The following is a 223,232-nucleotide window of genomic DNA, read 5'->3' on the forward strand; positions in this document are numbered from 1 at the left end:
AAGACCAGGCGCGAAGCGATCCGCTGCCTGAAACGCTATGTCGCGCGAGAGCTCTTCAACCTCATCGCCCAGGCCACGCAGCACACTGGTCTGCCAGCGATCGCTTGACATCGATAGGGGCATCAAGCTCGCCATCGTCCACCGATCAGCGGTCGTTCTCCACGCCGTGGTCACCTGGACCAAGGCATGGTCAGACACGACCTAGAGCCAGTCGTGCTCGCGCGCGTAGCGGGCCGCTTCGTGACGGGTGCGGGTCTGGGTCTTCTGCATCGCGTTCGACAGGTAGTTGCGGACGGTGCCCTCGGCGAGGTGCAGCCGGGCCGCGATGTCGGCCACCGAGTAGCCGTCGCGGGTCGCGCGCAGGACGTCGAGCTCGCGGTCGGTCAACGGGCAGTCGTCGACGACGGCGAGGGCCGAGACGTCCGGGTCGATCCAGCGCTTGCCCGCGTGCAGGGTCTTGATCACCGACGTGATGTGCGCCGGTTCCGCCGCCTTGCTGACGAAGCCCTGGACGCCGAGCTTCAGCGCCTTGCGGAGCACACCGGGGCGGGCGTGCCGGGTCAGCATCAGGATCACCTGGCCGGGATGGGCGCGGCGGATCCGCTCGACCGCGCCGAGGCCGTCGACGCCGGGCATTTCGAGGTCGATGACCAGCACGTCCGGCCGGTGCTCCAGGGTGGCGGTGACCGCCGATTCGCCGTCTTCGGCCTCGGCCAGCACCGTGATCCCGCCTTCCAGGGGCAGCAGCGCGGCCAGTGCCTTGCGGAGCAGGGCTTCGTCGTCGGCGAGCACCACCGTCGTCATCGTCGGGCCTCCTTCGGCGCGGGGAAGGCCGCCGCGGTGCGGAACCGGCCGTCGGAGTGCGAGACGTCCAGCTCGGCGCCGTGCCCGGCCAGGCGGTGCCGGAGGACCGCGAGCCCGCTCAGCTCGAGCGGGCCGGTGTCCGGGGCGCCGTCGTTGACGATCGCGATCCCGCGGCGGGTCAGCGTGATCCGCACCTGGCGGGCCTCGGCGTGGCGCAGGATGTTGGTCGTCGTCTCGCGCAGGACCTGGCCGAGCAGCTCGCTCGCGGTGTCGTCCACTTCGGACTCCCGCTCGACGCGGACGTGGATCCCCGCCGCCTCGAAGAGGTTCTTGGCGTTCTCCAGCTCGGCGGACAGGTTGAGCCGCCGCTGGGCGTAGGCGAGTTCCTTGGTCTGGACGATGGTGTCGCCGACCAGGCTGTGCACTTCCCGCAGCTCCTCGCGCGCCCGGTCGGGTTCGCGGTCCAGCAGCTTCTCGGCCAGCGCCACCTTCAGCTTGACGACGTGCAGGGTGTGGCCCTGGATGTCGTGCAGGTCGCCGGCGAAGCGCACGCGCTCCCGGGTGACGGCCAGCTCCGCTTCCCGCTCGCGGGACTGTTCCAGCTCGGCGATCAGGTCGAAGAAGCGCTGGCTGGCGAACATGAACGCGGTCGAGAACAGCATGGCGAACGCCGGGACGGCGGCGAACTGGAACAGCCGCCAGCCGATCCGGTCGTCGTGCACGAGCGCGTTCGTCGCGCCCAGCGCCGCGATCAGGGCCGCCAGCCCGCCCAGCGCGGCGAGCCGGTGGCGCGGCAGCGGCGGGATGAGGTACGAACCCACGACGGACAGGCCGAAGAACGCGGCGGTGTCGTCGGTCAGCGCCCCGGCCAGCCAGACCACCGCGGTGACGACCAGGCTCGGGCGCGCGACGCGCAGGTAGTCCCCCGCGGTCCAGCGCTCGGCCGTCGCCAGCGCCGCGACCAGCCCGACGACCTGGATCACGACGTGCCACCAGGACCGGGCGGTCAGGAACAGCAGGAGCACGCCGACGATCACCAGCGGCGGGACGGTCGTGATCAGGTTCAGCCGGCGCAGGCGCTCCTGGACGCCCCCACCCGTCCAGGAGCTCCGGCGCGCGATCATCGGTACCTCCACGAACCCGAGCGTAACGGGATCCGCGGGCGCCACCAGTGACACTGCGTCATGTATCCGGGTGACGTCGCCTCACTGCCGGGCGGCGCCGATCCCCGCTGGAATTCGGGGCATGTCCACGACACCCGTCATCGACGTCGATCGCCTCACCCTCACCTACGGCGGTTTCTCCGCCGTGAAGGATCTTTCGTTCCAAGTGGACCGCGGGGAGCTGTACGCCCTGCTCGGCACCAACGGCGCCGGGAAGACCTCGACCCTGGAGACGGTCGAAGGCCACCGCGCGCCGACCTCCGGTGCCGTGCGGGTGTTCGGGAAGGACCCCCGCGACCGCGCCGCCGTCCGCCCGCGGATGGGGATCATGTTGCAGGAGAGCGGGTTCTCCGCCGACCTGACCGTGCGCGAGACCGTCTCGCTGGTCGGGCGGCTCACCGAACGGCACGACGACGTCGGGCGCGTGCTCGGCGTGGTCGGCCTCACCCGCAAGGCGGGCACCAAGGTCGGGCAGCTCTCGGGCGGTGAGAAGCGGCGGCTCGACTTCGCCACCGCCGTCTACGGCACGCCGGAGCTGGTCTTCCTCGACGAGCCCACCACCGGCCTCGACATCCAGTCGCGCGACGCGCTCTGGGACGCCGTCGACCGGCTGCGCGAGGACGGCTCCACCGTCGTGCTCACCACGCACTACCTCGAGGAAGCCCAGCAGCGCGCCGACCGCATCGGGCTCATGCACCAGGGCGCGTTCCACCGCGAGGGCACGGTCGCCGAGCTGACCAGGACGCTGCCCTCGACCATCCACTTCGGACTCCCGGCCCACGCGCCGTCACCGCCGCTGCTCGCCACGCGCGGCGCCGACGGCAAGTTCCTCGTCGAGACGTTCGGCCTGCAGAAGGACCTCCACACGCTGCTCGCGTGGGCGCAGGACCAGGCCGTGGAGCTGCTCGACCTGCAGGCCGGGCCGACGCGCCTGGACGACGTCTTCCGCGCCATCGAAAACTCCTGAAAGGACGAACATGCTGACGATCGCCCGCGGCGAGCTGATCCAGCTCTTCCGGAACCGGCTCGTCCTGGTCACCGCCCTGGTGCTGCCGGCCGCGCTCAGCGCGTTCTTCATCGCCCGGCACGACGTGTTCGCCGAGGTGGGGAGCCTCGGCTACATCGCCACGCTGACGTTGTTCTTCGTGCTGGGCATCGGCCTTTACACCACGACGGTGACGACGCTGGCCGCCCGCCGCCAGAACCTGTTCCTCAAGCGCCTGCGCTCGACCGCGGCGGGCGACGCCGGGATCCTCGGCGGGCTGCTGCTGCCGGTCACCGCGATCGCGGTGGTGCAGATCGCCGTGCTGCTCGCGGTGCTGGCCGTGGTCACCGGGAAGCCGGCGAACCCGCTGCTGCTGGCCGCGGCCGTCGTGGCCACCGTGGTCATGATGCTCGCGCTCGGCCTGGCCACGGCCGGGCTGACGAACTCGCCCGAACACGCGCAGGTGACGACGCTGCCGATCAGCCTCGGCGTGATCGCGGTGGCCGGCTGGGTCGGCCTCACCAGCACCGGCGAGCTGACGCTGCTCAAGCGCCTGCTGCCCGGTGGTTCGGCGGCCGAGCTGGTGCTCGACGCCTGGAACGGCGGCCGCCCGGTCGCCGATTCGCTGGTCCTGTTCGCCCCGACCCTGGCCTGGGTCGTCGTCGCGGTCGTGCTGGCGACGCGGCTCTTCCGCTGGGAACCGCGCCGCTGACCGCGGTGCGAACGAAAGGAAACCCGATGCGCAAAACCTTGCTGGCGGCCGCGATCGCGGTGGTGGGCGCGACGATCGTCGTCCCCGCCGCGTCCGCGGCGCCGAACACCTTGAGCTGGGGACCGTGCCCGGCCGGGGCCTTCCCGACGCCCGACCTGCAGTGCACGACGATGAAGGTCCCGCTGGACTACGGGGACCCGGGCGGAAAGGCGATCGACGTCGCCGTGTCGCGCCTGCCGAGCAAGAACCCGGCGAAGCGGCGAGGTGTGCTGCTGACCAACCCGGGCGGGCCGGGCGGCGGTGGCCTGGACTACCCGCAGCTGCTGAAGTACGTGAAGCTGCCGCAGGACGTGCTCGACGCCTACGACATCGTCGGCTTCGACCCGCGCGGGGTCGCGCACAGCACGCCGGTGACGTGCGACCTGACGCCGGAGCAGATCGCCGTCGGCAACCTGCCGTACGCGAAGGGCCCGGCCGACGTCGTCAAGCAGGCTCAGCTGGCGAAGGCCGAGGCGAAGCAGTGCGCGGACGCGAAGACCGGGTCGATGCTGCCGTACGTCACCACGGCGAACACCGCGCGGGACATGGACCGCATCCGCGCGGCGCTGGGTGAGTCCACGGTGTCCTACCTCGGCGCGTCGTACGGCACGTACCTGGGCGCGGTGTACACGTCGCTGTTCCCCGAGCGCAGCGACCGGTTCGTGCTGGACAGCAGCCTCGGGCCGGGCGGCTACGACATCGAGGCGATGCGCGGCTTCGCGCGGGGCATGGAGGACCGGTTCCCGGACTTCGCGAAGTTCGCCGCGGCGCACCCGGAGTACGGGCTCGGCCGCACGAGCGCGCAGGTGACGGCCAAGTTCTACGAGCTCGCGACGCGGCTGGACCGCAACCCGGTCGAGGGCATCACCGGCTCGGTCTTCCGCGGCCTGACGTTCGAGGGCCTGTACTCGACGGACCTGGCGCCCTTGGCCGCGGACTGGCAGGGGCTCGAGCAGGGCCGGGCCCCGAAGCCGCCGGCGGAACCGGTGACGGGCGTGGAAAACCTGCTGGCGTCCCGCTTCGCGGTGATCTGCGGCGACTCGGCGTGGCCGCGGTCGATCGCGAGCTACCAGCTGGACGTGGCGATCGACCGCGTCCGGTACCCGATGCTCGGCGCGGCGGGCGCGAACATCGCGGCGTGCGCGTACTGGGCCCCGCCGGCCGAGCCGCGGGTGCGGATCACCGGCCGCGGCCCGGCGAACGTGCTGATGGTGCAGAACGAGCGTGACCCCGGGACGCCGTTGTCCGGGGCCCGCAAGCTGCGCGCGGCGTTCGGCGACCGCGCCCGCCTGATCACGATCGACCAAGGCGGGCACGGCGCTTACCTGTTCGGGCCCAACACGTGCGGGAACACCCTGGTGACGGGGTTCCTGGTGAACGGGCAGCGACCGGGCGACACGCACTGCGCCGCGGAAAGCTGAGGCACGCCAGGAGGTCGTGAGTGTTCAGGCGGTTCTGACCCGCCTGAACACTCACGACCGGGTCAGCCGAACACGAACCAGAAGAACGACGCCGTCGCCTTCTTGCCGGACGCGTCGGTGACCGCCGGACAGCCCGCTCATGCTGTACGCCGTCCGGAGCTGGGCCGGGGTGTAGCCGCCCGCCGGTCCGGCGGGTCCGCTTGCCCGGCGTTCGTCGACGACCAGCCGGTCGTGCACCGACCAGAGGCGGAGCTGGTCCTCCGGCGGCGGCTTGAGCTCCAGGGACACCGGCCGGACCGACGGCCACAGCCGGCGCCGTTCCCGCAGCGGCGTGCGCGGCAGCGGGGGCAGCCGCCGCTCGGCCGGGCCCAGCAACGCCGTGAGCGCGCCCGGCGCCAGGCCCAGCACCTGCTCGAGCTCGACGACCGCCCGCACCGACGTCTCGCGCCCCGGCCGGAAGCGCCCGTGCCGCCAGTACGCGAGCGCGCTGCGCGAAACCGGCACCCCGCGCGCGGCGAGGTGCTCGCGCAGGCGGTCCAGGGTCAGCCCGGCGTCGCTGATGGCGGCGTCCAGCGCGCCGGCGAACGATTCGTCCACGGCTCCCACTGTCACGCCCGCGACGGCGGCCGGACCAGCGCCTTTCGTCGGTTCCGAAACCCCGCGCGGGTGATCATCCTGGAGGGGTGACTCGGTCGCTTCCGGGATCGTTCGCGGTCACGCTGGACACCGCGATCGACGAATCCGGGCTGTCGCTCGATCGGCTCCAGCACCACCTGGCCGCGCGGGGCGTGCGCCTGTCGCGCTCGGCGCTGTCCTACTGGCGGCGGGGCCGCTCGCAGCCGGAACGCGAGACGTCGATGGTCGCCGTCACGCACCTGGAAGCGGTGCTGGGCCTGGCGGCGGGCACGCTGACCTCGCGGCTCGGGCCCAAGGCCCCGCGCGGGCGCTGGCTCGGCGAGCCCGCGTGCCGGATCGAGCGCCGCCGGCTGTGGCCGGAGCTGCGGACGCTGGCCGGTGAGCTGAAACCGCCGCCGGACGGCCAGCTGTCGTTCTGGTCGATCCACGACCGGATGCTGCTCGACGAGCACGGCTGCGAGCGCGCGCTGCAGGTCCGGATGGTCGCCGAAGCGGCCGCCGACGGCGTGGACCGGCTGATGACCTACTACCAGGCGGACGGGCCGCTGACCGCCGACCCGGCGTACCACCACGTCCGGTTCGCCCGGCTCGGGCGGGTCGGCGTGGACCGGGGCACCGGCATGGTCGCCGGCGAGCTGCGCCTGGACCACCCGCTGGCGCTGGGCGAGGTGGCGGTCGTGGAGTACGAGATCCGGTTCCCGCCCGGCCCGCCGATCGACCACTACCACCGGCGGTTCACCCGCCCGGTGCCCGAGTACGTCTGCCAGGTGCACTTCGGGCCACGCGTACCCGGCAGCGTCCGGTCGTTCGAGCAACGCGGGCTCGGCGGCCCCGAACACCCGGGCACGCCGCTGCCGGTCGGCGCCACGCACGTGGCCACGCTGGCGCTGCGCGACGTCCGCCCGGGCATCCGCGGCGCCGGCTGGCGGTGGTGAGCGCAATTCTGTGAACGCCCCGGCCCGACCAGGGGTTTCGGGTCGCCTGGCACGGGTCGTCCACAAAGGTCTGGGCCATTCGCGATCTCGCTCCTACCGTCACGGCGCGTATTCCTCCTCCCCCGCACCGGAAAGGGGCACCACCATGCGCCGACCCCTGCTCGTCTTCGCCGCCGTCCTCGCCTTCGGGATCTCCGGCACCGCCACCGCCACCGCGGCACCCGCGCAGCCGACGTCGATGGCGGCCGAGTTCGGCACCGTGCCGGCCGCCGCCACGGCGAGCACGATCGGGGACATCTACCCCGCGAAGTGGCGCAACGTCCCGCAGGACTCCGTCGTCGACGACTGGAACATGTACAACCGCGAGTGCGTCTCGTGGGCGGCCTTCAACATCGACCGCCACGGCGAGAGCGCGAACAACTACGGCGACGCGAAGTACTGGGACGACAACGCCCGCTACGACGGCTACCGCGTCGACAACTCGCCGACGGTGGGGGCCATCGCCCAGACCGACAACGGCACCTACGGGCACGTGGCCATCGTCGACAGCGTCCACGGCGGCACGGTGACGGTCGAGGACTACAACTGGGCCGGCGACGGCCACTACCTGGTCCACGACGTCAGCACGTCCTCGTTCCGCTACATCCACTTCTACGGCTGAGGCACGCCAGCCGGTCGCGAGTGTTCAGGCGGGTCAGAACCCGCCTGAACACTCACGACCCCTGGGTCACGCGATGCCGGTCGCGAACACGTGCAGGGCCGGGTTCGACGGCAGGGTCACCGCCACCACTTCCTTGCCCGCGGTCAGCGGGACGGAGTTCGCGAACACCCGGTACGGCGTCGTCGGGTAGGCCGGGCCGGTGCGGGTGTTCTTGCCCAGGACCGTCGCCACCGTCGTCGCGCCGTACTGGGCCGGGTCGGTGCAGCACCAGTTCGGGACGCCGACGTCGGCCTGGCTCGTGGTGCCGTCCGCGTACTGGACGAACACCGTGCCCTTCGCCGTTCCCGTGCCGGTGCCCGCGAGCACCAGCTTGGCCCCGGTGCCGCGCACGGCGATGGTCTGGCCGGCCGCCACGGCGTTGTCCGGCTGGCCGGTGCCGGTGGCCGGCCAGGTCAGCGTGGCGCCGTTCGCCGTGAACGCCGCTCCCGGTTTCAGGCCCGCTTCCGCCAGGCCCTCCGCGCGGAAGCTGCTGCCGCCGCCGTCGAGGTCACCCGCCGTCGCGTGCGCCGCGTCCGTGACGCCGACGTTCCCGTAGGCCGCGGCCAACGACGCGAACGGGACGGTGACGGTCGCCGAGTCGACGGCCTCGTGCGCACCCAGCCTGGCCTGGTACGACGCGGTCGCCGTGACCTGGTAGTCCGCCGGCTTCAGCCCCGCGTCCGGAGTCAGCTTGACCGGGACCCGCACTGTCTGCCCGGGCAGGACGAGCTTCGGCGCGGCGGGGACGTCGGCGCGGAAGCCGTTGCCCTGCACGGCCAGCCGCACGTCGCGGACCGGCAGCGGGGTGCCGTTGGTGAACCCGAGCGTCCCGGTCACGGCCTGGCCCGGCGCGGCCACCGGCGGCACCGCCAGCGTCACCGAGCCGTTGTCGTCCGCGGGGAAGAAGCCGCCGACCGCGCTGGTGCCGGACAGGCGGACGTCCTGGCGCTCGCCCGCGCCGAGCTGCCCGGTCTTGACGCGCACGACACCCTTGCCCGCCGGGTCGTACCACCAGCCGGACGACGCCTGGTCGAGGTCGGCCTTGCTCCCGTACTGCCGCAGCACCGAAGCACCCGCCTGGACGACGGCGGGCTTCGATCCCGTGTGGACGGTCAGCAGGTAGTTCCGCGCGGCCGGCTTGCCGGGGTAGGTGCCGGTGCTCGCGCCGATCCCGACGCTCACCGGGCCCGGGCCGGACTTCGGCGCGTCGACGGTGAACGTCTGCTTCGCCTGCTCACCGCGCTGGTAGCCGCGGGTCACGCCGTCGTCCTCGGTGAGTGTGAAGCTCCCCTGGCCCTGCGGGTAGACGTCGAGGTCGAGCTCGCCCTTGTCGCGGGTCTGCCACGACTTCGTGCCCTCCGCCCACATCGGGACGACGGCCCCGGCGCGGACGAACAGCGGCAGCGTGTCGAGCGGGGCGTCGTAACCGTCCACTGTGGTGGGTCCGGTGTAGGTCTTGCCGCTCCAGTAGTCCACCCACGTGCCCTTCGGCAGGTAGATGCCGTTGCGCACGTCGGCCTTCTCGTACACCGGCGCGACGAGGAAGTCCGTGCCGGACAGGAACTCGTACTTCGCCTTGTCCGTCCAGACGTTCGGGTCGTCGGGGTATTCGAGGGCCAGCGGCCGGACCTGGCCGACGCCGGTCCGGTGCGCCTGCGCGGAATAGCTGTAGGTGTAGGGCAGCAGCCTTTCCTTCAGCAGCAGGTACTTGCGGTTGATCGAGGTGTAGGGCTCGCCCTGGCGCCACGGCTGCTTGTCCGACGACGCCCAGCCGTCCATCGTCATCGCCGCCGGCAGGAAGGTCTTCCACTGCAGGTCGCGGACGTAGGTCTGCGGGCTGCCGCCGAAGATGCCGTCGATGTCGCCGGTGTTGTAGGCGATGCCGGACGTCGTCGCGCCCGCGTACGTCGGGATCTGCCACTTGATGTAGTCGTAGGAGCCGGCCTGGTCGCCGCTCCACAGCACGCCGCAGCGCTGCGCGCCGGCCCAGCTCACCGGCTGCCAGACGAATCCGCGCGCGTCGCTGTTGTCCTCGATGCCCTTGTGCGCGGTGTCGCAGGCGTCGAGCGCGAACTGGTAGCCCGGGCCGACCCAGGCGACGTCCAGCTTGCGCACCCGCACGCCGGCCTTGACCTCTTCGGCCTGGTTGGGCACGCCGTTTTCGGTCCAGAGGCCCAGCTGCATGGTGTTCTTGCGCAGGCCCTCGCCGGTCTGCTGCAGGTTTTCGTAGCCGCAGCCGTAACCGTCGTTGACCAGCATCCAGCCGTTCGGCATGCCGTTCTGCGTGTAACCGTCGGCGATCTTCACCGCGTCGAGCGTGTGCCGCTCGCCGCGGTTCGCGTTGTGCAGGTAGCAGTCGGAGTCGCCGGTTTCGAGCCCGTAGATCGGCGGCAGGAACGGCTTCCCGACGAGGTCGGTGTACCCGGAGACGACGTCCTTGAGCCCGGCGCCGACGACGTAGGTGGCGTCGAAGCGCCGCTCGTCGTGCGTGGTCTTGACCGGGGACGTGAAGGAGTAGCTGCCGGGGGCGAAGGTGTTGCGCAGCACGCCGTAGCCCGCGGTCGAGGCGTAGAACGGCTGCGAGTTGGGCGCGCCGCCGTCGTTCCAGTTGTCGTCGGCGAAGATCTTGATGGTCTGGTCGCGGTGGCTGAACCGGCCGTTCTGCTCACCACCGCCGACGAACTGCTCGGCCGCGGTCCGCGCGAGGGTCTGCGTGGTCGTGGTGCCGGTCCAGGACAGCGGTGCGGACTCGGCCCACCGCTGCGTCCGGTCGGCGCCGTCGTAGAGGGCGAACTTCAGCGGGTGCTTGTAGGCCCGCAGGGTCGCCTTGGGCGTCGAAATGGCCCAGTAGGCGCCCTTGTCGACGCGCCGGGGTGTCGCGGGGGCCGTGGTCTTCGGCAGGACGATCTTGTCGCCCGCCGGGTCGGTGAACGTCCCGTCGGGGGCGAGCCAGACCCGGACGGCGCTCTCGGCCGGGAAGCTCACGCGCACCGCCGCGGCTCCCGACTTCAGCGTGACCACCGGGCCGTCGGCGGAGATGCCGGTCAGGTCGCCGAGGCTGCCCGACGGCGAGTCCGCGTACGCCGCGCTGGGCGCCAGCCCGAGGGCGACGATCGCGGCGAGACAGGGGAGCGATTGCGCAAGTCTGCTCATTAATGACACCTTTCGCGCACTAACACGCATGATGTGCTCTGTATAGCGCACGCTTCGCGCAGTGTCACCCGCCGAAAGGTGCATAAGCCGAAGGGCACCTTCTCGCCCGGTGACAGCGGCTCCGCCAAGGTCGCGAATGACTCATTGGGGACCTCTGAGGTCCCCAATGAGTCATTCGCGACACGGCAACGCCCGCCGGCAGACCACGCGGCGCCGACTTTGCCGGACTCTCGCGTGTGACGCGGGAAAGGTGCCCTTCGGCGGGGAACCGGGATCAGACGGCTTGGACCGCGACCCCGGCGGCTTCGAACGCGCGCAGGGCGTCCGGGTCGGCGTCGGTGTCCGTCACCAGCGCGTGCACCTGCGTCGTCTCGCAGATGCGCGCGAAGGCCCGGCGGCCCAGCTTCGAGCCGTCCGCCACCGCGACCACGCGCTCGGCGCGCTCGACCATCAGGCGGTTGATGCTGGCCTCGCCCTCGTGGTGGGCGAACGCGCCCGCGTCCGGGTCGAACGCGTCGACGCCGAGGAACAGCAGGTCGATCGTCAGTTCGCTCAAGACCCGGGTGGCCAGCGGGCCGCTCAGCTCGAACGACTGCGGCCGCGCGACGCCGCCGGTGACGACGATCTTGACGTTCGGGCGCACCGCGAGCTCGTGCGCGATGTTCAGCGCGTTCGTGACCACCGTCAGGCCCGGTGCGTCGCCGCGGCCGGAGAGGTCCGGGCGGATCGCCAGTGCCCGCGCCACCCCGGCGGTCGTGGTGCCGCCGTTCAGGCCGACCACCATGCCCTTCGCGGCGAACGCGGCCGCCGCGGTGCTGATCCGCTGCTTCTCCGGCACGTGCCGCGCGGTCTTGTAGCGCAGCGGCAGGTCGTAGGCGAGGTCGTTGGCGACCGCGCCGCCGCGCGTGCGCGTGAGCAGCTGCTGTTCGGCGAGGTGGTCGAGGTCGCGGCGGATCGTGGCGGCGGAGACGTCGAGCTCCGCGGCCACGTCCTCGACGTCGATCTTTTCCCGCTGCCCCAGCATGTCCAGCAGGGTGCTCAAGCGTTCGTGCCGGGCCATCGCGGTACTCCCTAGTTCACTCTCGGCGAGCAGTATGCTGCATCGCCGCTTTCCGCCGCGCCCCGGCACGCCGCCACCGCTACTTCATCCGGAAGTCGTAGGCCGACGGCAGCGGATCCGCGGAGAGCACTTTCCAGGTGTCCGAAAGGGACAACTCGCCTTCCCGGATGTTCGGGATTTCGAAGCCCGCGTCGAACACGGCCTTCGCGCCCGCGCGATCCCCGGCGGCGAGCCGGGTGTGCGCCGTCAGCAACGCGAGCCTGCCTTCGGGTCGCCCGGGCAGCAGGGAAACCGGGGCGTGCCCGGCCGCCAGCTGCGCCGACAACGCCTCGACCAGCAGCGGCCGCACGTCCGGTGCCAGCGCCAGGGCACGCCGGAACAACCGCGCCGATTCCTCGGAATCGGTGGCGGCGACGGCGAGGTTGCGCAACGCCCAGGCGTTCTCCGCGGCTGCCACCGACGCACGCCACGCCTCCTGGGCCGCTTCCCGGTCGCCGGCCGCCCAGCGGGCCACGCCGCGGTGGTACCACGTCAGCCAGGTGTCCGTCGTGTACTCCAGCAGCTCGGCCCAGTACCGGTTGACCAGCGTCGACGGCGGCGGGACGCGCGGATCGCCCGGCGGCGTCTCGCCGTCCAGGAGGTCCAGCCACGGCTGCTGCTCCGGCCCCAGCGTGTCCTTCGGGAACGGTGTACCGGGCAGGCAGGCCACCATGCGGAGGGTTTCCAGCGCGCCCCAGCCCGAGCCGGTGGCCAGCGGTTCGCCGGGCTCGGCGTCCGCGATCCCCCGCCACGCGCGGTGGCGCGCCTCGAGCACGGCCACCGGCGGCAGCCCCGCGGCGACGGCGTCCGTGGCGGCACGCCAGTTTTCGCCGTGCACCGCGGCCGGGTCCGCCGAGACGGGCCCGTACGCCTCCAGCCAGTCCCAGGCCTCGCCCGGTGGCAGGCGCAGGTGCTCCAGCTGCGTGCGGGCCAGTCCCGCCTGGATCTCCAGGTAGCCCGTCCCCGCGCCCGGCGCGAGCCACTCCTGCCAGTGCCGCCCGCCCGCGGATTCGCCCCACCGGAACAGTTTCCGGCCGCGCAGCCTCGCCGTGGACGCCTGGCCGAGGCCGGCGCCGGTCTCGTCGACCGCCGCGATCCACGGGCGATCCGAAGCCACCTCGAAGAAGTAGTCCGCGGCCGTGCCGCCCCGCGCCGGGTAGGTCAGCTCACCGGGGACGCCGACGAGGTCGAGCCGGCCCGAATAGCCGTAGTGCCAGGCCTGGTCCGCGGGCACGAGCACCCGCGTCGACGGCGTCTGCGGCACGGCGGTGTTGGACCACCAGTAGACCGGCACGTCGTGGGAGTGCGGGTTGCGGATCCGCACGCCGACGAGTAGCTGCTCCGAGTCGTCGGGCAGCCAGAAGTCCAGCTGGTACGGCAGGTCCCGGGTGCGCTCCCACTCCCACAACCGCAGCACGGGCGTACCGTCCGGGCCCTCGACCGCGGCCGCGAACATCGGCGCGCACGTCAGCGTCGTGTGCCCGGTGCTGCCGAGGTTCCACTCGACGCCGCCGGCGAACCACGCGTCCCGCAGCGCGAGGTTCGCGGGCTGGAACACCGGGTTGCGGTACAGCAGCTCGCGCCCGGACGGCTTGTGCACCAGCGACCAGAGCCGCCCACCCAGTGACGGCAGGACCGTCGCCCGCAGGTGGTCGTTCTCCAGCACCAGCGCGGGCAGTTCGCGGACGGAGCGTTCGCGCGAGTAGCCGTCCTGCAGCCGGCACGGCAGCACGGTGCCGAGCCGCCCGTACGCCAGCCCGGCGGCCAGGTCGGCGGGCAGCTCGTCCACATTGGACACCGAGGCCACGGCTTCCGGCTGCACCAGCGGCGGCAGGGGGTTCTCCGGCCCCAGCTCGGCCGCGGGCAGCGTGAGCGACGTCCGGCGCAGCTCGGTCATGCGTCCGGCAGCCTTTCCCCGGTGGCCGCGTCGAACAGGTGGACCGCGTCCGGCTTCGGCGACAGGGTGATCGGTTCGCCGCGCTGCCACGGCGCCATGCCCGGCGTCCGCACGGTGAACACCTTCTCCCCCGCCCGGCAGTACAGGTACTGGTCGCTGCCCAGTTCTTCGACCACCTCGACGACCGCCTCGTAGCCGCCCCCGCCGAACGTCCAGCCCTCCGGCCGGACCCCCACGACCAGGTCGGGGCCGGTGAGCGCCGAGCGCTGCGCCAGGGTGAGCGGCACCGTCGCCTCGTCCACCTTCGTCTCCAGCAGGTTCATCGACGGCGAGCCGATGAACCCGGCCACGAACACGTTGGCCGGCCGGGAAAACAGGCCGATCGGGGTGTCGCACTGCTGCAGCACGCCGTCGCGCAGGACCGCGACCCGGTCGCCCATGGTCATCGCTTCGACCTGGTCGTGCGTGACGTACAGCGTGGTGATGCCCAGCCGGCGCTGCAGCGACGCGATCTGCGTCCGGGTCTGCACCCGCAGCTTGGCGTCCAGGTTGGACAGTGGCTCGTCCATCAGGAACACGCTCGGCTCGCGCACGATCGCGCGGCCCATCGCGACGCGCTGGCGCTGCCCGCCGGACAGCTTGGCCGGCTTGCGGTCCAGGTACTCGGTCAGGTCGAGCAGCGCCGCGGCCTCGGTCACCCGCCGCTCGCGCTCGGCCTTCGGCAGCTTCGCCAGCTTGAGGTGGAAGCCGATGTTCTCGCCGACCGACATGTGCGGGTAGAGCGCGTAGTTCTGGAACACCATCGCGATGTCCCGGTCCTTCGGCGCCAGCTCGGTGACGTCGCGGTCGCCGATGTGGATGGAGCCTTCGTCGACGCCCTCCAGCCCGGCCAGCATCCGCAGCGTCGTCGACTTGCCGCAGCCCGAAGGGCCGACCAGCACGAGGAATTCGCCGTCGGCGACGTCGAGGTCGAAGCCGTCGACGGCCGGGCGGTCCACTCCGGCGTAGAACCGGGTCGTGTCCCGGAAACTCACGGTGGCCATCTGCTCCTACTTTCCGGCGCCGAGGGTCAGGCCGGTGATGATCCGGCGGGCGAGCACGAGGTACAGCACGAGCATCGGGAGCACGACGATCGCCACGCCGGCGATCAGGCCGCCGTACTCCGACTGGTAGCTCGCCGCGCCGTAGAAGGTGAACAGCGCGCGCGACAGCGTGAAGTGCGCCTGGTCCTTGAGGAACACGATGGCCAGCAGCGTCTCGTTCCACAGGCCGATCGCGTTGAGCGTCAACGCCGTGATCAGGCCGCCGCGCGCGAGCGGCAGCATGACCGAGAAGAACGTCCGGGCCGGTGAGGCGCCGTCCAGCGAGGCCGCTTCCTCGAGCTCGTCCGGCAGCGAGCGGAAGAAGCCGGTCAGCAGGAACACCGTGAACGGGATCGACAAAGCGACGTACAGCAGGAAGAGCCCGTACTCGTTGTCCAGGTGGATCCGGCTCAGCACCACGAACAGCGGGATGATCACGGTCTGGAACGGCACGCCCATGCCGATCGCGACGACGTTCGTCATCGGCCCGGAACCGCGTACACCGAGCCGGGTCAGCGCGTACGCGCAGGGCGCGGAGACGGCCACGGTCGCGACCGTCGCGAGGCCGACCAGGACCACCGTCGTCACCACGGCGTCGCCGAAGCCCGCGTTGGTCCAGGCGTAGCTGAAGTTCCGGAACGGCTTGCCGACGTGGAACCACTGGTACGGCAGCGCGAACGGCTTGGTGAAGATCTCCACCGGCGTCTTGAACGCGGCCGTGAGCAGCCAGTACAGCACCAGGACGTTGCCCGCGGTGAACGCCCAGACGAACACCGAACCCAGCAGCCGCAACGGGCTGAACCGGCGCGAGCCCGGGGCCGGCTTCGGTTTGCGCGGCGCCCGCCGCACGACGTCAGAACTGGATCGCGTCACGGCGCATCACCCGCCTCAGCAGCACGACCAGGATCGACACCAGCGCGATCATCGCCACCGCGCAGGCGCAGGCGGCGCCGAAGTCCGGCGTGCCGTTCGAGCCGAAGGTCCGGTCGAACACGTAGATGCCGAGCGTCCACGCCTGGTTCGGCGGGGCGTACGTCCCCGGCCCGGCCAGCACGAACACCAGCTCGAAGATCTTCAGCGCGTTGATCGTCCACAGCACCCCGGCGACGCCCACGACGTCCCACGTCATCGGCAGCGTGATGTTGCGGAACTTCTGCCACGGCGACGCGCCGCCGAGTTCCGCGTCCTCGTAGAGGTACGGCGGGATCCGGTCGACCGCGGCCATCAGGATGGTGATGTAGAAGCCGGAACTGGCCCAGATCAGCGACGCCGTCACCACGCCGGTCACGTTGGCCGGGGCCAGGAACTTGGCCGCGTCCGCGCCGACGTGCTCCAGGACGTAGTTCGCCAGCCCCTGCTTGCCGGGCTGGTACTTGAACACGAAGCCGAGGAACATGCCGAGCGCCACCGGCGCGACGATGTTCGGGAAGAACAGGACGGCACGCACGACCTTGCCGCCGCGCATGTCCCGCAGCACCATGGTGAACAGGAACGCGAGCGCGAACGTGCCGACGCCGCCGGCGAAGACGTACACCAGCGTGTTGCGGAACGCGTACTGGAACGAGTCGCTCGCCCACATCTGCGTGTAGTTGGTGACGCCGTTGGGCTTCGGCGTGTCCCCCGCGCCCGCCCAGCTCGTGAAGGACAGCACCACCGTCCCGAGCGTCGGCAGCACCAGGAAAGCCAGGTACAGCACCAGCGCGGGCGCGGCGAACGGCCAGAACAGCCGTTTCTTGCGGCGCAGGTGCGCGCCGCCGGCGGCACGGGCCCCCTGAGCCCGTGCCGCCGTCGTCGTCGTGAGCGTGGCCATCAGCCCTGGTTCTTCCAGAAGCCGGCACCCTTGGCGGCGAGCTGGTCCACGAACTGCTCCGGCGTCAGCTCACCCTTGAGCAGCGCGGTGTCGGCCGGGTCGAAGACGTCGGTCTGCCACTTGCCGCCGGCGATCCCGTCGATCCCGTCGTACTGCAGGACGTGCTCCTTCTTCGGGTCGTCCAGCGCGGCCTTGACCTGCTTGAGGTCGTCAGGCACGGCGAGGTCGGCGCGCGGCACGAGGTTGTCGGCCACCGCCGGGATGCCGGAGAGGATGTCCTTGTTGAGGAAGTAGGCGATGAACGCCTTGGCGGCCTCGGCGTGCTTGGCCTTCTTCGTCACGGCGAAGCCGATCGACATCTGCTCGACGGTGTCGTGCGTGGCGCCGGCCGGCATCGGGAACTGGAAGGAGCCGTAGTTGATCTTCGTCCCGGCTCCCTGCTTGTCCAGGTACTCGCGGGTCTCGCTCGGCGCCCAGGTACCGACGTAGAGGTAGCGCGAGTCGCCGTCGGCCCAGCGCTGCTGCACTTGCGGGAACTTCGCCGCGTCCCAGCCGTCGATGAAGTACTTGGGCAGCTTCGCGGTTTCGGTGGCGGCCTTGAGGAAGCCCGGGTCGGTCTTCCACGCCTGGCCGGTCTTGTCGGTGGCGGCCTTGTTCAGCCCGCCCGCGCCGACGTACCGCTCGGCGAGCTGGGTGAAGAAGTACATGTTGTAGAACGGGATGTCGCCGTCCTGGCTGATCGCCGCCTTGCCGTCGGCCTTCGCCTTGTCGAACAGCGCGAGCAGGTCGTCCATCGTCTTGGGCTGCTGGACGTCACCGGCGGAGTCTTTGTTGAACCACCAGGCGCTCGACTGGATGGTGTACGGAACCATGAAGTTCTGGCCCGTCTTGTCCTTGTTCTGCGGGAAGTCGTAGGAGCTCTTCGAGAGCACGTCCCGGACCGTCTTGTCGCCCTCGCCGACCTTCATCGCGAAGACGTCGTCGAGGCCCTGCGTGCCGCCCGGGGTCATGATGGCCGCGCCGACCTTGCTGACGTCCTGGTCGAACAGGTCCGGTACCGCGTCGGTGTTCAGCGCGGGCACCAGGTTCTGCGTGTAGGCCTTGCGCCCCAGCCACTGGACGTCGACCTTGACGCCGGTCTTCTCCTGGAAGCACTTGAACGCCTTCTGCAGCACCTTCCCCTGCGGCTCGTCGGCGGTCCACATGGCCCAGTAGGTGAACTCCTTGTCCGTGGCCGGCTTGACCGCGGCCTCCGGGCAGGGCGCGTTCAGGTACTGGTCGACCCCGGGCAGTGCGTTCTCGCCGGTCCCACTGCCGGTGTCCGCACCCCCGCCGCACCCGGCCAGCAGGAGGGACACCCCCGCCGTCAACGCCATGAGCTTGCTCCGCCGCATATCGCCACCGCCCACATCGATGAAGAACACGCCTCCTGCGCGTTGCTGCGCAGTTTTAACAGCTTTCGAGCACTTGTCAACACCGAGACCACCAAGCCGTGCACCGCCCAAAGTCCGAGGTGCTCGGGTGATCAGGCACGTAACCACACTTCGGGACGTGCTCGCACCTCGACGCATCCATTGCGTGCAAGTGATCGATTGCCGCGTTGACGTTGCACAAACTTGCATCTAACGTGTCAGGTGTTGCGCACAACCGGCACGGATGGGGAGTTCATGAGCGGGACCTTCATGGCTGCGGAGATCGCCAGCCAGCCCGGCTGCTGGCGGGAAGCGGGGGCGCTGGCCGCGGCGAACGACGGCCGGCTGCCCCCGGCGGGCGCCCGGGTGGCGATCGTCGGCTGCGGGACCTCGTGGTTCGTCGGCCAGGCCTACGCCGTCTTGCGCGAAGCCGCCGGGCTCGGCGAGACCGACGCGTTCGCCGCGTCCGAGTTCCCGGTCGGCCGCGCCTACGACCACGTGCTCGCGCTGACCCGCTCGGGCACCACGACCGAGGTGCACACGCTGCTCGCGAAGCTGCGCGGCCGGACGAAGACCACGGTGATCACCGGCGTGCCGGGCGAGGTCGCCGGCACCGCCGACGCCGTCGTCGACCTGTCCTCGGTGGACGAACGCTCGGTCGTGCAGACGCGGTTCGCCACGACGGCGCTGGCCGTGCTGCGGGCGCACCTCGGCGAGGACCTGACCGGCGTCGTCGCGCAGGCCGAGCGGGTGCTGGCCGAGCCGTTGCCGGACGAGCTGACCGGCGCGGAGCAGTTCAGCTTCCTCGGCACCGGCTGGTCGATCGGCATCGCGAACGAGGCCGCGCTCAAGTTCCGCGAGGCGTGCCTGCTGTGGACGGAGTCGTACCCGGCGTGGGACTACCGGCACGGCCCGATCAGCATCAGCGAGCCGGGCCGGGTGACCTGGATGTTCGGCTCCGCGCCGGACGGGCTCGCCGACGACGTCCGCCAAGCCGGCGGCACGTTCGTCGAGAGCGGGCTCGACCCGCTCGCCGACCTCGTCCGCGCCCAGCTCGTGGCCGGGGCGATCGCCCGCCGGAAGGGCCTCGACCCGGACAACCCGCGCAGCTTGACGCGGTCCGTCGTCCTCACATGATCGTCACCGTGACGCCGAACGCCGCACTCGACGTCACCTACACGGTGGACGGACTGGTGCCGGACGCCGTGCACCGGGCGCGCGACGTGCGGCACCGGGCGGGCGGCAAGGGCGTCAACGTCGCCCGCGTGCTGCACGCGCTCGGCGTCGACGTGCACGCGATCGCCACGGCGGGCGGGGCCACCGGCTCCGAGCTGGCGGCGGAGCTCGGCGCGGCCGGGCTGGCCGCGGAGCTGGTCCCGATCGGCGGCGAGACCCGCCGGACGACCACCGTGCTGTCCGCTGTGGACGGTTCGGTCACGCTCTTCAACGAGCCGGGACCGGCGGTGACGGCGCCGGAGTGGGCGCTGCTCGCCGAGCGCGTCCGCCGTCGTGAACCCGAGGTGCTGGTCTGCTCCGGCAGCCTGCCGCCCGGAGCACCACCCGACGGCCACGCGCGGCTGATCGCCGGCCGCCAGTCCGTTTTGGACACTTCCGGGCCCGCCCTGCTGGCGGGGCTGGCCGGGCGGCCCGCCGTCGTCAAGCCGAACGCCGGAGAACTGCGCGAGGTCACCGGGCTCGACGACCTCGGACAGGCGGCCCGCGAGCTGATGCGGGCCGGGGCAGGGTCCGTCGTCGTCTCCCTCGGCGCCGACGGGCTCCTTGCCGTCACGCCCGCGGGCACCTGGCGCGCGACGCCGTCCGGCGCGCTCACCGGAAACGCCACCGGCGCGGGGGACGCCGTCGTCGCGGCCCTCGCGCTCGGGCTCAGCCGGCGCGAGCCGTGGCCGGAGATCCTGCGCCGGGCCGTCGCGCTGTCCGGTGCGGCGGTGCTCGGGCCGCTCGCCGGCGACGTCGACCTCGCGCACTACCACCGTGAGCTGGCCGCCGTGCGCGTCCGGCCGGAACAGGAGTCCTGATGCCGCTGGTGCGCACCGGCGAGATTGTCGCGGCGGCCGCGGCCGCCCGGCGGGGCTGCGGCGCGTTCAACGCGATCCAGCTCGAACACCTCACCGCGATCACCGAAGGCGCGGCGCTGGCCGGCGCGCCGGTGATCGTGCAGCTCAGCCAGAACGCCGTGCGCTACCACGGCGCGCTGGCGCCGATCGGCGGCGCCGCGCTGGCCACGGCCCGGGTGGCCGAGGCGCGCGTGGCCGTGCACCTCGACCACGCCGAATCCCGAGACCTCGTGCGGGAAGCCGTCGGGCTCGGGTTCGGCTCGGTCATGTTCGACGCGTCCAAACTGGACTACGCCGACAACGTGCGCGAGACGCGGGAAGTCGTCGCCTTCTGCCACGACCACGGCGTCTGGGTGGAAGCGGAGCTCGGCGAAGTCGGCGGCAAGGACGGCGTGCACGCCCCGGGCGCGCGCACCGACCCGGACGAGGCGGCGGAGTTCGCCGCGGCGACCGGCGTCGACGCGCTGGCGGTCGCGGTCGGCAGCTCGCACGCGATGCTCACCCGCGATGCCGCGCTGGACTTCGGCCTCATCGCGCGGCTGCGGTCGCGGGTCCCGGTGCCGCTGGTCCTGCACGGCTCGTCCGGCGTGTCCGACGACGGCCTGGCCGAGGCGGTCCGGGCGGGGATGACGAAGGTCAACATCGCGACCCAGCTCAACAAGGTCTTCACCGCAGCCGCCGCGGGCGACTGGCGCACGCACCCCGAGCGGGTGGACCCGCGCCGCTACCTGGGCGCGGGCCGCGACGCGGTGACGGCCGAGGTCCGCCGCCTCCTCGGCGTCCTCGGCTCGTCATCGCTTCGCCGGACCTGACTCAGCCGAGGGTCCAGTGCTGGCGGTCCGCGGCGGCCTGCTGGGTGACCGCGGCACCGTCCGAAGTGGACGCCGTGGCCAGCAGCAGGCCACTGTGGACGGACGCGAACGCGTAGGTCCCGTCGGCCTGCCGGGTCGCCTTCCAGTGCTGGTTGGCCCCGCCCGTGCAGGTCCACTGGATGATCGCCGCGCCGGCCGTGGTGGCGCCGCCGTCGACGTCCGCGCACAGGCCGGACTCGGCGTTGCGCAGTTCGTAGGAGCCGTCCGGCTGCGCGGTGAACGTCCAGCTCTGGTTGGCGCCGCCGTTCGCGGTCCACGTGACCAGGTGCGTGCCCTTGGCCGTGCTGTGGCTCGGCACGTCGAGCGCCTTGCCGCCCACCGCGAGCGTGTGCGTGCCGGTCAGGACGGGCGCGGTGCCCACCGCCGTGATGGCCAGCGTCTGCTGGGCCGCGGTGCGCCCGCCGCCGACCGGGCTGCCCGTGGTGTCCGTCCAGTGGCGGACCGGCGTGGTCTCGGCCGGCCGGGCCGCGGACATGCCCAGCACCAGGCCGCTGTAGCGGTTGACCAGCCGGTACGTCCCCGACGCACCGGGGATGACGAACCACTGCTGTCCCACCCCGGAAGCGGACGTCACCGTCGGCGCGGTCCCCCACGCCCGCGTGGCCGACGACGTGGCGGCGACGCCGAGCAGGCCGCCGCTCCCGGCGTTGGTGATGCGGTAGGCACCGTCGCCGGTGCCGGTGAACGACCACGCCTGGGCGGCCGACCCGTCACCGGACGCGACCGACGTCGTCGCGGAACCGCTCTGGGCGAGCACCCGGCCGTCCGCGGTCGCGATGCGGTAGGTCTTGGCCGGGTCGAACGGGACCGCCGCCCGGGCCGGGTTGTCGATCGAAACGTTGACGTACTCGCCGGAAGCGCCGCCGGAGCAGCCGAAGGAGCAGTACGCGCGGAAGTTCTTGCCCACGACGGCCGAGCCGGTCTTGTTCACGCCGTCGACGAACCACCGGTACCACGACGCGGTGTGGTAGCCGCCGGTGCCGCCGATCGGGTACCACTTCTGCGTGGCCAGGTCGTCGGTGGCGTAGTACTGCTGCGGCGCGTTCCCGCTCTGGTCGACGGCCTGCGGCTCGCCGATGTACAGGCCGAGGTAGGCGTTGTAGGTGATGTCCATGACGAACAACGGTGAGGTCGCGGGCATCTTGCCGGCCGCGATCTGCTGGTCCGCGGTGCCGGTGTTCGCGGGGCTGTACTCCTTCGCCGCCGGGGTGTACCCGGTGGCGCTGTCCGGGCCGACCGGCACCTGGTTGCTCTCCTTGCCGCCGACACCGGGCTCGGTCCAGGCCCCGCCGTACCACTTGCGCCACGACCCCGGCGCCATCTTGGCCGAGATCGGCGCCCGTGCGGCGTGCGCGTAGAAGGCCTTCCAGCCGCCGTTCTTGTCCACGACGCGCGAGCCGTAGAAGACGTAGAAGTAGCCGGACGCGGTGTCGACGTAGAGCCGCTGGTCGCCGTCGCCGTAGTAGTAGGTCTGGTTCGGGAAGGCGGCGGTGTCCCCGCGCTTCGTGCTGTACGGCGAGGTCAGGACGTGCGCCTTGATCCGCCAGGTCTTGCCCTGGTCGGTGGAGACCGCGTAGTCGACGGCGTCGTAGTGCAGGCCGTCACCGAAGGGCTGGGGCGTGAACTCGTTGTGCACCAGGCCGTACCAGTCGCCGGTGTCCGGGTCGACCCAGGTGCCGACGAGGTCGCAGAAGTTCTTCTGCGAGTAGCTCGACCCGGACGGCGGGTTCGTCGCCTCCACCCCGGTCGGGCTGGTGTTGCAGCGTTTCGTGGTGTCGTTGTTGCGGTCTTCGGGGTCCGCGGGGTTCACGGCGTCGCTGATGGCGTTCTTGGTGAAGCTGTCGAAGTCGCGCCCGCTGTAGAACTCCCATTCGCGGGGCTGCGTCGCGCCGTACAGGGCCGCGGACTGCTGGAAGTAGAAGGTGCCGTCCTTGTCGAGGTACGGACTGGCGGGCGAGTCGGTCGGCGTCGACCACGAGCCCGTCGACTGGACCGAGACGGTGTACCCGCTGGTGGGCGGAGCGGCTTCGGCGGGCGCGGCCGTGCTGACCAGCACGGCGGCAGCGACCGCGACGGCGGCGCGTCTGCGGCGCGAGCCTGGTGACGAGGCAGGGTGCATGGGAACTCCTCGATCTCGACGTGGGTGGACTCGCCGGGCGCCGGGTGTTCGCAGTGTGCAGGATGTTGTTCGATGTTGCAAGATACTGTGGTAGTTCGTTCATGATCGCGCATTGCGCGGGTGACGGGTCTCCGCGGGTTTCGAGGACACTGGGAATCCAAACGGCCGCGGAGGAGAAAAGATGAGCGACCCGAGCACCCGGCGATTCCTGCACGGGGCGGCGGAACTGCTGCTGGCGGGCCCGCAGTGGCGGGCGGGCGGGCGGATCGACCTGCGCGTCGTCGAAGGCGGCTTCGCCACCGTCGTGGCGCCGGACCTGCGGGTGGTGGGTGGCGACCTCGTCACGCCGGAGACGCGCATCGCCCTGCACGGCCGGTCCTTCACCGAGGTGGCGGCGGAGGCGGGGATCGAGGCGGGCGCGCCGGCCGGGGTGTACGGCGACGGGCCGGGCGTCGGCGTCGAGGAGGTGCTCGCGCTGGACCCGGCCGCCGTGGCCGTGGTGCTGCGGGCCTTCGCCGACGGCGACCGCGCCTTGCGGGACTTCGCGCCGGAGGTGGTGCCGATCCTGTGGCCGGAGCACTTCGACGTCGCCGGCACGCTCGACGACGTCGACTACGGCGTCTCCCCGGGCGACGGTCACCTGGCCGAGCCGTACGCGTACGTCGGCCCGTTCGAGAAACGGGAAGGCGCGTTCTGGAACGCGCCCTTCGGTGCCGCGCGGCCGCTCGCCGAGCTGGGCGGGGCCCCGGCGATCAAGGCCTTCTTCGACGAGGGCCGCGCGGCGTCGGTCAGCCCTGCGCGGTGAGCTCCAGCAGGCGGCCGGTGAGGTCGAGGTGCTCCTCGACGCTGCTGGTCAGGTAGCTGATGTCGACGAAGACCTCGTCCGGCTCGAGCACCGAAACGATCTTGACGACGGACTCGGCGATGAGCTCCGGCTTGGTCTCCGGAGCGGCGTTCACGCGCAGCGCGACGCCGAGCGCCCCCGGATCCCGGCCGGCCTGCTCGGCACCGGCGCGGAGCTTGGCGAGGGTGTCGGTCAGGACGTTCGCCGGGAACGCCTCGGGCACCGACCAGACGGGCAGCCAGCCGTCGGCCCGCTCGGCGACGCGGCGCAGCGCCTTCTCCCCGAACCCGGCGAGGTGCACCGGCGGCTTCCGGACCGGCTTGAGGTCGACGTGGCTCTCGGCGATCGTGTAGCCGACGCCGGTGTGGGACACCAGGTCCTGGCTCCACCACTTGCCGAGCAGGTCGAGCAGGTCGTCCAGCCGCTTGCCGCGCTCGGACATCGGGATCCCGACGGCGTCGTACTCGTCCGGCGACCAGCCGATGCCGAGCCCGGGCAGCAGGCGCCCGTTGCTGGCGACGTCGAGGCTGGTCAGCAGCCGCGCGAAGTTGGCGGGCTGGTACTGCGTGGCGTTGATGGTGCTGGACCCGAGGATCGCCGTCTCGGTCACCGCGGCGGCGACCGCGAGCGCGGTGAACGGGTCCTGCGCGGTGTGGAATTCTTCGGGCATGGTGTCGGAACCCGGGTAGGGCACGACGGGGGCGACGGGCGAGAGCAGCCGGTCACCGACCCAGAGGCTCGCCGCCCCGGCCCGCTCGGCTTCGCGCGCGTACCGCGCGATCCCACCCGGTGTGGCCGCCGCCTTGCCGAAGACCGGAAGGCTGAAACCAAGACGCATGATTCTCCCCTGAAGAGCCAACGGACCGTACTGGTCCTGGTGCCACTAGTACTCGCATCTGGTTGCGTGTTCAAGCAGTTCCAGGGGATTCCCGATCTTGAAAGGCCGGCGTGGCGGCCGGGTCACGCCGCGCGCTGGTGGACCGCCTCCGGTTGCTCCGCCGGACGGGTCGCCGTTGCCAGCACCGCGATCGCGGCCAGCGGCACCACCAGCAACGCCAGTGCCGCGCTGATCCCCCACGTCTGCGCCAGCCAGCCGAACAACGCCGGCCCGGCCAGCACGCCCGCCTGGTGCAACGTCGAATACCGCGCGATCGCCAGGCTCGTGTTCCCACCCGCCCCATGCCCGACCGCGCCGGAGATCACCGGGATCACCACCGCCAGGCCGCAGCCCTGGACCGCGAAGCCCGCCAGGCCGATCCACGGGTCCGGCGAAAGCACCGCGACCAGCACGCCCGCCACCGTCGCCGCCATGCTCCAGCGCAGCAACGACACCGGGCCGAGGATGCGGTGCGCGCGGTCGCCGAACACCCGCGTGAACGTCTGGGCCAGCACGAACACGAAGTACCCCAGCGAAGCCACCTCGACGGCCGCACCGCGCTGCTCTCGCAAGAACACGCCGGACCAGCTCGAGACCGCGCCCTCGCACAACGCCGCCGCCGCGCCGAGACCGCCCAGGACCAGGACCGCGCGGGTCCAGCCGGACAACAGGCCCACCGGCTTGCGCGGTCCGCGTCGCACGGTCTCCGGCAACGCGTGCCGCCCGGCCACCAGCGCCAGCACGCACAACACGGCCGCGACCACGTCGAAGTGCGCGCCCAGCGGCACTCCCGCCCGGATCGCGCCCAGCGAACCGAGCGAGCCCACCAGCGCGCCGGCGCCCCACACCGCGTGGAGGCCGCTCAGGAACGGGCGGCCCCCGGCCCGTTCCAGCTCGACGCCCTGGGCGTTCATCGCCACGTCGAGCAGGCCCGCCAGCAGGCCCCACCCCAGCATCGCGGCCGACGCGGCGACCGGGCCCGACGTCACCGTGACCAGCACCGGGCACCACGGGACGAGCGCCGCCGTCCAGCGCAGGACCGTGCGCGTGTCCAGGTGCGCGGACAGGTGCCCCGCCACCTGCATCGCGATCAGCACGCCGACCGTCTGGAACAGCAGCACCGCACCGAGTTCGGCGAAGTCCAGGTCCAGCGCCGCGCGCAGTTCCGGCACGCGCGTGAACCACGTGCCCAGCATGACGCCGACGACGAAGAACACCGTGGCGACAGCGGTCCGCTCCCGGCGCAGGGGAAGAACGGCGCTAGTCATCGGTTCCGGTGCCGCGCTCGAGGTCGCCGTAGCCCTGCTCACCGGTCCACGTGCCGACGGGGACGTGCGCGTTGAACGGCGCCCCGTCCTCGCGCCGCATCGCCGGGCGGCGGTGGGCCAGGTGGACGAACACGTCGTCGAACTGGATCGCCGTGCCCGCGGTGGCGACGCGGTAGAGCATGTCCTCGTCCTCGCCGCCCCAGCCGCGGTAGCGCTCGTCGAGCCCGCCGACCGCGGTGAACAGCTCCGGGGTGAGCCACAGGCACGCGCCCGGCACGTCCCGCAGCAGCAGCCCGCGCGCGCCGGCGAGCGGGACGTCGGCGGAACGCCCGGCGCAGCGGTCCTCGATCAGGCGGTCGCTCGCCTGCGCGTCCAGCGACAGCATTTCCGTGTGCGGCAGGTGCGCGTCGTGGCCGTGCTCGGCGAAGCGCGCGTGGTTGCGCCGCAGGAAGTCGCGGTCGACCAGGATGTCGGCGTCGAGCAGGCACAACGTACGGGCGGCGCCGAGGGTGTGGCGGACGCCCGCGTTGACCGTCCACGACTTGTTGAACAGGCCGTGCCCGGTGACGTGCAGGTAGTGGTCGGCCAGCGGCTCGATCCGGTCCCGCCACCGGGGCTTCTCGTCGAACTCCACCACGGTCACCCGGTAGTCCGACGCGGGCATCGTCTGGTCGCGCAGGGCGAGCAGGCACGCCATCAGGTTGCGGATCCGGCCCGCGCCGTCGCGGTCGGAGATCGGGACGACGACGAGCACCTCGTCGCCGCGCCCGTCCGGGCGGCTCGGCGCGCCGGCGGCGAGGCCGGTCAGCCGCTCGACGTCGGCGGTCCGCGCGTCGAGCGTGTAGTCCGGGCCGCGGAAGTAGTTGATGTAGACGTTGTCGTCGGCGACGTCGGCCCGGGCGGCCAGTTCCCCGGCCAGGGCCGGGTCTTCCTCGAACAGTTCCGCCACCCGCGCGGCCAGGGCGCGCTCGGCATCGGCGTCCGTCGGGTGCGCGACCAGCCGCCGGTAGGCGAGGTCGCTCCCCAGCCGGGTGCCGATCGGGCCGGCCACCGCGCGGTAGAAGCGTTCGCTGTGCATCCAGTAGTCCGCGGCCACGTCGGGCACCGCCGGGTCGAGCGTCAGGACGACGTAGCTCGTCACGCGCGCGGCGAGGTCGCCGGTCGCCGGCTCGGCCCGCCGGTAGGGCGAGACCGCCGCGAACGTGCCGTCACGCCCCGGGCGCGTCGGCTCGATCCGCATCGGGTTCGCCGCCCGCAGCTCGCACATCGGGCTGCAGTCACAGGGGTGTGGTTGCACGGGGAAGCCGCCCTTCGGAGCCGGAGGTGTGGCGGACGAGGGCCGGGACCAGCTCCGGCCAGTCCACTTCGGACAGTTCGTGGCCGGCGCGGTCGAGGATCCGCAGTGCCGCGCCGGGGATCGCCGCCGCCAGCGCGTGCGCGTGGGCGACGGGGTGGATCGGGTCGTCGGCGCCGTGGACCACCAGCGTCGGCGCGGTGATCCGGCCGAGCCGGGGCCGCCACGGCGCGCCGTGGTCGAGGTAGGCGTGGTTGCCCGCGGACTCGAGCGTGCCGCCGGCGCGGGCGAACACCCGGGCCGCCACCCGCCGGTGCGCGTGCTCGTCGAAGTCCCGCCCGGCGAGGAGCCTCGCTCCGGCCACCAGGTGTTCGACGACCGAGTCGCGGTCGGTCCAGTCCGGCGGCTCGACGTCGGCCAGCGCGGTCAGCACGCGCAGCGCCGGCGGCGGCAGGTCGGGGCCGTCCGCACCCTCGCCGGGGCTGGTGGCCACCAGCGTCAGCGACGCGATCCGCGCCGGCTCGGCCAGCGCCGCGACCTGCGCGATCATCCCGCCGAGCGAAATCCCGACGACGTGCGCGCGCTCGACGCCGAGCGCGTCGAGCACGCCGAGCGCGTCCGCGGCCAGGTCACGCAGCTCGTAGGGCGGCTCGCCGGGCGGGTGGTGCACCGACCGGCCGGTGTCGCGGTGGTCGTAGCGGATGACGTACCGGGACCCGGCGGCGAGCAGTTCGCAGAACCCGGCGTCCCACGCCAGCATCGACGCGCCCGACCCGGCCACCAGCAGGATCGCCGGGTCCGCCGGGTCACCGAAGGTCTGCACGCAGAGGTCGACGCCGTTGGCGCGCACGACCCGGTCGCGCCCCGGCACGTCCACCACGAGCGGCAGGTCGTCGAGCAGGTCGCGGAACACCGCGGCGTACGCCGCCCGCTCGGCGGGCATGCCGTGGGTGCGCCGGACGTGCTCCCGGCCGTTGCGCCGCAGCCGCCGGGCCAGCACGTCGTCGTCGAGCAGCCGCCGCACCTGGGTGCGCAGGCCGTCGCGGTCGGCGAACACCAGGCCGGTGGCGTCGTGCTCGACCAGGCACGTGTTGCCGGGGATGTCCCGCACGACGACCGGGCAGCCGACGTCCATCGCTTCGAGCAGCGCGTTCGGGCTGCACTCCGACGTCGAGGTGTTGAGCACCGCGGTCGCCTCGCGCATGGCGGCGTGCAGGTCGTCGCGGTCCAGCGCGCCGACGTACCGCACCGCCGGGCTGTCCCCGCAGCGCCGCCGCACCATGGCCTCGTAGTCCTCGTCGTAGGAGACGCCGGCGATGACGAGCCGGACGCGCTCGTCCTCTTCGTGCAGCTGCTTGACGCAGTCGATCGCGAACAGCGGGTCCTTGACCGGCCGCAGCCCCGCGGGCAGGAGCAGCAGCTTCGCGTCGGCGCCGACGCCGAGCGCGCGGCGCAGCGAGTAGTCCGACGGCGTGGTCTCGACACCCTGCGGGATGCACCGCACCTTGTCGGCGACCTGCGGCCACAGCTCGCGGCTGCGCCGGACGAAGTCGTCGTTGAACGCGACCAGGCCGGCGGCGCGCTCGACCGCCTGGGTCATCACCTGGTGGAACACCGGTTCCAGCGCGTACTCGTTGAGGTCCGTGCCGCCCAGGACGAGCACGTACGGGAGGCCGATCTCGAGGAACGTGCTGCCGCTCAGGAGGGCGTGCGTGCCGACCATCGCGAGCACGTCGCCGTCCTCGGCCACCGCGGACACGGCGGCCTCGTGGGGCTCGAGCCGGACCGCGTGCCCGCCGGCGGACAGGTGCCCGGCGATCCGCCGCGTCGTCGTGTCACCACCACTGGCCGCGGGGCTGTGGAGCAGGGCTAGCAGTTTCATTTCACCACCCCAGTCGGGAATTTCACCACTCGGAGAGGAAGCTGCGGATCAGGGTGGCAGCTCTTCGTCAAGGGGAACGTCTCCTCGATTGCCCGTGCGAAACGCACGTCCCGCGGGGTGCGTCGGATAGGTTCCGGAGGTGCTGATCTACGATCTGACCGCCGCGCTGCCCGACGACCGGCTGGTCCGCGACCCCGACGTCGTGCGGAGCTTCGCCCACGACGAGGCCGAATGGGCGCCGTACGCGCACCCCGCCGTGGTCGTCCGGCCGCACACGGCCGAGGAGGTCCAGGCCGTGGTCCGGGCTTGCCTGCGCACCCGCACGCCGCTCGTCACCCGCGGCGCCGGGACCGGGCTGTCCGGCGGGGCGAACGCCGTCGACGGCTGCGTCGTGCTGGTCACCGACCGGCTCACCGCCGTCAAGGAGATCAACGAGCCGGAGCGGTACGCCGTGGTCGAGCCCGGGGTCGTCAACGACGACCTGCGGGCCGCGTGCGCGGAGCACGGCCTCTGGTACCCGCCCGACCCGGCCAGCTCGCCGTGGTCGACGATCGGCGGGAACGTCGCCACCAACGCCGGTGGCGTCTGCTGCGTCAAGTACGGCGTCACCCGCGACTACGTGCTGGGGCTGCAGGTCGTCACCGGCACCGGCGAGCTCGTCCGGCTCGGCCGCCGCACCGCCAAGGGCGTCGCGGGCTACGACCTGACCGGGCTGCTGGTCGGCTCCGAGGGCACGCTGGGCGTGGTCACCGAGGTCACCGTCCGGCTGCGGCCCGCCCGCGCCGCCGAGCGCACCGTCGCCGGCTACTTCGGGTCCACTGTGGACGCCGGGCGCGCGGCCGCCGCGATCGCCGCGGCCGGTGTGCTGCCTTCGGCGCTGGAGCTCGTCGACCGGCACTGCCTGGCCGCGGTGGACGCGTGGAAGAACATGGGCTTGAGCGCCGACGCCGAAGTCGTGCTCCTCGCCCGCACCGACGCACCGGGTGCCCTCGGCGAGCACGAAGCCGCGGAGATCCTGGCGTGCTTCGAGCAGGCCGGCGCGACGTGGGCCGCGCAGTCGACCGACCAGGCCGAGGCGGACGCGCTGTTCGCCGCGCGCCGGCTGGCCTACCCCGCGCTGGAACGGCTCGGGCCGCTGCTCACCGAGGACGTCTGCGTCCCCACCCAGGCCGTGCCCGAAATGCTCGCCCGGATCGACGCGGCGGGGCGGCGGCACGGCGTGCACATCGCGAACGTGGCGCACATCGGCGACGGCAACCTGCACCCGCTGCTCGTCACCCCGGCCGGCGACGACACCGCGCGCGCCAACGCGCAGGCGGCGTTCGAAGACATCATCGCCGACGCGCTCGACCTCGGCGGCACGGTCACCGGCGAGCACGGCGTCGGCCTGCTCAAGCGGCCCGGGCTGGCCCGCGAGCTCGGCCCGGAGGTGCTGGACCTGCACCGCGCGATCAAGAACGCCCTCGACCCGCACGGGATCCTCAACCCCGGCAAGGTCTTCCCCGAAGGGACACCCGCATGATCGTCCGCACGCACGCCGGTCAGGTCCGCGGCGAAGCCACCGCCACCGGGTTCCGCTTCCGCGGCATCCCGTACGCCGCCGCGCCCGAGGGCGCGCTGCGGTTCGCCCCGCCCGCCCCGGCCCCGGCCTGGGACGGCGTGCGGGACGCCCGCGCCGCCGGGCCCACCGCCCCGCAGCGGCACCGCGAGATCCCGGGCCTCGACCTGTCGGCCGTCGTCGGCGACGGCTGGCGGCCGGGCCCGGAGTACCTGACCGCCGACGTCTGGACGCCGGACCCGGGCGCCGGGAACCTGCCGGTGCTGGTGTTCCTGCACGGTGGCGCGTTCATCGGCGGCACCGGCTCGGCACCCGTGTACGACGGGACGGCGTTCACGGGCGCCGGCGCGGTGCTGGTCACCGTGCAGTACCGGCTCGGCATCGACGGCTTCCTCCCGCTCGACGGCGCGACCAACCTCGGCCTGCGCGACCAGCTGGCCGCGCTGCGGTGGGTCCGGGACACCATCGCCGCGTTCGGCGGCGATCCCGGCAACGTCACGCTCTTCGGCGAGTCCGCGGGCGCGATCAGCGTCGCCTGCCTGCTCGGTTCCCCGCTCTCCGAAGGACTTTTCCGCCGCGCGATCGTCCAAAGCGGACATATGAACCTGGTGCGCGGGCGCGCGGAGCTCGACCGGCTCACGAAGGCCGTGTCGGCCGGGCTGGGCGCCGAACCGACCGCCGCGGCGTTCCGGGAGCTGCCGACCGAGCGGCTGCTCGGAGCGCAGGACGCGCTCCTGAAGCCCGGCGGCACGCCCGACCTGCGCGACACCGGCGGCCGGGACCACGGGTTCGGCCTCAGCCCGTTCCTGCCCCTGGTCGGCGACGACGTCCTGCCCGCTCACCCCGGCGCGGCGATCCGGGACGGCGCGGGCGCCGGGGTCGACCTGGTCGCGGGTGCCTGCCGCGAGGAGATGCGCCTGTACTTCGGCCCGAGCGGCCTGCTCGACGTGCTCACCGAGGAGCAGGCGGTGGCCATGCTGTCGGCGTCGCACCCGGACGCGGCAGGCGTGCTCGGGCGCTACGGCCTCGGGGCGGGCCGGACGGCGGGCGAGGTGTTCGTCGAGGCCATGACCGACCTGGTCTTCCGCGACGGCGTCGCGGAGCTCGTGGCCGCTCACCAGGGCCGGTCGTTCCGGTACGACTTCGCGTGGCAGGCGCCGGAGCTCGGCGCGTGCCACGGCATGGAACTGCCGTTCGTGTTCGATTCCCTGGCCGCCTCGACGTCGTTCACCGGCCCCGGCGCCCCGGCGGAGCTGGCCCGCGAAGTCAACGGCGCGTGGGTGCGGTTCGCCGCCACCGGCGACCCCGGCTGGGGCGCGGACCCGGCCGTCCTGGGCTGAAGCAACCCCTATCCCCCGTTCGGAGAAAACCCTTACAAATTCCGGGTCAACCCCTGTTCTGGTCATTTCCCGGATAGGAGCCGGACATCTTGACACGGCGAACGACCGTCAGGCATCGTCGAAGAGACGCAGGCCACATTTCCTGCTTTCCTCCGCGTAGACGAGCCCACGGAGAATCAATCATGACGAACATCAAAGTGACGCTTTCCGGTGGTCCCGCCGAGCTGATCGAGCGGCACCGTGAATGGACGGTCGGCAGCATCGGCGAAGTCGCGAAGGTCAGCTTCGGCGCCGGCTACGAGCACTTCTCCCACGAAGGCGAGTTCACGACGGGCACCGCGGGCGACCCGGTACCGGTGTTCGCCTGGTGCGGGCGCACCAGAGTCGCCGAGTGACCTGCGTGCGGCGTCTCCACCCGGATCTCCACCCCGCGGAGGTCCTCTTCCACCCGTGACCGGCGTTATCTTCCTCCTCGCCGGGTGCCGCAGCGAGCGGCACCGGGGGAAGGGGAATCCGCGATGGGTGAAGTACTCGGTTTCATGCTGCTCCGTTTCGCCATCATCGGCGGCGGGATCCTGTTGTTGATCCTGCTGCTCGGCGTGGTCGTGTTCGCGCTCAAGAAAGCGGGCCGGTACGACCGGGCGAAGGAGGCCGGCGGCAAAGCGCTTCGTTACCGATCCGGCCAAAAGTAGGCCGCCGCCGCAACGTCACGCAACCGTTGTCGCGGGCCGATCCGGCCGTGGCTGTGGTCGGATCGGTAACCGACGGCGCAGTCCTGAACGAGCGCGGCAAATCGTGACCTTCAGTCGTGGTCGAGGCCGTGCCGCACGGCGTAGCGCATGGCCTCGATCCGGTTGCGGGCGCCGATCTTGGCGAACGCGTTGTTGATGTGCGTTTTCACGGTCGTCTCGGCGACGAACAGCGCGGCCGCGATCTCGCCGTTGCTCAGCCCGGCGGTGATCAGGCCGAGCACTTCGGCCTCGCGGGCGGTGAGCCCGTCCGGCGGGCTTTCCCGGCGCGGGGCGGCTTTCCGCGCGCCCGGGCCGAGCAGCGCGCCGGCGACCCGGTGCGAGACCTCGGCACCGAACGTCAGCTGCCCCGCGGCCACGGCCCGCAGCGCGGCCCCGATTTCGGCGCGGCCCGCGTCCTTGGTCAGGTACCCGCGCGCCCCGGCGGCCACCGCGCCGGCGATCGAGGCGTCGTCGGCGTACGTCGTCAGCACCACGACGGCGACGCCCGGGTGGTCCCGGGTGATCCGCCGGGTCGCTTCGACCCCGCTCAGCACGGGCATGTTGAGGTCCATCAGCACGACGTCGGGTTCGAGCCGCGAGACGAGTTCGAGCGCCTGCGCGCCGTCCGCCGCGGTCCCGGTCACCTCGACGTCGTCGAGCAGGTCCAGCAGCGCGGCCAGCCCTTCGCGCACGGCCTGCTGGTCATCGGCCACGATCACCCCGATCGGCCGCGGCTCGCCCATGGTCCCCTCCCGGTTGCCCCGGAAACGCTACCACCGGCCGGGTGGGGTCCACTGTGGATGACAATGCCGGGGTGCTGACTCGTGAACACGTGCGAACCCATGGGTGGCGCGTGGCGCTCGTGGCGGCGGCGATCGCCGTGGTCCCCTTCGCGCGGAACGACCCCTTCGCGGCGGTCTTCGGCCTGCTACCGATCCTCGTTTGGGCGTACTCGCCCCGCTCACCGTGGACCGGCGTGGTCTTGGTGGTCCTGCTGGCGTGGTTCGTGCTCCCCCGCGAACTGGACGCGACCGGCCGGTGGGTCCCGGCGGCGATCGAGGTGTACTGGCTGTACCCGCTCGTGGCCGCGGTCGCGTGGGCGGCCCTCGAACGGCGGAACTTCGGGCGGCTCACGGCCGTGGTGCTCACCGGGTTCGCCGTCACCTTCGGGGTCCTGGTCACCGGCTGGCAGGCCGCCCCCGGCGCCGAAGGCGTGTCGCCCGGTCCACCGGGGCTGCGGATCGCGCAGGACATCGGCTGCGGTTCGGGCGGCTGCTGGCGGGTCCTGACGGCCACCGGCGACCGGGCTCCGGAAGTGGTGGCCGGGTACCTGACGGCCGAGAACTTCACGCCGGCGCCGGAGAGCGACATCACGCGGGCGCCCCGCTTCTGCCGGACGGTCGGGCTCCTGGTGACCCACCAGACGTGCGCCGAGGTCCGCCCACTGGGGCCGGCCTCGGCGCGCGTCGAGTGGTACGTCGACTGAACCCGGTCAGCCCGGCGCCACCGCCCGGCCCGTCGACGGCGAGATCATCCCCGCGCACAGGCCCCGGCTCGCCAGGTTCTGCGCGATGCGCGGAATCGCCGTCAAGGTGTTGGCCGGCCACTCGTGCATCAGGATGATCTGGCCGTTCTGCAGCCGCCCGTTGGCCTGGACGATCGCGTCGACGCTCGCGTTGTTCCAGTCCTGGGAATCGACGTCCCAGATGATCTGGCGGAGGCCGTACTTCGCTTCCACCGCCTGGACCGTCCCGTTCGTTTCCCCGTACGGCGGGCGGAACAGCCGGGGCGTGCCGCCGCCCGCGGCCGCGATCGCCTGCTGCGTGCGGGAAATCTCCGAGTCGACCTGGGCCTGGCTCTGCTGGGTCAGGTGCGGGTGCGTGTAGCTGTGGTTGCCCACCCACATCCCCGCGCTCACCTGCGCGCGGACCTGGGCCGGGTACGCGGCCGCGTACTGGCCCTCGTTGAACATCGTGGCCCGCAACCCGTTCTGCCGCAACGCGTTCAGCAGCGCCGGGGTCTTGCCCGACGACGGCCCGTCGTCGAACGTCAGGCCGACGTACCCGCCGCACGCCGCCGCCTGGGCCGGCGCACCCGCGCACACGCTCGCCGCCGCCAGCACCGCGGCGGTCAGCACAATCCTCGTGGCACGCATCATCAGCCCACCGTCAGGTTCGAGTTGCCGCTGCTCTGGTAACCCTCGGTGGCGAGGATCATGTAGTAGTTGAAGCTGCCCATCCGCATGCCGTAACGGGCCCATGCGTCGAAGTGGTTGCCGGTGGTGATGGTGCCGCCGGTCTTCTTCTGCTGCCGGACGCTCCAGTACTGGTTGAACGTCTTGGTCCCTTCGACGGACGGCGCGTTGTAGCGGGTCGTCTGGTAGATGTCGTAGGTACCGCCGTCGCTGGTCACCGTGCCCTTGTACGTCCCGGTGGGCCGGTAGGTGCCCCAGTTGTCGACGATGTAGTACTCGACCAGCGGGTTGGACGTCCAGCCGTAGAGCGCCAGGTAGCCGTTGCCGGAGGGGTTGAAGCTGCCGGAGTAGTTCACCGTGCGGCGGCTGCCGTTGCTCCAGCCCTTGCCGCCGACGAAGTTCCCGACGTTGCTCCAGTTCATCCGGTAGTTGCCGCCCGAGCCGAGCGTCATGCTGACCGAGCCGCCACCGTCGGTCCAGAACGAGTAGTAGTACCCGTTGTTGTTCCCGGTCTGGCTGGTGGTGATGACGGTGTCGGCCCTGGCGGTGCCGGGCAGGAATGCGGCGATCAGCGCGAGAACGGCGCCACCGGCGAACACCCTGCCGCGGCCGCGTTTCTTGGTGAGCATGCTTCCTCCTCGTCGAGGACTGGGGATGGCGAAAGCATGCGAGCTGCACCGGCGGTGGGGCAATAACTTTCGGAAAGTTTCGATGCTCCCGCGGCCCGGTCTTTCCGTCAACCCCTATGAATTCAGGGGGAATTGCCGCGCCCGGAAAGCGCTAGCGTCGGCACCGCACTGTTTCCTACCCAACGGGGGGTTCCACGATGAAACGCATTGCGGCGACGGCGGCACTCGGACTGGCCTTCGCGGCCCTGCCCCTGGTGGCCGGCCCGGCGTCCGCGTCGGAGTCGGTCACCTGCGGCAACTACGCGACGCAGGGGGCGGCCGGGCCCAGCGCGCGCGACTACCACTGGGGCAACTGCGGTTCCGCCGCCACGAAGATCAAGGTCTATTCCCTGACCTACGGCGGTGCGTTCAAGACGCTGGTCGGCGAAAAGTGCGTCGCCGCCGGCACCGCGGCCCTGATCGGGCAGACGACGCAGTACCTCGTGTCGTCCTACACCGGCGAGGACACCGGCGCGGCCTGCTGAACCGGTGCGGGGCGGGCCACCCGGCCCGCCCCGCACTCCCCTTATTCGCGCAGCCCGATCGCGTCGATCGGCCTGGCGCGCAACGCGACCCTCGTCGCGACCCCGATCGCCACCATCCCCAGCAGCACCGCGCCGCCGGTGATTCCGAAGTAGACGGACAGCGGGCCGGCCGGCAGCGGGGTTCCCCGCAGCCCGGCGTTGAGCAGCGCGAGCGGCACCACCGCGACGAGCGTCCCGAGCACCACCGCGATCCCGACCGTGGCCACCGCTTCGAGCCGCATCATGCGGGTCACCTGGCGGCGCGTCGTGCCCACCAGCCGCAGCAGCGCGAATTCGCGGCCGCGTTGCGCCGTCGTCAGCACCAGCGTGTTGGCCACCGAAATCGCCAGGTACCCCACGATGACGCCGACCGCGACCAGGTTCAGGTAGAACTGCGCCTGCCGGTCGCCGCCCTCCGGCGCGGACGCCGACGCCGCCGGGGCCACCACCAGACCCGGGTACGGCAGCGCGCGCAGGGCCGAGGCCACCGCTTCCGCGTCCGCCCCCGGTTCGCGCCGGACCAGCACCGAGTCGTCGAGGCGGCCGCCGGTGTGCTGCCGCGCCAGCTCGACCGGCAGCACGAAGTCGCCGAACGCCAGGTCGTGCGTGTACGTCGCCACCACCCGCAGCTTCGCCGGCACGCCGTCGCCGAAGTAGAACTCGACCTCGTCGCCGGGCTTCTTGTCCAGCCAGTCCGCTTCCGAGCGGCTCAGCGCCACCGCGTCGCCGGTCAGGTCGGTGAGCCGCCCGGCGTCGACGCCGAGTTCGAGCGCGCCCCCGGCCTGGTCGGCCGCGAGACCCTGCGCCGGCTTCCGCTGCACCTCGACGCTGTCGCCCACGGTGGACGCGGTGAGCACGGACGTCCGGACCACCGGCGTCGCCACGGCCACGCCCGGCACCCGCCGCACCGCCGCCGCGACCTCGGGCGAGACCCCGCCCGGGCCGGCCAGCACGTAGTCCGCGGTCGTCGACCGCTCCGCCTCCTGCCGCGCGGCTTCGGTGCTCGACGTCTGGCTGTAGAACGTGGCCAGCGCGAACGCCACCGCCAGCATCAGCGGGGTCACGGCCGCGGCCACGCGCCGGGCGTTGGCGTGCGCGTTCGCGCCCGCCAGGTACCCGCTGATCCGCCAGACCCGCGCCAGCACCGGCGCGAGGAACCGCACCACCAGGCCGGTCACCTGCGGGCCGACCACGGCCAGCCCGATCACGACGACGAGCGTCGACATCGTCGAGGTGGCGGTCGCCACGTCACCGCGCAGGAACAGCGGGACCAGCGCGCCGCCGAAGCCGGCGAGCACCAGGCTCCAGCCGGTGATCAGCCGGGCGCGGCCGAGCTCCCGCCGTTCCACCGCGGCCTCGGTCAGCGCCTCCACCGGGTTGATGGTCGACGGCCGCCGCGACGCCGCCCAGGCGGCCAGCCGGGCCGCGCCCAGGCCGAGCAGGAGCGCGGCGACGAGCGGGATCGGGCTGATGGCCAGGCCGAAGTCGGCCGGGACCACGCCGATCGCGGCGAAGGCGTCCCGCAGCCCGGACGCGACCGCGAGCCCCAGCACGCTGCCGAGGACGCCGGCGGCGAGCGCGATCACCGTCGTTTCGGTGCCGATGAGCTTGCGGATCTGCCGCGGGGTCGCCGCGACCGCGCGCAGCAGCGCGAACTCCCGCCGCCGCTGGTTGATGGTCAGGGCCAGCGTGCTCGCGACGACGAACACCGCGACGAGCAGCGCGAAGCCGCCGAACGAGCCCGCGATCGCCAGCAGCAGCGTCCGCGTCTGGCTGACGTCGAGGAATTCGACGCTGCTGCGCTCGACGCCGGTGGTCACCTCGGTGCCGGGCGCGACCGCGCGCACCCGCTCGGCGAGGGCCTCCGGGGCGACGCCGGGGTCGGCCAGCACGCCGATCGCGTGCGCCTGCCCGGGCCGTCCGGCCAGCTCCACGGCCTTTTCCGGGGTGAAGAACACCGCCGGCTGCCGGGCCATCGCGTCGACGATCCCGCTCACCCGGAACACCGACGGCGTCGAGCGCGTCGCGATCCGGACCTGGCCGCCGACACCGACCCCGGCGTCCCGCGCCAGCGCGGCGTCGAGCACGACTTCGCCGGGCGCCGCGGGGGCCTGGCCGCCGCGCAGGGTGAAGGGCGCCAGCACGGCCGCGTCCCAGTTGTGGCCCAGCGACTCGGCGCCGCCGAGGACGCGGCCGTCGCCGGTCACGACCCGCGCCGGGAAGCTCTGCTCCGCCACCGCCGTGCGCACGCCGGGGAGCCCGGCGATCCGCCCGGCCAGTTCGGCCGGGACCGCGGGCTGCTCGCCGACCTGCTCGAACGAGAGGGCGTCGGCCCCGGGCGGCCGGACGGTCTGGGCGCCGCCGACGACGACGGCCGCGGCGGCGTAGCGCTGGGTGGGGACCCCGGCGCGCAGGCCGGATTCCATGAGGACGCCGCAGGCCGCCACGAGGGCGGTCCCGCACAGGATCGCGATGAAGGCGCCGGCGAACCCGCCGAGCCGGCTCCGGATCGTCTGCCAGGCGAGGGACAGCACGCTCACCACTCCCCGAGGTGCGTCATCCGCTCCGCGACCCGCTCGGGGGTCGGGTGCGGGAGGTGACCGGCCAGCTTGCCGTCGGCCAGGAACAGGACGCCGTGCGCGGCCGAAGCCGCGACCGGGTCGTGGGTGACCATCAGGACGGTCTGCCCCATGCCCTCGACGACGTCGCGGAGCAGGTCCAGCACCTGCCGCCCGGTGCGGGTGTCCAGCGCACCGGTCGGTTCGTCGGCCAGCACCACCTCGGGCCGGGTGACCAGCGCTCGCGCGATCGCCACGCGCTGCTGCTGCCCGCCGGACAGCTCGGCCGGCCGGTGCTCGAGCCGCTTCGCGATCCCCACGCCCTCGACGACCTCGCGCAGCCACCGCGGGTCCGGCTTCTCGCCGGCGAGCCGCAGCGGGAGCGTGATGTTCTGCAGCACGTTCAGCGCCGGCAGCAGGTTGTAGGCCTGGAAGACGAACCCGATCCGGGTGCGCCGCAGCCGCGTCAGCTCGGCTTCCTTCATCTTGCCGATCTCGGTGCCGCCCAGCAGCACCCGCCCGGACGTCGGCCGGTCCAGGCCGGCCGCGCAGTGCAGGAAGGTGCTCTTGCCGGAGCCGGACGGCCCCATCACCGCGGTGAACGTGCCGCGCGCCACCCCCGCCGACACGCCGTCGAGCGCGGTGACGGCGCCGTCACCGGAGCCGTACACCTTCCGCACGCCGGCCAGTTCCACGGCATACGCTGTCGTCATCGAAATCCCCTTTGCTTGCCTTGCACCGAAAACTAGGCGGGCGGGGCCGGGAGCTCGATCCCGTGGACGGGTGGATCCGGGGTAGCGCCAGCACCACCACGGCGGTGGGGTGGGACACTGGCGGCGTGACGACCCGCCTGCGCGAGTGCTGGTCGGCGGTCCGTTACCTGGTGGTCGGCGCCGGCACTTCGCTGCTGTCGATCTTCGCCCTCATGGGGCTCGTCGCCGTGCTCCTGCTGTGCCCCTTCGGCGTCGGGATCCCTTCGCTGGCCCCGGCGATCCGGCTGTCGCGGTGGCCGGTGGGCGTCGAGCGCCGCCGGGCCGCGCGGGCGCTCGGCACGCCGATCCCCGAGCCGTACCGGGACGGTTCCCCGCTGAAGGACCCGGCCACCCGCCGCGACGTCGCGTGGCTGGCCGTCCACGCCGCGACCGGGGTGTTCCTCGGCTCGCTGGCGATCGGGCTCCCGCTCGGCGTGGTCCAGCAGCTCGTGACGGCCTTCGTGTGGCCCGCGGTGCCCGGTGGGATCGAGGGGTCCGTCGGGCTGGTGGTGAACTCGTGGCCGCGCGCCGGGCTGACGCTGCTCGTCGGCGCCGCCTTCGCCGCGTTGACGCTGCTGCTCCCCCGCGCCGCGCGCCGGCAGGCCCGGACCGCGCGGTCGTTGCTCGCCCCCGGCCCCGGCGTGGTCCTCGCCGACCGGGTCGCCGAACTGACCGCGACGCGGGCGGCGGCGCTGGAGGCGCACGGCGCCGAGCTGCGCCGCATCGAGCGCGACCTGCACGACGGCACGCAGGCCCGGATCGCGGCGGTCGTGCTGCAGCTGGGCGTCGCCGGCCAGCTCTACGACCGCGACCCGGCCACCGCGCGCGAGCTGCTGGTGAAGGCCCAGGACACGGCGACCGACGCGCTGGCCGAGCTGCGCACGGTGGTCCGCAGCATCCACCCGCCGCTGCTGAGCGAGCGCGGCCTGGCCGGCGCGGTCCGCGCGCTGGGCGAGCGCAGCCCGGTCCCGGTCACGGTCACCGTTTCCGACGACACCGGCCGCCCGGCCGCGGTCGAGGCCGCCGCGTACTTCGTCGTCGCCGAGGCGCTGGCCAACGTGACCAAGCACGCCGACGCGTCCCGGGTGGACATCACGCTGAGCGGCCCGCCGGGGTTGCTGCGCCTGGAAATCCGCGACGACGGCCGCGGCGGCGCGGACGAGTCCGCCGGGAGCGGCCTCGCCGGGATCCGCCGCCGCGCCGAGGCCTTCGACGGAACGCTGAGCCTGACCAGCCCACCCGGTGGGCCGACCGTGCTGCGAGTGGAGCTGCCATGCGGGTCGTGATCGCCGAGGACGACGCGCTGCTGCGCGAAGGACTCGCGCTGCTGCTGAAGACGTCGGGCATCGAGGTGGTCGCCGCGGTGGACAACGCCGAGGACTTCCTCGCGTTCGTCGAAGGCGACCGGCCCGACGCCGTCGTGATGGACGTGCGGATGCCCCCGACCCACCGCGACGAAGGACTGCGCGCCGCCGTGCGCGCCCGGGAGATCCACCCGGGACTGCCGGTGCTGGTGCTGTCCGCGCACGTGGAGACGAGCTACGCGGTGGAGCTGCTCGCCGACGGCGTCGGCGGGGTCGGCTACCTGCTCAAGGAGCGCGTCGGCAAGGTCGAGCGGTTCATCGACGCGCTCCGGCGGGTCGCCAAGGGCGGCACGGCGATGGACCCCGAGGTGATCGGCCAGCTGATGGCCCGCCGCCGGGCCGCGGACCCCCTGGCCGCGTTGACCGCCCGGGAGCGCGAGGTGCTGGCGCTGATGGCCGAGGGCTACAACAACGGCACGATCGCGGAACTGCTGGTCGTCAGCGACGGCGCGGTCCTCAAGCACATCCGCAACATCTTCGCGAAGCTCGGCTTGCCTTCCGACGAAGGCGGGCACCGGCGGGTGCTGGCCGTGCTGGCCTACCTGCAGCGGGATGCGGGGTAGCGCAGGCACCACCCCGCATCCGGGTGCTGACGGCATCGATCCCGGCCCGCCGGATCCCTAACGTTTCCGGCATGACCGAAACCCGCCCCACCACCACCGCCGCCCCCATCCTCCTCTGGCTGGTCCTGCTCGTCAGCGGAGCCGCGAACGCCGCGGGCCCGCTGATCGGCCTCGACTTCACCATCCGGATGGTGGCGGGCGGCATCGCGATCGTCGCGATCGCGGGCTTGATCACCTACTACGTCCGGCGCCGGCGGGGGTGAACCACCAACGCCGCGGCGAGCACCGGACCCGGCGTCGCCCCCTCACCGACCACATGGTCGCCGCGGCATCGCCATCACCGGCTTTCACCCACTACATCCGACGCCGCAAGGCGTGAACCACCAGCGCCGCGGCGACCAAGGCGAGCACCGGACCCACCGTCGCCCCCTCACCGACCGCATGGTCGCCGCGGCATCGCCATCACCGGCTTTCACCCACTACATCCGACGCCGCAAGGCGTGAACCACCAACGCCGCAGCGACCAGCGCCGCGGCCGGCCAGAACGGGCTCGCAACGGCTCCGGCGAGCACGGGACCCGCCGTGGCCCCGGCGTTGAACGCCGCCGTCGCGTAGGACCCCTTCATCGTCGGGGCGCCCTCGGCCAGCCGCAGGATCCGGGCGATCACCGTGCCGCCCACCGCGAAGGACAGCGCGCCTTGCGTGAAGGCGAGCGTCACGAGTGCCGCCGGGACCTGCGCGGTCAAGGCCAGCGCGACCCACCCGGCCAGCAGGAGCGGGCCGCCGACGGTGACGACCCGCCCGGGCCACCGGTCGGCGAGCCGGCCGGCCGCGGTGATCCCGGCGAAGCACCCCACCCCGAAGGCGCCCAGCACCACCGGCACCGGGGCGACGCCCGCGGCCGCCGGTGCCAGGTAGGTGAAGACGCCGAACGTGGCCGCGTTGACGAGCGCGCCGGTCAGCAGCACCCCCGACAGCGGCCGCAGCTCGGCCAGCTCGGCGCGGAGGCCGGCCGGCTTGGGGCCCGCCGCCGTGTCGGGGATCCACCAGAGCGCCGCGAACGCGGGCAGGCACAGCAGCGTGACGGCCCAGAACGCCGGCCGCCACCCGAGCAGCGCCCCGCCGGGGATGCCGACGACGCACGCCACCGTCGTGCCGCCCAGCAGGACGGCGAGCGCCCGGCCGGGCCGTTCCAGGGCCGCGGCGACGGTCAACGCGACGGCGAGGAACCCCGCGTTGGCGACGGCCGCCACCACCCGCGTCGCGACGAGGACGCCGAACGACGTCGTGAGGCCGCCGACGACGTGCATCGCGACGAAGACGGCGAGGAAGCACACCAGCGCGGTGCGCCGCCGCCACGACCGCGAAAGCGCGGCCACCACCGGCGCTCCGGCGACCATCCCGGCGGCGAAGGCGGACGTCAGCAGCCCGGCTTGCGCGAGCGAGACGCCGAAGGCGGCGGCGATGCCGGGGACGAGCCCGGCGAGCATGAATTCGGACGTCGCCATGGCGAACACGGCCACGGCGAGGAGGTACAGAGGCACGGAAGCTCCAGGGAACACGAGATCGACAGGACGATTTCGTGGTCACCCGGTGACCCGGGAACGGGAAGTTATCGGGCCGCCGGGAAGACCGGCAGCCCGGCCTTGGACGCTTCGGGGCTCGACACGGCACCGAGGTTACCCGACCGGCGCCAGGCGGCCGGAATCGCGTCCGAAGCAGCGGAAAACAAGAGCATCCGCCAATTTGCCCGACGAATCTCCGCCGTTTCTGCCACGGGTAGCGAAATGGCGCGCGAATCCGATGTCACCCATGGAGTCGTAGACCCAGGGGGGAACCACGATGCCGTACTTGCGCATTCATTTCACCGAGGTCGATCTGGGCCGCACCCGGCTCGCGTCGCGGATCGACCACATGTGGGAGGTCGTGAACGCGGTGCAGCTGTTGCAGCACCGGGAAGGCGGCCTGTACTTCGACGGCTGGCGGCGGCGGGTCCGCCAGGAAGCGTTCGCCGAACCCCGGCTGCAGCGGCTCCTGCACACGCTGCTGCCCATCGCCCCGCACGCGGAGTACTTCCCGGATTTCCTGACCCCGGCGGGGGAATTCGACGATCTCGACGACGCGCTCGACGCGGTGGTGTCCGTGCCGAAGCCGCGGCTGCGGGCGGAAATGGCTTTGCTGGGCGGCGAATCGGCGCCGCTGCGCGCCATCGCCGGCGGCGGGGCGCCCGCCCTGCGCGGACTGCGCGCGGCGCTGGGCGGGTTCTACCGGGCGGCCGTGCAGCCGCGGCTGGCGGTGGTCGAAGCCGCCCGGCACGCCGACCTCGCCCGCCGGCTGCACACGCTCGGGCACGACGGCGTCGAGGCGGTGCTGACCGGGATCGCACCCGGTGCGGTCTGGGAGCCGCCGGTGCTGAGGCTGCCCTACGTGGTCGACAGCGACCTGCTGCTCGCCGGCCGCGGGCTGCGGCTCGTGCCGTGCTACTTCTCCCTGCAGCGCCCGGTCGCGCTCGCCGACCCCGCACTGCCCCCGACGCTGACCTTTCCCTTGGACCCCACCACCCGGCTGCTCGCCCCGGAACACCGCCCGGGCGACCACCTCGGTGCACTGGTCGGCACCACCCGCGCGGCGATCCTGCGGCTGGCGATGGACGGCTGCAGCTCCCGCGAGCTGATCCGCCGCACCGGCGTGGCCCCGGCGACGGTCACCCACCACACGACGATCCTGCGCGACGCGGGCATGATCGCCACCCACCGGGACGGCACCGTGGCGTCGCACCACATCACCCCGCTGGGCCTGCAACTGCTCCACCGGTCCGGGTGACGCGCACGCTTTCGGCGGACCCACGCCGAGTAGCCGGTGGGCGGGGCCGGTCGGGTGCCACCAGCATCAGCGACGCCGCACGCACCGGCCCGCGACACCACCGCCACCGGCGCGGCGAGCAGGTCAGCTCCTCCCGCGGGTCCCGGTCGTCCACCACGGCATCGGCCGGCGCGCCCGGCTTCAGAACGCGCACCCGCTTTCGCCGGACCCGCGCCGAGCAGCCGGTGGGCGAGGCCGGTCAGCTGCCACTGGCATCAGCGACGCCGCACGCACCGGCCCTCGACACCACCGCCACCGGCGCGGCGAGCAGGTCAGCTCCTCCCGCGGGTCCCGGTCGTCCACCACGGCATCGGCCGGCGCGCCCGGCTTCAAACGCGCACCCGCTTTCGACGGACCCACGCCGAGTAGCCGGTGGGCGGGGCCGGTCGGGTGCCACCAGCATCAGCGACGCCGCACGCTCCAGAACGCGCGCCCCCTTTCGACGAGGATCGAACGCCCCGTACCGGCCGCCTCCGCGAGGGGAGACTCCAGGCGTCCCGACCGACGACCCCTGCCGAACAGGGGGAGAAAGGACCGGAGAATGCGGATCACACGGGGAATCACCAGGGGCGTCGTCCACGGCGCCATGATCCTTTCCGCGCTCGTCGCGGCACCGGCGGCGCAGGCGGCCACGCCGGCGGCGCACCCGGGCACCGCCTCGGCGGCGAGCGTGCCCGACCGGCGGCTGCACCCGCCGGAGGTCAGCCCGGCGGTGTCGTGCGGCTACTACTCGGGCAAGGTGGAAACCGTCCGGGGCAACACCGGCAACCGCGTCCGGGAAGTGCAGTGCCTGCTGCTGCACTGGGGGTACAGCGTGGGTTCGTCGGGCGTCGACGGCGACTTCGGCCCGGCCACGGAGTCGGCCGTGAAGGCGTTCCAGGCGGACACCTACACCGTCTGCGGCCCGCCCGGCCTGGTCAGCGACGGCCGGGTCGGCACGCACACCTGGAGCGCGTTGCGCGCCCCGGACAGCTGCCCGACCGAGTAACCGGCACCGGCCCGGCTCCCGCCCCGAGGCGGAGCCGGGCCGGCCCGGCGGTCAGTCCCGCTGCTCGTCGAGCACGCCGACCTGGTCCGGGTCCTCCGGCGCGGGCATGTGCCGGATGCTTTCGCTGCCCTTGTGGTCGTGCGCGCGCTCGTACCGGGAATCCAGTACCCGCCCCAATTTGTGCGCCGCACCGGCGTAGGCATCGTCCACAGTGGCCGCGTGGTGCGTGACCGCGATCGGCTGCTTGCCACCGGGCCGCGCCTCGATCACGCACTTCTTGTCTTCCGGTTTGCCGCCGCCGTCTTCGCTCAGGTGCACCTCCACCCGGGTCAACCACCCGCCGAACCGGGAGAGGTTGTTCTCCAGGTCGGTGGTGACGAAGCCGGCCAGCCGCTCGCCGCCGTGGACGTTGTGGTCGGTGTTGACCTGGATCTGCACGAGCACCCTCCAAAGCGGGACAGCGATGATTACGGTCAGTACCACGGGAGCGAACGCCTCAAACCGTCTTCGCCGAACGCCCCACGCGAAGCGCCGTCACCGAATAGGATCGACGCGGCCCAGCCCGGACGTCCCGACCTCCGGCGGCGAACGGTGGAGGACAGGCATGTCGCAGTTTTCGTTGACGATCATCGAAATCATCCCCCGGGTGCTGCTGCTGGTCGTGGGCCTGCTCGGCTTGGTCTTCTCGGTCAAGGGCCGCGCCAAGGGGGTGTCCGGCCTGATGGTGGCCGCCTTCGCCGTCATGCTCGCCACGACGGTGGCGGGCATCGCGTGGCAGTTCGTGGCGTTGGACGCGGCGACCTGGAGCCGGTCCGAGCACCTCTCCATCGCCGACATCCAGCTGATCTTCCTGGTGGTGGGCATCGTGTTCGACGTGGCCGCGGCCCTCTCCTGGCTCCTGGTCGCGATCGCGGTCGTCAAGGGCGGCCGCCCGGCCGCCTTCGCGCAGCCGTACCCGGGTCCGGCCGGCTACCCGGTGGCGCAGCCGGGCTACCCGCACCCCCAGCAGCCGCCGAACTAGGCGTCCCGGTGCCCGGCCTCGTCGAACTGGCCTACACGACCGGCGGCGGCGTCGTCGGTGCGGCGCTGACCAACTACTTCGCCAAGGTCCAGGACCGGCGCGGGCTGCGCGCCGAGGTCCACCGGCAGCTGGCGGCGGTCCGCGAGCTCAGCGGCGGCATCCGCGGCGTGGCGATCGGCGCGGCTCCCCCGGTGCCGGGGGACGACCGTCAGGCATCCATCGCCGCCGAGCTGGGTGTCGCCGCGCTCCTCGAGGACGGCACGGACGCCCGGAACGCCCTGCGCGCGGCCCTCGCGGACCTGCTGACCGCCGCCCTCGTCGCGGGCGTACCCCGCCGGGTGGCGGACTTCGCCGGCGGCGCGCACGAGCGCCTCTTCGAAAGCGAGCTGGCGCGGACGATCGACCGCCGGGCCGGCAGCGTGCTCGGCGCCGAGGCGGACCGGCTGGTCAGGACGGCGCAGGAGTACCAGACGGCAGCCGCGGGCCTGCTGCTGGCGGTGCTCTGGCGCCCGTGGCGGACCCGGCCGCGGTTGCGCCGCCGCATCGCTGCGCTGCGCGCCGAGGTGGGATCGCTGCACCTGCTGCAACAGGAGGCGATCGCGGTGCTCACACGGCCGGAACACGCGGCCACGCTGTACGCGCGGCTGGACCCCGACGGGCGACGCTGGGAGACGTGGGGACTCGAGCCGCCTTCACCCGCTTGAGCCGCAGCCGGAACAGGGCGCCACCCGCTACGAGTGGCCCGGCTCCGACCGACGCTGGGCCTCGAGCGCCTTCACCCGCCTGCCGGAACACCTGCGGGCTCCGGCCCGCAACCCACCCGAACCGCACCCGGCACACGCCACCTGCGGCAGCCGCCGCCCGAAAGCTCGTCCCAGAAGGCCTACGGACTCCACCCGCCTGACCGCGGCCGGCACACCACCATCCGAGGTCGCCCGCCGCCGCCCGAAAACTCACCCCGAACACCTACGGACTCCACCCCACCGGCCGCAGCCGGCACACCACCACCCGAAGTCACCCACCGCCGCCCGAAAACTCACCCCGAACACCTACGGACTCCACCCCACCGGCCGCAGCCGGCACACCACCACCCGAAGTCACCCACCGCCGCCCGAAAACTCACCCCGAACACCTACGGACTCCACCCCACCGGCCGCAGCCGGCACACCACCACCCGAAGTCAGCCGCCGCCCGAACGCCCGTCCCCGAACGCCTGCGGACTCCACCCGCCTGACCGCAGCCGGAACCCGCCGCCACCCGAAATCACCCGCCTGCCCCCGCTGCCCGGAAACTCGCCCGGTACGCCTGCGGGCTCCTCCCCACCACCCGCTTGAACCGCTCCCGGAACGCCGTCGGCGACCCGAACCCCACTTGCCCCGCGATCCGGTCCACCGGCTCGCCCGTCGCCTCCAGCAGGTGCTGTGCCCGCCGCACCCGGGCGCGCAGCAGCCACTGCAGCGGGGTCGTGCCCGTCTGCTCGCGGAACCGGCGGTTGAGCGTGCGCGTGCTCATCCCCGCGTGCCCCGCGATGCCCGGCAGCGTCAGCTCCGCCGCGCAGTTCTCCTCCAGCCACGCCAGCAGCGGCTCCAGCTCGGACCCGCGCGGGGCCGGCGGGGTGTCGTGGACGATGAACTGGGCCTGCCCGCCCTCCCGTTCCAGCGGCATCACCGACATCCGGGCCGCGGCGGCCGCCACCGCCGAACCGTGGTCGCGGCGGACCAGGTGGAGGCACAGGTCGAGGCCCGCCGCGGCGCCCGCCGAGCTCAGGATCCGGCCGTTGTCCACGTACAGCACGTCCGGGTCGACCTCGACCGCCGGGTGCAGGCGGGCCAGCTCGGGGGCCGCCGCCCAGTGGGTCGTCGCGCGCAGGCCGTCCAGCAGGCCCGTCTCCGCCAGGATGAACGCGCCCGAGCAGATCGACGCGATCCGCGCGCCCCGCTCGGCCGCCGCGCGCAGCGCCGACACCACGGGGGCCGGGACCGGCGGGTTCGCCGAGCGGCCCGGGACGATGATCGTGTCCGCGGTCGCCAGCCCGGTCAGGTCCCACGGCGGCCGCAGCGTGAACGCGCCCGCGTCCACCTCCGGTGCCGGGGCGCAGATCCGGACCTCGTAGGCGGGCGAGCCGTCGAGGAGCCGGGTCCGCGAGAAGGTCTCGATGGGGGTCGCCAGGTCGAACGGGACGACCTGGTCCAGCGCGAGGACCGCCACGATGTGCATGGTCCCCACGATAGATCGTCCACTAAGGACGGAGGCTGCCCAGCATCAGGTTCGCGAAGTGCTCGCCCACCTGCTCCCCCGACAGCTCGCCGTCGGCGTGGTACCACATGCCGAGCCGGTGGATGGCGCCGAAGTGATAGTTGATCACCAGGTCGGCCGGGACGTCGGCGCGGAAGGTACCGGTCCGCTGCCCTTCGGCGACCAGGTCGCGCACGCGCTCGTGGTAGGTGCGCCGCTCGGCGCGCACCTGGACCTGCTTGGACTTCTCCAGCAGGGGGAACGACTGGAAGAACACGGTCGCCGCGTCCAGGTCGGCGATGCTCGTCACGACGACGTCGACGATGATCGCGTGCAGCCGCTCCGGCAGCGGCAGGTCCGACTCCGCGATCGTCACCATCCGCCGCGTCTGCATCCGCAGCATCGCCACGTAGATCTCGAAGAGCAGGTCGTCCTTGGACTCGAAGTAGTGGTAGAGACCACCCTTGGTGACGCCGGCGGCTTCGACGATCTCGCGGACCCTCGTCGCCTCGAAGCCCTTCTCGGCGAACAGCCGGACCGCCGCCCGCACGACCTTCTCCCTGACCGTCATGTCGCCACCCTATGTGAGCGGGGGCCGGCCCGCGGCACCGCCGCGAACCGGCCCGTTCCTCACTTGCTCAGCAGGTTCACCTGCTCCGGGGTGGCGCGTTCACCGGTGTACGCCGTGATGGCCCCGGTACCCCGGTCGGTGACGGAGGGTGGCTGGATGATCGCCGTCGTGGTGTCCGGGTTGATCTTGAAGACGTACGCGCCGGTGTACCCCGCGTGCGATTCCTTCGAGAACCCGAACGGCGTCAGGCCCGGGCCTTTGAGCGACCCGGAGCTCATCGCGTCGACGAGCTTCTGCCGCGTCGGGTCCGGCCCGGCGGCCTTGAGCGCCTGCCCGAACGTGTAAGCCTGCACCATGCCGAACAGCACGGTGTTCGTGAACGGCTCCTTCGGGATGTACTTGTCGTGGAGGCCCTTGAAGTAGGCAACCCACGGGTCCGACGTCTGGGCGACGTCCGGCAGGTAGCCGGTGCCGATCAGCCCGGCCAGCAGCTGCCCGCTGGAGACGCTGGCGCCGCCGCGCTTGGCGAAGTCCTGCAGCAGCCCGGAAAGCGTCGCCGGGTCCGCGCCGATGCTGCTGACCACGAACTGCGGCCGGTAGCCGATCTTCGCCGCGGCCAGGATCGACAGCGCGGTGAACGCCGGGATGCACGCGCAGACGACGACCTCGGCGCCCGCCGCCTTCAACGCGGAAAGCTGCGGCGTGACATCGGTGTTCGCGCTGTCGTAGCCCTGGCGGACGACGGTCTGGTCCTTGACGAACTGGTCCAGCCCGGCCTGCGTGTCGCGGCCGACGTCGTCGTTCTGCGTGAAGTAGCCGACCTTCTTGCCCGCAAAGGTGCTCTTGATGTACTGGCCCTGGATCTTGCCCTCGCGCGTGTAGTCCACCTGGTACCCGAAGGTCATCGGCGCCTTCTGCGGGTTGTCCCAGGCCAGCGCGCCCGACGACACGAGCAGGTCCGGCACGCCCTCGGCGTTGAGGTAGTCGACGACCTTGGAGTGCGTCGGCGTGCCCAGCCCGCCGACGATCGCGAACACCTTGTCCTGCAGGACGAGCTTCTTCACCACCTCGACGGTCTTCGTCGGGTTGTAGCCGTCGTCCTCGACCTTGTAGTCGATCTTCCGGCCGTTGATCCCGCCGCCGTCGTTGATCGCCTGGTAGACCGCGCGGGCGCCGACGGAGATCTTGCTGTACCCCGGCGCGGCCGGCCCGGTCAGCGGCTGGTGCGTGCCGATAACGACGCTGTCCTTGGTGACGCCGACGGCGGAGTCCGCGGCCTGCTGGCCGCCGCCGTCGCTCTCCCCCGCGCCGCCGCACGCGGTCAGCGCCAAGGCGAGGGCGAGGAAACCCGCGCCGTACCTAGTGGTTCTCATGGTTCTCCTTCTTTTCGGCGGGCTTGCGGAGGAGTGTGCGGAGCCGCTGGAAACCGCCCTGGATGCCGCGCGGGAAGGCGAGCACGACGACGATGAGGATCACGCCGTACACCGCGAGCGGGAGGTTGTTGGCGACGTCGGTGTTCAGGTGCAGCACGTCGGCGAGGTCCTCGGACCAGGCCTGGAAGTACACGAGCGCGACCGCGCCCCACAGCGCGCCCCACAGGGACCCGAGCCCGCCCAGCACCACGGCCGCCAGCAGGCTCAGCGACAACGCGGGCGTGAACGACCCCGGCGCGGCGGTGCCGAGCAGGAACGCCTGCAGGCCACCGGCGAGGCCGCCGCACACCGCGCTGACCAGGAACGCGAGGATCTTGGTGCGCCCGACGGCGATCCCGCTCAGCGACGCGGCGACCTCGTCGTCGCGGACCGCGCGGAAGTCGCGCCCGAGCCGGCCGCGGACGATGTTGACCACCAGCACCAGCGCGATGAGCACGCTGAGCCAGACGATCCAGGTCTGCCAGCGCAGTTCCGGCACCAGACCGACCACTCCGGACGGTCTGCTGTGGACGGTGAAGCTCAACCCGTTGCTGCCGCCCAGGAAGTCCGGGAACTTGCGGGTCAGCGCGGGCAGGCCGACGGCCAGCGCGAGCGTCGCGCCGGCGAGGTACGGCCCGCGCAGCCGGGCCGCGGCGGCCCCGGCCAGCAGCCCGGCGAGCCCGCCGGCCGCGCTGGCCAGCAGCAGGTCGGCCCACAGCGGGAACGACGGCACCTTGTTCACCAGCAGCGCCACCGTGTACGCGCCGATGAACATGAACGCGCCGTGCCCCAGCGAAACCTGGCCGGTGAGGCCGGTCAGCAGCGTCAGCCCGGCCACCGCGATCAGGTAGTAGCCGATCGTCGCGATGCGCAGGTTGGTGAACTCGTCGGTCACCAGCGTCAGCACGACGACGACGGCGAAGGCCGCCAGCGCGAAGAGGACGTGGCGGACCAGCGGCGGCAGCGTGCGCTTCTTCCGCACGGCGGGCGCGGTGGTCCGGGGAAGACTGGTGCGCACGCTCATACCCGCCTCGCCTTCGCCCGGCCGAACAACCCGCTCGGGCGAACGGAAAGCACGATCACCAGGATCGCCAGCGCGGCGATGGTCACCATCTCCGGTCCCAAGTAGCCGGACACATAGGACAGTCCGACGCCGAGGACGAACCCGCCCGCGATGGTGCCCAGCGGATTGTCGAGACCGCCGAGCACCGCCGCGGTGAGCGCGTAGACGAAGACGCCGTCCAGCACGTTCGGGAAGAGGAACGGTGGCGTGGCGAGCAATCCGGCCAGCGAGCCGACCGCCGCCGCCATGCCCCAGCCGACGGTGAGCATCAGCCCGACCCGCACGCCGAGGGTGCGGGCGACGTCCGGCGCGAACGCGGCCGCCCGCATCCGCAACCCCAGCGGCGTGTACTTGAACACGACGAGCACGAGCGCGGCGATGGCGAGCACGATCAGCACGACGAACAGGTCGTTGGCGGAGAACCGGCCGCGGAAGTCGAAGGCGTAGGGGAACGCCAGCGGCTCGTTGGACCAGATCATGCCCGCGATCGCTTGCAGCACCAGCAAAAGCCCGAGCGTGACGATGATCGAGCTCAGCTCGGAGCGGTGCCGCAGCGGCCGGATCAGCAGCCGTTCGGTGGCGACGCCGAGCACGGTCCCGGCGACGATCGCGACGGCGAAGCCGAGCCAGTAGCTGCCCGTCGCCTTGGTCACCGAGTACGCGAGGTACGTCGAAATCAGGGCGAGGGCGGGTTGCGCGAAGTTCACCACCCGGGTGGCCCGGTAGATGATGACCAGTGCGAGCCCGAGCGCCGCGTACACCGCGCCGGCCGAGATCCCGCCGAGGGTCAGATCGAAGAAGTCCTGCATACCGGACCGTTCACCTCCATTGTGGACGCTCAGAAGCCGAGGTAGGCGTGGCGGAGGCCGTCGTCGGCCAGGAGTTCCGCCGCGGTGTCGACGGCCACGACCCGGCCGAGCGCGAGGACGTACCCGCGGTCGGCGATGGACAGCGCGCTGTGGGCGTTCTGCTCGACGAGCACGACGGTCAGGCCGGTCGAGGCCCGCAGGTCCCGCAGGATCCCCATGATCCGCGCGGTGATCAGCGGGGCGAGCCCCAGCGACGGCTCGTCCAGCAGCAGGAGCCCGGGCCTGCTCATCAGCGCGCGGCCGATGGCGAGCATCTGCCGCTCGCCGCCGGACAGCGTCGACGCGGGTTTCGCCGAACGTTCCGCCAGCGGCGGGAAGAGCTCGTAGACCTCGTCGCGCGCGGCCGCGCGATCGGCGCGGTCCCGCCGCCACAGCGCACCCAGCCGGAGGTTCTCGTCGACGGTCAGCTCGGTGATCACGCCGCCGCCTTCGGGCACGTGCGCGACCCCGCCGCGGGCGATCCGGTCCGGCGCCCGGCCGGTGAGTTCCTCGCCGTTCCAGGAGATCCGGCCGGCGCGGGCGGGCTGCAGTCCGCTGATCGTGCGCAGCAACGTGGTCTTGCCGGCGCCGTTCGCCCCGAGCACGGCGGTGATCCCGCCCCGCTCGACGGTGAGGCCGACGCCGTCGAGCGCGTCGACGGCGCCGTAGGCCACGGAAAGGCCGTCGATCTCAAGCACCGGGCGCCTCCTCGGCGGGGTCGCCGAGGTAGGCCTCGGCCACGCGGGGGTCGGCCTGGATCTCGGCCGGGGTGCCCGCCGCGATCACCTCGCCGAAGTTCAGCACCACGACGCGGTCGCAGACCTGCATGACCAGGTCCATGTGGTGTTCGACGAGCACGACGGCCATGTGCCGCCGCAGCGAGAGGATCAGCGTGGAAAGCTCGACGAGTTCGGCGGCCGAGAGCCCGCTCGCGGGTTCGTCGAGCAGGAGCAGGTCGGGTTCGGCGACGAGCGCCCTGGCGAGTGCGACGCGTTTTCGCACCCCGTAGGGCAGAACGCCGGGAAGCCGGTCGGCGAGGTCGGCGATGCCCAGTTCCCCGAGGGTCGCCCGCGCCCGCCCGGCGAGGCCGGCTTCGTCGCGCGCGGACCGCCCGGCCCCGACGAGCGCGGGGAGCACCCCGGTGCGAGCGTGCCGGCCCGCGCCGGCCATCACGTTCTCCAGCACCGTCAGCCCCGGGAAGAGCCCGAGCCCCTGCAGGGTCCGCACGATCCCGAGGCCCGCCAGGTGTTCCGGGCGGTGCCGGACCAGCGGCTCCCCGCGCCACAGCACGCGCCCCGCCTGCGGCCGCACGAACCCGCAGACGACGTTGAAGAGCGTCGTCTTGCCCGCGCCGTTCGGCCCGATGACCCCGACGACGGTCCCGGCGTCGACGCTCAGCCGGACGTCGCGCAACGCGGTGAGCCCGCCGAAGCGCACGGTGAGGCCGTCGACCACGAGGAGATCCTCGCCGGGCAGCGCCTCGCCGGAACCCGCCTCGCCAAGAAGTGTCATCGATGACTCTCCTGTCTCACCATGTGGACCAGGCCGTACCGCGCGGTCGGTATGAAGAGGGTGGAGGGCAGCGGCGGTGAAGTCAAGGTGCGAACCACCGAAACCGGGCGCTCCGGAAATTTTCACAAAGCGCGCGCTTAGTGGTATTCGGTACCGGGGAGTAACGGGAGCACGGGTGAAGTCGGGGCGGCGCGCGGGTTCGGGTCTGAGGTGCCGGGTCGCCGGGGGTGGGCGGGGTCGCGAATGAGTCATTCGGGATCACTGAGGCCGCGAATGAGTCACTCGCAGCACCTGTGGCCGCTCCCGCTGGTTCTCCGCCACCGGCCGCCCGGCGCCGGAGACTCGCGGCCCCGCCCCGGCCGCCTGAGCGGCCGGGGCCGGTCAGGCGGCCGGCCGCCGGGGCGGTGGCTGGCAGGCGGCTGTCCGCAGGGCGCCAGCTGGCAGGCAGGCGGGCGGGCGGCGGCGAGCGCGAAAACTGGCAGGCAGGGCAGCTAGCGGCGGGCGGCAGCTCGCGGCGGGCGGCGGCACGACGAAGGGCGGGCACGCCTCAGCGCACCCGCCCTCCCAAGCTCCCCGGCCTCAGCCGGTACTGGCCTGCGGAGCGATCATCGAAGAAGCGTCGATCTTCGTCTGCACCACACCCAGCTGCTGCAACAGGTCCGGCACCCGCTGGATGCGCCGGGCGTCCAACGTGGACCCGAACGCCGGCATCACCATCAGGCTCGCGATGTCCTGGTCCACCCGCGCGTTCCGCACCACCAACGGCTCCACCCGCGCCCGGTCCACCGCCGCACGCGTGGCGTTGAGCATCGCCCGCTGGAACGCCGCCAAGGTCTTCGGGTGATCCCTGGCCCACTTGGCCGTGGCGCCGTAACCAGTGAGTGGGAACGCCTGCGTACTGCCGCTCGCCGCGTCGATCACCGGGTACGCGCCGGCCGTCTTGGCGGCCTGCGTCAGGAACGGTTCCGGCTGGTAGGCGGCGTCGACGCGGCCCTGGGCCAGTGCCGCGCCCATCTCCGGCAGGGGCATCGGGACCCACGTCACCTTGTCCGCGTCGATGCCGTGGTCGCGCATCACCGAGCGGGTCAGGACGTCGGAAGCCGCGTTCTTCGAGCTGATCGCGATCCGCTTGCCGCTCAGGTCGTTGACCGTCTTCACCGGGGAGTTCGGGACCGTGACGACTTCGTTGCTGCGCGGGCTCGCCGAGGTGGCGTCGGAGATCAGCTTCAGGTCCGCCGTGCCGCTGCTCTTGGCCAGGAAGAACAGGGTGTACGTCGAGAGTGCGAGGTCGTCCTTGCCGTCCACCATGCGGGTCAGCGTGTCCTGGCCGCTGGCGCCGATGTCGGTCTGCACCTCGAGGCCTTCGGCCTTGAAGTAGCCGCCTTCCTGCGCCAGCCACAGCGTGGCGAGGTCGACGGTGGTGAGGATCGCGACCCGGATGGACGGTTTTTCGACGCCGCCGCCGGTCTTCGTCCCGCCGAGCTGGCTGCACCCGCTCAGCAGCAGGGCGGCGGCGACGGCGAGCACGGCGAACCGGCGGGTCGAGGCGCGTCTGGGCATGGCACTCCTCGGGAATGAATCCTCGTGCGTGGGGAATCCGGCTCGTAAAGCCGTGGTCCGCGGACTGTAGATGACGATTTCCGCGCCCGCAATCACGTTGCCGAGAATTGCGACCGCCGTGATCACGTGCGGAAACAAACCAACGAGGAGCTCGCACACAGCGTGATCGTCGTCCGCCATCCGGCCGAGCGCACTGGGACGGATGATCGTCACCGGTACTGCTCCGAAGGCGTAAATCGCGGACGCCGTAACGAAGCGGATCACCGCGGAGACTCTGGGCGGCAAAAGAGGGTGGAAACGATGAACGAATGGAAGTACCGGCCGCCGCTGCTCTCACCCCGGTTCGGCCACGAGGTGGCGGCCGTCGGGGACGACCTCTTCGTCCTCGGCGGTACCGACGGCGAAGTCGGCTACAGCTCGGTCGAGACCCGCCACGCCCGCGGCGACGGGGAGTGGCACTACGTCAGCCCGATGCCCGTCGCACGGGGGAACTTCGCGGCCGGGGTCGTGGCCGGGATCGTCTACGCCGCGGGCGGAACCGGCCCCGGCGGCAGCGCGCTGGACGCCGTCGACCGCTACGACCCCGAACGCGACACGTGGGGTCCGGCGCCCGCGCTGCCCGTTCCGCTGGCCGCGGCTTCGGCCGCCGGGCTGGACGGCCGGCTGTACGTCGCGGGCGGCGTGGTCGGGAACGCCGACCCGGCGGAGCACGCCACCGACGCTGTCCACGTGCTGGACCCGGCCGGCCCCCGCCCGCACTGGGTGCCGGTGGCGCCGATGCCGACCCCGCGGGCGCGGTTCCGGCTCGTGGCCACCGCGACGCACCTGTACGCGATCGGCGGCCTGCCGAGCCGGAACCAGGACGCGCTCGCCTCGATCGAGCGCTATTGCCCGGAAGCCGACCGCTGGGAAGCCGTGGCCCCGATGCACAAGCGCCGCGGCGCGCCCGGCGCCGCCGTGGTGGGCAACCGGATCGTGGTCACCGGCGGCGGTCCCGCCCCCGTCGGGGACCCGACGGCCCGCGACCGCACGGCCGAGGTCTTCGACGCCGGCACGGGTTACTGGCTGCTGCTGGGCACGCTGCTCCCCCACGGCCGGGCGTCGCTGGTGTGCGCGGCGGCGTCGGCGCACCGGATCCTGGCGATCGGCGGGAGCGCGAACACCTACGGCAGCGTGGTCACGATCCCGGACGTGCTGTCGCTGAAGCTGCCTTGACCGCGAACCGGCGCAGCCCCGGCGTGCCGGCGCCGACGGCCACCACCGCCGCCACGCACAGCAGGCCGCCGCTGACCAGTGCGAACGTCCCCGACGTCGCGCCGGCCACCAGGCCGCCGCGCAGGTTGCCGACGTCCGGGCCCGCCTGCCCGACGATCTGCTCCGCCGCCGCCACCCGGCCGAGCAGCGCGTCGGGGGTGTTGAGCTGGACCAGCGCGCCGCGGGAGACCACCGAAACCGTGTCCGCCGCGCCCGCCAGCACCAGGCACGCCAGTCCGAGCCACGGACCCGGCGCCAGCCCGAACGCCGTCAGTGCGACGCCCCACGCGGCGGAGCCCGCGAGCATCACCCGGCCCGGCCGCGGGAGCCGGGTGAACGCCCCCGAGAACACCGACGCCACCACGCCGCCGACCGCGATGGCCGACAGGAACAAACCGAGCGTGCGCGGGTTGCCGCCGAAGTGCTCCTCGTTGACCAGCGGGAACAGGCTGATCGGCATGGACAGGACGGTCGCGGCGAGGTCGGTGAGCAGCGCCCCGCGCACGACCGGGGTCCGCACCAGGAACGCCAGCCCGTCGAGCACGCCGCGCAGGCCCGGGCGCGACAGCTCGCCGTCGGGCCGCATCGCCGGGAGGCCGAAGAGGCCGTAGAACGCCAGGCCGAACGTGAGGGCGTCGACGACGTAGCAGCCGCCGACGCCGAGCCAGCCGAGCAGGAGGCCGCCGAGCGCCGGGCCGAGCAGCATCGAGCCCTGGAAGGCGATCCGGTTCAGCGCGAGCCCCGCGGGTAGTTGCTCCGGCGGCAGCAGCCGGGGGATGAACGTGCGCCCGGCCGGGCCGCCGCCGGCGACGAAGCAGGACTGGACGGCCACCAGCCCCAGCACCCCGAGCACCGGCACCCCGCCCACGAACCCCTGCACGGCCAGCAGCACCGAGCAGCCGGCCTGCCCCGCCGTCATGACGATGGCGAACTTCCGGCGGTCGACGCGGTCCACGAGCGTCCCGGCGAACAGGCCGAACACGATGACGGGCAGGGCCTGCGCGAGCCCGACCGCGCCGGTCCAGACGGTGCTCCCGGTCTGCTCCCAGACCTGGAACATCACGGCGACCAGCGTCATCTGGGCGCCGAAGCCGGAGAACACCCGGCCCAGCCAGAGCCGGCGGAACGCGGGCGACGCGCGCAGCGGGGTGACGTCGACCAAGGAGCGAAGCACGGGCCGAATCGTAACAGTGCTTATACGTCTGTCGGGCGCGATCCGGGGAAGTGGTTTGAAAGTCGCGTCGGGCAGCATCGGCCGCACCCCGAACGCAAGAGGAGTCACCATGAAAGCCGGTGCAATCCACGCCGTCATCGGCACGGCCGTCCTGGGGGCGGTCGTCCTCGCACCCCCCGCCGAAGCGGCCGGAACCGGCGCCCAGGTGGTGGCGGCGAGCTGCACCGCGGGCCCGTTCCGCGGCACCGTCTCGGTCACGTACCAGCCGGTCGGCACGACCGAGTACCACCCGGGCGTCGCCACCATCGGCGGCGGCCCGTACATCGGCGACTCGGCGACGTTCACCCTCGACGTCTCCTACGCCGGCGCGGGCACCACCACGTCCGTCTACACCGGGACGTTCACCGGCACGGCGGGCACGAAGCTCAGCGTCCACCTGCCCGACGACGTCAAGGTCCCGCAGGACGTCCCGAGCTACGCCTCCGTCGCGTTCGACGGCGGCGCGAGCCCCTGCACGGCCAGGGCGGAGATCAGGTAGGCCGAGCGCAGGACGGCGTCACGCAGCAGCGCGGCGCTGTCCTGGGCCCGCGCCGGGGTCAGCACGAACCCGGCGCTCGTGTGCTCGCCCCAGCCGGTCATCACGTGCGGTTCGCCGAACCCGCGGATCGGGCACGGCAGCGGGGGCGCCGCAGGCACGTGCGCGTCGCTGACCAGCAGGCTCACGTCGGCGCGGGCCGCCTGCTCGGGCACCGCCCGCGCGGCCCGGTCCGGCGGCGCCTGGTGCGCGACGACGAGTGCCCGCGGGACCCCCAGTCCCGCGGCCACCCGCCGCTGCGCCAGCCGGTAGGCGACCAGCGCGCCGAGCCCGGCCCCGAACAGCACGTGCGCCCCGGCGAGCACCCCGGCCAGCTCCGCGGACAGCGACTCGACGAGCAGCCACATGTCCCGGTACGGGTGCTCGTCGTGGCGCTCGCCCCGCCCGGGCAGCTCGACGACCTGCACCGCGATCCGCGGGTCGCGCCAGGCCCGGTAGCGCCCGGCGGCTTCGCCGGCGTCCGGGAAACAGACGAACAGCAAGCGCTGCGGATCATCGGTGTCCACCCGTGGCCTCCCTTCCGGCGTGTCCGGTTTCCCAGCCGGCCAAAAGCAGGCCGGCCCCCAGTGCGGTACGCAACCGTCGTGACGAAAGCCATCCGGCCGTGACTGTGGTCGGAGGGGAAACGATCGGCACAGTTAGGGTCGGCGACGGCACTTCCGTTCCGCTTCGGTCCGCCTTCTGGGGGCAACACGTGCGCTATCGCCTGCTCGGGCCGGTCACGGTCCTCGGCGCCACGGGCGCGTTCCGGCCCGGTGGCCAGAAACAGACGTCCGTGCTGGCCGCGCTGCTGCTCAACCCGAACCGCGTGGTCACCGAAGACCGCCTGATCGACCTGACCTGGGGCGAGAACGCGCCGCCGAGCGTCCGCGGGCGGCTGCAGGTGCACATCTCGGAGCTGCGGAAGCTCCTCGGCCGCGACGTCATCGTGCGGCGCGCGCCCGGCTACGTCATCGAGGTCGGTCCCGGCGAGCGCGACCTCGACGTGTTCGACGACGAGGTCGCCCAGGCCAGGGCCACGGCCGGGCCCGAGGCCGTCACGCACCTGCGGGCGGCGCTCGCGCTGTGGGAGGGCACCCCGCTCGGCGGCGTCAGCGAAGCGCTGACCGAGCACGAAGGCCCGGCGCTGGCCGAGCGCCGGCTCGTCGTGCTGGAGGAGCTTTACGAGCAGGAACTGGCCTCCGGGCGGCACGCCGAAGTCGTCGGCGAGCTGCGGCAGCTCGTCGAAGAGCACCCCTTCCGCGAACGGCTGCGCGCCGCGCTGATGCTCGCGCTGCACCGCTGCGGCCGCACCCCCGAGGCGCTCGAGACGTACACGCGGGCGCACGACCTGCTCGTCGACGAACTGGGCATCGAGCCCGGCCAGGCCCTGCAGGAACTGCGGATGCGGATCCTGCGGGGCGAAGGCGAGCCCGCGCCGCCGCCCGCCGCGGCCCCGGTCGCGCCGCGGCCGGCCGAGCTGCCGCTGGACGTCCGCGGGTTCGCCGGCCGCGCGCCCGAACTGGCCACGCTCGACGAACCCGGCGACGTCTGGGTGCTCACCGGCACGGCGGGCGTCGGCAAGACCGCGCTGGCCGTGCACTGGGCCCACACCGCGCGGGCGCGCTACCCCGACGGCCAGCTGTACGTGAACCTGCGCGGCTTCGACGCCGACGACGAGCCGCTCACCCCCGCTGCCGCGCTCGCGCAGCTGCTGCGCACCCTCGGCGTCGACCTGCGGGACGTGCCCCCGGGCCTCGATGACCAGAGCAAGCTCTACCGCTCGCTGCTGGCCGACCGGCAGGCGCTCGTGGTGCTGGACAACGCCCGTGACGCCGCCCAGGTGCTGCCGCTGCTGCCGTCGTCGGGCCGGGTGCTGGTGACCAGCCGCCACCGGCTCGACGAGCTGGTCGCCCGCACCGGCGCGCGGTCGCTGGGCCTGGCGCAGCTGCGCGAGGACGACTCGCAGGCGCTGCTGACCGCTCTGCTCGGCGACCGGACCAGCGCCGAGCCGGAGGCCGCGGCCGAGCTGGCCCGGCTCTGCGGTCACCACCCGCTGGCCCTGCGGATTGCCGCGGCGAACACCGGGGTCGCCAGCATCGGCGAGCTGGTCGAGGAGCTGCGCGGCGACCCGCTGGCCCAGCTCGGCTTCGACGGCGCCGAGGAAAGCGCCGTCGCCAAGGCGTTTTCGGTGTCCTACCAGGCCCTGCCGACCGGGCTGCGGCAGGCGTTCCGGCTGCTCGCGCTGGTTCCGGGCGCCGACTTCACGCCGATCGCCGCGGCGGCGCTGCTGGCCGTGCCGCCCGACGAGGCCGCGCGCCGGCTGCGCGGGCTGGCCGCGGCGAACCTCCTGGAGGCGCACGCGCCCCGCCGCTTCCGCTTCCACGACCTCGCCCGCCGCTACGCCGAGCAGTGCGTCCGGGCCGAAGAGGACGAAGCCGCGCGCGAAGGGGCGTGGGAGCGGCTGTTCACCGGCTACTGCGCGGCCGCCGACGCCGCGGTCGCGCTGCTCGGCGCCCGGATCGTTTCGCTGCCCCGCGAAGACGCCCCGGCGGCGCCGAGCCCGATCGCGTTCGCCGACGCCGCGGCCGCCGTGGCCTGGCTCGACGTCGAAGTCCCGAACCTCTCGGCGGCGCTGCGGCAGGCCGCGACGCGCGGGCCGTACCCCGGCGCCTGGTACCTGGCCGACGCCCTGCGGCGGTTCTTCCACGACCACGGCCGCCGCGCGGAGTGGCTCGAACTGGCCCCGATCGTCCTGCGCGCGGCCCGCGACCACGGCGCCCGGCCGGCCGAGGCGCTGGTCCACCTGTCCATCGGCGGCGCGTACTTCCGCGAGGGCCAGCACGAAGCCGGCATCCGGCATTCGGAGAAGGCGGTGCTCGCCAGCCGGGAGTGCGGCTGGCGCGAGTGCGAGGCGACGGCCGTCGCGAACCTGGGCTCGATGCTGGAGTGGACCGGCCGGCTGTCGGAGGCCGTCGAGCACAGCCGCCGCGCGATCCAGCTGTTCCGCGAACTGGCCAACCGGTCCGGCGAAGCGCTCGCGCTGAACTCGCTGAGCTGCCACTACCGCCAGCTCGGCCGGCTGGAGCAGGCGGAGGACTGCCTGGTCGAGGCGATCGCGCTGGCCCGCAAGGAGGACCTGGCGTTCTGGGCGGCGGCGAACCTCGCCGACCTGGGCTGGGTGCTGCTGGCCACCGGACGGCTGGCCGAGGCGGGCGAGGTCCTCGACCAGGCCCTGGCGGCGTTCCGCGACCTCGGCACGAGCTTCGGCGAAGCGACGGCGTTGAACGCGGTGAGCGCCCTGCAGATCGCCCGCGGCGACCACGACGAAGCGGCCCGCACCGCCCGGGCCGCGCTCGACTGCGTCCGCCGCGACGGCGACCGGCAGGTCGAAGCGGCCGCGTTGATCGCGCTGGGCCGCGCGGAGGAAGGCCGCGGCGACCTGTCCGCGGCGGAGCGCGTCCTGCGGGAGGCCCGGGACCTGACGGCGGAGTCCGGGCTGCGCGGCCAGCTGGCGGAAGCGGCGGCGACGCTGTCCCGGGTGCTGGCCGCGGGCGGCCGCGCGAGCGAGGCGGGCGAACACGCGCGGGCGGCCCTCGACGCGGCGCGCGCGGGCGGGTTCCGCGTGGTGGAGGCGGAGGCGCTGCTGGGGCTGGCCGCGGTCGAGGTCGCGGCGGGCCGGTCGACGCTCGCCGACGGCACGGCGCGGGAGTCGCGGTCGCTCTACCGCGCGGTCGGGCACGTCACCGGCGAGGCCGTGGCCGCGGAATTCCTGGCCGGACTGCCCGGGCGCGCCACCGGCTGAGTCGCGGTCGATGCTGTGCCGGGTGCCGCGGCGCGACATACTGAAGGCATGCCCCGTCCGAAACACGTCCCCGCGAGCGATCTCCGCCTCCCGGACGCGCTGCAGCCGGGGCGGCCGAAGGGCGATCAGCTCCGCGAAATCCTCGAAGCCGTCGCGACGGAGGCGGGCCCCGGCCGGCTGATGCCGTCGGAGCGGTTCCTCGCCGAGCACTTCCAGGTCGCCCGCGGCACCGTGCGCCAGGAGATCAACCGCCTGGTCGCCGACGGCGTCCTGTACCGCCAGCACGGCACCGCGACCTTCACCGCGGATCGCCAGGCGGCGCACATCGACATGCTGACGTCGTTCACCGAGGACATGAAGGCCCGTGGCGTCGTCCCCAAGACGAAGGTGCTGCACGCCGAGGTGGAGAGCGCGAACCAGCGCATCGCCGGCCGCCTGAACGTGCCACCGGGCGCGCGGGTCTTCCGGCTGGAGCGGCTCCGGTTCGTCGAAGACGAGCCGTTCGCCGTCGAGCGCACCAACCTCTCGGTCGACCGCTTCCCCGGCATCGAGCTGTTCGACTGGGAAACCGAATCACTGCACCGCACGATCGAGGAGCGCTGGGACGTCCGCGCCGAGTGGAACGACACGGCGATCTCGGCGGTCCTCCCGAACGCCGGCGACGCGACCCTCCTCGGCATCGAAGCCACCCAGCCGTGCCTGATCATCGAGGGCACGCTGCACGACCAGAGCGGCGGTGTCATCGAGGCGGGGCGGTCGCTGTACCGGGCCGACCGCTACACGGTGTTCACCCAGGCCCGGCGCAGCCACGCTTCCTGACCGGCCGGCCTAAGCGGGGCTGAGCCGGTGCGCTCGCAGCACCTTCAGGCAGTGCTCCACCAGCACGTCCGCGGCGTCCGGGCCGAACAGCGTCACGTAAGACTCGTAAATCCCGTTCCGGTGCCCTTCGGCGTCCGGCAGGTACCCCAGGTATCCGTCCGTGTAGCCGATCACCCGCGTGTGCCGGAACGGGCTCCCCCGCCGGATCCGCAGCCCCAGTGACGCGAACAGCTCGAACGGCGTGTGCAGCCACGCGATGTCCCCCAGCGACACCACGCTGACCGGGACCTCGGCGCACCCCGTCGGCCGGTCGCTCGCCGCCATCGCCGCGAGCATCGCGCAGCCCTCGTAGCGGGTCTGGGCGATCCGGACCGCCGGGTGGTCCTCGCCGTGGTGGGCCAGCTCGCGCTGCCACTCGGCCTCGGCCGACTCGCGCAGTTCGACGCTGTCCTCGATGGACGGCACGTCGCGGTAGGGCAGGTGCAGCGACGAGCGGGTCAGCCGGACCGGGCCGCTCGCGCCGATCGCCGACGCCGCCGCCAGCGTGCGGGCGATCGACGTCGCCAGGTGGCCGCCGAGGGTGCGGACCTCGGCGTGGTCGCGGCCGCGCCGGACGAAACGGGAGCTCGCGTCCCCCGCCGCGCCCTGCAGGAACGCCGCCACCGGGCGGCCGATCAGCGCGGCCAGCTCTCTTCGGGTCGCGCCCGGCCAGTCCGCCGACCAGGCCAGGTTGTCCGGGCCGAGCACGGTCGGGTGGCTGGCGTAGTCGAACAGCAGCGCCGCCGGCGTGCCGTCGTCGCGGCTCAGTTCGAGCACGCCGAACGACGTGTCGTGCGGCCCGTCCGGCCGGTAGCGGTTGCCGCCGACGGCCTCGGTCGCCCCGTCGTGCCAGCGCGCCCGGACCCGCGAACGGCAGGCGTGCAGCCGCAGCGCGGCGCCGGTGACCTTCTCCGCCATCCGGCCGACCAGCCCGGGATCGCGCTCGCCCGGCAGGCCGGGGTGCAGCGGGCCGGTCCAGCCCTCGGGCCCGGAATGCGTGTGCGACGCGCAGACGAGCACCCGCTCCGGCGCGATGCCGACCGCCGCGCCGACCGCGTCGGCCAGGGTGCGGGTGAGGCCGGCGTCGACCGCGAGCGCGTCCAGCGCCACCCACACCACGCCCGGGTCGTCCTCGGTGGACAGCCAGATCAGCGACGCTTCGAGCTCGTCGTGCGTGCCGGTCGCGACGCCGTGCCGGGCCAGGTAGCCGCCGAGCGGGTGCCCGGGCCCCGGGGTGATCCGGACGTCTTGCGCGGCGAGCAGGAGTGCGGCGGTCACCAGGTCGATTCCAGGACGTCGACGACGCCGTCGCGGCCGGCGGCGCGGGCCACCCCGGCGAGCTCGGTGACGTCGTCGGTCGTGTGCAGCAGGACCTCCAGCAGCATCGGCAGGTTCAGCCCGGACACCAGCTGGATGCGCGGGTGCCCGGCGGCGAGCGCGCGGACGGCGTTGAACGGCGAGCCGCCGTGCAGGTCGGCCAGCACGAGCGCGCCTTCGGCGGCGCCGGCCAGCGCGAGCACCCGGGCGCCGAACTCCTCCGGGCTGTCGCGCGGGCTCAGCTCGCAGACCTTCAGCCGCGCCTGCGGGCCGAGGATCATTTCGGCGGCCTCGCCGACGCCGGACGGCAGCCGCCCGTGGCCGGCCAGGATGATCGGGACGGACATGGCATTCCCCCTAACTCTTCGCCGGGGCCGACGGCGCGAACCAGCCGAGCCACCCCAGTGCGACCCCGGCGACGACGACGATGCCGATGACCCAGACCGGCCGCAGCCGCATTTTGGCCGTCACCAGGTACACCCCGGCCGTCACCAGCACCGGCAGCAGGAACGGCAGCAGCTCGTCGAGCCGGTCCTGGATCGCCACCGACTGGGTCACCGGCTGCCCCTGGACCGTGGTGGTCTGCCGGTAGGTCAGCGTGGTGACGACCTTGACGATCGACGGGATGAACCCGCCGAGCACGACGAACCCGAGCACGGTCGCCCCCTGCGCGACGCGCGCGAGCGCGCCCGCGGCGAGGTGCCCGGCCAGCCGCTTCCCCTCGCGGTAGGCGAACCCGAACTGCCAGCGCCGCACCAGCGCGTACGGCACGAGCACCATCACGGCGGCGAACGCGGGGCCGAGCCAGTTGCCCTGCAGCGCCCACGACGCGCCCATGGTGAAGACGATGCTGTTGTACAGCGCGAAGACGACGGTGTCGCCGATGCCGGCCAGCGGCCCCATCAGCGCGACCTTGGTGCTCGCCGCCGACTTCGGCGTCCCGGCTTCTTCCAGCGCGACGCTGGAGCCGAGGATCAGCGGGCCGCCGATGAGCACGGAGGTGTTGAAGAATTGCAGGTGCCGCTGCAGGCCGGCGACGTAGTCGGCCTTCTCCGGATAAAGGCGGCGCAGCACCGGTTCCATCGCGTACGCGAACCCGAGCGCCTGCATCCGCTCGTAGTTCCAGGAGATCTGGCTCGACCAGAAGTAGCGGCGGAACACCCGCCGCAGGTCCTGTTTGGTCAGCCGCGGGTCCACCTCGGCCTCTTCGGCGGGCTCGGGCACGGCGATGGCCGGCTCGTCGCGCTTGAGCGTCACGAACAGCATCGCGACCGCGACGCCGACGAGCGCGATCCCCAGCACCGGCAGCTTCAGGTAGGCGAACCCGACGAAGCCGATCAGCAGCAGGTACCAGTACCGCGACAGCTCCATCATGCCGAGCAGCAGCGCGAAGCCGACCGCCGGCAGCAGCGACCCGGCGAGCGTCATGCCCTGCACGAACCCGGCCGGGATGCTCGCGGTGATGTCCTTGACCAGGCCACCGGACGCGGCGAGCGCGGCGAGGAACGTCGGGATCGCGCGCACCGCGACCCACGGGACCAGGCTGACCCAGTGGATCGTCGCCAGGCCGCGGGCGTTGCCTTCGGCGGCGTACCCGTCGGCCCGGTGCACCAGCGCGGTGGTGACCATCTTGCCGACCGGGTCGAGCGCCGAGAGCAGGATCGCGGCCGGCAGCCCGACGCCGATCCCGACGGCGACCTGGGCGGACGTCCCGCCGGCGGCGCCCGCGGCCAGCGCGGTGCCGACGATCGCGCCGGTCTGGTAGTCCGGGATGGTCGCGCCGCCGTAGGTGTAGACGCCGAGCGCGGCGAGCTCGAGCGTGGCGCCGATCATCAGGCCGAGCAGCGGGTTCCCGGTGATCAGCCCGGCCACCGAGCCGGCGATCAGCGGGCGCTGCGCGTAGATCAGGAACGGGCCGAGCCCGTCGTAGGTGCAGTAGATCGCCCAGATGGTCAGGGCCAACGCGACGAGCATGCGGGGCTAGAGCCCTTTCCGGTCGAGCAGCGGGACGAATTCGGCCGGCTTGTCCTGCGGCATCAGCTGCGTGACCAGCGGGACCCCGGCGGCGAGCCGGCGGTAGCCGCCCGCCTCGTCCGCGGTGACCGCGATCGAGCGGGTGACCATGGTGTACGCGGTGCCCGGCCGGGGCGCGACGTTGCCGACGTTGACGACCCCGGGCCGCAGTCCGCCTTCGACGAGGCGGAAGGCGTCTTCGGGGTCCTTCGCGATGATCATGACATCCCCGTCGAGCGGCACGGTGAGCGCCGCGGCCACCGACAGCACAGCGGTGGGCAGGCCGCGCGCGGCTTGCGGGAGCAGCACCTGCTGCAGGTCGTCGGCGGCGACGTCGTCGTTGCAGACGAGCAGGCGGCGCACGCCCAGGCGGCGGGTCCACGCGACGGTGACCTGCCCGTGGATCAGCCGGTTGTCGATCCGGACGTGTGCCCCCGCCATGTTTCTCCTCCCGGACGGCAGGAGACATACTGGTTCGTACCAGTATCTGTGTCAACTGCCGGTGACCGGCCTTCGCGCGGCCGACGGAAGGACCCCTCAGACCTTCCGTCGGCCCACGAGCGCGAAGCCTCCCCGTGCGTTACCCGGACCCTCCCATAAAGGTATATACCAGTATGGACGTCCGTGATCGACTGTCAAGAGCGAAAACGCGAAAATTATTCGACCGGTCGGCCGATCGAAATAGGCGCGGGTGAGTGGTTCACCCGGAGCTGTCCGTTCTTGTCAGTGACACCCCACCGAGCTCCTCTTATCATTCCCATTGGTCTAGACCGCACTTCCTCGTCCCCTGCCGCACCGGGAAAGGCGGAACCCCCGTGACCGCGAGAACCCTGCGCCTCGCCGCGCTCAGCACCGCGCTCCTGTTCGCCACCGCGCTGCCCTCGGCCGCCGCGACCGACGGCACCGAGCAGCTGCCCGGTCACCTCCGCACGCCATCGGCTTCGGTCGCGGCGCCGCGCTCGGCCGTCTGCGACGGCGACGGCGTCAGCGGCAAGCGCGTGCAGGCCCTCTACGTCCGCGGGAACGGCCAGGCCGACCGGTACGCCCAGTTCGCCGGCCAGTTCCAGACCTTCGCGAGCCAGATCGACGACGCCTTCGCCGAGGCCGCGTCCCGGCTCGGCGGCGGCGTCCGGCACGTCCGGTACGTGACCGACGCGAGCTGCCGGGCGGCCGTCGGGAACGTCGTGATCGCCCAGGGCGACATGGCGACCGTCGACACGATCACCAACGCCCTCAAGGCCCAGGGCTACAACCGCGCGGACCGCAAGTACGTCGTCTGGTACGACAAGGACGGCTGCGGCCTGGCCTTCGGCAACGGCGGCAACGACAGCCCCGGCCCGGGCAACCCGTACAACGCGGGCCCGCACTACGCGACGGTCGGCACCGGCTGCTGGTCCTGGCAGTCGACCGGGCACGAGCTCCTGCACACCCTCGGCGCCGTCCAGGGCAGCGCGCCGCACTCGAGCGCCTACGGTCACTGCTGGGACGACGAAGACATCATGTGCTACGACGACGGCGGCCTGCCGAACCCGCCGGGCGGCCTGGTGAAGGTCTGCCCCGGCGCACCGGAGAACCAGCTCGACTGCCTCGGCGACGACTACTTCAACACCAACCCGGCGGCCGGCACGTACCTGGCGACGCACTGGAACGTCGCGAACAGCGCGTACCTGATCGCGAGCGGCAGCCCCTACCCCGCCGGGAAGATCACCGGCCTCGGCGGCAAGTGCGTCGACGTCAGCGCGTCGAACACCGGTAACGGCACGGCGGTCCAGCTGTGGACGTGCAACTCCACGGCGGCCCAGCGCTGGACGAAGCAGAACGGCACGCTCCGCACGTTCGGCAAGTGCCTCGACGTTTCGAACAGCGGGACGGCCGACGGCACCCTCGTGCAGCTGTGGGACTGCAACGCCACCGGCGCGCAGACGTGGCAGGCGCGGACCGACGGGACCCTGCTGAACCCGCAGTCGGGCAAGTGCCTCGACGCGGCCGGCAGCTCCTCGGCCGACGGCACCCGCTTGCAGATCCGGACCTGCGCGGCCACCGCGAACCAGCGCTGGCAGGGACCCGCCTGAACAATTCGGGAGAACCGCGCAACCTGGCCGGGTCACCGTCGTTAACGCATCGTCTGCATGAGGGAGGGGAAGGCATGCCGGCCGTCACATCGAACATCGTCCCGCTCCGGCACGCCCGGCCGGGCGTGGTGGCGTACGTGAAGACGCCGGCCGAGTGGTTCGTCGCGAACAGCGGCTGGATCCAGGGCCGCGACGGCGTCGTGCTGATCGACACCTGCGGAACGGAGCAGGCGACCCTGGAACTGGTCCGCGACGTGCGCAAGTACGCGGGCGAGCGCGAGCTCACGGTCGCCATCACGCACGCGCACGGCGAGCACCACAACGGCCTCGGCGTCGCCCTGCGCGACGGCGGGACGGCGCTGGCCGCGCCGGGCGCGCTCGACCTGGTCAAGGCCGGGCCGCAGACGTACGGCAACGTCTTCACCTACACCGGCTGGGGCAGCCTCGAGCCCCCGGAGCCGGAGTCGGTCCACCCGGTCACCGGCTGGCACCACGTCGACCTCGGCGACGCGGCGGCGGACGTGGTCGCGGTCCCGGGCGTCGCGCACACGGCGGGCGACCTGGTGGTCCACGAGCCCCGCTCGGGCACGCTGTTCACCGGCGACCTGGTGGTCATCGGCGACACCCCGGTGGCGGTCCACGGCTCGATCCCGGGCTGGCTCGACGCGCTCGACTGGCTCCAGGACACGTTCCGCCCCCGCACCCTGGTCCCGGGCCACGGCCCGGTGGCCAACCCGGGCCACACGGCGTTCCACGCGATGCGCGTGTACCTGGAGTGGCTGCTGGAGGTGACGGAGCGCCAGACGGACTTCACGAGACTGGCGCGGCAGGCGTCGTTGCGCTGGCCGTCGTGGCGCAACCCGGAACGCCACATCGGCAACCTGATGCGCGCGTACGCGGATCAGCACGGCCGCAAACTGGACGTGGACCTGGCGATCGACGCGATCCTGGCGGCGGCGGGCGGGCGGATCGACCTGGACTACCTGCTGGACCGGGAACCGGTCCGCCAGATCTCCTGACCCGCTCCGCTCCGCCCGCCCCAATGTGGCGTTGGGTGCGCTCGACGCACCCGATGTGGCGTTCGGTGCGTTGGATGCACCGAACGCCACATCGGGGTTGTTTCATCGTTGCGGTATCTGTGCTGGAGCCTGTGAGCAGATCGTGCTCAACCCCTATAAAGCCGAAGCCCGCCGGCCGCTGACGAAGGCCCAGCAGCAGGCGTTCGCCGCGATGCGGTGCGCGGTGGAGGGCGGCTTCGCCGCTCTCAAAGCCTGGCGGGTCCTGGACAAACTCCGGATGGCACCGGGGCATGCCACCACGTTGCTGCGGGCTCTGCCGGCGCCGACCCGGCACGAGCAGAGCGTCCGCGACGCTGCCCGGGTGGCATGTGCCTGACCGTTACCCCAGCTGGTCAACCCGGCCTGACCAGACCAAACCACGATGAAACAACCCCGTTGGGGCGCTCGCACCCGCGCCGGCCCGTTAGGACCCGGCGCCGCCCAGGCTCTCCAGCAGGGTTCGCAACGTGCCGGCCAGCTCCTCCCGCTGATCGGCACCCAGCGCGCCCAGGATCCGGTGCTCGGTCTCCACGTGCTCCGGCAGCGCCCGGTCGATCAGCTCGCCGCCCGCGTCCGTCAGCGCGACGCGGACTCCGCGGCCGTCGGTCTCGTTCGGCGTGCGCTCGACCAGGCCGCGCGCCTCCATCTTGTCGAGGCGCTGGGTGATCGCGCCGGACGTCACCATCGCCGAACGCATCAGCTCCGTCGGCGTCAGCCGGTACGGCGGGCCGCTGCGGCGCAGGGTCGCGAGGACGTCGAACGTCGCGCGGTCGATCCCGTGGCGGGCGAACGTGCGCCGCAGCTCCGCGTCGACCAGCGCGTTCAGCCGGGAGAGCCGGCCGATCACGCCCATCGGGGAGACGTCGAGGTCGGGGCGCTCGGCGTGCCACTGCTCCAGGACGCGGTCCACGTGGTCGGCCATCGCCCCAGCGTAACCGATGCCTTAGCGGTAAGTGAGCAATAGCCATTTAGCTTAGCGCTGAGGTAATCTACCTTAGTGTTAAACAAACTGCTCCTCACCACCGCGCTGGCTCCGGCGATCTGGGGCTCCACCTACCTCGTCACGACCGAGTTCCTGCCACCCGACCGCCCGCTGCTCGCCGCGGTCGTCCGGGCGCTGCCCGCCGGACTGCTGCTCGTCGCGCTCACCCGCCGGCTGCCGAAGGGCGACTGGTGGTGGCGCTCGCTCGTGCTCGGCACGCTCAACATCGGGGCCTTCCTCGCGCTGCTGTTCATCGCCGCCTACCGGCTGCCCGGCGGGGTCGCCGCCACGCTCGGCGCACTGCAGCCGCTGATCGTCGCCGGCCTGTCGACCGGCCTGCTCGGCGAACGCCTGACCCCGCGGACCGTGCTCGCCGGCATCGCCGGGGTCGTCGGCGTCAGCCTCCTGGTGCTGCAGTCCGACGCCCGCCTCGACGCACTCGGGGTAGCCGCCGCGGCCGGCGGCGCGATCGTGATGGCCACCGGCGTCGTCCTCAGCAAGCGTTGGACGTCCCCGGCGCCCTTGCTGGCAACGACCGGCTGGCAGCTCGTCGCGGGCGGGCTGGTCCTCGTGCCGGTCGCACTGGCCGTCGAAGGCTCGCCACCGGCATCGCTGTCCGGCGCGAACCTCGCGGGCTACGCCTACCTCTCGCTGATCGGCGCCGCGTTCGCGTACGCCTTGTGGTTCCGCGGAATCCGCGCGCTGACGGCCACGCACGTGACGTTCCTCGGCCTGCTGAGCCCGGTCGTCGCCACCCTGCTCGGCTGGCTGGTCCTCGGCCAGCGCCTGACCCCGTGGCAGCTCCTGGGCGCGGCGATCGTGCTCGCCGCCGTGGTGACCGCCCAGCGCCGGGCTCAGCCGTCGCCGATCACCCAGCGCGTTTCCGAGAAGGTCTGATCTTCACCCGGATATCCTCCGTGGCGGTCGTCGGTTCACAGCCCACCGGACTGGTGATGCAATCGTGGATCACGATCGAATCGGCGATCGGCCTTCTGTACGAAAAGGTGTTCGGCGCCGCCCGCGACCGCAAGCCCACCACTGCGCAACGTCAGATCAACCAGCTGATCCCGTACCTGCCGGAGGATGCCGTCGACAGCATCCGGCGCATGCGGAAGCTGCGCAACGAAGTCGCCCACGGCAACGCTCAGGTCGAAATGGGTGAAGCCATCGCCTACGCCGAAACCGCCGCCACTCTCGTGAACCTCATCGACTACATCGAACGCTTCACACCGAGCCCGTAGGCGAACCGCAACCCGGCTTCCGGCACCACCGGCGTGTCCCCGAGCAACGCACACCCCGGAACACCAGCCCCCGCCGGAACCGGCACCGCCCGGCCGTCCACCGGCGGCCCGCACGCCGTCAGTCCCCACACGAGCAGCACGCACACCATCACCCGCACGATCGGCTCACCCCGATCCGTCTCCACCACTCCCACCGCGCACACGGCGCCCGGCGCGCGCGGGTTCAGGTATTTCCCGCGCTCCCACCGGATCGGAGGAACGGGGGGGGGAAAGACGCGAAGGAGTCCCCCGATGGCGTACCGGTCCGAAGGGCCGCTCTTGGCTAGGCTGAGCGGGTCAAGGGGAGGCGAAGTGGACACCACGACCCTGCTCTCAGCGGCCGCGCGCGGTGATCAGGCGGCTTGGGACGCGCTCGTCGCGCGGTACTCGAGCCTGCTCTGGTCGATCGCCCGCGCGCACCGGCTTTCCGACGCCGACGCGGCCGACGTCGTCCAGACCGTGTGGCTGAAACTGGTCGAAAACCTCGGCCGCATCAAGGATCCCGAGCGGCTGCCCGGCTGGCTGGGCACCACCACCCGGCACGAGTGCCTGCGCCAGCTCCGCCGCGGCGAGCGCGAACGCCCGGCCGACGACCACGTCTGGCAGAACGAACCCGCGCCCGGCGAGGCGGTCGACGCGGCCGTGCTGCTGGCCGAGCGCGACGCCACGCTCTGGCGCGCGCTGGCCACGTTGTCCGAGCAGTGCCGACGGCTGCTGCGCGTGCTCATGGCCACGCCACCGCCGTCGTACGCGGAAGTGGCGGCCGCCCTCGAAATGCCGGTCGGCAGCATCGGCCCGACGCGGCAGCGGTGCCTCGGCAAGCTGCGCGAACGGGCGGACGCGGCCGGGCTCGGAACGGCGGACCGGACATGACCGACGACGAACTCATGGAGGTCCTGCGAGCGGCCGCGACCCAGGCCGATCCCGTCCCCGACCTCGTGCTGCGCCAGGCGCGGGCGGCGCTATCCACCCGCGACCTCGACGCCGAGCTGGCGGAGCTGGCCTTCGATTCGGACCTGGTGGAAGCCGGCGCGGTCCGCGCGGACGGCGAAGACGTCCGGCTGCTGTCGTTCGAATCGGCCCGGGTGACGGTCGAACTGCAGGTGGAGTACGGAAGCGGCCGGGTGTCGCTGCGCGGCCTGATCACCGGCGCGACGGGCGACGCGGTGATCGAGGTGGCCGGCGAAACGCACACCCGGCCGATCGGCCCGGAGGGCTGGTTCACGGCGGCGGGTCTCCCCCGCGGCGCGACCCGGGTGTCGGTGACCGCCGCGGACGGCACGACGGTCACCACCGGCTGGGCGAGCCTCTAAGCGCCCGGCTCCCGCACACCCGCCACGTACGGGACGGGCGCCTCCCCGTTGAGGTCCTGCACGCGGACCACGACCGGCTCCTCCGCGCTTTCCGGGTGGAGCACCGCGTGGGCGGCCTCGAACGCGGAGCCACCCTTGGCCATGACCGCCGCGATCTGGCCCGTGACGATCGCGGCCGAGAACGAGGTGCCGCTCCAGACCGCGAAACCGTTGTACCCGGCCGGCCGCGTCGGGTAACCCGGCCGGAAGTACGGGCCGAGCACGTCGACCCCGTCGGCGTAGGCGGACACCCAGGGCCCGTAGTTGCTGAAGTCCGCGACGAGCGGCTTGTTCGAGTCCTGCGACGCGTCGGCCGAGCCGACCGCGATCACCTGGACGTGGCTGCGATCGACGCTGCCGGGCACCTTGGCCTCGAACTTGGTCCCGGCCGGGTAGACCAGGTGCCGGCTCGCGCGGTTCCCGGCGGACGCGACGACGACCGAATCCGGGGGCAGCCTGCGCAGGGCGGCCTCGATCGCCTTCGGCGGTTCGTCCTCCCAGGTCGCGCCGGAGAAGGAGAGGTTGATCAGGGTGATGCCCTCCTCCCGCAGCTCGTCGATGGCGTTGGCGACCGCGAGGTCTTCGAGCTCACCGCTCTGTTCGTCGATCACGCCCTTCATCCGGACGCGGACCTCGGGCGGCACCTGCTTCAGCAGCACTCCGGCGACGAACGTCCCGTGCGCGGCCGAACCGACCGGGTTCTCGTCTTCGCCGCGCACCACCCGGACGGTGTCCTCCGGGTCGAACACCACCCGGTTGCCGAGGTAGGGGTGCGGACGGCCCTCGTGCAGCACGACGCCGGTGTCGATCACCCCGGCCAGCGGGGGAACGTCCGGCGCGAGGACCGGGTCCAGCGTGTGGTTCGTGGGTTTCGGCCGCAGTTCGCCCCAGATGATGCGGTCCAGGCCGAACAAGTGGTTCGGGCTCGCTCCGCGGTTTCCCAGCGCGGCCAGCACTTCCGGTACCGGCCGGGTGCCCGCGAACCGGCGCACGGCCCCCGGTGCCCCGGCCGGGTGATAACCGAACCCTGCCAGTTCGGCTCGGATCGCGGCACAATCGTCCGCATGGACCAGCAGCTCGCCTGCTCGATGGCGGTATCGCGGCATGTGTCCCCCTCGATCATGGGTGAACGGGTCGGCAACTCGATCCGCGAGCCCTTCGATCTGATACACACCGGCGGGGGCCGGCACAAGCCGTCATGAGCGACGCGCTCGGCAAGGCCGTCGCCGCCGCGGATCTCGCCTTCACCGCGCCCACCAAGGCGCGGGTGCTCGCCGAAGCCGCGCTCGCCGAGGCGGACGGGCGGGCCGAGGCCGCCGCGGTGGCCGAGCACGCGCTCGGGCTCGCCGGGGTGTCCGTGGGCCGGCTGGCCGACGCCGAGACGCGGTTGCGCGCCGCGCTCCGGCTGGCCGACGGGGCCGGGCTGCGGGAGCGGGCCGCGCAGACGCGCGGCGTGCTCGGCTACGTCCTCACGCTCACCGGCCGCACCGCCGAAGCCCTGCGCGAACTCGACCGCGCGATGCCGGAACTGACCGGGCAGGCGTCCGCGCGGCTGCGCATGCAACGGGCCGTCGTGCTCACCGAAATCAGCCGGTTCGGCGACGCCGCCGCCGGGTTCGCGGACGCGCTCGAGACGCTCCGGGCCGCCGGTGGCGACGACCTGATCGAGGCGACGATCCGCACCAACCGCAGCATCGTGCTGGCGCGCCTCGGCGACTGGCGGGGTGCCGAAGACGACCTGCGCCACGCCGAACGCGGGTTCGCCGCGACCGGCCACATCGGACGGACGGCGATGGTGTGGCAGAACCGCGGGCTGGCCGCCACCGTGCGCGGCGACGTCCCCGCCGCGCTGACCGCCTACGACGAAGCCGCCGCCCGCTACCGCGAAGCGGGCACCGATCCCGGGCTGCTGCCCATCGAACGCGCCGAAGCCCTGCTCTCGGTGCGCCTGATCGCCGAAGCGCGCGAAGCGGCGACGGCCGCCGTCGCCGACTACGGACGCCGGCGCAACGCCGTCGACCTCGTGCAGGCGCGGCTGCTGCTGGCGAAAGTCGCGTTGCTCGACGGCGATCCCGGGACGGCGTTGCGCGAAGCTTCGCTGGCGCGGCGGTCCGCGGTGCGGCAGGACCGGCCCGGCTGGGCCGCGCTCGGCGGTTACCTCGCGCTGCGCGCCCGCCGCGACGGCGGCCTGCGGACCGCGGCGATGCTCCGGTCGGGGCAGCGGACGGCGGCGGCGCTGACCGACGCGGGCTGGGTGGTGCCCGCCTTGGACGCGCGGCTGATCGTCGCGGCGCTCGCGCTGGAGCTGGGCCGCGTGGAGATCGCGCGGACCGAGCTGTCCTTCGTCGGCCGCGCCGGGCGCGGCGGGCCGGCCGAGATGCGCGCCCGAGCTTGGCACGCGACGGCGTTGCTGCGGCTGGTGCACGGCGACCGCCGGGGCGCGGACGCCGCGTTGCGCGCCGGGGTCCGGGTGGTCGACCGGTTCCGCGCCGGGCTCGGCGCGAGCGAGCTGCGCGCCCACGCGTCCGGGCACGCGAGCGAGCTGACCGGGCTCGGGTTGCGGCTCGCCGCCGAAGCGGGCCACCCGGAAGCCGTGCTGCGCTGGGCGGAGTGGCGGCACGCCGGTGCGTTGCGGCTGCGGCCCGCCCGGCCGCCGGACGACGAGGGCCTGGCCGCCGACCTCGCGGCGCTGCGCCAGCTCGCCGTCGACCTCGCCACCGGGACCGGCGACCCGCGGACCCTGCTGCGCCGCCAAGCCGAGCTGGAGAAGGCGGTGCGCGACCGCGCCCGGCACGCCGCCGGAGTGTCCACTTCGGACATCCGGGTCCCGTCCCGCGCGGAGCTCGCCGAAGCGCTCGGCCCGGCGACGCTCGTGGAGTACGTGGAGCTGGACGGGCGGCTGAGCGCGCTCGCCGTCACCGGCGGCCGGCTGCGGCGGTACGCGCTGGGCCCGGCGGCCGAAGCCGCGGAACGCCTGGACGAGCTGCGGTTCGCGGTGCGGCGGGCCGCGTTCGGCCTCGGCTCGCCCGGCGACCTCGTCGAGCGGACCGCCCGCCGGCTCGACGAGCTGCTGCTCGCCCCGCTCCCGCTCGGCGACGGCCCGCTGGTCATCGTGCCGACCGGGCGGCTGCACGAGCTGCCGTGGCCGGTGCTGCCAGGTTGCCGCGGCCGTGCGGTGTCACTCGCGCCGTCGGCGGCGCTGTGGCACCGCGCGGCGACCGCACCGCGGGCCGAGGGCGGCGACCACGTCGTCGTGGCGGGTCCCGGGCTGCCGCACGCCGCGGCCGAGGTGGCCGCGCTGGCCCGCCGCTACCCGGGGGCCCGGCGGTTCACCGGCCGCACGGCGCGGGCCGAGCCGGTGCTCGCCGCGCTCGACGGCGCCGCGCTCGGCCACATCGCGGCGCACGGCCGGTTCCGCACCGACAACCCGCTGTTCTCGTCGCTGCGCCTGGCCGACGGGCCGCTCACGGTGTACGACCTGGAACGGCTGGCCCGTCCGCCCCGCCACGTCGTGCTCTCGGGCTGCGACTCGGGCCGTTCGGCGATCCACGCGGGCGACGAGCTGCTGGGCCTGGCCTCGGCGCTGCTGGCGCTGGGCACGACGAGCCTGGTGGCGACGGTCCTCCCGATCCCCGACGACGCCGGCCGCGCGCTGATGGTCCGCCACCACCGCCACCTCGCGGCCGGCCTGCCCCCCGCCGCGGCCCTCGCCCGCGCCCAGTCGGAACTGCCCGACTCCCCCGCCGCCACGAGTTACGTCTGCTACGGCGCGGGCTGAGCCAGGCATCATGGAGTCGTGCGGATCACGGCTTGGTGGCGCGGCATCAGTCCGCGGCGACGTCTGATGCTCAGCAGCGTCGCCGTCGTCGTGGTGGCCGTCGTCGCCGCGACCGCCATCGCCACCTCCGGCACCAGGACCGCGCCGGAGGCCGGCACCCCCGACCAGGCCAAGCCCGGCCCGGTGCTGCTCGTCCCCGGCTACGGCGGCGGCCAGGGCGCGCTGGACGAGCTCGCCGCGCGGATCCGGCAGACGACCGGCCGCAGCACCGAGGTGCTCACCCTGGCCGGCGACGGCACCGGTGACCTGGCCGAGCAAGCCGGCGTCCTGGCCGAAGCCGTCGAACGGGCGTACGCGCAGGGAGCGCCTTCGGTCGACGTCGTCGGGTACTCCGCGGGCGGGGTCGTGGCCCGGCTGTGGGTCAGCCGCGAAGGCGGCGACCACCAGGCCCGCCGGGTCGTCACGCTCGGCGCGCCGATGCACGGCACCGGTCTCGCCGCGGCGGGCGGCGCGCTCGTCCCCGGCGGCTGCCCCACGGCGTGCGTCCAGCTGGCGCCGGGCAGCGCCCTGCTGCAGGAGCTCGCGAAGGAGCCGATCCCGGCGACCCTGCCGTGGCTTTCGCTCTGGACCGAGCAGGACGAGACGGTCACCCCGCCGGAGTCCGCCCGGGTCGACGGCGCCGTCAACGTCGCCCTCCAGCAGGTCTGCCCGGGCAACGGCGCCACGCACGGCGACCTGCCCACCGACCCCGCCGTCACCGAAATCGTCCTGCAGGCCCTCGGCACCACGCCGCTCGAAGCGCCCACGGACTGCCTCAGCTCGTGACGTCCTTCGTCGCGAAGTTCGCCCACGCCGCCCCGAAGAACACCACGATGTAGCCGGCCTGCAGCAGCATCCCGTGGTCGATGTTGCGCCACAGCACCGGATCGCGGAAGAAGTCGATCCAGGACAGCCAGTAGTGCGTCGGCAGGTAGGGCTTCACCGACGCGGCCGCGTCCAGGGTCTCCAGCACCGAGCTGGTGATCAGCACGGCCAGCCCGCACAGCGCGGCTCCCAGCGCCGAGTCGCTCACCGTGGACAGGAACATCGTGATCGCGGCGAACCCGAGCATCGACACGACGATGTAGGTCACCGCGCCGAGCAGCCGCAGGCCGAGCCCGGACGAGCTGAGCGACTGCCCCGACAATGACGTCACGCCGGCCGGCTGCCCGCCCGGGCCGGCGACGCCGGGGTTGCCGCCGGTGCCGAACAGGATCACGCCGAGCACCAGCGACGTCAGCACGACGATGACGATCGCCGCGGTCACGTAGACCGCGATCGCGATCATCTTCGCGCTCAGCAACCGGGTCCGGCCGGCCGGGCGCGCCAGCAGGTAGCGCAGCGTGCCGCCGGCCGCCTCGCCCGCGATCGAGTCGCCCGCGACCACCGCGACCGCGATCGGCAGGAACAGCGGCAGCACCAGCGCGAGCGCCGCGGCCGGGAACAGCGCGCCGTCGCTGACCACCGCCGACAGGAACGCCCCGCCCTGCCCGGGCGGCGGCGCGAAGTCGGCCGTGGCCAGGAAGACGCCGACGACGGCGGGCAGCAGGCACAGCAGCAGCACGCTGACCCACACGCGCGGGCGCAGCGCGAGCTTCCGCAGTTCGACGCCGATCACCCGGCCGCCCCGAACCGGTCCGAGCCCGGACCCGTCACCTCGAGGACCACCTGTTCCAGGGTCCGCTGCTCGGCGTGGATCGACGTCACGCGCACCCCCGCTTCGACGAGCAGCGCGTTCAGCGCCGCCGGGTCGGCGTGCCGGATGACCAGCCGGTCGCCGTCGCGGGCTTCGAGCTGCCCGTCGAGGACCGCGGCCGCCGCGGCGGGATCCGGCGTCCCGACCAGCACCCGGCCGGTCTCGGCCCGCAGCGCGACCAGGTCCTCCTCCAGCACCAGCCGGCCGCGGTCGACGACGCCGACGCGCGTGCACAGCTGCTCCACCTCGGCCAGCAGGTGACTGGAGAGGAACACCGTGGTGCCGCCCGCGTTCAGCTCGGTCAGCAGCTCGCGGATCTCCTTGATGCCCTGGGGATCGAGGCCGTTCGTCGGCTCGTCCAGGATCAGCAGCCGCGGCTTGCGCAGCAGCGCGCCGGCCAGTCCGAGCCGCTGCCGCATGCCCAGCGAGTACGCCTTGACCGGCCGCTGGTCGACCCCGCCGAGCCCGACCCGCTCGAGTGCTTCGTCGATGCGACGCCGCCGCGTGCGCCGCCCGCCGCCGCGCCCGGCCGCGTCGAGCAGGGCCAGGTTCCGGCGCCCGGACAGGTGCGGGTACGCGGCCGGGCCTTCGACGAGCGCGCCGACCTCGGGCAGCACCTCGGCGACCCGCTTCGGCACCGGCTTGCCGAGCACTTCGATCTCGCCGCTGGTCGCGTAGACCAGGCCGAGCAGCATCCGGACCAGGGTGGTCTTGCCCGAGCCGTTCGGGCCGAGGAAGCCGTAGCGGTCGCCCTCGCGGACGTCGAGGTCGACCGCGTTCACGGCGACCGTGCGCCCGTAGGCCTTGGTGAGCGCGTGCGTGACGATCATCGGCCGCCCCGCCGCAGCCGGGACAGCTCGTCCGCGACGGACTTCAGCACGTCGGCCGTCACCGTCCCGGCCAGCAGGTAGGAGCGGCGGGAGACGGCCGAGCGGACGATCGCCAGCGACAACGGCGTGATCGACAGCTGCACCACGGTCCCGCCGGCCAGCTTGACCTGCACCCCGCCCGCCTTCCCGGCGGCGTCGCCCGCCGCGTTCGCCACCGCGCGCGGCACGGCGATCACCGCGAAGGACGCGAGCCCCTTGCCGTAGAGCGCGGCGCCCTGGACACCCCCGAAGTCCGACGACGTCACCGGCCGCCCGGCGAGCGCCGGGGGCAGCGGCACCTGGTTGAAGGCGCCGAGCGTGTCCGAGACGTCCGGGGCGCTCGCCACGGTGAACCCGGACCCGAGCACCGGCCGCGGCGCCTCGACGACCGGCGTCGTCTGCGCCAGCTCGTGGAACTCGGTGACGAGGATCGGGGCCCGCTGCCCGCGCGCGGTCACCTCGACCCGCACCGGCAGCCCGGTCGCCGGGTCCGCCCAGAGGTCGACCTGGCCGATCGTCGTGTCGGGGTCGGCGGGGACGAGCCGCAGCCCGGACGCGGCGACGCCGGCGACGTTGCGGCCCGGCAGCGCGCTCACCGGGTCGCCCGGCGCGGCGCGCAGGATCCGCCGCGCCAGCTCGGGCGGCAGCAGGTCCCCGGCCCGCGGGAGCCGGACGGCGGGTTCGCCGATCAGCTCGGTCAGGGTGTTGTCGCCGTAGTCCCAGGTGTATTCGCCGTCGGGCAGCCGGTAGAGGTCGTGCTCGCCGGCGGTACCGAGGATGTCGACGCGGTAGCGGTCGGGCCCGGCGTACCAGACGCGCATCGGCGTCCGCATCGAGAAGAGCGTGGTGACGGCGGCGAGGTTCGGCAGCTCCGGCAGGGCCAGCGAGCCCGCGCTTTCGGCGTACCCCTGGTACGGCCGCCCGGCGGAATCGAGCACCAGTGTGCGCAGCCGGGCCGGGTCCACCGCGGCCCCGGCCGGCGAGAGCGCGGAGACGACCGAGGGCACCGAGACCAGGACGGCGGCCACGGCGGCGACGACGGCCCACCGGCGCCGCTTTTCCCACCGCACCACCGAGGGCGTCATCCGGCATCACCTCTGCGTCCTTTGTACGCCATGGCGGCTAGGGTCGAGGGGTGACGAACCCCGTTCATGCCGCCGTCCTGAGCTAGTCCCGCCCCGGACTTCGCGCCCGCCCGCCCGCTTCGCGGGCTGCTAGACGTGCCCGCGGCAATGAACGGAACCCCTTTCGATGGCTCATCTCGTCATGCCCGGCGAACCCGATCGCCGGTTGTTCTCCCCACCCTCGCGCCCGGCGGTCCCCGCCGGCGACGGCCTGTCCGCCGACGCGGCCCTGCACGCGATGGCCGCCGGCACCGCGCTGCTCTGGCGCGGCACCTACCCGGCCGCGCGGCAGCTGCTCGACGCCGTGCGGCGCAGGCTCCCGGCGCCCCCGCCGGACGACTTCGCCCGCTACCGCGCCGGCCGCGCCCACCGGGCGAAGCTGCTTTCCCTGCTCCACGTCCCCCTCGAGCCGGGCCACGTCGTGCCGCTGCGCCGCGCCCCGGACGTCCGCGCGGCGTGCACCGCCGTCTACGGGCCCCTCGACGTCCCCGCGGCGGTGCCGTTGCGGGAGCTGCTCGGGGTCCTGGGTGCCGCCGAATGGCGCCGGACGGGCATCGCCGTCCCGGCGCTGGACGCGCGGATCCACCCGCACCACGGCGTTTTCGCGCCCCTGCGCCCGGAGTACGTCGACCTGGTGGCGGAAGCGCCGTTGCCGGGCACGGAGCTGGCGTTCGACATCGGCACCGGCACCGGGGTGCTGGCCGCCGTCCTCGCCCACCGCGGCGTCGAGCGGGTGGTGGCCACGGACACCTCGGCGCTCGCGGTCGCCTGCGCCCGGGAGAACCTGACCCGCCTGGGCTTCGGCGCCCGCGCGGAAGTCGTCCGGACGGACCTGTTCCCGCCCGGCCGCGCCCCGCTGGTCGTGGCGAACCCGCCGTGGCTGCCGGGCCGCCCCCGCACCCCGCTCGACCACGCGGTCTACGACCCGGGCCACCGCATGCTGCGCGGCTTCCTCGACCGCGCCCGCCGCCACCTGACCCCGGACGGCGAGGCGTGGCTGGTGCTGTCCGACCTGGCCGAGCACCTGGGCCTGCGAACGCGCGAGGAGCTGCTCGGCTGGATCGAGGCGGCGGGCCTGCATGTGGTGGCACGGACGGGGACGCCGGCCCGGCACCCGCGCGCGCTCGACCCGGCGGACCCCCTGCACCGGGCCCGGGCCGCGGAGATCACGTCCCTCTGGCGGCTCGGCACCGAGCAAATCAGTCCACAGTAGACAAGCCCGCGACCGCCGCCACGGCTTCCCGCGTCTCGCGGACGTTGTGGGCGCGGAACACCGCCGCCCCCGCGTGGGCCGCGATCGCCGTCGCCGCCAGGGTGCCCGCCAGGCGGTCGCGGGCCTCCACGTCGAGGGTCTCCCCGATCAGGTCCTTGTTCGACAGCGCCACCAGCACCGGCCAGCCGGTCGCCACCAGGCGGTCGAAGTGGCGGAGCAGCGAAAGGCCGTGGCGGGTGCTCTTGCCGAAGTCGAACGTCGGGTCGACGAGCACCCCGCCGCGCGGGACGCCCGCGGCGACCGTCCGCTCGGCCGCCGTCGTCAGCTCGGCGACGACGTCCGCGACGACGTCGTCGTAACGCGGCCAGAACGGGCGGTCCGGGGTCGGCGCGGGGTACGGGTCGGTCCGCAGCGGCATGCCGCCGACGTGGGAGCAGACGTAGCCCGCGCCGAACTCGGCGGCGATCTCGACCAGTTTCGGGTCGGCGCCGGCCCAGGTGTCGTTGAGCAGGTCGGCGCCGGCCTCGCAGACCTGGCGGCCGACCTCGTGCCGCCACGTGTCGACGCTGATCACCAGCCCCGGGTGGCGCTCGCGCACCTCGGCGACGAACGGGACCACGCGCCTGCTCTCTTCGTCGACGTCGATCTCGGGGCCCTCGCCCGCCTTGACGCCGCCGATGTCCACGATGTCGGCACCGGCCGCGACCGCGCGGTCCACGGCTTCGCGCGCCGCGTCCTCGGCGAAGGTCGCGCCCTTGTCGTAGAACGAGTCGGGCGTGCGGTTCACGATGGCCATGACCAGCGCGCGGTCGCCGGGCATGCGGCGGCCCCGGAAGACCACCTCCGGCCGGTGTGACGTCATGCTCTTCACCCTGCCAGGTCACGGCTGGGTCCGAAACGCCGCTCCCGGGGTCCCGCGCCGGTTATCCTCGGCGCAAACCGAGCAGGGGGAACCATGAGCACGACCAGCGAGGGCCCGGCCCGCAGCGAAGCCGAGGCGATGATCGCCGAAGCCAAGAAAGCCCTGTGGGTGATGGTGGGCCTGCTCGCCGTGCTGTGGGCGGTGCAGATCTTCAACTCGCTCGGCGACTACGACCTGAGCCAGGAGTTCGGCATCGAGGCGCGCGACCCGGCGTCGCTGCCGGAGATCTTCAGCGCGCCGTTCATGCACTCCAGCTGGGGCCACATCGAAGGCAATTCGGGCCCGCTGTTCGTGTTCGGCTTCCTCGCCGCCTACCGCGGGGTGAAGAAGTGGCTCGGCGTGAGCGTGCTGATCATCGTCGCGAGCGGCCTCGGCGTCTGGTTCACCTCGCCGTCGGACTCGATCACGGTCGGCGCCAGCGGCCTGGTGTTCGGCTACTTCGGCTACATCATCGTGCGCGGCCTGTTCGACCGGCACCCGATCGACATCGTGATCGGGCTCGTGATGGCGTTGTGCTTCGCCTACCAGTTCACGTCGCTGCTGCCCACCGACGAGCGGGTCAGCTGGCAGGGCCACCTGTTCGGGTTCGCCGGCGGCATCATCGGCGGCTGGCTGTTCCGCGACAAGCGGCCCAAGGCGGTCGCCGCCCCCGACCCGGCGACCGCCCTGCTCCCCAAGGACCTCAGCTAGGCGGTTCGAGCTCCGCCTCGACGACGATCGCGACGTACCGGCCGATCATCGCGCGCGGTGCCTTCACGCCGAGCGGCGCGCGGTCGAGCGTCCCCGTCGCGCGCACCCGCGTCCCGTCGGCCTCGACGGCGAGCGTCAGCGGGCACGACGTCCCGCGCAGCCGCAGCTCGCCGGTCACTTCCCAGCCCTCGCCGTCGCGCCGGACGCCGGCGGCCGTGAACGTCAGCTCCGGGTGGGCACCGCTGTCGAGCAGGTGCGGCTTCCGCAGGTCGGCGTCGCGGCGGACGTTCTTCGTGTCGAGCGCGCCGAGGTCGAGGTCCGCGCGGACGGCGGTGACCCCGCCGCCGGTCACCTCGACGGCACCCGCGCGGACCGGGATGGTGCCGCGCACGCGGTTGAACCCGAAGTTGCGGACCTCGAACGACGCCGTCGCCGTGCGGACGGTCCACGTCCCGGCGCGCAGCGCGGGGGCCGTGCGCGGGCTCATCGCGCACCCGCCGGGGCCGGCAGGGCGGCGTGCAGCACGCGGTGGACGTCGACGCGGTCCGGGCCGGGCAGCAGCGCGGGGTCCTCGCCGGGCAGCAGTTCGGTGGCCATGATCGCGTCCTGGACGGTCTCGATCGTCGCCATCGACGCGGAGAGGGCCACGACGACCAGCGACCGGTCTTCGCCGAGCAGGGTGTAGGTCGTCCCGACGCCTTCGATGTCGCGGACGGCGGGCCAGATCCGCTCCCGGCCCGCGCGCAGCTCGGCGGCCGACTGCTCGGCGCCGCGGGGCCCGTCGAACCAGGTGAGCTGGGCGTAGGCGGCCGCGGCGGACGCCGAATGCGCGTCGGTGACCCGGTAGACGCCGGAGTCGAGCCAGGTCGTCCCGGCGGGCCGCCGGGATGCGCCTTCGGCCGCGGCGGCGGCGTCGGGCCAGAAGGTCACGACGGCGCCGGCGAGACCGCCGAGCTGGGTGAGCGTGCAGGTGCCGAGGGCGTCCGGGCCCGGCTCCTCGGTCCCGAGTGGACCCCGGAACTGGTGGATGGCGGCGTGCATGGGGTGTTCCTTCCGCTGGTCGACGTGGTGTCAGCGACTCTCGCCCCGCGCCGCGTCCGGGACATCAGTGCCAGTACGGAGACGGGCACTGAAACCGGGTGCGCGGGGGATACTGCTCGGGTGACGCGCAGCGAGCCGTTCGTCGGGCGGGCCGGTGCCGCGGCCGACCTGCGCGCCTGGCTCGCGGCGGCGGCCGCGGGCACCGGCGCGCTGGTGCTCGTCGGCGGCCCGGCGGGGATCGGCAAGTCCCGCTTGGTCGAAGCGGTCACGGACCGCGAAGCCGTCTGGGGCCGGTGCGTCGACGACCCGGGCGCGCCGCCGCTGTGGCCGTGGCGCCGGGTCCTCCAGGCGCTGCCGGAGGTGGACGCGGAAGTCTCCCGCGCGCTGGCCGACCTGGACGACCGCGACGGCGCCGACTTGGTCGCGGCCCGGTTCCGGTTCGTCGCGGTGGCCGTCGACGCGCTCGTCGCCGCGGCCGGGCCGGGCGGTCTGGTCGTCGTCCTCGAAGACGTCCACTGGGCCGACGAAGCTTCGCTGAGGCTGCTGCGGCACCTCGCGGGCGAGATCCGGCGCTCGCGCCTCGCCGTCGTCGCGACCTACCGGGACACCGGCTCGCTCGCCGACGTCCTGCCGGACCTGCTCGGGCGGCCCGGGACGGAAAGCCTGCGCCTGGACCCGCTGACCGAACCCGACGTCCGGGCCTACCTCGCCGAGGTCGGCCGGGCCGCCGTCGACGCCGCCGACGCGCTGCGGCGCTCGGGCGGGAACCCGCTCTACCTCAAGGCGGTCGCCCGCTCCTCGGCGACCGGCGGCGGCGAGGCGGAACTGCGGCACCTCGTCCGCACCACCGTCGCCGGGCTCGACGCTCGCGCGCGTGAACTGCTGGCGATCGCGTCCGTGCTCGGCGAAGAGGTCGACGCGCACGTCGTCGCCGAGGTCGCCGGGCAGCCGCCGGACGACGTCGTCCCGGCGCTCGACCGCGCGGTGCGCGCCGGGGTGCTGCTGCCCGCCGACGCCGGGTCGCGGCGGTTCGCCCACGCCGTCGTGCGCGACGGGATCTACGCCGACCTCGACCAGGGCGTCCGCGAGCAGCTGCACGCCCGGACGGCGGCCGCGCTGGAGCACCGCGCCGACCCCGGGGTCGTGGCCGGGCACTGGCTGCGTTCGGCGGCGACACCGGACGCGCTGACCCGGGCGGCCGGCTGGGCGGAAGCGGCGGCGCGGGACGCCACCCGGGCGCTCGCCTTCACCGAAGCCGCGCGTTTCCTTTACGTCGCGCTCGGCTGCCGTCGTCGCGCGGGCCTGCGCGACGGGCTCGCCGCCCTGCTCGTCGACCTCGCGACCGCCGAGTACCGCGCGGGCCGGTTCGGCCGCGCCTTCGGGCACGCGCGCGAGGCCGCCGGGCTGACGTCGGACCCGGCGCTGATCGCCGCCGCGGCGCTCGTCGTCCGGGACACGTCGGCACCCGACCTGCTGCCCGGGATGGCCGAGCTCACGGCGTCCGCGCTGGCGGCGCTCGGCCCCGGCGCGGACCCGGCGGTCCGGGCGAAACTGCTCGCCCAGTCCGCGGCCGTGGCGGCCGACTACGGGCGGGCGACCGAAGCCGTCGAGACGGCCGACGAGGCCATGGCACTGGCGGAACTCTCCGGCGACCAGGAAGCACGGCTCGACGCCGTCCGCGCCCGGCTGAAGATCCGCCCGACGGAGCTGCCGCTGGCCGAACGGCTGCGGCTCGGCGCGCTCGCGGTGGCGCTGGGCGGCACCGGACGGCCGCTGGTGGCGCTGTGGGGCCACAAGTGGCGGCTGGACGCGGCGTTCGAGGTCGGCACCGTGCCCGTCGTCGACGCCGAGCTGACCGCGATCTCCGCGCTCGCCGCGACCACCCGGCTGCCGCTGATCCGCTGGCACGAGCTGCGGCTGCGGGCATCGGTCGCGGCCTACCGCGGCGCGTTCGCCGAGGCCCGCGCGCAGAACCGGCTCGCGAGCGAGCTCGCGGCGGCGGAACTGGCCGAAGACCGCTCCGCGGCCGGGATGTCCTTCGCGTTCGCGCAGCAGTTCGCCGACGTGGTGGGCGACCCGGCCGAGCTGCCCGCCGGGTACGGGGAGCTGCTGGCGATCGCGCCGCCGTTGCCGATCACGATCGTCTCCCGCCCGCTCTGCGCCCTGCTCGACGGCCGCCGCGACGAAGCGCGGGCCGCGTACGACGCCCTGCGCCCACGCCTGCGCGACCCCGACTTCATCGGCCAGTCACCGGGCTTCGGGCCCAACCTGCTGCCGCTGCTCGAAGAGTTCGAAGACGTCGAGACCGCGGAGTGGCTCGCCAAGCAGCTGGCCGACGCGCCCCCGGTCGGCTCCGCCGGCGCGGGCACGTTCTGCTCCGACTGCTCCAGCAGCTGGTCCGCCCGCCTGGCCGCGCTGCTCGGGCGGCCCGACGAAGCCGTGCCGCTGTTCGAGGAAGCGATCGCGTGGGACGCGCGGCTCGGCGCCCGGCCCTACGTCGTGCACAACCGCGTCCGCCTGGCGGCCGAGCTCGTCGTCCTCGGCGACTTCCCGCGCGCGGAAACCCCGGCCCGCCAGGCGGCGGAGGAAGCCCGGCGGCTCGGGATGCCGGGCTGGCTGCGGCGCGCCACGGAGCTGCTCGACCGGGCGCGAACCGGCGGCGACCCGCTGACCGGGCGCGAGCGGGAGATCGCGGTCCTCGTCGCCGGCGCGCTGAGCAACCGGCAGATCGCCGGCCGGCTGGTGCTGTCCGAGCGCACGGTGGAGAGCCACGTCCGCAGCGTCCTGGCCAAGCTGGGCCTGGCCAACCGGACCGAGGTGGCGGCCTGGGCGCACCGCCGGGGGCTCACCGCGGGCTGACGGCGAACCGGCCCGGATCGAAGTCCCGGGCCTCGCGCGTGGCCGGGCCGCGGCCCGACGTCTGCGCCAGGGGTCCGGTCCGCGACCGCTCGGGCGGCCTCCCCTGGGATCGCGGGCGCGCCGGACCGGCACGAACGGCGTCGACTTCCGCGGGAGCCGGCTGGAGGTCCTCGGGCAGGAAGATCTCCAGGACTTCCCCGGAGTCCTCCGCGGCGCGCATGCGGCTGCGCCGGCGTCCGTGCCACCCGGCGGGGCCCGCGATGTCCTCGCCTCACGCCGGATCTCGCACCCGGCGGCTCCGGCACGGCGAGCCCGCGGCCGCGGCGGTCGACCCGGTACCGCCGGGCAAGCCGTCCCGTCGCGAACGGCACGGCGCCGAGGCTGACCGCGTCCGGGCACCCGCTGTGAGGTCGCTGTGCATCCGGCTCCGCGCGCTGCCGATCCGGCCGCGGTGTGGTGATCTGGAGAGGTGGCGATCAAGGTTCTCCGGCCGGCCGCGCTGGCCGCGGCGGCGGTGCTGGTGCTGGGCACCGGCCTGGCCGTCGGCGCGGACACGACCGCCGACGACGCCTACGCCGCGGGCTCACCCGCGCCCGCCGGAACCACCGTTTCGGCGGTACCGGCGAAAACCGTTTCCCCGGTCGGCGCATTGTTCGCGAACGGCAGCCATTTCTGCTCGGCGAGCGTCGTCCACTCCGATTCCGGGGATCTGGTGCTGACGGCCGCGCACTGCGTCCAGGACGGAATGTCGTTCGCCCCCGGTTACGCCGGTGGTGCGGCGCCGCTGGGAATGTGGCCGGTCACGAAGGTCACCGTCGCGGACGGCTGGACTTCGTCGGCCGACCCGGATCTCGATTTCGCGTTTCTCACCGTTGCGCAGCCCGGGAACCCGGCTTCCCTGGAAAGCCTCACCGGCGCGAACGCACTCGGCGTGAATCGCGGGTTCGGCCACCGGATCACCCTCACGGGCTACCCCGACACGGCCGATTCCGCGGTCGTTTGCGACGGCACGAGCACCCGCTCGGACACCTACCAGCTGCGGATCGCCTGCCCCGGTTTCCCCGACGGGACCAGCGGCGGCCCGTGGGTGACCGGCGGCGAGGTCGTCGGCGTCATCGGCGGTTACCAGCTGGGCGGCGACACCCCGGACGTCTCCTACAGCGCGTACTTCGACGACGACATCGCGAAGCTCTACGCCACGGCCACGGGCTGAAAACGCGGACCGGGCCCGTGTCCCTGGCGGAGGACACGAGCCCGGTTCACCTCTCGCGAACCCTCAGCAGGTCACGATGAGCCCGGTGAGCGCCGAGCACGTCTTCGACGCGCTGTCGTTGGCGGGGTTGGGATCGGTCGGCGAGCTCGCCGTCCGCTGCGCCGTCGTGGTGTACGAGCCGAGCGCGAGCAGGCCGCCGTTCGTCGAGAACTTCGCCGTCGCCGAGGCGCCGCTGGCCAGGGTCGCGACGTCGCAGTTCACGTTCCGGGTGGTGCCGACGTGGACGCAGCCGGTGCCGCCGGCGTAGGACAGGGCCGAGGCGTACGTGGCCCCGACGCGGATCCCGGTCGCGGTGGCCGGGCCGTTGTTCGTCACGGTCACGGTGTAGTCGATGCGCGCGTTCAGCCCGCCGTGCCCGGTCGCGGCGAGCGCGACCTTGACGTCGGCCTGGGTCGACGGCTGGCCGACGGTGATGACCGGCCCGTCCAGGGTCTCGAAGGAGTAGTTGTCCCCGACGAACTGGTGCTGCAGCGTGAACTGCCCGGGCGCCGCGGTGTCCTTGACGCGCAAGGTCCACACCGTGGTCTTCGTGCCGCCCGCCTCGAGGTCGCCGAACGCGGCGCGGTAGCTGCTGCCGGCCTGGAAGCAGCCGACCGCCGTGGTGTTGGTGCAGGAGACGACGTCGACGACGTCGGTGATCGCGGTCGGGTTTCCGTAAATGGCACCCTTCGCGAAAGTCACCGTGAAATCGCGGTCGTTGTGAATGGTTTGCGTGATGGTGAACGTCTGCCCCGGCAGCACCGTGGTGGCACTCACGGAGACGGCGCTCGTCGGCGTGTCCGCCTGCGCGGCGGGTGCGATTGCGAAAAACGCCGTGGCCAGTGCGGCCACCGCGGACAGGATCGTGGTCCGTCGCCAGCTTCGTTGCATAGTCGTGTTCTCACTGTTCGGGTCCGGGAATACCGCTCTGACGGGTGGCGCGTGGTCTTTTCGGGGACGTCCGACGCTGATCAGTCGCCCCGATCCCGGAATTCGTTACCGCCCCCTGTCCGCCTTTACCACCGTCCGGCCGCGGCGCGGCACCGCCATCAGGAGGGACGCCAGCGGCCGTTCATCTCACCCGGACGGGGTGGCGGGCCCGGCAGATCCGGGCCGCCGGCCGCCAGCCCCTCGACGAGCATCGCGAGGTAGCGCCGCCGCAGCTGCGTGGTGCGCTCGTGGTCGTCGACGCGGATGGCCGCGCAGCACTCGAGGACCATGCCGAGGTCTTCGGCGACGGCGTCGTGGCGCAGGCGCCCGCTCTCGCGCGCCCGCTCGACCAGATCCCTCGTCAGCTGGTTCGCGCGCTGGGCGTCCGCGCCCATGTCGGGCGTGGGGGTGAAGGTGCCGGCGAGGTGCACGGTCAGCGAGTGCACGTCGGCGTCCACGACCCGGCCGAGGAAACCGGTCAGCGCCGCCCAGCCGTCGGGCTCCCCGGCGGCGGCTTCGGCTTCGCGGATGTAGGTGCGGAGGCCGTCGTGGCAGAGCCGGCAGAGCAGCACCTCCTTGCTCGGGTACCGCCGGTAGAGCGCGCTGATGCCGACGCCGGCGCGCTCGGCCACGTGCGAGATCGGCGCCTTCGGGTCGACGAGGAAGACCTGGCGGGCGGCATCGAGGATGACGACGTCGTTGCGGGCGGCCTGGCCGCGGCGGCCGGGCAGGGCTATCTCGGACATGGGCCGAGATTACCACTGGAACGGATCGTTCCGCTCTGCTACAGTTCGGAACGAAGCATTCCGTTCCAGACTTCCGAGGAGCCAGCCATGACCGTCCGCCCCTTCCGCGCCGAGATCCCCCAGCACCGGCTCGACGACCTGGAGACCCGCCTGCGCGGAGCGCTGTGGCCGGACGACCTGCCCGCCGAGTACGGCGTCACGAACGAGCGGGTCCGCGCGCTGGCCGAGCACTGGCTGAGCGGCTTCGACTGGCGGGCGTTCGAGGCGCGGCTGAACGCGTACCCGCAGTTCCTGACGGAGATCGACGGCGAGACCATCCACTTCCTGCACGTCCGCTCGTCGCGGGCGGACGCGACGCCGCTGGTGCTGACGCACGGCTGGCCGGGCTCGATCGCGGAGTACCTGGACGTGATCGGCCCGCTGACCGAGCCGGAGTCGGCCGACCAGCCGGCGTTCCACCTGGTGATCCCGTCCCTGCCGGGCTTCGGCTTCTCGGGCCCGACGAAGTCCGCGGGCTGGGGCACCCACCGCACCGCGGCGGCGTGGGCCGAGCTGATGAGCCGCCTCGGCTACGAGTCGTACGGCGCGGCGGGCAACGACGCGGGATCGATGATCTCGCCGGAGATCGGCAGGCTGGCGCCGGAGAAGGTCGTGGGCGTGCACGTCACGCAGCTGTTCTCGTTCCCGTCCGGCGACCCGGCCGAGATGGCGGACCTGAGCGAAGCCGACCAGGCCGCGCTGGCGCACTTGCAGTGGTTCTACGACACCATGTTCTCGTTCAACACGCTGCACAGCCAGCAGCCGCACACGCTGGCGTTCGCGCTGGCGGACTCCCCGCTCGGCCTGCTGGCGTGGAACGCCCAGCTGTTCGGCGAGCACCTGGACGCGGACTTCGTCCTGGCGAACGTGGCCCTGTACTGGCTGACCGGCACGGCCGGTTCGTCGATCCGGTTCTACTACGAGGACGCGCACTCGACGGCCCACCCGGAGGGCCCCACGACGGTCCCGACGGCCCTGGCGATGTTCGCGGGCGACTTCCAGTCGATCCGCCGGTTCGCCGACCGTGACCACGCGAACATCGTGAGCTGGAACGCCTACGACACCACGGAAAAAGCAGGCGGCCCCCGAGACGCGGCCGGTCACTACTCGGCCCACGAAGCCCCGGAGGTCCTGGTGGCGGACATCCGCCAGTTCTTCGCGAGCCTCCGCCCCCAGACGTCGTGGCCGATCCTGACCCAGTCCCACGACGCCCTCCGCACGGCGATCGAGGGCGTCACGGACTGGACGGCCCCGACCCCGTGCGCGGCCTGGAACACGACCCAGGTCCTCCAGCACGCAGCCGGCGACCAGCTCGGCTACGCGGCGTTCATCACGGGTTCGGGCGGCCCGGACCTCGACCCGTTCTCCCCGTCGGGTGCTCTGGCGGGAAAGCCGTCGGACTTCTTGGAGCCCACGCTGACCGCAGCCGCGGCGGCCTTCGCGACGGTGAGCCCGGAGGCAACCGCGGTCCCGACCCCGCTCCCCCAAGGCGCCCTGCCTGCCGCCGTCGCGGCAGGCGCCGCAGCCCTGGACGCGGCGGTCCACGCCTGGGACATCGCGAAGGCGTCGGGCCAGAAGTCCCCGCTGACCCCGGAGCTGGCGGAGTCGCTGCTCCCGGTGGCGAAGCAACTGGCCGAGCCCCTGCGCGGCTTCGCCTACGCGGCAGCATTGGAGGGCCAGCCCACCGACGACGCGGTTTCGACCCTGCTGCGCTACCTGGGCCGCAACCCGGAGTGGACCGCCTGACGGCAACGCGGGGGCCCGCCACCACTGACGGGCCCACAGGCCCCTCCCGCCTCCCAGCCGCCCAACCCGGCCGAGGCGCCGGCCGCAGAGAGTCAGCCGGCCCCGTTCCCCGACCGGCCGGCCCGCCCCACCACTCCAGCTGCCCAGCCCGGCCCAGGCACCCACCGCAGAGACTCAGCCCGCCCATTCCCCAACCGGCCGCCCCCCGCTCCGGCATCCCCACCCCGCCACGGCACCAACCACACAAGCTCAGCCAGCCCGTCCCCAACCGGCCGACCCACCACCACCACGCCCGCATCCCCACCCCGCCACGGCACCAACCGCACAAGCTCAGCCAGCCCGTCCCCAACCGACCGGCCCACCACCACCCCCACCACGCCCGCATCCCCACCCCGCCACGGCACCAACCGCACAGGCGCAGCCAGCCCGTCCCCGACCGGTCGAGCCACTGCCTCCACCAACACAGGCTCAGGCCACCCCGCCCCCAACCGGTCGAGCCACTGCCTCCACCGCATCCCCACCCCGCCGGGACGCCGGCCCCAAGTTCAGCCAGCACTATCCCCCCGACCGACCGACCGACCGACCGGCCCACCGCCCCGTCACTCCCGCATCCCACCCCACCGAGGTACCCGCCACACGAGCTCAGCCCGCCCTATCCCCGACCAGCCGGCCCACCGCCCAGAAGCCCAACCCAGCCGAGACGGCGGCCGCCCCAAACCGGCCGGCCCGCGTCCCGACCAGCCAGCCCACCTCCCCGATAGCCCCGACCACCGGGCGCCCCTTCCCGCCACCCAACCCACCGCCCAACCCCGTTCCGCAGCACCCAGCGACCGCACCACCGCGAGACCAAGCCCGCCGGCAGACCACCGCCGTGGTCCGCCGGCGGGCTCACGCACGCGAAGCCCCCACCCCGCGCCAGAGTCCACCCCGGCAACCCCCAGTCCCTGAAGCCAGCCCCCAGCTCCCTCACCAGGTCCACCCCCGGAAACCCAGCCACACCAACCCACCCCGGCAGCCGAACCCCCGCCGTCCACCGACAAAACCGGGAACCCGCAAACCCGTCCTTCGTCGCCTCCCCACACCGGCACCCCCTCGGTACCGTGAGCCGCATGATGCGCAAGGCGGTTGCTGTCCGGCGAGAGGAGATCGTCAAAGCCGCGCTCCAGCAGATCCGCGAGCGAGGGATCGCCGGCGTCCGAGCCGCCGACGTGGCCAAAGCTCTCGACGTCAGCACCGCGCTCGTCTTCTACCACTTCGGCACCCTCGAAGCCCTCATCATCGAAGCCTTCCGCCAAGCCACCGAAACCGCCCTCGCCACTCTCCGCGACGAACTGAACCGGGGCGGAAGAGTCGAAACCCGCCTCAACGCCGTCCTCACCCTCTACGGCCCCACCAACCCCGCCCACAACTGGCAGCTCTGGATCGAAGCGCAAGCCGCCGCCATGCGGGACCAAGAACTACGAGCCGTCCTGCAACGGCTCGACAAAAGATGGCGGGACGCCGTCGTCGCGCTGATCACCGAAGGCGTTGCCGCCGGGGTCTTCACATGCGAAGACCCGGACGGCGCCGCGTGGCGGCTCACGAGTTTGCTCGACGGGCTGGCCGTCCAGGTCGTCGCCCGGACCGGGACCGTCACCGAGGCAGACTGCGCCCGCTGGGTCGGACAAGCCGTCGCACGGGAACTCGGCTCGTGACCGCCCTGCTCGAAGTCGCCTGGACCGATCCCGTCACCGGTTGCCGCGGGTACCTCGTGATCGACCGGCTCGTGCGGGGCGTCGCCAGCGGGGGCCTCCGGATGCGCCGCGGCTGCAGCCTCTTCGAAGTCCGCGGCCTGGCCCGCGGCATGACGCTCAAAGAGGGCCTCAACTACGACCCCGCCGGCCGGTACGTCCCCCTCGGCGGCGCCAAGGGCGGCATCGACTTCGACCCGTACGACGAGCGCGCCCGCGACGTCGTCGCGCGCTACCTGCACGCCATGAAGACCTGGGCCTGCGCCAGGACGTCATCGACGGCGTCATCGCCGAGATCGGGCTGCTCAGCCCCGTCCAGGCCGTCTACCCGCTGCTCGAAGACCGCGAAGCGGCGACGGCCCGGCTCGCCGACGCCTTCCGGATCGAAGTCGGCGGGCTGGGGCTCGACGAGCTGGTCGGCGGCCTCGGCGTCGCGCAAGCCACGCTGACCGGGCTCGAACTGCTCGGCCACACCGGGCCGCGCCGGGCCGTCGTGCAGGGGTTCGGGTCGATGGGCGGGGCCACCGCCCGGTTCCTCGCCGAGGCCGGGCTGCCGGTCGTCGGGGTCTCGGACGTCCGCGGGGTCGTCGCCAACCCCGCCGGGCTCGACGTCGAACACCTGCTGCGGCACCGCGACCGCTTCGGCGGGATCGACCGCGACCACCTCGAGCCCGGCGACGAGCTCCTGCCGCCGGAAGCGTGGCTGGACGTACCGGCCGAAGTGCTGGTGCCGGCCGCGATCTCCTACTGCGTCGACAGCGACAACCAGGCCCGGATCGGCGCGAAACTCGTCGTCGAGGCCGCGAACATGCCCGTCACCGCGGACGCCGAAGCCCGCCTCGACGCCCGCGGCATCCCGGTGGTCCCGGACTTCGTGGCCAACTCGGCGACCAACTCCTGGTGGTGGTGGACGCTCTTCGGCGACGTCGGCGCGGACGCCGGTGAGGCGTTCGACAAGGTCCGCGGCCGCATGCGAGAGCTGGTCACCGCCGTGTTCGAGCTCGCCACCCTCGACGGCCTGAGCCTGCGTGCCGCGGCCCTGCGGCTGTCCGAACGGAACCTGGAGGCCATCCAGGCCCGGTACGGCGCGGGAACGAATCCGCCCGCAAAGTAGTTGAGCGTTGTATGAAACTCGGCATCTACAGCTTCGGCGACCGCACGCCGGACCCGCACACCGGCGACCAGCCGTCCGTCGCGCGGACGCTGGCCAACACCCTCGAGCGGATCAAGCTCGCCGACGAGCTGGGCCTCGGCTTCTACGGCCTCGGCGAACACCACCTCGACCAGTACGCGATCTCGAACCCGGGCACCGTCCTGGCCGCCGCGGCGAGCGTCACGAACCAGATCACGCTGAGCTCCGCCGTGACCGTCCTCAGCACCGAGGACCCGGTCCGCGTCTACCAGCAGTTCACCACGCTCGACCAGCTCAGCCACGGCCGCGCCGAGCTGCTCGCCGGGCGCGGGTCGTTCACCGAGTCGTTCCCGCTGTTCGGCAACGACCTCGGCGACTACGACGACCTGTTCGAAGAGAAGCTCGCGCTGCTGCTGCGCATCGACCGCGAAGACCCGCTGACCTGGTCGGGCAAGTTCCGCCCGCCGCTGGACAACGCGCGGATCCTGCCGCGCCCGTACAACAGAAGGCTGCGCATCTCGATCGGCACCGGCGGCAACCCCGAGTCGTCGATCCGCGCCGGGCTGCTCGGCCTGCCCGTCGTGTACGCGGTGATCGGCGGTCGTCCCGAGCGCTTCGCCCCGCTCGTCGACCTCTACCGCCAGGCCGGTGAGGCCGGTGAGCACGAGCGCGAAGACCTGCACGTCACCATGGGCGCGATCGGTTTCCTCGCGCCGAACTCGCAGGACGCCAAGGAAACGTTCTACCCGTACTGGCTCGAGACCATGAAGTACGGCGCCCGCGCCCGCGGCTGGGCCGTCCCGACCCGCGCCGAGTACGACCAGTACACCCACGAAGCCCAGGCCTTGTTCGTCGGCAGCCCGCAGGAGATCGCCGAGCGGCTGATCGAGGTCGGCAAGCTGACCGGCGCCGACCGCTACGCGATGCAGATGGACTGGTCCGGCGTCCCGCACGCCGAAGTCATGAAGGCCGTCGAACTGCTGGGCACCGAGGTGCTTCCCTTGGTGGAAAAGGAGTTCTAGACGTCGTTCGCGGCGATGTAGCCGAAGGTCATCGCCGGGCCGATGGTCGAGCCCGCGCCGGCGTAGCTGTGGCCCATCACCGCCGCGCTCGCGTTGCCGGCCGCGTACAGGCCGGGGATCACCGTGCCGTCCGGGCGCAGCACGCGCGCCCGGGCGTCCGTGCGCATGCCGCCCTTCGTGCCGAGGTCGCCGGGAACGATCCGCAGCGCGTAGTACGGCGGCGCCCACAGCGGCGCGAGGCAGGAGTTGGGCAGCACCAGCGGATCCGTGTAGTAGTGGTCGTACGCGCTCGCGCCGCGGTGGAAGTCGGTGTCCACGCCGGACCGGGCGAGCTCGCTGAACCGGTCCACAGTGGACTTCAACGCGGCGGGCGGCACGCCGATCTGCGTGCCGAGACCCTGGATCGTCGACGCCTTGAACACCGCGCCCGCCGCGTACCACGAGTCCGGGAACGGCAGCAGCGGCAGGAGGTCGCGGAACAGGTACCGGTTCCGGTAGTTCTGGTCGACGATCAGCCACGCGGGGATGTCCGGCGCGGCCGGGTTCTTGTCGTACATGGTGTGCACGACGTCGCTGTAGGGCCCGGCTTCGTTGACGAACCGCTGCCCCGCCTGGTTGACCAGCAGCCCGCCGGGCAGGGTCCGCTCGGCCAGGCAGAAGTACGGGTCGCCGGGCACCGGGATGGCCGGGCCCCACCACGCGTCGTCCATCAGGTCGAGCGCGGCGCCGGCGCGCTGGCCGGCGCGGATGCCGTCGCCGGTGTTCTCCTTCGCGCCGACCGTCCAATCCGTACTGATCGGCTGACGCTGGTACTGCGCGCGCATGCCGGCGTTGTGCTCGAACCCGCCCGTGCCGACGATCACGCCGCGCCGCGCCCGGACCAGCCCCTGCGGCACCAGAACCCCGGTGACCGCGCCAGCTTCGATGTTCAGGTCGACGAGCGGGGTGTTCAGCCACACCGGCACGTTCGCCGCGAGCAGCCCGGCCCGCAGCCCGGCGGCGAGGGACTGCCCCATGGTGAGCGGCTTCTGCCCGGCGATCGCGGCAGCCGTGCCGCGGGCCAGGCAGGCGGCGGCGACCGCGGCACCCTTGGCGTTGACCGCGGCGAGGTTGAGCCACTTGTAGTCCGCGCTGAACACGACCATCCCGGCGGGCGTGGCCAGGTAGGGCGGGTTCAGGTGCGCCAGTTCCGCGCCGAGCAGGTTGCCGTCGAACTGGTCCGGCTCGATCGAGCGGCCGTTCGGCAGGCCGCCGGGGAGCTCCGGGTAGTAGTCGCTGTAGCCGTCCATGAACCGGAACCGCAGCGGGCTGTTCGCCAGCACGAACGAGATCATCGCGGGACCGTTGCGCAGGAACGCTTCCTGGCGCGCGGCCGGCACATCGGGCCCGACGACGGCGGCGAGGTACTGCGCGGCCTTGGCCGGCGTGTCCGGAACACCGGCGGCGAGCAGCACGGGGTTGTTCGGGATCCAGATGCCGGCGCCGGAGCGGGCCACGGAACCGCCGAACGTCGGCGCCTTCTCGAGCACGACGACGCTCAGCCCGCGCTTGGCGGCCGTCAGCGCGGCGGTCATGCCCGCCGCGCCGGAGCCGACCACGACGACGTCGTACTCGCCCACCTGCGCCGCGTTCGCGGGTGAAGGCGCGGCGAGCGCGGACGTCGCCGCGAGGCCGGCTCCGGCGGCGGTGCCGCGCAGGATCTGACGGCGGGTCAGGTCGGCATGCATGACGCACTCCTCGCTCGCGGAACGGCGAAGGTCATCGTGTCGGCACCGCCTCGAAACTGGAACATGTTCTACCCGCTTGGAGCAGCCGCGGCCGTCGTCGTTCGACCGGTGGCCCCAACCCGTGACGACATTCGCCGCAAGCGAAGTTGACGACTGTCTCAACTTACGACTAACTTGAGGACAGTCTCAAGTTCCGCTCACCTGGAGGTTCCCCTTGACCAAAGTGATCGCCGTCCTGGGTGTCGGCCCCGGGCTCGGCCTGTCGATCGCCCGCCGCTTCGGCCGCGAAGGCTTTACGACGGCGCTGGTTTCCCGCACCGCCACGCGGCACGACGCCTACCGCGAGGCACTGGCCGGGATCCCCACGCACACCTACACCGCCGACGTCACCGACGAAGTGCAGCTCCGGGACGTACTCGTCCGGATCACCGCCGACGCCGGCGAGATCGACACGGTGTACTTCGGCCCGGCCGACGCGACCGCCGGCCCGGGCATCAAACCGCTCACCGAAGCCGGCCCCGAGGACCTGCGCACGCCGTTCGAGAACTTCATGCTCCCGGCCGCGAACCTGGTGCGAGCGGCGCTGCCGCCGATGCTGGAACGCGGCTCGGGCGCCCTGCTCTTCGCCGGCGGCCTGAGCGGCAAGCACCCGATGCCGATGCTGGGTACCCTCGCCCCGGCGTCGGCGGCGCTGCGCATGTACGTCCTGACGCTGCACGCGGCCCTGCGCGAAAAGGGCATCTACGCCGGCACCCTCACGATCGGCGGCCTCATCGAGCGCGGCGACATCCACCGCGTGTTCACCTCGCAGGACCACGGGTTCACCGCCGGGACGCTGAACCCGGACGACATCGCCGACAAGGCGTGGTCGCTGTACACCGAGCGGACCGAAGCCGAAGCGGAGTTCAACGCGATGGCTGCGGTCTAAGCCAGGTAACCGAGTTCCGGGTGGGCGGCGGTGTACGCGTCGAGCAGCCGCCGCGCCACTGACACCGAGTCGATCAGCGGGTGCAGCGCGAACGCCCGCAGCGCCGCCTCCCGTGAACCGGTCGTCGCCGCCTCCAGCACCGCGCGCTCGACGGCCTTGATCGCCGTCACCAGGCCCAGTGCGTGGCCGGGCAGCGGCGAGACGGCGAGCGGGTGCGCGCCGTTCGCGTCGACGACGCACGGCACCTCGACGACCGCGTCTTCCGGCACACCCGGGAGCGCGGTTCCGTTGCGCACGTTGAGGATCAGGTTCGCGCGTTCGCCGAACGCGATGGCGCGCATCAGCGCCAAGGCGACGTTCTCGTAGCCGCCGCCCTCGAGGTCGTCGCGCTCGCCGTCCCGCGTCTCGGCCATATAAGTAGCTTCGCGCTCCAAGCGCGTGCGGTCCCACGACGCCAGCGAGGGTTCCGCGTAGAAATCCCGTTGCTGCTCGAGGAGAAGCGCGCCGCGGGACGCCGAGCCGGCCGCCTCCCGCGCGAAGTAGTAATAGTGCAGGTACTCGTTCGGCACGGCCCCGAGCGCGCGCAGCCAGGGCGCGCCGAAGAGCTTCCCCTCCTCGAACGACTCCAGCGCCCGGGCGTCGGCGAGCAGCCGCGGCAGGACGTCCTCGCCGCCGACGCGGACCGCGCGCAGCCAGCCCAGGTGGTTGAGGCCCGCGTAGTCGAACCACGCCGTCGCCGGGTCGATGCCGAGCGCGCCGGCGACGCGGCGGCACAGCCCCACCGGCGAATCGCAGATGCCGATGACCCGGCCGCCGAGGTGCGCGGCCATCGCTTCGGTGACCAGGCCCGCCGGGTTCGTGAAGTTGATGACCCACGCGCGGGGCGCCAGCTCGCCGATCAGCCGCGCCAGCTCGACCGCGACCGGAACCGTCCGCAGGCCGTAGGCAATCCCGCCCGCGCCGACGGTTTCCTGGCCCAGTACGCCTTCCGCGTGCGCGAGCTGTTCGTCCAGCCGCCGGCCGCGCAGCCCGCCGACCCGGATGGCGGAGAACACGAAGTCCACATCGGACAGTGCGGTGGCGAGCTCGGTCGTCACCCGCACCCGCGGCGCGCCGGGCACCCCGGCGGCCTGTTCGGCGAGCACCCGTTCGATCGCGGCGAGCCGCCCGGCGTCGACGTCGTGCAGCACCAGGTCCGTGACGCCGCCGTCGCGCAGCAGCGCGCCGTGCACCAGCGGTACGCGGAACCCGCCGCCGCCGAGGATCGCGAGCCTCACCGCAGCACCTCGACCCCGGCGTCGGCCAGCCTGGCGCAGGTCGGTCCGTCGGCCCCGGCGCTGGTGACGACGACGTCGAGCGCGTCCGGCCCGCAGACCTTCGCCAGGCCGGTCCCGGGGAACTTGCCCGCGTCGGCGAGCAGCACCACCCGGTCCGCCGCGGCGACCATCGCGCGCTTCACCGGCACTTCGACGACCGTCGAGTCCATCACGTGGCCGTCGCCGCGGACACCGCTCGCGCCGAGGAACACGGTACCGGCGCGCACCTGGCGCAGCGCGTCCTCGGTCAGGAACCCCACCATCGAGTGCTGCCCGCGCCGGACGACGCCGCCGAGCAGGACGAGTTCGACGTCGACGGCGTCCTTCAGCTCTTCGTAGACGGCGAGGCTGCTGGTGATCACGGTCAGCGCGCGGTCGCGCAGGTGCCGCGCCAGCCGGTGTGCGGTGGTGCCGACGTCGAGGAGCACGGTGTCGCCGTCGGCGACCAGCGCGGCCGCGCGCCGGGCGACGGCTTCCTTCTCGTCGGCGTGGTCGGCGGCGGGCGCGAACGGCTCGCCGTCGCCGGCCGCCGCCATCGCTCCGCCGTGGACCCGGGTCAGCCGGCCTTCGCGGTCGAGCCGCACCAGGTCGCGGCGCACGGTGGCGTGGCTGACGCCGAGGCGCTCGGCCAGCACGCCGACCGGCGCCGGGCCCTCCGCGCGAAGGGCCCGCAGGATCAGCTCGTGGCGCCGCTGGGGCAACATCCGGCGACCATAGCAGTCAAACTCGCGCACTTCCCGGTCAAGAATGCGCAGATCTTGCGAAAACTGCGTGGTTGACGCACTCTCGTGCGCACAGTTGCGCAAAACTCGTGGAGGCGCCCGTGCCGGCTGAGCCCGTACCCGAGACCGATGTCTTCCTCTCCGGCCCGCTGTTCTTCGACCTGGTGTTCACCGGCCTCGAACAACCACCGGCGCCGGGCACGGAGGTGTGGACGGGCGGGATGGGCTCCGGACCGGGCGGGATCGCGAACTTCGCCGTCGCGCTGAGCCGCCTCGGCCTGCGGACGTCGCTGGCGGCCGCGTTCGGCACCGACGTCTACGGGCGTTATTGCTGGGACGTCCTTTCGCGGCAGGAGCACATCGACCTGTCCCGTTCGCGGCAGTTCCCCGAGTGGCACTCCCCCGTGACCGTTTCCCTCGCCTACGCGGGCGACCGCGCGATGATCACCCACGGCCACGCGCCGCCCGTCCCGGTCGCGGAGCTGGCGGGCTCGCCGCCGCCGAGCCGCGCGACGGTCGTGCACATCGGCCTCGACACGGCGGAGTGGGTCCACGACGCGCACCAGGCCGGCAGCCTCGTCTTCGCCGACGTGGGCTGGGACCCGTCCGAGGCGTGGTCGGCGGCGCTGCTCGACCAGCTGGGGTGCTGCCACGCGTTCCTGCCGAACGACGTCGAAGCGATGGCCTACACCCGCACGGCTACGCCGGAAGCGGCGCTGGCGAAGCTGGCGGACCTGGTCCCGATCGCGGTGATCACCCGCGGCGGCGACGGCGTGCTGGCGGTCGACGGCACGACGGGCGAAACGGCGGCGGTCGGGGCCCTGCCGGTCGACGTCCTCGACGCGACGGGCGCGGGCGACGTCTTCGGGGCGGGGTTCGTCGCCGCGACGCTGACGGGCTGGCCCCTGGCCGAGCGGCTGCGCTTCGCGTGCTTGACGGCGAGCCTGTCGGTCCAGCACTTCGGGGGCGCGCTCGCCGCCCCGGGCTGGCACGAGATCGCGCAGTGGCACGCGCGGCACCGGCGGCCGGACTTCGGGTTCCTGGACGAGGTGCTGCCGTCTGAGACGGTGGCGGGGATCCGCCGCGGCCCGGTCACCCTCGGCTTCGGCGAAGACGGCTGGCGTTGACCGGACCTTCCGGACATACCCGTGCTCGGTCCGCGCGCTCCCGCGGATTCGTGCCACGATGGGAAAAGAGCCCGGTCGAAGGAGGTCCGCAGTGCCCGGTTGGGACGGTCGTGGCCTGCCGCCCGTGGCGCGGGAACGCGTCGAGCGCTTCGCCGCGTCCGGCTTGACGACGTCGCTGCTGAGCGTGCCCGGCGCGGTCGGCGCCGAAGTCGCGGGCTTCTCCCCCGTCGGCGAGGTCATGGGCTGCGTCGTGCAGCGCGCCGGCTGGCCGGGAGCCGCTTCCTGGGCCGCCGCCGACCAGGTCGAGCTGCTTTCCGGGGCGCTGCGCGAGGGCTACCGGATCGCGCTCGACCGGCTCGGGCAGGAAGCGGAAGCGATCGGGGCCGACGGGGTCCTCGGCATCACCCTCACGCTCACCTCGCTCGACGACGTCATGCGGGAGTTCACCGCGCTGGGCACGGCCGTGCGCGCCGACACCCGGCAACGGCCGGGGCGGCTGTTCACCACCGAGCTGCCGGGCCAGGACGTCGGGAAGCTGATGCAGGCCGGCTGGGTGCCCGCACGCCTGGTGATCGGCGTCGCCGGGCGCGCGAAGTACGACTACAACATGCAGAACCAGACGTCGGTCTGGGCCGGCAACACCGAAGTCGACCTGCCCACCCACGTCGTCAACGAGGTCCGCGGCGCGGCTCGCGCGGAGTTCGCCCGCGGGATCCGCGAAAGCGGCGCCGACGGCGGCATCGTCTCGCGCCTGACGCTGCGGACGTGGCCGGTGCAGGAGATCGCGGTGGCCGGCATCGCCACCGTGACCGGCACCGCGATCGCCCGCTTCCACCCCGGCCGCGCCGCACCGACGAGCGCGCTCAAGATCCTGCCGTTGAACCGTTCCTGAAGGAGGCTTCGTGACCACCGCGGACCCCGCCGCGCAGCACATCCCCGAGGATGCGATGCGCCGGCTCGCCGAAATGCGGCCCGGCGGGAAGGCCGGCCTGTTCACCTCCGACCTGAGCGTCAACGAGTTCCTCCTCGTGCGCGAAGCCGGTTTCCGGCCGCTCGGGCTGGTGCTCGGCTCGAGCGTCTACCACGTCGGGTTCCAAATGGGACGGTGGAACAAGAACCAGGAGCTGGACCGGCTCTCCCAGGCGATGTACCACGCCCGCGAGCTCGCGATGGCGCGGATGGAGGCGGAGGCGGACGTCCTCGGCGCCGACGGCATCGTCGCGGTCCGGCTGGAGATCGAGTTCAAGGAGTTCGGCAGCGACCTCGCCGAGTTCATCGCCGTCGGCACGGCGGTCAAGGCCGACGAACCCGGCGAATGGCGCAACAACACCGGAAAGCCGTTCACCTCGGACCTGTCCGGACAGGACTTCTGGACGCTGGTGCAGGCCGGGTACGCGCCGCTGGGCATGGTGATGGGGACGTGCGTCTACCACATCGCGCACCAGCGGTTCCGGCAGCTGGTGGGCAACATCGGCCAGAACGTCGAGATCCCGCAGTACACCGAGGCGTTGTACGACGCGCGCGAACTCGCGATGTCGCGCATGCAGGCGGAAGCGGAACAGCTGGCGGCGGAGGGCATCGTCGGCGTGCAGCTGCTTTCGCTACCGCACCGCTGGGGCGGGCACACAACGGAGTTCTTCGCGATCGGCACGGCGGTCAAGCCGTTGCGCGCCGACCACCGCATCGCCAAACCGCAGCTCGTGCTGCCCCTCACCGACTGATGGGCGCCGAGCTGGACTTCCACCTGGTGGCGGCGGCCCTGCGCACGGACCGCGCGGACGTCGAGTCCTACCAACGGGTCCTGTCCGAGACGCTGGGCAGCGCACTGCCGCCGGGCATGGTGGAGATCGACCGGCGGCGCACGTTCGCCGACCGCGTCGCGGGCCGCACCGGCCAGGCGGTCGCGGTGCGCGTCACCACGCCGGACCGGGTCCTGGTCCTGACGGCGGCCCCACACGGCGGCGTCGCGGCGGAGATCCACCAGGTGGTCCGCGGCGTGGTGATCAGCCGCAAGGAAGCCACGGTCGACGACTGGCTCGCGGCACTGGCGCGGGAGCTGACCGCGTTGGCGGAGAAGGACGCGAAAGCGCGGGACGCCCTTTCGCGCCTCCTCGGCGATTAGGAGCTGTCCTGTAAGTCATCGGAGCCGAAGAACGATCGCGGCGATGGTGAGTTCAGCCTGGTAGGAGGCGGCGCGTTTGGCGTAGCAGGTGGCTAGGTCACGGAACTGCTTGAGCCGGTTGAAGCAGCGTTCCACCACGTTGCGTTGCTTGTAGACCTCGGCATCGAAGGCTGATGGTCGCCCGCCGCGGAAGCCTTGGCGACGGCGGGCGATCTGGTCATCGCGCTCCGCGATCACCGTCTCCGGCCGGCACCACGGACGCCCAGGCCCGAGCCGGGCGACACTGATGCCATCCAACAGCGGCGGCAACTGCGGGTTGTCGCCGGCTTGGCCTGGGGCGAGCAGGATCCGTATCGGCAGGCCACGCCCCTCGACGGCGAGGTGGATCGTAGTGCTCAATCCTCCGCGGGACCGGCCGAGTCCTTCCCCATCGCAGGCGAGGGCTTCGATCCCGTCGCTGCAGCCCCCTTTTTCCAGGCGCCCGCAGCATGCTGGTGCGCCCGGACCACGCTGGAGTCGACCGAGATGATCCACTCCAGGTCGCCGACGGCGTCGTCCTTGACGATCACCCGGTCGAGGATCCGCGCCCAGGTGCCGTCCTTGGTCCACAGCCGCAATCGTTCGTGCGCGGTTTTCCGCGGTCCGTTACGGTCGGGCAGGTCTCGCCACGGCGCGCCGGTGCGGAGTTTCCACAGGATCGCGTTGATGACTTGGCGGTGATCCCGCCACCGCCTGCCACCGCTTTGCTGCGGTGGCAGCAACGGCTCGATCACCGCCCAGGCCTTGTCCGTCAACTCACCGCGACCAATCACCGGGCACAATTACCGGAAGTCCAGCTCAACCGCTTGCAGGACATGCCCTAGCCCAGCACCCGGCCCAGGAAGCCGCGGACGTAGCCGGCGATGGCGTCGAGGTGCGTCTCCAGCGCGAAGTGCCCCGTGTCGAGCAGGTGGATCTCCGCCTCGGGCAGGTCGCGGGCGTAGGCGCGGGCGCCGTCGGCGATGAAGATCTCGTCGTTGCCGCCCCAGACCGCGAGGAGCGGGACGCCGCTGGTGCGGAAGTACTCGTGGAACTTCGGGTACACGCCGATGTTGTGGTGGTAGTCCGCGAGCAGCGCCATCTGGATCTCGGCTGCGCCGGGGCGGTCGAGCAGGGCCTGGTCGTGGATCCAGACGTCCGGGCTGACCAGCGACGGGTCGGGTGCGCCGTCGAGGTACTGCGCCTTGGTGGCCTCCAGGGTGACCATGGCCCGCAGGTCGTCCTCGGTCAGCGTGCCCGCGGCGAGCTTCTGCGGCAGGCCGGCGCCCAGCCCTTCGACGTAGGCGTTGCCGTTCTGCGTGGCGATCGCCGTCACCCGCTCGGGGTGGCCGGCCGCGATGCGCAGGCCGACCGGTGAGCCGAAGTCCTGGATGTAGAGCGCGAAGCGGCTCAGGCCGAGCTCGTCGAGCAGGCCGAGCGTGAGGTCGGCGAGCGCGTCGAAGGTGTAGGTGAACTCGGCCACCGAAGGGGCGTCCGACGCACCCGAGCCCAGGTAGTCGGGCGCGACGACGTGGTAGCGGTCGGCCAGCGCCGGGATCAGGTGGCGGAACATGTGCGAGCTCGTCGGGAACCCGTGGAGCAGCACGATCGTGGGCGCGTCCGCGGGCCCGGCCTCCCGGTAGAACAGCCGGTGCCCGGCGACGGTGGCGTGGCGGTGGTGCACGGTGACCATCGGTGTCTCCTCACGTCTCATGGTTACTTTTCTATTTATCCATGAGACAGGTAGGCTGTCAACGGGCACGGGAAACTGGGCACCGGACTCGGGAGGCGAACGTGGTCACTGCGGCACCCGGCGAGGAGCGCTCACCCGCGCTGGCGCTGGTCAACACCCGGCGCTTGAGCGCCACCGGCGAAGTCGACGACCTCGCCGAACCGCGCGCCGCCGCCGGCTGGCTGCGCCGGCACGACCTGGCGGCCGCGGACCTGGGCCCGGCCGACGTCGCCCGCCTCGGCGAACTCCGGGGCGCCGTCCGCGAGCTGCTGGCCGCGCTGGCGGAAGACCGCGTCCCCGACGCCGCCGCCGTGACGGCGGTGAACGCGGCCGCCCGCGCCGACGCCGCCGCGCCCCAGCTCACCTGGCGGGACGGGCCACTGCGCGAATGGCGCAGCACCCGGCCGGGCACCGCCGACGAGGCCGTGGCGGCACTGGCCCGCGACGCGATCGACGTCGTCGGCGGTGACCTCGGCCGGCTGGTCCGCCCGTGCGAGGCCCACGGCTGCGTCCGCTTCTTCTTCCGCGAGCACGCCCGCCGCCGCTGGTGCTCCACGACCTGCGGTGACCGGGTCCGCGCGGCCCGGCACCAGCGCCTCGTCGTCGAGCAGCGGGAGGCTTCGGCCAAGTAGCGTGAAGCCCATGGACTGGACGCTCGAAGTGGTCGTGGTGCCGGTGTCCGACATCGACCGCGCCAAGGCCTTCTACGCCGATCAGCTCGGCTTCACGCTCGACCACGACGTGGCGCCCGCGGAAGGTGTCCGGATCGTCCAGCTGACCCCGCCGGGCTCGGGCTGCTCGGTGGTGATCGGGAAGGGCGCGGTCCCGGACATGCCGCCGGGGTCGATGAAGGGGCTGCAGCTCGTCGTCAAGGACCTCCCGAAGGCGCACGCGGAGCTGCTCGAACGCGGCGTGGACGCCGGGGAGATCCAGGTCGTCGGCACGGGTCCGTGGGACGGCAAGGCCGACCTCGACAACGTGGGCTTCGTGAACTTCACCGACCCGGACGGCAACGCCTGGGCGGTCCAGCAGATCTCGTCCCGCCGCTAGTCGACCAGCGCGCCGCAGCTGACGTTGACCGTGGCCGCCGTCATCGTGCGGGCCCGGTCCGACGCCACGAACGCCGCGACCGCGCCGACGTCGGCGAGGGTGGCCGCGCGGCCGAGCATCGTCTGGCCCACGATGCTCTCCTCGATCTTGTCGCGGCCCGGGAACCCGGCCGGGAGCACCTCGGTGATGCCGCCCGTCCGCAGCGTCACCGTCCGGATCCCGTGCGGCCCCAGCTCGGCGGCGAGCTGACGGCGCATCGCCTCGAGCGCGTGGAAAGCCACCTGCAGCCCCCCGACGGGGAACTCCCGCACGGGGTCCCCCGCGCCGCCGAACAGCAGGATGGCGCCCGAGCGCTGCGGGATCATGTGCCGCGCCGCCGCCCGGGCGGTCAGGAACTGCGTGCGCACGGCGGTCAGCACCGGCCGTTCGTAGTCCGCGAGCGCCATGTCGGCCAGCGGCGTGCCCTGGACGTCGCCGTGCGCGATGAGGTTGAACGAAACGTGCAGCCCACCCCGCGCGGCGACGGCATCGGCGTGCTCGTCGACGGCCCGCTCGTCGAGCGCGTCGACCTCGGCGGCCTCGGCCGTCCCACCGGCGTCCCGGATCCGCCCGGCGACCTCGTCCAGCCGCGCGAGGGTCCGCCCGGCGAGGAAAACGGTGGCGCCCTCCTCGGCGAACGCGGCGGCGACGGCCGAGCCGATCCGGCCGCCGGCACCGTAGACGACGGCGTTCTTGCCTGCGAGCAGGGTCATGGGTTCCTCCCTTGTCCGGGTGTGGTCACCGGTGCGTCGAACGGGCGGACCCGGAATCGACACGGGAGGCTCAGGCGGGGCGCGGCAGGATCGCGTGCCCGTGGACTTCCTTGGCCGCGAGGTACCGGACCGTCTCCGTGCTCGGGTCCGGCTGCACCAGCTGGCGCATCTCCGCTTTGATGCCCGCCGCTTCGAGCGCCGAGATCTTGTCGGGGTTGTTGGTCAGCAGCTGCACCGAGGTGAGCCCGAACTGCGTCAGCAGGGCCGCCGCGGCCGCGTAGGACCGGCTGTCGGCCTTGTACCCGAGTTCGGCGTAGCTCGCGAAGGTGTCCAGGTTCTTCCGCTGCGACAGCTCGTACCCCGCCGCTTTCGCGAACAGGCCCGCGCCGCGCCCCTCCTGGTCGAGGTACACCAGCACGCCGGAGCCGTGCCTCCGGATGATGCGGAGGGACTCCTGCAGCTGCCACCGGCAGTCGCAGTTCGTGGACTCGAAGATTTCGCCGTAGAGGCACCGGGAGTGGATGCGGACGGGACACCCGTCCGACGGCTCGCCGTAGACCGCCGCGCTCGGCGGGTTCATCCACTCGGGCCCGCCGTCGAGGACGATCGCGCGGAACGCCCCCTCCGCTCCCTCCAGCTGGTGCACCACTGCTCCGGTCACGGGGTCTCCAGGCTCTGGTCGGTCTCGAGGGTGCGCTCGACCTCCTCGAGACCCGGCATCGAGTCGGCGATCTCGTCGAGAGTCGGGTTCGTCGCCATCGCCGCGATCGCCCAGTGCAGGGCTTCCTCGCGGCTCCGGCCGGCACCCTCTTGAATGAGTTTTTGGATGAGCGCCGCGGAAAAAGCTTCGCGGACGCCTGGTGCGTCGTCGAGCGGGACCGGCGGGCCCTCGATGTCGCGGGAGATCACGCTCGAGCGGATACTACAACCAAAATTCTCCACGACACAGACGGCGCCCACCCCGAGTGCGAGCAGCGACCGGGCGAGGTCGTCGAGTGATTGTGGACTGTCCGGATCGGACAGCAGCCGGCGCAGCTCGCCTTCGCGGCCGACCAGGTAGTCGACCCCGCGCAGCAGCCGGTAGAGCTGCTGCGGAGCCCCGCGGGGCGGCGAAGCCTGCAGCAGCACCAAGGGTTTCCGCGGCTGCGCGGCCGCCGACGAGAGCGCCCACTTGATCGTGTCCATCGGCGGTTCGAGCGTGACGAGCACGGCGTCCGCTTCGGCCATCGCGTCCCGGACCCGCGGCGCGCGAAGGTCCTCTCTGGACAGCGAGACGTCGTCCTTGTTCATCCAGCCGAGGTACCGGGTCTCGCCGGTCTGGCTGACGAGCACCAGCGCCCGCGGGTTGGCGACGCCGGGGGTTTCCTTGACCAGCGCGGTCGACAGGCCTTCCTTGCGCATGAACTGCAGCAGGTCCTGGGCCTGGGAATCGCCGCCGATCGCGGTGACGAGCTTCGCGTCGAGGCCGAGGCGCCGCCCGGCGACCGCGAGGAGAAGACCCTTGCCGCCCGGGTGCACGTCGAAGGACTGCGCTTGGACGGCTTCGCCGACGTCGGGCAGCTCGTCCGAAACCACGACGTGATCGGTCACCGCGCTGCCGACCACCACGACGGACCCCACGGTGTCGACGGCGGGCTCGGCCACCACCGGCTCGACGTCGTGGGCGCAGCGTTCGGCCAGCACGCCCAGGGTCCGGGTCTCGATGGAGCCGCGCAGGCTGCGGACGGTCGGCGGCGGGTACTCGCTCGAGACGCCGACCAGCGCGTGCAAGGCGTCCCACCCGTCGGCCAGCGCCCGGCGGCGCTCCCCCAGGTCGTCGGCGTACAGCCGCTCGACCTCGGGGCGCTCGCCCACGCGCGCGCGGAGGACACCGAGGGCCAGCGCGGCGTCGGCGATCAGGAGGTCGGCCGGGTCGAGCGCGGCGACGGCCGCGGTCACGACGTCGACGATCGCTTCGCCCTCGGACGCGCCGGTCTCGCGGACGCGGCGGCGGACGGCGGGGAGCTCGGCGAGCAGCCGGACGTCGACCTCGGTCGCGTCGAGACGCTCGACGGTGAGCCCGCTGCGCGTCCTCAGCTTGAGGAAGACGCTCCGGACGCCCTCGACGGTGGCGTCGTATCTCGCCATCGCCTCAGCCTACCCTTCGGATGTCACTTGCCCTTCTCCGCATGGCACTTGCGCGTCGCGGTCCCGCCACTCGTCGCAACCCGGCCGCGAAGTTGCTCCATTCGGTCCGTTTGGGTCCGGCGTTCGGCGCTCCCTGATCACACAAAGGGCGTCGACCTGGGACCACTTCTTGATGTCATCGCATTGTCAATTGACATCGTTACAGGGCAAATGCCAACCTGGAGTGGCGCCACCGACCTTCGGGAGGTCGTCATGCAGCTTAAGAACACCTCGCTCAACCTGCGGAACGCGACGTCACGCCCCGCACGTGTCACTCGGGTGGCATTTGCCGGGCTGATGGCCGCCGGCGCCTTCGTGAGTGGCTGTGCGGTGCCGGCGCGCAACGTCGTCCCCAGCGGTGGGGACCGGGTCGTGGTGGTCGTCAGCGGGACGGCGAACGAGCCGCGGGCCGCTGTCGGCGATGCCGTTCTCGCCGTGCTGCGTGACGCCGCGAACAGCGGGAACGTCTCGCAGCAGGGCTCGGGCAAGAGCAGCGTCGTGCTGGTCTCGGCCGCCGACGGCGGGGACCGGCGCTCGGTCGTGCTGACCCCGCGGCGCGCCGACGGTTCCCTGGAACACGGCCTTTCGCGGCCGTCGCTGATCGACCGGAACGTGGCGAGCGCCGTCGACGCGATCGGCGCCACCGCGGCCCGCAAGAGCGGGCTCGACCTGCTCACCGGCATCGCCGACGCCGTCCGCGGGGTGGCCGCCGGGACCCTGGTCGTCGACAGCAGCGGCCTGAGCACCGGCGGGGCGTTCGACCTCCGGCAGGTCGGCTGGGCGGCCGACCCCGCGGCCGTCGCCGGGCAGCTGACCGCCGCCCGGCAATTGCCGGGGCTGGGCGGCTGGCACGTCGTCTTCACCGGGCTCGGGTCGGTCGCCGGGCCGCAGCCGCCGCTGCCCACACCGGCGCGCGAGCGGCTCGCGGCGTACTGGCAGGCGATCTGCCGGGCGGCCGGTGCGGCCGCCTGCGACGTCGGCCAGAGCCGGGTGCCGGCCGAGCCGTCGCGGGCCACCGCGGCGACGCCGGTCGTGCCCGTGCCCGGGGTGACGTCGGTGACCGGCCCGCGGGGCGAGGTCACCACCACGGTTTCGGACGCCGCGCTCGGCTTCGCCGGGGACTCCGCGGTGCTCTCCGAATCCGCCGGCGACCTGCTGCGGTCGCTGGCGGGCAGCATCACGGCCGGCCGCACGAGCGCGCCGGTCACCGTCCGCGGCTTCGCGGCCGACCCGCCCGGGTCGACCGACGCGGGGCGGCGGGAACTGGCGGAACAGCGAGCGCGTGCCGTCGCCGGCGCGCTCACCGGGGCCGGGGTGACCCAGCGGGTCGACGCCACCGGCACCGGCACCGAACCCGGGGTCACCGCGATGACCGGCGGGCGGTTCGACGAAGCGGCGGCGGCCCGGATGAGGCGGGTGGAGATCACGTACCAGGGCCCCGGCCCGAGCACGTAGACCGACCAGGAGGCACGGCCATGACCAGCACCGACCAGACGAGAAACCTGCCGCTGCCCCAGCCGCGGCCCCGCGCCGAGACGCCGGCCGGCGACCTGCTCCTCGCCCGCGTGCAGGAGCTGACCTACCGGTCCACCCGGGCCATGGACGGCCACGTGGTGGGCCCGCACGGGCAGAACCTGACCGTCGGCGAGGCGCAGGCCCGCGCCGAGCTGATCGACCGGCTCATCGAGCTGGAGCAGCTGCGCGGCAGCCTGCGCCACCGCCGCGTCGGCCGCGTGACACGGGTGCTGACGCTGCTCACGGTGACGGTGGTCGACCTGCCGATCATGTTGTGGCTGGCCAGTTCCGTGTTCAACGTCGACTGGAGCGACCCGCTCGGCCTGCCGCTGGCGATCAGCATCGTGATCTCGGTGCTGGCCACCGGCGGCGCGGCGACGGCGTTGCACCACCTCGGCCACAACCAGCGCCAGCACAAGAACGCCAAGCGGCAGCTGGACTGGCCGAAGCTGTCGATGGGGTCGAAGCTCAGCCTCGTCACGGTGGGCCTGCTGGTCGGGCTGATGGGCGTGGTGATGTTCGTCCGGGTCTACACGGAGGGCGTGCTGTCCGGCATGAACGACCTCGCCGTGCTGATGGCGGTGCTGGTCGCGCTGGTGATGGTGGTGTCGGCGACGCTGGTGTTCTGGACGGCCTTCCGCGACGGCTCGCTGGAGCAGGACGACCTGCGCCACTACAGCGACAGCGTGCGGCCGTTCCTCACGGCGAAGCGCGAGTACGAGGACCAGGCCCACGAGCTGAGCTGCCAGTACGACCTCCTGCGGCGCCAGGCGGGCCGCGCGGAGGAATGACCTCGGGGGAACCCGGGGACCCGGGCCGGCGGGAGGGCTACCCGCCGGCCCGGGTGACGTCGAAAGCCAGGTCCGCGGCCGCCGCCGGTGTCATGAACGACTCGTTCACCTCGCCGGCCGTCAGGGTTCCGGCAAGTCGCGGTGGCGGGCGGGTTCGGCGGCCGACGTGCGGATACGCCCGGGCTCGCAGCACCAGACCCAGCCCGTCACACCCGTCACGCCCCCTCCGGCCGGACATGAGCCGAAGGGCCCGACCGGGTCGTTCGCCCTGATCCCGGGTTGCGGGACGTCATGAACGCCCCTTTCACCGCGTCCGACGCGGTGAACGACCCGTTCATGACGTTGCGAACCGCCGGACCGGCGTGGTCAACGGCGGCCCGACCAACGTCTTGGGCTTCCCTTCGGCGACCTCCAACACCGACTTTGCCGGGATGCTGACGCCGGACGTCAGGGACGGGGTACGCCCATCGGGTTCGGCACCGGGACCACGCCGCTGTCGATCACCGCTCGGCTCAGCGGGACCGCCAGCTCCAGCGCCCGCTCGAAGTCGTCCCCCAGCGCCGCCACCGGCGCGGCCGCCAGCCGATCCGTGTCTTCCTCGACACGGCGGCGCAGGTCCCGGCCCGCGTCGGTCAGCCGGCCGGCCCCGTCGAGCACCCCGCGAGCCCGCAGCCGGTCCACCGCCGCGTCCCACTGCTCGTCCGACCACCCCCGGTGCGGCTGGACGTCCGCCCGGCCGAGCCCGCCATCACCGATGTGGGTGAGCGTCGTCTCCAGCCCGCTCAACCCCGCGTGCACCGCCGCCAGGACGTGGCCGTCGCCGCGGTGCTCGCGCAGGATCGTCGTCGCCAGCCAGAGCGCCGCCGCCGGGTCCGCGGGCTTCGGTACCGCCGCCCACGCCGCCGCCAGCGGACGGCCGCCGAAATCGCAGGCGTCGACCGCGCGCCACAGCAGCGAAGCCAGTTCTGGCGCCGCGGGCACCGCCGTCGAGACCGCGTCGATCCGCGACTCGAGAACCGCCGCGGGCGAGGCGAACGACCACGCGTCCGGCAAGGCCCGCGCCACCATCGCCGGCGCGAAGCCGAACAACACCGCCGCCGCCGGTTCCGGGCCGATCGGCCCCAGCGGCGCCAGGCGGCCCGCGAAGTACCCCATCCAGTACCCGCGCAGGCCGGCGGCCTTGGCCGCCGCCGCGGTCTCGGGCGCGAAGTAGACGACGGCGTGCAACGGTTCCACGGCCGCCCAGAGCCGGCGTGCGGTCATGCTGCTCCTCACGGGGTCAGCCGGTGCAGGTCACGCGGGAACAGCGTGACCTCCCGGACGTTCGCGGCGCCGAAGAGGCGCGCGGTCCAGCGTTCCAGACCGATCGCGAACCCGCCGTGGGGCGGCACGCCGTGCGCGAACGCCTGGAGGTGGTCGGCGTGCCGGTGCGGCCGCTGGCCGCCGGTCACCAGCTCCAGGCCGCGGAACAGCAGGTCGAAGCTGTTCGAGTAGCCGGGCCGGTTCCGGGTGCGTGGAGAACGGCCGTTTCGCCATCGGGTAGCCGGTGAGCGAACAGGAACTCCGAGCCGTGCTCCCGCGGGCGCGAGGTCCGGCTCGTCGGCCGGCACGCCGAGGAAGTCCGGCGCCTCGGCGAAGTGGATCTCCGGATTTCGGCGGGGACGGTGACGAGGTCGCCCGCCATCCCCGCGAGCACGTCCCGCAGCACCGCCATGACGTCGTGGTGGTCACGGACGAAGCCCAGTTCGGCGTCCAGGCTGGTGTACTGCGCGAGGTAGGCGGGCCGGCCGAAGTGGTCGATGCCGAAGACGTTCGCCCCGGATTCGGTCGCCGACGCCACGATCTCGGGCGTGTGCGCCTCGCTGTCCACTGTGGACCGGAACCCGCGCACGGCGGCCGCGGCCGCGGCGAACCTCGCCTTCAGCGCCGGGTGCCGCAACGCGACCGGCGCGTGGTCGAGGATCGTCGGCAGCGAAGCGGTGACGACGGTCCGGTAGAGGTCCAGTTCGGCGGTCAAGATACGGGACTCATCACCCTCCCGACGCGGAACCTTGGGGAGCGCGGGCGCCGTTCCTCCCCGCACTCCGGAGGGTCTTCACCCCGGGACACGGGACCGCCAGCTGCCGGCGGCTCTCTGGACCCGTGCGCTCCCGGGGTTACTCGGCTCCATCAGCGCGTTGCCGGAAACGGCAACCCGCCCGCGCGACGACCGCGTCCGATTTTCAGCCCCACGCCACCGGCAGCTCCCGCACCCCGTACACGAGCGTGTTGTGCTTGAACGACAACGACTCCCGCGGCACCGCCGGCCGCAGGTCGGGGACGCGGCGGAACAACCGCGTCAACGCCTCCTGCAGCTCGACGCGCGCCAGCTGCTGGCCGACGCACTGGTGTGCGCCGAAGCCGAACGCGACGTGCGTGCGCGGCGATTCGCGATCGAAGTCGAGCTTGTCCGCGCCGGGGAACAGCTCCTCGTCGCGGTTCGCGGAGTTCAACGCGGCGACCAGCCACTCCCCCGCCTTCACCGCGCGCCCGCCGACCTCGACGTCGGAAGTCGCGTACCGCAGCACCCCGAACTGCACGACCGAGAGGTACCGCAGCAGCTCCTCGACCGCGCGTTCCGGCTTCGCCAGCACGACGTCCCGCCCCTCGGGCTGCTCCATCAGGACCAGCGCGCCGAGCGCGATCATGTTCGCCGTCGTCTCGTGCCCCGCCACCAGCAGGCTGAGCCCGAGCACGACGAGCTCCTCCATCGACAGCGGGTCGCCGTCCGACTCGCCGCGGGAAATCAGCCGGCTGAACAGGTCGTCCTGCGGATTCCGCCGCTTATCGGTGAACAGCTCGGCCAGGAAGGCGGAAAGCTCGTCGTACGCCTGCTTCCCTTCCTCCGGGGTGGCGTCGGTGCTGACCAGCAAGCCGCTCTGCCGCTGGAACCGCGAGCGGTCCGCGTACGGCACGCCGAGCAGCTCGCAGATCACCAGCGACGGGATCGGCAGCGCGAAGTCCGCCACCAGGTCCGCCCGTCCCGGCTTCGCGAGCATCGCGTCGAGGTGGCTCTCGACCAGTTCCTGGACGTACCCGCGCAGCGCCTCCACGCGCCGCACGGTGAACTCCGCGATCACCTTCTTGCGCAGCCGCGAATGCGCGGCGCCGTCGAGCTGGATGATCGACCCCGGGCTGACCTCCTCGTCGAGGTCGGCGTTCGGGTTGACGTGCACCGAAGACGCGCCGCGGGAGCTCAGCGCGCGGTCGGCGAGCACCGCGCGGACGTCCTGGTAGCGCGTCACCAGCCAGGCGTCCATGCCCGCCGGGCAGCGGACCTGCGACGTCGGGTCGGTTTCCCGCAGCTCGGCGTAGCTCCCGGGCGGGTCGAACGGGCATCCGGCCGGTCGCGTCGTCGGGAGGGCCGGGGTTGCGGATGCTGCCGTCACGGCGGATCACACCTCTCTGCCGGTGGACTGGTCTCCCTTCCACCATGGAGAGAACCGGCGCCCCTGTGGGGGTTCAGGCCGGCTTGCGACCCGGATGGCCTAGCGGGCCCCGTACGCGCCCCCGTTCACGTGCACGACCTGCCCGGTGATGTGCCCGGCGCCCGGCGCGGCCAGGAACACCACCGTTTCGGCGACTTCGTCCGGGGTGCCGGCCCGCTTGTCGAAGGCGACGGAGACGCGCGCGTTCACCCATTCTTCGGAAACCGTGCCGTGGAAGAACTCCGTGTCGAGGGTGACGCCCGGCGCCACGACGTTGGCCGAGCCGGCGGCGCCGAGCTGCCGCGCGAGGTCGGTGTTCCACGCCTCGATCGCCGCTTTCGCCGCGCCGTAGGAGCCGGAGCCCTGCTTCGCCGCGATCGAGCCGAGGGTCACCACGCGCACGCCGTCCGCGAAGCGCGGCTTCAACGCCGTCGTGACGAGGACCGCGGAGACGACGTTGGCCTCGAAGTTCGCGCGCCACGCGTCGGCCAGCCCGGCCAGGTCGCCGGGCGCCGGCGCCTCGCGGACCCGGTCGGTGTTGCCGCCGGCGTTGTTGACCAGGACGTCGATCCGCTCCGGCAGCTCGGCCAAGGCGGCCTGCACCGCCGCCGGGTCGCTCGCGTCGAAGACCACTGCCCGCGCGCCGATCCGCTCCGCCGCGGCTTCGAGCACGTCCTTGCGCCGCCCGGTGACGGTCACCCGCTCGCCCGCCGCCGCGAACCGGGCGGCGATCGCCAGCCCGATGCCGGTGCCGCCGCCGGTGACCACGATTTCCCGCTGTTCGCTCATGCCGCCATCTTCACCGAGGAAAGCGCTTACCCACCACCGGGTTCCCAGCGACCGGGACACGGAACGCGTGTTCGTCAGGAAAGTTTACGAAGGGGGTTGACGCGCCGCCACCGCCCGGCGAACCTGGGAGCCACGCCGCAGTCATCGTCCGTCCAGTCCTCCCGGAGGCAGCATGACCCGGCGCGCGCTCGTGCTCGTCGTGACCCTGTTCCTCGCCCTGGCCACCGCGCTCACCACCGGTGGCACGGCGAACGCGGCCACCACGCAACCGACCTTCCTCACCTTCTACGGCTGGTGGGACAACACACCGCCCGGCGGCGACATCTCCTACCCGCAGATCCACGACACCGCGGGCGGCAAGGGCAGCTACGCCGACCCGATCACCTTCGCCACCAGCAGCGACGAACTCAAGCCCGGCACCAAGGTCTGGGTGCCGCGGGTCAAGAAGTACTTCATCATGGAGGACGGCTGCGACGAGTGTTCCGACGATTGGAACAGCCAGGGCCCGAACGGCGGACCCGGGCTGCGCCACATCGACCTCTGGCTCGGCGGCCAGGGCGGCAGCGCCTTCGACGCGATCGACTGCGAGGACGCGCTCACGCACTACAACCCCGACAACACGCCGGTGATGGAGCCGGTCGTCGTCGACCCGCCGTCGAACAAGCCGTACGACGCGACGCCGATCTTCAACACCGGCACCGGTGAGTGCTGGGGCGGCGCGCAGCCGAACACCACGGTCGGGCAGTACAAGAACAACTCCACGGGCACCTGCCTCGAAGCCCCGAGCAGCGGCTCGACGCTGAAGGTGGCCGCCTGCACCGGAAGCGCCGCCCAGCGGTTCACCTTCCACGGCGCTTTCCTCGTGATCAACGACAAGTGCGCGGGCATCTCGGGCAGCTCGATCGTCCTGCAGACGTGCAGCGGCGGGCCGGCCCAGCAGTGGTCGATCAACCCCGACGGCACGATCTCCGACATCCAGACGAGCAAGAAGTGCTTCCGCGCCTCGGGCACCACGCTCACCGCGGGCAGCTGCTCCGGGACGCAGGCGCGGTGGACGTTCACCGCGGCGGGCAGCACCTCGGGCCTGAGCGTGGCGCCGTCGTCGGTGTCGGTCGCGCCGGGCGCGTCGGCGACGGCCACCGTGACGGCCACGGACGCCGTCGCGCTGTCCGCGAGCGGCGCCCCCGCCGGCGTTACCGTGTCCTTCGCCCCGGCGTCGGTGCCGGCCGGCGGGAGCTCGACGGTCACGGTGGCCGCCGCCGCGAACGCCGCACCCGGCTCGGCGACCGTCACGATCACCGGCGGGACGAACACCGCTTCGCTGGGCGTCACCGTCACCGGGGGCGGCGGCACCGAAACCCTGCTCTCGCAGGGCAAAACCGCGACGGCGTCGTCGACCGAGTCGGCGTCCTACCCGGCGAGCGCGGCCTTCGACGGCAACCTGACGAGCACGCGCTGGGCCTCCAAGGAAGGGTCGGCGTCGGAGTGGCTGCGCGTCGACCTCGGCGCCGCGAAGGCGATCTCGCACGTCAAGCTGAGCTGGGAAGCCGCGTACGGGAAGGCGTACAGCATCCAGACCTCCGCCGACGGCACCACCTGGACGACGATCTACAGCACGACCACCGGCAACGGCGGCGCGGACGACCTCACCGGGCTCTCGGGCACCGGCCGGTACGTGCGGATGAACGGCGTCACGCGCGGCACGGCGTACGGCTACTCGCTGTACGAGATGCAGGTGTACGGCACGGCCTGAGTTGCCGGATCGGCAACACGATTTGCCTCTTCGGTGACGTCCTCCGCATGCTGGGGACGTCACCGAGGAGGAACCATGGCCCACGCGCACGACCAGCCGATGATCGTCGAGAACATGCTCAAGCAGGAGTTCTGGGAGGAGATGTACCAGCGCGACGAGCACCGGATCTGGAGCGGGAACGTCAACGCGAACCTCAGCTCCGAGGTCGCCGGGCTGACCCCCGGGCACGCCCTCGACCTCGGCTGCGGCGAGGGCGGCGACGCGATCTGGCTGGCCAAGGCGGGCTGGACGGTCGACGGCGCCGACATCTCGACCGTCGCGCTCGCCCGCGCGGAAGAAGCGGCGAAGGAGGCGGGCGTGACCGTCCGCTGGCTGCACCGCGACATCCTGAAGTGGCAGCCGGAAGAGCAGTACGACCTGATCTCGGCGCAGTACATGCACCTGCCGCCGGCCCTGCGCCGCGACGTCTTCACCGCGGCCGCGGCGGCGATCAAGCCGGGCGGGTCGCTGCTGGTCGTCGGCCACTCGCCGAAGGCCATGCGCGAGTTCGACGGCCAGAAGCCGCCCGAGGAGCTGTACTTCGAGCCGGAGGAGATCACGACGTTCCTGGGCGACCCGTGGCAGTGGGTCGTCGAGACGTGCGAGACGCGCGGCGAAGGGCACCACACCGACGCCGTCTACCGCGCGAAGCGGCTGGAGGCATGAGAAAGGCCCCCTTTCACGCGCCCTCGACGCGTGTGAAAGGGGGCCTTCCGGCTTCTTGTCAGGCGAGCTCGAGGCCGTACGCCTGCAGCTCCAGGGTGAGCGGGTAGAAGTAGCTGGTCACGGTGTCGCCGCCGGACAGCGTGCCGAGGCCCTTCTCACCGTCGTACGCCGGGCCGCCGGAGTCGCCGTGGTCGGTGTGCGCGGTGGTGCCGAACTCGTGGTTGAGCACGCCGACGTCGAAGTTGACCGACTCGTCGACCGAGGTGACCTCGCCGCTGCCGCCACCGGTGGTCGAGCCCTGCTTCTCGATCTGCTCACCGACGGTCGGCTCGGCCGCGGAGGTGATCTTCTGGCCGGTGTTGATCTCGCCGGGGCCGGAGCCGTTCGGGCGGGTCAACAGGCCGGAGTCGGCACCGGGGCAGTCGCTCTCGACGACCTCGGCCCCGGAGACGTCGCCGCCGGACCAGGTGCCGCCGAGGTTGGTGCAGTGCCCGGCGGTGAGCAGGAACGGCTCGCCGCCCTTGGTCACGTTGAAGCCGAGCGAGCAGCGGCCCTGGCTGTTCTGGATGGCGTCGCCGTCCTGGATGTGCAGCTCGAGCTTGCCGGTCCGGTGCTCGACGCGGACGCTGTCGCCGTACTTCGCGGCGGCCGCGGACACCTTGTCGGCGGTCTCCTTGCTGGCCGCGTCGTAGACCTTCACCACGACCTGGTTGGTCTTGGTGTCGATGCCCCACGCGGTCTGCGGCACGTTCTTCACCGCGTCCAGCTGGTTCTTGACGCCGGTGAGCGCGGCGAAGGTGTGCTTGACCTTCTTGGCGCTGAGCCCGGCCTCCTGCACCTTCTGCAGCGCGGCGTCGTCGACGACGTTCACGACGGCCTTGCCTTTCTCCAGGTAGACACCCCCGGAGGCGGCGCCCAGCGTCTGCGCGACCTGGGTGGCGTTGGTGATGGCGTGGGCCTGCATCTCGGCGAAGGCCAGTGGGGACGCGGTGGCCGCCGACGCGCACACGCCGCTCGTCAGCGCCACTGCCGACAAGACGGCGAAGGTCTTGAGAGCGGTCTTCCGGGGAGTCATCAACTTCCTCCAGTTTGCCGGTTCGAAGCCTGCGCCGGTCACTTTCGTTGCCGAGCAACCAACGCAACACCGACGAAGGTTGGTTAATAACCAATGGAACCGGACATACCTCTCCTTCTGGACCCGTACGGCCCAGCGCCACTCACGCTTTCGGCCCAGCCGGCGGCCCTTCGCGACGGTCAGTGGGCGAGCGACGCGGCGGCCGGGTTCCCCCGGAACGTCATGAACGAGTCGTTCACCGCGCCCGACGCCCTGAACGAGTCCTTCAGGGCATCCCAGTAGCCGAGTGCAGCTCTCGACCCACGCCCGCTCCCCGCTCACCCGCCGCCGCGGCGACATCCCACACGAGCCGTTCAGGGCACCCGGACCGCCCGCCCCTCCCGCCGGGCCCGTCCTCAGCCCTTCGGCCAGCGCACGTGGTCCTCGTACCCCGGGTTCTTCCGCAGGTACCCCGCGATGAACGGGCACACCGGCACGATCGTCCGACCCGCCGCCACGACGTCGTCCAGCGCGCCCGCCGCCAGCACCCTGCCCAGCCCCTTCCCGGCGAACGCGTCGTCGATCTCCGTGTGCGTGAACACCGTCAACTCGCCGCGCCGGTCGTAGAACGCCATCCCCGCGAGCTTGTCGCCGACCCACACCTCGTAGCGGCTTTCGTCCGGGTTGTGGGTCACTCGGGTTTCCTCGGTCATGCGCTCTCCTCGCTCGGGGTTCGTCCCCCATCGTGCGATGGCCGCCCGGCCGGTGCTGACCGGGTCGTGACCCCCGCTGGGCCGGCCGGGGGACGCGTCCGGCCCGTTCGTGTGCAACCCGGCCGCGGGCCTTGGCGGGCACCGGCGTCCTTTGGTTGCCTCACAGGGTGCCTGAGCAGCCCTTCGTCCTCCCCGAGTTCTACCTCCCCCACCCCGCCCGGCTGAACCCGCACCTCGAAGGCGCGCGCGTGCACAGCAAGGCGTGGGCGGCCGGGCTCGACATGATCGACGTGCCGCAGCACGGCACCGTGATCTGGACCGAGCACGACCTCGATTCCCACGACTACGCCCTCCTCTGCGCCTACACCCACCCGGACGCCGGCGCCGAAGAGCTCGACCTGATCACCGACTGGTACGTCTGGGTCTTCTACTTCGACGACCACTTCGTCGAGCTGTACAAGCGCACCGGCGACATCGACAGCGCGCGCACCCACCTCGACCGGCTCGAGCGGTTCATGCCCGCCGACGGCGAAATCACCGCGAAGCCGGAGAACCCCGTCGAACGCGGGCTCGCCGATCTGTGGGCCCGGACCGTGCCGCACCGGTCGGCCGGCTGGCGGAAGCGGTTCATCGACAGCACGAAGGCGCTGCTGGACGAGTCGCTGTGGGAACTCGCGAACATCAACGAGGGCCGGCTCGCCAACCCGATCGAGTACGTCGAGATGCGGCGGAAGGTCGGCGGCGCGCCGTGGTCGGCGAACCTGATCGAGCACTCGCTGCACGCCGAGGTGCCGGACCGGATCGCCGCGACGCGGCCGCTGGAAGTGCTGCGCGACTGCTTCGCCGACAGCGTCCACCTGCGCAACGACCTCTTCTCCTACCAGCGCGAGGTGCAGGACGAAGGCGAGCTGTCCAACGGCGTGCTCGTGCTCGAGGAGTTCCTCGGCATCCCGACCCAGCAGGCGGCCGACGCCGTCAACGACCTGATCACCTCGCGGCTGCACCAGTTCGAGCACACCGCGCTCACCGAGGTCCCCGCGCTGTTCGACGAGCACGGCGTCGACCCGGCCGCCCGCGCGGCGACGTTCGCCTACGTCAAGGGGCTGCAGGACTGGCAGGCCGGCGGGCACGAGTGGCACCTGCGCTCCAGCCGGTACATGAACGAAGGGGCGCTGACCGGCCCGGAGCCGGGTGCCGTGACCGGGCTCGGGACGTCCGCGGCGCGCATCTTCGCGTCGGTGCTCGCGACCGCGCCGCAGCGGCTGCGCGCGTACTCCCACACCCCGTTCGGCGAAGTTTCCGCGCCGCCGCTTCTCGAAGCGCCGTTCCCGCTGCGGCTCAGCCCGCACCTGGAGTCCTGCCGCCGCCGCAACGTCGACTGGGCGCGACGGACCGGCTTCCTCGACGGCGTCGTCTGGGACGAGCGGAAGCTGCGCGCCGCGGACCTGCCGCTGTGCGCGGCGGGCATCCACCCGGACGCGACGGCGGACGAGCTGGACGTCACCAGTGACTGGCTCACCTGGGGCACCTACGCCGACGACTACTACCCGGTGGTGTTCGGCCCGACCCGCGACCTCGCGGCGGCGAAGGCGGCCAACCTGCGCCTGTCGGCGTGCATGCCGCTGGACGGCTCGCCGGCGCCCGCTCCGCTGAACGCGCTCGAGTCGGGACTGGCCGACCTGTGGGCGCGAACGGCACCGGCCGACCGGCTTCCGGTGCGGCGCGCGGTCGACACGATGACGTCGAGCTGGCTCTGGGAGCTGGCGAACCAGGCGCAGAACCGCATCCCGGACCCGATCGACTACATCGAGATGCGGCGCCGGACCTTCGGCTCGGACCTCACCGCGGCTCTCGCGCGCCGGGGCGCCGTACCGGCCGAGCTGGCCGGGACCCGGCCGGTGCACACGCTCGAAAACAGCGCCGGCGACTACGCCGCCCTGCTGAACGACCTGTACTCCTACCGGAAGGAGATCCGGTTCGAGGGCGAGCTGCACAACGGCGTCCTGGTGGTCCGGAACTTCCTGGACTGCACCGAGGACCGCGCCTTCGCCGTGGTCGGCGACCTGGTCCGGGCCCGGCTCGCCGAGTTCCGCCACACGGCGGACGTCGAACTGCCCGTGCTGCTCGCCGGCCGCGGCCTCGCCCCGGACACGCTCGACGCGTACGTCGAGCACTTCCGGAACTGGATGGCCGGGATCGCGCACTGGCACGAAAGCGTCGGCCGGTACACCGACACCGAACTCGGCCACCACCCCCGGCTCGGGCAGCCGACCGGGCTCGGCACGTCGGCGCTGCGCATCTCGTCCCTGCTCCCCGCGGGCCGCTGACGTGCCGACCGACAAGCAGGTCCGCGTCGCCGAGCTGCTGCACGAGATCGGCATGCACCGCGAAGCCGAACAGGCGCTGCGCACGGACCTCCGCGCGAGGTGGCGCCGAGCGCGCCGGCGCCTCCGCCTGCGGTGGGCCAAGCGCCGTCAGCTCGCCCGGCGCTAGCGAGCCGTCACCGGGCAGCGTTGTTCGCGCCACTCCGCCGGGCGTCCGCGCCACCCGAAGGCGATACTCGACACCGTGAGCGGCTTCAACCTGCGATTCCTCGGCCATTCGACCGTCCGGCTGGAACTCGGCGGCCGGGTCGTGCTGACCGATCCCGTGCTCACCGCCCGCGTCGGCGGGCTCACCCGGGTCGTCCCGCCGCCGCCACCGGAGACCTACGCGGACGTCGACCTCGTGCTGCTCTCCCACCTGCACGGCGACCACCTCCACCCGCCCTCCCTCAAGCTGCTCGGCCGTGGCACCCGGATCGTCGTCCCGCGCGGGGCCGGGGCCTGGCTCACCAAGAAGGGCTTCGACCACGTCGAAGAGATCGCGCCCGGCGAGACCCTGACCGAAGGCGGGCTGACCGTCACCGCCACCGAAGCCGTCCACTCCGGGCACCGGTGGGGGCCGCGGCTCACCCACGGGCCGCAGAGCCCCGCCGTCGGGCACCTGATCAAGACCGCGGAGACGACGGTCTACAACGCCGGCGACACCGACCTCTTCGACGGCATGGCGGGCTTCGGCCCGGTCGACGTCGCTCTGCTGCCCGTCTGGGGCTGGGGGCCGAACCTCGGACCCGGCCACCTCGACCCGGCCCGCGCCGCGAAGGCCGCCGAACGCGTGCGGGCCCGCGCCGCCGTGCCCGTGCACTGGGGCACCCTCGCCGTGCCCGGCCTGCGGCGGACCGCCCGGATGCGCCGGCTGCTCGCCGACCCGCCGCGGGTGTTCGCCGCCGAAGTGCGCAAGCACGGCATCGCCACCGAGGTCCTGTTCACCGAACCGGGCGCCGAAGTCGCGCTCCCCGCGCGTGAGGACCGCACGTGAACTGGACCGACCCGGCCGCGCTCGGCTACCCGGCCGTGTTCGGCGGTGTGCTGCTCGGCTCGATCATCCCGATCGTGCCCACCGGGGCCGTGGTCGGCGCCGCGGCCGCCGTCGCCACCACCACCGACCACCTCTCGCTGCCGCTGGTGATCGTCCTGTCCGTGCTCGGCGCCTACCTCGGGGACGTCGTGACGTTCGGGATCCCGCGCCTGGGCAGCGAAGCCGCGTTCCGCTGGATCAGCCGCCGCCAGCCCGCCGAACGGCTGGAGAAGGCCCGCGACCAGTTCACCCGCCGCGGCTGGCAGCTGATCGTGATCGGCAGGCTCGTCCCGGCCGGCCGGATCCCGGTGCTGCTCGCGGCGGCCGCGTTGAGCTACCCGTGGCGGCGCCTGCTGCCGGCCGCGCTCGTCGCGTGCGTGCTCTGGGCGACCGCGTACAGCCTGCTCGGCATCCTCAGCGGCGGCATCTTCGACTCCCCCCTCGTCGCGACCCTGCTGGCGACGGTGCTGGTCCTGCTGGTCACCGTGGCGCTGAACCTGATCTCCCGGTGGCGGCGCAAGACCAAGGAGCGAGTGTGACGACGACCGCGCCGAAGGGCAGGCTGCTGCGCGGCGGCCGCGCCGTCGCCCGGATCCTGCTGGTCTGGGCCGCCGTGACCGGCGCGCTGCGGCTGCTCGACGTCCTGCTGCCCGGCTTCCGCATGACGCACTGGTGGCAGCCGACGGTCTGCGCGCTGCTGCTCGGCCTGCTCGCCGGCGTCGGCTGGCCGCTCGTCATGCGGATCGCCTACCCGCTGGCGTTCTTCACCTTCGGCCTCTTCGGGTTCCTGCTGCTGGGCGCGGGCACGCTGGCCGTGTTCAAGACCGTGCCCGGCGTCGAGATCGCCGACTTCCGGACGGCGGTCATCGTCACGGTGGCGATGGCCGGCGTCGGGGCCGTGATCTCCAGCCTCCTCGCGATCGACGAGGACGAGATCTTCTTCCGCCGCGCGAACCGTCGCCGCCGTCGCCACGCCGCCGCGCCCGGCGCCGCCGGCCAGCCGCCGGGCGTGGTGTTCCTGCAGATCGACGGCCTCGGGTTCGACACCGTCCGCCGCGCGATCCGCGACGGCGACATGCCGACGTTCGCCGCGTGGCTCGCCGAGGGCAGCCACGCGCTGACGCCGTGGCACACCGACTGGAGCTCCCAGACCGGCGCGAGCGTCTGCGGCATCCTGCACGGCTCCAACCACGACATCCTCGGCTTCCGCTGGTACGAAAAGGACCGCGACCACGTGATGGCGTGCGCGCACCCGACCGACGCGGCCGAGATCGAGCGGCGCCACTCCGACGGCCGGGGCCTGCTGTCCGGCGACGGCGCGAGCCGCGGCAACCTGTTCTCCGGCGACGCCGACCACGTCAGCCTCACCATGAGCTCGATCCCGGTGCTGGTGCCGAAGAAGCTGCTGCGCCGCCACCGCGACCGGTTCGGCGCGGGCTACTACGCCTACTTCGCGAACCCGGTCAACGCGTTGCGCACGTTCGTCGTCGCCTTGGCCGACGTCTTCCGCGAGATCACCGCCGCGGTCCGCCAGCGCCGCGCCGGCGTCGTGCCGCGGGTCCCGCGCGGCGGCTGGTACCCGCTGGCCCGCCCGGGCACGACGGTGATCGCGCGCGACGTCGTCGTGTCGGCGATCCTCGGCGACATGCTCGCCGGGCGGCCGGTGGTGTACGCGGACTTCCTCGGCTACGACGAGGTCGCCCACCACTCCGGCATCGAGCGCTTCGACACCCTTTCCGTGCTGCGCTCGATCGACCAGCAGATCGCGCGGCTGCACCGGGCTTCGCGGCTCGCCCCGCGCCGCTACCACGTCGTCGCGCTGTCGGACCACGGCCAGACCCAGGGCCAGGCGTTCTCACAGCGGTTCGGCGAGACGATCGAGGCGTACGTCGGACGGCTGTGCGGCGGTTCGCCGTCCGCTCTCGCCGGCAAACGACGCCAGGCCGAGAGCTGGCAGATCAACGCCGCGCTGGCGGAGGCGACGAAGAGCGGCGGCCTGATCGCGCGCCGGCTGCGGGCCCGCGTCGAGGACGCGGAGTGCGCCGACGACCGGCCGCGCACGACGTCCGGTTCCCCCGGCGCGGTCACCCGGGTCGCGCCGGGCGTGGTCGCGGTCGTGTCCGGGCACGTGGCGATGGTGTCGTTCACCGAGCACGAGGGCCGCGTCGAGCTGGAGACGATCGAGCGCGAGTTCCCCGACCTGCTGCCCTCGCTGGTGGACCACCCCGGCGTCGGGTTCCTGCTGGTGCGCAGCCGCGAATTCGGCCCGGTGGTGCTGGGCCGCGACGGCCTGCACCGGCTCGCGACGGGCGTCGTGATCGGCGAGGACCCGCTGCTGCCGTACGGCCCGCACGCGGCGGACCTGGTCCGGCGCGTCGACACGTTCCCGCACTGCGCGGACGTCATGATCAACAGCCGCTACGACCCGGACTCGGACCAGGCGTCCCCGTTCGAGACGCACGTGGGCTCGCACGGCGGGCTCGGCGGACCGCAGCAACGCGGCTTCGTCGTGTACCCGCGCGAGCTCGGTTTTCCCGGTGCGGTCGTCGGGGCCGAGGCCCTGCACCGGGTGTTCCGGGGGTGGCTCACGGACCTGGGTCACCCCGCCCCCGTTCCCACCGCTGTTTCGGAGGTCGTTTCGTGAGTCTGACGGTGTACGGCGCTTCCTGGTGCCCGGACGTCAAGCGCAGCCGCGCGCTGCTCGACGGGCTCGGCGTCGAGTATTCCTATGTGGACGTCGAGGCCGACGCGGCCGCCGAAGCCCGCGTCCGCGAGCTGCAGGACGGCGCGCGCCGGATCCCCACGATCGTCTGGGACGACGGCAGCTTCCTGGTCGAGCCGTCCGACGACGAGCTGAGCGCGCGCCTGTGAAGCTGCTGCGGGAAGTGCCGCTGGGCACGCGGGTCGTGGTGCGCTACCGGATCGAGGGCGGGCTCACCGACGCACTCGGCGAGCTGGTGGCGCGCGACTCCACGACGTGCACTGTGGACACCCGCCGCGGTCCGGTCGTGGTGGAGTTCGCCGCGGTCACCCTCGCGAAACCCGTCCCACCGCCCCCGGTGCGGCGCTCCCGCTTCGACGAACTGGTGGCCGAAGCCGCCGCGGTGCCGGTCGACGGCTGGGACTTCTCGTGGCTCGACGGCCGCGCCACCGAGGCCCGCCCGTCGTGGGGCTACCAGCGCCTGCTGGGCTCGCGTCTCGCGGCGGTCCGATCGGCCCTGGACCTCGAAACCGGCGGCGGCGAAGTCCTCGACGGCTGCCCTTCGCTGCCACCGCTGACGATCGCGACCGAGTCGTGGCCCCCGAACGTCACCCGAGCCTCGGCCCGGCTCGCACCCCGCGGGGTCACGGTGGTGTCCACATCGGACTTTCCGTTCGCCGACAACGTGTTCGACCTGGTGTCGAGCCGCCACCCGGTGACGACGCCGTGGCCGGAGATCGCCCGCGTCCTCCGCCCGGGCGGCACGTACTTTTCCCAGCAGGTCGGCCCGGCGAGCGTGTTCGAGCTGGTGGAGTTCTTCCTGGGCCCGCAACCGCTCGAGGCCCGCACCAGCCGCCACCCGGACCACGCGACCGCGGCAGCGACGGCGGCGGGCCTGGAGGTGGTCGACCTGCGCTCGGAGTCCCTGCGCACGGAGTTCTTCGACATCGGCGCGGTGGTTTACTTCCTGCGCAAGGTGATCTGGATGGTGCCGGGCTTCACGGTGGAGCAGTACCTGCCGAAACTGCGGGAGCTGCACGAGCTGATCGAGCGGGACGGCCCGTTCGTGGCGCACACGACCCGGTTCTTGATCGAAGCCCACCTGATCGAGTGATGAACGGACGTTCGAGCGCCGGTAATCTTGGTGCGTGGACAGAGAAGCGGTGTGGCAAGCGGACGCGGAGGCCTTGGCCGACCGTCTCCGTGGGCTGCTCACCGTCGTGCGGTCTGCCGAGGCGGAAATCGGGACTCTGCTGGTGGAGATCGAATCCCGCGGGGTTATGGAACTGTTCGGGTACCGCTCGGTTGCCCGGTTACTTGAGCACCTCGCCGACATTCCCCATACGGCTGCCCAGCGGACGGTGGCCCGAGCTCACGCTCTCACCTCTGCTCACACCCTCGACGGGGCTCCCGCTGTCGCCCCCGCCACCGGCACTGCCGCTTTGACGGGCTCCCTCAGCACCCCGATGATCGACACCATCATCGGGGCCGTGTCGCGGATCCCCCTCGAGCACCGCGACACCGCCGAACAGGACCTGCTCGCCTTCGCCGCCTACGCAGGCCACAAACAAGTCGCCGCCCTGGGCACCCGAATCCTGGCCCACCTCGATCCTGACGGCGCCGAGCCCGAGGACGCCGAACCCGTCGCCCCGGCCCGGGAACTGTCGTTGCGCCGCAAAAGAACCGGGATCTGGGAGCTGTCGGGCCGGTTCGACGACGAGACCGGTACTCGCGCGAGTGCCCTGCTCGACGCGTTGGCCGAACGCCGGACCGCCGACGACGGCGGAGACTTCCGTTCCCCGCAGGAACGTTACGGCGACGCCTTCTCCGACGCGATCGATCTGGCGTTGAACTCCCCGGAGTTGCCGACGCAGGCTGGTGAACGCGCCCACGTGATGGTCGCGGTGTCCCTGTCGGACCTGAGATCCGGTGTCGGCCACGCGACATTGGGCGACACCGGCCTGATCTCGGCCGTCGAGGCCCGGATCCACGCCTGCGACTGCAAACTGATCCCCACCGTCCTCGGCGCCACCAGCGAACCCCTGGACCTGGGCCGAGCCCGCCGCCTAATTTCACCCGGCCTCCGCCGAGCCCTGTTCCTCCGTGACCGAGGCTGCGCCTTCCCCGGCTGCCACCGCCCACCCCGGCACTGCCAAGGCCACCACATCCGCCACTGGGCCGACGGCGGCCCCACCGATCTCGCGAACCTGGTCTTGTTGTGCGCGCATCACCACCGGCTGATGCACCGCTCCGGCTGGCAGGTCCGCCTCGCGGCCGACGGCCACCCCGAGTTCCTACCTCCGCGGTTCCTGGACAAACGCCGAAAACCCAGGCGCAACAACCTGCACCAACCACTGCCCTTCGCGGCCTGAGACAACCGAATATGGGAAAGGCCCGCAGCCACCGGCTACGGGCCTACCCCCATGTCTCCGCCTGCGCTCCCACGCCTCCGCCTCACGCCCCAACACCTCTGCCGCCGCCTCCACGCCTCAGCACACACATCTCCGCCGCCCCACCTTCCTCCGTCTTCGCCTCCGCGCGCACGCACACCGCCGCCTCCCCCACACCTCCTCCGCCTCCACGCATCTACATCTCCGCGCACCCACCTCCCCGCCTACGCCCCCACACCTCTGCCTTCACCTTCGCCCTCGCCCCCACATCCCCACGCCTCTGTCTCCGCCTGCACCCCCACACCTCTGCCTTCGCCTTCGCCCCCGCCCCAAACCTCCCTCAGCCTCCCCAACGGCTTGGTTCCGCTTCCGCCTCGTCCCCGCGCTCCCCACCGCGCCTGCCCGCCGGGCCTCCATGCGCCTGCGCCTGCCGCTTCGCTTCCGCCTCGCCCCCGCGCATCTCTCCGCCTCCGCCCGCCGGGCCTCCATGCGCCTGCGCCTGCCGCTTCCGCTTCCAACACCCGCCCCGCCGCCGAAGGCCAGCCGACTCCAGACCCACACCACCTTCCGTCCGGCGCCCACCCGATTCCGAGCCCAACACCGCCCCGCCGCCGAGGGGCCGCCGCCGGCTCCAGACCTACACCACATTCCGTCCGGCGCCCAACCGAGCCACCCCTCGCATCACTCGACCGGCCCGAACGCCGCCCGCCAGACCTTCCCCGCCTCCGCAACCACCCGGCCAAAGTCCCCATCAGCCGCCGAACAACAAAGCCGCATCCTCACCGAACTCCGGCCCGCCCCCGCAGAGCCGTCAGCCGGTGAACACGCCGGCCCCTCGTGGCACCACCAGCCGTCAACGCGCCCGGACGATCGCCGCCTCGACGCCGTCCAGCAGCAGCTCCACCCCAGCCTCGAACGACAACCGCGCCTCCCGCTCCAAATACGGCTCCCCGGAAGGCTCCCCCGAGACCGAAGCACCCAACCGAGCCACCGTCGGGAACCGCGCCGTCAAGTCCGGCACCAACTCCCCCAGCAGCGCCGAACGCGCGTACCACCAGTCCTCTTCGGACTGTCCCGTCTCGGTCGCCGCCTGGCGGGATTCCGCTGCCGCCTGGACCGAGCCGCGGACGATGTTGAACAGGGCCGAGACCACCCAGCGGACCCTCGGGAGAGGGAGGCCCGTCGATGCCAGTACCGACAGCAGCGTCTCCTGGACGTGGAACTCGCCCGGGCCCAGTACCGGGCGGGCCGGGGACACCTGCAGCAGCCACGGGTGCCTCAGGTGTAACGCCCACAGCTCGTCGGCCAGTGACACCGCCGCCGGGCGCCAGCCGTCGTCGGCCGGGTACGACGACGGGAGCTCCGCCAGTGTGCGGTCGTACATGAGGTCGACCAGCTCCGTCTTGCCCGGCACATACGTGTACAGCGCCATCGCCGTGCGGCCGAGGCGCTCGCCGACCGCGCGCATCGACAGGGCCGGCATGCCGTCGGCGTCGGCGATCTCGATCGCCGCCGACACGATCGCCTCGACGGACAGGCCCGGTTTGGGCCCGGGGCCCGTGCGCGGGGCACCCACCCGCGGTCCCCACAGCAGCTCCATGGAACGGCGGGCGTCGCCCTGACCCGCGAAGACGACCACCTTGCCGACTCCTTACACCCTAAAGTAATGTACGATCGAGAATCACTTTACAGCCTAAAGTATCAAGAAGGACGGTATGACTTCACCCAGGCGGGCCGCCGACACCCACGACGTGATCGAGGTCCGGGGGGCCCGGGAGAACAACCTGACCGGCATCGACCTGGACATCCCGAAGCGACGGCTCACGGTGTTCACCGGCGTGTCCGGCTCCGGCAAGTCGTCCCTGGTCTTCGGCACCATCGCGGCCGAGTCCCAGCGGCTGATCAACGAGACCTACAGCGCCTTCCTCCAGTCGTTCATGCCGAACATGTCGCGCCCGGACGTCGACCTGCTGGAGAACCTCAGCGCGGCCATCGTCGTCGACCAGGAGCGGATGGGCGCCAACTCGCGCTCCACAGTCGGCACCGCGACCGACGCCTACGCGATGCTGCGGATCGCCTTCTCGCGGCTCGGCGAACCGTACGTCGGCACGTCCGGCGCGTTCAGCTTCAACCTGCCCGAGGGCATGTGCCCGGCCTGCGAGGGCCTCGGCCGGGTGTCCGACCTCGACGTCGGCGCGCTCCTGGACTTCGACCTCTCCCTCAACGAAGGCGCGATCCAGGTGCCGGGCTTCACCCCGGACACCTGGTACGTGCAGACCTACCTCTCCTCCGGCTTCTACGACCCCGACGCCAAGCTCCGCGACTTCACGCCGGAGCAGCTCGACGCCTTGCTGCACAAGGACTCCTGCAAGGTGAAGGTCGGCAAGACCAACGTCACCTACGAGGGTCTCGCGGTGAAGGTCCGGCGGCTCTACCTGCACAAGGACGTCGAGTCGCTGCAGCCGAAGCTGCGCGCGTTCATCGAACGGGCCGCCACCTTCAAGACCTGCGGCGAGTGCGGCGGCGCGCGGCTGAGCCAGGCCGCGCTCTCGGCGAAGATCGACGGCAAGAACATCGCCGACTGCGCCGCCCTGCAGATCAGCGACCTCGCCGACTTCGTCCGGGACCTCGACGCGCCGTCGATCCGGCCGCTGCTGGGCAACCTGCGCGACACGCTCGACTCGCTGGTCGAGATCGGCCTCGGCTACCTCTCGCTCGACCGCGAGTCCGCGACGCTCTCCGGCGGCGAGGCGCAGCGCGTGAAGATGGTGCGCCACCTCGGTTCCAGCCTCACCGACATCACCTACGTCTTCGACGAGCCGACCGTCGGGCTGCACCCGCACGACATCGAGCGGATGAACAACCTGCTGCTCTGCCTGCGGGACAAGGGGAACACGATCCTGGTCGTCGAGCACAAGCCGGAGACGATCCGGATCGCCGACCACGTCGTCGACCTCGGGCCCGGCGCCGGCACCGACGGCGGGCGGCTCTGCTACACCGGTGACCTCGACGGCCTGCGCGCGTCCGGCACGCTCACCGGGCGCCACCTCGACCACCGCGTCACCCTTCGCGAGCACGTGCGCGAGCCGGCGGGCCACCTGCGGATCACCGGTGCGAAGCTGCACAACTTGCGTGACGTCAGCGTGGACGTCCCGCTCGGCGTGCTGACCGTCGTGACCGGCGTGGCCGGGTCCGGGAAGAGCTCGCTGATCCACGGCTCGCTGGCCCACCGCGACGACGTCGTCGTGGTCGACCAGTCCGCGATCCGCGGGTCGCGCCGCTCCAACCCGGCCACCTACACCGGCCTGCTCGACCCGATCCGCACCGCCTTCGCCAAGGCCAACGGCGTCAAGGCGAGCCTGTTCAGCGCGAATTCCGAAGGCGCCTGCCCGAAGTGCAAGGGGCTCGGCGTGATCTACACGGACCTGGCGATGATGGCCGGCGTCGCGTCGGTGTGCGAAGAGTGCGAGGGCCGCCGGTTCACGCCGCAGGTGCTGACGTACGAGCTGCGGGGCAAGAACATCAGCGAGGTCTTCGGGATGTCCGTCGCCGAGGCGCGCGAGTTCTTCGCCACCGGCACCGCGCGGACGGTGCTCGACCGCCTCGCCGACGTCGGCCTCGGCTACCTGCGGCTCGGCCAGCCGCTGACCACGCTCTCCGGCGGCGAGCGGCAGCGGCTCAAGCTGGCGATCCGGATGGCCGAAAAGGGCTCGACGTACATCCTCGACGAGCCGACGACCGGCCTGCACCTCGCCGACGTCGACCAGCTGCTCGCGCTGCTGGACCGGATCGTCGACGCGGGCAACACGGTGATCGTGATCGAGCACCACCAGGCCGTGATGGCCCACGCCGACTGGCTGATCGACCTCGGCCCGGGCGCCGGCCACGACGGCGGGCGCGTGGTCTTCACCGGGACACCGGCCGAGCTGGTCGCGGACGCGTCCACCCTCACCGCCCGCCACCTGCGTGAATACCTGGGGAAGCCGTGACCGCGACCGGGCTGCTCGAAGTGACCGCGGTGCGCTGCCCGACGCCGCGCACGGTCCGCGTCACCTTCACCGGGGACGGCCTCGAAGAGCTGGAAGCGTGGCCCGACCAGCAGCTCAAGCTCCTGTTCCCGCCGCCGGGCCGCCCGGTCCGGCTGCCCGCGGTCGACGGCGACGTCCTGCGCTGGTACCAGGCGTACCTCGAGATCCCCGAGGCGGAGCGGCCGGTGATGCGCAGCTACACGGTCCGCGACCGGGCGCCCGCCACGATCGACGTCGAATTCGTCCTGCACCCCGGCGCGGACGGCCCGGCCACGGCGTGGGCCCGGACGGCGGCACCGGGTCAGGTCCTCGGCCGCTACGGGCCGGACGCGGCCTACCGCCGTCCGGTCCCGGCGGCCGGCACGGTGCTGCTCGCGGGCGACGAGACGGCGTTGCCCGCGATCGCCACCCTGCTGTCCGAAGTGGACAACGCGGCGGCGTTCGTGGAAGTCGCGGACGCGGCCGAAGAGCAGCCGCTGCCGCACGTCCGGTGGCTGCACCGGGACGGCGCCGAGCACGGCAGCCGCTTGCTGGAAGCGGTGCGCGACACGGCATTGCCGGCGGGCTCGGCGGCGTGGCTGGCCGGCGAGGCGTCGACGGTCCGCGCCCTGCGACGGCACCTCGTCGAGCGCGGCCTCGACAAGACCGCGATCGAGTTCACGGGTTACTGGCGGCGCAAGCTGACCCAGGACGACGCCCCGACCCCGGAGGATCTGGCCGACGCGCGGGAAAAGCTCGGTGGCTGAGTCGCGTCACCAGGTGACCGGCAGGCTGTGCACCCCGTACACGAGCATGTCGTCCTTGAACGCCAGGTCCGCCACCGGCACGGCGAGCCGCAGGTCCGGGATGCGGCGGTACAGCGTGCCGTAGACCACCTGCAGCTCCACCCGCGCCAGCGTCTGGCCGAGGCACTGGTGCACGCCGTAGCCGAAGGCGACGTGGTGGCGGGCCTCGCGGGTCACGTCGAGGCGGTCGGCGTGCTCGAACACCGCTTCGTCGCGGTTCGCCACGTCGCCCGCCGCGATGATGCCCTCCCCCGCGCGGATGACCTCGCCGCCGACTTCGATGTCTTCGGTCGCGACGCGGCGGCGTCCGGTGTGCGTGATGTTCAAGTAGCGCAACAGCTCTTCGACCGCGCGGCGCAGCAGGCCGGCGTCGCCGTCGCGCACCAGCGCCAGCTGGTCCGGGTGCTCCAGCAGCGCGACGGTGCCGAGGGCGATCATGTTCGCCGTCGTCTCGTGACCCGCGACCAGCAGCAGCTGCCCCATGGACGCGACCTCTTCGGCGGTCATCCGGCCGGTCGCGTACTGCGTCGTCGCCAGCTTGCTCAGCACGTCGTCACCCGGCGCCGCGGCCTTCCGCTCGACGAGCCCGCCGAGGTACCCCAGCAGTTCTTCGGTGGCCTGCACGGCTTCCGCCGGGGTCGCCGTCCGCGAGACCATCACCTTCGTGATGTCCTGGAACAGTTCCCGGTCCTCGTACGGCACGCCGAGCAGCTCGCAGATGACGAGCGACGGCACCGGCAGCGCGAACGCGGGCACCAGGTCGACCGGCTTCGGGCCGGCCAGCAGCCCGTCGACCAGGTCGTCGACGATGCGCTGGATCGCCGGGCGCAGCGCCTCCATCTTCTTGACCAGGAAGTCGCCGGTCAGCAGCTTGCGCTGGGCCGCGTGCTCGGCGCCGTCCATGGTGATGAACGACTTCGCGCGATGCCGCCGGGCCGCCGACGCCGCGCTCTGGTGCGGATAGCCGGGCCGGTCCGAGTCGGCGCTGACCCGCGTGTCGCGCAGCACCGAGCGGACGTCGTCGTAGCGGGTGACCAGCCACGGCGTCTCGCCGTTCCACAGCCGCACCCGGGAAACCGGCGGCAGCTCGCCCAGTTCGGCGGGCGGGTCGAAGGGACACCGCCGGGTCATCGGAAACGCGGGCACACCGTCCACCGGTTACCTCCCGGAGCTGCCGGAAATTTACATAGCCATGCTAAGCATCTTCCGGCAGCCCCGCCACTCCGATGCGCCATCCGGGGCGTTCGCCCCGAGCCGGGGGCGCCGCCACCCGGAACCCCCGAAAGCCGGGGGTCAGGCGAACACCAGCGACACCAGCTCGTCGACGAACGGCTCCACCAGCTCGGCCCCCGTCCGGTTCAGCGCGCTGTGGAACAACGCCACCCGCCCGTGCGCGCCGACGAACACCACCGCCGCCGCGCGGCCGGGGGTGACGCGCAGTTCGTGCCCCGCCTCGACGCAGCGCACGAACCCCGCCGTCAGCCGGTCGATCACGTCCAGCAACGGGCCTTTCGGGCGGGATCCCGGTTCCAGCTCGGACGCGCCGTTCGCCAGCATCAGGCGGTAGTGCCCCGGATTCCGCATCGCGAAGGCGCAGTAGGCGTGAATCTGTGCGCGGATGCGGCCGATGACGTCGGTTTCGCCGAGCGACTCCTCGGCGACGCGCATCGATTCGGCCAGCCGCGCGTATTCGTGGTCGAGGAGCCCGCGCACCAATTCCGCACGATCGGAGAAATGCTGGTAGATGCTCGCCGGTGCGATGCCGACCGCCCGCGCCACACCGCGGATCGTCAGCCCGTCCTCGCCGCCGAGCTCGGCCAGCAACCGGCCCGCCGCTTCGAGGATTTCCCCGCGCAGCCGTTCGCCTTCGCCCCAGCGGTTCCTCGTTCGGCCGATTCCGGCCGCGACGTTCTCCGGCACCCGCACATTCATACGCCCGGGTGAACCGGGGCCGTATTCCGGGGTGCCGGAAACCGCATTCCGAATGGTCAGGAAACCAGCGCGGGGTAGAGGCCGGGGAGCTCACCGGACAGCCCGGCGCGCACGTTCCGGGTGACGTCGTCGGCGAGCACCTCGAACCGGCCCGCTTCGACGCCGTCGAGCGCGAGGCCGGCCACGACCGCCGGGTCGACCTTCGGACCGTCGACGTGCTTGGCCATGTCGGTGTCCATGTAGCCGACGTGCAGCGCGGTCACCTGCGTCTTCTGCGACGCCAGCTCCAGGCGCAGCGCGTTGGTCAGCGACCAGGCCGCCGACTTCGCCGCGGAGTAGGCCGCGACCTGCGGTGCGGTGAACCAGGAAAGCACCGACAGGACATTGAGGACCGCGCCGCCGCCGTTGCGCTCGAGGATCGGCGCGAACTCGCGCGTCACGGCCAGCGTGCCGAAGTAGTGCGTGTCCATCTCCAGCCGGATGTCTTCCAGCCTCCCGCCGAGCAGCGTCGACCCGGTGGACGAGCCGGCGTTGTTCACCAGCAGCGTGACGTCGCCCGCGCTCGCGGCCGCTTCCCGGATCGACGCCGGGTCGGTCACGTCCAGGCGCAGCGGCACCACGCCCGGCAGGTCGACCGACTCGGGGTTCCGCGCGGCGGCGTAGACCTTGGCCGCGCCCCGCGCCAGCAGCGCTTCGGCGAACTTGCGGCCGAGCCCGCGGTTCGCCCCGGTGACCAGCACGACCGCACCCTTGATGTCCATGACGAGCTCCTCTCGCACCTGACTTGCTTTTTGCAAGCTAGCTGAACCCGACCCTACGGCGTAAACTTGCTCGGAGCAAGCCAGGTAGGAGGGATCACAGCATGAGCCGCCGCACCACGTGGGAGGACAACGCCTGCCCCATCGCCCGCGCCGCCGACATCCTCGGCGAACCGTGGACGTTGCTGATCCTGCGCAATGCGACCGCAGGCACCACCCGGTTCGAGGACTTCCGGAGCCAGCTCGGCATCGCCGACAACGTCCTGACGACGCGGCTGGCCAAGCTCGTCGAACGCGGCCTGCTGACGAAGCTCCCCTACCGCGACGGCGGCCGCACCCGCCACGAGTACCGGCTCACCCAGGCCGGTTCGGACGCGTTGCCGGTGCTGCACGCCCTCGGTGCATGGGGTGACGCGCACACTTCGACGACGAGCGCGTACGGCCCGATGAAGCTGGTCCACGCCGGCTGCGGGCAGCTCACCCGGCCGGGCGCGACGTGCGACGCCTGTGGAAAACCGCTGGTCAGGGACGACCTGGCGTGGCGCGGCTCATGGCTGAGCGAGGGCGAGATCCCACTGGCGGATCCCGTCGGCTGAGCCGATCGGCGCATCCTCGTATGCGCGTTCATGCATGTCAAGACTCCGCCGTGGTTGGTAAATCACCGTTCGCCACGCAGTACGAAAGTCGGGTCACAAGAGCCGGGCGGTTTTGTAAGTTCGACACCCAGCGCGCGCAAACCCGGCAAATTCCCCACGGCAAGGAGTCGTCCCGATGTCCAGGAAGTACCTGCTGCCCGGCGCCGCCGTCGCGCTGGCGATGATCGCGACCCCGCTGACGGCCGGCCCGGCCTTCGCTGCTCCGGAAGCGGCCACGGTCGTCTACTACGACACCTCGGACGCCCCCACCTTCCGCGACGTGATCAACGCGGGCGCGGCGAACTGGAACGCGGCGGTGTCGAACGTCAAGCTCGAGGAGAGCTCTTCGGGCGCCACGCTGCACTACACCGAGGGCAACGACCCGCAGGGCTCGTACGCCCAGACCGACGGCCACGGCAGCGGCACGATCTTCATCGACTACACCCAGGCCGAGCAGTACAACCAGACCCGCATCGCGGCCCACGAGACCGGCCACGCGCTGGGCCTCCCGGACCACTACGAGGGCCCGTGCTCGGAACTGATGTCGGGCGGCGGCCCCGGCCCGTCCTGCACGAACGCGAACCCCAACTCGGAGGAGTCCTCGCAGGTGGAATCCCTGTGGGCCAGCGGCTTCGCCGGCGCGCGCAAGGCGCCGACCCGCGTCTACGAGGTGACGATGCCGGTCAAGTGACCAGCATCTGACGTCGTCGGGGGAGGCCGCACCGGGTACGCCCGGTGCGGCCTTCGTGCGTCGGCCCGCGATCGTCCGCCCGGCCGGAACTGTCGGGGGTGGCGGCTAGGTTCGGGGCATGCTCACCACGCTGGCCGTCGCGAACTACCGCTCGTTGCGCGATCTCGTGCTGCCGCTGTCCGGGCTGACGGTGGTCACCGGTCCGAACGGCAGCGGCAAGTCGAGCCTCTACCGGGCGCTGCGCCTGCTGGCGGACGCGTCCCGCAACGGCGCGGTGGCGGCGCTGGCCCGCGAAGGCGGCCTGCCGTCGACGCTGTGGGCGGGCCCGGAGACGGTCGGCCGCGCGGTGCGCGAAGGCCGCGCCCCGGTCCAGGGCACGGTCCGTTCGAAGGCGGTCGGCCTTCGCCTGGGCTTCGCGGGCGACGAATTCGGCTACGCCCTCGACCTCGGCCTGCCGGTCCCGGGCGAGACGGTGTTCAACCTGGACCCGGAGTTCAAGCGCGAAGCGGTCTGGTCCGGGCCCGTCCTACGGCCCGCTTCCCTGCTGGCGGACCGGGCCGGTCCCACGGTCCGCACGCGCGTCGCTTCGGGTGGCTGGGGTCCGGAGCAGTTCAAGATCCGGCTTTCGGACAGCATGCTGAGCGAGTTCGCGGACCCGCGCGCGTGCCCGGAGCTGCTGGTCGTGCGCGAGCGCATCCGGTCGTGGCGCTTCTACGACCACTTCCGCACGGACGCTTCGGCCCCGGCCCGCCAATCTCGTGTGGGAACGCGCACGTTCGTGTTGTCCCACGACGGCGCGGACCTGGCGGCGGCCCTGCAGACGATCATCGAGGTGGGCCGCGCCTCCGAGCTGGCTTCCCTGGTGGACGCGGCCTTCCCGGGGTCCCGGCTCTCGGTGGTGTCCACGGACGGTTCGCTGTCGGTCCGGTTCCACCAGCACGGGCTGCTGCGGCCGTTGTCGGCGGCGGAGCTGTCGGACGGGACGCTGCGGTACCTGCTGTGGATGGCGGCCCTGCTGACCCCGCGCCCGCCGGAGCTGCTGGTCCTGAACGAGCCGGAGACGAGCCTGCACCCGGACTTGCTGCCGGCGCTGGCGGCGTTGATCGCTACGGCGGCGAAGGAGACGCAGGTGGTGGTGGTTTCGCACGCGTCGGCGTTGATCCGGGCGCTGTCCGAGGTGGCGGAGGTCGGGATGGTGGAGCTGGAGAAGGAGTACGGGGAGACGAAGCTGCTGGGGCAGGGACGGTTGGACCGGCCGTCGTGGCACTGGCCGGCCCGCTGAGGGGGTGCCGCCGATGTCATGAACGAGTCGTTCATGACGTCGCAGCGCGCGGCCGGGGTTGCCCGAGGCCCCGGCAGCTCGGCTCGCCACCCGCCCCGACCGCCGGTGAAGGCGGGCCCAACGGCCCTACTCCCCCCGGCGAGCCGAGCCCGATCGTGGACGGGCACGTTCCCCGGCCCGAAAGCTGCCGATCATGCGGTTTCCCGCTCTCGCCACCGGACTCCTGGCCGCCGCCGCCCTGGTCGGTGCCTGTTCCGCGACGCCCGCCGCGCAGACTCCGCGACCCGTGCCGACCACGGTCACCGCGGAGCCCGTGACCGTCACCGTGACCACCGCGGCCACGGCCACGGTCACCACGACCACCACCGCGCCGGCGCGCAAAGCGCCGACCACGCGTCCCGAGGCCGAGGACTGCCGGACGGGCAGCTGCCTCAACGCCGCGCGCGGGCTCACCCAGGAGCAAGTCCTGCGTGACCGGGACGCCTGGCTCGCCACCCACCCCGGCTGGTGCGCGGCCGGCGTGACCGGGGCTGTCGCGCCCTGCTGATCACTCCAGCAGCCAGGCCAGCGAGCCGTCGGCGGCCATCGCCGAGACCGCTTCCGCCACCGAGTCCGGGTCGGACGACGGCAGCACCAGCAAGTTCTCCGCGTAGAACCGCGTGGGCCGCGGCTGGTTGCCGGACCAGTGCGTGGTCTCGAGGTCCGCCCATCCCAGCGTCACCGCCAGCTCCTCCGGTGAGAACACCCGCAACGGAAACCGCCGGTCGCCGCGGGACAGAACGCCGTCCGAGTACGACCACGCACCCGCGGGCCCCGGCCCCGCCGAAAGCAGCCAGTCGAACCGGCCCTCGGCCCCCAGCCGGCCGATCTCCTCCTCCGCCGCCGAGCGGGTCACCTCCGGGACCACCACCACGTTCGCGTCGTAGTAGTAGTGCCGCGGCTCGTCCTCGACGACCTGGACGATCCGCGTCGAGTCGAACAGCATCATCGGGAAACGCCGGTCGCCGTGCGCCAGCTGGGCGTGCAGCACCACGCCACGGTCGGCTGCCAGCAGCCAATCACGCCAGTCGAAGTCCTCCGGGGTGAGCAGCTCCCACGTCACCGGCCGCGGGTGCTTTCCCGGATCTCCAGCGCGAACGGCGTCTGGATGTCCTGCGCCGGCACCGCCTTGTCGCCCGTGATGCGGCGGTGGACCAGGTCGATCGCCGCCTCCGCCAGCGCCGCCTTGTCCGGGGCGATCGTCGTCAACGACGGCAGGGAGAACGCGCTCTCTTCGTTGTTGTCGAAGCCCACGATGGCCACGTCCTCCGGGACCCGCAGCCCCAGCTCCGCCACCGCGCGCATCGCGCCGATCGCCAGCAGGTCGTTGAAGCAGAACACCGCGTCGGGCGGAGATGGCAACGCCAGCAGCGCCTTCATCGCCGCCGAACCCACCGAGCGGTGCCACTTCTCCGCCGGGGCCACCAGCGCGTCCGAATAGGACAGTCCCGCGTCCGAGAGCGCCGCCTCGTAGCCCGCCAGGCGCTGCGAAGACGTGCCACGGGCGGGGTTCCGGCCGATGGCCGCGATCCGCGTGCGCCCCAGCGAGGCCAGGTGGGACACCGCCGTGCGGGCGGCCAGGACGTTGTCGATCGCCACGTGGTCGATCGAGACGTCCACCGCGTGCTCGCCCAGCATCACCAGCGGGATCTCGCCCGGGGACGGGAAGTCCGCCGCCTCCAGGGCTTCCGGGTGCACCAGCGCGCCGTCGACCAGGTGCGGTCCCAGCGACGACAGCGTCTCGCGCTCCCGGGACCGGGTGCCCTGCGTCTGTTCGATGAGGACGCTCCACCCGCGCTTCTGGGCCGCCGTGATGACCAGGCCGGCCAGTTCGCCGAAGTACGGGATCGACAGCTCCGGCACCATCAGCGCCAGGAACCCCGTGCGGCCGCGACGCAGGTTGCGCGCCCCGACGTTGGGCCGGTACCCGGTCGCCGCCAGGGCTTCCTCGACCCGCCTGCGGTTCTCCGGCTTCACGAACGCGTAACCGTTCACCACGTTCGACACCGTCTTCACCGACACTCCGGCGAGCGTGGCGACGTCTTTGAGCGTCACGGTCACGGGCGGCTCCTTCTCAGGTGGTGAGCACGCAGCATAGCGAGGATTTGCCGGTTTACAACGTTGTTCCAACGATGTAAAAAGTACCTCAAGGCTCCCGCGGTGACTCCGATCACCCCGGTGAGCGGGCCCCACCGTCGCTGCCCGAGGAGTCACCGTGCCGCTGTCCACCCGTCCCCTCCTGATCGCCGCCACCGCGGCCGCCGCCGCACTCGCGCTCACCTCCTGCACCAGCCGGGAAGAGACCCCCGCCGCCCCGTCCAACGGCGGTGGCCCCGCCGCCAGCGCCCAGTCCGTCGCACCGAGCGCCGACGGCTGCACGCTGGAGAAGACCGGTTACCCCAAGGTCGACCTCAAGACGGCGGTGGTCGGTTTCTCACAGTCCGAAAAGGAAGCCAACCCCTTCCGGATCGCCGAGACGCAGTCCATCAAGGACGAAGCCGCCAAGCTCGGCATCGCGAGCGACAAGCTGCTGGTCACCAACGCCCAGAGCGACCTGAACAAGCAGATCAGCGACATCAAGTCGATGCTCGACCGCGGCGCCCAGCTGCTCGTCGTCGCGCCGCTGAACTCCGACGGCCTCCAGCCCGCGCTCGACGCCGCCAAGGCCAAGAAGGTCCCGGTCGTCACCATCGACCGCAAGGTGACCTCGCAGCCCTGCACCGACTACCTGACCTTCATCGGCTCCAACTTCGTCGAGCAGGGCAAGCGCGCGGCGCAGGAGATGGCGCGGGTCACCGGCGGCACCGGCAAGGTCGCGATCCTGCTCGGCGCGTCCGGCAACAACGTCACCACCGACCGCACCTCCGGCTTCAAGGACGAGCTGGCCAAGACGGCCGGGCTGTCCGTGGTCGCCGAGCAGACCGGCGAGTTCGACCGCTCCAAGGGCCAGGCCGTGATGGAACAGCTCATCCAGAGCCACCCGGACATCACCGCCGTCTACGCCGAGAACGACGAGATGGGCGTCGGCGCGGTCAACGCGCTCAAGACCGCCGGCAAGACCCCGGGCAAGGACGTGAAGGTCGTCTCGATCGACGGCACCCGCAACGCCGTGCAGCTCATCGCCGACGGCAGCTACAACGCCGTGATCGAGTCCAACCCGCGCTTCGGCCCGCTGGCCTTCCAGACGCTGCAGAAGTTCGAGGGCGGCGAGGCCATCCCGGCGAGCATCGTCATCACCGACGACCAGTACGACGAGACCAACGCGGCCCAGAAGGTCGGGAACGCGTACTGATGACGGCAGCCACCGAAGAGGACGTCGCCATGACGACCGCACCGGTGCTCGAGGTCGCCGGGGTGACCAAGCGGTTCCCCGGCACCCTCGCGCTCGACGACGTCAGCTTCGCGCTGCGGCCGGGCGAGGTGCACGCGCTGGTCGGCGAGAACGGCGCCGGCAAGTCCACGCTGATCAAGGTGCTCACCGGCGTCTACCAGCCCGACGAGGGCGAGGTGCGCCACCTCGGCGAGCCGGTGTCGTTCAAACGCCCGATCGACGCGCAGCGCGCCGGGATCTCCACGATCTACCAGGAGGTCAACCTCGTCCCGCTGATGAGCATCGCGGGCAACGTCTTCCTCGGCCGCGAGCCGCGCACGAAGGCCGGCCTCGTCGACTGGTCGAAGATGTACGCCGACGCCCGCGAGCTGCTCAAGGGCTACGGCATCGACGACGACGTCAAGCGCCCGCTGCACACCCTGGGCGTCGGCGCGCAGCAGATGGTCGCGCTCGCCCGCGCGGTCTCGACCGACGCGAAGGTCGTCATCATGGACGAACCGACGTCGTCGCTCGAGCCGCGCGAGGTCGAGACGCTCTTCGAGGTGCTGAACCGCTTGCACGCCGAAGGCATCGCGATCGTCTACGTCAGCCACCGCATGGACGAGCTGTACCGGGTCTGCGAAAGCGTCACCGTGCTGCGCGACGGCCGGGTCGTCCACAGTGGACCGCTCAAGGACCTGCCGCGGATCGAGCTCGTGTCCAAAATGCTCGGCCGGGAGATCAAGCAGATCCGCGAGGAAGGGGTCACGGCGTTCGGCGAGGAACACGACGTCGACCGCGAGCCGCTCCTCAAGGCGGAAAACCTGTCCGGCATGCGGAAGCTGCACGACGTCTCGGTGAGCATCCGGCCCGGCGAGGTCGTCGGCCTCGCCGGCCTGCTCGGCTCCGGCCGCAGCGAGACCGCGCGCGCCATCGTCGGCGCGTTCCCGCTCGACGGCGGATCCGTGCTGCTGGCCGGGAAACCGCTCAAGAAGGGCAAGATCAAGGCCGCCATGCGCGCCGGGATCGCGCTGCTGGCCGAAGACCGCAAGACCGACGGGATCATCCCGAACCTGTCCGTGCGCGAGAACATCGTGCTGGCCGCGCTGCCGACGCTCTCGCCGTTCGGCATGGTCAGCAAGTCCAAACAGGACAAGGTCGTCAAGATCTTCATGGAGCGCCTGCGGATCAAGGCGGCGAGCCCGGAGCAGAAGGTGTCCGAGCTCTCGGGCGGCAACCAGCAGAAGGTGCTGCTCGCCCGCTGGCTCGCCACCGGCCCGAAGATCCTCCTGCTCGACGAACCGACGCGCGGCATCGACGTCGGCGCCAAGGCCGAGGTCCAGGCGCTGATCGACGAACTCGCGCAGGAAGGGCTCGGCGTGCTGCTCATCTCGTCCGAACTGGAAGAGCTGATCGACGGCTCCGACCGCGTGGTCGTGCTGCGCGACGGCTCGGTCGTCGGCGAGCTCACCGGCGACGGCATCACCGAGGAGAACGTGTTGACCGCGATCGCAGCCGAGGCTGACAACGATGTCTAGCGCCACTCTCACGAAGACACCCGACCGCGCGAAGGTCACCGCGTGGCTGCAGAACTACGGCGTCTACCTGGCCGTCGTCGTGCTGCTGCTGTTCAACGTGGTCTTCACCGAGAACTTCCTCTCCGCGGCCAACTTCCGCACCCAGCTGGTGCAGGCGGCGCCGGTCTGCATCGTCGCGCTCGGGATGGCGCTGGTGATCGGCACCGAGGGCATCGACCTGTCGGTCGGCTCGGTGATGGCGATCGCCGCCGCGCTCATCCCGCTCTACCTCGGCGCGGGCCCGCTGACGGCGATCATCGTCGCGGTCATCGCCGGGATCGTGTCCGGCCTGTTCAGCGGCTACCTCGTTGCGTACCTCGGCATCCAGCCGATCATCGCGACGCTGGCGCTGCTGGTCGGCGGGCGCGGGCTCGCGCTGGTGATCGCCCACGGCCAGCTGATCCAGGTGCGCAACCAGGACTTCCTGGAGCTGGGCACCGGCGACCTGCTCGGCGTGCCGGTCATGGTCATCGTCGCGGGCGTGCTCGCGGTGCTGGCCGGGCTGGTCGTGCAGCGCACGACGTTCGGGCGGCACCTGGTCGCGGTCGGCGGCAACCGCGCCGCGAGCACCCTGGCCGGGCTGCCGGTGAAGCGCGTGCTCATCAGCGTTTACGTCATCTCCGGGGCGCTGGCGGCGATCGCCGGCGTGCTGGCGACGTCCCGGCTGGGCGCGAGCGACCCGAGCGACGTCGGCCTGCTCATGGAGCTGTCCGCGATCACCGCGGTCGTCGTCGGCGGCACGCCGCTGACCGGCGGCCGGGTCCGCGTGCTCGGCACCGTGTTCGGCGCGCTGCTCATGCAGCTCGTCCAGGCCACCCTGATCAAGCACAACCTGCCGGACTCGACCGCGCAGATGGTCCAGGCGGCCATCATCGTCGTCGCGGTCTACGTCGCGCGCGAGCGGAGCAGCCGATGACAGCCACCCAGACCCAGGCCCGCAACGCGGCCTTCGCCGGTGTCCTGCAGCGGCAGGGCGCGGCCGTCGTGCTCGTGCTCGGCGTGGCCGCCGCGTGGTTCGCCTTCCCGCACTTCGGCACGGCGGACAACCTGCGCAGCCTCGTGCTGCAGGGCTCGTTCCTCGCGGTGATCGCGCTCGGCATGACGTTCGTGATCATCTCCGGCGGCATCGACCTGTCGGTCGGCTCGAACTACGCGCTCGGCGGCGTCCTCGCCGCGTACGGCGCGCAGTACGGGCTGGTCGTCGCGATCCTGCTGCCGCTGGCGGTGTGTTCGCTGATCGGGCTGGTCAACGGCCTGCTCATCGCCCGCACCGGGATGGCGCCGTTCATCGTGACGCTGGCGTCCCTGCTGTTCGCCAGGGGACTCCTGCTCGCGCTGACCTCCGAAGGCGCGACGACGTACAAGGTGGACCCCGGCTCGGCGTTCCTCTGGCTGGGCCAGGGCACGATCTTCGGCGTCGGCGTGCCGGTGTACCTGACGCTGGTCCTGTTCGCGCTCGGCGGCCTGCTGCTGCGCCGCACCCGGTTCGGCCAGTCGGTGTTCGCCATCGGCGGCGCCGAGCAGTCCGCGCTGCTGATGGGGCTTCCGGTGGCCCGCACCAAGATCAGCCTCTACACGCTCAGCGGCGCGCTCGCCGGGTTCGCCGGCGTCCTCACCGCCGCGTACCTGCAGTCCGGCGTCACGGTGATCGGCGTCGGCACCGAACTGGACGCCATCTCGGTCGTCGTCATCGGCGGCACGCTGCTCACCGGGGGCGCCGGGACGATCATCGGCACGCTCGTCGGCGTGCTGCTGCGCACGCTGATCCAGAACGTCATCAACCAGATCGGCACCCTCGACTCCAACTACCAGACGGTGGTGAGCGGGGCCTTCCTGCTCGTCGTCGTGGTGATCCAGCGCCTGCTGGCGCGTTCCCGAACCCGCTGAGCCCCTTCCCCCTCACCAGGAGGTCTCAACGATGTTCAGCCCTGCCCGAAAAACCCGGAGATGGCTGACCGCGGCCGCCGCGTTCGCGGTCGCGGTGGCCGGCCTCGGCACGGTGCCGGCGGCCAGTGCCGCGGACGCGCCGCAGTGGCAACGGCTCACCCCGCCGCTGTCGACGCCCTGGACGCAGGACGTCTCCCCCGCCAACGCCCTGCCCGACTACCCCCGGCCGCAGCTGACCCGCGACAAGTGGCAGAACCTCAACGGTGTCTGGGAGTTCGCCAAGGCGACCCCGGGTGAGGCCGCGCCGGTCGGCAAGACGCTCGGCGAGCGCATCCTCGTGCCGTACCCGGTCGAGTCCGCGCTGTCCGGGATCATGCGCCACGAAACGAACATGTGGTACCGCCGCACGTTCGAGGTCCCGAAGAACTGGCAGGTCGGCAAGGGCGGGCAGCGGCTGCTGCTGCACTTCCAGGCCGTCGACTACGACACCACGGTGATCGTCAACGGCAAGACGGTCGGCCGCCACACCGGCGGCTACGACGCCTGGTCCGTGGACGTCACCGACGCGATCACCACGGGTAGGTCGCAGGAGGTCGTCGTCGGCGTCGCCGACCCGAACGACCAGGGCGGGCAGCCGATCGGCAAGCAGCGCCAGCCCGGCGACGGCATCTTCTACACGCCGTCCTCCGGCATCTGGCAGACCGTCTGGCTGGAGCCGGTGGCCTCCGCGCGCATCGACCGCCTCGACGTCACGCCCGATGTGGCGAGTGGCTCGGTCACGGTGAACGCCGTGGTCGGCGGCCCGGTCAAGCAGCGCGTCGAAGCCGTCGCCTACGACCACGGCCGCCCGGTCGGGCGCGTGTCCGGCGACGCGAACAAGCCGTTGAAGCTCAAGGTGGACCGGCCGCACCTGTGGTCGCCGGACGACCCGTTCCTCTACGACCTGCGCGTCAAGCTCTCGGGCGGGGACGAGGTCGGTTCGTACTTCGGCATCCGGTCGATCAGCGTCGGCAAGACCGCCGACGGCAAGCAGCGGATGCTGCTCAACGGGAAGTTCGTCATGCAGGTCGGCCCGCTCGACCAGGGCTTCTGGCCGGACGGCATCTACACCGCGCCGACCGACGCCGCGCTGAAGTTCGACCTGCAGCAGGAGAAGGCGCTCGGCTTCAACATGGTGCGCAAGCACATCAAGGTGGAGCCGGACCGCTGGTACTACTACGCCGACAAGCTCGGTTTGCTGGTCTGGCAGGACATGCCGGCGATGAAGGACGACGTCGAGCCGTCGGCGGCGTCGCGCGTCAACTACGAGTCCGAGATGAAGCGGATGATCGACCAGCACCGCAGCTTCCCGTCGATCGTCACGTGGGTGCCGTTCAACGAGGGCTGGGGCGACTACGAAGTCGGCCGGATCGCCGACGAGGTCAAGTCGTGGGATCCCTCGCGGCTGGTGAACGCGGAATCCGGCGTCAACTGCTGCAGGTCCGAACCGGACAGCGGTCGCGGTGACATCTACGACGACCACACCTACACCGGGCCCGGAACACCGGTGCAGACCGGCACCCGGGCGGCGGTCGACGGCGAGTACGGCGGGCTCGGCCTCAAGGTCGCCGGCCACGAGTTCGACCCGGCGGGCAGCTTCGCCTACGAGATGGAGCCCGACAGCGCGACGCTGACCCGGCGCTACGGCGAACTCCAGCAGCGCCTGCTGCTGGTCGCCCAGCGCTGCGGCGTTTCGGCCGGCGTCTACACGCAGACCACCGACGTCGAGAAGGAGGTCAACGGCTTCTTCACCTACGACCGGCAGGTGAAGAAGATGGACTTCGCGGCGGTCCGCGCGGCGAACCTGGCCGTCATCAAGGGCGCGACGGGCGCTCCGGTGACGTCCGGTCCGTCGGTGCCCGCTGGCATGCCGGGGATCGACGGCATCGCGGCGTACGGGTTCGACGAGAACACCGGCACGACGGCGGCGGACTCGGTCGGCGACCACGACGCCACGCTCGTCGGCGGCGCGTCCTGGACGGCGGGCAAGAGCGGCTCGGCGCTCGCGGTGAACGGGTCGGGCCAGTACGCCGACACGGGTGCCGCGCTGGTGAACACCGAAGGCAGCTACAGCGCGGCGGCGTGGGTGAAGTTCAACGCGGTCGGCGACGGCTTCCAGACTGTGGTGAGCCAGGACGGCGACAGCACCAGCGCGTTCTTCCTGCAGTACTCGGGCCAGGACCACCGCCTGGCGATGAGCTTCGTCGGCACGCGGGCCCTGGCGCCCACGGCCCCGGAAGCGAACCGCTGGTACCACGTGGCCGGCGTCCGCGACGCGGCCGCGGGCACGCTGAAGCTGTACGTGGACGGGCAGCTGGTGGCCACGAAGAGCGTCTGCCTCGGCGACGCTTCGACGGGCCACACGGTGATCGGCCGCGGCAAGTACGGCGGCGGCCCGGTCGACTTCCTCAACGGCGCGGTCGACCAGGTGCACGTCTACGACCGGGCGCTGTCCGACGCGGACGTGAGCGCGTTGTACGGCAGCGGGAAGTAAGCAGTTCCCTCGGATCCGGGGAGGCCGGTCGCCCGGCCTCCCCGGATTTTTCCGTTCCCGGCCCAACCATCCGGCCCCTTCGCGCGTGTGGTTGCCGAAGCCGCCGTCCCCGGCGGCTCAGGGGAGGAAAGCAGGGGGTGAGCCTTTTGGGCTCCAGGATGACGAGAACCGCGAGAGCGGGGATCACGGCGGCGCTGTTGGTCGCGGGCACCACCGTGGTCACCGCGGCGCCGGCGTCGGCGACGATCCTCACGTCGATCAGCTCGACGTCGTGGTCGTACACCGACTCGGCCCAGCCGAAGAAGAGCTTCGTGAACCCGGCCGGCAACGCGCCGGTCGGCGCGAAGGTCACGGCCGACGGCAAGAAGCACGTGTCGAAGTCCTACTTCACGTTCGACCTCACCGGGCTGCGCGGCGCGAAGGTGCTTTCCGCGGAGCTGTGGGGCCGCGAAGCCACGGTCGCCGACTGCTCGGCGCCCCGGGCGACCGAGCTGTGGGTGACGGCGCCGTCGGCGAAGCCGCCGACGTGGGAGAACCAGCCCGCGGAGCTGAGCAAGGTCCCCGGCCCGGGCTCCCTCGACGTCTGCCCGTCGGACTACCTCGACTGGGCCGCCGCGCCGACGCTGCAGCAGGCGATCGACGCCGGCCGGACCTCGCTGACGCTGGTGTTGCGCCTGCCCGACGGGCAGCAGCACAACCCGCGGTTCGGCCGGACCCAGCAGCCGTCGCTGACCATCAGCCTCGAGAAGAACCAGGCACCCGCCGCGGCCACCAACCTGACCACGCGCGGCAAGGCCTGCGCGGAAAGTCCCACCGTCGGCCTCGGCGACACGCGGCTTTCCGCGGTCGTCACCGACCCGGACAGCTACCAGGTCGGCGCGGAGTTCGCCTGGTGGCCCGCCGGTCACCCGGACCAGCGGCAGACCACCGAACTCGGCAAGTACTGGACGCCGGGCTACCCGCTGTGGACCGATCTCGGCCAGGACCGCCTCGCCGACGGCGTCACCTACGACTGGCAGGTCCGCGGGACCGACGAGCTGACCGCCGGGCCGTGGAGCGGCACCTGCCGCTTCACCACCGACTTCACCCCGCCCACGACGGCGCCTCAGGTGACGTCGACGGACTTCCCGGGCGACACCGCGCCGGCCGGCGGGGTCGGCGTACCCGGCGTCTTCACCTTCGACGCCCGGGGCGACCAGGACGTCGTCCGCTTCGCCGTCGGCGAGTCCGTCCCGCCGCAGTACGTGACCGCGGACAAGCCGGGCGGCACGGCGACCTACACGTTCACCCCGCGGACCGACGGCCCGCAACGGCTGCTCGTGCGCGGGGTCGACGCCGGCGGCAACAGCACGCCCAGCACGACCTACCGGTTCTGGGTGGGCAGCAACGGCCCGTCGATGGCCTGCGCCCCGGCCCAGGCGTTCCTCGGCGAGACGCGGCAGTGCACGTTCAGCCCGCACGGCACCGACGGCGCCACCGAGTACCTGTACCGGATCGACGACCAGCCCGAAGTCACCGTGCCCGCCGGCTCGGACGGCACCGCCTCGTTCACCATCACGCCGACCGACGCCGCCAAGGGCTACCGCGTCGAGGTCCGGGCGCGGATGACCAACGGGAACCTCTCCGCCGACCGGACCACGCAGATCGCGGTCGACCGCGGCCTGCCGGTGATCGACGCGCCGCCGAGCCTGATGGTCGGGCAGCCCGCGGTGTTCACCCTGCACGCCACGCTGCCGGGTTCGGCGACCTTCACCTACGACTGGGACTACGGCACCCCGGTCACGATCCCGGTCGGCCCGGACGGCACGGCCCAGGTCACCATCACCCCGGCCGAGCAGGGCCAGCACTGGCTGCACGCGCACACGACGACCGCGGCCGGGCTGGTGTCGGCGCAGGACGAGGTCAACGTCACCGCCGTCACGAACGGGCCGAAGGTGACGAGCGTGGAGTACCCGGAGTACGCGGTCGGCGGCTACGTCACGACGCCGGGGCACCTTCACGTTCTCGTCGCCGTTGCCGGGCGCGGTGAGCTTCACCTACCGCCTCCAGGGCGCGGAGCCGGCCACGATCCCGGCGGGCGCGGACGGGACGGCGAGCGCCGTCCTGACCCCGCTCAGCGCGAGCTCGCAGTACCTGGAAACGACCACGACGTTCGCCGACGGGACGGTGTCGGCGGGCAGCTACTACTGGTTCTCCCCGCGGTCGGCCGCCCCGCCGCTCACCTGTGACGGTACCGGGTCCCTGCGGCCCGGCCAGGTGGTCCACTGCACGCTGACGCCGGTGCAGCCGGGCCTGGTGTCCTACGGCTACAGCGTGGACTCCGGTCCGGCGGTGCCGGTCCAGCCGGGCGCCGACGGCACCGCGGCGTTCGAGTTCACGGTCCCGGCGGACCGGACCCAGTACGTGCTGCGGCTGGAGGCCTGGAGCGCCAACGCGGCCGGGCTGCGCACCGACACGTCGTACACCGCGTACTGGGTGGACGAAACCGCGGCCGCCCGCGGCACCAAGGCGGTCTGAACCGGACGTGACGGCCACCCGCCGTGGTGGCCGTCACGTTTGACCTGGAGCGCGCTCCAGCCCCTAGCGTCGTGCACGCAACGACCTGCTGGGGAAGGAACCCGCCATGACCGACGAGCGCTTCGAACTCGGCCTGAAGACCCTGTCCGCCATCGACGGCGAGAGCGGGCAGCGCGTGCTCGACAACCTCGCCGACGTCTCCCCCGCGCTGGCGGAAGCCGTGGTGTCGTGGGGGTTCGGCGAGATCTACGCGCGGCCCGGACTCGCGCCGCGCGACCGCCAGCTGGTGACGCTCGGCATGCTCACCGCGCTGGGTGGCTGCGAGCCGCAGCTGGAGGTGCACGTCAACGCGTCGCTCAACGTCGGGCTCACGCCGGCGGAGATCGTCGAAGCGCTCCTGCACTCCGCGGTCTACTGTGGATTCCCGAAGGCGCTGAACGCGACCTTCACGGCCAAGAAGGTCTTCGCCGAGAGGGGGCTGCTGCCGGTGACGAGCGCATGAGGGTGGTCCTGTTCGGCGCGACCGGCATGGTCGGCCAGGGCGTGCTGCGGGAATGCCTGCGCGACGAACGGGTCGAGGCGGTGCTGGTGGTCGGCCGGTCCCCGGTCGGCACCAGCCACCCGAAGCTGCGCGAAGTCGTCGAGAAGGATCTGTTCGCGCTGGAGCCGATCACCGGGTACGACACCTGCTTCTTCTGCCTCGGGGTGTCGTCGGTGGGCGTGGCGCCGGAGGAGTACGAGCGGATCACCTACCAGCTCACCCTTTCGGTGGCCCGGAAGCTCCCGGACGGCACCACTTTCGTGTACGTCTCGGGCGCGAGCACCGACAGCACCGAACGCGGCCGCGTGCGCTGGGCCCGCGTCAAAGGAGCGACGGAGAACGCGCTGGCGCGGCTGCCGCTGCGGACGTTCGCCTTCCGCCCCGGCTACATCCAGCCGCTGCACGGCATCACGTCGAAGACCCCGCTGTACCGGGTGCTCTACCGGGTCGCGATGCCGCTCTACCCGGTGCTGAAGCGGCTGTTCCCGCGCGCGGTGACGACCACGGAGGACATCGGGCTCGCGATGCTGGCGGTGGCCGCGTCGGGGTACGAGAAGCCGGTCCTGGAGAACGCCGACATCACCGCCCTCGCGCGACGAGACCGGCCAGCAGGTTCGTGAGGCTCTCCGCCACCACCGCTTCGAACCCCGGCGCGCCCCCGGCCTCGGCCGTCGCCAGCGCCACCGCCTCCGTCGGGTTCGCGCAGGGCCACGCCCCGGACACGACGACCACGACCGCGCGGGCGAACACCCGGGCCGCTTCCGCCGACAGTTCGGGGACCTCGGCGCGCACCAGGGACGCCAGCCGGTCGAGGTTCGCGGCCGCGCGCTGCTTGAAGCCGCGGGCGAAGTCCACGGAGATGTTGCGTTCCAGCACCGGGGCCATCGCGCTGATCAGCTCGCACAGCAGCGGCCGCTCGGCCAGCGTCGCGGCGACCGTCCCGGCGATCCGCTCCTCGCGCGCGAACGGCGGGCCCGGCAGCTCCCCGAACGCGAGCTCGTCGAGCCACGCCGTCCACAAGCCGTCGAGCACCTCGAGGAAGATCGCTTCGCGGCTGTCGAAGTAGCGGAGCACATTGGACTTCGCGAGCCCGACGCGGCAGGCCAGCTCCCGCAGGCTGGTCTCGGCGACCGGCCGCTGCGCGAGCAGTTCCCGGGCGGCGGCGAGGATCGCGGTGCGGCGCGCCGCGACCTGCTCGGGACGGCGGGCGCGCTGGAATCCGGCGCTCATGGCGCCGACGGTACCGCTCAGTCGCGGTGGGCGGCCGGTTCCGCGCGGCGCGACTTGACCCGGCGGTAGCTCCAGATCAGCAGCGCGAACAGGATCACCGACGACAGGATCAGGCTCGACCCGGTGCTCCAGCCGCCGAACGGCAGCGACTTCACCAGGCCCCAGACGATCCCCGCGGCCAGCAGCGCCAGCCCGGCCAGCACCGAGCCGGCGATCCGCAGCGGCGAGGACACGCTGTCCTCGGCCGCCTTCATCGCGCGGTCGCGGACCGGGTCGACGTACTTCTCCAGTGCCGGGAACTCGGAGGCGAGCAGCAGCAGCCCGGCGAGCACGAGCAGCAACCCCGGCCCGGGCAGGACGAGCAGCAGCACCCCGACCACCAGCAGGACCGCGCCCGCCGTCGCGATCAGGACGCGCTTGGCCTGTTTCCCGATGCCCACGCCACCACTCCCGTCGTTTCGCCCGATTCTTCCCGTCGCGGGCGCCGCCTGCCACTCATGAGCGCGTGTACCCGCGCGAGGGCGACCGCAAAGCCCGCCGCGGCCACCAGTCCGAGCGCGACCACCAGACCGGGCCAGACGTAGAGCACCTGGGCGTAGGTCCCCTGCCGTCCCGCGAAGACCACGCCCAGCAACCGGGGCAGGAACGCGAGCACCACGAGCGGCACCAGCGGCGGTGCCACGCGCCACCACCGGGGCTTGCGCCGGGCCCGCCGGACACCGAGCACGGCCAGTCCCACCGCGAGCAGCGCCAGTGCGCCGAGCACCCGGTCGGCGGTCACCCCGGCGGGCGACGACACCGCGGGCGCGCCACCGGTCAGCAGGTCAGCGAGGCCCTGGGCCAGCAGCTCGGCCTCGTTGTCCAGGGCCATGCCCATGTTCGTCACGACGGCGATGCCGTAGCCGCCGGGCAGCAGGACCTGCGCCGCGGTGTGGGAGAACCAGTCGCCGGTGTGCGAGACCCGCCCGTCCCGGACCGTCCAGCCCAGCGCGTAGCCGCGGCCGGGAGCCGGGGTGTGCGCGAGCGCGTTCGAAGCCGGCGAGAGGACGCCACCGCCGTCGCGCTGGGCGAGCAGCCACTTCGCCAGGTCCTCGGCGGTGCTCAGGACGCCGTGGCTGCCGCCGGTGAACCAGTCCGGTTCGGCTGCCGGGACCTCGATCCCGAAGGCGCGGACGTACCCCTCGGTGCCGGCCGGCGGCGTGTCGACGGTGGTGCTCGCCGTCATCCCGAGCGGCCCGAACACCCGCGTGCGCAGGTACTCCGCGAACGGCTGCCCGGCCACCACCTCGACGATCCGGGCGGCCACCTCGTAGTTCGGGTTGTGGTAGTGGAATTCGGCTCCCGGCTCGCTCGCCAGCGGCGCCGCACGCAGCCGCGTCACCGCTTCGGCCAGGGTGCGCGGCTGCGCGAGCTTGAGGTCGGGGAACGCGGAGTCGGCCATCCCGGACGTCTGGTCCAGCAGCATCCGGACGGTGATCCGGGTGCCCCGCGGGTCGGCGAGCCGGAAGTCCGGGAGGTACCGCGTGACCGGCTCGTCGAGCCCGATCCGGCCGGCTTCGGCCAGCTGGAGCACCGCGAACGCCGTCATGGACTTGCCCACCGACGCGATCGGCAGCCGGGTCGCCGCGGACACCGGCGCGCCCGCGGCGTCGTGGCCGTAGCCCGCGACGCGCACGACGTCGCCACCGCGGGTGACGGCGACCGCGGCCCCGGGCAGGCCGGTGTGGTCGAGGTAGGCGCGGACATAACCGTCGACGTCCGGGGCCGGCGCCGCGGCGGCCGGGGTCGCGGTGGCCAGCAGCAGGGCCGCCAGCAGGAGGAAAAGCCTGGTCATGCCGGTAAAACTAGGGATCCCGCCGGCCGGCCACCGCTGCCGGACGACGTCGGCGACCCCCTACTTTCGGCACCTCCTTGACGGCCTGCACCCACCCTGCCATAGTCAATTTATCGGTTGATAAACAGATTGGTTGATAAAGATGGCGCTTGATGAGGAGGGACTGGACCGGGCGTTCACCGCGCTCGGCGACCCGGTGCGCCGGGCGCTCGTCGCCCGGCTCTCCCGCGGCGAAGCGACGGTCAACGAGCTGGCCGAGCCCTTCGAGATCACCAAGCAGGCGATCTCGCGGCACATCCAGGTGCTCGAACAGGCCGGCTTGATCACGCGAAGCCGCGACGGCCAGCGCCGGCCGTGCCACCTCGTCCCGGCCGCCCTCGAAGCCCTCACCGGCTGGATCGACACCTACCGGCTGGCCACCGAACGCACCTACCGGCGGCTCGACGCCGTCCTGGAAACCCTGGAGGAAGCAGAATGAGCACCACCATCACCGCGCAGCCCGGCACCCCGTTCATCGAGCTCACCCGCGAGTTCGCGGCCTCACCGGACAAGGTCCTGCGCGCCCACACCGACCCGGAGCTCGTCGTCCGCTGGCTGGGCCCGCGGGGCATGGAGATGGAGCTCCTCGAGTTCGACGCCCGCTCGGGCGGCGGCTACCACTACGTCCACCGCGACGACCGCGGCGAGTACCGCTTCCGCGGCGTCTTCCACACGGTGAGCGCCGACCGGATCATCCAGACCTTCGAGTTCGAGGGCGCGCCCGGCGAGGTCTGCCTGGAGTCGCTGTCCCTGATCGACCTCGGCGGCCGCACGCGGCTCGAGAGCCGTTCGGTGTTCCCGTCGGTCGAGGCCCGCGACGCGGCCGTGGAAAGCGGCATGAGCACCGGGATCACGCAGTCGTACGAGCGCCTCGACGAGGTGCTGGCGTGACGACGGTCGCGAGCTTCTGCACGTCGCTCGACGGCTTCGTGGCGCGGCCGGACGACAGCGTCGGCCCGCTCTTCGACTGGTACACCGCCGGCGACGTCGAGCTGCCGATGGCCGGCTACCCGATCACGTTCCGCGTCACGGCGTCGAGCGCGGGCTACCTGCGGGAACTGCTGGATTCGGCGCGCCACAGCGCTTTCGTCTGCGGCCGCCGGGTGTTCGACCACACCCACGGCTGGGGCGGCAACCCGCCCGGCGGCGGGAAGGCGTTCGTCGTCACGCACCGGCCGCCACCGCCGGACTGGTCCGCGGAGAACCTGGCGCCGTTCACGTTCGTCGGCGACGTCGCCACGGCGGTCGAGCGGGCGAAAGCGGCCGGGAACGGCGACGTCGGCGTCTCCGGGCCGGACATCGCCCGGCAGTGCCTGCGCCTGGGCCTGCTGGACGAGGTGCGGATCGACCTCGTCCCGGTGTTCCTCGGCGAGGGCGTGCGCTACTTCGACGACCTCGGCGGCACCGGCGCCGAACTCGAACGCGTCGAGGTCGTCGCCGGCGACGGCGTCACCCACCTGCGGTACCGGGTGCACTACCCGTCCTGAGTGGACACTTCCGCCAGCAGCTGCTCGAAGGGCACGAAGCCGGGTTCGGCGACGGCCGCGGGGCGCCCCGCGGCCAGCGAAGCCAGCTCCGCGCCGGCCTTCTCGACCCGCCGCTGCAGCGCGCCTTCGCCGCCGCCCCAGTCGGACGAAGCCGCGTACACGCCCGTCGCGACCGGGTCCGCCTTCAGGTACCCGAACAGCGGGCGCAGCTGGTAGTCGAGCACCAGCGAGTGCCGCTCGGTGCCGCCGGTCGCGCCGAGCAGCACCGGCTTGCCCACCAGCGAATCCGCGTCGAGCACGTCGAAGAAGGACTTGAACAGGCCGCTGTAGCCGGCCGTGAACACCGGCGTCACCGCGATCAGCGCGTCCGCGCCGGTCACCGCGTCGATCGCGGTGCGCAGCTCCGGGCCCGGGAAGCCGGTGAGCAGGTTCTTCGTGACGTCGAGCGCGATGTCGCGCAGCTCCACGACGGTCACGGAGACCGGTTCGCCGGCCGCGGCGACGGTCGCCGCGGCCAGCCGGTCGGCCAGCAACCGGGTCGACGAGGGCACCGAAAGCCCCGCCGTCACCACCGCGAGCTTCATGCCTCGCTCCCGACCAGCGCCGCGGCCTTCAGGGACTCGTGGGTCGGCGCGTCCGGGACGTGGGCCGGGCGCAGCGCGTCGAGTTCCTTGCGCAGCACCGGGACGACGTGCTCGCCGAGCAGGTCGAGCTGCTCCAGGACGGTCTTCAGCGGCAGGCCGGCGTGGTCCATCAGGAACAGCTGGCGCTGGTAGTCGCCGAAGTGCTCGCGGAAGGTCAGCGTCTTGTCGATGACCTCCTGCGGGCTGCCGACGGTCAGCGGCGTCTGGTCGGTGAACTCCTCCAGCGACGGGCCGTGCCCGTACACCGGCGCGTTGTCGAAGTACGGCCGGAACTCGTTCCACGCGTCCTGCGACTTCGGCCGGATGAACGCCTGGCCGCCGAGGCCGACGATGGCCTGGTCGGCCTGGCCGTGGCCGTAGTGCTCGAAGCGCTGCCGGTAGAAGGCGATCAGCTGCTGGAAGTGCTCCTTGGGCCAGAAGATGTGGTTGGCGAAGAAGCCGTCGCCGTAGTACGCGGCCTGCTCGGCGATCTCCGGGCTGCGGATCGAACCGTGCCAGACGAACGGCGGGACGTCGTCGAGCGGGCGCGGCGTCGAGGTGAAGCCCTGCAGCGGCGTGCGGAACTTGCCCTGCCAGTCCACGACGTCCTCGCGCCAGAGCTTGTGCAGCAGCGCGTAGTTCTCGATGGCCAGCGGGATGCCCTGGCGGATGTCCTGGCCGAACCACGGGTAGACCGGGCCGGTGTTGCCGCGGCCCATCATGAGGTCGACGCGGCCGTCGGCGAGGTGCTGCAGCATCGCGAAGTCCTCGGCGATCTTCACCGGGTCGTTCGTGGTGATCAGCGTCGTCGACGTCGAGAGGACGATCTTGGACGTCTGCGCCGCGATGTGGCCCAGCATCGTCGTGGGCGAGGACGGCACGAACGGCGGGTTGTGGTGCTCGCCGGTCGCGAAGACGTCGAGCCCGACTTCCTCCGCCTTGAGCGCGATCCGGACCATCGCCTTGATCCGCTCGTGTTCCGTCGGCGTGCTGCCGTTCGTGGGATCGGTCGTGACGTCGCCCACCGTGAAGATTCCGAACTGCATGACCTGCTCCCTTCGCGAGCACCATCTTACATGCGCGTTCAACTACTTCCAAGCAAGACATATTCCGCCCGTCAATGCCGCAGGGGGCACCAAGTAAGGTCAACGACATGGACGCGGAGCTCGGTCGGCTGGGTCTGGCAGAACGTTCGGTACGCCTTCTCACGGGCCGCGACATCTGGGGTTCGATCACCCCACTGCTCGCGCCCCGGCGGAACCTGGTGGCGGCCTTCGGCCACGTCGGGCCCGGCGCGGCGGCGTTGCTGCCGCTGGAACCCGGCGACACCCTGATCACGGACGCCAGCCTGGACACGGTGCTGTCCGGCGCGACGAGCCCGCACGCGCTGCTGCACTGGGTCAAGGCGGGCGTGATCGTGCACTCGCTGCGCGGGCTGAACGCCAAGCTGGTGATCGCGGAGGACGACCCCTCGTTCGTGGTGGTCGGCTCGGCCGACGTCACCGCGGCCGGGCCCCGGCAGCTGTTCGAGGCGGTCACGCTCTCGCACGAAAAGCACACCGTCGAGGAAGCCCAGGAAGCCTGGCTCGACTGGTGCGACCTCGCGGGACCGGCGCTGACGGCGGGTGACCTGGAGCCGCTGCTGGAGCAGTACGGCGCCGGCAAGCTCGTCACCGCGCCCCGCACCGCCCCGAGCCGTCCGGCGCCGGCCGCCCGGCCCGTCGTGACGAGCCGCCCGGCGACCCCCGTCCGGCCCGCCGCCCCGACCCCGCCGCCGTCCCCGGTCCGGCCGGCCCCGCCGGCGCCGTCGCCGGTCCGCCCCGCCGCGCCCGCTCCGGTCGCCGAGGTCGCGCCGCCGTCCCCGGCTCCGGCCGAGCCGGCCGCGGAACCGGTTGCGGCACCGGCCGTCGAGCCCGGCGAGACCGCCGACACGCCGGACACCGCGGAGACTCCGGAGACCCCGGCCGACGTCGACCGGCCGAACTGGCCGCGCCCGGCCGAGCTCTACCTGGTCAGCCTCGTCGAAGGCGGCGAGCCGTCCGCCGAAGCCGAGTACCGGCTCGAAGAACTCGCCCGCGACTACACCCACCCCGGCGAGAACGGCGAATCCCCCTTCCGCGTCGAACTGTTCTGGGCCGACGACGGCCAGGGCCAGGACCCGCCGCGCACCCTCCGCGCCGGCGTGCACGTGATCCGCGTCTACAGCCAGAAACAGGGCCGTGCGCTGGTCGGGTCGCGGATCGAGGCCCCCGGCCTGGTCCTGCACGCCTACGCCGACGAGTTCGCCTACCCCCGGCGCACGTACTGCTACATCCTGACCCGCGAGTCGTCGGCGCGACCGGCGTTCGGCGACCTGCGCAAGGCCCTCGTCGCGATCGGCGAGAAGCCGAATTTCCGCAACAGCTTCCAGGTCCCGCGGAAGATCGAAGCCCTGCTGGGCCTGTGGCCCGACCTGGGCTACGACCCCCGCTAGCGGGCCGCCCCCGCCACTCCGGGACCGGGAGCGCGCGGAAGTTGTCGGGGTGGGCGGATATCCTGCACTACGGTGCAGGCGAGTCCGCACCACCACCAGCACTTTTCGCGAGCCACGATCCGGGAGAACGACCCTGTGACTGCCGAGACCTTGTACGGGGCCGACGACCTGACGCATCTCGAGGGTCTCGAAGCCGTCCGCAAACGACCCGGGATGTACATCGGCTCCACCGACAGCCGGGGCATCAACCACCTCTTCTCCGAGGTGGTGGACAACTCGACCGACGAAGGCGTGGCCGGGTACGCGACGAAGATCGTCGTCACGCTGCACGCCGACGGCAGCGTCCAGGTCGACGACGACGGCCGCGGCATCCCGACCGGCACCCACGCGAAGTCCGGTTTGTCCGGCGTCGAGCTGGTGCTGACCCGGCTGCACGCCGGCGGCAAGTTCGGCGGCTCCGGCTACAAGACCTCCGGCGGCCTGCACGGCGTCGGCGCTTCGGCGGTCAACGCGCTGTCCCACCGCTTCGACGTCACGGTGAAGCAGGACGGCAAGGTCCACCAGATGTCGTTCAAGCACGGCATCCCCGGCACCTTCGACGCACCCGGCCCGAAGGCGAAGTTCACCCGCCGCTCCGGGCTGAACCTCGTCGGCAAGATGAAGCGCGGCGAGCGCGGCGGCACGTCCATCCGCTACTGGTACGACGCGCGCTACTTCGAGTCCGGCGCGGCGCTGGACGTCGAGGGCGTGCGGACCAAGCTGCGCAACACCGCGTTCCTCGTCCCGGGCGTCACGTACGTGCTGCGCACCGCGATCGAAGACACGATCAACGAAGAGACGTTCCACTTCCCGCACGGCCTGGTCGACATGGTCGACTTCCTGACGCCGTCGGGCGAGAAGCCGGTCTGCGGCACCCTGCTGATCACCGGCGAAGGCACGTACAAGGAGAACGCGGCCGACGCCGCGGGCGTCATGCAGTCCAATGTGGAGCGCCACGCCGAGGTCGAGGTGGCGCTGCGCTGGGGCACCGGCTACGAGCGCACGGTCGAGTGCTTCACCAACACGATCCGCAACGTCCACGGCGGCACCCACCGCCGCGGGTTCGACCGCGCGGTCGCGAAGGCGTTGCAGGAGGCCATCTCCAAGACCCGCGGGCTGCTCAAGCCCAAGGAGGACATGCCGACGATCGAGGACGTCCTCGAGGGCATGACCGCCGTGGTGCACGTCCGGCTGCCGGAGCCGCAGTTCACCTCGCAGACCAAGGACGAGCTGTCCACCGCCGGCATCACCCGGGTGCTGCAGGGCATCGTCGACAAGCACGTCAAGGCGTGGACCGAGGACCGCAAGACCAAGTCCGAGGCCAAGGTCGTGCTGCAGAAGGTCGTCGACGCCTCCCGCGTCCGGCTGACCCAGAAGCAGCAGAAGGACGCGGCCCGGCGCAAGACCGCCCTCGAAGGCGCGGCCATGCCGCCCAAGCTGGTCGACTGCCGCACCACCGGCGTCGCCCGCAGCGAGCTGTTCCTGGTCGAGGGCGACAGCGCGCTGGGGTCGGCGCGGATGGCGCGCGTGTCGGAGTACCAGGCGCTGCTGCCGCTGCGGGGCAAGATCCTGAACGTGCAGAAGGCGTCGCTGGGCGACACGCTGAAGAACGCCGAGATCGCGTCGATCGTGCAGGTGCTCGGTGCGGGCACCGGCCGCACGTTCGACCTCACGACCATGCGCTACGGCCGTGTGATCCTGATGGCGGACGCGGACGTCGACGGCTCGCACATCCGCACCCTGCTGATCACGCTGTTCGCCAAGTACATGCGCCCGGTGATCGAGGACGGCCGGCTGTACGCGGCGATGCCGCCGCTGCACAAGCTCGTCACGAAGGGCCGCAACCCGGAGACGCACTTCACCTTCACCCAGCAGGAGATGGAGTCCAAGTACGCGGAGCTGGAGCGGGCGGGCAAGAGCATCGTCACGCCGGTGCCGCGGTTCAAGGGCCTCGGCGAGATGGACGCCGACGAGCTGTGGGACACCACGATGAACCCGGCCAGCCGCTCGGTCCGCCGGATCACCATGGACGACGCCGAGGCCGCCGAGGGCGCGCTGGAGCTGCTGATGGGCGAGAAGGTCGAGCCCCGGCGGAACTGGCTGGTCGCCTCCTCGGACCGGATCGACCGCGACGCCATCGACGCTTAAGTTTTCTCAGCTACCAAGGAGTTCTGCCGTGGCACGCCGCAAGGGCACCACCACCAAGGTCGATCCCAGCGCGTTCGACTCCGCCGGCGCGAACGTCTTCGACAACTCGCTGAAGACGGAGATCGAAGACTCGTACCTGGAATACGCGTATTCGGTCATCCACTCGCGCGCCCTGCCGGACGCGCGCGACGGGTTGAAGCCGGTCCACCGCCGCATCCTGTACTCGATGAACGAGAACGGCTACCGCCCGACGCACGCGTACGTGAAGTCGTCCCGCGTGGTCGGCGACGTGATGGGCAAGTACCACCCGCACGGCGACGTCGCGATCTACGACGCGATGGTCCGGCTGGCCCAGGACTTCTCGCTGAACGTCCCGCTGATCGACGGCCACGGCAACTTCGGTAGCCCGGATGACGGCCCGGCCGCTTCGCGGTACACCGAAGCGCGGATGTCGCCCGAGGCGATGCAGCTGGTCGGCGAGCTCGGCGAAGAGACCGTCGACTTCCGGCCCAACTACGACGGTTCGCTGCAGGAGCCGTCCGTGCTGCCCGCGGCCTTCCCGAACCTGCTGGTCAACGGCACGTCCGGGATCGCGGTCGGGATGGCGACCAACATGATCCCGCACAACCTCGGCGAGGTCGTCGCGGCGGCGCGGTGGCTGATCACGCACCCGAGCGCGACGCTCGACAAGCTGATGGAGTTCGTGCCGGGCCCCGACCTCCCGACCGGCGGCAGCCTGCTCGGCCTGGACGAGGTCCGCCGCGCCTACGAGACCGGCCGCGGCGTGGTCCGGATGCGCGCGAACTGCGAGACGGGGCCCCTCGAAGGCAGCCGCGGGCGGCAGGCGATCACCGTCACCGAGCTGCCCTACGGCGTCGGGCCGGAGAAGGTGATCGAGAAGATCACCGACGAGGTCAACAAGTCCAAGCGGCTCACCGGCATCGCCGACGTCAAGGACCTCACCGACCGCGAGAACGGCACGCGGCTGGTCATCGAGTGCAAGGTCGGCGTCAACCCGCAGGCGCTGCTCGCGGACCTGTACCGGCTGACGCCGCTGGAGCAGTCGTTCGGCATCAACAACCTGGTGCTCGTCGACGGCCAGCCGCAGACGCTGGGGCTGAAGGAACTGCTGGAGGTCTTCCTCCGCCACCGCTACGACGTCGTCACGCGGCGCACGAAGTACCGCCGCCGCAAGCGCGAAGAGCGGCTGCACCTGGTCGAGGGTCTGCTGGTCGCCCTGCTGAACATCGACAAGGTGATCCGGCTGATCCGCGAGAGCGAGAACGCCGCGGCCGCGAAGGACGGCCTGATGCAGCGGTTCAAGCTGTCGGAGATCCAGGCGACCTACATCCTGGACACGCCGCTGCGCCGCCTCACCAAGTACGACCGCCTCGAGCTGGAGTCGGAGCAGGACCAGCTGCGCGAGGAGATCGCGGAGCTGAGCAAGATCCTCGACGACGAGTCGGTGCTGAAAAAGCTCGTCTCGGCGGAGCTGGCGAAGATCGCGAAGGACTTCCCGACCGAGCGCCGGACGTCCCTGATCGACGGCGACCTGAAGGAGGTCCTGGCGGCGTCGAAGCCTTCGGGCCCGCTGGAGGTCGCGGACGACCCGTGCCAGGTCATCCTGTCGGCGACGGGCCTGGTGGCCCGCACGGCGGCCGAGTCCGAGGAAGCGACGGAGACGCGTCGCCGCAACGGCCGCGTGAAGCACGACGCCGTCTCGGCGGTGGTCCACACCACGGCCCGCGGCCAGGTTCTGCTGGTGACCAGCCGCGGCCGCGCGTTCAAGACGGACGTGCTCCCGTTGCCGGTCCTCCCGGAACAGGCGGGCACGGTCTCCCTGCGCGGCGGCATGGCGGCCCGCGAGCTGGTCCCGCTGGAGAAGGGCGAGACGGTCATCGGCATCGCCCCCCTCGGCGACCAGGCGGCGGGCTCCCCCGGCCTCGCACTGGGCACCCGCGCGGGCGTGGTGAAGATCTGCTCCCCGGAGTGGCCGGTCCGCTCGGACGAGTTCGAGGTGATCAGCCTCAAGGACGGCGACGAGGTCGTCGGAGCCACGTGGCTGAAGGACGGCACGGAGACGCTGGCGTTCGTGTCCTCGGAAGCGTCGCTGCTGAAGTACGCGGCCTCGTTGGTCCGCCCGCAAGGCCTGAAGGGCGGCGGCATGGCGGGCATCAACGTGGGCGCGGGCTCGGTGGTCTTCTTCGGCGCGGTCCGCACGGACGACGACGAACACGGCGAGCCCCTGGTGATCACGGCGACGGGCCAGAGCGTGAAGGTGACGCCGTTCAGCGAGTACCCGCCGAAGGGCCGGGCGACGGGCGGCGTCCGAGCCCACCGCTTCCTGAAGGGCGAAACAGCGGTGCAGGTCGCCTGGATCGGCCCCCGCCCGGCAGCGGCGGCCCGCAACGGCGACCCGGTGGAACTCCCGGAGACCGACGTCCGCCGCGACGGCTCCGGCCACGCCCACCCGGGCCCGGACGTGGTGGGCCACCTGATCGAACGAAGCTGACACCCGCTCGTGAGTGGGAAACAGGGTTAGCACCCTGTTTCCCACTCACGAGCCGGGCCGGGAACGCTTCTTCTGCTCGCGGCGGATCAGGTAACGCCAGAGGGCCGCGAAGAAGAGCCACGTCAGCACGGCACGCGCGGCCGCGCTGATGATGTTCTCCGCGGAGAAGCTCCAGTGGTGCAGACCGGCCTTCACGAGCAGGTCGGCGCCGAACACGATGGCCTGGAGCAGCAGGAACGGCCACCACACCAGGGTGCGCACGTAGCCGCGGCGCTTGATCGCCTCGACGTCCACGCCTTTCATGCCGGCGAGTCCTCCCGCAGGCGAAGCAAAGCTCTGCTCAGCCGGACGCGTTCGTGGAGGAACACCCCGGCCACGATGACGACCCCGCCCGCGCCGAACAGGCCGACCACGTTGCCGAGCACCGCGTTCAGCGCGCTGACCCCCGCGGCCAGCGCGCAGGCGATGACCGTGCTGCGGCGACGGCGGCGGTGCTGGGCCAGCTGGTAGACCGCGAGGCGCGTCGCCGCCGCGTGCAGCCGGGAGTCCGGGGGGACCCGCCCCGAACGGCTGGCCCGGGCGGCGGCCCGGAACTCGGGCCAGGTCAGGTCTTCCGCGCAGGCGCGCCACATCTCGCGTTCCGTGCGCGTTATCGCCGGCCCCAGCACCGCGCCGAACACCGTGCCGGCGCAGAGGCCGGTCAGCACCGAGGCCCACCACGGACCGTCCGGCCACACCACCGTCACGCCGAGCAGCGCCAGCCCGGCGGCGAACAACCCGCCGGTCAGCAGTCCGAGTGCCCAGGCTCGCCGCGCTCCCCCTCGCGTCTCCACCCGTCCATCTTCGGGCGCTCCGGAGCCACCCGCGCGCTGACTACGCCGGACGGCCCAGCCACCTCAGGCCAGCAGTGCCTTCGCGATGTGGGTCACCTGGATCTCGTTGCTCCCGAACAACTGCACCGCCTCCATCGCCACCTCGGTCGCCGCCTCCGACGAATACAGCTTCATCGCCGACGCCTCCTCCATCTTCGCCGGCTTCAGCTGGATCAACTGGAACCGGCCGATCTCCCGGCCCCACAACCGGCGGCTCTTCGCGCACTCGACGCACAGCCGCAGGCACTCGTTGATCATCCCCCTCTTCTTGAACGGCTTGCCCCGCACGAAACCCGGCATCCCGCGGTCCAGCACGAACGTCAGCACCGGCCGGTCGCGGGCCGGCGAACCGTCGTCCAGCCGGATCTCCTTCGCGATGAAGTCCCGGATCGAATCGCGGACCGGCAGGTCCGTCTCCGACCACTCGATCACGGCAGCCTCGCCGCGATGTCGTCGATCTCCCACGGGCCGTCCGTCTCGATCACCTTGACGTCGTGCCAGCCCGCCAGCTCCGAGATCGCGCCGCCCTGGACCGCGAACACCTTGCCCGTCAGCGCGCACTTCTCGGCAGCCAGGTAGGCCACCAGCGGCGAGATGTTCGCCGGCGAGAACGCGTCGAACTCCCCCTCGGAAACCGGTTCGGCGAAGATCGCCCCCATGCCCGGGGTCGCCAGTGTCAGCCGCGTGCGGGCGATCGGGGCGATCGCGTTCACGCGCACCCCGTAGCGCTCCAGCTCGGCCGCCGCCACCAGGGTCATCGCCGCGATGCCCGCCTTCGCCGCGCCGTAGTTGAGCTGGCCCGCGTTCGGCAGGGTCACGCCGGACGCCGACGCCGTGTTGATCACCGACGCGGACACCGGCGAACCCGCCTTCGACGCGGACTTCCAGTACGCCGCCGCGTGGTGCAGGACCGCCGCGTGGCCCTTGAGGTGGACCGCGATCACGTCGTCCCACTGCTGCTCGGTGATGCCGGCGACGAACGCGTCGCGCAGGATGCCCGCGTTGTTCACCACGACGTCCAGCCGCCCGAACTCCGACACCGCCTGCTCGACCAGCTCCGACGCGCCCGCCCACGACGTCACGCTGGAGGTGTTGGCGACCGCCGAACCGCCCAGCTCCCGGATTTCGGACACCACCGAAGCAGCAGGCCCGGCGGAAGAGCCGGTCCCGTCGTTGCCGCCGCCGAGGTCGTTCACGACCACGGAAGCGCCTTCCCGGGCGAACAACAGTGCGTGCTCGCGGCCGATCCCGCGGCCCGCGCCGGTGATCAGCGCGACGCGCCCGTCCAGTGACCCCATCAGTTCTCTCCGATCTCGGCGAGGCCGTCCTTGATCACCAAGGTGTCGCCCATGGTCGTTTCGAAGGCGTACGAACCGGAACCCGCCGCCCAGATCGCCGTCGACAGGTCCCGGCCGGGCAGCACCGGCGAGGCGAACCGGACGGCCAGCCGCCGCAGCCGGGTCACGTCGGCGCCCGCGACTTCGGTCAGCACCGCCCACGACGTGAACGCCATCGTGCACAGCCCGTGCGCGATGATCCCCGGCAGCCCGGCCGCCTTCGCGACCTCCTCGTCGAGGTGGATCGGCATCGGGTCGCCGGCCGCCGGGCCGTAGCGGTAGGTCTGGTCGTCGTCGACGTGCTGGCTCACCTTCGCCACCGGCGCCTGCGAGCGCAGGGCGTCGGTGAACCGGTGCGCCGGCCCGAGGGTGCCGCGCTGCTCGCCGGTGTCGAAGCCGCGCACGAAGAACGTCACGTGCTGCTCGTTGACCAGCTCCCCGGATACCGACCGGCATTCGAGGTACACGGTCGCCCGCGTGCCCTTCGGCAGGCCCTCGTAGCCGGTCATCTTGGCGCGCGACACCAGCGCATCGCCGGGCCGGATCGGGCGGTGGAAGCGGAAGTCCTGCTCGCCGTGCAGCACCCGCCCGAACAGCGACGGCGGCACGACCTCCAGCGCCGGCTCCAGCAGCGACTGGAACACCGGCACGATCGCGAACACCGGGCTCGCGACGTCGCCGGCGCGGTGGGCCGGGATCGGGTCGTTCGTCGCCGCCGCGTACTCGGCGAGCCGCTCGCGCGTGACGTCGAACCGCACCGGTTCGGTCCACTTGCCGAGCCCGGCCGGGTCGAACTTCACGCGACCAGCGCCTTGAACTTCTCGAGCGACTCGTCGAGGTTCTTCTTCCCGTCCTTCTCCACGGCCTTGCCGAGCGCGCCGACGATCATCTGGCCGGCGAACTCCGCGTCGATGGTCGCCGCCGAGCCGGCCCCGGCCGCCGCCACCGAAAGCGAGAAGCTGATCTTCACCCCGGCCATGCCCGTGCCGGAGATGACCAGGCGGTTCGGAGCGTCGTACTCCTCGACGGTCCACGTGATGGTGTTCGCCATCCCGAGCATGGTGACCACCTCGGACACCTGCGAACCCTGGGAGAACTCCGCGGGGACGTCGCCCTTCCACTTCGTGTGGATGGTCAGCCACTTCTCGAAGTTGTTCGGGTTCGAGAACTCCGCCCACACCTCGTCCGGCGCGGCGGGCAGTTCGACGGTCGCGCTGATCCGGCCCATGGTTTCTTCTCCTAAGCTCGCTGGTAGGCGGTGACGACGGCGGCGCCACCGAGTCCGATGTTGTGCTGCAGAGCCGCGCGCACGTCCGGGACCTGGCGCTTTTCCGCGTCGCCGCGCAGCTGCCAGGTGAGTTCGGCGCACTGGGCGAGCCCGGTGGCGCCGAGCGGGTGTCCCTTCGAGATCAGCCCGCCGGAGGGGTTGACCACCCAGCGCCCGCCGTACGTCGTGTCGCCGGCGTCGACGAGGTGCCCGCCCTCGCCCTCTTCGCACAGCCCGAGTGCTTCGTAGGTCAGCAGTTCGTTGGCGGAGAAGCAGTCGTGTAGCTCCACGACCTGGAAGTCCTCAGGCCCGAGCCCGGCCTGGTCGTACACGCGGAGCGCGGCTTGGCGGGTCATGTCGTAGCCGACGATGTTCTTCGCGCTGCCGTCGAAGGTGCTGCGGAAGTCGGTGGTCAGCGCCTGCCCGACGATCTCGACCGCCCGGTCCGCGAGGTCGTGGTCCGCCACGAAGGACTCGCTGGCCAGGATCGCCGCGCCGGAGCCGTCCGACGTCGGCGAGCACTGCAGCTTGGTCAGCGGGTCGTAGATCATCCGCGACGCGCGGATGTCCTCGAGCGAGTAGACGTCCTGGAACTGGGCGTACGGGTTGTGCACCGAGTGCCGGTGGTTCTTCTCGCCGATCTTCGCGAAGTGCTCGGCGGTGGTGCCGTGCTTCCGCATGTGCTCCCGGCCGGCGGCGCCGAACATCCACGGCGCCGGCGGGAACAGCACCTCGGAGATCTCGGCGAGCGCCTGGAGGTGGTTGCCCAGCGGCTGTTCGCGGTCGTCGTAGGTCGACGCGAGCGAGCCCGGCTGCATCTTCTCGAAGCCCAGCGCGAGCACGCAGTCCGCGCGCCCGCCGCGGATCGCCTCCGCGGCCAGGTACAGCGCGGTCGAGCCGGTGGAGCAGTTGTTGTTGACGTTGACCACGGGGATCCCGGTCATCCCCAGCTCGTAGACCGCGCGCTGCCCCGACGTCGACTCGCCGTAGACGTAGCCGACGTAGGCCTGCTCGACGACGTCGAACGCGACCCCGGCGTCCTCCAGTGCCTTGGTCCCCGCCTCCCGGGCCATCTGCGGGTAGTCCCAGCCTTCGCGCCGCCCGGGCTTCTCGAACTTCGTCATCCCGACGCCGACGACGTACACCCTGTTCGCCATGCAACAAACATACAGACCGGCATGTATTTATCAACCCCCGACCGCACCCCCGCACTTTCACGTGAAAGTGCGGCTTGGGCTAGCCCAGGGGGGCGACCGGACCCGGGTAGCGAGCCGGGTCGAGGCAGCTGCCGAGGCCGTCGACGACCGAGCAGAAGCCCGGCGGCCGCACCGGCGTGTACCCGGCCGGGACGCCGTGGCCGGCGATCAGCTGCCGGTAGGCCGCGACGGCGTCGGTGGGCCGGCGGGTCAGCGCCGGGTCGCTCGAAGCGTCCACTGTGTACAGCCCGAACCGCGGCTGGTAACTGCCCCACTCGTAGTTGTCGGTGAGGCTCCAGTAGTTGTAGCCGATGACGTTCATGCCGTCGGCCTTCGCGCGCTGCACCCAGTAGATGTGGTCGCGCAGGTGGTCCGAGCGCGTGTAGCCGTCGGGGCGCGCGTTGCCGTTGTCGGTCGGCATCCCGTTTTCCACGACGTAGAGCGGCAGGTCCGGGAACTTCCGCGCGTAGTACCGCAGCGCGTAGTAGATGCCGTCCGGCTGCGGCGTCACCTTCCAGAACTCCCCGCTCGCCGCGTGGACGGCGCTGAGGTTGTCGAGGCTCGCGCCGTAGTAGTAGTCGAGGCCGGCGAAGTCGAGCTTGTCGCGCACCCGGTCGAGGAACGACGCGTCCAGGATGCCCTGCGCGGCCGGGATGTAGGCGGTGTTGCCGGACACGAGCGCACCGGGGTCCAGCGAGTGGATCAGGTCGTAGGCCGCGCGGTGCACCGTCACCAGCCGCGCCTGCGCCCACGGCAGCTTCCACCCGGCGAGCCCGCCGTTGGCGGTTTCGTTCTGCAGGTAGACGGTCGGCTCGTTGATCGTGATCCAGATCGCGCCGAGCCCCTTGTACCGGTCCACGACGCGGCGGGCGTTGACGAGCCAGGCCTCGACGGTGCGGTCGGAGTCCCAGCCGCCCTGGTCGGCGACCCAGCCCGGGTAGACCCAGTGGTCGAGGGTGATCATCGGCCGCATCCCCGCGGCCACGACGCGGCGCACGACGTCGTCGTAGTACGCCAGCTCGGTCTGGTCGACCTGGCCGGGCCGGGGTTCGATGCGCGCCCACTCGACGCTGAAGCGGAACACGTTCACGCCGAGCTGCTTCGCGCGCTCGATGTCCTCGGCGTAGCGGTGCCGGAAGTCGACGGCGTCGCGGTAGGGCTCCTTGATCGACGACGTCTTCGCCTGCTCGTAGCGGCGCCAGTTGCTGTCGGGCGCCGAGCCTTCCGACTGGTACCCCGAGGTCGCGACGCCCCAGAAGAACGCCGGCGCCGCGACCGCGGGCGTCACCCCGGCGAGCAGGCCCGCCAGCAGGGCCACCACCACGAAAACCACTCCGCGCCGCATCGCACCCTCCGAGCGTTCATGAAAGAGCTTCATGTTAGCTAGCGGGTGACGCACCGCACATCCCCCGATGGACGGAACACGCGAGCAAAGGAGCGGGGCCCGGACGACGACCGGCGTGAGGCGCCCGCGGAAACGCTTTCCGCGGGCGCCCCACGCACGCCGCGCTAGGCGACCTTGAACGACTGCGCGGCGCCGCCGTCACAGGCCGACTGGACCAGCTGGACGGCGTCCGCGGTGGACGCGCCCGGCACGGTCAGGCACTTGCCGCTGTGGCGGGCGACGAAGTGGTAGTACCCGCCGCCCTCCGGCACCGGCTGCCACTGCTGGTTGTTCCCGCCGCTGTAGGACCACAGCTGCAGGCCGGCGTTGTCCGTCGTCGCCACGTTCGTGACGTCGATGACCTCGACCGGGTTGGTGCGGTTGTTGATCCGGTCGAAGCCACCGCTGGTCGGGGCGAACTGGTACTGCTGCGCGGTGGTCCCGTTGCAGGTGTACTGCTGGATCACGGTGCCGTTGGTGCTGCCCGCGGCCTTCGCGTCGACGCACTTGCCGGACGCCTTGTTCGTCACCGCGTACCAGGCCGCCGGGTCGATCGTGCCGTCCGGCGGCGGGGTGGTCGTGCCACCGCCGCCGAGCCACTTCAGGCCGTCGAGCAGGAACCGGTTCTGGTCGGCGCTCTCGAACGTCGAGGACAGCGCGGTGTTCGTGTCGTAGTTCATCGCGTTGTGGCCGAAGTTCGAGTAGATCATCTTGTAGCTCTTGTTCGTCCACGAGATCGGGTAGTACCCGCTGTACCAGGTCTGGTTCGGGTCGGTGCCGATCGGGAACGTGGACGAGTCCATCGACGCCAGGATGCTGATGTTCGGGTTCTGGCGCAGGTCGTTCTGCCACGCGTACCACTCGGACGTCGAGGACTTGATGGTCGCCGGCAGGTTCACCGTCGACGGGTGCGTGCGGTTCTCGATCTTCAGCGTCTCCGGCGTCGGGCCCCACGTGTTCGACGTGAAGCGCCCGGTGCCGAGGAAGTCGTTGTGGAACCAGTCGGCGTACGACGGCGTCGAGCTGTCGTTGTAGGCGGTGACGTGGAAGCCGTAGAACGCGCCGCCGGCCTGCATGTACCGCTGGAAGCCCTGGAACTGCGCCTGCGACTGCGGCTGGTCGTCGAGGAACATGACGACCTGGTACTGACCCGGGGTGATGGTCGTGAGCTGGTTCCAGTTGTTCGTCGCGGTGTAGGTGAAGCCGTTGGCCGCCGCCTGCTGCGGGAACCAGACGTTGGCCTCCTTCTCGAAACTGATGTGCGCGGCGTCGTAGGTGCCGCTGTAGAAGGCGAGCACCTTGAACGGCGTCGCGGCTTCCACGGCCGGGCCGGCGAAGCTGAGCCCGAGGCAGGCGGCGAAGAACGCCAATATCCGGAGCAGCGGGCGGCGGGTTCTGGACGGCATGCGGGGACCTTTCCGGTGGGGGGACGGGGAATCACCAGGGGCGGTGCGGGTAGCGCAGCCCGAAGCCGAACGGGAACAGCGCGGGCTTGCCGTCACCGACGTTGATCGGCTGCTGGTCGGCGCTGCGCATCCAGGTCACCGGGAGCTTGCCGGTCGGGTTGTAGTCGCCGAAGAGCACGTCGGCGACGCCTGGTCCTTCACTGCCCGGCAGCCACGACTCGACGAGCCCGGCCCAGTCCGGCAGCTGCGCACCGATGTCGAGCGGGCGCCCGGACACGAGCACGGCCACCGTCGGCACGCCGGAGTCCTTCAGCTTGCGCAGCGTGGCGAGATCGGTCTCGTCCAGTCCCATCCCTTGTGGACGGTCGCCCTTGCCTTCGGCGTAGGGCGTTTCGCCGATCACCGCGACGGCGACGTCGTAGCTGCCGTCGATCCCGGTGCCGTCCTTGGCGTAGGTGACCGCCGAGGACTTGCTCTCGATGCCCTGCAGGATCGTGGTGCCGGGGATGACCGGGCCGCTGGTCCCCTGCCAGCCGACCGTCCAGCCGCCGGACTGGTTGCCGATGTCGTCGGCGCTCTTGCCGGCCACGAAGATCTTCTCGTGCCGCTTGGCCAGCGGCAGCACACCGCCCTCGTTCTTGAGCAGCACCTGGGATTCCCGGACCGCCTGGCGAGCGAGGTCGCGGTGCTGCTCGCTGCCGATGGTGCCCAGGAAGCGCCGGTCGGTCAGCGGGTGCTCGAACAGGCCGAGCTCGAACTTCTTGGTGAGGATGCGCTTGTTCGCGTCGTCGATCCGGGACATCGGCACGCGCCCGTCCTGGACGAGGGTGCGCAGCGTGTCGATGAACTTCTGCCACTCGAAGGGCACCATCACCATGTCGATGCCGGCGTTGATCGAGGCCTCGACCTCTTCGGGGGTGAACCCGCTCTTGCCGTCGATCTTGTCGACGCCGTTGTAGTCCGAAACGACGATGCCCGAGAAGCCGAGCTCCTTCTTCAGGACGTCGTTGATCAGGTACGAGCCGGCGTGCATCTTGACGCCGTTCCAGCTGCTGTAGGAGATCATCACCGAGCCGACCCCGCGCTGGACCGCGGCCTTGAACGGCGGCAGGTGGATCGCGCGCAGCTCTTGTTCGCTGATCTCGGTGTTGCCCTCGTTGACGCCGCCGGTGGTGCCGCCGTCGCCGACGTAGTGCTTGGCGGTGGCCAGTACCGAACCCGGCCGGTCCAGGCGCGTGCCCTGCAGGCCGGTGATGATCGACGTCATCTCGGTGGCCAGCTGCGGGACCTCGCCGAAGGACTCGTAGGTGCGGCCCCAGCGGTCGTTGCGGGCGACGCACAGGCAGGGCGCGAAGTCCCAGTCGATGCCGGTGCCGGACACCTCTTCCGCGGTGGCGCGGCCGATCTTCTCGACCAGCCGCGGATCGCGCGTCGCGCCGAGGCCGATGTTGTGCGGGAAGACGGTGGCGCCGTAGAGGCCGTTGTGGCCGTGGACGGCGTCGACGCCGTAGATCAGCGGGATGCCCAGCGGCGTGGCGAGCGCGGCTTTCTGGAAGCTGTCGTACATGTCGGCCCAGCTGACGGGCGTGTTCGGCGTCGGCTGCGAGCTGCCCCCGGAGAGCAGCGAACCGAGCCGGCCGGTGGTGACGTCCTCGGGGCTTTTGACCCCGAGGCGTTCGGCCTGCATCATCTGGCCGAGCTTGTCGTCGAGGCTCATCCGGGACATCAGATCGGCGACGCGGACCTTCACCGGTCGCCGGGAATCCTTGTACGCCGGGCCGTTCCCGGCGAGAGCGGTGGTTTCCGAAGCCAGCAGCAGCCCGACGGCGAGCGCGCCGATCCCCAGCCTGCGTCCGAGGCCCATGCAGGTCCTCCTCGTCGAGAGACCAAAATTCACGCCTTGAATTAATGCATAGGCGTTGGCGGTTGGTCCAGACCTCTGAGTGAACTCGGGTGCCGCTGAGCGGGATCGTCAGTTGCGGCCAGTACCTGACCTAATTCGCTTCTACGGTGTGCCCATGACTCGCGAAACCGACGAACTGCTCGCCCTCCTCGCCGAGGTCCGCAAGCGCTTGCTGATCCCGGTCCGGAACCTCTCGGACGCCGACGCGGCCCGCCGCACGACGGTCAGCACCCTCACCCTCGGTGGCTTGATCCGCCACCTGGCGACGGGCGAACGCCTCTGGCTCGAGATCCTGCGCAAGGGTGACGGCGAGCTGCCGGAGGGGATGCTGGACACGGCGCAGTACTCGATGAGCGAAACGCTGTCCTACTGGCTGAAGGAGTACGCGACGGCCGCCGCCGAGACCGACGCGTACGTGGCTTCCCTGCCGTCGTTGGACGTCGAGGTGCAGTTGCCGGCGACGCCGTGGTCCCCGCCGGAGCCCCAGTTCTGGTCGGCGCGGCGGATCGTCCTGCACCTCATCCACGAGACGGCCCAGCACGCGGGTCACGCGGACATCCTGCGGGAGTCCCTGGACGGCGCGAACTCCACGGCCCAGCTGGCGTGACCGGCCGGGCGTAGGCTGGCGGCCGATGCCGGAAACCCGCCACCGCAGGCCCGAAGGCCACACCCCCGAGGGGAAGGGCTGGCTGCCGCACGGCTTCCACCTCGGCACCCACCGCCACGCCGACGGCCAGCTCGTGTACGCGGCCGCCGGCGCCTTCGCCACGACGACCGAACGCGGGACCTGGGTCGCCCCGGCCAACCGCGTCGCGTGGACACCGCCGGGGTTCGACCACTCCCACCGCTGCTACGGCCGGACCGACTTCCGGCTCGTCGTCATCCCGGCCGACCTGTGCGGTGAGCTCGCCGGGCACCCCAACGTGTTCGCCGTGAGCCCGCTCCTGCGCGAGGTCATCCTGGCGCTGACCGACCCGCGGGAAAGCCGCCCCGGCGCGCACCGGCGGCTGCGCGCGGTCGTGCTCGACGAGCTCGCCGGGCCGCCCGAGCTGGCCCTGCACCTGCCGGAACCGCGGGACGACCGGCTGCGCGCGGTCACGGGCCTCCTGCACGCCGATCCCGCGCGAACCACGACGCTGGCCGAACTGGGCCGGACGGCCGGGGCGAGCGAACGCACCCTCAGCCGCCTGTTCCAGGCCGAGCTCGGGATGGGCTTCCTCCGCTGGCGCACCATCCTGCGCATCCACCACGCCCTGGTCCACCTCACCGAAGGCCGGTCGGTCACCGCCACCGCGATGGCGTGCGGCTGGTCCAACCCGTCGAGCTTCATCGACGCCTTCACCGAGGTCGTCGGCCAGACGCCGGGCCGCTACCAGGCCGGGCTGGACCGGCGGCGCTAGTGTCCTGAGTCTTAATCTCGTGGTCAGTGCCTAAAGTGCCGTGATGCCGACCCACGACTACGTGCGGCACGGCACCACCAGCCTGTTCGCCGCCCTGAACCCGGCCACCGGGTCGGTGATCGCCCAGCACCTGGTCTGCGACAACTACGCCACCCACAAGACCCCAGCGATCAAGAACTGGCTGCTGCAGCACCCCGACCAGATCCTCGACACTCTCGCCGCATACTGCCAACGAATCAACGACTCAGGACACTAGGTTGGCGGGTTTCCGGTATCCGTTGTCCCGTCACCGGTGGGGCGCGCCCGCGGCTGGAGCCACAGTGGAGTCATGACCGAACACACCACCGTCGTCGTCATCGGAGCCGGGGTCGCCGGGCTCACCCTCGGGAACCTCCTGCTGCGCAGCGGGATCGGCTGCGTCGTCCTGGAAAAGCACAGCCGCGAGTACGTCGAGCGGCGGCAGCGGGCCGGGACCATCGACAGCCGCGGCGTGCGCATGTTCCGCGAGTGGGGCCTCGAGGAGGTCTTCGCGAACGACGCCTTGCCGGACGTCGAGGCCGGCTTCTTCCTCGACGGCGAAGAACTCTCGATCGACTTCGCCGGGGACGACGAAAGCGTTTTCTGCCCCCAGCAGGTCCTCGTCCGGAATCTCACGGACGTCTTCCTGCGCGCGGGCGGGGATCTCCGCTTCGAAGCCGACGACATCACCCTGGACCTCGAACGCCCCGCCGTCCGGTACGCGGACGTCGTCCTCCCCTGCGACCACATCGCCGGCTGCGACGGCGATCGCGGGATCAGCCGGACGGCCTTCCCCGACGGCGTCCTCACCCGGTACTCCCGCGAATACGGCTACGCCTGGCTGAGCGTCCTGGCCGAAGTGGCCGCCGCCCCGTCCGGCATGGCGATCCACGCCCGCGGCCTGGCGGGGATGATCCCCCGCGGCGCGCACGCCAGCCGCGTCTACCTCCAGTGCCCGCCCGGCGACGAACTCGCGCACTGGCCGGACGAGCGCGTCTGGAGCGAGCTGAGCGCCCGCTTCGGCCGGCCGGTCACGCCCGGCCGGATCGCCGACAAGAGGCTGGTGCCCCTGCGCAACGTGGTCCACAGCCCGATGCACCACGGCCCGCTGTACCTGCTCGGCGACGCGGCCCACATCGTCCCGCCGATGAGCGCCAAGGGAATCCACCTCGCGCTCTTCGACGCCGAGGTCTTCGCGAACGCCGTCGTCCGCCGGGCGAACGAGGACGACCCGAGCCTGCTCGACGGCTATTCGGAGACGTGCCTGCGCCACGTCTGGAACTACCAGGCCTTCGCGGCGTGGATCACCGACGTCATGCACGACGCCGGAGATCCCTCCTACGCGGGGGAATTCCGCCAGCGGACCGCCCGCGCGGAGCTGGAGCGCCAGTTCACCTCCCCCGCCGCGGGCCGCCTCTTCGCCGAGTTCCTCGCCGGCGTGAGTTAGCGGTCCGAGCGCAGGGAAGCCGGGTCGAAGGACTCCCAATACGCGTCCTCGTCCTCGACGTTCGAAGCCGCCGGAGCTGCCGGAGCTGCTTCCGAAGGTGCCGCGCCGAGGCGCTCGGCCCGCAGCCGCTGGAACTCCTCCACCGTCATGCCCGGGTCGTCGTCCTCGGCCCGGGCCGGCGCGGGCATGCCCGTCATCTGCTCGATCATGTACGTCATGTCTTCGCCCAGCAGCAAAGCGACCCGGTTGTAGGCGTCCTGGGTCGCCTCGCGCATGGCGGCCCGCGCGACCTCCACCACCCGCGGCGCCAGCTGCTCGCCCAGGTTCACCGCGGAAGGCGCCAGCCACAACCGAAGCAGCTTCCCGCGCGCGTCGACCGTCGCCTCGACCTGGCCGTCGACGTCGTGGGCGGTCCCGGAAGCGGCGGCCATCAGTTCGTCCACTTGGGACATCGCCGCCTCGCGCGCCCGGGCCTGGGCGATCAGCTGGCGGGTCGTGATCACCGCGTCATCTCCCGTACGTGTAGGTCTCGGCGTCCGGGTCGTCGTCCGGGATCGGCTCGTAGCCCAGCACTTCCAGCTGCGACGCGTCCACCACCGGCGCCAGCGCGTGGTACATCTTGTCGCCCGCGCGGCGGGTCGCACGCTGGGCCAGCTCGAGGATCTGGTCGGCGAGCACCGCCGAGCCGTGCCGCAGCGTCGAGCGGTGGATCGTCAGCCCGGTCAGCAGCCCGCCGGGGGCCACCTGGACCTCGATGGTGCCGTCCGGGGACGACGCCTTGCCCACCACCGGGCCCGAGCGGGCGAAGCGCGCCGAAGCGTCGGCCTCCGCGCGGTCCGCCTGCTCGGCGATCCGCGCGGACGCCAGGTCGATGTCGAAGTCAGCCACGACTCACCCCGTCGGCCGGTAGAACCCGATGAACGACTGCCCCGCGTTCGTGGTGCGGATCTTGCTGATCTGCACCGGATCCCCCGCCTCGACCATCTGGCCGTCGCCGATCACCATCGCCACGTGGCCGGACCACACGACGAGGTCGCCGGGCAGGAGCTGGTCGATCGAAGGCACCTCGGCGCCGACCGTCTGCTGCGCCGCCGTCCGCGGCAGCTGCAGGCCCGCGTCCTGGTACGACGTCATGGTCAGCCCGCTGCAGTCGAGGCCCTGGCCGCGCGCGGTGCCGCCCCAGACGTACGGCACGCCGAGCTGCGAAAGGGCGTTGCGCACGGCCTTCGCCGCCGTCTCGTTCGGCGCCATGACCTGCTTGCCGCCGGGGAGGTTGATCGCGACGCCGGAGCCGGGCTGCGGCGGGATCGCGACCGGCAGCCGGGGCTTGTGCACGGCGCCGCCGCCACCGCCGCCGCCTCCCCCACCGCCGCCACCGCCGCCGTCCGAGCCGCCGCCGGAGTAGCCGCTGTTGCTGTTGAACGACGAGCCGACCTTCGTCGACGACGCGCTGCTCGACGACGTCGTCTGCTCGCCGCCGCCCAGCCGGGTGCCGATGTCGGTCAGCTGGGTGATCGTCTGCTCGCTGAAGGTCGCGGCCTGACCGGTGAGCTGGCTGATCTTCGTCTGCAGCTTCATCAGGACGTCGCGCGACGCGGCGGCGCGGCTTTCCGGCGGCTGGATCGACTTCACCGCCGCCAGCGCCTTCATCGACGCCGAGATCTCCTTGATGATCTGGTCGCGGACCTGGTCGTTCTTGATCTCGCCGACGTGCAGCGCCTCGGCGGCCTCGGTGACGGCCTTCTCGATCTCGGCGCTCTCGTCCAGGAGGTCCTGGACCTCTTTTTCGAGACTCTGCGACGTCGCGGTCGCCCGGTCGGTCGTCGAGCCCGAGCTGGCCGAGGCCAGGTTGACGCGCTGCTCGCCCGCGACGTCGCGGGTGCGGCCCACCGACGTCTGCAGGGCGTAGTGCGCGTCCCGGGCGCCGCCGATCGCGGCCGGGTCGTGGCGCACCTTGTCGGCGAACTGGTTCGTGGTGTCCAGGCCGTGCCGGACGAGCTGGTCGGCGTGGTGCTCGGTCACGCGGGGCCCTGCCCGAGCTCGGTCCCGAGTCGCCGCACGACGTCGCCGTGCTCGGCTTCGACCGCCGCGTAGTTGCGATCGGTCTGCCGGGCGGCCTCGCCGACCTGGCGCCAGCCGCCGCCGACGCGGTGCATCCGCTCCTGCAGCGCGCGCATCCGGCCGCTGTAGGCCCCGGAGAACCCGGACTCGCCGCCCATTTCCGAGAAGCCGTGACCGCCGAGCGTCACGTGCGGGCCGACGTGCTTGTCGGCCGCACCTTTGACGTCATCACCGAGCGGGTCGACTTCGCGCGCGTACCGCGTGTACGCGCCGTCGTCGACGTGAAACCCCGAATGCGAACCGTCCACTGGCCCTCCCTGTCACCAGGGGTGCGACGTGCGCACGCGACCCCCGGTTCCCCATGGTGCGGGATTCAGCCTAGTCGACGTTCCGTGCCCGCGTGGGCGAATTGCCCCGGGGTCAGCCGGTGACCTTCTTGAGCCAGTCGGGGTCCTGCCAGGACACGATCGAGCCGTTCGCGGTGACCGTCGGCGTGCCGAAGCCGCTCTGGCCGCCGCCGAAGTCCTGCGCCAGCTTCGGGTCCTTCTCGATCTGCTGGAACGCGCTGTCGAGCTGCTCGTCGTACGTCCCCGCGTTGACCGTCTGCGCGAACGCCGGATCGGTGATGCCGACGTTCTTGCCGAGCTCGATCAGCTGCGCCTTGTCGTAGCCGCGCTTGCCCTCCTCGGGCTGGTTCGCGAACAGGGCGTCGTGGAACTGGACGAACTTGCCGGCGTCGGCCGCGGCCAGCGCCGCGTTCGCCGAGTCGAGGGAGTAGCCGGGCGGGCTCGAACGCTGGTTCAGCAGCGGCACCATGTGGTAGCGGACCTGCAGCTTGCCGTCGTTGACGGCCTGCTCGACCTGGCCCTTGTACTGCTTCTCGAACTCGCCGCAGATCGGGCAGAGGAAGTCGGCGTAGACGTCGATCGAGGCTTTGGCGCCGGCCTTGCCGACGGTGACGACCACACCGTCACGCTTTTGGGTGACATCGGCGGCGAGCGAACTGGTCGTCTCGCCGGCGCCGATGATCTGGCCCTTGGTCTTGTTCCGGTCCGAGATCGTCCAGATCACGCCGCCGATCACGAGCGCGGCCACGACGACCACGGCGGCGATCCCGATGATCCACTTCCGCTTGTCCCCGGACGCGCCCCTGGCCTGGGCCACCGCCTTGGCTCCCCCGGCCTGCGCGGCCTGACGACGCTTCCGAGCGGTCCGCTCAGCTCCACCCACTGTGTATCAATTCCCTTCCGCGATACCCGAGTAGTCGGACCCGGGCTCGGTGGAGTTCCCGCGACCTCGCGCCAGCCAGCTGTCGACCGACAGCCAGGTGCGCGGCCGCGCCAGCAGCCACACGGCGAGCAGCGCGAATCCGGAGTCGCGGAGGATCTCCTGCGGGTACTCGGTCTGCCCCGCCGCCACCTGGCCGCCGCCGCCGAAGCACCCGCAGTCGATGCTCAGCCCGCGCGCCCAGGACTGGGCGATGCCGGCGATGAGCACGACGAGCAGCACCAGCGCGGCGCCCGCGGCCCACCGGGTCGCCAGGCCCGCGAGCAGGAACAGCCCGAGCACGAGTTCGACGAGCGGCAGCGCGATGGCCACCACGTTTTCGAGTGCGTCCGGGAGCAGGTCGTACGCCTGCACGGCGATCAGTGTCTGCCCCGGATCCGCCAGCTTCAGCGCACCCGAAACGAGCCAGACGGCAGCCAGCCCGAGCCGGGCGAGCGTGCCGACGGCGTCCAGCACGGGTTGGGACGGTCGCACCACGCACTTAGGCTAACGGGAGGACCTGAGAACTTCGTGAGGGCAGGGCAGCGGCGGAGGGAGCGGCTGGATGCGGTGGCGCACGCTCCTCGCTTCGGCGTTGTTGCTGGTCACGGCGTCGGCGTGCGGGCCGGCGAGCGTTTCGCCCGGCGACTCGCTGGTCACCCGTGCGAGTGCCACGGATCACCTGACCATCGGCATCCGGTTCGACGCGCCGGGCCTCTCGGAGCACACCGTGGACGGCCGGTTCGTCGGGTTCGACGTCGACGTCGCGACTTTCGTCGCCTCGGAACTCGGGGTCGCGGCGAAGGACATCACCTGGCGCGAAACGACCCCGGCGACGCGGGAAACGGACCTCACCTCCGCTGCGGTCGACCTGGTCGTGGCCACCTATTCGATCACCGACAAGCGCAAGCAGGTCGTCTCGTTCGCCGGGCCGTACTTCACCACCGGCCAGGACCTGCTGGTGCGCCGGACGTCGGCCGACATCACCGGGCCGGAGGCGCTCAACGGGCGGCGGCTGTGCTCGGTCACCGGGTCGACGCCGGCCCAGCAGGTGAAGGACAAGTTCGCCCAGGCCGTCCAGCTGGTCGAGTACCCGCGGTACTCCGACTGCGTGACGGCGCTGCTGGCCGGCCAGATCGACGCGGTCACCACGGACGCGGTGATCCTCGCCGGGTACGTGACCCGCGATCCGGAGCTGCTGAAGATCGTCGGGAAGCCGTTCTCGGCGGAGAACTACGGCGTCGGCCTGCGCAAGGGCGACACCCAGGGCGTCAACGCGGTCGACGACGCGATCCGCAAGATGATCTCCTCCGGCGAATGGCTCCGCTCGCTCAACGCGAACATCGGGCCGTCCGGTTACCAGCTGCCCCCACCCCCCGAGGTCACCGCGAAGTGAAACTGCCCGACCTGCCGGTCCGCGCGGTCCTGCCCGACGTGCTTTCCGCACTGGACGCCCACGGCACCGCGGTCCTCGTCGCACCGCCCGGCACGGGGAAGACGACGCTGGTCCCGCTCGCACTGGCCGAATCGGGCGGCCGGGTCGTCGTCGCGGAGCCGCGGCGCTTGGCGGCCCGTGCCGCGGCCGCGCGGATGGCCGCGCTGCTGGGCGAACCGGTCGGCGAGACCGTCGGCTACGCCGTGCGCGGCGACCGGAAGGTGTCCGCGCGCACGCGCGTCGAGGTCGTGACGTCGGGCCTGCTGGTGCGGCGGGTGCAGGGCGATCCGGAGCTGCCGGGCGTGTCGACGGTGCTGCTCGACGAGTGCCACGAGCGGCACCTGGACGCGGACCTGCTGCTGGCGCTGCTCCTGGACGTCCGCGCCGGGCTGCGCGACGACCTCCGCCTGCTGGCGACGTCGGCGACGGTCGCGGCCGGGCGGCTGGCGGCGCTGCTCGGGGACGCGCCGGTGGTCACGGCCGAAGCGCGGACCTACCCGATCTCGTACGAGTACCTGCCACCGGCGCGGGGCGAGCGCGTGGAGGCCTGCGTCGCCCGGGCGGTGCGGACGGCGTTGTCGTCGGGCGAGGGCGACGTGCTCGCGTTCCTCCCCGGCGCGGGGGAAATCGCGCGGACGTCGAATCTCCTGCGGCTGTCCGAATTGGACACTGTGGACGTCCTTCCGCTGCACGGCCGCTTGTCGGCGGCCCACCAGGACGACGCGCTGCGGCCGCGTGGCCGCCGGCGGGTGGTGCTGGCGACGGCGGTGGCCGAGTCGAGCCTGACCGTCCCGGGCGTGCGCGCGGTGGTGGACTCGGGACTCGCGCGCGTGCCGCGGGTCGACCACCGGCGCGGGCTGCCCGGCCTGGCGACGGTCCGCGTGTCGGCGGCGGTCGCGACGCAGCGCTCGGGCCGCGCGGGCCGCGAAGGGCCCGGGCGGGCGTACCGCTGCTGGGCGGAGAACGAACAGTCGCTGCTGCCCGCGTACCCGGAGCCGGAGATTCGCACGGCCGAGCTGGCGCGGCTGGCGCTGGAGCTGGCGTGCTGGTCGACGCCGGACGGCAGCGGGCTGGCCTGGTGGGACCCGCCGGGCGAGGGCGCGCTGGCGGCGGGCCGGGCGCTGCTGGCGACGCTGGGCGCGACGGCCGACGGCGTCGTGACCCCGCGCGGGCGGCGGATGGCGGAGCTGGGCCTGCACCCGCGGCTGGCCCGGGCATTGCTGGACGGTGCTTCGGCGGTCGGCGCCCGGAACGCGGCGGAAGTGGTGGCCCTGCTGGATTCGGGCGGCACGCTGACCGACGTCGAGGCCGAGCTGCGCCGGCTGCGAAGCGCGAACGACGACGCCTCGCGCCGCTGGAAACGGGAGGTGCAACGGCTTTCCAAGCTCGTGACCGGCGCCGGGAAACCGGATCCGGCGCTGGTCGTCGCGCTCGCGCACCCCGAGCGGCTCGCCCGGCGGCGACCCGGCGGTGCGCCCGTCTACCTGATGGCCGGCGGCACCGCGGCCGAACTCCCGCCGGGCAGCGGCCTCGACGCCGAATGGCTGGCCGTCGCCGAAGCCACCCGCGACCCCGGCCGCGTCCACGGCACCATCCGCCTCGCCGCGGCCGCCGACGAACGCCTCGCCGTCCGCGCCGGCTCGGTGTCCGAAGTGGACGAAATCACCTGGGACGGCGACGTCGTCGCCCGCCGCGTCCGCAAGCTCGGCGCGATCACGCTTTCCGAGAAGCCGTTGAAGGACGCGAACGTCCACGACGCCCTCGTCGCCGGCCTCCGCGCCGAAGGCCTCGGCCTGCTCAAGTGGCGCCCGGACGCGACCCGCCTGCGCGAGCGGCTCGCGTTCCTCCACCACGTCCTCGGCCCGCCGTGGCCCGCGGTGGACGACGCCGCACTGCTGTCCGATGTGGACAGCTGGCTGGACCTTTCCGCCGCCCGGCGGAAAGCGGACCTCGCGACCATCGACGCCGGCACCGCCCTCAAGGCTCTCCTCCCCTGGCCGGAGGCGGCGAAGCTGGACGACCTCGCCCCGGACCGCCTGGAGGTCCCGTCGGGCTCCCACATCCGCGTCGACTACCGCGAAGACCGGCCGGTACTGGCCGTCAAGCTGCAGGAGACGTTCGGCTGGACCGAGACCCCCACGCTCGCCGGCGTCCCGGTGGTCCTGCACCTGCTCTCCCCGGCCGGCCGCCCGGCGGCCATCACGGCCGACCTGGCCGGCTTCTGGACGACGGGCTACCCGGCGGTCCGCGCCGACCTGCGCGGCCGCTACCCGAAGCACCCCTGGCCGGAGGACCCCGCGACCGCCGCCCCGACCCGGCACACCTCCCGCAAGAAGAATTGACGGACCGAATCGGAAATCGCTCTTCGGCCGCCTGATCATTTCACCGGCCTCGTTTGCCGGTATGCATCGAAACGGTTCCTTTCGGTAACGACCGGGCTGAGGGCCGGCGCCGGCCGACGCTCCGTTCGACTGGTACCGCTCGCACGCCATCCACTCGCGGCGGTGGTACCGGCGGGTCGAGGCGGCGACGATCGCCTTGTCCGCCGGCCTTCCGGTGCTCGTCGTCGGGTCGGGCCTGCGGTCGGTGTTCCACTGGCAGAACAACTACTTCCGACGTGGGCCAAGCTGGCCGCGGAGAAGCCCCGGACCTGACCCCCGCCGAAAGTCGGGGGCGGCGCGCGACCGACGTCCGATGCTCCCGGCACCCCGGAAACCCCAGACTCCCGGTACAGGCGAACACCGGGAGGAACCATGATCACGCTTCGCGCACTCACGAAGCGCTACGGGGAAAAGACCGTCGTCGACGCGCTCACGTGCGACGTCGGACCGGGGCGGGTGACGGGGTTCCTCGGCCCCAACGGCGCCGGGAAGTCGACGACCATGCGGATGACCGTCGGGCTCGACCACCCGCAGCAGGGCGAAGCCCTCGTCGGCGGGCGGCGCTACGCCGAGCTGCGGCACCCGCTGCGCGAGGTCGGCGCGCTGCTCGACGCCAAGGCCCTGCACCCCGGCCGCAGCGCCGGGAAGCACCTGCTGGCCATGGCGCGCAGCAACGGGATCGCGGCTTCGCGGGTCGACGAGGTGCTCGCGACCGTCGGGTTGTCGGACGTCGCGGGCAAGCGCGCCGGCCAGTTCTCGCTCGGCATGGGGCAGCGGCTCGGCATCGCGGGCGCGCTGCTCGGCGACCCCGGCGTGCTGCTGTTCGACGAGCCGGTCAACGGCCTCGACCCGGACGGCGTCCGCTGGGTCCGGCAGCTGATGCGGTCGCTGGCGGCCGAGGGGCGGACGGTGTTCGTCTCCAGCCACCTGATGAGCGAGATGCAGCTGACCGCGGACCACCTGGTGGTGATCGGCAAGGGCAAGCTGCTGGCCGACGCCCCGGTCGCGGAGTTCATCGCGGGCAACTCCCGCACGACGGTCTCGGTGCGCGTCCCGGCCCCGGCCGAACTCACGACCTTGGACGCCCGGCTGCGCGCCGAGGGCGGCCTGACCCACCCCGGCGAGCCGGACGAACTGGTGGTGGACGGCATCGACGTCACCCGCGTCGGCGACCTGGCGCACGAACTGGGGATCCGCCTGCACGGCCTCGCCGAACGGACGGCGTCGCTCGAGCAGGCGTACATGGAACTGACCGCTTCTTCGGTGGAATACGGGGTGTCGGCATGACGACGGCGGTGCGCGGCGCGGTGGCTTCGGAGTGGACGAAGTTCTGGTCGGTCCGGGCCACGTGGTGGTGCCTGGTCTCGGGAACGGCCCTGATGCTGGGCTACGCCACGCTGTCGGGAATCGCCCAGCGCTACAACGACGACGCACTGGGGGCGAACACGATCGCCCTCGGCGGCGGCTTCTACCTGACGCAGTTCGCGGCGATCGCCTTGGCCACGCTGTTCGTGACGAGCGAATACACCGGCGGCGGCATCCGTTCGACGCTGCTGTGGACCCCGGTCCGCCCGCGGGTGGTCGCGGCGAAGGCGGCGGTCCTGCTCCCGGTGCTGTTCGGCTTCGGAGTCGTGCTGGCGTGCGCGGGAATGGCGCTGGCCAGTGTGGTGAAGGACGGCTACGGCCTGCCGACGTCGTTCGAAGGAGCGTTCACGACGGCCTCGGGCATGGGCGGCTACTTCGCCCTGCTGGGCCTGCTGTGCACGGGTGCCGGCTGGGCGCTGCGCAGCGCGGCGGGCACGCTGGTGTCGGTGATCGTGCTGCTCATCCCGCTGCCGCTGATCGTGGCTTCGCTGGGCCTGCCGGAGCTGGTGCCGTACTTCCCGGGCATCGCCGGCCTGAACGCGATGGTGGAAGCGGGCCACCCCAACCCGATCACGATGACCCCGGCCCCGTACGCCCCTTGGGTGGGCCTGCTGGTGTGCGCGTGCTGGACGGCGGCGGCACTGGCGGTGGGGACGGCGGTGCTGCGCCGCCGGGACGCCTGAACCGAAACCCCGCCCTCCCTGGGGGGCGTGCCCTTGTCCAGCCTATCGGCGCCCACCGACAAAAACCGGCGTGAAGCGTCAGCGGGCGGCTCGGCACCGCTGACGACACTTGGCACCATCCTGCCGGCGGTCCCACAGCGAGGTGGCCCTGCGGCCGCCGCTTCCTCAGCCAGTCGGTCACGGGGGCGGCAAGTGCATCGGAGCGGAGCGGTGCGGGGCGGCTCAGTCGAAGGTCGCGGATGACTCATGGGGGACCTCGGACGTCCCGAATGAGTCATTCGCGACCTCCCACCGCCACCGAGCCGGCCCAGTGGCCCCATCCAGCCGAGCCGGTGAGGACGCCACCACCGGGCCGGCCAGCGGGCCACCACCCGAGCCAGCACCCCGAACCACCACCCGGCCCAGCAACCACGCCACCACCAAGCCGGATCAGCGAGCCACCATTTGAACCGGCGCCGCGAACCAGCTCCCGATCCGGCCGAGCCGCCACCCGCAGCAGTCGGCCGGCCACCACCCCAGCCGCCATGCGAGCCAGCCAGTCAGCCACCACCCGGCCCGGCAACCACGCCACCACCGAGCCAGATCAGCAAGCCACCACCTGAACCGGCGCCGCGAACCAGCTCCCGATCCGGCCGAGCCGCCACCCGCAGCAGTCGGCCGGCCACCACCCCAGCCGGCCGGCCGCTTCACCCCACCCCGATCCCCGCCAGGATCTCCCGGGCACTCTTCACCAGCGACTCTCGGGACGCCGGTGCCGAAGCCCCCGCCAGCGCGCCGAAGATCGTCCCCTCCATCCAGTCCACCACCACTCCCGCATGCCGCACCGGATCCGAAGACCCCGCCGCAGCCAGCACCTCCGCCGCCCGGCGCCGGATCAACGCCCCGCCCGAGTCGTACTCCGCGCGCAGCTCCGGCCGCCGCGTGGCCTCCAAAGCGAACTCGTACCGCGCCAGCATTCGCGTCCGGCCCGAAGTGATCGCCTCGAACGCGTACCCCGCGATGAACTCCGCCAGGTCGCCCGAGGACGCCGAAACCTGGTCCAGCTCGACGATCCGCGCGAAGGCCAACGACAGCAGCGCCGCCCGCGTGCGCGCGTAGTACGACGTCGAGCCCACCGGCAGGCCGGCCGCGCGGTCGACCGCCCGGTGGGTCAGGCCGCGCATGCCGTCCGCCGCGATCACCTCGATGGCCGTGTCGGCGATCACCTCGAGACGTTCCACCCCCTCACTCTACAGGTGTAGAGTCCTCTACACCTGTAGAGGAGGACGTCATGCACGCAGTGGTCGTCGGAGGCGGGATCGGCGGGCTGGCCGCGGCCGCCGGATTGCACCGGGTGGGCTGGCGGGTCACCGTGCTCGAACGAGCACCGGAGTTCGGCGACGTCGGCGCCGGAATCTCGCTCTGGTCGAACGCCCTGCGCTGCCTGGACGAACTCGGCGTCGACCTCGGCGAGCGCCTCGCCCCGCAGCGCGACGGCGGGTTCCGCGACCGTCGCGGCCGCCGGCTCACCCGCTGGGACTCGGCCGCGTTCGAACGCCTTCACGGCCGCCCGCTCGGGGCCATCCACCGGCGCGACCTCATCAAAGCACTCAAGGACGCCGTCCCCGCCGGCAGCCTCCGGACGGGCACCGAAGTCACCGAGGTCCGCGAAGACGGGCTCGTCCGCTTCGACGGCGGAGAAATCAAGGCCGATTTGGTCGTCGCCGCCGACGGGATCCGCAGCCGGGTCCGCCACGCGCTCTTCCCGCACCACCCCGAGCCGGTCTACGTCGGCAGCGCGGCCTTCCGCGGTATCGCGAAACTTCCGCACACCCGGCTCAGCACGAGCTTCGACCGCGGCACCGAGGTCGGCGTCCTGCCCCTCACCGGCGACGACGTCTACTGGTGGATCTGTTACGTCACCGAGCCGGGCCGGCACCCGGGCAAGCCGGACTTCGGCGACTGGCACGACCCCATCCCCGCCCTGATCGACGCGACCCCGCCGGAAGCGTTGCTGCACCACGACCTCCACCACCTCGGGACGCCGCTGCCGACCTACGTCCGCGGCCGGATCGCCCTGCTCGGCGACGCCGCGCACGCGATGCCGCCGTTCCTCGGCCAGGGCGGCTGCCAGGCCCTCGAGGACGCCGTCGTGCTCGCCCACGCGATGTCCACAACGGACGTCCTAAAAGGACTTAAGACCTACGACGAAGAACGCCGTCCACGCAGCCAGAAGGTCGCGAAGGAATCCGTCCGGATGGGCAAGCTGGGACCGCAGCTGACCCACCCGATCGCGACGAAGCTGCGCACCGCCGCGGCGAGGCTCCTCCCGGCGAAGGCGGCCGTCCGGATCGGCGCGGGCATCACGGGGTGGCGGCCGCCGCGTCTCCCCCGACCAGCCCCGCCTCGTACGCCGTGATCGCCGCCTGCACCCGGTTCTTCGCGCCGAGCCGGGTCAGGATGGTGCTCACGTGCGCCTTCACCGTGCCCTCGACGACGAACATCTTCGCCGCGATGTCCGCATTGGACAGTCCGGAGCCGAGCAACGTCAGCACTTCCCGCTCACGCGGTGTCAGCACGCTGATCCGTTCCCTGGCCGCGGCCGCGCGCGTCAGCCGACCGCCGGACAGCCGCGCGATGACCCGCTGGGCGACCTTCGGCGAGAGGAACGCGGCCCCGCCGGCGACGGCGTGGATCCCGGCCAGCAGTTCGCGCGGGTCGCCCGACTTCAGCAGGAACCCGCCCGCGCCGAGGCCCAGAGCACGTTCGATGTACTCGTCCTCGCCGAACGTCGTCAGCATGATCACGCCGGTCGAGGGCAGCAGCTTCCGGATCTCGGCGGCCGCGCCGAGGCCGTCCAGGCCCGGCATCCGGATGTCGAGCAGCACGACGTCCGGGTGCGTGGCGAGCGCCTGCGACACCGCCTCGCGCCCGTCGCCGGCTTCGGCGACGACCTCGATGTCCGGGTCCGCGCCGAGGATCGCCGCGACCCCCGCCCGCATCAGCGCTTCGTCGTCGGCCAGCACGACCCTGATCACGATGCCCCCTCTTCGAACCAGTCCTTCGAAACCAGTTTCCCCTCGGCGAAACACAGCCGGTAGGCCGCGTAGTCGTCGTTCAGCCACGACCGCCCGGCACCGTAGTACTCGCACGCGGTCCCGGGCACCGGCGGCGGCTCGCCCCGGGTGGGCCGCGCCGAGCGCTGGCGTTCGGGCAACGTCAGCTCGGCCCGCGACTGCCCGATCCGCAGTCGTTCGTAGGTCCCGCCGGGCAGCTCGGAGGAGTTCCACTGGTAGAGGAACGCGATCCCGCCGACCGCCAGCACCACCCCGAACAACGCGAGCGGCACGACGACCGCCTGGACGAGGCTGCGCCGCACGTCCCGGCGCGCCAGCTCCAGCGCCCGGGCCGACGTCGACTGCCCGACCTCGTCGTCGGCGGCCTCGCGCAGCTCCGGCGTCTCCTCGACCGGCGCGGCGTCGTGCGGCAGCGTGGCGGTGACGGCGAACCCGCCTTCGTGCGGCCCCGCCCGCAGCGTGCCGCCGACCAGCCGGACGCGCTCGCGCAGGCCGATCAGCCCGCGCCGCCCGGACGCCGCGCCCGGCAGGGGCCCGGCCGGCGGCGGCGCGTTGACGACGCTCACCTCGGTCACGGCGCCGGAGCTCGTCACCCGGACCACGGCCGCGGCGCCCGGCGCGTGCTTCGCCACGTTCGTCAGCGCTTCCTGGACCACGCGGTGGGCGGCGCGGGCGACCATCGGCGGCGCCTGCGCGCAGTCCACCGTCGCATCGATGAGCAGTCCCGACGCGCGCGCCCGTGAGATCAGCTCACCGAGGTCGCCCTGCACCGGTTCGACCGGCGCGGCGTCCTCCCGCAGCACGCCGATGATCTCGCGCAGCCGCTCGGTCGCGGCCGCGGCGCCGGCCCGCAGCTGGGTGGCCGCGTCGCGCTGGGTGCCGTCGAGCCCGGCCGCGACCTCGAGCGCGGCGGCGCGGACGGCGATCAGGCTCAGCTCGTGCCCGAGCGAGTCGTGCATGTCGCTGGCGATCCGGGCGCGCTCGCGCAGCCGCGCCTGGTCGGCGACGAGCCGCTGCCTGCTCTCCATCTCCTCGGCCCGGCGCCAGCCGGTGCGCGCGAGCTCGCCGCGCACCCGGACGTACCGGCCCAGCAGCCACGGCGACAGCCCGGCGAACACCAGGATCGCGACCATCGCGGCCCAGTCGCCGATCCCGTCCGGCCCGACGAGCAGCGCCAGCGGCAGGCCGAGCACCGTCACGGCCGCGCCGATCAGCAGGCCCGGCCGCGCCCGGTCCATCCGCAGCCCGGCGAGGTAGCTCATCGCCACCAGCACGAACACGACCCAGACGGCCACGCGGTCGCCGTACGGGAACGGCACGGCGAGCGCCCCGGCCAGCGCGATCCCGAGCGAGACGACGGGGTGGCGGCGGGACGTCGCGACCGTGCCCGCCACGACGGCGAGCCCGCCGGCCAGCTCCCAGTACGACCGGCTCTCGATCGTGCCCGCGACGACGACGAAGCCGAGGAACAGGCCGAGCCCGACGTCGAGCACCACCCGCCACCTGCGCTTCGTCACCTCCTGCACGGGATCGAAGCTACAAGGCGCACCCGCGGGCGACCACTGCCGAAAGTCAACCTTTCAGCGTGTCGAGGAACGCCAGCGTCTGCGGCCAGGACAGTGCGAACGCGTCGGCGTTCACCGCCGATCCGTGCCGCGAGGAGTCCGTGAAGCCGTGCTCGGCGCCCGGGAAGTGCTGGCTGAACGTCGCGCCCCGCGGCCGTGACTGCAGCGCCGTCTGGAGCCGGGCGAACGTCTCGTGCGAGACGACGGTGTCGGCCTCCGGGTAGGCGACGAGCACGGGCGCGGTGATCGATGTCGACAAAGCGACCGCGTCGAGTTCGTGGTTCGGCGGCGCCGGGACGCGGATCGTCGGGTGGTAGGCCACGACACCGGAAAGCCGCTGGTCACGGGCCCCGAGCAGGAGCGCGAACCGGCCGCCGAGGCACCAGCCCATCACCCCCGCGGACGCGCAGCCCAGCTCGCCGAGCAGGTGGTCGAGCAGCGCGGTCTGCTCCGCCAGCGCGGTTTCGTCACGCAGGTCGCCGAGCTTCGCGCCGAGGTCCTCGCGGGAGGTGTTGTCGGTGCTCGCGCCGTGGAAGACGTCCCAGGCCAGCGCGGTGATCCCGCGGCCGGCGAGCTCGTCGGCCCAGGCCCGGACCTGCTCCCCGATCCCGGTGATCATCGGCAGCAGCAGCATCCCCGACGCCGACCCGCCGTCCGGCCTGGCCAGGTACGCGGAGAGTTCGCCGACACGGACGGTGGACGTCTCGAAGGTCATGTCCGCATGATGCATGATGATCCACCATGGCCGAGCGCACACTCGCCGATCAGTTGGGCGGCTCCCTCCCCGAAGGCATCGAGGCCCTCGAAGCGCACGAGCGCCAGGACCTCGCCGACGCCTTGCGCGACGCGCGCCGCCGGCAGGCGAAAGCGCTCGCCGAAGCCGGCGAGGAGGGCCTCCGGTACGTCCCGGCGCTGCTGCGCGGCGCGGTGCGGAAGGCGGTGGGCCTGTGACCGCGGACTACGCCTCGCGCGCGGAGATCCTGAAGCTGGCCCGCGTCCTCGACGTCGAGCCGGCGCGGCTGGACTACCTCGCCCGCGTCGACGCCGACGACCTCAAGGCGTTCCGCGGCCAGGTGACCGACACGCTGTTCGACGCGAACAGCGCCGTGCTGCAGCGGATGGCGCTGGCGGCGCGGCTGCTGCCCGGCGCGGTGCTCGCCAAGATCGCCGAGAAGGTGTTCGGCCCGCTGCTGTGCGCCCGGATCGCCGGGCTGGTCGACGTCTCCCGCGGCGTCGACGTCGCCAAGCGGCTGCACCCGCGGTTCCTCGCCGAGGTCGCGGCCGAGCTCGACCCGCGGCGGGCGAGCGCGATCATCTCGCGCATCCCGCTGGACACCGTGCTCGCGGTCGCCGCCGAGCTGGCGCGCCGCGAGGACTGGATCACCCTCGGCCGGTTCGTCGGGCACCTGCCCGACCCGACCGTGCGGCAGGCGCTGGAGCGGATCGACGACCCCGGCCTGCTGCGGATCGCGTTCGTGCTCGACGACAAGGGCCGCATCGACCACGTCGTCGGCCTGCTGCCCGCGCACCGGCTCGGCCGGCTGATCACCGCGGCGGGCACCGACGAGGACCTCCGGGACCCGGCGCTGGACCTGCTGACGCACCTGAGCGCCGAGCGCCGGGGCACGCTGGCCCCGATGCTCGGCGGGCTCCCGGACGGGTTCCGGGAACGCGCTCAGGCGACGATCAAGAAGATCCCGTAGCCGACGATCGCCGCGCAGAGCACGAAGCAGATGACCGCGCCGGCCAGCGGACCGCTGCCCGAGCCACCCGCTTCACGGGCCTGGTCGCGCTGGGACAGCCCGACCACCCCGAAGGAGAAGAGGCTCGTCAGCACGACGACCGAGGCCAGCGCGACGACGAAGACGAGACCGAGGGAACCCCCATCGATGTGCACGGCGCTCCTCAGAGGTTGGCCGGCTGCACGCCGGGCTCGGGCTCGGAAATGGAGTCGGCGCTGACCGGGTTCCGCTTCGACGCGAGGTAGATGCCCACCGCGACGACGACCCCGGCGAGGCCGATCAAGACGGTGCCCCAGGTGCCGAGCGTGGAGACCTCGGCGGCGATCGCGCCGACGATCGCGGCGGCGGGCAGCGTCAGCGCCCAGGCGAGCACCATCTTGCCCGCGACGCCCCAGCGGACCTCTGCGAGCTTGCGGCCGAGCCCGGAGCCGATGATGCCGCCCGAGCAGACGTGCGTGGTGGACAGCGCGAACCCGAGGTGCGCCGAGGTGAGGATGACCGCGGCGGCGCTCGTCTCGGCCGCGAAGCCCTGCGGCGTCTGGATTTCCGTGAGCTTCTTGCCCATCGTCTGGATGATCCGCCAGCCGCCGAGGTAGGTGCCGAGCGCGATCGCGGTGCCCGCGGTCAGGATCACCCAGAGCGGCGGTCCCGAGTTCGGTGCGAGCGAGCCGGACGCGATCAGCGTCAGCGTGATGACACCCATGGTCTTCTGGGCGTCGTTCGTGCCGTGCGCGAGCGACACCAGCGAAGCCGAGGCGATCTGGCCGGCCTTGAACGTCCGGCCCACCGTGTCCTGCTTCGCCCGCGCGGTGATCCGGTAGACGAGGAAGGTGCCGAGCGTCGCGACGATCCCGGCGACGATCGGCGAAGCGAGCGCGGGGATGAGGACCTTCTCGACGACCTTCCCGAAGTGGACGGCGTCGGAGCCCGAGGCGATCCAGGTGGCGCCGATGAGCCCGCCGAACAGGGCGTGCGACGAACTCGACGGCAGCCCGATCAGCCAGGTCAGCAGGTTCCACACGATGGCGCCGACGAGCCCGGCGAAGATGATCACCGGCGTCACCTTGGTGTCGTCGACGATGCCCCCGGAGATCGTTTTCGCGACCTCCACCGAGAGGAACGCGCCGACGAGGTTCAGCACCGCGGAGACGCCGACGGCGACCCGCGGTTTGAGCGCCCCGGTGGCGATGGAGGTGGCCATCGCGTTGGCGGTGTCGTGGAAGCCGTTGGTGAAGTCGAAGGCCAGCGCGGCCACGATCACCACCAGCACGATCAGCGAGAAGTCCATGCCCGGCTCTCTCTCCGTAGCTGTTCTTCAGCAACGCTACTGATCCACAAGACCGCCGCCGATCCCTGTCGCGTGACGGCTCCTTGAACTCTCGATGAACCGGGGTGGGGCCACCCCCACCAAAAGCCCGGTGGCCCGGCCCAGTGCCCGCGCGGATCTCGCCTGAAACCCTGGAACCGGGCGAAAGGGGCACCGATGAAAGCGATCCTGGCGACACTGGCGTCGGCCGTGCTGTTCTTCTTCGGCACCGGGCTGGACCCGCTTCCCGAACTGGCGTGGCTGGCGCCGTTGCCGATCCTGCTGCTGGCGCCCCGCGTCCACGGCGGGGTCGCGCTGGCAAGCGCTTTCACCGCCTACCTCGCGGGCAGCGCCGGCAGCTGGAGCTACTTCTGGCACTCCCAGTCGGTCCCCCGGCCCGCCGCGCTCGCGATCCTCGGCGGCAGCGCGGTGCTGTTCGCGCTGTCGGCCGCGCTCTTCGGGCTGCTGGTCCGGCGTGGCCACGGATTCCTGGCCGCGCTCGCCGCACCCGCGTTGTGGACCGTCGCGCTCTACGTCGTCTCGCTGCTCAACCCGACCGGCCTGATGGGCACCTTCATGACGACGCAGGCCGACCGGCCCTCGATCGTGCGGATCGCCGCGGTCACCGGCGGCTGGGGCGTGGAGTTCCTGGTGCTGTTCGTCCCGGCCGCCGTCGCCGCGGCGCTCGCACCCGGGCTGCGCGGCCGGACGCGGCTCGTCCCCGTCGTCGCACTGGCCGCGATCGCCGGCGGGCTCGCGTTCTGGAGCACGCCACCGCTCACCGGGCCGTCGACGCGGGTCGCCCTGATCGCACCCGGGCAGAACCGCTGGGCGGTCGACGTCGCCACCCGCGACGGCCAGGCGCTCCTCCAGTCCTATGTGGACCAAATCGGCCGGTTGCCGGAAGGCGTCAAGGCCGTCGTGCTCCCCGAAGCCACCTTCGCGGTGGACCGGACCAGCCGCGCGAGCCTCGTCACGGCGCTCACCGAAGTGGCCCGCGCGAGAGACCTCGACGTCGTCACCGGCGTCCTCGACAGCACGCCGGACGGCCGGTTCAACGCCGCACTCGCCGTGGCCCCGTCCGGCGCGCCGGTCGAATACCGCAAGTGGCACAACGGGGATTCGCCGAACCTCCGCTCCGGCACCGAGCTGACCCGGTTCGCCGGGATCGGCCTGCTGGTGTGCATGGACGTCAACTTCGCCGACCCGAGCCGCGGTTACGGCGACGCGGGCACCGGCCTGGTCCTCGTCCCGGCCTCCGACGAGAACGTCGACGGCTGGGCCCACAGCCGCACGGCGCTGCTTCGCGGCGTCGAGAACGGCTTCTCGGTCGCGTGGAGCGCGGCCCGCGGCACCCCGATGCTCGCCGACGCCCAGGGCCACGTCCTGGCCGACGCGCACACCGGCGGCAGCCCGTTCACGGTGGTCGTCGCGGACGTCCCGAGCGGCGCGGGGAAGACGCCGTACGCCCGCTTCGGCGACTGGTTCGCCTGGCTCTGCGGCCTGCTCGCGGCGGCCGGGATCGCGGCCGCCGTCCGCAAGCCGTCGTCAGACCTGGAGCGCGAGCCCGTTGCGTAGCACCTTCGACCACGCCGGGTCGGTGCACAGCGTGCAGCCCGGCCCGAAGAAGACGCCCTTGGCCCGGGTGTCACCCGCCAGCCAGTACCGGAACCACGCGGTGATCGCGCCGCGGAAACCACCGGCGTCGCCCACCGCGGTGAAGTGGGTGGCTCCGGCCAGTTCGCCGTAGACCGCGGGGACGTGCGACGCGGCGTAGTAGCGCGGGATGACCAGCAGTCCCGGCACGACGATCACGTCGAGCTGGCCGCCGAGGAAGAACACCGGGCCGTGCAGCGCCGGTACGGATCCGAGCGGACCCGGCTCGAGCGGGACGGTGGTGGTGATCAACGGGTCCGCGCCGGCGGCGATGGCCCCGCCGCCGCCCTGCGAGTGCCCGGTCGCGCCGATGTGCGCGGTGTCGATCCGGCCGAAGTACCGGCTGCCGGGCCGCGCGTTCTCCGCCACGAGCGTCCGGGCGCCGGCCAGCATTTCCGCGCCGCTCCCCGAGCTGGGCGTGTCGGCGGCCGCGACGACGAACCCGTACGACGCGAGGTGGCGCAGCAGCGGCGCGTAGACCGCCGGGGTCGCGCCCGTTCCGTTGCCCCACACGATGACCGGGTGCCGGTCGCCGCCGAGGTCGGCGGGCCGGAAGACGGTGTGGGTCCCGTCGAGGGCTTCGCTGACGACCGGATGCGGACCCGGCTGGTCCCAGTGCACCGGATCCGCCAGCGCCGGCTGGGGCGCCACGAAAAGGGCGGTCAAAATGGCCACGAGCCAGAGACGTCGCACGGCTCCTCCTGTTTCGCCGGTGGACCAGTCCCTTTGACCATCGACCAGGAACGCCGTTCTCTTGGTTGTCACTTGTCACAACAAACGGCCACCATCTCTGAGCGTTGTCCCAGGTCGCCACTCCGGCGCTGTGACCGATCATGAGCTGCATCACTTACTGATGGGTAACTGGAGGCAGTGGAATGCGGGTAACCAACGGCGGTGCCAAGCGGATCCTCACAGCGGTCGTGGCGGCGGTCACCCTCGGCGTCGCCGCCCCGGCGGTCGCCGAAGCGGCGCCGAGCGGCGGCTGGAACGACTGGGGCTGCCGCCCCTCGGCCACGCACCCCCAGCCCGTGGTCCTGGTGCACGGGCTCGGCGCGAACGACACCGTCAACTGGTTCTTCCACGCGCCGAAGATCGCCGCCCAGGGCTACTGCGTCTTCTCCCTGACCTACGGCACCGGGATCCTCCCCGGCGTCGGCGGGCTGGCCTCCATGCGGGACAGCGCCGGCCAGCTCGGCCGGTTCGTCGACAAGGTCCGGACGACGACGGGCGCGGCGAAGGTCGACATCGTCGGCCACTCCGAAGGCAGCACGATGCCCGCGTACTACCTGAAGTACGGCGGCGGCGCGGCGAAGGTCGCGAACTTCGTCGGCTTCGGCGCCAACTACCGCGGCACCACGCTCGGCGGCCTCGACGCCCTCGCCAAGGCGCTCCTCACGACCGTCCCGGGCCTGGACCTGGTCCTCAAGACGGCGTGCGGCGCGTGCAAGGAGTACCTGGCCCCGTCGGCCTTCCTGGACGACCTCGCCCGCGGCGGCGTGCACGTCGCCGGACCGGCGTACACGAGCATCGTGAGCAAGTACGACGAGGTCGTGACGCCGTACACGAGCGGGATCCTGAACGAGCCGGGCGCGAAGGACGTCGTGCTGCAGGACTTCTGCGCGTCCGACGCTTCGGGCCACCTGAGCCAGGCGATCGACCCGAACGTCACCGGCCTGATCCTGCACGCGCTCGACGCGAGTTACCTTCCGAAGTGCACGCCCTTCACGCTTCCGCTGTGAGTGGGTTCTGCCCGAGGAAGCGCCGCCCGTTCTCGGCGGACTCGCGCACCGCGGCGAACCCGTAGCCCACCATCGCCGTTTCGTAGGCCTCGACGGCTTCGAGCAGCGGAGACCCGGCCAGCGCGGCCGCCAGCACCGCACCATCGCGCAACGCGGTGTTGGCGCCCGCGCCGCCGGCCGGGCTCATGGCGTGGATCGCGTCGCCGACGAGCGTCACGCGTGAAGGGGCCCACCGTGCGATCGGGACACTCGTGCGGATCGGCTGCGGGAACGTCGCCGGGAGGTCCCAGTGCCCGACCATTGCGCCGGCCAGCGGGTGCCAGCCGTCGACCAGCCCCAGCGCCAGCTTCCGGAGGTCGCCGGGCGCCATCGCGGCGAGTTCGGCCTCGTCGTGCCCGACGACTTCCCAGCGCGCGCCCACCGAACACGTCATGTAGCTCTCGGCATCGCGCAGCCGCAGGTCCGGCACCAGCCGCGCGCACGCGTCGGCGACCGGTCCGGGGTAGTCGACCGGGGCGAACCCGGCCATCGTCCGGTCCGGCCCGACGATCATGGTGAACACCGCGAACATCTCCGGCTCGAACAGCGCCCGGGTCTCCGGGGTGAGCGGGATCCGGCCGTAGAGGTGCACGAGCCCGGCGTCGACGACCTCGGCGTGCGGCAGGTACTGCCGCCGCACCGGGGAGTTGATCCCGTCGGCGCCGACCAGCAGGCTGCCGCGGGTGGAAGTCCCGTCGGCGAAGTACGCGGTCACGCCGTCGTCGTCGGTTTCGTAGTGCGTGAACCGCTTGCCGTAACGGACTTCCTGGCCGTGCAGCAGGATCTGCCGCAGGGTGAAGCGGTTGACGTTGAGGTGGGTTCCCTCGTCCGCCAAACGCGTGACCAGGCCCAGCCGCTCGTCGTAGACGTTGGTGTGCGGCCGCGCCCGGCCCGCGGTGGCGTGGAAGAGTGCGTGCAGCTCCGGCGGCAGCACCTCGCGCAACGCCGAGTCGCCGACGTCACCGATGTGCAGCCGGTAGCCCTGCTTGCGCGCGCCCGCCGATTCGTCGCGTTCGTAGACCCCGCAGGGGATTCCGGCCCGGCGCAGGCCGTGCGCGAGGCTCAAGCCACCCAGACCGGCCCCGATGATGATCACCGACACAGCTGTCCCTTCGTCGCTTCCGAGGAAGGGACGCACAGGTGAGCCTGGCTGCGCCGCCCGGACTAACCCATACCGGACTGTGTCTTCGCGCGTCCTCGCTTTCGACGTTAGCGCACGCGATCTCCGGCGCGCCACACCGAGTTCGTGAGCGGCACCCCCGGCCGGTACGCCAGGTGCGTCACCGAAGGTGCGTCGAGCACGTGGACGTCCGCCCGAGCACCCGGCCGCAGCACGCCGACGTCGTCGCGGCGCAACGCCTTCGCGCCGCCCGCGGTCGCGGCCCAGACGGCCTCTTCGATCGTCATCCGCAGCTGCAGCACCGCCGTCGCCACGCAGAACGCGATCGACGTCGTGTACGAGCTGCCGGGGTTGGCGTTGCTGGCCAACGCGACCTTCGCCCCCGCGTCGAGCAGCCGCCGGGCCGGCGCCATCGCCTGCCGGGTCGACAAGTCGCACGCGGGCAGCAGGGTCGCCACGGTTTCCGACGCGGCCAGCGCCTCGACGTCGGCGTCGCTCAGGTACGTGCAGTGGTCGACGCTCGCCGCGCCGAGCTCCACCGCGAGCCGCACGCCGGGCCCCTCGCCGAGCTGGTTGCCGTGCACCCGCAGGCCGAACCCGCGTCCGGCGGCGGCCTTCAGGACCCGCGCCGACTGGGCTTCGTCGAACGCGCCGGTCTCGCAGAACACGTCCGCCCAGCGCACGCTTCCCGCCACCGCGTCGAGCATTTCGCCGCACACGAGGTCCACATAGGACTCCGCGTCGGCGCCCGGCGGCACCAGGTGCGCACCGAGGAACGTGACTTCGTCGGCCACCGCAGCGGCGATCCGCGCGCTCCGGGCTTCGTCCTCGACGGTCAATCCGTAGCCCGTCTTGGTCTCCAGGCACGTCGTCCCCTGCCGGGCCGCTTCGTCGACGTGCCGGCGCAGGTTGGCCGCCAGCTGCTCGTCCGACGCCTCCCGCGTGGCGCCGACGGTGATCGCGATTCCCCCGGCGGTGTAGGGCTTCCCCGCCATCCGGGCTTCGAACTCGGCGGTGCGGTCACCGGCGAAGACGAGGTGCGTGTGGCTGTCGACCCAGCCCGGCAGCACCGCGCGGCCTTCGACGTCGACGCGCTCGTCCGCGTCCGGTGCGTCGGACGCGCTGCCCACCCAGGCGACGCGCGGGCCGTCCAGCACCAAGGCCGCGTCGGACAACCGGCCCAGCTCGGGGTCGTTCGTGGTGAGCTCGCCGATACCCGTGATCAGGACTGCCACAGTTCCTCGATCTCCTTGGCCAGCACGGTTTCCGGTCGTTCGACCAACTGGTGCGCGCCTTCGCGCACGACCTCGCGGCCCGCCACGACGACGTGCCGGACGTCGGCGCCGGACGCGGCGAACACCACGCCCGAGGGCTCGATCCCGGCCGTCCGCACCGAATCCAGGGTCACGGTGACGAGGTCCGCGCCCGCCCCCTCGGCGAGCGCGCCGACCTCGAACCACCCGGTCGCGGCGTGGTCGGTGCCCGCTTCGAGGAGCTCCTCGGCGGTGAACCGGCCGCGTTCCTCGCTGGCCAGCCGGTCGTCCAGCTCCAGCGCGCGGGTTTCTTCGAAGGCGTCGACGACGGCGTTGCTGTCGCTGCCGACGCTCAGCCGCACCCCGGCGTCCCGCAGGGCGCGGGCCGGGCCGATGCCGTCGCCGAGGTCGCGTTCGGTGGTCGGGCAGAAGCAGGCCCGCGCCCCGCGCAGCCGCTCGATGTCCGACGCCGTGAGGTGCGTGGCGTGCACGGCGACCAGCCGGTCGGTCAGCACCCCGCGCTCGTGCAGCAGCTCGGTGGGCGTGCGCCCGTACGCGGCCAGGCACTGCTCGTTCTCGGCCCGCTGCTCCGACAGGTGGACGTGCACCACCCGCGGACTGTCCACAAGCGACAGCTCCTCGGCCGGAACCGCGCGCACCGAATGGATCGCGGCGCCGACGCGGAACAGCTCGTCTTCCCGCAACGACGCCACCCGTGAAGCCCACGCCGAGGCCGAGCCGTCGGAGAACCGCCGCTGGACCTCGTCGGGCTCGACGCCGATGCCGCCCGCCAGGTAGCACGTGTCCAGCAGCGTCAGCCGGATCCCCGCGTCGGCGGCGGCCTGCCGCAGCGCCGCCCCCATCGCGTTCGGGTCGGCGTAGGGCTTCCCGCCGGGCGCGTGGTGCAGGTAGTGGAACTCCCCCACGCTGGTGTACCCGCCCAGGACCATCTCGGCGTAGACCCCGCGCGCCAGCCGGTAGTAGGTGTCGGGGTCGAGCCGGGACGCGAGCGCGTACATCCGCTCCCGCCACGTCCAGAACGTGCCGCGTTCGTGGTGCGTCCGCCCGCGCAGCGCCCGGTGGAAGGCGTGCGAGTGCCCGTTCGCGAACCCCGGCAGCGTCAGGCCTTCGAGCACGGTGCCCGTGCGCGGCGAATCCGGGGTCACGCCCGTGATCCGGCCGTCGGCAACGTCGATCCGCACGCCGGACGCGATCCCGGCCGGCAGCCACGCCTGTTCGCACCAGAAAACTGTCGGTGCCTGACGATAGGCTGGAGATGGGGGGCGCCCCCGCGGGCCGGAGGTCATCGCGCCAGCCGTTCCAGGACCGTGGCCAGCGCCGCCGCGCCCGCTTCGACGTCGGCGGTCTCGGCGAACTCCTCCGGCGAGTGGCTGATCCCGGTCGGGTTGCGCACGTAGAGCATCCCGGCCGGGACGAACCCGGCGAGGATCGCGGCGTCGTGCCCGGCGCCGGTCGGCAGCTCCGGCGGCCCGCCGAGCCACCCGCCGAGGTCGTCGCGCAGCCGATCGTCGAACACCACATCGTCCGAATAGGACTCCCGGGTCACCTCCACCCGGCAACCTTCTTCCTCCGCCGCCGCCTCGGCCGCCCGCGTGATGTCCTCGACCAACGCGGGGGTCGCGGTCCCCGGCACCCGCGCGTCGAGCCAGAGGTCCACAGTGGACGCGATGACGTTGGTGCCGCCCGGCGTCGGCACGAGCCGCCCGACGGTCGCCCGCGCGTCCGGCACCGCGCGGGCCAGCCGCCGGACGGCGGTGACCGTCGCGGCGGCGGGCAGCATCGGGTCGGCCCGGTCGGCGAGCAGTGTCGCCCCGGCGTGGTTCCCCTGCCCCGCGAAGGAAAACCGCCACCGGCCGTGCGCGATCACCGTGTTCCCGACCGCCACCGGAGCGCCGAGGTCGATCAGCCCGCGCCCCTGCTCGACGTGCAGCTCGACGAACTTCCCGACCAGCTCGAGCCGTTCGGGGTCGGCGCCGATCAGGGCCGGGTCGAAGCCGGACCGCCCGGCGGCCTCGGCGAACGTGACGCCGTCGGCGTCCCGCAACCCGCGTGCCTTGTCGGCGTCGATCGTGCCGGTGAGCAGCCGCGAACCGAGGCACGGGACGCCGAACCGGCCGCCCTCCTCCTCGGTGAACACGACGACCGCGAACGGCTTCCCCGGCCGGAAACCCCGCGCCTGCAAGGATTCCACCGCGGCCAGCGCGCTGACGACGCCGAGCGGGCCGTCGAACGCACCGCCGCCGGGCACCGAGTCGAGGTGGCTGCCGGTGACGACGGCGTCCGGCCCCGGCGGCCCCCACCACGCCCAGATGTTGCCGTTGTGGTCGGTGTCGACGTCCAGCCCGAGCCCCAGCGCCCGCTCGCCGAACCACGCGCGCAGGTCTTGCTCGGGCGCGTCGAAGGCGTGCCGCGAGTAGCCGCCGCGTTTCGGGTCACGCCCGACGTCGTCGATTTCCGCGAGCAGCCCGGAGGCCGTCACGCCTGCTCCCGCATCGGCACCCGCACGCCGCGCTCGTCGGCGACTTCGTTCGCGCGGTCGTACCCGGCGTCGACGTGCCGGATGACGCCCATGCCCGGATCGTTGGTGAGGACGCGCTCCAGCTTCTGCGCGGCCAAGGCCGTCCCGTCGGCGACGCTGACCTGCCCGGCGTGGATGGACCGGCCCATGCCGACGCCGCCGCCGTGGTGGATCGACACCCAGCTGGCCCCGGAGGAGGTGTTGACCAGCGCGTTCAGCAGTGGCCAGTCGGCGATCGCGTCGGACCCGTCGGCCATGCCCTCGGTCTCGCGGTACGGCGAGGCGACGCTACCGGAGTCGAGGTGGTCGCGGCCGATGACGACCGGCGCCTTCAGCTCACCGCCGGCGACCATTTCGTTGAACCGCAGGCCGGCCAGGTGGCGTTCGCCGTAGCCGAGCCAGCAGATCCGCGCCGGGAGCCCCTGGAACGCCACGCGCTCACCGGCCAGCTTGATCCAGCGGGCGAGGGATTCGTTCTCCGGGAACAGTTCCAGCATCGCGCGGTCGGTCGCGGCGATGTCCTCGGGGTCGCCGGAGAGCGCGGCCCAGCGGAACGGGCCGTTGCCCTCGCAGAACAGCGGCCGGATGTAGGCGGGCACGAACCCGGGGAAGTCGAACGCGCGCTCGCAGCCGCCGAGCTTCGCCTCGCCGCGCAGGGAGTTGCCGTAGTCGAAGACTTCCGCGCCCTTGTCGAGGAACCCGAGCATGGCGTCGACGTGGTCGGCCATCGACTCGCGCGAGCGGTCGGTGAACTCGTCCGGCTTCTTGGCCGCGTAGTCGTGCCAGTCCTCGACGGCGATGCCCTTGGGCAGGTAGGAAAGCGGGTCGTGCGCGGACGTCTGGTCGGTCACGATGTCGACCTCGACGTCGCGGCGCAGCAGCTCCGGCAGCACCTCGGCCGCGTTCCCGACGACGCCGACCGACAGCGGCCGCTTCTCGCGCTTGGCCTTGGTGACCCGGGCGATGGCGTCGTCGAGGTCGTCGGCCACCTCGTCGAGGTAGCGCGTCTCGACGCGGCGGTGCGCGCGCTGCGGGTCGCACTCGATGACGAGCGCGACCCCGTCGTTCATGGTCACCGCGAGGGGCTGCGCGCCGCCCATCCCGCCGAGGCCGGCGGTCACGGTGAGGGTGCCTTTCAGCGTCCCGCCGAACTTCTTCTTCGCCACGGCGGCGAACGTTTCGTACGTGCCCTGGAGGATGCCCTGGGTGCCGATGTAGATCCACGAACCCGCGGTCATCTGCCCGTACATCGTCAGGCCCTGCTGCTCGAGCCGGCGGAATTCGGGCCAGGTCGCCCAGTCCCCCACCAGGTTCGAGTTCGCGATGAGCACGCGCGGCGCCCACTCGTGCGTGCGGAAGACGCCGACCGGCTTGCCGGACTGGACGAGCAGCGTCTCGTCGACGTCCAAAGTGGTCAGTTCGCGGGTGATCGCGTCGAAGCTGGCCCAGTTGCGCGCGGCCTTGCCGGTGCCCCCGTAGACGACCAGGTCCTCCGGCCGCTCGGCGACGTCGGGGTCGAGGTTGTTGTGGAACATCCGCAGCGCGGCTTCGGTCTGCCACGACTTGGCGGTGAGCTGGGTGCCGCGGGCGGCACGGACTACGCGGGACATTCTCAGACCTCCAGACGGGCGGCGTCGAGGACGGCGCCGGAGCGGACGAGTTCTTCGGCGGCCGCGATCTCGGGCGCCAGGTGGCGGTCGGGGCCGGGGCCCGCGACCTTCGTGCGGAGCAGGTCCCGGACGCGGCCGGTGACCGGCGACGGCTCGAGCGGCGCGCGGAAGTCCAGCGCGCGGGCCGCGGTCAGCAGCTCGATCGCGAGCACGGTGGTCAGGCCGTCGACGGCCTTGCGCAGCTTCCGCGCGGCCGACCAGCCCATGGAGACGTGGTCCTCCTGCATGGCGCTGCTCGGGATCGAGTCGACGGACGCGGGCACGGCGAGCCGCTTGAGCTCGCTGACCACGGCGGCCTGCGTGTACTGCGCGATCATGTGTCCGGAGTCGACGCCGGGGTCGTGCGCGAGGAACGGCGGCAGGCCGTGCGAGCGCGCCTTGTCGAGCATCCGGTCGGTGCGGCGCTCGGCGATGCTGGCGACGTCCGCGATCGGGATGGCCAGGAAGTCCAGCACGTACGCGACGGGCGCGCCGTGGAAGTTGCCGTTGGACTCGACGCGGCCGTCGGCCAGCACGACGGGATTGTCCACAGCGGACATCAGCTCGCGCTCCCCGACGAGCTCGGCGTGCGCGAGGCTGTCGCGCGCGGCGCCGTGCACCTGCGGGGAGCAGCGCAGCGAATAGGCGTCCTGGACGCGGTTGCAGTCCGGGCCGCGGTGGCTCTCGACGATCTTCGAGCCCTGCAGCGCCTGCCACATCCGTTCGGCCGACAGCGCCTGCCCGGGGTGCGGCCGCAGCGCCTGGAGGTCGGCGGCGAAGGCGCGGTCGGTACCGAGCAGCGCCTCGACGCTCATCGCGGCGGTCAGGTCGGCGATGTCGAAGAGCCGGTGCAGGTCGGCGGCGGCGAGCAGGAGCATGCCGAGCATGCCGTCGGTGCCGTTGGTGAGGGCGAGACCCTCCTTCTCGGCGAGCACGACCGGCTCGATCCCGGCGTCCTTCAGCGCTTCGCCGGCTTCGACGAGCTCGCCCCGGTACGTCACCTGGCCCTCGCCCATCAGCGCGAGCGCGACGGCGGCCAGCGGCGCGAGGTCGCCGGAGCAGCCGAGCGAGCCGTACTCGTGGACGATCGGGGTGATGCCGGCGTTGAGCAGGGCCGCAAGCGTTTGCGCGGTGCCCGGCCGGACGCCGGTGTACCCGCTGGCGAGGGTCCGCAGCCGCAGCAGCATCAGCGCGCGGACGACCTCGGCCTCGACGGCGGGTCCGGCGCCGGCGGCGTGCGAGCGGATCAGGCTGCGCTGCAGCGCGGTCCGGCTCTCGACCGGGATGTGGCGGGTGGCCAGCGCGCCGAAGCCGGTCGAGACGCCGTAGGTGGGCGTGACGGCGTGGGCGAGGTTCTCGATGTGCTGGCGGGTCGCGGCGAGGGTCTTCTCGGCCGCGTCCGTAAGCCTGACCGGCGCGTAGCCACGGACGACGTCGACGACCTGGGCGGCGGTGAGGGGTTCGAGGCCCAGGAGCACAGTTTCCGGCATGGGCTCATTGGACATCGTCCTTCCCGCTGGTGGGATGGCCCACGGGGTGGTTCTGTCTGGTATCCCAGACGCTAGGGTCGGGCCATGGGTGACAGCAGCGAGGTCCCGGCGCTGCGCCGCGGCCTCGCGGTGCTGCGCCTGCTCGCGACGCGCCCCGGCCCGGTGACGGCGGCGGCGATCGCGCGCGAGGCGGGCCTCCCCCGCTCGACGACGTACCACCTGCTCAACGAGCTGGAAGCCGCCGGTTTCGTCGTCCACCTGCCGGCCGAACGCCGCTACGGCCTGGGCATCGCGGCCTTCGAGCTCGGCTCGGCGTACCTGCGGCACGACCCCCTCGAGCGGCTCGCCGGGCCGTTGCTGCGCAAGCTCGTCGACCGCGTCGGGCACACCGCGCACCTCGGCGTGCTGCACGGCAGCGAGTCGCTGTACCTGATCAAGGAGCGCCCGCTCCGCCCGGAGACGCTGGTGACCGAGGTCGGCGTCCGCCTGCCCGCACAGCTGACGGCGTCCGGCCGCGCGATCCTGCGCCACCTGCCCGCCCCGCACGTCCGTGCGCTGTTCCCTTCGGCGGCGGCGTTCGTGCTCCGCACCGGCCGCGGCCCGGGAACGCTGGCCGACCTGCGCCGCACGCTGACCGCGGAGCGCCGCCTCGGCTGGTCGGTCGAGGACGGCCACGTCACGGCGGGTTTCGCCTCGGTGGCCTGCCCGGTCTTCGACCACGGTGCCCGCCCGATGGCGGCGATTAGCGTGACGCTGCGCCACCACTGCGCGACGGACCCGTGCGAGGAGACGTGGCCGGAGCTGGCGACCGAGGTGGCGGCGACGGCCGCCGAGCTGACCACCCGCATCGGCGGCCACCCGGTCGCGCAGTAACGCCGTCCTGATCGCCTTCGATCCCGTGGTGTGCTCGTCCCACCCGCGCAGTGGGCGTTGTGGAAGCAGCGGCCTCGGATCGTCGTGTACTGCCTGGCGAGCGAAGCCCTGGCCGTGACACTCGCTTCCCGGCCGTCACCGATCGCCGTCGACCAGCGCTCGCTGACCGTGCTCGGCGCCCTGCTGGCCCTCGGGGTGATCCAGGCGGAGGCGGGACGCCGGGTCGAGCGCAGCCAGCGCCGGGCGGCGAAGACCCCGCACATCAACATGACGTCGGTCTGGACGTTCGCCGGCGTCCTGGTGCTCCCCCCGCTGTTGCTCGCCGTTCTGGTCGGCGGCCTGTACCTGCACCTGGCGCTGCGCAGCTGGTACCGGCTGCAGCGCGTCCCGCCGTCCCGGACGTGCAGCAACGCGGCGATCATCCTGCTGTCCTGTTACGCGGCCCAAGCAGTGCTGGACCTGACCGACGTGGCGGACGTCCGCGCGGCGGTCACCCGTGGCTGGACCGGCGCGTGGCTGGTCGCGGCGGCCGGGGTGACGTTCTTCGTCGTGAACGCACTGCTGGTGCTCCCGGCCCGCCGGATCGTCGGGCGGTCGGTGGTCGAGCTGTTCGGCACCTGGTCGGACAACGGCCTGGAGGCCGCGACGCTGTGCCTGGGCGCGTTGAACGGCCTCGCACTGGCGACGTTGCCCGGCATGGTGGTCCTGGTGCTGCCACCGGTGCTCCTGCTGCACCGGACGGTCCTGGTGAAGCAGCTGGAAGCGGCGGCGCAGCGCGACGAAAAGACGGGCCTCTACACCATCCGCAGGTGGCGGGCCCTGACCGAACGAGCGCTGGCGGACGCGGAGCGCCACGACGGGACGGTCGGCCTGTTGATGCTCGACCTCGACCACTTCAAACAGGTCAACGACACCTACGGCCACCTGGCCGGCGACACGGTCCTGTCTTCGACGGCCGAGGCGATCGTTTCGGCGGTCCGCGGCCGCGACGACGCGGTGGGCCGGTTCGGTGGCGAAGAGTTCGTCGTCCTCTTGCCGGCAACCGGCCGGCCGGTTTGCGGTGCGGTGGCCGAGCGCATCCGCCGGGCGATCAGCGTCCTGACCGTCCCGGTGGGGCAGTCGTCGATCACGGACCTGTCGGTGTCGATCGGCGTCGCCGTCTACCCGACGGCGGGCAGGTCACTCCAGGACCTCTTGGACGCGGCGGACGCGGCCCTGTACCGGGCGAAGGAGACCGGCCGGAACAAGGTGGTCCACGCGGCGGACCTGCGCTGAGGTCAGCGCTCCCGCCACAACCCGGCGTCGAGCCCGAGCATGTCGAGCAGCTCAGCGCACTCCCGGGAGTTGGTCGAGTGCCCGGCAACGGTAACGAGAGCCCGAGAGTGCTCCGCGGCGAGCCGTTCGGCCTCCTCGGCCCGCAAAACCCCCATCCGACTGTCTTCATCGTGGGCGCTGGTGCTGCCACTGTGCCGTGCCCAGGTCATCGGGCCACCTACTTCCAGCCCCACGGGTGCGGGGCCAAGGTCGGGCCCTCAGCATGACACTCACAAAAACTTCACCCGCAAGTGGGCCCCGTCACACCGTATAGCGCATGACAGAACACGGAGAGCAAACAGCCCAATCTGAGCCAGGACCACAACGCAGAGAGCGCAAGCGTTCACCCACCCGCGGAACCGCCGGTCCGACGCGGACCCCGCTCAAAGTCCTCAAAACGGAACGGACCGATCTGGAACAACGACCGCTTCTCCGTAGCGGGCTACGCGGTCATGACGGCCTCCAGCGCAGCTAGCCCCAGCCTTCCGAACGGCGTTCCACAAGTGCGTCGCAGCAACCCCCCAACCCGCACCACCAGCGGGGGCAAGGGGCGGCAGCCCCAGGAGGGGTCCAGGGGGCGAAGCCCGCCTGGCGGGGGTCTGGGGGTTCGACCCCCAGAAAAACACCCGAGAACGAGAGAAGGCCCAAGCCCCGAAGGGGCGTAGGCCTTCTCGCAGTGGAGGTGCCGGGAATTGAACCCGGGTCCTCTGGCGTATCAACAGGACTTCTCCGTGCGCAGTCCGCTACGTCTCTACTTGGCCCCCTCGGTCACGCGAACAAGCCGAGGTGACGAGCCCAGCCACTGTTTGCTTCACGGCAGTTCCCCGTGGCCGGGACTGCCGCTGAGCCTCCTAGCTGATGCCGGTACCCGGGCCGGAGGCGAACCCGGGCCGACAGAGACGCACTCGCTCAGGCGGCGAGGGCGTACTCGCGCTGACTGGAGTCGGCGCTTATTTGGTTGCGATGACGCTTACGGTGGTCTCTCGCCTGCACCGGCACGCTTCTCCTGAATCAACGTCCAAAGTCGAAACCGTTCACCCCCTTGGTGGGACACAACCTGACCATCATAACGCGTCCCGCCACCTCTTTACTCCGGTAGGGCCAGCCCTACCGCGAGGATGCCCGCGCGCACCATGTCGGCCGCTCGCTTGGCAGGTGATGCTTGAGCGAGACAGAAGGGAGCCGGTCATGGTGAGCGACAGGCGGGATCCGCCGTTCGGTGGTTCGGTGGTGTTCCTGCTGATGAACCTGCCGCTGGGGGTGCTGGCGTTCGCTTTGCTGACGTCGTTCACGGCGGCCGGCCTGGGCACCGCGGTGGTGTGGGTGGGTGTGGGTCTGCTCGCGCTGCTGGTCCTGGCCGTGCGGGGGGCCGCGCGGCTGGAGCGTGCCCGGGTGTACGCGCTGCTGGACCGGTACATCGATCTGCCGTACCTGCCGCTGCCCGCCGAAGGTCAGAAGCTCCGGTGGAAGGCGCGGTTGAAGGACCCGTCGACGTGGCGTGACCTGGCGTACTTCTTCGTCCTCTTCCCGCTCGGGCTGGTCGAGTTCGTGCTGGTGACGGTCTTCTGGTCGACGAGCTTGGCGCTGGCGGGGCTGCCGATCTACTTCCGGTGGCTGCCCGGCGGCGCGTACTACTTCCCGGCGGATGACCTGCGGTGGCTGACCGTGGACTCGACGCTGGAAGCGTTACCGTGGGCGGCGCTGGGGGTGCTGTTCATCGCGTTGTCGGTCGCGCTGACGAAGGCGCTGGCGGGGACGCACGCCCGGCTGGCGAACGCGCTGCTGGGGCCGACCGTGGCGCAGCGCCGCCGGATGGAGCGCTGGTGGGAAGACGCGGAAGAGAAGAACCTGGTGGCGGGATGACCGAGGCAGCACCGGTGGAGCACCCGCGGCCGCACCCGGCTCGCACGATCGTGTACATGATCGTCAGCTTCGTCTTCCGGATCCTGCAGTTCGTGCTGATCGTGACCGGGCTGGCGGTGGGGGTCTCGACGGCCGTGGTGTGGATCGGGTTCCCGATCCTGCTGGCGACGACGAGCTTCATCCGCTGGTCGGGCGACCGCGAGCGGGGCTGGCTGGGCACGATGCTGCGGGTGCCGTTGCCGCCGGCGCAGCGGCGGCCGTACGAAGAGGGGCAGCCGCTGCTGCGCCGCTGGGTGGTGCGGCTGAGCGACCCGACGACGTGGCGTGACCTGGCGTACCTGATGGTCGCGTTCCCGCTGGCGTGCGTGGAGCTGGGGATCGCGCTGGCGTCGATCGTGCTGCTGCCGATGGCGGTCTGGGTGACGCCGTGGCTGGGCTGGCTGCACGGTGAGCTGGGGCTCGCGCTGCTGGGGCCGGACCGCACGAAGCGGCTGGAGCAGAAGGCCGAGCGGCTGCAGGCGTCGCGAGCACGCGGTGTCGACGCGGCCGAAGCCGAGCGCCGGCGCATCGAGCGCGACCTGCACGACGGCGCGCAGCAGCGGCTGGTCGCGGTCGCGATGAGCCTGGGCCGGGCGAAGGCGAAGTTCGACCACGACCCGGAGTCGGTGCGGGAGCTGATCGACGAGGCGCACGCGGACGCCAAGCTCGCGGTGTCCGAGCTGCGCGACCTCGCCCGCGGCATCTACCCGGCCGTCCTCGGCGACCGCGGGCTGGACGCCGCGCTCTCGGCGCAGGCGGCGAAGTCGCCGATCCCGGTGGACGTGCGGGTCGACGTCGAGCCCCGCCCGCCGGCGGCGGTCGAGACGACGGCGTACTTCATCGTCGGCGAGACCCTGACCAACATCGCGAAGCACGCCGGCGCGACCGAAGCGGGCGTGAAGGTGTGGCGGACCGACGACCACGTGGTCGTCGAGATCACCGACAACGGTCACGGCGGCGCCGAGGTGCGCCCCGGCGGCGGTCTGGCCGGCCTCGCCGACCGCGCCGCGACGATCGACGGCGTGATCACGGTCGTCAGCCCGGTGGGCGGGCCGACGGTGATCCGGGCTGACCTCCCCTGCCAGTGGTGAATAGGCTGGGCCCCGTTCATCCACGAGCTTGGGGGCCGGATGCGGGTAGTCATCGCCGAAGACGCCGTCCTGCTGCGGGCGGGGGTCATGCGCCTGCTCGCCGACGAGGGCATCGAGACGGCCGCGGCCGTGGACAACGGCGACGACCTGCTCGGCGCGATCAAGGAACACCGCCCTGACCTGGCGATCGTGGACGTCCGCATGCCCCCGACGTTCACCGACGAGGGCCTGCGCGCGGCACTGGCGGCGCGCAAGGAGATCCCGGGCCTCCCGGTGCTGGTCCTCTCGCAGTACGTCGAGGAGTCGTACGCGGTGGAGCTCCTCTCGGGCGGCGCGGGCGGCGTCGGCTACCTGCTGAAGGAGCGCGTCGCGGACGTCGCGGACTTCCTGGACGCGGTCCGCCGGGTCGCGAACGGCGGCACGGCGATCGACCCGGACGTCATCGCCCAGCTGATGGCCCGCGGCCGCCGCAACCCCCTGGACGCGCTGACGGCCCGCGAGTCGGAGGTACTGGGACTGATGGCCCAGGGCCTGTCGAACACGGCGATCGCGAACTCGCTCGTCGTCTCGCACGGCGCGGTGGAGAAGCACATCGGGAACATCTTCTCGAAGCTCGGCCTCGAGGCGAGCGCGGAGGAACACCGCCGCGTCCGGGCGGTGCTGACGTACCTGGGCCGCTGACCCGGGGTTCTTGTCCGTCAGACGGGGACTGTGCAGGGGGAGCCGTCATGAACACCGCTTCGCGCAACCACGACTGCCGGGCCGGCCAGGAGTTCCGGGACGGGATCGACCTCCCCGGCTGGGAAGAGCAGAGCGTCTGGGGCTGGGACCCGCCGGCCGGCAGCTTCTTCGCCCAGCTGTGGCGCAACGGCAGCACCGGCGACGAGCCCGACATCTGGATCAGTGGCGTGGACACCGTGTTCCGGTGGCCGTCCGGCATCGTGCTCGAAATCGTCGAGCGGACACCGGAATCCCCGGCAACGGTGGTGGCCGCGCTGGGACTGGCCGCCCCGGAACCGCGGCTACGCGACGACGCCGAGGTCCTCGCGCTGCTCCGCTCCGCCGTGGACCGGGAAAAGACCGCCCTCCGCCGCGGCGCGATCCACGCGCTCGGGTGGACGCAGGGCTTCGCGAAAACCACCCCCGTCCTCCGCGGCGAATCGCGCGGCCCCCGGCCGACGGCCGCGGAAGTCGAAGCCGAACACCACCTGGTCACCGGCGCGCTGCACCGGCCGGGCGGCGACCGCGACTTCCTCTCCGGCGTCGACGCCTCCCTCTGGTGGCTGCTCACCCGCGGCTCCGACACGTGGTTCCTCTGACCCGCCACCACCGTGCGGACTTGCCCCCGGAGCCGACGATCAGTGACCAAAAGTCCCGTAGGGTGGACTCACGGTCACCCGTTCCGCGGGCGGCACCCCCAGCACCGCTCACCTACCATGAGCGGACCCGCCGGCGAGAGGAGCGAGCAGATGACCGATGAAGTCCGCTTCTTCGGCGGCCCGCTCGACGGCCGCGTCCAGGAGCTCGGGGACGCCGAGCCCGTTCCCGGCACCGTGATCCGGCACATCCACCTGCACGGCGGCCCGAAGATCGAGACCCGTTACGAGCTCGGGCAGACCGATCACGGCTGGGAATACCGCGTCGCCGCGACGCAGCACGAACCCGAGCCGGACGGGCTGAGGTAGGGAGAACCCCCGTATCCGGCGGGGGTGAACAGGACCCCGAAGACGCCGGTCAGCACCGCTGTCCCGGAACCCCGGACCGGCCAAGCTCAGCAGCATGCAAACGAGCCGGGACCGCTTCCTCGACGTCGTCCGGGCGGGGGCCATCCTCGCCGTCATCGCCCAGCACTGGGTCATGCCGGTGCTCTCCTACTCCGACGGCCGCCTCGCCACCGGGAACGCACTCGCGACGCCGGGGTGGTGGATCGTCACCTGGCTCAGCCAGGTCATGCCGCTCGTCTTCTTCGCCGGCGGCGCGGCGAACCTGATTTCCTTCCGCCGCGCGGAATCCACGCGGACGTGGCTCGCCGCCCGCATCAAGCGGCTGATGGTGCCGGTGCTGCCGTTGATGGCGGTCTGGCTCGTCGTCCCGGACTTCCTGCGCGGCCTCGGTGTCCCGCCGCAACCGCTTCAGGTCGGCAGCGCGATCGCCGCGCAGCTGCTGTGGTTCCTCGCCGTGTACGTGCTCGTCGTGCTGCTGACGCCGCTGATGGTCGCCGCGCACCGGCGCTGGGGCCTGAAGGTTCCGCTCGTCATGGGCGCCGCGGGCATCCTCGTCGACGTCGCGCGCTTCAACGACCTCGGCTACATCGGTTACGCCAACGCGATCTTCGTCTGGGTCGCCGTCCACCAGCTCGGTTTCCACTACGTCGAAGGCCGCCTCGGCACGCTCACCCGCCGCGCCGCCCTCACGCTCTCGGCCGCCGGCTTCGGGATCACCGCGCTGATGGTCGCGTTCGGCCCGTACCCGGCCAGCATGATCGGGATGCCCGGCGCGCCGGTGTCGAACATGAGCCCGCCGACCGTGCTGCTCGCCTTCCTCGCCGTCGGCCAGATCGGCCTGCTGCTCGCCTTCCGCCCGCAGCTCAACGCGCTCGCCGAACGTCCCGGCATCGGCCACGCGCTCAGCTGGCTCGGCGCGCGGTTCATGAGCGTCTACCTCTGGCACATGCCGGCGCTGATCGTGGTGGCCGGTGTGACGGTGTACGGCCTCGGCTACGAAACCCCGGCGCCGGGAACGCTGCTCTGGCTGGTCATGGCGCCCGCGTGGTTCGCCGTGTGCGGAATGGTGCTGCTCGGCCTGCTGCGGCTGTTCGCGCACTTCGAGATGCAGCGCGACACCGGTGAGATCACCGCGAAGCTCCCGCAGCTGGTCGTCGCCGGGCTCCTGGTTTCCGGTGGCCTGCTCGGGCTGGCCGCGCACGGGTTCGCGCCGCTTTCGGACGGCATCGCGCACGGTCCGGTGCCGTGGGTGGTCCTCGCGACGGCCGGGTTCCTCCTGGCGGGCAAGCGGATCCCGGTGACCGCGCTCGGCACCCGCTACCTGGGCCGCGCGGTCGCGGTGAGCGAGCGGGTCGCGCTCAAGCGTTGAGCAGGCGCAGCGGGGTGTCGTGCAGGACCGCCCGCAGGAACGGCTCGCCCAGGCGATCGTCGGCCGCCCAGCCGGCGATCGCCTGCAGCTGCGTCGCGTAGGAGTACGGGATGTTCGGGAAGTCCGTGCCGAGCACGACGCGGTCGGCGAACTCCGCCAGCCGCGCCGTCCAGTCCGGTGGCAGCGGCGACATCGCCTCGGCGAACGGGACGCCCACCATCGTCGTGTCCAGGTGCACCCGCGGGTACTTCGCCAGGAGCTCGAAGGCCGTCCCGAACTCGGGCATCGCCGAGTGAGCGAGCACGGCCGTCAAGTCCGGGTGGCGCGCCAGCACCTCTTCGAAGACCGACAACCCGGTGAAGTCGCCCCGCAACGGTCCGTGTCCACAGTGGACGACCACGGGGACACCGGCGTCGGCGAGCGCGCCCCACACCGGCTTCAGCAGGTCGTCACGCGGGTCGTACGCGCCCACCTGCACGTGCGCCTTGAACACCCGGGCGCCGGCGCGCAGCGCACCGTCCACAGCGGACCCGGCGCCGGGCTCGGGGTAGAACGTCCCGGTCGGCACGGCGTCCGGCACCTGCGCGGCGAACTCGAGCGCCCATGACGTCAGCCACTCCGCCATCCCCGGCTTGTGCGGGTAGACCAGCGGCGCGAACCGCACCACCCCGAGCGACCGCAGCGTCGCCAGACGCTCCTCTTCGGACGTCCGGTAGTGCACCGGCCACTCGGTGCCGTAGTGCGTCGAAGCCCGGTCGAAGTACGCCCAGACCTTGTCCATCACCGGTTTCGGCAGGAAGTGGACGTGCAGGTCGACCAGGCCCGGCAGGCCCAGCGACGCCGTCCACGCGGCGACGTCGGCATCCGAAGCCGGGCCCGCCGTCACTCCGTGAACCGGCCCTTCAACGCGCGGCCCATGGCCTTCCTGATGTCCCGGTCCGCGTCGCGCTTGGCGAGCGTCTGGCGCTTGTCGTAGGCCTTCTTGCCCTGGGCCAGCGCGATCTCGACCTTGACCTTGCCGTCCTTGAAGTACATCGACAGCGGCACCAGGGAAAGCCCGCTCTCCTTGGTCTTGCCGATGAGCTTCTCGATCTCGCGCCGGTGCAGCAGCAGCTTCCGGGTCCGGCGCGGGGTGTGGTTGGTCCACGTGCCCTGCGTGTACTCCGGGATGTGCACGTTGCGCAGCCACACTTCGCCGTCGTCGACCGTCGCGAACGCGTCCGCCAGGGACGCCTTGCCCTCGCGCAGGCTCTTCACCTCGGTACCGACGAGCACGAGACCGCACTCGTAGGTGTCGATGATGGAGTAATCGTGCCGCGCCTTGCGGTTCGACACGATCACCTTCTGGCCACGTTCCTTGGGCATACGACCACTCTACGTGATTCCGGGTAGGACGAGCAGCCGGTTAAACGCTAGTGCCGGACGTACAGGCGCAGCGTGACGTAACCGGTGATGGCGGAGATCACCACGGACACCGCGAGCAGGATCGGCGCCACCGGGAACAGCAGCTCCAGCATCGTGATCTTCGGGAACACGTCACCGGTGAAGACCGAATCGAGGAAGCCGGCCTTCGTGATGATGAGCATGATGATCCCGAGGATCGCACCGACCGCGCCGGCGACCACCGCCTCCAGGAGGAACGGTAGCTGCGTGTACCACCGCGTCGCGCCGACCAGCCGCATGATGCCGACCTCCGTGCGCCGTGTGAACGCCGACACCTGGATCGTGTTCGCGATCAGCAGCAGCGCCGCGATGGCCATGATGAGCGCGGCGCCGAACGCCATGTTCCGGACGCCGTTGAAGGCGTTGAACACGCGGTCGAGGAACTTCTTCTGGTCGTCGACCTTCCGCACGCCCGGCTTGGTCGCGTACTCCTGCACGATCGAGTCGCTGCGGTCCGGGTCCTTCAGCTTCACGTGCAGCGACGCGGGCAGCGACTCGGGGCCGGTGAGCGCGATCAGCTCCGGCTGGCTCTCGAAGATCTTCTTGAACCGGTCGTAGGCCTGGTCCCGGTTCTCGAACACGACCGACTCGACGCCGCTGTTGCTCTGCAGGTCCGACCGCAGCGACTGGCACAGCGCCTGCGCGCAGTTCTTGTCCGTCGTGCTGATGTCGTCGGTGAGGTAGACGGAAACCTCGACGTCGGCGAGGAAGTTGGACTTCATCTTGTCGATCGTGCGCACGGCCAGCAGGCCGCCGCCGAGCATGGCGAGTGACACGGCCGTGGTCAGCATCATCGCGATGGTCATCGTGATGTTCCGGCGCAGGCCGGTGACTACCTCACTGAAGACGAAACTGGCGCGCATGGCGGGTGCAGGTCCTTGGGGTCGGGGTCGGTGCGGGGTGGGCGGGTCTCAGCGACCGATGCCGTAGACGCCTCGGGCGTCGTCGCGGATCACCCGGCCGAGCTGCAGCTCGACGACTCGGCGCCGCATGGAGTCCACGATGGAGTGATCGTGGGTCGCCATCAGGACGGTCGTGCCGGTGCGGTTGATCCGCTCCAGCAGCAGCATGATGTCCTGGCTGGTGTCGGGGTCCAGGTTCCCGGTCGGCTCGTCGGCGAGCAGCACCAGCGGCCGGTTCACGAACGCGCGCGCGATCGCGACGCGCTGCTGCTCACCACCGGAGAGCTCGTTCGGCAGCCGGTCGGCCTTGCCGTCGAGCCCGACGAGCTCGAGCACCTCGGGGACGACCTTCTTGATGGTCGGGCCGGGCTTGCCGATGACCTCGAGGGCGAACGCGACGTTCTCCGCGACGGTCTTGTTGGCCAGCAGACGGAAGTCCTGGAACACGCAGCCGATGGTCTGCCGCAGGCGGGGGACCCGGCGGCGGGCCAGCTTGGCGACGTCGAAGTTGGACACCATCACGCGGCCCTTGCTCGGCGTCTCTTCGCGCAGCAGCAGCCGGAGGAAGGTCGACTTCCCCGATCCCGAAGGACCGATGAGGAAGACGAACTCACCCTTTTCGATGTCGACGGACACCCGCTCGAGCGCGGGCCGCGTCGAGGTCTTGTAGACCTTGGAAACCTCTTCGAGCCGGATCACGGTTCGGCATACTACCCACCGGTCTCGTGAAGCCCCGGTTGCCCGGTCCACCCGGGTGGAGCAGCGGGCGTTCGCGCACGGTGAGCGGTCGCGCGAACACCCCCTGCGCCGATCAGGCGTTGGCGGTCTGCTTGCGCCAGCGGATGCCGGCGTCGAGGAAGCCGTCGATGTCGCCGTCGAGCACCGCGCTCGGGTTGCCGACCTCGAACTCGGTCCGCAGGTCCTTGACCATCTGGTACGGGTGCAGCACGTAGGAGCGCATCTGGTTGCCCCAGCTGGAGCCGCCGTCCTTGAGCGCGTCCATCTGCTTGCGCTCTTCTTCCTTCTTGCGCTGCAGCAGCCGCGACTGGAGGACCTTCATCGCGGCCGCCTTGTTCTGCAGCTGCGACTTCTCGTTCTGGCAGGAGACGACGATGTTCGTCGGGATGTGCGTGATGCGCACCGCGGAGTCGGTCGTGTTCACGCTCTGCCCACCGGGGCCCGACGAGCGGTAGACGTCGACCCGGATGTCCTTCTCCGGGATGTCGACGTGGTCGACCTCCTCGACCTCGGGCAGCACCTCGACGTGCGCGAACGACGTCTGGCGGCGGCCCTGGTTGTCGAACGGCGAGATCCGGACGAGCCGGTGGGTGCCCTGCTCGACCGAGAGGGTGCCGTAGACGTAGGGGGCGCTGACCGTGAACGTCGCCGACTTGATCCCGGCCTCTTCGGCGTAGGAGGTGTCGTAGACGTCGGTCGGGTAGCCGTGGCGCTCCGCCCAGCGCAGGTACATGCGGAGCAGCATCTCGGCGAAGTCGGCCGCGTCGACGCCGCCGGCTTCGGCACGGATGGTGACGACGGCGTTGCGGTCGTCGTACTCGCCGGAGAGCAGCGTGCGGACCTCGAGGCCGTCGATGGACTTGCCGAGGTCGGCGAGCTCGGTCTCGGCCTCGCCCATGCTGCCGGCGTCGCCTTCGGCCTCGGCGAGCTCGTACAGCACGCCCAGGTCGTCGAGCCGCTGGCGCAGTTCGGAGACCCGGCGCAGCTCGCCCTGCCGGTGGGACAGCTGGCTGGTGACCTTCTGGGCCGCCTCCGGGTCGTCCCAGAGGGTCGGGCTCGAGGCCTGCTGTTCCAGGTCGGCCACCTGGGCACGCAGCGCATCCAGGTCCATCACCGACTCGATTTGCGTCAGTTTGCCGGTCAGGTCCTTCAGTGCCGCGTCGAACTCATCACTCACGTTTGTCAAGGTTACGGCAAAACCCACGACCGGTTGCGAGGACCGGTCGTGGGCGCGCGAACCTCAGGCCGCGGGGATGGCGTCGAGCAGCTTCAGCGCGGCCTTGGCCTGAGCCTGGGCGAACTCGGCGACGGCCTTTTCGTACGGCCCGTCGGCCGCCTTGGTGGCCGCCTTCGCGTCGTCGAGCTGCTGGCCGTAGCTGGTCCGGGCCGACTCCAGCAGCGACTGGCGCTGCTTCGCGGTCAGCGACCCCGCGTGCACGAGCCGCAGGATCAGCGGGCTGCGCAGGTGGTCGGGACCGGCCTCGGACGTCAGCCAGGCCTTGAAGGCCTTCTTGCCGGCGGCGGTGATCAGGTACTGCTGGCTGGAGCGCGGGCCCTGCTTGCCGAGCCGGACGAGACCTTCCTTGGACAGCGCCGGGAGCTCCCGGTACACCTGGCTGCGGGTGACGCTGAAGAAGGCGCCGAATCGCTCACCAGCTCCCGCGACGAGCTGCCCGCCGGTGGCGGGACCGTCGTGGAGCAGACCGAGCAGGGCGGCGGCTGTTGCATTCAATTCGGACACGTCCCCTACATTCCCACTTATCGGCCCCTGTGTCCACAGTGGTCAGCGGAGCTGTCCATTGTGGCTAGTGAGATCCCCTCGTTCGGCCCAATGCGACCAGGTCCACTGTGGACCGCGGACACGCAGCGCAACCATGGCCGCGGTTCTTTGGTCCAACCAGCCGCACGCGAACGGCCGCGGAACGGCCAGGCAGGTGAGTCCGGCAGTCGGTTTTCCCCGGCTTGGCCGAGAGCGGACACGCACCGCAACCACCCCGCCGCGAGCGCCGCATCGCGGAATCCGCGGTTTTCCGAGCGTTTCGCGGGAAAGTCGCAGCGGAAGTTGTGCGGATATGACAAAAGAGGCGCGTTCCCGGATTTCCGAGAACGCGCCTCTTCGTGGTAGCGGGGACAGGATTTGAACCTGCGACCTCTGGGTTATGAGCCCAGCGAGCTACCGAGCTGCTCCACCCCGCGCCGTTGTGGTACTTGAATAGATTACACGGGGTCGCCAACGGCTTTGCACCGGGGTCCACCAAGCGGCTGACCAGGCGTTACTCCACTCCGAGCCACTGGCGTGCTCCACTCAGGACCATGGCGAGCCCGTCCTCGAACCGCGAATCGACGTCGGCCAGCAGGTCCCCGGCCTCTTCGCTGCGGTAGCGCTCGTCCAGTTCGCCGGGCTTCGGGTAGACGGCCTGCTCTTCGATGGTGAACCCGACGACGTAGCTGTACACGGTGAACAGCGCCTGAGCGGCCCGGCGCTCGTCCAGCCCGGCCTCGATGCTGCGGCGCAGCGGACTGGGCGGGACCGATCCGGTGTCCCCGAGGTAGGTACCGGCGAAAACCTTCCCGCCGTCGCGGTAGGACAGCATCATCCGCCGCAGCGCCCGGGCGCTGTGCGCGACGGCGTCCCACTCCCCCAGCCCCGCCGGTGGCAGGCGGTCCTCGGCGGAATCGCGGTACATCTGCGTCGCCATCTCGTCGAGCAGCTCCTGCTTGTTCTTCAGGTGCCAGTAGAGCGCCGGCGCCTTGACGCCGAGATCGGCCGCGATCAGCCGCAGGGTGAGGCCGTTGAGGCCGGCCTCGTTGAGCAGCTTCAGCCCCGAGCGTGCGATGTCCTGCCTGGTCAGGGCCATGTTTCCGGGTCTCCTCGCGGTGCCTGCTTGACAATTTAACGATGTTAAGGGCATCCTCGGGTCAGGTCAATTTAACGTTGTTAAGGAGCTGGGGATGGACGAGCTGACCGCGGACGTGGTCGTCGCCGGGGCGGGCCCGACCGGGCTGATGCTGGCGAACGAACTGGCACTGGTCGGAGTGGACGTCGTCGTGCTGGAACGGCTGGCCGGGCGCACCGGGCTGTCGAAGGCGCTGAACCTGCAGCCGCGCACGGCGGAGGTGCTGGACCTGCGCGGCCTGCTGGGCCGGGCGGAGCAGCGCTCGTTCACGACCGTGCCGGAAGGCCACTTCGCGATGATCCCGGTCAGCTACGCGGGCTGGGACACGCGGCACCCGTACCAGCTGGGCATCCCGCAGGCGCAGGTCGAAGCGGCGCTGGAGGAGCGCCTGGCCGAGCAGGGCGTGAAGGTGCTCCGCGGGCACGAGCTGACCGGCTTCGCCCAGGACGAGGGCGGCGTGACGGTCACGGCGGGCGACGTCCGGGTCCGCGCGGCGTACCTGGTGGGCTGCGACGGCGGCCGCAGCGCGGTGCGGAAGGCGCTGAACCTGCCGTTCGAAGGGTTCGAAGGCCGCGGGCACGGCGTCTCGGCGGACGTCCTGTTCCGGTCGGCGCCGCCGGGCGCGCCGACGGAGTGGCGGTCGATGCGGGACCTGGTGCGCTCGGCGGCGTCGCCGGGATCGTTCGTCGGCCTGATCCCGCTGGCCGAGCCGAACCTGTACCGCCTGAGCTACGGCGACCGGCTCAACCGCCCGGCGGATCTGCGGGCGAAGGTGACCGACGACGAGGTGCGCGAGGTGGTCCGCGGCCGGTTCGGCGACGACGTGGAGATCGCCGAAATCCGCTGGGCGTCCCGGTTTTCCGACGACGCGCGCGTGGCGGGCCGCTATCGGGTGGACCGGGTCTTCCTCGCCGGCGACGCGGCCCACACCCACTTCCCGGCCGGCGGCCAAGGTCTGAACCTCGGCGTCCAGGACGCGGTGAACCTGGGCTGGAAGCTGGCGGCGGAGCTGAAGGGCCGCGCCCCGGCGGACCTGCTGGACACCTACGAAGCCGAACGCCGTCCGGTGGCGGAAGCGGTGCTCGCGAACGTCGCGGCCCAGACCGCGTTGATCCCCGCGACGCCGGAGCAGGGCGCGCTGCGGCTCCTCTTCCAGGACCTGACGGCGATCCCGGCGGTCCAGCACCGGCTGTCCGGAATGGTCTCGGGCCTGGACATCCGCTACCCGTCGCGAGAACCCCACCCGGCGGCGGGATCACGCCTCCCGGACTTTCCCCACGGCGACGGCCACGTGAGCGACCTGTTCCACAAAGGAAAGTTCGTCCTGCTGAGCACGACGCCCGTGGCGCCACCGCATCCGGACGTGGTCGTGGCCCGGGTGGCCGCGCTCCCCTGGCCCGACCTGACGAGCGTGCTGGTCCGCCCGGACGGTTACGTCGCGACGACAACGGATTCGGTGGGCGCCTGGCTCGTCTGAAGAAACTCGCCTGATAGAAAAAAGAAGAGGCGTGGCCATCGGCCACGCCTCTTCTTTTTGTAGCGGGGACAGGATTTGAACCTGCGACCTCTGGGTTATGAGCCCAGCGAGCTACCGAGCTGCTCCACCCCGCGTCGTGAGACCTACCCTACGCCACCCTTTCCCGGGGGTGCAAAGCAGGTGCCACTTAGGTAACTGACGTCACCCTCCAGGCTGCGTGGTGGACGGCGGAGCGCTGCTGGACGGCGCCGCCGGCTTCGCTGCCTCGTACGCCCTCGCGGCCGCATCGAGCGCCGCGAGCGCAGCACCCTGGTCGGCGAAGTTGCCCGACTGCTGCGCCGCCTTCAGCTTCGCGATGGCCGCCTGGATGTCCGTGACCGCCTTGTCGAGCGCCGCGTTCCCGCCGCCGGCGTTGGGCGGGTTCGTCGGAGTCGTGGCCGGCGTGGTGGGCGGTGTCGTCGTCGGCTGCCCCGCCTGCGGTGGCGTGGTCGTGGCTTCGCCGGTGCCGGCCCCGAAGACCTGGTCGAGCGCTTCCTGCAGCGTCGCCCCGTAACCCACCTTCGGCCCGTACGAAACGAGGACGCGGGCCAGCTGGGGATAGCTGTTCTGGTTGCGCTGGCGGATGTAGACGGGTTCGACGTAGAGGAAGCCGTCCGCGACCGGGAGCGTGATCAGGTTGCCGTAGATCGGGATGACGTTGGGGTTGTTGAACAACGTCCGGTCCTGCGCCACCCGTGGATCGCTCTGGAACCGGTTCTGCACCTGCACGGGACCGTCGACCTGGCTCGCCCCGGTCGCCGCGCTCGGTAGTTGCAGGACGCGGATCTTCCCGTAGTCGTTCGCGTCGGACGACACCGACATCCACGACGCCAGGTACTGCCGCTGCAGACCGGTGAGCGAGCTCGTCAGCTGGAACGTCGGCTTGTTCTGGCCCGGGGTGTCGGCGAGGACGTAGTAACCGGGCTGGTTCGCCGCGCCCGCCGCGGCCGGGTTGGAGCCGCCTTCGGCCGTCGGGTCCTGCGGGACGCTCCAGAACGCCTGCTGCGAGTAGAACTCCTGCGGGTTGCTGACGTGGTAGCGGGACAGCAGTTCGCGCTGGATCTTGAAGAGGTCCTCGGGGTAGCGGAAGTGCGAGCGCAGGTCCGGCGAGATCTCGGAGCTGGGCTTCACGAGGCCGGGGAAGACCTTCTCCCAGGCGTTGAGGACCGGTTCCTTGTCGTCGATCGAGTACAGCGTCACCGTGCCGTTGAAGGCGTCCACGGTCGCCTTGACGGAGTTGCGGATGTAGTTGATCGAGCTGTTGGCCTGGCGCGCGACGCCGTTGAGGGAGTCGTTCGTGGCCGCGCCCAGCTGCGTCTGCTGGGCGTACGGGAAGTTGTTGAGCGTGGTGTAGCCGTCGATGATCCACTGGATCTTGCCGTCGACGACGGCCGGGTACGGGTCGCCGTCGAGGGTCAGCCACGGCGCGACCTTGCTGACGCGGTCGCGCGGGTCGCGGTTGTACATGATCTTGGAGTTGTCGCCGATGGCGTCGGAGAACAGGATGTTCCGTTCGCCGTATTCGGCGGCGAAGGCGAGGCGGTTGAACCAGTTGTCGACCGAGACGCCGCCGGTGCCCTTGTAGGTGTAGCGGTCGGTGGCGGTGTCGTACTCGCCGGGCGCGTTGCCCGTGGTGCCGCCGACGATGGCGTAGTCGGACTCCGCGGCGGACAGCTCGCCGTAGTAGATGCGGGGTTCCTTGACCTCGATGCCGGGCTGGCCCGCCCCGGGCGAACCGGCGCCCCCTGGGTTCTGCGTGTCGCTGGTGGTGGCGATCGGGTAGCCGCCGTCGGAGTTGGCGTCCTTGACCGCGCGGTCGATGGTGTTGGCCGGCGCGGCGACGAACCCGTTGCCGTGGGTGTAGACGAGGTGCTTGTTGATCCAGCTCGTCTGGTTGCCGGTCAGGCCCTCGGTCTTGATCTCCTTGGCCGCGACGATGTAGTCCTGCGTCACGCCGCCGACGGTGTAGCGGTCGATGTCGAGCTTCGCCGGGAAGCCGTAGAAGTTCTCGCGGCCGACGCGCTGGGTGAAGGTGTCGGAAAGGATGTTCGGGTCGAGCAGCCGGATGTTCGACATCGTCCCGCTGTCGGACTTCAGCTGGTCCGGTGTGGCCGACGACGCGCCGTTGTACTGCTGGTACTGGACGTCGGTGAGGCCGTACGCGCGGCGGGTGGCGTCCATGTTGCGCTGGATGGACGTCGCTTCCTTCTCGTTCGCGTTCGGCTTCACCGAGAACTGGTCGAGGATCGCGGGCCACGCGACGCCGACGAGGATGCTGGACAGGATGAGCAGCACCAGCGCGATCGCCGGGAGCTGCAAGTTGCGCAGGAACGCGCCGGCGAAGAACGCGACCGCGCAGATCACCGAAATGCACAGCAGGATCAGCTTCGCGGGCAGGACCGCGTTCAGGTCGGTGTAGGTGGCACCGATGAACAGCGGAGCGCCGCGGTCGGACAGCAGCAGGTTGTAGCGGTCGAAGAAGTACTCGGCCGCCTTCAGCAGCACGAAGAGGCCGACGGTGATGGCGAGCTGCGCGCGGGTCGGGCCGGCCAGCTGGCCGCCCTTGCCGGCGAGCCGGATGCCGCCGAAGACGTAGTGCGAGATCAGCGCGCCGAAGAAGGAGATGACGACGGCGATGAACAGCCAGCCGAGCAGCCAGTTGTAGAACGGCAGGTCGAAGGCGTAGAAGCCGACGTCGTTGCCGAACTCGGGGTCGGTCTGGCCGAACGAGGTGCCGTTGAGGAACAGCTGCACGACCTGCCAGTCGCCCTGCGCGGACAGACCGGCGATCAACCCCGTCAGCACCGGGATGCCGATCCCGAAGAGCCGGATCCGGGCGACGATCGCCGAGCGGTAGCGCGCCAGCGGGTCGTCCGCGCCGGAGATCGGGACGAACACCGGGCGGGTCCGGTAGGCGATCATCAGGCTGATCGCGAGCGCTCCGCCGACGAACACGCCGACGGCGAAGAACAGGATGACCCGGGTCACCACCTGGGTGGTGAACACCGATCGCGCACCGACTTCGCCGAACCACAGCCAATCGACGTACGTGTCGAGGAGGCGGGCCCCGAGCAACAGCGC

216 protein-coding genes, 2 tRNA genes, 1 other RNA gene and 3 pseudogenes (1 of these 222 running past the window's edge) are annotated in these 223,232 nt (G+C 72.1%); 108 read left to right on the forward strand and 114 right to left on the reverse strand.

What is annotated here, in order from left to right; all coding sequences use genetic code 11:
* Nucleotides 1-201: 201 nt before the first annotated feature.
* Both ACLJQM_RS38510 and ACLJQM_RS38515 read right to left on the reverse strand, forming a co-directional pair.
* The gene (locus ACLJQM_RS38510) at nt 202-804 is read right to left on the reverse strand and encodes a response regulator transcription factor (RefSeq protein WP_247013993.1); all 603 of its coding nucleotides are present in this window, start codon (nt 802-804) and stop codon (nt 202-204) included.
* Nucleotides 801-1,940 carry a sensor histidine kinase gene (locus tag ACLJQM_RS38515; RefSeq protein ID WP_410635281.1) on the reverse strand — a complete coding sequence of 380 codons (1,140 nt, stop codon included), beginning with the start codon at nt 1,938-1,940 and terminating at the stop codon, nt 801-803. The genes ACLJQM_RS38510 and ACLJQM_RS38515 overlap by 4 nt, the downstream gene beginning before the upstream one ends.
* Nucleotides 1,941-2,049: 109 nt before the next feature.
* Here ACLJQM_RS38515 and ACLJQM_RS38520 point away from each other — a divergent pair, with 109 nt between their 5' ends.
* From ACLJQM_RS38520 to ACLJQM_RS38530, 3 genes are read left to right on the forward strand one after another with little or no spacing between them, the layout of a single operon-like run.
* Complete coding sequence (locus ACLJQM_RS38520) at nt 2,050-2,934, forward strand: ABC transporter ATP-binding protein (RefSeq protein ID WP_410635282.1); 885 nt, start codon at nt 2,050-2,052, stop codon at nt 2,932-2,934.
* 10 nt (nt 2,935-2,944) lie between these two features.
* A complete protein-coding gene (locus ACLJQM_RS38525) occupies nt 2,945-3,664 on the forward strand; it encodes an ABC transporter permease (RefSeq protein ID WP_410635284.1) in 720 nt (239 codons plus the stop codon).
* Between the two features lie 26 nt (nt 3,665-3,690).
* Nucleotides 3,691-5,124: an alpha/beta hydrolase gene (locus tag ACLJQM_RS38530; RefSeq protein WP_410635285.1), complete on the forward strand. Its 1,434-nt coding sequence runs from the start codon at nt 3,691-3,693 to the stop codon at nt 5,122-5,124.
* Between the two features lie 51 nt (nt 5,125-5,175).
* Here ACLJQM_RS38530 and ACLJQM_RS38535 read toward each other — a convergent pair whose 3' ends face one another.
* Nucleotides 5,176-5,721 carry a hypothetical protein gene (locus ACLJQM_RS38535; protein WP_410635287.1) on the reverse strand — a complete coding sequence of 182 codons (546 nt, stop codon included), beginning with the start codon at nt 5,719-5,721 and terminating at the stop codon, nt 5,176-5,178.
* 86 nt (nt 5,722-5,807) lie between these two features.
* Between ACLJQM_RS38535 and ACLJQM_RS38540 the strand changes: the two genes are divergently transcribed.
* Both ACLJQM_RS38540 and ACLJQM_RS38545 read left to right on the forward strand, forming a co-directional pair.
* A complete protein-coding gene (locus ACLJQM_RS38540; protein ID WP_410635288.1) occupies nt 5,808-6,695 on the forward strand; it encodes an XRE family transcriptional regulator in 888 nt (295 codons plus the stop codon).
* Nucleotides 6,696-6,840: 145 nt separating this feature from the next.
* A complete protein-coding gene (locus ACLJQM_RS38545; RefSeq protein WP_410635289.1) occupies nt 6,841-7,356 on the forward strand; it encodes a CHAP domain-containing protein in 516 nt (171 codons plus the stop codon).
* Between the two features lie 66 nt (nt 7,357-7,422).
* Here ACLJQM_RS38545 and ACLJQM_RS38550 read toward each other — a convergent pair whose 3' ends face one another.
* The 7 genes from ACLJQM_RS38550 to ACLJQM_RS38580 all read right to left on the reverse strand — a co-directional run bounded on the left by ACLJQM_RS38550 (nt 7,423) and on the right by ACLJQM_RS38580 (nt 17,830).
* A complete protein-coding gene (locus ACLJQM_RS38550) occupies nt 7,423-10,548 on the reverse strand; it encodes a TIM-barrel domain-containing protein (RefSeq protein ID WP_410635290.1) in 3,126 nt (1,041 codons plus the stop codon).
* A gap of 274 nt (nt 10,549-10,822) precedes the next feature.
* On the reverse strand, nt 10,823-11,608 hold the full coding sequence (locus tag ACLJQM_RS38555) for a DeoR/GlpR family DNA-binding transcription regulator (protein WP_086855800.1): 786 nt from the start codon (nt 11,606-11,608) through the stop codon (nt 10,823-10,825).
* 79 nt (nt 11,609-11,687) lie between these two features.
* On the reverse strand, nt 11,688-13,544 hold the full coding sequence (locus tag ACLJQM_RS38560) for a DUF5107 domain-containing protein (protein WP_410635291.1): 1,857 nt from the start codon (nt 13,542-13,544) through the stop codon (nt 11,688-11,690).
* Nucleotides 13,541-14,587, reverse strand: a complete 1,047-nt coding sequence (locus tag ACLJQM_RS38565; RefSeq protein WP_410635292.1) for an ABC transporter ATP-binding protein — start codon at nt 14,585-14,587, stop codon at nt 13,541-13,543. Before ACLJQM_RS38565 ends, ACLJQM_RS38560 begins: the two co-directional genes overlap by 4 nt.
* 6 nt (nt 14,588-14,593) lie before the next feature.
* Nucleotides 14,594-15,499, reverse strand: coding sequence for a carbohydrate ABC transporter permease (locus ACLJQM_RS38570; RefSeq protein WP_360778750.1), 906 nt, complete (start codon nt 15,497-15,499; stop codon nt 14,594-14,596).
* Nucleotides 15,480-16,436 carry a carbohydrate ABC transporter permease gene (locus ACLJQM_RS38575; RefSeq protein ID WP_247014018.1) on the reverse strand — a complete coding sequence of 319 codons (957 nt, stop codon included), beginning with the start codon at nt 16,434-16,436 and terminating at the stop codon, nt 15,480-15,482. The genes ACLJQM_RS38570 and ACLJQM_RS38575 overlap by 20 nt, the downstream gene beginning before the upstream one ends.
* Entirely contained in the window at nt 16,436-17,830 is a 1,395-nt protein-coding gene (locus tag ACLJQM_RS38580) for an ABC transporter substrate-binding protein (protein ID WP_410635293.1), read from the reverse strand. Before ACLJQM_RS38580 ends, ACLJQM_RS38575 begins: the two co-directional genes overlap by 1 nt.
* Nucleotides 17,831-18,103: 273 nt before the next feature.
* Here ACLJQM_RS38580 and ACLJQM_RS38585 point away from each other — a divergent pair, with 273 nt between their 5' ends.
* The 3 genes from ACLJQM_RS38585 to ACLJQM_RS38595 are packed head-to-tail and all read left to right on the forward strand — an operon-like array spanning nt 18,104 to nt 20,735.
* Nucleotides 18,104-18,985, forward strand: a complete 882-nt coding sequence (locus ACLJQM_RS38585; protein WP_410635294.1) for an SIS domain-containing protein — start codon at nt 18,104-18,106, stop codon at nt 18,983-18,985.
* Entirely contained in the window at nt 18,982-19,884 is a 903-nt protein-coding gene (locus ACLJQM_RS38590) for a 1-phosphofructokinase family hexose kinase (protein WP_410635295.1), read from the forward strand. Before ACLJQM_RS38585 ends, ACLJQM_RS38590 begins: the two co-directional genes overlap by 4 nt.
* Nucleotides 19,884-20,735: a class II fructose-bisphosphate aldolase gene (locus ACLJQM_RS38595; RefSeq protein WP_410635296.1), complete on the forward strand. Its 852-nt coding sequence runs from the start codon at nt 19,884-19,886 to the stop codon at nt 20,733-20,735. The genes ACLJQM_RS38590 and ACLJQM_RS38595 overlap by 1 nt, the downstream gene beginning before the upstream one ends.
* Nucleotide 20,736: 1 nt before the next feature.
* On the opposite strand, the gene ACLJQM_RS38600 is transcribed toward ACLJQM_RS38595, so the two are convergent.
* Nucleotides 20,737-22,914: an RICIN domain-containing protein gene (locus ACLJQM_RS38600; protein WP_410635297.1), complete on the reverse strand. Its 2,178-nt coding sequence runs from the start codon at nt 22,912-22,914 to the stop codon at nt 20,737-20,739.
* Nucleotides 22,915-23,095: 181 nt separating this feature from the next.
* On the opposite strand from ACLJQM_RS38600, the gene ACLJQM_RS38605 reads away from it, so the two are divergent.
* Nucleotides 23,096-23,719, forward strand: a complete 624-nt coding sequence (locus tag ACLJQM_RS38605; RefSeq protein ID WP_360778771.1) for a hypothetical protein — start codon at nt 23,096-23,098, stop codon at nt 23,717-23,719.
* Here the strand turns inward: ACLJQM_RS38605 and ACLJQM_RS38610 are convergent.
* The 4 genes from ACLJQM_RS38610 to ACLJQM_RS38625 form a co-directional block, all read right to left on the reverse strand.
* On the reverse strand, nt 23,703-24,596 hold the full coding sequence (locus tag ACLJQM_RS38610; protein ID WP_360778774.1) for a TIGR03619 family F420-dependent LLM class oxidoreductase: 894 nt from the start codon (nt 24,594-24,596) through the stop codon (nt 23,703-23,705). The genes ACLJQM_RS38605 and ACLJQM_RS38610 overlap by 17 nt on opposite strands.
* Nucleotides 24,597-24,718: 122 nt before the next feature.
* On the reverse strand, nt 24,719-25,903 hold the full coding sequence (locus ACLJQM_RS38615; protein ID WP_410635298.1) for an MFS transporter: 1,185 nt from the start codon (nt 25,901-25,903) through the stop codon (nt 24,719-24,721).
* Complete coding sequence (locus ACLJQM_RS38620; protein WP_410635299.1) at nt 25,896-27,170, reverse strand: galactosyltransferase-related protein; 1,275 nt, start codon at nt 27,168-27,170, stop codon at nt 25,896-25,898. The genes ACLJQM_RS38615 and ACLJQM_RS38620 overlap by 8 nt, the downstream gene beginning before the upstream one ends.
* A gap of 10 nt (nt 27,171-27,180) precedes the next feature.
* Entirely contained in the window at nt 27,181-29,079 is a 1,899-nt protein-coding gene (locus ACLJQM_RS38625; RefSeq protein ID WP_360778783.1) for an alpha/beta fold hydrolase, read from the reverse strand.
* A gap of 139 nt (nt 29,080-29,218) precedes the next feature.
* Between ACLJQM_RS38625 and ACLJQM_RS38630 the strand changes: the two genes are divergently transcribed.
* The 4 genes from ACLJQM_RS38630 (at nt 29,219) to ACLJQM_RS38645 (ending at nt 32,669) form a co-directional block, all read left to right on the forward strand.
* Nucleotides 29,219-30,601, forward strand: coding sequence for an FAD-binding oxidoreductase (locus ACLJQM_RS38630; RefSeq protein ID WP_410635300.1), 1,383 nt, complete (start codon nt 29,219-29,221; stop codon nt 30,599-30,601).
* Entirely contained in the window at nt 30,598-31,977 is a 1,380-nt protein-coding gene (locus tag ACLJQM_RS38635; protein WP_410635301.1) for a carboxylesterase/lipase family protein, read from the forward strand. The genes ACLJQM_RS38630 and ACLJQM_RS38635 overlap by 4 nt, the downstream gene beginning before the upstream one ends.
* Before the next feature lie 182 nt (nt 31,978-32,159).
* On the forward strand, nt 32,160-32,372 hold the full coding sequence (locus ACLJQM_RS38640) for a DUF5988 family protein (RefSeq protein ID WP_247014044.1): 213 nt from the start codon (nt 32,160-32,162) through the stop codon (nt 32,370-32,372).
* A gap of 123 nt (nt 32,373-32,495) precedes the next feature.
* On the forward strand, nt 32,496-32,669 hold the full coding sequence (locus ACLJQM_RS38645) for a hypothetical protein (RefSeq protein ID WP_360778792.1): 174 nt from the start codon (nt 32,496-32,498) through the stop codon (nt 32,667-32,669).
* 110 nt (nt 32,670-32,779) lie between these two features.
* On the opposite strand, the gene ACLJQM_RS38650 is transcribed toward ACLJQM_RS38645, so the two are convergent.
* Nucleotides 32,780-33,451: a response regulator transcription factor gene (locus ACLJQM_RS38650; protein ID WP_360778795.1), complete on the reverse strand. Its 672-nt coding sequence runs from the start codon at nt 33,449-33,451 to the stop codon at nt 32,780-32,782.
* Nucleotides 33,452-33,561: 110 nt separating this feature from the next.
* On the opposite strand from ACLJQM_RS38650, the gene ACLJQM_RS38655 reads away from it, so the two are divergent.
* Nucleotides 33,562-34,194 carry a hypothetical protein gene (locus tag ACLJQM_RS38655; RefSeq protein WP_410635303.1) on the forward strand — a complete coding sequence of 211 codons (633 nt, stop codon included), beginning with the start codon at nt 33,562-33,564 and terminating at the stop codon, nt 34,192-34,194.
* 6 nt (nt 34,195-34,200) lie between these two features.
* Here ACLJQM_RS38655 and ACLJQM_RS38660 read toward each other — a convergent pair whose 3' ends face one another.
* Nucleotides 34,201-34,866, reverse strand: coding sequence for a polysaccharide deacetylase family protein (locus tag ACLJQM_RS38660; RefSeq protein WP_247014052.1), 666 nt, complete (start codon nt 34,864-34,866; stop codon nt 34,201-34,203).
* Entirely contained in the window at nt 34,866-35,531 is a 666-nt protein-coding gene (locus ACLJQM_RS38665; RefSeq protein WP_360778801.1) for a glycoside hydrolase family 11 protein, read from the reverse strand. Before ACLJQM_RS38665 ends, ACLJQM_RS38660 begins: the two co-directional genes overlap by 1 nt.
* A 197-nt stretch (nt 35,532-35,728) precedes the next feature.
* On the opposite strand from ACLJQM_RS38665, the gene ACLJQM_RS38670 reads away from it, so the two are divergent.
* A complete protein-coding gene (locus ACLJQM_RS38670) occupies nt 35,729-36,055 on the forward strand; it encodes a hypothetical protein (protein WP_360778803.1) in 327 nt (108 codons plus the stop codon).
* A gap of 41 nt (nt 36,056-36,096) precedes the next feature.
* Here the strand turns inward: ACLJQM_RS38670 and ACLJQM_RS38675 are convergent, their stop codons facing one another.
* On the reverse strand, nt 36,097-38,637 hold the full coding sequence (locus ACLJQM_RS38675; RefSeq protein WP_410635305.1) for an ABC transporter permease: 2,541 nt from the start codon (nt 38,635-38,637) through the stop codon (nt 36,097-36,099).
* Complete coding sequence (locus ACLJQM_RS38680) at nt 38,631-39,365, reverse strand: ABC transporter ATP-binding protein (protein WP_410635306.1); 735 nt, start codon at nt 39,363-39,365, stop codon at nt 38,631-38,633. Before ACLJQM_RS38680 ends, ACLJQM_RS38675 begins: the two co-directional genes overlap by 7 nt.
* A gap of 125 nt (nt 39,366-39,490) precedes the next feature.
* Between ACLJQM_RS38680 and ACLJQM_RS38685 the strand changes: the two genes are divergently transcribed.
* From ACLJQM_RS38685 to ACLJQM_RS38695, 3 genes are all read left to right on the forward strand, one after another.
* Nucleotides 39,491-40,690 carry a sensor histidine kinase gene (locus ACLJQM_RS38685; RefSeq protein ID WP_360778812.1) on the forward strand — a complete coding sequence of 400 codons (1,200 nt, stop codon included), beginning with the start codon at nt 39,491-39,493 and terminating at the stop codon, nt 40,688-40,690.
* Complete coding sequence (locus ACLJQM_RS38690; RefSeq protein ID WP_247014064.1) at nt 40,678-41,331, forward strand: response regulator; 654 nt, start codon at nt 40,678-40,680, stop codon at nt 41,329-41,331. Before ACLJQM_RS38685 ends, ACLJQM_RS38690 begins: the two co-directional genes overlap by 13 nt.
* Nucleotides 41,332-41,402: 71 nt before the next feature.
* On the forward strand, nt 41,403-41,594 hold the full coding sequence (locus tag ACLJQM_RS38695) for a hypothetical protein (RefSeq protein WP_247014066.1): 192 nt from the start codon (nt 41,403-41,405) through the stop codon (nt 41,592-41,594).
* Between the two features lie 216 nt (nt 41,595-41,810).
* On the opposite strand, the gene ACLJQM_RS38700 is transcribed toward ACLJQM_RS38695, so the two are convergent.
* A complete protein-coding gene (locus ACLJQM_RS38700) occupies nt 41,811-42,893 on the reverse strand; it encodes an MFS transporter (protein ID WP_410635308.1) in 1,083 nt (360 codons plus the stop codon).
* 289 nt (nt 42,894-43,182) lie between these two features.
* On the opposite strand from ACLJQM_RS38700, the gene ACLJQM_RS38705 reads away from it, so the two are divergent.
* Both ACLJQM_RS38705 and ACLJQM_RS38710 read left to right on the forward strand, forming a co-directional pair.
* Nucleotides 43,183-44,154 (forward strand): ArsR/SmtB family transcription factor, encoded by a 972-nt coding sequence (locus tag ACLJQM_RS38705; RefSeq protein ID WP_410635310.1) that lies wholly within the window; start codon nt 43,183-43,185, stop codon nt 44,152-44,154.
* A gap of 580 nt (nt 44,155-44,734) precedes the next feature.
* A complete protein-coding gene (locus tag ACLJQM_RS38710; RefSeq protein ID WP_360778822.1) occupies nt 44,735-45,181 on the forward strand; it encodes a peptidoglycan-binding domain-containing protein in 447 nt (148 codons plus the stop codon).
* Between the two features lie 51 nt (nt 45,182-45,232).
* Here ACLJQM_RS38710 and ACLJQM_RS38715 read toward each other — a convergent pair whose 3' ends face one another.
* Nucleotides 45,233-45,625 (reverse strand): HPF/RaiA family ribosome-associated protein, encoded by a 393-nt coding sequence (locus ACLJQM_RS38715; RefSeq protein WP_410635311.1) that lies wholly within the window; start codon nt 45,623-45,625, stop codon nt 45,233-45,235.
* A 160-nt stretch (nt 45,626-45,785) separates the two neighbouring features.
* Between ACLJQM_RS38715 and ACLJQM_RS38720 the strand changes: the two genes are divergently transcribed.
* Together ACLJQM_RS38720 and ACLJQM_RS38725 are read left to right on the forward strand one after the other, a co-directional pair.
* Nucleotides 45,786-46,202 carry a hypothetical protein gene (locus tag ACLJQM_RS38720; protein ID WP_360778829.1) on the forward strand — a complete coding sequence of 139 codons (417 nt, stop codon included), beginning with the start codon at nt 45,786-45,788 and terminating at the stop codon, nt 46,200-46,202.
* A gap of 8 nt (nt 46,203-46,210) precedes the next feature.
* Nucleotides 46,211-46,906 carry a hypothetical protein gene (locus ACLJQM_RS38725; protein WP_410635312.1) on the forward strand — a complete coding sequence of 232 codons (696 nt, stop codon included), beginning with the start codon at nt 46,211-46,213 and terminating at the stop codon, nt 46,904-46,906.
* Between the two features lie 559 nt (nt 46,907-47,465).
* Here ACLJQM_RS38725 and ACLJQM_RS38730 read toward each other — a convergent pair.
* The 8 genes from ACLJQM_RS38730 to ACLJQM_RS38765 form a co-directional block, all read right to left on the reverse strand.
* Nucleotides 47,466-48,419, reverse strand: a complete 954-nt coding sequence (locus tag ACLJQM_RS38730) for a GlxA family transcriptional regulator (RefSeq protein WP_410635313.1) — start codon at nt 48,417-48,419, stop codon at nt 47,466-47,468.
* A 22-nt stretch (nt 48,420-48,441) separates the two neighbouring features.
* A complete protein-coding gene (locus ACLJQM_RS38735) occupies nt 48,442-49,008 on the reverse strand; it encodes a TetR/AcrR family transcriptional regulator (protein WP_410635314.1) in 567 nt (188 codons plus the stop codon).
* 59 nt (nt 49,009-49,067) lie between these two features.
* Nucleotides 49,068-50,381 carry an ABC transporter substrate-binding protein gene (locus tag ACLJQM_RS38740; RefSeq protein WP_410635315.1) on the reverse strand — a complete coding sequence of 438 codons (1,314 nt, stop codon included), beginning with the start codon at nt 50,379-50,381 and terminating at the stop codon, nt 49,068-49,070.
* The gene (locus tag ACLJQM_RS38745; RefSeq protein WP_360778843.1) at nt 50,368-51,444 is read right to left on the reverse strand and encodes a branched-chain amino acid ABC transporter permease; all 1,077 of its coding nucleotides are present in this window, start codon (nt 51,442-51,444) and stop codon (nt 50,368-50,370) included. The genes ACLJQM_RS38740 and ACLJQM_RS38745 overlap by 14 nt, the downstream gene beginning before the upstream one ends.
* On the reverse strand, nt 51,441-52,292 hold the full coding sequence (locus tag ACLJQM_RS38750) for a branched-chain amino acid ABC transporter permease (RefSeq protein WP_247014088.1): 852 nt from the start codon (nt 52,290-52,292) through the stop codon (nt 51,441-51,443). Before ACLJQM_RS38750 ends, ACLJQM_RS38745 begins: the two co-directional genes overlap by 4 nt.
* Before the next feature lie 29 nt (nt 52,293-52,321).
* Complete coding sequence (locus tag ACLJQM_RS38755) at nt 52,322-53,029, reverse strand: ABC transporter ATP-binding protein (protein WP_410635317.1); 708 nt, start codon at nt 53,027-53,029, stop codon at nt 52,322-52,324.
* Nucleotides 53,022-53,843, reverse strand: a complete 822-nt coding sequence (locus ACLJQM_RS38760) for an ABC transporter ATP-binding protein (RefSeq protein WP_410635319.1) — start codon at nt 53,841-53,843, stop codon at nt 53,022-53,024. Before ACLJQM_RS38760 ends, ACLJQM_RS38755 begins: the two co-directional genes overlap by 8 nt.
* A gap of 579 nt (nt 53,844-54,422) precedes the next feature.
* Nucleotides 54,423-55,403, reverse strand: a complete 981-nt coding sequence (locus tag ACLJQM_RS38765; protein ID WP_360779249.1) for an ABC transporter substrate-binding protein — start codon at nt 55,401-55,403, stop codon at nt 54,423-54,425.
* Nucleotides 55,404-55,703: 300 nt separating this feature from the next.
* On the opposite strand from ACLJQM_RS38765, the gene ACLJQM_RS38770 reads away from it, so the two are divergent.
* Entirely contained in the window at nt 55,704-56,618 is a 915-nt protein-coding gene (locus ACLJQM_RS38770) for a Kelch repeat-containing protein (protein WP_410635320.1), read from the forward strand.
* Here the strand turns inward: ACLJQM_RS38770 and ACLJQM_RS38775 are convergent.
* On the reverse strand, nt 56,581-57,831 hold the full coding sequence (locus ACLJQM_RS38775) for an MFS transporter (RefSeq protein WP_410635321.1): 1,251 nt from the start codon (nt 57,829-57,831) through the stop codon (nt 56,581-56,583). The genes ACLJQM_RS38770 and ACLJQM_RS38775 overlap by 38 nt on opposite strands.
* 109 nt (nt 57,832-57,940) lie before the next feature.
* Between ACLJQM_RS38775 and ACLJQM_RS38780 the strand changes: the two genes are divergently transcribed.
* Nucleotides 57,941-58,369, forward strand: a complete 429-nt coding sequence (locus ACLJQM_RS38780; RefSeq protein ID WP_247014100.1) for a hypothetical protein — start codon at nt 57,941-57,943, stop codon at nt 58,367-58,369.
* Here ACLJQM_RS38780 and ACLJQM_RS38785 read toward each other — a convergent pair.
* Nucleotides 58,306-58,932 (reverse strand): thioesterase II family protein, encoded by a 627-nt coding sequence (locus ACLJQM_RS38785; protein ID WP_410635322.1) that lies wholly within the window; start codon nt 58,930-58,932, stop codon nt 58,306-58,308. The two genes, ACLJQM_RS38780 and ACLJQM_RS38785, sit on opposite strands and share 64 nt — an antisense overlap.
* Nucleotides 58,933-59,120: 188 nt before the next feature.
* On the opposite strand from ACLJQM_RS38785, the gene ACLJQM_RS38790 reads away from it, so the two are divergent.
* A complete protein-coding gene (locus ACLJQM_RS38790; protein ID WP_410635323.1) occupies nt 59,121-62,210 on the forward strand; it encodes a BTAD domain-containing putative transcriptional regulator in 3,090 nt (1,029 codons plus the stop codon).
* Between the two features lie 48 nt (nt 62,211-62,258).
* A complete protein-coding gene (locus ACLJQM_RS38795) occupies nt 62,259-63,029 on the forward strand; it encodes a GntR family transcriptional regulator (RefSeq protein WP_360778868.1) in 771 nt (256 codons plus the stop codon).
* Nucleotides 63,030-63,038: 9 nt separating this feature from the next.
* Here the strand turns inward: ACLJQM_RS38795 and ACLJQM_RS38800 are convergent, their stop codons facing one another.
* From ACLJQM_RS38800 to ACLJQM_RS38815, 4 genes are read right to left on the reverse strand one after another with little or no spacing between them, the layout of a single operon-like run.
* Nucleotides 63,039-64,346 carry a hypothetical protein gene (locus ACLJQM_RS38800; RefSeq protein ID WP_360778871.1) on the reverse strand — a complete coding sequence of 436 codons (1,308 nt, stop codon included), beginning with the start codon at nt 64,344-64,346 and terminating at the stop codon, nt 63,039-63,041.
* The gene (locus tag ACLJQM_RS38805; RefSeq protein ID WP_360778873.1) at nt 64,343-64,732 is read right to left on the reverse strand and encodes a PTS sugar transporter subunit IIA; all 390 of its coding nucleotides are present in this window, start codon (nt 64,730-64,732) and stop codon (nt 64,343-64,345) included. The genes ACLJQM_RS38800 and ACLJQM_RS38805 overlap by 4 nt, the downstream gene beginning before the upstream one ends.
* Before the next feature lie 10 nt (nt 64,733-64,742).
* On the reverse strand, nt 64,743-66,359 hold the full coding sequence (locus tag ACLJQM_RS38810) for a PTS system mannose/fructose/sorbose family transporter subunit IID (RefSeq protein ID WP_360778876.1): 1,617 nt from the start codon (nt 66,357-66,359) through the stop codon (nt 64,743-64,745).
* Nucleotides 66,360-66,365: 6 nt separating this feature from the next.
* Nucleotides 66,366-66,839 (reverse strand): PTS system mannose/fructose/N-acetylgalactosamine-transporter subunit IIB, encoded by a 474-nt coding sequence (locus tag ACLJQM_RS38815; protein ID WP_247014116.1) that lies wholly within the window; start codon nt 66,837-66,839, stop codon nt 66,366-66,368.
* Between the two features lie 374 nt (nt 66,840-67,213).
* On the opposite strand from ACLJQM_RS38815, the gene ACLJQM_RS38820 reads away from it, so the two are divergent.
* The 3 genes from ACLJQM_RS38820 (at nt 67,214) to ACLJQM_RS38830 (ending at nt 69,865) form a co-directional block, all read left to right on the forward strand.
* A complete protein-coding gene (locus ACLJQM_RS38820) occupies nt 67,214-68,470 on the forward strand; it encodes a ricin-type beta-trefoil lectin domain protein (protein ID WP_410635325.1) in 1,257 nt (418 codons plus the stop codon).
* 74 nt (nt 68,471-68,544) lie between these two features.
* Entirely contained in the window at nt 68,545-69,489 is a 945-nt protein-coding gene (locus tag ACLJQM_RS38825) for an MBL fold metallo-hydrolase (RefSeq protein WP_360778882.1), read from the forward strand.
* A 31-nt stretch (nt 69,490-69,520) separates the two neighbouring features.
* Nucleotides 69,521-69,865: a hypothetical protein gene (locus ACLJQM_RS38830; protein ID WP_410635327.1), complete on the forward strand. Its 345-nt coding sequence runs from the start codon at nt 69,521-69,523 to the stop codon at nt 69,863-69,865.
* Between the two features lie 87 nt (nt 69,866-69,952).
* Here the strand turns inward: ACLJQM_RS38830 and ACLJQM_RS38835 are convergent, their stop codons facing one another.
* The gene (locus ACLJQM_RS38835; protein WP_247014124.1) at nt 69,953-70,450 is read right to left on the reverse strand and encodes a MarR family winged helix-turn-helix transcriptional regulator; all 498 of its coding nucleotides are present in this window, start codon (nt 70,448-70,450) and stop codon (nt 69,953-69,955) included.
* Between the two features lie 75 nt (nt 70,451-70,525).
* Here ACLJQM_RS38835 and ACLJQM_RS38840 point away from each other — a divergent pair, with 75 nt between their 5' ends.
* The 4 genes from ACLJQM_RS38840 to ACLJQM_RS38855 all read left to right on the forward strand — a co-directional run bounded on the left by ACLJQM_RS38840 (nt 70,526) and on the right by ACLJQM_RS38855 (nt 73,103).
* Nucleotides 70,526-71,407, forward strand: a complete 882-nt coding sequence (locus ACLJQM_RS38840) for an EamA family transporter (protein WP_410635328.1) — start codon at nt 70,526-70,528, stop codon at nt 71,405-71,407.
* Nucleotides 71,408-71,427: 20 nt separating this feature from the next.
* The gene (locus ACLJQM_RS38845; protein ID WP_410635329.1) at nt 71,428-71,751 is read left to right on the forward strand and encodes a hypothetical protein; all 324 of its coding nucleotides are present in this window, start codon (nt 71,428-71,430) and stop codon (nt 71,749-71,751) included.
* A 351-nt stretch (nt 71,752-72,102) separates the two neighbouring features.
* The gene (locus ACLJQM_RS38850; RefSeq protein ID WP_360778896.1) at nt 72,103-72,663 is read left to right on the forward strand and encodes an RNA polymerase sigma factor; all 561 of its coding nucleotides are present in this window, start codon (nt 72,103-72,105) and stop codon (nt 72,661-72,663) included.
* Complete coding sequence (locus ACLJQM_RS38855) at nt 72,660-73,103, forward strand: hypothetical protein (protein ID WP_410635331.1); 444 nt, start codon at nt 72,660-72,662, stop codon at nt 73,101-73,103. Before ACLJQM_RS38850 ends, ACLJQM_RS38855 begins: the two co-directional genes overlap by 4 nt.
* Here ACLJQM_RS38855 and ACLJQM_RS38860 read toward each other — a convergent pair.
* Nucleotides 73,100-74,134 (reverse strand): S8 family peptidase, encoded by a 1,035-nt coding sequence (locus ACLJQM_RS38860; protein ID WP_410635332.1) that lies wholly within the window; start codon nt 74,132-74,134, stop codon nt 73,100-73,102. The genes ACLJQM_RS38855 and ACLJQM_RS38860 overlap by 4 nt on opposite strands.
* A 72-nt stretch (nt 74,135-74,206) precedes the next feature.
* On the opposite strand from ACLJQM_RS38860, the gene ACLJQM_RS38865 reads away from it, so the two are divergent.
* Genes ACLJQM_RS38865 through ACLJQM_RS38875 form a run of 3 tightly spaced genes read left to right on the forward strand, consistent with a single transcriptional unit; the run spans nt 74,207 to nt 77,745 of the window.
* Nucleotides 74,207-74,344, forward strand: a complete 138-nt coding sequence (locus tag ACLJQM_RS38865) for a hypothetical protein (protein ID WP_410635334.1) — start codon at nt 74,207-74,209, stop codon at nt 74,342-74,344.
* On the forward strand, nt 74,341-76,920 hold the full coding sequence (locus ACLJQM_RS38870) for a CHAT domain-containing protein (protein WP_410635335.1): 2,580 nt from the start codon (nt 74,341-74,343) through the stop codon (nt 76,918-76,920). Before ACLJQM_RS38865 ends, ACLJQM_RS38870 begins: the two co-directional genes overlap by 4 nt.
* 18 nt (nt 76,921-76,938) lie before the next feature.
* Nucleotides 76,939-77,745 carry an esterase/lipase family protein gene (locus tag ACLJQM_RS38875; RefSeq protein WP_360778908.1) on the forward strand — a complete coding sequence of 269 codons (807 nt, stop codon included), beginning with the start codon at nt 76,939-76,941 and terminating at the stop codon, nt 77,743-77,745.
* Here ACLJQM_RS38875 and ACLJQM_RS38880 read toward each other — a convergent pair.
* From ACLJQM_RS38880 to ACLJQM_RS38890, 3 genes are read right to left on the reverse strand one after another with little or no spacing between them, the layout of a single operon-like run.
* Nucleotides 77,735-78,577 carry an ABC transporter permease gene (locus tag ACLJQM_RS38880; RefSeq protein WP_247014145.1) on the reverse strand — a complete coding sequence of 281 codons (843 nt, stop codon included), beginning with the start codon at nt 78,575-78,577 and terminating at the stop codon, nt 77,735-77,737. The two genes, ACLJQM_RS38875 and ACLJQM_RS38880, sit on opposite strands and share 11 nt — an antisense overlap.
* Nucleotides 78,574-79,485, reverse strand: a complete 912-nt coding sequence (locus ACLJQM_RS38885) for an ABC transporter ATP-binding protein (RefSeq protein ID WP_247014147.1) — start codon at nt 79,483-79,485, stop codon at nt 78,574-78,576. Before ACLJQM_RS38885 ends, ACLJQM_RS38880 begins: the two co-directional genes overlap by 4 nt.
* Nucleotides 79,482-80,609, reverse strand: coding sequence for a hypothetical protein (locus ACLJQM_RS38890; protein ID WP_410635336.1), 1,128 nt, complete (start codon nt 80,607-80,609; stop codon nt 79,482-79,484). The genes ACLJQM_RS38885 and ACLJQM_RS38890 overlap by 4 nt, the downstream gene beginning before the upstream one ends.
* Before the next feature lie 166 nt (nt 80,610-80,775).
* On the opposite strand from ACLJQM_RS38890, the gene ACLJQM_RS38895 reads away from it, so the two are divergent.
* Nucleotides 80,776-81,861, forward strand: coding sequence for a methyltransferase (locus tag ACLJQM_RS38895; RefSeq protein ID WP_410635337.1), 1,086 nt, complete (start codon nt 80,776-80,778; stop codon nt 81,859-81,861).
* Here ACLJQM_RS38895 and folP read toward each other — a convergent pair.
* On the reverse strand, nt 81,848-82,723 hold the full coding sequence (gene folP, locus ACLJQM_RS38900; protein WP_360778921.1) for a dihydropteroate synthase: 876 nt from the start codon (nt 82,721-82,723) through the stop codon (nt 81,848-81,850). The genes ACLJQM_RS38895 and folP overlap by 14 nt on opposite strands.
* Before the next feature lie 93 nt (nt 82,724-82,816).
* Here folP and ACLJQM_RS38905 point away from each other — a divergent pair, with 93 nt between their 5' ends.
* Complete coding sequence (locus ACLJQM_RS38905; RefSeq protein ID WP_247014154.1) at nt 82,817-83,473, forward strand: rhomboid family intramembrane serine protease; 657 nt, start codon at nt 82,817-82,819, stop codon at nt 83,471-83,473.
* Here ACLJQM_RS38905 and ACLJQM_RS38910 read toward each other — a convergent pair.
* Both ACLJQM_RS38910 and ACLJQM_RS38915 read right to left on the reverse strand, forming a co-directional pair.
* Nucleotides 83,466-83,960, reverse strand: a complete 495-nt coding sequence (locus ACLJQM_RS38910) for a YceI family protein (RefSeq protein ID WP_410635338.1) — start codon at nt 83,958-83,960, stop codon at nt 83,466-83,468. The genes ACLJQM_RS38905 and ACLJQM_RS38910 overlap by 8 nt on opposite strands.
* Nucleotides 83,957-84,514, reverse strand: coding sequence for a hypothetical protein (locus ACLJQM_RS38915; protein WP_410635339.1), 558 nt, complete (start codon nt 84,512-84,514; stop codon nt 83,957-83,959). The genes ACLJQM_RS38910 and ACLJQM_RS38915 overlap by 4 nt, the downstream gene beginning before the upstream one ends.
* Nucleotides 84,515-84,634: 120 nt before the next feature.
* On the opposite strand from ACLJQM_RS38915, the gene ACLJQM_RS38920 reads away from it, so the two are divergent.
* Nucleotides 84,635-87,373 (forward strand): ATP-binding protein, encoded by a 2,739-nt coding sequence (locus ACLJQM_RS38920; RefSeq protein ID WP_410635341.1) that lies wholly within the window; start codon nt 84,635-84,637, stop codon nt 87,371-87,373.
* Here the strand turns inward: ACLJQM_RS38920 and ACLJQM_RS38925 are convergent.
* On the reverse strand, nt 87,360-87,593 hold the full coding sequence (locus ACLJQM_RS38925; RefSeq protein ID WP_410635342.1) for a hypothetical protein: 234 nt from the start codon (nt 87,591-87,593) through the stop codon (nt 87,360-87,362). The genes ACLJQM_RS38920 and ACLJQM_RS38925 overlap by 14 nt on opposite strands.
* A 249-nt stretch (nt 87,594-87,842) precedes the next feature.
* On the opposite strand from ACLJQM_RS38925, the gene ACLJQM_RS38930 reads away from it, so the two are divergent.
* Nucleotides 87,843-88,586, forward strand: a complete 744-nt coding sequence (locus tag ACLJQM_RS38930) for a trypsin-like serine peptidase (RefSeq protein ID WP_410635343.1) — start codon at nt 87,843-87,845, stop codon at nt 88,584-88,586.
* A 63-nt stretch (nt 88,587-88,649) separates the two neighbouring features.
* On the opposite strand, the gene ACLJQM_RS38935 is transcribed toward ACLJQM_RS38930, so the two are convergent.
* The gene (locus ACLJQM_RS38935; protein ID WP_360779251.1) at nt 88,650-89,477 is read right to left on the reverse strand and encodes a hypothetical protein; all 828 of its coding nucleotides are present in this window, start codon (nt 89,475-89,477) and stop codon (nt 88,650-88,652) included.
* A 197-nt stretch (nt 89,478-89,674) separates the two neighbouring features.
* Nucleotides 89,675-90,301: a TetR/AcrR family transcriptional regulator gene (locus tag ACLJQM_RS38940; protein ID WP_410635344.1), complete on the reverse strand. Its 627-nt coding sequence runs from the start codon at nt 90,299-90,301 to the stop codon at nt 89,675-89,677.
* Between the two features lie 87 nt (nt 90,302-90,388).
* On the opposite strand from ACLJQM_RS38940, the gene ACLJQM_RS38945 reads away from it, so the two are divergent.
* From ACLJQM_RS38945 to ACLJQM_RS38965, 5 genes are all read left to right on the forward strand, one after another.
* Nucleotides 90,389-92,086, forward strand: coding sequence for an alpha/beta fold hydrolase (locus ACLJQM_RS38945; RefSeq protein ID WP_410635346.1), 1,698 nt, complete (start codon nt 90,389-90,391; stop codon nt 92,084-92,086).
* A gap of 1,109 nt (nt 92,087-93,195) precedes the next feature.
* A complete protein-coding gene (locus ACLJQM_RS38950; protein WP_410635347.1) occupies nt 93,196-93,780 on the forward strand; it encodes a TetR/AcrR family transcriptional regulator in 585 nt (194 codons plus the stop codon).
* Entirely contained in the window at nt 93,777-94,265 is a 489-nt protein-coding gene (locus tag ACLJQM_RS38955; RefSeq protein ID WP_410635349.1) for a Glu/Leu/Phe/Val dehydrogenase dimerization domain-containing protein, read from the forward strand. Before ACLJQM_RS38950 ends, ACLJQM_RS38955 begins: the two co-directional genes overlap by 4 nt.
* Nucleotides 94,262-94,930, forward strand: a complete 669-nt coding sequence (locus ACLJQM_RS38960) for a hypothetical protein (RefSeq protein ID WP_410635469.1) — start codon at nt 94,262-94,264, stop codon at nt 94,928-94,930. The genes ACLJQM_RS38955 and ACLJQM_RS38960 overlap by 4 nt, the downstream gene beginning before the upstream one ends.
* An 11-nt stretch (nt 94,931-94,941) precedes the next feature.
* A complete protein-coding gene (locus ACLJQM_RS38965) occupies nt 94,942-95,970 on the forward strand; it encodes an LLM class flavin-dependent oxidoreductase (protein ID WP_360779254.1) in 1,029 nt (342 codons plus the stop codon).
* Here ACLJQM_RS38965 and kstD read toward each other — a convergent pair.
* Nucleotides 95,967-97,697, reverse strand: a complete 1,731-nt coding sequence (gene kstD / locus ACLJQM_RS38970) for a 3-oxosteroid 1-dehydrogenase (protein ID WP_410635350.1) — start codon at nt 97,695-97,697, stop codon at nt 95,967-95,969. The two genes, ACLJQM_RS38965 and kstD, sit on opposite strands and share 4 nt — an antisense overlap.
* Nucleotides 97,698-97,920: 223 nt before the next feature.
* Between kstD and ACLJQM_RS38975 the strand changes: the two genes are divergently transcribed.
* Nucleotides 97,921-98,625, forward strand: coding sequence for an SDR family NAD(P)-dependent oxidoreductase (locus ACLJQM_RS38975; RefSeq protein WP_410635470.1), 705 nt, complete (start codon nt 97,921-97,923; stop codon nt 98,623-98,625).
* Here ACLJQM_RS38975 and ACLJQM_RS38980 read toward each other — a convergent pair.
* Entirely contained in the window at nt 98,622-99,902 is a 1,281-nt protein-coding gene (locus tag ACLJQM_RS38980; RefSeq protein WP_410635351.1) for a 6-phospho-beta-glucosidase, read from the reverse strand. The genes ACLJQM_RS38975 and ACLJQM_RS38980 overlap by 4 nt on opposite strands.
* A complete protein-coding gene (locus ACLJQM_RS38985) occupies nt 99,899-100,675 on the reverse strand; it encodes a DeoR/GlpR family DNA-binding transcription regulator (RefSeq protein ID WP_410635352.1) in 777 nt (258 codons plus the stop codon). The genes ACLJQM_RS38980 and ACLJQM_RS38985 overlap by 4 nt, the downstream gene beginning before the upstream one ends.
* 89 nt (nt 100,676-100,764) lie before the next feature.
* On the opposite strand from ACLJQM_RS38985, the gene ACLJQM_RS38990 reads away from it, so the two are divergent.
* The 4 genes from ACLJQM_RS38990 to ACLJQM_RS39005 all read left to right on the forward strand — a co-directional run bounded on the left by ACLJQM_RS38990 (nt 100,765) and on the right by ACLJQM_RS39005 (nt 103,912).
* Complete coding sequence (locus tag ACLJQM_RS38990; protein ID WP_360778949.1) at nt 100,765-101,790, forward strand: PfkB family carbohydrate kinase; 1,026 nt, start codon at nt 100,765-100,767, stop codon at nt 101,788-101,790.
* A 91-nt stretch (nt 101,791-101,881) separates the two neighbouring features.
* On the forward strand, nt 101,882-102,682 hold the full coding sequence (locus ACLJQM_RS38995; RefSeq protein ID WP_247014180.1) for a heavy metal-binding domain-containing protein: 801 nt from the start codon (nt 101,882-101,884) through the stop codon (nt 102,680-102,682).
* Between the two features lie 10 nt (nt 102,683-102,692).
* Nucleotides 102,693-103,511: a heavy metal-binding domain-containing protein gene (locus tag ACLJQM_RS39000; protein ID WP_410635354.1), complete on the forward strand. Its 819-nt coding sequence runs from the start codon at nt 102,693-102,695 to the stop codon at nt 103,509-103,511.
* The gene (locus ACLJQM_RS39005; protein ID WP_410635356.1) at nt 103,511-103,912 is read left to right on the forward strand and encodes a hypothetical protein; all 402 of its coding nucleotides are present in this window, start codon (nt 103,511-103,513) and stop codon (nt 103,910-103,912) included. Before ACLJQM_RS39000 ends, ACLJQM_RS39005 begins: the two co-directional genes overlap by 1 nt.
* 15 nt (nt 103,913-103,927) lie before the next feature.
* Here ACLJQM_RS39005 and ACLJQM_RS39010 read toward each other — a convergent pair.
* Together ACLJQM_RS39010 and ACLJQM_RS39015 are read right to left on the reverse strand one after the other, a co-directional pair.
* Nucleotides 103,928-104,721: pseudogene (locus ACLJQM_RS39010) on the reverse strand (IS5 family transposase).
* Between the two features lie 50 nt (nt 104,722-104,771).
* Nucleotides 104,772-105,623 (reverse strand): alpha/beta fold hydrolase, encoded by an 852-nt coding sequence (locus tag ACLJQM_RS39015; protein ID WP_410635357.1) that lies wholly within the window; start codon nt 105,621-105,623, stop codon nt 104,772-104,774.
* Nucleotides 105,624-105,724: 101 nt separating this feature from the next.
* Here ACLJQM_RS39015 and ACLJQM_RS39020 point away from each other — a divergent pair, with 101 nt between their 5' ends.
* Both ACLJQM_RS39020 and ACLJQM_RS39025 read left to right on the forward strand, forming a co-directional pair.
* The gene (locus ACLJQM_RS39020; RefSeq protein ID WP_410635358.1) at nt 105,725-106,294 is read left to right on the forward strand and encodes a CGNR zinc finger domain-containing protein; all 570 of its coding nucleotides are present in this window, start codon (nt 105,725-105,727) and stop codon (nt 106,292-106,294) included.
* A 10-nt stretch (nt 106,295-106,304) separates the two neighbouring features.
* Complete coding sequence (locus ACLJQM_RS39025; protein ID WP_360778960.1) at nt 106,305-106,712, forward strand: VOC family protein; 408 nt, start codon at nt 106,305-106,307, stop codon at nt 106,710-106,712.
* On the opposite strand, the gene ACLJQM_RS39030 is transcribed toward ACLJQM_RS39025, so the two are convergent.
* The 3 genes from ACLJQM_RS39030 to ACLJQM_RS39040 form a co-directional block, all read right to left on the reverse strand.
* The gene (locus ACLJQM_RS39030; RefSeq protein ID WP_360778963.1) at nt 106,709-107,464 is read right to left on the reverse strand and encodes an SDR family NAD(P)-dependent oxidoreductase; all 756 of its coding nucleotides are present in this window, start codon (nt 107,462-107,464) and stop codon (nt 106,709-106,711) included. The two genes, ACLJQM_RS39025 and ACLJQM_RS39030, sit on opposite strands and share 4 nt — an antisense overlap.
* A 70-nt stretch (nt 107,465-107,534) precedes the next feature.
* Nucleotides 107,535-108,125 (reverse strand): GTP cyclohydrolase II, encoded by a 591-nt coding sequence (locus ACLJQM_RS39035; protein ID WP_360778966.1) that lies wholly within the window; start codon nt 108,123-108,125, stop codon nt 107,535-107,537.
* Nucleotides 108,122-109,591 (reverse strand): PfkB family carbohydrate kinase, encoded by a 1,470-nt coding sequence (locus ACLJQM_RS39040; protein WP_247014193.1) that lies wholly within the window; start codon nt 109,589-109,591, stop codon nt 108,122-108,124. The genes ACLJQM_RS39035 and ACLJQM_RS39040 overlap by 4 nt, the downstream gene beginning before the upstream one ends.
* Before the next feature lie 354 nt (nt 109,592-109,945).
* Between ACLJQM_RS39040 and ACLJQM_RS39045 the strand changes: the two genes are divergently transcribed.
* Nucleotides 109,946-111,085 (forward strand): OmpA family protein, encoded by a 1,140-nt coding sequence (locus tag ACLJQM_RS39045; RefSeq protein WP_410635361.1) that lies wholly within the window; start codon nt 109,946-109,948, stop codon nt 111,083-111,085.
* A gap of 20 nt (nt 111,086-111,105) precedes the next feature.
* Nucleotides 111,106-111,936 (forward strand): hypothetical protein, encoded by an 831-nt coding sequence (locus ACLJQM_RS39050; protein WP_247014197.1) that lies wholly within the window; start codon nt 111,106-111,108, stop codon nt 111,934-111,936.
* A 447-nt stretch (nt 111,937-112,383) separates the two neighbouring features.
* Here the strand turns inward: ACLJQM_RS39050 and ACLJQM_RS39055 are convergent, their stop codons facing one another.
* The 5 genes from ACLJQM_RS39055 to ACLJQM_RS39075 all read right to left on the reverse strand — a co-directional run bounded on the left by ACLJQM_RS39055 (nt 112,384) and on the right by ACLJQM_RS39075 (nt 116,192).
* Nucleotides 112,384-113,199, reverse strand: a complete 816-nt coding sequence (locus ACLJQM_RS39055) for an SCO6745 family protein (protein ID WP_360778974.1) — start codon at nt 113,197-113,199, stop codon at nt 112,384-112,386.
* Nucleotides 113,200-113,207: 8 nt separating this feature from the next.
* A complete protein-coding gene (locus ACLJQM_RS39060; protein WP_410635362.1) occupies nt 113,208-113,387 on the reverse strand; it encodes an amino acid--tRNA ligase-related protein in 180 nt (59 codons plus the stop codon).
* Nucleotides 113,384-113,953: a hypothetical protein gene (locus tag ACLJQM_RS39065; RefSeq protein ID WP_410635363.1), complete on the reverse strand. Its 570-nt coding sequence runs from the start codon at nt 113,951-113,953 to the stop codon at nt 113,384-113,386. The genes ACLJQM_RS39060 and ACLJQM_RS39065 overlap by 4 nt, the downstream gene beginning before the upstream one ends.
* 205 nt (nt 113,954-114,158) lie before the next feature.
* A complete protein-coding gene (locus ACLJQM_RS39070; protein ID WP_410635365.1) occupies nt 114,159-115,364 on the reverse strand; it encodes a cytochrome P450 in 1,206 nt (401 codons plus the stop codon).
* Between the two features lie 99 nt (nt 115,365-115,463).
* A complete protein-coding gene (locus tag ACLJQM_RS39075; protein WP_360778979.1) occupies nt 115,464-116,192 on the reverse strand; it encodes an SDR family oxidoreductase in 729 nt (242 codons plus the stop codon).
* A gap of 172 nt (nt 116,193-116,364) precedes the next feature.
* Between ACLJQM_RS39075 and ACLJQM_RS39080 the strand changes: the two genes are divergently transcribed.
* On the forward strand, nt 116,365-117,945 hold the full coding sequence (locus tag ACLJQM_RS39080; RefSeq protein WP_410635366.1) for a discoidin domain-containing protein: 1,581 nt from the start codon (nt 116,365-116,367) through the stop codon (nt 117,943-117,945).
* A 75-nt stretch (nt 117,946-118,020) separates the two neighbouring features.
* A complete protein-coding gene (locus ACLJQM_RS39085; RefSeq protein WP_360778985.1) occupies nt 118,021-118,650 on the forward strand; it encodes an SAM-dependent methyltransferase in 630 nt (209 codons plus the stop codon).
* A 58-nt stretch (nt 118,651-118,708) separates the two neighbouring features.
* Here the strand turns inward: ACLJQM_RS39085 and ACLJQM_RS39090 are convergent, their stop codons facing one another.
* Together ACLJQM_RS39090 and ACLJQM_RS39095 are read right to left on the reverse strand one after the other, a co-directional pair.
* Nucleotides 118,709-119,725: a S1 family peptidase gene (locus tag ACLJQM_RS39090; protein ID WP_410635368.1), complete on the reverse strand. Its 1,017-nt coding sequence runs from the start codon at nt 119,723-119,725 to the stop codon at nt 118,709-118,711.
* 395 nt (nt 119,726-120,120) lie between these two features.
* Nucleotides 120,121-120,417, reverse strand: coding sequence for a GNAT family N-acetyltransferase (locus ACLJQM_RS39095; protein ID WP_410635369.1), 297 nt, complete (start codon nt 120,415-120,417; stop codon nt 120,121-120,123).
* Nucleotides 120,418-120,584: 167 nt separating this feature from the next.
* Here ACLJQM_RS39095 and ACLJQM_RS39100 point away from each other — a divergent pair, with 167 nt between their 5' ends.
* The 9 genes and pseudogenes from ACLJQM_RS39100 to ACLJQM_RS39140 all read left to right on the forward strand — a co-directional run bounded on the left by ACLJQM_RS39100 (nt 120,585) and on the right by ACLJQM_RS39140 (nt 128,889).
* Complete coding sequence (locus tag ACLJQM_RS39100; protein WP_410635370.1) at nt 120,585-122,744, forward strand: terpene synthase family protein; 2,160 nt, start codon at nt 120,585-120,587, stop codon at nt 122,742-122,744.
* 1 nt (nt 122,745) lies between these two features.
* Nucleotides 122,746-122,910 carry a hypothetical protein gene (locus ACLJQM_RS39105; RefSeq protein WP_247014222.1) on the forward strand — a complete coding sequence of 55 codons (165 nt, stop codon included), beginning with the start codon at nt 122,746-122,748 and terminating at the stop codon, nt 122,908-122,910.
* Between the two features lie 75 nt (nt 122,911-122,985).
* Nucleotides 122,986-123,777: an MBL fold metallo-hydrolase gene (locus ACLJQM_RS39110; RefSeq protein ID WP_247014224.1), complete on the forward strand. Its 792-nt coding sequence runs from the start codon at nt 122,986-122,988 to the stop codon at nt 123,775-123,777.
* On the forward strand, nt 123,774-124,355 hold the full coding sequence (locus ACLJQM_RS39115) for a DedA family protein (protein ID WP_360778999.1): 582 nt from the start codon (nt 123,774-123,776) through the stop codon (nt 124,353-124,355). Before ACLJQM_RS39110 ends, ACLJQM_RS39115 begins: the two co-directional genes overlap by 4 nt.
* Nucleotides 124,352-126,460, forward strand: a complete 2,109-nt coding sequence (locus ACLJQM_RS39120; protein ID WP_410635372.1) for a phage holin family protein — start codon at nt 124,352-124,354, stop codon at nt 126,458-126,460. Before ACLJQM_RS39115 ends, ACLJQM_RS39120 begins: the two co-directional genes overlap by 4 nt.
* Nucleotides 126,457-126,687, forward strand: coding sequence for a glutaredoxin domain-containing protein (locus tag ACLJQM_RS39125; protein WP_247014230.1), 231 nt, complete (start codon nt 126,457-126,459; stop codon nt 126,685-126,687). Before ACLJQM_RS39120 ends, ACLJQM_RS39125 begins: the two co-directional genes overlap by 4 nt.
* Nucleotides 126,684-126,887 (forward strand): annotated as a pseudogene (locus ACLJQM_RS39130) (ferrous iron transport protein A); the annotation flags it as partial. The gene ACLJQM_RS39125 and the pseudogene ACLJQM_RS39130, both read left to right, overlap by 4 nt.
* On the forward strand, nt 126,876-127,631 hold the full coding sequence (locus ACLJQM_RS39135) for a methyltransferase domain-containing protein (RefSeq protein ID WP_410635471.1): 756 nt from the start codon (nt 126,876-126,878) through the stop codon (nt 127,629-127,631). The pseudogene ACLJQM_RS39130 and the gene ACLJQM_RS39135, both read left to right, overlap by 12 nt.
* Nucleotides 127,632-127,665: 34 nt before the next feature.
* Nucleotides 127,666-128,889, forward strand: coding sequence for a DUF222 domain-containing protein (locus ACLJQM_RS39140; RefSeq protein WP_410635373.1), 1,224 nt, complete (start codon nt 127,666-127,668; stop codon nt 128,887-128,889).
* Nucleotides 128,890-129,760: 871 nt separating this feature from the next.
* On the opposite strand, the gene ACLJQM_RS39145 is transcribed toward ACLJQM_RS39140, so the two are convergent.
* Nucleotides 129,761-130,546 carry a TetR/AcrR family transcriptional regulator gene (locus ACLJQM_RS39145; RefSeq protein ID WP_360779009.1) on the reverse strand — a complete coding sequence of 262 codons (786 nt, stop codon included), beginning with the start codon at nt 130,544-130,546 and terminating at the stop codon, nt 129,761-129,763.
* Between the two features lie 76 nt (nt 130,547-130,622).
* Between ACLJQM_RS39145 and ACLJQM_RS39150 the strand changes: the two genes are divergently transcribed.
* Nucleotides 130,623-132,896 (forward strand): excinuclease ABC subunit UvrA, encoded by a 2,274-nt coding sequence (locus tag ACLJQM_RS39150; RefSeq protein ID WP_360779011.1) that lies wholly within the window; start codon nt 130,623-130,625, stop codon nt 132,894-132,896.
* Nucleotides 132,893-133,681 carry a siderophore-interacting protein gene (locus tag ACLJQM_RS39155; protein ID WP_410635375.1) on the forward strand — a complete coding sequence of 263 codons (789 nt, stop codon included), beginning with the start codon at nt 132,893-132,895 and terminating at the stop codon, nt 133,679-133,681. Before ACLJQM_RS39150 ends, ACLJQM_RS39155 begins: the two co-directional genes overlap by 4 nt.
* Before the next feature lie 6 nt (nt 133,682-133,687).
* On the opposite strand, the gene ACLJQM_RS39160 is transcribed toward ACLJQM_RS39155, so the two are convergent.
* The 3 genes from ACLJQM_RS39160 to ACLJQM_RS39170 all read right to left on the reverse strand — a co-directional run bounded on the left by ACLJQM_RS39160 (nt 133,688) and on the right by ACLJQM_RS39170 (nt 136,413).
* Nucleotides 133,688-134,851: a cytochrome P450 gene (locus ACLJQM_RS39160; RefSeq protein WP_360779265.1), complete on the reverse strand. Its 1,164-nt coding sequence runs from the start codon at nt 134,849-134,851 to the stop codon at nt 133,688-133,690.
* 162 nt (nt 134,852-135,013) lie between these two features.
* Nucleotides 135,014-135,577 carry a TetR/AcrR family transcriptional regulator gene (locus ACLJQM_RS39165; RefSeq protein WP_315863299.1) on the reverse strand — a complete coding sequence of 188 codons (564 nt, stop codon included), beginning with the start codon at nt 135,575-135,577 and terminating at the stop codon, nt 135,014-135,016.
* A 131-nt stretch (nt 135,578-135,708) separates the two neighbouring features.
* The gene (locus ACLJQM_RS39170) at nt 135,709-136,413 is read right to left on the reverse strand and encodes an SDR family oxidoreductase (RefSeq protein ID WP_410635376.1); all 705 of its coding nucleotides are present in this window, start codon (nt 136,411-136,413) and stop codon (nt 135,709-135,711) included.
* Between the two features lie 101 nt (nt 136,414-136,514).
* Between ACLJQM_RS39170 and ACLJQM_RS39175 the strand changes: the two genes are divergently transcribed.
* The 4 genes from ACLJQM_RS39175 (at nt 136,515) to ACLJQM_RS39190 (ending at nt 139,565) form a co-directional block, all read left to right on the forward strand.
* A complete protein-coding gene (locus tag ACLJQM_RS39175) occupies nt 136,515-137,006 on the forward strand; it encodes a winged helix-turn-helix transcriptional regulator (RefSeq protein ID WP_410635377.1) in 492 nt (163 codons plus the stop codon).
* A gap of 175 nt (nt 137,007-137,181) precedes the next feature.
* Nucleotides 137,182-137,736 (forward strand): snapalysin family zinc-dependent metalloprotease, encoded by a 555-nt coding sequence (locus tag ACLJQM_RS39180; protein ID WP_247014247.1) that lies wholly within the window; start codon nt 137,182-137,184, stop codon nt 137,734-137,736.
* Between the two features lie 118 nt (nt 137,737-137,854).
* Nucleotides 137,855-139,018, forward strand: coding sequence for an AAA family ATPase (locus tag ACLJQM_RS39185; protein WP_360779023.1), 1,164 nt, complete (start codon nt 137,855-137,857; stop codon nt 139,016-139,018).
* Between the two features lie 193 nt (nt 139,019-139,211).
* Nucleotides 139,212-139,565 (forward strand): hypothetical protein, encoded by a 354-nt coding sequence (locus ACLJQM_RS39190; RefSeq protein ID WP_410635379.1) that lies wholly within the window; start codon nt 139,212-139,214, stop codon nt 139,563-139,565.
* On the opposite strand, the gene ACLJQM_RS39195 is transcribed toward ACLJQM_RS39190, so the two are convergent.
* On the reverse strand, nt 139,566-140,120 hold the full coding sequence (locus ACLJQM_RS39195) for a hypothetical protein (protein ID WP_410635380.1): 555 nt from the start codon (nt 140,118-140,120) through the stop codon (nt 139,566-139,568).
* Nucleotides 140,117-141,118 carry a LacI family DNA-binding transcriptional regulator gene (locus tag ACLJQM_RS39200; protein ID WP_247014255.1) on the reverse strand — a complete coding sequence of 334 codons (1,002 nt, stop codon included), beginning with the start codon at nt 141,116-141,118 and terminating at the stop codon, nt 140,117-140,119. The genes ACLJQM_RS39195 and ACLJQM_RS39200 overlap by 4 nt, the downstream gene beginning before the upstream one ends.
* A gap of 154 nt (nt 141,119-141,272) precedes the next feature.
* Between ACLJQM_RS39200 and ACLJQM_RS39205 the strand changes: the two genes are divergently transcribed.
* From ACLJQM_RS39205 to ACLJQM_RS39245, 9 genes are all read left to right on the forward strand, one after another.
* Nucleotides 141,273-142,349: an ABC transporter substrate-binding protein gene (locus ACLJQM_RS39205; RefSeq protein ID WP_360779032.1), complete on the forward strand. Its 1,077-nt coding sequence runs from the start codon at nt 141,273-141,275 to the stop codon at nt 142,347-142,349.
* Entirely contained in the window at nt 142,349-143,905 is a 1,557-nt protein-coding gene (locus ACLJQM_RS39210) for a sugar ABC transporter ATP-binding protein (protein WP_410635382.1), read from the forward strand. The genes ACLJQM_RS39205 and ACLJQM_RS39210 overlap by 1 nt, the downstream gene beginning before the upstream one ends.
* Complete coding sequence (locus tag ACLJQM_RS39215) at nt 143,898-144,860, forward strand: ABC transporter permease (protein WP_410635384.1); 963 nt, start codon at nt 143,898-143,900, stop codon at nt 144,858-144,860. The genes ACLJQM_RS39210 and ACLJQM_RS39215 overlap by 8 nt, the downstream gene beginning before the upstream one ends.
* The gene (locus ACLJQM_RS39220) at nt 144,857-145,831 is read left to right on the forward strand and encodes an ABC transporter permease (protein ID WP_410635386.1); all 975 of its coding nucleotides are present in this window, start codon (nt 144,857-144,859) and stop codon (nt 145,829-145,831) included. The genes ACLJQM_RS39215 and ACLJQM_RS39220 overlap by 4 nt, the downstream gene beginning before the upstream one ends.
* A gap of 31 nt (nt 145,832-145,862) precedes the next feature.
* On the forward strand, nt 145,863-148,364 hold the full coding sequence (locus tag ACLJQM_RS39225) for a LamG-like jellyroll fold domain-containing protein (protein WP_410635388.1): 2,502 nt from the start codon (nt 145,863-145,865) through the stop codon (nt 148,362-148,364).
* Between the two features lie 158 nt (nt 148,365-148,522).
* A complete protein-coding gene (locus tag ACLJQM_RS39230; RefSeq protein WP_410635389.1) occupies nt 148,523-150,592 on the forward strand; it encodes a hypothetical protein in 2,070 nt (689 codons plus the stop codon).
* 52 nt (nt 150,593-150,644) lie between these two features.
* On the forward strand, nt 150,645-150,881 hold the full coding sequence (locus tag ACLJQM_RS39235) for a hypothetical protein (protein WP_410635391.1): 237 nt from the start codon (nt 150,645-150,647) through the stop codon (nt 150,879-150,881).
* A 106-nt stretch (nt 150,882-150,987) separates the two neighbouring features.
* Complete coding sequence (locus ACLJQM_RS39240) at nt 150,988-151,383, forward strand: carboxymuconolactone decarboxylase family protein (RefSeq protein ID WP_247014270.1); 396 nt, start codon at nt 150,988-150,990, stop codon at nt 151,381-151,383.
* Nucleotides 151,380-152,042: an epimerase gene (locus ACLJQM_RS39245; protein WP_360779047.1), complete on the forward strand. Its 663-nt coding sequence runs from the start codon at nt 151,380-151,382 to the stop codon at nt 152,040-152,042. The genes ACLJQM_RS39240 and ACLJQM_RS39245 overlap by 4 nt, the downstream gene beginning before the upstream one ends.
* Here ACLJQM_RS39245 and ACLJQM_RS39250 read toward each other — a convergent pair.
* Genes ACLJQM_RS39250 through ACLJQM_RS39260 form a run of 3 tightly spaced genes read right to left on the reverse strand, consistent with a single transcriptional unit; the run spans nt 152,002 to nt 154,486 of the window.
* A complete protein-coding gene (locus ACLJQM_RS39250) occupies nt 152,002-152,652 on the reverse strand; it encodes a TetR/AcrR family transcriptional regulator (RefSeq protein ID WP_360779050.1) in 651 nt (216 codons plus the stop codon). The two genes, ACLJQM_RS39245 and ACLJQM_RS39250, sit on opposite strands and share 41 nt — an antisense overlap.
* Nucleotides 152,653-152,669: 17 nt before the next feature.
* Nucleotides 152,670-153,092, reverse strand: coding sequence for a PGPGW domain-containing protein (locus ACLJQM_RS39255; RefSeq protein ID WP_360779052.1), 423 nt, complete (start codon nt 153,090-153,092; stop codon nt 152,670-152,672).
* A complete protein-coding gene (locus tag ACLJQM_RS39260) occupies nt 153,059-154,486 on the reverse strand; it encodes a serine hydrolase domain-containing protein (protein WP_410635392.1) in 1,428 nt (475 codons plus the stop codon). Before ACLJQM_RS39260 ends, ACLJQM_RS39255 begins: the two co-directional genes overlap by 34 nt.
* Before the next feature lie 142 nt (nt 154,487-154,628).
* On the opposite strand from ACLJQM_RS39260, the gene ACLJQM_RS39265 reads away from it, so the two are divergent.
* The 3 genes from ACLJQM_RS39265 to ACLJQM_RS39275 are packed head-to-tail and all read left to right on the forward strand — an operon-like array spanning nt 154,629 to nt 156,012.
* Nucleotides 154,629-154,964, forward strand: coding sequence for an ArsR/SmtB family transcription factor (locus ACLJQM_RS39265; protein ID WP_360779057.1), 336 nt, complete (start codon nt 154,629-154,631; stop codon nt 154,962-154,964).
* Nucleotides 154,961-155,416: an SRPBCC family protein gene (locus ACLJQM_RS39270; protein WP_247014283.1), complete on the forward strand. Its 456-nt coding sequence runs from the start codon at nt 154,961-154,963 to the stop codon at nt 155,414-155,416. Before ACLJQM_RS39265 ends, ACLJQM_RS39270 begins: the two co-directional genes overlap by 4 nt.
* Nucleotides 155,413-156,012, forward strand: coding sequence for a dihydrofolate reductase family protein (locus ACLJQM_RS39275; protein WP_410635393.1), 600 nt, complete (start codon nt 155,413-155,415; stop codon nt 156,010-156,012). The genes ACLJQM_RS39270 and ACLJQM_RS39275 overlap by 4 nt, the downstream gene beginning before the upstream one ends.
* On the opposite strand, the gene ACLJQM_RS39280 is transcribed toward ACLJQM_RS39275, so the two are convergent.
* Nucleotides 156,000-156,596 (reverse strand): FMN reductase, encoded by a 597-nt coding sequence (locus ACLJQM_RS39280; RefSeq protein ID WP_410635395.1) that lies wholly within the window; start codon nt 156,594-156,596, stop codon nt 156,000-156,002. The genes ACLJQM_RS39275 and ACLJQM_RS39280 overlap by 13 nt on opposite strands.
* Nucleotides 156,593-157,681, reverse strand: coding sequence for an LLM class flavin-dependent oxidoreductase (locus tag ACLJQM_RS39285; RefSeq protein WP_360779066.1), 1,089 nt, complete (start codon nt 157,679-157,681; stop codon nt 156,593-156,595). The genes ACLJQM_RS39280 and ACLJQM_RS39285 overlap by 4 nt, the downstream gene beginning before the upstream one ends.
* Nucleotides 157,682-157,788: 107 nt before the next feature.
* On the opposite strand from ACLJQM_RS39285, the gene ACLJQM_RS39290 reads away from it, so the two are divergent.
* The 3 genes from ACLJQM_RS39290 to ACLJQM_RS39300 all read left to right on the forward strand — a co-directional run bounded on the left by ACLJQM_RS39290 (nt 157,789) and on the right by ACLJQM_RS39300 (nt 163,807).
* Entirely contained in the window at nt 157,789-159,108 is a 1,320-nt protein-coding gene (locus tag ACLJQM_RS39290; protein WP_410635397.1) for a hypothetical protein, read from the forward strand.
* 135 nt (nt 159,109-159,243) lie between these two features.
* The gene (locus ACLJQM_RS39295) at nt 159,244-161,295 is read left to right on the forward strand and encodes a type IIA DNA topoisomerase subunit B (protein WP_247014293.1); all 2,052 of its coding nucleotides are present in this window, start codon (nt 159,244-159,246) and stop codon (nt 161,293-161,295) included.
* 28 nt (nt 161,296-161,323) lie between these two features.
* Nucleotides 161,324-163,807: a DNA topoisomerase (ATP-hydrolyzing) subunit A gene (locus tag ACLJQM_RS39300; RefSeq protein WP_247014295.1), complete on the forward strand. Its 2,484-nt coding sequence runs from the start codon at nt 161,324-161,326 to the stop codon at nt 163,805-163,807.
* A gap of 45 nt (nt 163,808-163,852) precedes the next feature.
* Here the strand turns inward: ACLJQM_RS39300 and ACLJQM_RS39305 are convergent, their stop codons facing one another.
* The 10 genes from ACLJQM_RS39305 to ACLJQM_RS39350 form a co-directional block, all read right to left on the reverse strand.
* Complete coding sequence (locus ACLJQM_RS39305) at nt 163,853-164,110, reverse strand: hypothetical protein (RefSeq protein WP_247014297.1); 258 nt, start codon at nt 164,108-164,110, stop codon at nt 163,853-163,855.
* Entirely contained in the window at nt 164,107-164,640 is a 534-nt protein-coding gene (locus tag ACLJQM_RS39310) for a hypothetical protein (protein ID WP_410635400.1), read from the reverse strand. The genes ACLJQM_RS39305 and ACLJQM_RS39310 overlap by 4 nt, the downstream gene beginning before the upstream one ends.
* A gap of 63 nt (nt 164,641-164,703) precedes the next feature.
* Entirely contained in the window at nt 164,704-165,111 is a 408-nt protein-coding gene (locus ACLJQM_RS39315; protein WP_410635401.1) for a hypothetical protein, read from the reverse strand.
* Nucleotides 165,108-165,977 (reverse strand): SDR family oxidoreductase, encoded by an 870-nt coding sequence (locus ACLJQM_RS39320; protein WP_410635403.1) that lies wholly within the window; start codon nt 165,975-165,977, stop codon nt 165,108-165,110. The genes ACLJQM_RS39315 and ACLJQM_RS39320 overlap by 4 nt, the downstream gene beginning before the upstream one ends.
* Entirely contained in the window at nt 165,977-166,816 is an 840-nt protein-coding gene (locus tag ACLJQM_RS39325) for a MaoC/PaaZ C-terminal domain-containing protein (protein ID WP_360779083.1), read from the reverse strand. Before ACLJQM_RS39325 ends, ACLJQM_RS39320 begins: the two co-directional genes overlap by 1 nt.
* Nucleotides 166,813-167,244 (reverse strand): SRPBCC family protein, encoded by a 432-nt coding sequence (locus tag ACLJQM_RS39330; RefSeq protein ID WP_410635404.1) that lies wholly within the window; start codon nt 167,242-167,244, stop codon nt 166,813-166,815. Before ACLJQM_RS39330 ends, ACLJQM_RS39325 begins: the two co-directional genes overlap by 4 nt.
* Nucleotides 167,245-167,255: 11 nt before the next feature.
* Nucleotides 167,256-168,440, reverse strand: coding sequence for a lipid-transfer protein (locus ACLJQM_RS39335; RefSeq protein WP_410635406.1), 1,185 nt, complete (start codon nt 168,438-168,440; stop codon nt 167,256-167,258).
* 79 nt (nt 168,441-168,519) lie between these two features.
* A complete protein-coding gene (locus tag ACLJQM_RS39340) occupies nt 168,520-169,824 on the reverse strand; it encodes a family 1 glycosylhydrolase (protein ID WP_410635408.1) in 1,305 nt (434 codons plus the stop codon).
* Between the two features lie 164 nt (nt 169,825-169,988).
* Complete coding sequence (locus ACLJQM_RS39345; RefSeq protein ID WP_410635409.1) at nt 169,989-171,269, reverse strand: RICIN domain-containing protein; 1,281 nt, start codon at nt 171,267-171,269, stop codon at nt 169,989-169,991.
* 31 nt (nt 171,270-171,300) lie between these two features.
* The gene (locus ACLJQM_RS39350) at nt 171,301-173,133 is read right to left on the reverse strand and encodes a glycoside hydrolase family 3 protein (RefSeq protein WP_410635410.1); all 1,833 of its coding nucleotides are present in this window, start codon (nt 173,131-173,133) and stop codon (nt 171,301-171,303) included.
* A 154-nt stretch (nt 173,134-173,287) separates the two neighbouring features.
* Between ACLJQM_RS39350 and ACLJQM_RS39355 the strand changes: the two genes are divergently transcribed.
* The 4 genes and pseudogenes from ACLJQM_RS39355 (at nt 173,288) to ACLJQM_RS39370 (ending at nt 176,037) form a co-directional block, all read left to right on the forward strand.
* Entirely contained in the window at nt 173,288-173,779 is a 492-nt protein-coding gene (locus ACLJQM_RS39355; protein ID WP_410635411.1) for a DinB family protein, read from the forward strand.
* A 25-nt stretch (nt 173,780-173,804) separates the two neighbouring features.
* Nucleotides 173,805-174,572 (forward strand): helix-turn-helix transcriptional regulator, encoded by a 768-nt coding sequence (locus tag ACLJQM_RS39360; protein WP_360779105.1) that lies wholly within the window; start codon nt 173,805-173,807, stop codon nt 174,570-174,572.
* 49 nt (nt 174,573-174,621) lie between these two features.
* Nucleotides 174,622-174,828 (forward strand): annotated as a pseudogene (locus tag ACLJQM_RS39365) (IS630 family transposase); the annotation flags it as partial.
* Nucleotides 174,829-174,900: 72 nt separating this feature from the next.
* Entirely contained in the window at nt 174,901-176,037 is a 1,137-nt protein-coding gene (locus tag ACLJQM_RS39370) for a 4-hydroxybenzoate 3-monooxygenase (protein WP_410635413.1), read from the forward strand.
* On the opposite strand, the gene ACLJQM_RS39375 is transcribed toward ACLJQM_RS39370, so the two are convergent.
* The 6 genes from ACLJQM_RS39375 to ACLJQM_RS39400 form a co-directional block, all read right to left on the reverse strand.
* Nucleotides 176,034-176,540 (reverse strand): YbaB/EbfC family nucleoid-associated protein, encoded by a 507-nt coding sequence (locus ACLJQM_RS39375; protein ID WP_410635415.1) that lies wholly within the window; start codon nt 176,538-176,540, stop codon nt 176,034-176,036. The two genes, ACLJQM_RS39370 and ACLJQM_RS39375, sit on opposite strands and share 4 nt — an antisense overlap.
* Before the next feature lie 4 nt (nt 176,541-176,544).
* Complete coding sequence (locus tag ACLJQM_RS39380) at nt 176,545-176,925, reverse strand: YbaB/EbfC family DNA-binding protein (protein WP_360779110.1); 381 nt, start codon at nt 176,923-176,925, stop codon at nt 176,545-176,547.
* A gap of 3 nt (nt 176,926-176,928) precedes the next feature.
* Complete coding sequence (locus ACLJQM_RS39385; protein WP_410635416.1) at nt 176,929-178,059, reverse strand: C40 family peptidase; 1,131 nt, start codon at nt 178,057-178,059, stop codon at nt 176,929-176,931.
* Entirely contained in the window at nt 178,056-178,406 is a 351-nt protein-coding gene (locus ACLJQM_RS39390) for a hypothetical protein (protein WP_247014324.1), read from the reverse strand. The genes ACLJQM_RS39385 and ACLJQM_RS39390 overlap by 4 nt, the downstream gene beginning before the upstream one ends.
* Nucleotides 178,407-178,518: 112 nt before the next feature.
* Nucleotides 178,519-179,262 (reverse strand): DsbA family protein, encoded by a 744-nt coding sequence (locus tag ACLJQM_RS39395; RefSeq protein WP_410635418.1) that lies wholly within the window; start codon nt 179,260-179,262, stop codon nt 178,519-178,521.
* 72 nt (nt 179,263-179,334) lie between these two features.
* Nucleotides 179,335-179,841, reverse strand: coding sequence for a MauE/DoxX family redox-associated membrane protein (locus ACLJQM_RS39400; protein WP_360779271.1), 507 nt, complete (start codon nt 179,839-179,841; stop codon nt 179,335-179,337).
* Between the two features lie 88 nt (nt 179,842-179,929).
* Between ACLJQM_RS39400 and ACLJQM_RS39405 the strand changes: the two genes are divergently transcribed.
* The 4 genes from ACLJQM_RS39405 (at nt 179,930) to ACLJQM_RS39420 (ending at nt 185,228) form a co-directional block, all read left to right on the forward strand.
* Nucleotides 179,930-180,760 (forward strand): glutamate ABC transporter substrate-binding protein, encoded by an 831-nt coding sequence (locus ACLJQM_RS39405; protein ID WP_410635420.1) that lies wholly within the window; start codon nt 179,930-179,932, stop codon nt 180,758-180,760.
* A complete protein-coding gene (hrpB, locus tag ACLJQM_RS39410) occupies nt 180,757-183,141 on the forward strand; it encodes an ATP-dependent helicase HrpB (protein WP_410635421.1) in 2,385 nt (794 codons plus the stop codon). Before ACLJQM_RS39405 ends, hrpB begins: the two co-directional genes overlap by 4 nt.
* 411 nt (nt 183,142-183,552) lie before the next feature.
* A complete protein-coding gene (locus ACLJQM_RS39415) occupies nt 183,553-184,467 on the forward strand; it encodes an ATP-binding cassette domain-containing protein (RefSeq protein WP_410635423.1) in 915 nt (304 codons plus the stop codon).
* Entirely contained in the window at nt 184,464-185,228 is a 765-nt protein-coding gene (locus tag ACLJQM_RS39420) for an ABC transporter permease (RefSeq protein WP_410635425.1), read from the forward strand. The genes ACLJQM_RS39415 and ACLJQM_RS39420 overlap by 4 nt, the downstream gene beginning before the upstream one ends.
* A gap of 686 nt (nt 185,229-185,914) precedes the next feature.
* On the opposite strand, the gene ACLJQM_RS39425 is transcribed toward ACLJQM_RS39420, so the two are convergent.
* Nucleotides 185,915-186,448, reverse strand: a complete 534-nt coding sequence (locus ACLJQM_RS39425; protein ID WP_410635427.1) for a TetR/AcrR family transcriptional regulator — start codon at nt 186,446-186,448, stop codon at nt 185,915-185,917.
* A 50-nt stretch (nt 186,449-186,498) separates the two neighbouring features.
* Here ACLJQM_RS39425 and ACLJQM_RS39430 point away from each other — a divergent pair, with 50 nt between their 5' ends.
* Nucleotides 186,499-187,626: an FAD-dependent monooxygenase gene (locus ACLJQM_RS39430; RefSeq protein ID WP_410635429.1), complete on the forward strand. Its 1,128-nt coding sequence runs from the start codon at nt 186,499-186,501 to the stop codon at nt 187,624-187,626.
* Here the strand turns inward: ACLJQM_RS39430 and ACLJQM_RS39435 are convergent.
* The 3 genes from ACLJQM_RS39435 to ACLJQM_RS39445 are packed head-to-tail and all read right to left on the reverse strand — an operon-like array spanning nt 187,571 to nt 190,564.
* Nucleotides 187,571-188,245 (reverse strand): response regulator, encoded by a 675-nt coding sequence (locus ACLJQM_RS39435; protein ID WP_247014336.1) that lies wholly within the window; start codon nt 188,243-188,245, stop codon nt 187,571-187,573. The two genes, ACLJQM_RS39430 and ACLJQM_RS39435, sit on opposite strands and share 56 nt — an antisense overlap.
* Complete coding sequence (locus ACLJQM_RS39440) at nt 188,242-189,810, reverse strand: sensor histidine kinase (protein WP_410635431.1); 1,569 nt, start codon at nt 189,808-189,810, stop codon at nt 188,242-188,244. Before ACLJQM_RS39440 ends, ACLJQM_RS39435 begins: the two co-directional genes overlap by 4 nt.
* 46 nt (nt 189,811-189,856) lie before the next feature.
* Nucleotides 189,857-190,564: a dienelactone hydrolase family protein gene (locus ACLJQM_RS39445; protein ID WP_410635432.1), complete on the reverse strand. Its 708-nt coding sequence runs from the start codon at nt 190,562-190,564 to the stop codon at nt 189,857-189,859.
* A gap of 26 nt (nt 190,565-190,590) precedes the next feature.
* Here ACLJQM_RS39445 and ACLJQM_RS39450 point away from each other — a divergent pair, with 26 nt between their 5' ends.
* On the forward strand, nt 190,591-190,800 hold the full coding sequence (locus tag ACLJQM_RS39450; RefSeq protein WP_247014339.1) for a hypothetical protein: 210 nt from the start codon (nt 190,591-190,593) through the stop codon (nt 190,798-190,800).
* Nucleotides 190,797-191,552 (forward strand): hypothetical protein, encoded by a 756-nt coding sequence (locus ACLJQM_RS39455; RefSeq protein WP_247014340.1) that lies wholly within the window; start codon nt 190,797-190,799, stop codon nt 191,550-191,552. Before ACLJQM_RS39450 ends, ACLJQM_RS39455 begins: the two co-directional genes overlap by 4 nt.
* Here ACLJQM_RS39455 and ACLJQM_RS39460 read toward each other — a convergent pair.
* Both ACLJQM_RS39460 and ACLJQM_RS39465 read right to left on the reverse strand, forming a co-directional pair.
* Nucleotides 191,525-191,746, reverse strand: coding sequence for a hypothetical protein (locus ACLJQM_RS39460; RefSeq protein WP_360779142.1), 222 nt, complete (start codon nt 191,744-191,746; stop codon nt 191,525-191,527). The two genes, ACLJQM_RS39455 and ACLJQM_RS39460, sit on opposite strands and share 28 nt — an antisense overlap.
* Before the next feature lie 8 nt (nt 191,747-191,754).
* Nucleotides 191,755-192,879 carry an anion permease gene (locus ACLJQM_RS39465; protein WP_410635434.1) on the reverse strand — a complete coding sequence of 375 codons (1,125 nt, stop codon included), beginning with the start codon at nt 192,877-192,879 and terminating at the stop codon, nt 191,755-191,757.
* 195 nt (nt 192,880-193,074) lie between these two features.
* On the opposite strand from ACLJQM_RS39465, the gene ACLJQM_RS39470 reads away from it, so the two are divergent.
* Entirely contained in the window at nt 193,075-194,475 is a 1,401-nt protein-coding gene (locus ACLJQM_RS39470) for a nitrilase-related carbon-nitrogen hydrolase (protein ID WP_410635435.1), read from the forward strand.
* Here ACLJQM_RS39470 and ACLJQM_RS39475 read toward each other — a convergent pair.
* Nucleotides 194,446-195,246, reverse strand: coding sequence for an acetylxylan esterase (locus ACLJQM_RS39475; RefSeq protein WP_410635437.1), 801 nt, complete (start codon nt 195,244-195,246; stop codon nt 194,446-194,448). The two genes, ACLJQM_RS39470 and ACLJQM_RS39475, sit on opposite strands and share 30 nt — an antisense overlap.
* Before the next feature lie 182 nt (nt 195,247-195,428).
* Between ACLJQM_RS39475 and ACLJQM_RS39480 the strand changes: the two genes are divergently transcribed.
* A complete protein-coding gene (locus tag ACLJQM_RS39480) occupies nt 195,429-196,292 on the forward strand; it encodes an esterase/lipase family protein (RefSeq protein WP_410635438.1) in 864 nt (287 codons plus the stop codon).
* On the opposite strand, the gene ACLJQM_RS39485 is transcribed toward ACLJQM_RS39480, so the two are convergent.
* The 6 genes from ACLJQM_RS39485 to hutH all read right to left on the reverse strand — a co-directional run bounded on the left by ACLJQM_RS39485 (nt 196,276) and on the right by hutH (nt 204,382).
* Nucleotides 196,276-197,427, reverse strand: coding sequence for an FAD-dependent oxidoreductase (locus ACLJQM_RS39485; RefSeq protein WP_410635440.1), 1,152 nt, complete (start codon nt 197,425-197,427; stop codon nt 196,276-196,278). The two genes, ACLJQM_RS39480 and ACLJQM_RS39485, sit on opposite strands and share 17 nt — an antisense overlap.
* A gap of 113 nt (nt 197,428-197,540) precedes the next feature.
* The gene (hutI, locus tag ACLJQM_RS39490) at nt 197,541-198,686 is read right to left on the reverse strand and encodes an imidazolonepropionase (protein WP_410635442.1); all 1,146 of its coding nucleotides are present in this window, start codon (nt 198,684-198,686) and stop codon (nt 197,541-197,543) included.
* On the reverse strand, nt 198,674-199,906 hold the full coding sequence (locus tag ACLJQM_RS39495) for a formimidoylglutamate deiminase (RefSeq protein WP_410635443.1): 1,233 nt from the start codon (nt 199,904-199,906) through the stop codon (nt 198,674-198,676). The genes hutI and ACLJQM_RS39495 overlap by 13 nt, the downstream gene beginning before the upstream one ends.
* Before the next feature lie 101 nt (nt 199,907-200,007).
* The gene (locus ACLJQM_RS39500) at nt 200,008-201,204 is read right to left on the reverse strand and encodes an allantoate amidohydrolase (RefSeq protein ID WP_410635445.1); all 1,197 of its coding nucleotides are present in this window, start codon (nt 201,202-201,204) and stop codon (nt 200,008-200,010) included.
* Nucleotides 201,201-202,853 carry a urocanate hydratase gene (hutU, locus tag ACLJQM_RS39505; protein WP_410635447.1) on the reverse strand — a complete coding sequence of 551 codons (1,653 nt, stop codon included), beginning with the start codon at nt 202,851-202,853 and terminating at the stop codon, nt 201,201-201,203. The genes ACLJQM_RS39500 and hutU overlap by 4 nt, the downstream gene beginning before the upstream one ends.
* 2 nt (nt 202,854-202,855) lie before the next feature.
* Entirely contained in the window at nt 202,856-204,382 is a 1,527-nt protein-coding gene (gene hutH, locus ACLJQM_RS39510) for a histidine ammonia-lyase (protein ID WP_360779168.1), read from the reverse strand.
* Between the two features lie 84 nt (nt 204,383-204,466).
* Here hutH and ACLJQM_RS39515 point away from each other — a divergent pair, with 84 nt between their 5' ends.
* Together ACLJQM_RS39515 and ACLJQM_RS39520 are read left to right on the forward strand one after the other, a co-directional pair.
* Nucleotides 204,467-205,255, forward strand: a complete 789-nt coding sequence (locus ACLJQM_RS39515; protein ID WP_360779171.1) for an IclR family transcriptional regulator — start codon at nt 204,467-204,469, stop codon at nt 205,253-205,255.
* Nucleotides 205,256-205,285: 30 nt separating this feature from the next.
* The gene (locus ACLJQM_RS39520; RefSeq protein WP_410635449.1) at nt 205,286-206,530 is read left to right on the forward strand and encodes a diguanylate cyclase; all 1,245 of its coding nucleotides are present in this window, start codon (nt 205,286-205,288) and stop codon (nt 206,528-206,530) included.
* A gap of 2 nt (nt 206,531-206,532) precedes the next feature.
* Here ACLJQM_RS39520 and ACLJQM_RS39525 read toward each other — a convergent pair whose 3' ends face one another.
* Nucleotides 206,533-206,685: a hypothetical protein gene (locus ACLJQM_RS39525; protein WP_247014354.1), complete on the reverse strand. Its 153-nt coding sequence runs from the start codon at nt 206,683-206,685 to the stop codon at nt 206,533-206,535.
* Between the two features lie 558 nt (nt 206,686-207,243).
* Nucleotides 207,244-207,611, reverse strand: a transfer-messenger RNA (tmRNA) gene (gene ssrA / locus ACLJQM_RS39530).
* Nucleotides 207,612-207,757: 146 nt separating this feature from the next.
* Between ssrA and ACLJQM_RS39535 the strand changes: the two genes are divergently transcribed.
* The 6 genes from ACLJQM_RS39535 to ACLJQM_RS39560 all read left to right on the forward strand — a co-directional run bounded on the left by ACLJQM_RS39535 (nt 207,758) and on the right by ACLJQM_RS39560 (nt 212,655).
* Nucleotides 207,758-208,432 (forward strand): sensor domain-containing protein, encoded by a 675-nt coding sequence (locus ACLJQM_RS39535; RefSeq protein WP_410635452.1) that lies wholly within the window; start codon nt 207,758-207,760, stop codon nt 208,430-208,432.
* Nucleotides 208,429-209,562, forward strand: coding sequence for a sensor histidine kinase (locus tag ACLJQM_RS39540; protein WP_360779180.1), 1,134 nt, complete (start codon nt 208,429-208,431; stop codon nt 209,560-209,562). Before ACLJQM_RS39535 ends, ACLJQM_RS39540 begins: the two co-directional genes overlap by 4 nt.
* Nucleotides 209,563-209,601: 39 nt before the next feature.
* Nucleotides 209,602-210,243, forward strand: coding sequence for a response regulator transcription factor (locus tag ACLJQM_RS39545; protein ID WP_247014358.1), 642 nt, complete (start codon nt 209,602-209,604; stop codon nt 210,241-210,243).
* 47 nt (nt 210,244-210,290) lie between these two features.
* Nucleotides 210,291-210,881: a hypothetical protein gene (locus ACLJQM_RS39550; RefSeq protein WP_410635454.1), complete on the forward strand. Its 591-nt coding sequence runs from the start codon at nt 210,291-210,293 to the stop codon at nt 210,879-210,881.
* A gap of 150 nt (nt 210,882-211,031) precedes the next feature.
* Nucleotides 211,032-211,247, forward strand: a complete 216-nt coding sequence (locus ACLJQM_RS39555) for a hypothetical protein (protein WP_247014360.1) — start codon at nt 211,032-211,034, stop codon at nt 211,245-211,247.
* A gap of 94 nt (nt 211,248-211,341) precedes the next feature.
* On the forward strand, nt 211,342-212,655 hold the full coding sequence (locus ACLJQM_RS39560) for an acyltransferase family protein (RefSeq protein ID WP_247014361.1): 1,314 nt from the start codon (nt 211,342-211,344) through the stop codon (nt 212,653-212,655).
* Here the strand turns inward: ACLJQM_RS39560 and ACLJQM_RS39565 are convergent.
* The 8 genes from ACLJQM_RS39565 to ACLJQM_RS39600 all read right to left on the reverse strand — a co-directional run bounded on the left by ACLJQM_RS39565 (nt 212,645) and on the right by ACLJQM_RS39600 (nt 218,596).
* Nucleotides 212,645-213,541 carry an amidohydrolase family protein gene (locus ACLJQM_RS39565; RefSeq protein WP_360779189.1) on the reverse strand — a complete coding sequence of 299 codons (897 nt, stop codon included), beginning with the start codon at nt 213,539-213,541 and terminating at the stop codon, nt 212,645-212,647. The genes ACLJQM_RS39560 and ACLJQM_RS39565 overlap by 11 nt on opposite strands.
* Nucleotides 213,538-214,020, reverse strand: a complete 483-nt coding sequence (gene smpB, locus ACLJQM_RS39570; RefSeq protein ID WP_247014363.1) for an SsrA-binding protein SmpB — start codon at nt 214,018-214,020, stop codon at nt 213,538-213,540. The genes ACLJQM_RS39565 and smpB overlap by 4 nt, the downstream gene beginning before the upstream one ends.
* A 47-nt stretch (nt 214,021-214,067) precedes the next feature.
* Nucleotides 214,068-214,961 carry a permease-like cell division protein FtsX gene (gene ftsX, locus ACLJQM_RS39575; protein ID WP_247014364.1) on the reverse strand — a complete coding sequence of 298 codons (894 nt, stop codon included), beginning with the start codon at nt 214,959-214,961 and terminating at the stop codon, nt 214,068-214,070.
* Between the two features lie 48 nt (nt 214,962-215,009).
* Nucleotides 215,010-215,699, reverse strand: coding sequence for a cell division ATP-binding protein FtsE (gene ftsE, locus ACLJQM_RS39580; RefSeq protein ID WP_003082104.1), 690 nt, complete (start codon nt 215,697-215,699; stop codon nt 215,010-215,012).
* 112 nt (nt 215,700-215,811) lie between these two features.
* Nucleotides 215,812-216,915: a peptide chain release factor 2 gene (gene prfB / locus ACLJQM_RS39585; protein WP_247014365.1), complete on the reverse strand. Its 1,104-nt coding sequence runs from the start codon at nt 216,913-216,915 to the stop codon at nt 215,812-215,814.
* A gap of 63 nt (nt 216,916-216,978) precedes the next feature.
* Nucleotides 216,979-217,479 carry a PadR family transcriptional regulator gene (locus ACLJQM_RS39590; RefSeq protein WP_247014366.1) on the reverse strand — a complete coding sequence of 167 codons (501 nt, stop codon included), beginning with the start codon at nt 217,477-217,479 and terminating at the stop codon, nt 216,979-216,981.
* A gap of 378 nt (nt 217,480-217,857) precedes the next feature.
* Nucleotides 217,858-217,934, reverse strand: a tRNA-Met gene (locus ACLJQM_RS39595).
* A gap of 77 nt (nt 217,935-218,011) precedes the next feature.
* On the reverse strand, nt 218,012-218,596 hold the full coding sequence (locus ACLJQM_RS39600) for a TetR/AcrR family transcriptional regulator C-terminal domain-containing protein (protein ID WP_410635457.1): 585 nt from the start codon (nt 218,594-218,596) through the stop codon (nt 218,012-218,014).
* Nucleotides 218,597-218,690: 94 nt separating this feature from the next.
* On the opposite strand from ACLJQM_RS39600, the gene ACLJQM_RS39605 reads away from it, so the two are divergent.
* Entirely contained in the window at nt 218,691-220,112 is a 1,422-nt protein-coding gene (locus ACLJQM_RS39605) for an FAD-dependent monooxygenase (protein WP_410635458.1), read from the forward strand.
* Between the two features lie 60 nt (nt 220,113-220,172).
* Here the strand turns inward: ACLJQM_RS39605 and ACLJQM_RS39610 are convergent.
* Nucleotides 220,173-220,246 (reverse strand) — tRNA-Met (locus ACLJQM_RS39610).
* Between the two features lie 67 nt (nt 220,247-220,313).
* A protein-coding gene (locus ACLJQM_RS39615; RefSeq protein WP_410635459.1) for a UPF0182 family protein crosses the window boundary here: on the reverse strand, nt 220,314-223,232 show its 3' portion. It continues 84 nt past the right edge of the window; the window shows 2,919 of its 3,003 coding nt (coding positions 85-3,003); the start codon falls outside the window, past its right edge; it ends in the stop codon at nt 220,314-220,316.

It is taken from the genome of Amycolatopsis sp. cmx-4-83 (genome assembly GCF_046548815.1).
Taxonomy (GTDB): domain Bacteria; phylum Actinomycetota; class Actinomycetes; order Mycobacteriales; family Pseudonocardiaceae; genus Amycolatopsis; species Amycolatopsis pretoriensis_A.

What these genes read in the sequence shown, in the direction of transcription:
- ACLJQM_RS39560 (WP_247014361.1), top strand. Translation starts at nt 211,342, where the DNA reads ATGCAAACGAGCCGGGACCGCTTCCTCGACGTCGTCCGGGCGGGGGCC.
- ACLJQM_RS39245 (WP_360779047.1), top strand. Translation starts at nt 151,380, where the DNA reads ATGAGGGTGGTCCTGTTCGGCGCGACCGGCATGGTCGGCCAGGGCGTG.
- ACLJQM_RS38815 (WP_247014116.1), bottom strand. Translation starts at nt 66,839, where the DNA reads ATGGCGGGGGCACACGTCCGGATCGACAACCGGCTGATCCACGGGCAG.
- ACLJQM_RS39170 (WP_410635376.1), bottom strand. Translation starts at nt 136,413, where the DNA reads ATGGACATCAAGGGTGCGGTCGTGCTGGTCACCGGGGCGAACCGCGGG.
- ACLJQM_RS39150 (WP_360779011.1), top strand. Translation starts at nt 130,623, where the DNA reads ATGACTTCACCCAGGCGGGCCGCCGACACCCACGACGTGATCGAGGTC.
- ACLJQM_RS38545 (WP_410635289.1), top strand. Translation starts at nt 6,841, where the DNA reads ATGCGCCGACCCCTGCTCGTCTTCGCCGCCGTCCTCGCCTTCGGGATC.
- ACLJQM_RS38945 (WP_410635346.1), top strand. Translation starts at nt 90,389, where the DNA reads ATGACCGTCCGCCCCTTCCGCGCCGAGATCCCCCAGCACCGGCTCGAC.
- ACLJQM_RS38720 (WP_360778829.1), top strand. Translation starts at nt 45,786, where the DNA reads ATGTCGCAGTTTTCGTTGACGATCATCGAAATCATCCCCCGGGTGCTG.
- ACLJQM_RS38615 (WP_410635298.1), bottom strand. Translation starts at nt 25,903, where the DNA reads ATGACTAGCGCCGTTCTTCCCCTGCGCCGGGAGCGGACCGCTGTCGCC.
- ACLJQM_RS39285 (WP_360779066.1), bottom strand. Translation starts at nt 157,681, where the DNA reads ATGCAGTTCGGAATCTTCACGGTGGGCGACGTCACGACCGATCCCACG.
- ACLJQM_RS38735 (WP_410635314.1), bottom strand. Translation starts at nt 49,008, where the DNA reads ATGACGGTCAGGGAGAAGGTCGTGCGGGCGGCGGTCCGGCTGTTCGCC.
- ACLJQM_RS39290 (WP_410635397.1), top strand. Translation starts at nt 157,789, where the DNA reads ATGGACGCGGAGCTCGGTCGGCTGGGTCTGGCAGAACGTTCGGTACGC.
- ACLJQM_RS38610 (WP_360778774.1), bottom strand. Translation starts at nt 24,596, where the DNA reads ATGCGTCTTGGTTTCAGCCTTCCGGTCTTCGGCAAGGCGGCGGCCACA.
- ACLJQM_RS38710 (WP_360778822.1), top strand. Translation starts at nt 44,735, where the DNA reads ATGCGGATCACACGGGGAATCACCAGGGGCGTCGTCCACGGCGCCATG.
- ACLJQM_RS38650 (WP_360778795.1), bottom strand. Translation starts at nt 33,451, where the DNA reads ATGGGCGAGCCGCGGCCGATCGGGGTGATCGTGGCCGATGACCAGCAG.
- ACLJQM_RS39090 (WP_410635368.1), bottom strand. Translation starts at nt 119,725, where the DNA reads ATGACTCCCCGGAAGACCGCTCTCAAGACCTTCGCCGTCTTGTCGGCA.
- ACLJQM_RS39015 (WP_410635357.1), bottom strand. Translation starts at nt 105,623, where the DNA reads ATGGTCACCGTGCACCACCGCCACGCCACCGTCGCCGGGCACCGGCTG.
- ACLJQM_RS38795 (WP_360778868.1), top strand. Translation starts at nt 62,259, where the DNA reads ATGCCCCGTCCGAAACACGTCCCCGCGAGCGATCTCCGCCTCCCGGAC.
- ACLJQM_RS38885 (WP_247014147.1), bottom strand. Translation starts at nt 79,485, where the DNA reads ATGATCGTCACGCACGCGCTCACCAAGGCCTACGGGCGCACGGTCGCC.
- kstD (WP_410635350.1), bottom strand. Translation starts at nt 97,697, where the DNA reads ATGCATGCCGACCTGACCCGCCGTCAGATCCTGCGCGGCACCGCCGCC.
- ACLJQM_RS39075 (WP_360778979.1), bottom strand. Translation starts at nt 116,192, where the DNA reads ATGAGCGAACAGCGGGAAATCGTGGTCACCGGCGGCGGCACCGGCATC.
- ACLJQM_RS38750 (WP_247014088.1), bottom strand. Translation starts at nt 52,292, where the DNA reads ATGCAGGACTTCTTCGATCTGACCCTCGGCGGGATCTCGGCCGGCGCG.
- ACLJQM_RS38895 (WP_410635337.1), top strand. Translation starts at nt 80,776, where the DNA reads ATGGCTCATCTCGTCATGCCCGGCGAACCCGATCGCCGGTTGTTCTCC.
- ACLJQM_RS38760 (WP_410635319.1), bottom strand. Translation starts at nt 53,843, where the DNA reads ATGACACTTCTTGGCGAGGCGGGTTCCGGCGAGGCGCTGCCCGGCGAG.
- ACLJQM_RS38555 (WP_086855800.1), bottom strand. Translation starts at nt 11,608, where the DNA reads ATGGCCCGGCACGAACGCTTGAGCACCCTGCTGGACATGCTGGGGCAG.
- ACLJQM_RS38835 (WP_247014124.1), bottom strand. Translation starts at nt 70,450, where the DNA reads ATGGCCGACCACGTGGACCGCGTCCTGGAGCAGTGGCACGCCGAGCGC.
- ACLJQM_RS38665 (WP_360778801.1), bottom strand. Translation starts at nt 35,531, where the DNA reads ATGCTCACCAAGAAACGCGGCCGCGGCAGGGTGTTCGCCGGTGGCGCC.
- ACLJQM_RS39040 (WP_247014193.1), bottom strand. Translation starts at nt 109,591, where the DNA reads ATGGCGAGATACGACGCCACCGTCGAGGGCGTCCGGAGCGTCTTCCTC.
- smpB (WP_247014363.1), bottom strand. Translation starts at nt 214,020, where the DNA reads ATGCCCAAGGAACGTGGCCAGAAGGTGATCGTGTCGAACCGCAAGGCG.
- ACLJQM_RS39030 (WP_360778963.1), bottom strand. Translation starts at nt 107,464, where the DNA reads ATGACCCTGCTCGCAGGCAAGAACGCCGTCGTCTACGGTGCCGGCGGC.
- ACLJQM_RS39350 (WP_410635410.1), bottom strand. Translation starts at nt 173,133, where the DNA reads ATGGGCCTCGGACGCAGGCTGGGGATCGGCGCGCTCGCCGTCGGGCTG.
- ACLJQM_RS38870 (WP_410635335.1), top strand. Translation starts at nt 74,341, where the DNA reads ATGAGCGACGCGCTCGGCAAGGCCGTCGCCGCCGCGGATCTCGCCTTC.
- ACLJQM_RS39525 (WP_247014354.1), bottom strand. Translation starts at nt 206,685, where the DNA reads ATGGGGGTTTTGCGGGCCGAGGAGGCCGAACGGCTCGCCGCGGAGCAC.
- ACLJQM_RS39280 (WP_410635395.1), bottom strand. Translation starts at nt 156,596, where the DNA reads ATGAAGCTCGCGGTGGTGACGGCGGGGCTTTCGGTGCCCTCGTCGACC.
- ACLJQM_RS39335 (WP_410635406.1), bottom strand. Translation starts at nt 168,440, where the DNA reads ATGGCGAACAGGGTGTACGTCGTCGGCGTCGGGATGACGAAGTTCGAG.
- ACLJQM_RS38585 (WP_410635294.1), top strand. Translation starts at nt 18,104, where the DNA reads ATGAGCGGGACCTTCATGGCTGCGGAGATCGCCAGCCAGCCCGGCTGC.
- ACLJQM_RS39555 (WP_247014360.1), top strand. Translation starts at nt 211,032, where the DNA reads ATGACCGATGAAGTCCGCTTCTTCGGCGGCCCGCTCGACGGCCGCGTC.
- ACLJQM_RS38770 (WP_410635320.1), top strand. Translation starts at nt 55,704, where the DNA reads ATGAACGAATGGAAGTACCGGCCGCCGCTGCTCTCACCCCGGTTCGGC.
- ACLJQM_RS39470 (WP_410635435.1), top strand. Translation starts at nt 193,075, where the DNA reads ATGAAAGCGATCCTGGCGACACTGGCGTCGGCCGTGCTGTTCTTCTTC.
- ACLJQM_RS38530 (WP_410635285.1), top strand. Translation starts at nt 3,691, where the DNA reads ATGCGCAAAACCTTGCTGGCGGCCGCGATCGCGGTGGTGGGCGCGACG.
- ACLJQM_RS39450 (WP_247014339.1), top strand. Translation starts at nt 190,591, where the DNA reads ATGGCCGAGCGCACACTCGCCGATCAGTTGGGCGGCTCCCTCCCCGAA.
- ACLJQM_RS38950 (WP_410635347.1), top strand. Translation starts at nt 93,196, where the DNA reads ATGATGCGCAAGGCGGTTGCTGTCCGGCGAGAGGAGATCGTCAAAGCC.
- ACLJQM_RS39550 (WP_410635454.1), top strand. Translation starts at nt 210,291, where the DNA reads ATGAACACCGCTTCGCGCAACCACGACTGCCGGGCCGGCCAGGAGTTC.
- ACLJQM_RS39085 (WP_360778985.1), top strand. Translation starts at nt 118,021, where the DNA reads ATGGCCCACGCGCACGACCAGCCGATGATCGTCGAGAACATGCTCAAG.
- hutH (WP_360779168.1), bottom strand. Translation starts at nt 204,382, where the DNA reads ATGCCGGAAACTGTGCTCCTGGGCCTCGAACCCCTCACCGCCGCCCAG.
- ACLJQM_RS38940 (WP_410635344.1), bottom strand. Translation starts at nt 90,301, where the DNA reads ATGTCCGAGATAGCCCTGCCCGGCCGCCGCGGCCAGGCCGCCCGCAAC.
- ACLJQM_RS38580 (WP_410635293.1), bottom strand. Translation starts at nt 17,830, where the DNA reads ATGCGGCGGAGCAAGCTCATGGCGTTGACGGCGGGGGTGTCCCTCCTG.
- ACLJQM_RS39330 (WP_410635404.1), bottom strand. Translation starts at nt 167,244, where the DNA reads ATGGGCCGGATCAGCGCGACCGTCGAACTGCCCGCCGCGCCGGACGAG.
- ACLJQM_RS38825 (WP_360778882.1), top strand. Translation starts at nt 68,545, where the DNA reads ATGCCGGCCGTCACATCGAACATCGTCCCGCTCCGGCACGCCCGGCCG.
- ACLJQM_RS38605 (WP_360778771.1), top strand. Translation starts at nt 23,096, where the DNA reads ATGAGCGACCCGAGCACCCGGCGATTCCTGCACGGGGCGGCGGAACTG.
- ACLJQM_RS39465 (WP_410635434.1), bottom strand. Translation starts at nt 192,879, where the DNA reads ATGGACTTCTCGCTGATCGTGCTGGTGGTGATCGTGGCCGCGCTGGCC.
- ACLJQM_RS39480 (WP_410635438.1), top strand. Translation starts at nt 195,429, where the DNA reads ATGCGGGTAACCAACGGCGGTGCCAAGCGGATCCTCACAGCGGTCGTG.
- ACLJQM_RS38915 (WP_410635339.1), bottom strand. Translation starts at nt 84,514, where the DNA reads ATGCACGCCGCCATCCACCAGTTCCGGGGTCCACTCGGGACCGAGGAG.
- ACLJQM_RS38640 (WP_247014044.1), top strand. Translation starts at nt 32,160, where the DNA reads ATGACGAACATCAAAGTGACGCTTTCCGGTGGTCCCGCCGAGCTGATC.
- ACLJQM_RS39175 (WP_410635377.1), top strand. Translation starts at nt 136,515, where the DNA reads ATGAGCCGCCGCACCACGTGGGAGGACAACGCCTGCCCCATCGCCCGC.
- ACLJQM_RS38520 (WP_410635282.1), top strand. Translation starts at nt 2,050, where the DNA reads ATGTCCACGACACCCGTCATCGACGTCGATCGCCTCACCCTCACCTAC.
- ACLJQM_RS38925 (WP_410635342.1), bottom strand. Translation starts at nt 87,593, where the DNA reads ATGCGCGCCGCGGAGGACTCCGGGGAAGTCCTGGAGATCTTCCTGCCC.
- ACLJQM_RS39225 (WP_410635388.1), top strand. Translation starts at nt 145,863, where the DNA reads ATGTTCAGCCCTGCCCGAAAAACCCGGAGATGGCTGACCGCGGCCGCC.
- ftsX (WP_247014364.1), bottom strand. Translation starts at nt 214,961, where the DNA reads ATGCGCGCCAGTTTCGTCTTCAGTGAGGTAGTCACCGGCCTGCGCCGG.
- ACLJQM_RS39025 (WP_360778960.1), top strand. Translation starts at nt 106,305, where the DNA reads ATGGACTGGACGCTCGAAGTGGTCGTGGTGCCGGTGTCCGACATCGAC.
- ACLJQM_RS39190 (WP_410635379.1), top strand. Translation starts at nt 139,212, where the DNA reads ATGCGGTTTCCCGCTCTCGCCACCGGACTCCTGGCCGCCGCCGCCCTG.
- ACLJQM_RS38855 (WP_410635331.1), top strand. Translation starts at nt 72,660, where the DNA reads ATGACCGACGACGAACTCATGGAGGTCCTGCGAGCGGCCGCGACCCAG.
- ACLJQM_RS39055 (WP_360778974.1), bottom strand. Translation starts at nt 113,199, where the DNA reads ATGACCGCACGCCGGCTCTGGGCGGCCGTGGAACCGTTGCACGCCGTC.
- ACLJQM_RS39535 (WP_410635452.1), top strand. Translation starts at nt 207,758, where the DNA reads ATGGTGAGCGACAGGCGGGATCCGCCGTTCGGTGGTTCGGTGGTGTTC.
- ACLJQM_RS39220 (WP_410635386.1), top strand. Translation starts at nt 144,857, where the DNA reads ATGACAGCCACCCAGACCCAGGCCCGCAACGCGGCCTTCGCCGGTGTC.
- ACLJQM_RS38670 (WP_360778803.1), top strand. Translation starts at nt 35,729, where the DNA reads ATGAAACGCATTGCGGCGACGGCGGCACTCGGACTGGCCTTCGCGGCC.
- ACLJQM_RS38965 (WP_360779254.1), top strand. Translation starts at nt 94,942, where the DNA reads ATGAAACTCGGCATCTACAGCTTCGGCGACCGCACGCCGGACCCGCAC.
- hutU (WP_410635447.1), bottom strand. Translation starts at nt 202,853, where the DNA reads ATGTCCCGCGTAGTCCGTGCCGCCCGCGGCACCCAGCTCACCGCCAAG.
- ACLJQM_RS38730 (WP_410635313.1), bottom strand. Translation starts at nt 48,419, where the DNA reads ATGCACATCGTGGCGGTCCTCGCGCTGGACCAGGTCGTCCCGTTCGAC.
- ACLJQM_RS39305 (WP_247014297.1), bottom strand. Translation starts at nt 164,110, where the DNA reads ATGAAAGGCGTGGACGTCGAGGCGATCAAGCGCCGCGGCTACGTGCGC.
- ACLJQM_RS39340 (WP_410635408.1), bottom strand. Translation starts at nt 169,824, where the DNA reads ATGCGGCGCGGAGTGGTTTTCGTGGTGGTGGCCCTGCTGGCGGGCCTG.
- ACLJQM_RS39230 (WP_410635389.1), top strand. Translation starts at nt 148,523, where the DNA reads ATGACGAGAACCGCGAGAGCGGGGATCACGGCGGCGCTGTTGGTCGCG.
- ACLJQM_RS38905 (WP_247014154.1), top strand. Translation starts at nt 82,817, where the DNA reads ATGAGCACGACCAGCGAGGGCCCGGCCCGCAGCGAAGCCGAGGCGATG.
- ACLJQM_RS39050 (WP_247014197.1), top strand. Translation starts at nt 111,106, where the DNA reads ATGACCAGCACCGACCAGACGAGAAACCTGCCGCTGCCCCAGCCGCGG.
- ACLJQM_RS39240 (WP_247014270.1), top strand. Translation starts at nt 150,988, where the DNA reads ATGACCGACGAGCGCTTCGAACTCGGCCTGAAGACCCTGTCCGCCATC.
- ACLJQM_RS39540 (WP_360779180.1), top strand. Translation starts at nt 208,429, where the DNA reads ATGACCGAGGCAGCACCGGTGGAGCACCCGCGGCCGCACCCGGCTCGC.
- ACLJQM_RS38600 (WP_410635297.1), bottom strand. Translation starts at nt 22,914, where the DNA reads ATGCACCCTGCCTCGTCACCAGGCTCGCGCCGCAGACGCGCCGCCGTC.
- ACLJQM_RS38525 (WP_410635284.1), top strand. Translation starts at nt 2,945, where the DNA reads ATGCTGACGATCGCCCGCGGCGAGCTGATCCAGCTCTTCCGGAACCGG.
- ACLJQM_RS38645 (WP_360778792.1), top strand. Translation starts at nt 32,496, where the DNA reads ATGGGTGAAGTACTCGGTTTCATGCTGCTCCGTTTCGCCATCATCGGC.
- ACLJQM_RS39265 (WP_360779057.1), top strand. Translation starts at nt 154,629, where the DNA reads ATGGCGCTTGATGAGGAGGGACTGGACCGGGCGTTCACCGCGCTCGGC.
- ACLJQM_RS39415 (WP_410635423.1), top strand. Translation starts at nt 183,553, where the DNA reads ATGATCACGCTTCGCGCACTCACGAAGCGCTACGGGGAAAAGACCGTC.
- ACLJQM_RS39355 (WP_410635411.1), top strand. Translation starts at nt 173,288, where the DNA reads ATGACTCGCGAAACCGACGAACTGCTCGCCCTCCTCGCCGAGGTCCGC.
- ACLJQM_RS39430 (WP_410635429.1), top strand. Translation starts at nt 186,499, where the DNA reads ATGCACGCAGTGGTCGTCGGAGGCGGGATCGGCGGGCTGGCCGCGGCC.
- ACLJQM_RS39260 (WP_410635392.1), bottom strand. Translation starts at nt 154,486, where the DNA reads ATGACCAGGCTTTTCCTCCTGCTGGCGGCCCTGCTGCTGGCCACCGCG.
- ACLJQM_RS39005 (WP_410635356.1), top strand. Translation starts at nt 103,511, where the DNA reads ATGGGCGCCGAGCTGGACTTCCACCTGGTGGCGGCGGCCCTGCGCACG.
- ACLJQM_RS38690 (WP_247014064.1), top strand. Translation starts at nt 40,678, where the DNA reads ATGCGGGTCGTGATCGCCGAGGACGACGCGCTGCTGCGCGAAGGACTC.
- ACLJQM_RS39360 (WP_360779105.1), top strand. Translation starts at nt 173,805, where the DNA reads ATGCCGGAAACCCGCCACCGCAGGCCCGAAGGCCACACCCCCGAGGGG.
- ACLJQM_RS39250 (WP_360779050.1), bottom strand. Translation starts at nt 152,652, where the DNA reads ATGAGCGCCGGATTCCAGCGCGCCCGCCGTCCCGAGCAGGTCGCGGCG.
- ACLJQM_RS39270 (WP_247014283.1), top strand. Translation starts at nt 154,961, where the DNA reads ATGAGCACCACCATCACCGCGCAGCCCGGCACCCCGTTCATCGAGCTC.
- ACLJQM_RS38890 (WP_410635336.1), bottom strand. Translation starts at nt 80,609, where the DNA reads ATGACGCCCTCGGTGGTGCGGTGGGAAAAGCGGCGCCGGTGGGCCGTC.
- folP (WP_360778921.1), bottom strand. Translation starts at nt 82,723, where the DNA reads ATGACGTCACACCGGCCGGAGGTGGTCTTCCGGGGCCGCCGCATGCCC.
- ACLJQM_RS38635 (WP_410635301.1), top strand. Translation starts at nt 30,598, where the DNA reads ATGATCGTCCGCACGCACGCCGGTCAGGTCCGCGGCGAAGCCACCGCC.
- ACLJQM_RS38575 (WP_247014018.1), bottom strand. Translation starts at nt 16,436, where the DNA reads ATGGCCACGCTCACGACGACGACGGCGGCACGGGCTCAGGGGGCCCGT.
- ACLJQM_RS39545 (WP_247014358.1), top strand. Translation starts at nt 209,602, where the DNA reads ATGCGGGTAGTCATCGCCGAAGACGCCGTCCTGCTGCGGGCGGGGGTC.
- ACLJQM_RS38660 (WP_247014052.1), bottom strand. Translation starts at nt 34,866, where the DNA reads ATGATGCGTGCCACGAGGATTGTGCTGACCGCCGCGGTGCTGGCGGCG.
- ACLJQM_RS38780 (WP_247014100.1), top strand. Translation starts at nt 57,941, where the DNA reads ATGAAAGCCGGTGCAATCCACGCCGTCATCGGCACGGCCGTCCTGGGG.
- ACLJQM_RS39605 (WP_410635458.1), top strand. Translation starts at nt 218,691, where the DNA reads ATGGACGAGCTGACCGCGGACGTGGTCGTCGCCGGGGCGGGCCCGACC.
- ACLJQM_RS39345 (WP_410635409.1), bottom strand. Translation starts at nt 171,269, where the DNA reads ATGCCGTCCAGAACCCGCCGCCCGCTGCTCCGGATATTGGCGTTCTTC.
- ACLJQM_RS38620 (WP_410635299.1), bottom strand. Translation starts at nt 27,170, where the DNA reads ATGTGCGAGCTGCGGGCGGCGAACCCGATGCGGATCGAGCCGACGCGC.
- ACLJQM_RS39445 (WP_410635432.1), bottom strand. Translation starts at nt 190,564, where the DNA reads ATGACCTTCGAGACGTCCACCGTCCGTGTCGGCGAACTCTCCGCGTAC.
- ACLJQM_RS39080 (WP_410635366.1), top strand. Translation starts at nt 116,365, where the DNA reads ATGACCCGGCGCGCGCTCGTGCTCGTCGTGACCCTGTTCCTCGCCCTG.
- ACLJQM_RS39600 (WP_410635457.1), bottom strand. Translation starts at nt 218,596, where the DNA reads ATGGCCCTGACCAGGCAGGACATCGCACGCTCGGGGCTGAAGCTGCTC.
- ACLJQM_RS38695 (WP_247014066.1), top strand. Translation starts at nt 41,403, where the DNA reads ATGACCGAAACCCGCCCCACCACCACCGCCGCCCCCATCCTCCTCTGG.
- ACLJQM_RS39180 (WP_247014247.1), top strand. Translation starts at nt 137,182, where the DNA reads ATGTCCAGGAAGTACCTGCTGCCCGGCGCCGCCGTCGCGCTGGCGATG.
- ACLJQM_RS38805 (WP_360778873.1), bottom strand. Translation starts at nt 64,732, where the DNA reads ATGTCCGTCCCGATCATCCTGGCCGGCCACGGGCGGCTGCCGTCCGGC.
- ACLJQM_RS38765 (WP_360779249.1), bottom strand. Translation starts at nt 55,403, where the DNA reads ATGCCCAGACGCGCCTCGACCCGCCGGTTCGCCGTGCTCGCCGTCGCC.
- ACLJQM_RS38590 (WP_410635295.1), top strand. Translation starts at nt 18,982, where the DNA reads ATGATCGTCACCGTGACGCCGAACGCCGCACTCGACGTCACCTACACG.
- ACLJQM_RS38565 (WP_410635292.1), bottom strand. Translation starts at nt 14,587, where the DNA reads ATGGCCACCGTGAGTTTCCGGGACACGACCCGGTTCTACGCCGGAGTG.
- ACLJQM_RS39160 (WP_360779265.1), bottom strand. Translation starts at nt 134,851, where the DNA reads ATGACCCGGCGGTGTCCCTTCGACCCGCCCGCCGAACTGGGCGAGCTG.
- ACLJQM_RS38560 (WP_410635291.1), bottom strand. Translation starts at nt 13,544, where the DNA reads ATGACCGAGCTGCGCCGGACGTCGCTCACGCTGCCCGCGGCCGAGCTG.
- ACLJQM_RS39515 (WP_360779171.1), top strand. Translation starts at nt 204,467, where the DNA reads ATGGGTGACAGCAGCGAGGTCCCGGCGCTGCGCCGCGGCCTCGCGGTG.
- ACLJQM_RS38550 (WP_410635290.1), bottom strand. Translation starts at nt 10,548, where the DNA reads ATGAGCAGACTTGCGCAATCGCTCCCCTGTCTCGCCGCGATCGTCGCC.
- ACLJQM_RS39210 (WP_410635382.1), top strand. Translation starts at nt 142,349, where the DNA reads ATGACGGCAGCCACCGAAGAGGACGTCGCCATGACGACCGCACCGGTG.
- ACLJQM_RS38595 (WP_410635296.1), top strand. Translation starts at nt 19,884, where the DNA reads ATGCCGCTGGTGCGCACCGGCGAGATTGTCGCGGCGGCCGCGGCCGCC.
- ACLJQM_RS38740 (WP_410635315.1), bottom strand. Translation starts at nt 50,381, where the DNA reads ATGAGAACCACTAGGTACGGCGCGGGTTTCCTCGCCCTCGCCTTGGCG.
- ACLJQM_RS38810 (WP_360778876.1), bottom strand. Translation starts at nt 66,359, where the DNA reads ATGCTCGTCGCGTTGGCCCTGACCATCTGGGCGATCTACTGCACCTAC.
- ACLJQM_RS39420 (WP_410635425.1), top strand. Translation starts at nt 184,464, where the DNA reads ATGACGACGGCGGTGCGCGGCGCGGTGGCTTCGGAGTGGACGAAGTTC.
- ACLJQM_RS38625 (WP_360778783.1), bottom strand. Translation starts at nt 29,079, where the DNA reads ATGAAACTGCTAGCCCTGCTCCACAGCCCCGCGGCCAGTGGTGGTGAC.
- ACLJQM_RS38745 (WP_360778843.1), bottom strand. Translation starts at nt 51,444, where the DNA reads ATGAGCGTGCGCACCAGTCTTCCCCGGACCACCGCGCCCGCCGTGCGG.
- ACLJQM_RS39405 (WP_410635420.1), top strand. Translation starts at nt 179,930, where the DNA reads ATGCGGTGGCGCACGCTCCTCGCTTCGGCGTTGTTGCTGGTCACGGCG.
- ACLJQM_RS39095 (WP_410635369.1), bottom strand. Translation starts at nt 120,417, where the DNA reads ATGACCGAGGAAACCCGAGTGACCCACAACCCGGACGAAAGCCGCTAC.
- ACLJQM_RS38865 (WP_410635334.1), top strand. Translation starts at nt 74,207, where the DNA reads ATGGACCAGCAGCTCGCCTGCTCGATGGCGGTATCGCGGCATGTGTCC.
- ACLJQM_RS39320 (WP_410635403.1), bottom strand. Translation starts at nt 165,977, where the DNA reads ATGGGGTCACTGGACGGGCGCGTCGCGCTGATCACCGGCGCGGGCCGC.
- ACLJQM_RS39370 (WP_410635413.1), top strand. Translation starts at nt 174,901, where the DNA reads ATGACCGAACACACCACCGTCGTCGTCATCGGAGCCGGGGTCGCCGGG.
- ACLJQM_RS38910 (WP_410635338.1), bottom strand. Translation starts at nt 83,960, where the DNA reads ATGAGCCCGCGCACGGCCCCCGCGCTGCGCGCCGGGACGTGGACCGTC.
- ACLJQM_RS38510 (WP_247013993.1), bottom strand. Translation starts at nt 804, where the DNA reads ATGACGACGGTGGTGCTCGCCGACGACGAAGCCCTGCTCCGCAAGGCA.
- ACLJQM_RS39215 (WP_410635384.1), top strand. Translation starts at nt 143,898, where the DNA reads ATGTCTAGCGCCACTCTCACGAAGACACCCGACCGCGCGAAGGTCACC.
- ACLJQM_RS39185 (WP_360779023.1), top strand. Translation starts at nt 137,855, where the DNA reads ATGCTCACCACGCTGGCCGTCGCGAACTACCGCTCGTTGCGCGATCTC.
- ACLJQM_RS38680 (WP_410635306.1), bottom strand. Translation starts at nt 39,365, where the DNA reads ATGACGACAGCGTATGCCGTGGAACTGGCCGGCGTGCGGAAGGTGTAC.